The sequence below is a fragment of the Parahalioglobus pacificus genome (assembly GCF_014652275.1).
Lineage (GTDB): Bacteria > Pseudomonadota > Gammaproteobacteria > Pseudomonadales > Halieaceae > Parahalioglobus > Parahalioglobus pacificus.
Genome location: NZ_BMYM01000001.1, coordinates 172,825 through 402,532 on the forward strand (window position 1 = coordinate 172,825; position 229,708 = coordinate 402,532).

Annotated in this window: 229 protein-coding genes, 2 tRNA genes, 1 other RNA gene, 1 pseudogene and 1 riboswitch (2 of these 234 running past the window's edge); of the genes and pseudogenes, 141 read left to right on the forward strand and 92 right to left on the reverse strand. The window is 57.5% G+C overall.

Features of this window, described 5'->3' with window-relative positions:
• The 8 genes from IE089_RS00750 to IE089_RS00785 form a co-directional block, all read right to left on the reverse strand.
• A protein-coding gene (locus IE089_RS00750; protein ID WP_189474249.1) for a hypothetical protein crosses the window boundary here: on the reverse strand, positions 1-36 show its start. Its footprint begins 183 nt before the window's first position; only the first 36 of its 219 coding nucleotides appear in the window; it begins with the start codon at positions 34-36; its stop codon lies off the left edge, out of view.
• 31 nt (positions 37-67) lie between these two features.
• Positions 68-766 carry an urease accessory protein UreG gene (ureG, locus tag IE089_RS00755; RefSeq protein ID WP_189474251.1) on the reverse strand — a complete coding sequence of 233 codons (699 nt, stop codon included), beginning with the start codon at positions 764-766 and terminating at the stop codon, positions 68-70.
• A gap of 29 nt (positions 767-795) precedes the next feature.
• Positions 796-1,494 (reverse strand): urease accessory protein UreF, encoded by a 699-nt coding sequence (locus IE089_RS00760; RefSeq protein ID WP_189474253.1) that lies wholly within the window; start codon positions 1,492-1,494, stop codon positions 796-798.
• Positions 1,475-1,987, reverse strand: a complete 513-nt coding sequence (ureE, locus tag IE089_RS00765; protein WP_189474255.1) for an urease accessory protein UreE — start codon at positions 1,985-1,987, stop codon at positions 1,475-1,477. Before ureE ends, IE089_RS00760 begins: the two co-directional genes overlap by 20 nt.
• 2 nt (positions 1,988-1,989) lie before the next feature.
• A complete protein-coding gene (gene ureC, locus IE089_RS00770; RefSeq protein WP_189474257.1) occupies positions 1,990-3,693 on the reverse strand; it encodes an urease subunit alpha in 1,704 nt (567 codons plus the stop codon).
• Position 3,694: 1 nt separating this feature from the next.
• Positions 3,695-4,000 carry an urease subunit beta gene (locus IE089_RS00775; RefSeq protein ID WP_189474259.1) on the reverse strand — a complete coding sequence of 102 codons (306 nt, stop codon included), beginning with the start codon at positions 3,998-4,000 and terminating at the stop codon, positions 3,695-3,697.
• A 35-nt stretch (positions 4,001-4,035) separates the two neighbouring features.
• Positions 4,036-4,338 carry an urease subunit gamma gene (ureA, locus tag IE089_RS00780; RefSeq protein ID WP_189474261.1) on the reverse strand — a complete coding sequence of 101 codons (303 nt, stop codon included), beginning with the start codon at positions 4,336-4,338 and terminating at the stop codon, positions 4,036-4,038.
• An 82-nt stretch (positions 4,339-4,420) separates the two neighbouring features.
• Positions 4,421-5,320: an urease accessory protein UreD gene (locus IE089_RS00785; protein WP_189474263.1), complete on the reverse strand. Its 900-nt coding sequence runs from the start codon at positions 5,318-5,320 to the stop codon at positions 4,421-4,423.
• A 1,594-nt stretch (positions 5,321-6,914) separates the two neighbouring features.
• On the opposite strand from IE089_RS00785, the gene IE089_RS15615 reads away from it, so the two are divergent.
• From IE089_RS15615 to IE089_RS00805, 4 genes are all read left to right on the forward strand, one after another.
• On the forward strand, positions 6,915-7,130 hold the full coding sequence (locus IE089_RS15615; RefSeq protein ID WP_229802513.1) for a hypothetical protein: 216 nt from the start codon (positions 6,915-6,917) through the stop codon (positions 7,128-7,130).
• A gap of 9 nt (positions 7,131-7,139) precedes the next feature.
• A complete protein-coding gene (locus tag IE089_RS00795; protein ID WP_189477444.1) occupies positions 7,140-8,018 on the forward strand; it encodes a phage tail-like protein in 879 nt (292 codons plus the stop codon).
• A 437-nt stretch (positions 8,019-8,455) separates the two neighbouring features.
• Positions 8,456-9,208, forward strand: coding sequence for an SDR family oxidoreductase (locus IE089_RS00800; protein ID WP_229802514.1), 753 nt, complete (start codon positions 8,456-8,458; stop codon positions 9,206-9,208).
• 94 nt (positions 9,209-9,302) lie between these two features.
• On the forward strand, positions 9,303-10,061 hold the full coding sequence (locus tag IE089_RS00805) for a DUF1223 domain-containing protein (protein WP_189474265.1): 759 nt from the start codon (positions 9,303-9,305) through the stop codon (positions 10,059-10,061).
• Here the strand turns inward: IE089_RS00805 and ychF are convergent.
• The 8 genes from ychF to IE089_RS00845 all read right to left on the reverse strand — a co-directional run bounded on the left by ychF (position 10,058) and on the right by IE089_RS00845 (position 17,013).
• The gene (ychF, locus tag IE089_RS00810; RefSeq protein WP_189474267.1) at positions 10,058-11,152 is read right to left on the reverse strand and encodes a redox-regulated ATPase YchF; all 1,095 of its coding nucleotides are present in this window, start codon (positions 11,150-11,152) and stop codon (positions 10,058-10,060) included. The genes IE089_RS00805 and ychF overlap by 4 nt on opposite strands.
• A 15-nt stretch (positions 11,153-11,167) precedes the next feature.
• A complete protein-coding gene (gene pth / locus IE089_RS00815; protein WP_189474270.1) occupies positions 11,168-11,764 on the reverse strand; it encodes an aminoacyl-tRNA hydrolase in 597 nt (198 codons plus the stop codon).
• 26 nt (positions 11,765-11,790) lie between these two features.
• Complete coding sequence (locus IE089_RS00820; protein WP_189474271.1) at positions 11,791-12,450, reverse strand: 50S ribosomal protein L25/general stress protein Ctc; 660 nt, start codon at positions 12,448-12,450, stop codon at positions 11,791-11,793.
• 72 nt (positions 12,451-12,522) lie between these two features.
• Complete coding sequence (locus tag IE089_RS00825; protein WP_432760747.1) at positions 12,523-13,455, reverse strand: ribose-phosphate pyrophosphokinase; 933 nt, start codon at positions 13,453-13,455, stop codon at positions 12,523-12,525.
• Positions 13,456-13,731: 276 nt separating this feature from the next.
• Positions 13,732-13,806, reverse strand: a tRNA-Gln gene (locus IE089_RS00830).
• Between the two features lie 14 nt (positions 13,807-13,820).
• Complete coding sequence (ispE, locus tag IE089_RS00835) at positions 13,821-14,666, reverse strand: 4-(cytidine 5'-diphospho)-2-C-methyl-D-erythritol kinase (RefSeq protein WP_189474273.1); 846 nt, start codon at positions 14,664-14,666, stop codon at positions 13,821-13,823.
• Positions 14,663-15,232, reverse strand: a complete 570-nt coding sequence (gene lolB, locus IE089_RS00840; protein ID WP_189474275.1) for a lipoprotein insertase outer membrane protein LolB — start codon at positions 15,230-15,232, stop codon at positions 14,663-14,665. Before lolB ends, ispE begins: the two co-directional genes overlap by 4 nt.
• 38 nt (positions 15,233-15,270) lie before the next feature.
• A complete protein-coding gene (locus IE089_RS00845; protein WP_189474277.1) occupies positions 15,271-17,013 on the reverse strand; it encodes a tetratricopeptide repeat protein in 1,743 nt (580 codons plus the stop codon).
• A gap of 243 nt (positions 17,014-17,256) precedes the next feature.
• Between IE089_RS00845 and hemA the strand changes: the two genes are divergently transcribed.
• From hemA to IE089_RS00865, 4 genes are read left to right on the forward strand one after another with little or no spacing between them, the layout of a single operon-like run.
• Positions 17,257-18,669 (forward strand): glutamyl-tRNA reductase, encoded by a 1,413-nt coding sequence (hemA, locus tag IE089_RS00850; protein ID WP_189474279.1) that lies wholly within the window; start codon positions 17,257-17,259, stop codon positions 18,667-18,669.
• Positions 18,666-19,751 carry a peptide chain release factor 1 gene (prfA, locus tag IE089_RS00855; protein WP_189474280.1) on the forward strand — a complete coding sequence of 362 codons (1,086 nt, stop codon included), beginning with the start codon at positions 18,666-18,668 and terminating at the stop codon, positions 19,749-19,751. Before hemA ends, prfA begins: the two co-directional genes overlap by 4 nt.
• A complete protein-coding gene (gene prmC / locus IE089_RS00860; RefSeq protein WP_189474282.1) occupies positions 19,751-20,581 on the forward strand; it encodes a peptide chain release factor N(5)-glutamine methyltransferase in 831 nt (276 codons plus the stop codon). The genes prfA and prmC overlap by 1 nt, the downstream gene beginning before the upstream one ends.
• Positions 20,571-21,320, forward strand: a complete 750-nt coding sequence (locus tag IE089_RS00865) for a HesA/MoeB/ThiF family protein (RefSeq protein ID WP_189474284.1) — start codon at positions 20,571-20,573, stop codon at positions 21,318-21,320. Before prmC ends, IE089_RS00865 begins: the two co-directional genes overlap by 11 nt.
• Before the next feature lies 1 nt (position 21,321).
• Here IE089_RS00865 and IE089_RS00870 read toward each other — a convergent pair whose 3' ends face one another.
• Complete coding sequence (locus tag IE089_RS00870; protein WP_189474286.1) at positions 21,322-22,731, reverse strand: MATE family efflux transporter; 1,410 nt, start codon at positions 22,729-22,731, stop codon at positions 21,322-21,324.
• A gap of 80 nt (positions 22,732-22,811) precedes the next feature.
• On the opposite strand from IE089_RS00870, the gene IE089_RS00875 reads away from it, so the two are divergent.
• Complete coding sequence (locus IE089_RS00875; protein WP_189474288.1) at positions 22,812-23,402, forward strand: HvfX family Cu-binding RiPP maturation protein; 591 nt, start codon at positions 22,812-22,814, stop codon at positions 23,400-23,402.
• Between the two features lie 370 nt (positions 23,403-23,772).
• The gene (gene rhlB / locus IE089_RS00880) at positions 23,773-24,960 is read left to right on the forward strand and encodes an ATP-dependent RNA helicase RhlB (protein ID WP_268247988.1); all 1,188 of its coding nucleotides are present in this window, start codon (positions 23,773-23,775) and stop codon (positions 24,958-24,960) included.
• Here rhlB and cysZ read toward each other — a convergent pair.
• Positions 24,957-25,715, reverse strand: coding sequence for a sulfate transporter CysZ (gene cysZ, locus IE089_RS00885; RefSeq protein WP_189474291.1), 759 nt, complete (start codon positions 25,713-25,715; stop codon positions 24,957-24,959). The genes rhlB and cysZ overlap by 4 nt on opposite strands.
• Complete coding sequence (locus IE089_RS15820; RefSeq protein WP_189474293.1) at positions 25,712-25,933, reverse strand: cysteine-rich CWC family protein; 222 nt, start codon at positions 25,931-25,933, stop codon at positions 25,712-25,714. Before IE089_RS15820 ends, cysZ begins: the two co-directional genes overlap by 4 nt.
• Positions 25,934-25,976: 43 nt before the next feature.
• Here IE089_RS15820 and smrA point away from each other — a divergent pair, with 43 nt between their 5' ends.
• Complete coding sequence (gene smrA, locus IE089_RS00895; RefSeq protein WP_189474295.1) at positions 25,977-26,588, forward strand: DNA endonuclease SmrA; 612 nt, start codon at positions 25,977-25,979, stop codon at positions 26,586-26,588.
• A 9-nt stretch (positions 26,589-26,597) separates the two neighbouring features.
• Here the strand turns inward: smrA and IE089_RS00900 are convergent, their stop codons facing one another.
• From IE089_RS00900 to gatC, 4 genes are read right to left on the reverse strand one after another with little or no spacing between them, the layout of a single operon-like run.
• Positions 26,598-26,888, reverse strand: a complete 291-nt coding sequence (locus IE089_RS00900) for a PA4642 family protein (protein ID WP_189474297.1) — start codon at positions 26,886-26,888, stop codon at positions 26,598-26,600.
• A 14-nt stretch (positions 26,889-26,902) separates the two neighbouring features.
• On the reverse strand, positions 26,903-28,345 hold the full coding sequence (gene gatB / locus IE089_RS00905; RefSeq protein WP_189474299.1) for an Asp-tRNA(Asn)/Glu-tRNA(Gln) amidotransferase subunit GatB: 1,443 nt from the start codon (positions 28,343-28,345) through the stop codon (positions 26,903-26,905).
• Positions 28,342-29,808: an Asp-tRNA(Asn)/Glu-tRNA(Gln) amidotransferase subunit GatA gene (gene gatA / locus IE089_RS00910; protein WP_189474301.1), complete on the reverse strand. Its 1,467-nt coding sequence runs from the start codon at positions 29,806-29,808 to the stop codon at positions 28,342-28,344. The genes gatB and gatA overlap by 4 nt, the downstream gene beginning before the upstream one ends.
• A 15-nt stretch (positions 29,809-29,823) precedes the next feature.
• Entirely contained in the window at positions 29,824-30,111 is a 288-nt protein-coding gene (gene gatC, locus IE089_RS00915; RefSeq protein ID WP_189474302.1) for an Asp-tRNA(Asn)/Glu-tRNA(Gln) amidotransferase subunit GatC, read from the reverse strand.
• A gap of 253 nt (positions 30,112-30,364) precedes the next feature.
• Here gatC and IE089_RS00920 point away from each other — a divergent pair, with 253 nt between their 5' ends.
• The 6 genes from IE089_RS00920 to IE089_RS00945 are packed head-to-tail and all read left to right on the forward strand — an operon-like array spanning position 30,365 to position 38,898.
• On the forward strand, positions 30,365-31,402 hold the full coding sequence (locus IE089_RS00920) for a rod shape-determining protein (protein ID WP_189474303.1): 1,038 nt from the start codon (positions 30,365-30,367) through the stop codon (positions 31,400-31,402).
• Between the two features lie 50 nt (positions 31,403-31,452).
• The gene (mreC, locus tag IE089_RS00925; RefSeq protein WP_268247989.1) at positions 31,453-32,283 is read left to right on the forward strand and encodes a rod shape-determining protein MreC; all 831 of its coding nucleotides are present in this window, start codon (positions 31,453-31,455) and stop codon (positions 32,281-32,283) included.
• Complete coding sequence (gene mreD, locus IE089_RS00930) at positions 32,283-32,771, forward strand: rod shape-determining protein MreD (protein WP_189474304.1); 489 nt, start codon at positions 32,283-32,285, stop codon at positions 32,769-32,771. The genes mreC and mreD overlap by 1 nt, the downstream gene beginning before the upstream one ends.
• Before the next feature lie 7 nt (positions 32,772-32,778).
• Positions 32,779-33,375, forward strand: coding sequence for a Maf family protein (locus IE089_RS00935; RefSeq protein ID WP_189474305.1), 597 nt, complete (start codon positions 32,779-32,781; stop codon positions 33,373-33,375).
• Complete coding sequence (gene rng / locus IE089_RS00940) at positions 33,368-34,816, forward strand: ribonuclease G (protein WP_189474306.1); 1,449 nt, start codon at positions 33,368-33,370, stop codon at positions 34,814-34,816. Before IE089_RS00935 ends, rng begins: the two co-directional genes overlap by 8 nt.
• A 41-nt stretch (positions 34,817-34,857) precedes the next feature.
• Complete coding sequence (locus IE089_RS00945; RefSeq protein ID WP_189474308.1) at positions 34,858-38,898, forward strand: YhdP family protein; 4,041 nt, start codon at positions 34,858-34,860, stop codon at positions 38,896-38,898.
• 39 nt (positions 38,899-38,937) lie between these two features.
• Here IE089_RS00945 and yjgA read toward each other — a convergent pair whose 3' ends face one another.
• From yjgA to IE089_RS01010, 13 genes are all read right to left on the reverse strand, one after another.
• Positions 38,938-39,453: a ribosome biogenesis factor YjgA gene (gene yjgA, locus IE089_RS00950; protein ID WP_189474310.1), complete on the reverse strand. Its 516-nt coding sequence runs from the start codon at positions 39,451-39,453 to the stop codon at positions 38,938-38,940.
• The gene (gene mgtE, locus IE089_RS00955; RefSeq protein WP_189474312.1) at positions 39,446-40,798 is read right to left on the reverse strand and encodes a magnesium transporter; all 1,353 of its coding nucleotides are present in this window, start codon (positions 40,796-40,798) and stop codon (positions 39,446-39,448) included. The genes yjgA and mgtE overlap by 8 nt, the downstream gene beginning before the upstream one ends.
• Positions 40,799-40,900: 102 nt before the next feature.
• Complete coding sequence (locus IE089_RS00960; RefSeq protein ID WP_189474314.1) at positions 40,901-41,170, reverse strand: HPr family phosphocarrier protein; 270 nt, start codon at positions 41,168-41,170, stop codon at positions 40,901-40,903.
• A 4-nt stretch (positions 41,171-41,174) separates the two neighbouring features.
• Entirely contained in the window at positions 41,175-42,032 is an 858-nt protein-coding gene (gene rapZ / locus IE089_RS00965) for an RNase adapter RapZ (RefSeq protein WP_189474316.1), read from the reverse strand.
• Between the two features lie 3 nt (positions 42,033-42,035).
• Positions 42,036-42,494 (reverse strand): PTS IIA-like nitrogen regulatory protein PtsN, encoded by a 459-nt coding sequence (gene ptsN / locus IE089_RS00970; protein ID WP_189474318.1) that lies wholly within the window; start codon positions 42,492-42,494, stop codon positions 42,036-42,038.
• A gap of 8 nt (positions 42,495-42,502) precedes the next feature.
• The gene (hpf, locus tag IE089_RS00975) at positions 42,503-42,790 is read right to left on the reverse strand and encodes a ribosome hibernation-promoting factor, HPF/YfiA family (RefSeq protein ID WP_189474320.1); all 288 of its coding nucleotides are present in this window, start codon (positions 42,788-42,790) and stop codon (positions 42,503-42,505) included.
• A gap of 63 nt (positions 42,791-42,853) precedes the next feature.
• A complete protein-coding gene (locus tag IE089_RS00980; RefSeq protein WP_189474322.1) occupies positions 42,854-44,329 on the reverse strand; it encodes an RNA polymerase factor sigma-54 in 1,476 nt (491 codons plus the stop codon).
• 137 nt (positions 44,330-44,466) lie between these two features.
• On the reverse strand, positions 44,467-45,192 hold the full coding sequence (gene lptB, locus IE089_RS00985; RefSeq protein ID WP_189474324.1) for an LPS export ABC transporter ATP-binding protein: 726 nt from the start codon (positions 45,190-45,192) through the stop codon (positions 44,467-44,469).
• Positions 45,193-45,196: 4 nt separating this feature from the next.
• The gene (gene lptA, locus IE089_RS00990) at positions 45,197-45,736 is read right to left on the reverse strand and encodes a lipopolysaccharide transport periplasmic protein LptA (RefSeq protein WP_189474326.1); all 540 of its coding nucleotides are present in this window, start codon (positions 45,734-45,736) and stop codon (positions 45,197-45,199) included.
• Positions 45,711-46,268, reverse strand: coding sequence for an LPS export ABC transporter periplasmic protein LptC (gene lptC / locus IE089_RS00995; protein WP_189474328.1), 558 nt, complete (start codon positions 46,266-46,268; stop codon positions 45,711-45,713). The genes lptA and lptC overlap by 26 nt, the downstream gene beginning before the upstream one ends.
• A gap of 8 nt (positions 46,269-46,276) precedes the next feature.
• Entirely contained in the window at positions 46,277-46,801 is a 525-nt protein-coding gene (locus IE089_RS01000; protein WP_189474330.1) for a KdsC family phosphatase, read from the reverse strand.
• A gap of 1 nt (position 46,802) precedes the next feature.
• Complete coding sequence (locus IE089_RS01005; RefSeq protein ID WP_189474332.1) at positions 46,803-47,783, reverse strand: KpsF/GutQ family sugar-phosphate isomerase; 981 nt, start codon at positions 47,781-47,783, stop codon at positions 46,803-46,805.
• Positions 47,784-47,799: 16 nt separating this feature from the next.
• Positions 47,800-48,774: a calcium/sodium antiporter gene (locus IE089_RS01010; RefSeq protein ID WP_189474334.1), complete on the reverse strand. Its 975-nt coding sequence runs from the start codon at positions 48,772-48,774 to the stop codon at positions 47,800-47,802.
• A gap of 180 nt (positions 48,775-48,954) precedes the next feature.
• Here IE089_RS01010 and IE089_RS01015 point away from each other — a divergent pair, with 180 nt between their 5' ends.
• The 5 genes from IE089_RS01015 to hisD all read left to right on the forward strand — a co-directional run bounded on the left by IE089_RS01015 (position 48,955) and on the right by hisD (position 53,206).
• Positions 48,955-49,620, forward strand: a complete 666-nt coding sequence (locus IE089_RS01015; RefSeq protein WP_189474336.1) for an MlaC/ttg2D family ABC transporter substrate-binding protein — start codon at positions 48,955-48,957, stop codon at positions 49,618-49,620.
• Between the two features lie 121 nt (positions 49,621-49,741).
• Positions 49,742-49,987 carry a BolA family protein gene (locus IE089_RS01020; RefSeq protein ID WP_189474338.1) on the forward strand — a complete coding sequence of 82 codons (246 nt, stop codon included), beginning with the start codon at positions 49,742-49,744 and terminating at the stop codon, positions 49,985-49,987.
• 13 nt (positions 49,988-50,000) lie between these two features.
• A complete protein-coding gene (gene murA / locus IE089_RS01025) occupies positions 50,001-51,263 on the forward strand; it encodes a UDP-N-acetylglucosamine 1-carboxyvinyltransferase (protein WP_189474340.1) in 1,263 nt (420 codons plus the stop codon).
• A gap of 7 nt (positions 51,264-51,270) precedes the next feature.
• Positions 51,271-51,924, forward strand: a complete 654-nt coding sequence (gene hisG / locus IE089_RS01030) for an ATP phosphoribosyltransferase (RefSeq protein WP_189474341.1) — start codon at positions 51,271-51,273, stop codon at positions 51,922-51,924.
• Positions 51,911-53,206 carry a histidinol dehydrogenase gene (gene hisD / locus IE089_RS01035; protein WP_189474343.1) on the forward strand — a complete coding sequence of 432 codons (1,296 nt, stop codon included), beginning with the start codon at positions 51,911-51,913 and terminating at the stop codon, positions 53,204-53,206. The genes hisG and hisD overlap by 14 nt, the downstream gene beginning before the upstream one ends.
• A gap of 12 nt (positions 53,207-53,218) precedes the next feature.
• Here the strand turns inward: hisD and IE089_RS01040 are convergent, their stop codons facing one another.
• The gene (locus tag IE089_RS01040; protein WP_189474345.1) at positions 53,219-54,325 is read right to left on the reverse strand and encodes a S1C family serine protease; all 1,107 of its coding nucleotides are present in this window, start codon (positions 54,323-54,325) and stop codon (positions 53,219-53,221) included.
• A gap of 86 nt (positions 54,326-54,411) precedes the next feature.
• Here IE089_RS01040 and IE089_RS01045 point away from each other — a divergent pair, with 86 nt between their 5' ends.
• A complete protein-coding gene (locus IE089_RS01045; protein WP_229802516.1) occupies positions 54,412-55,173 on the forward strand; it encodes a Nif3-like dinuclear metal center hexameric protein in 762 nt (253 codons plus the stop codon).
• A gap of 7 nt (positions 55,174-55,180) precedes the next feature.
• Here IE089_RS01045 and IE089_RS01050 read toward each other — a convergent pair whose 3' ends face one another.
• Positions 55,181-55,672, reverse strand: a complete 492-nt coding sequence (locus tag IE089_RS01050; RefSeq protein WP_189474347.1) for a Z-ring associated ZapG family protein — start codon at positions 55,670-55,672, stop codon at positions 55,181-55,183.
• A gap of 137 nt (positions 55,673-55,809) precedes the next feature.
• Between IE089_RS01050 and zapE the strand changes: the two genes are divergently transcribed.
• The 7 genes from zapE (at position 55,810) to IE089_RS01085 (ending at position 61,905) form a co-directional block, all read left to right on the forward strand.
• The gene (gene zapE, locus IE089_RS01055; RefSeq protein WP_189474349.1) at positions 55,810-56,916 is read left to right on the forward strand and encodes a cell division protein ZapE; all 1,107 of its coding nucleotides are present in this window, start codon (positions 55,810-55,812) and stop codon (positions 56,914-56,916) included.
• A 120-nt stretch (positions 56,917-57,036) separates the two neighbouring features.
• Positions 57,037-57,465, forward strand: coding sequence for a 50S ribosomal protein L13 (gene rplM / locus IE089_RS01060; protein WP_189474351.1), 429 nt, complete (start codon positions 57,037-57,039; stop codon positions 57,463-57,465).
• Positions 57,466-57,476: 11 nt separating this feature from the next.
• Positions 57,477-57,869 carry a 30S ribosomal protein S9 gene (gene rpsI, locus IE089_RS01065; protein ID WP_189474353.1) on the forward strand — a complete coding sequence of 131 codons (393 nt, stop codon included), beginning with the start codon at positions 57,477-57,479 and terminating at the stop codon, positions 57,867-57,869.
• 241 nt (positions 57,870-58,110) lie between these two features.
• Positions 58,111-58,707 (forward strand): ubiquinol-cytochrome c reductase iron-sulfur subunit, encoded by a 597-nt coding sequence (gene petA, locus IE089_RS01070; RefSeq protein WP_189474355.1) that lies wholly within the window; start codon positions 58,111-58,113, stop codon positions 58,705-58,707.
• A complete protein-coding gene (locus IE089_RS01075) occupies positions 58,707-60,746 on the forward strand; it encodes a ubiquinol-cytochrome c reductase (RefSeq protein ID WP_189474357.1) in 2,040 nt (679 codons plus the stop codon). Before petA ends, IE089_RS01075 begins: the two co-directional genes overlap by 1 nt.
• An 84-nt stretch (positions 60,747-60,830) precedes the next feature.
• On the forward strand, positions 60,831-61,463 hold the full coding sequence (locus IE089_RS01080) for a glutathione S-transferase N-terminal domain-containing protein (protein ID WP_189474359.1): 633 nt from the start codon (positions 60,831-60,833) through the stop codon (positions 61,461-61,463).
• Positions 61,464-61,500: 37 nt separating this feature from the next.
• Positions 61,501-61,905, forward strand: a complete 405-nt coding sequence (locus tag IE089_RS01085) for a ClpXP protease specificity-enhancing factor (RefSeq protein ID WP_189474361.1) — start codon at positions 61,501-61,503, stop codon at positions 61,903-61,905.
• A gap of 61 nt (positions 61,906-61,966) precedes the next feature.
• Here IE089_RS01085 and IE089_RS01090 read toward each other — a convergent pair whose 3' ends face one another.
• The 4 genes from IE089_RS01090 to IE089_RS01105 are packed head-to-tail and all read right to left on the reverse strand — an operon-like array spanning position 61,967 to position 65,356.
• Positions 61,967-62,542 (reverse strand): BON domain-containing protein, encoded by a 576-nt coding sequence (locus tag IE089_RS01090; protein WP_229802517.1) that lies wholly within the window; start codon positions 62,540-62,542, stop codon positions 61,967-61,969.
• Positions 62,543-62,547: 5 nt separating this feature from the next.
• Positions 62,548-63,120 carry an SIS domain-containing protein gene (locus tag IE089_RS01095; RefSeq protein ID WP_189474363.1) on the reverse strand — a complete coding sequence of 191 codons (573 nt, stop codon included), beginning with the start codon at positions 63,118-63,120 and terminating at the stop codon, positions 62,548-62,550.
• A 20-nt stretch (positions 63,121-63,140) separates the two neighbouring features.
• A complete protein-coding gene (locus IE089_RS01100; protein ID WP_189474365.1) occupies positions 63,141-63,497 on the reverse strand; it encodes a YraN family protein in 357 nt (118 codons plus the stop codon).
• A gap of 29 nt (positions 63,498-63,526) precedes the next feature.
• Positions 63,527-65,356: a penicillin-binding protein activator gene (locus IE089_RS01105; RefSeq protein WP_189474367.1), complete on the reverse strand. Its 1,830-nt coding sequence runs from the start codon at positions 65,354-65,356 to the stop codon at positions 63,527-63,529.
• A gap of 59 nt (positions 65,357-65,415) precedes the next feature.
• Between IE089_RS01105 and rsmI the strand changes: the two genes are divergently transcribed.
• The 22 genes from rsmI to mutT all read left to right on the forward strand — a co-directional run bounded on the left by rsmI (position 65,416) and on the right by mutT (position 90,092).
• On the forward strand, positions 65,416-66,249 hold the full coding sequence (gene rsmI / locus IE089_RS01110; protein WP_189474370.1) for a 16S rRNA (cytidine(1402)-2'-O)-methyltransferase: 834 nt from the start codon (positions 65,416-65,418) through the stop codon (positions 66,247-66,249).
• A gap of 44 nt (positions 66,250-66,293) precedes the next feature.
• Positions 66,294-66,662, forward strand: an RNA gene (rnpB, locus tag IE089_RS01115) — RNase P RNA component class A.
• Positions 66,663-67,023: 361 nt separating this feature from the next.
• On the forward strand, positions 67,024-67,479 hold the full coding sequence (mraZ, locus tag IE089_RS01120; RefSeq protein WP_189474371.1) for a division/cell wall cluster transcriptional repressor MraZ: 456 nt from the start codon (positions 67,024-67,026) through the stop codon (positions 67,477-67,479).
• A 9-nt stretch (positions 67,480-67,488) separates the two neighbouring features.
• Complete coding sequence (gene rsmH, locus IE089_RS01125; protein WP_189474373.1) at positions 67,489-68,406, forward strand: 16S rRNA (cytosine(1402)-N(4))-methyltransferase RsmH; 918 nt, start codon at positions 67,489-67,491, stop codon at positions 68,404-68,406.
• Positions 68,403-68,723, forward strand: coding sequence for a cell division protein FtsL (gene ftsL / locus IE089_RS01130; protein WP_189474375.1), 321 nt, complete (start codon positions 68,403-68,405; stop codon positions 68,721-68,723). Before rsmH ends, ftsL begins: the two co-directional genes overlap by 4 nt.
• Complete coding sequence (locus IE089_RS01135; RefSeq protein WP_229802518.1) at positions 68,720-70,465, forward strand: peptidoglycan D,D-transpeptidase FtsI family protein; 1,746 nt, start codon at positions 68,720-68,722, stop codon at positions 70,463-70,465. The genes ftsL and IE089_RS01135 overlap by 4 nt, the downstream gene beginning before the upstream one ends.
• Positions 70,462-71,928: a UDP-N-acetylmuramoyl-L-alanyl-D-glutamate--2,6-diaminopimelate ligase gene (locus IE089_RS01140; protein ID WP_189474377.1), complete on the forward strand. Its 1,467-nt coding sequence runs from the start codon at positions 70,462-70,464 to the stop codon at positions 71,926-71,928. Before IE089_RS01135 ends, IE089_RS01140 begins: the two co-directional genes overlap by 4 nt.
• Positions 71,925-73,298, forward strand: a complete 1,374-nt coding sequence (locus tag IE089_RS01145) for a UDP-N-acetylmuramoyl-tripeptide--D-alanyl-D-alanine ligase (protein ID WP_189474379.1) — start codon at positions 71,925-71,927, stop codon at positions 73,296-73,298. Before IE089_RS01140 ends, IE089_RS01145 begins: the two co-directional genes overlap by 4 nt.
• Positions 73,292-74,374 carry a phospho-N-acetylmuramoyl-pentapeptide-transferase gene (mraY, locus tag IE089_RS01150; protein WP_189474381.1) on the forward strand — a complete coding sequence of 361 codons (1,083 nt, stop codon included), beginning with the start codon at positions 73,292-73,294 and terminating at the stop codon, positions 74,372-74,374. Before IE089_RS01145 ends, mraY begins: the two co-directional genes overlap by 7 nt.
• A 23-nt stretch (positions 74,375-74,397) precedes the next feature.
• Positions 74,398-75,756 (forward strand): UDP-N-acetylmuramoyl-L-alanine--D-glutamate ligase, encoded by a 1,359-nt coding sequence (gene murD, locus IE089_RS01155; protein WP_189477263.1) that lies wholly within the window; start codon positions 74,398-74,400, stop codon positions 75,754-75,756.
• Positions 75,749-76,897, forward strand: coding sequence for a putative lipid II flippase FtsW (gene ftsW, locus IE089_RS01160; protein WP_189474384.1), 1,149 nt, complete (start codon positions 75,749-75,751; stop codon positions 76,895-76,897). Before murD ends, ftsW begins: the two co-directional genes overlap by 8 nt.
• Positions 76,890-77,990, forward strand: a complete 1,101-nt coding sequence (murG, locus tag IE089_RS01165; RefSeq protein WP_229802519.1) for an undecaprenyldiphospho-muramoylpentapeptide beta-N-acetylglucosaminyltransferase — start codon at positions 76,890-76,892, stop codon at positions 77,988-77,990. Before ftsW ends, murG begins: the two co-directional genes overlap by 8 nt.
• Positions 77,987-79,420, forward strand: a complete 1,434-nt coding sequence (gene murC, locus IE089_RS01170) for a UDP-N-acetylmuramate--L-alanine ligase (RefSeq protein ID WP_189474386.1) — start codon at positions 77,987-77,989, stop codon at positions 79,418-79,420. The genes murG and murC overlap by 4 nt, the downstream gene beginning before the upstream one ends.
• A complete protein-coding gene (locus tag IE089_RS01175) occupies positions 79,417-80,364 on the forward strand; it encodes a D-alanine--D-alanine ligase (RefSeq protein ID WP_308428812.1) in 948 nt (315 codons plus the stop codon). The genes murC and IE089_RS01175 overlap by 4 nt, the downstream gene beginning before the upstream one ends.
• Positions 80,357-81,175 carry a cell division protein FtsQ/DivIB gene (locus tag IE089_RS01180; RefSeq protein ID WP_189474388.1) on the forward strand — a complete coding sequence of 273 codons (819 nt, stop codon included), beginning with the start codon at positions 80,357-80,359 and terminating at the stop codon, positions 81,173-81,175. The genes IE089_RS01175 and IE089_RS01180 overlap by 8 nt, the downstream gene beginning before the upstream one ends.
• Positions 81,176-81,197: 22 nt before the next feature.
• On the forward strand, positions 81,198-82,436 hold the full coding sequence (ftsA, locus tag IE089_RS01185) for a cell division protein FtsA (RefSeq protein ID WP_189474390.1): 1,239 nt from the start codon (positions 81,198-81,200) through the stop codon (positions 82,434-82,436).
• Positions 82,437-82,495: 59 nt separating this feature from the next.
• A complete protein-coding gene (gene ftsZ / locus IE089_RS01190) occupies positions 82,496-83,677 on the forward strand; it encodes a cell division protein FtsZ (protein WP_189474392.1) in 1,182 nt (393 codons plus the stop codon).
• A gap of 74 nt (positions 83,678-83,751) precedes the next feature.
• Positions 83,752-84,666 (forward strand): UDP-3-O-acyl-N-acetylglucosamine deacetylase, encoded by a 915-nt coding sequence (gene lpxC, locus IE089_RS01195; RefSeq protein ID WP_189474394.1) that lies wholly within the window; start codon positions 83,752-83,754, stop codon positions 84,664-84,666.
• Between the two features lie 86 nt (positions 84,667-84,752).
• The gene (locus IE089_RS01200; RefSeq protein WP_189474396.1) at positions 84,753-85,670 is read left to right on the forward strand and encodes a M23 family metallopeptidase; all 918 of its coding nucleotides are present in this window, start codon (positions 84,753-84,755) and stop codon (positions 85,668-85,670) included.
• Positions 85,671-85,748: 78 nt separating this feature from the next.
• On the forward strand, positions 85,749-88,454 hold the full coding sequence (secA, locus tag IE089_RS01205) for a preprotein translocase subunit SecA (RefSeq protein WP_308428813.1): 2,706 nt from the start codon (positions 85,749-85,751) through the stop codon (positions 88,452-88,454).
• Between the two features lie 15 nt (positions 88,455-88,469).
• The gene (gene argJ, locus IE089_RS01210) at positions 88,470-89,696 is read left to right on the forward strand and encodes a bifunctional glutamate N-acetyltransferase/amino-acid acetyltransferase ArgJ (protein ID WP_189474398.1); all 1,227 of its coding nucleotides are present in this window, start codon (positions 88,470-88,472) and stop codon (positions 89,694-89,696) included.
• Complete coding sequence (gene mutT / locus IE089_RS01215; RefSeq protein ID WP_189474400.1) at positions 89,697-90,092, forward strand: 8-oxo-dGTP diphosphatase MutT; 396 nt, start codon at positions 89,697-89,699, stop codon at positions 90,090-90,092.
• A 48-nt stretch (positions 90,093-90,140) separates the two neighbouring features.
• Here the strand turns inward: mutT and coaE are convergent, their stop codons facing one another.
• The 4 genes from coaE to pilB are packed head-to-tail and all read right to left on the reverse strand — an operon-like array spanning position 90,141 to position 94,624.
• On the reverse strand, positions 90,141-90,746 hold the full coding sequence (gene coaE, locus IE089_RS01220; RefSeq protein WP_189474402.1) for a dephospho-CoA kinase: 606 nt from the start codon (positions 90,744-90,746) through the stop codon (positions 90,141-90,143).
• 6 nt (positions 90,747-90,752) lie between these two features.
• Positions 90,753-91,604 (reverse strand): prepilin peptidase, encoded by an 852-nt coding sequence (locus IE089_RS01225; protein WP_189474404.1) that lies wholly within the window; start codon positions 91,602-91,604, stop codon positions 90,753-90,755.
• Positions 91,605-91,641: 37 nt separating this feature from the next.
• A complete protein-coding gene (locus IE089_RS01230) occupies positions 91,642-92,859 on the reverse strand; it encodes a type II secretion system F family protein (RefSeq protein ID WP_189474406.1) in 1,218 nt (405 codons plus the stop codon).
• A gap of 43 nt (positions 92,860-92,902) precedes the next feature.
• Entirely contained in the window at positions 92,903-94,624 is a 1,722-nt protein-coding gene (gene pilB, locus IE089_RS01235; protein ID WP_189474408.1) for a type IV-A pilus assembly ATPase PilB, read from the reverse strand.
• Between the two features lie 506 nt (positions 94,625-95,130).
• On the opposite strand from pilB, the gene IE089_RS01240 reads away from it, so the two are divergent.
• The 4 genes from IE089_RS01240 to IE089_RS01255 all read left to right on the forward strand — a co-directional run bounded on the left by IE089_RS01240 (position 95,131) and on the right by IE089_RS01255 (position 100,484).
• A complete protein-coding gene (locus tag IE089_RS01240) occupies positions 95,131-95,589 on the forward strand; it encodes a pilin (RefSeq protein ID WP_189477271.1) in 459 nt (152 codons plus the stop codon).
• Positions 95,590-95,674: 85 nt separating this feature from the next.
• The gene (locus tag IE089_RS01245) at positions 95,675-97,621 is read left to right on the forward strand and encodes a hypothetical protein (RefSeq protein ID WP_189474410.1); all 1,947 of its coding nucleotides are present in this window, start codon (positions 95,675-95,677) and stop codon (positions 97,619-97,621) included.
• Complete coding sequence (locus tag IE089_RS01250) at positions 97,618-99,534, forward strand: hypothetical protein (RefSeq protein ID WP_189474412.1); 1,917 nt, start codon at positions 97,618-97,620, stop codon at positions 99,532-99,534. Before IE089_RS01245 ends, IE089_RS01250 begins: the two co-directional genes overlap by 4 nt.
• Positions 99,535-99,620: 86 nt before the next feature.
• The gene (locus IE089_RS01255) at positions 99,621-100,484 is read left to right on the forward strand and encodes a glycosyltransferase family 2 protein (RefSeq protein WP_189474414.1); all 864 of its coding nucleotides are present in this window, start codon (positions 99,621-99,623) and stop codon (positions 100,482-100,484) included.
• 63 nt (positions 100,485-100,547) lie between these two features.
• On the opposite strand, the gene IE089_RS01260 is transcribed toward IE089_RS01255, so the two are convergent.
• Positions 100,548-101,027, reverse strand: a complete 480-nt coding sequence (locus tag IE089_RS01260; RefSeq protein ID WP_189474416.1) for an Lrp/AsnC ligand binding domain-containing protein — start codon at positions 101,025-101,027, stop codon at positions 100,548-100,550.
• A 183-nt stretch (positions 101,028-101,210) separates the two neighbouring features.
• Between IE089_RS01260 and ald the strand changes: the two genes are divergently transcribed.
• Positions 101,211-102,350: an alanine dehydrogenase gene (ald, locus tag IE089_RS01265; protein WP_189474418.1), complete on the forward strand. Its 1,140-nt coding sequence runs from the start codon at positions 101,211-101,213 to the stop codon at positions 102,348-102,350.
• Positions 102,351-102,432: 82 nt separating this feature from the next.
• Here ald and IE089_RS01270 read toward each other — a convergent pair whose 3' ends face one another.
• On the reverse strand, positions 102,433-104,610 hold the full coding sequence (locus IE089_RS01270) for a malate synthase G (protein WP_189474420.1): 2,178 nt from the start codon (positions 104,608-104,610) through the stop codon (positions 102,433-102,435).
• 128 nt (positions 104,611-104,738) lie between these two features.
• Positions 104,739-105,695 (reverse strand): LysR family transcriptional regulator, encoded by a 957-nt coding sequence (locus IE089_RS01275; protein ID WP_189474422.1) that lies wholly within the window; start codon positions 105,693-105,695, stop codon positions 104,739-104,741.
• Between the two features lie 198 nt (positions 105,696-105,893).
• Between IE089_RS01275 and IE089_RS01280 the strand changes: the two genes are divergently transcribed.
• The gene (locus IE089_RS01280) at positions 105,894-107,663 is read left to right on the forward strand and encodes an acyl-CoA dehydrogenase (protein WP_189474424.1); all 1,770 of its coding nucleotides are present in this window, start codon (positions 105,894-105,896) and stop codon (positions 107,661-107,663) included.
• Between the two features lie 2 nt (positions 107,664-107,665).
• Positions 107,666-108,154, forward strand: coding sequence for a ribonuclease E activity regulator RraA (rraA, locus tag IE089_RS01285; protein WP_189474425.1), 489 nt, complete (start codon positions 107,666-107,668; stop codon positions 108,152-108,154).
• A gap of 48 nt (positions 108,155-108,202) precedes the next feature.
• Here the strand turns inward: rraA and nadC are convergent, their stop codons facing one another.
• Positions 108,203-109,054 carry a carboxylating nicotinate-nucleotide diphosphorylase gene (gene nadC / locus IE089_RS01290; protein ID WP_189474427.1) on the reverse strand — a complete coding sequence of 284 codons (852 nt, stop codon included), beginning with the start codon at positions 109,052-109,054 and terminating at the stop codon, positions 108,203-108,205.
• Positions 109,055-109,195: 141 nt separating this feature from the next.
• Between nadC and ampD the strand changes: the two genes are divergently transcribed.
• The 4 genes from ampD (at position 109,196) to IE089_RS01310 (ending at position 113,877) form a co-directional block, all read left to right on the forward strand.
• The gene (gene ampD / locus IE089_RS01295; protein ID WP_189474429.1) at positions 109,196-109,756 is read left to right on the forward strand and encodes a 1,6-anhydro-N-acetylmuramyl-L-alanine amidase AmpD; all 561 of its coding nucleotides are present in this window, start codon (positions 109,196-109,198) and stop codon (positions 109,754-109,756) included.
• A complete protein-coding gene (gene ampE / locus IE089_RS01300) occupies positions 109,753-110,631 on the forward strand; it encodes a regulatory signaling modulator protein AmpE (protein ID WP_189474432.1) in 879 nt (292 codons plus the stop codon). The genes ampD and ampE overlap by 4 nt, the downstream gene beginning before the upstream one ends.
• Positions 110,632-110,703: 72 nt before the next feature.
• Complete coding sequence (locus IE089_RS01305) at positions 110,704-112,386, forward strand: sigma 54-interacting transcriptional regulator (protein WP_189474434.1); 1,683 nt, start codon at positions 110,704-110,706, stop codon at positions 112,384-112,386.
• Positions 112,387-112,389: 3 nt separating this feature from the next.
• On the forward strand, positions 112,390-113,877 hold the full coding sequence (locus IE089_RS01310; RefSeq protein WP_189474436.1) for a serine/threonine-protein kinase: 1,488 nt from the start codon (positions 112,390-112,392) through the stop codon (positions 113,875-113,877).
• Here the strand turns inward: IE089_RS01310 and IE089_RS01315 are convergent.
• The 5 genes from IE089_RS01315 to IE089_RS01335 form a co-directional block, all read right to left on the reverse strand.
• The gene (locus IE089_RS01315) at positions 113,874-114,800 is read right to left on the reverse strand and encodes a ketopantoate reductase family protein (protein ID WP_189474438.1); all 927 of its coding nucleotides are present in this window, start codon (positions 114,798-114,800) and stop codon (positions 113,874-113,876) included. The genes IE089_RS01310 and IE089_RS01315 overlap by 4 nt on opposite strands.
• A 113-nt stretch (positions 114,801-114,913) precedes the next feature.
• Positions 114,914-115,807 (reverse strand): phosphotransferase, encoded by an 894-nt coding sequence (locus IE089_RS01320; protein WP_189474440.1) that lies wholly within the window; start codon positions 115,805-115,807, stop codon positions 114,914-114,916.
• Complete coding sequence (gene pnuC, locus IE089_RS01325; RefSeq protein ID WP_189477273.1) at positions 115,774-116,373, reverse strand: nicotinamide riboside transporter PnuC; 600 nt, start codon at positions 116,371-116,373, stop codon at positions 115,774-115,776. Before pnuC ends, IE089_RS01320 begins: the two co-directional genes overlap by 34 nt.
• The gene (locus IE089_RS01330; protein WP_189474442.1) at positions 116,367-116,648 is read right to left on the reverse strand and encodes a YkoF family thiamine/hydroxymethylpyrimidine-binding protein; all 282 of its coding nucleotides are present in this window, start codon (positions 116,646-116,648) and stop codon (positions 116,367-116,369) included. Before IE089_RS01330 ends, pnuC begins: the two co-directional genes overlap by 7 nt.
• 12 nt (positions 116,649-116,660) lie before the next feature.
• Positions 116,661-118,790, reverse strand: a complete 2,130-nt coding sequence (locus IE089_RS01335; protein ID WP_229802521.1) for a TonB-dependent receptor — start codon at positions 118,788-118,790, stop codon at positions 116,661-116,663.
• Positions 118,791-118,845: 55 nt separating this feature from the next.
• A riboswitch (TPP riboswitch) is annotated at positions 118,846-118,947 on the reverse strand.
• Positions 118,948-119,030: 83 nt separating this feature from the next.
• Between IE089_RS01335 and IE089_RS01340 the strand changes: the two genes are divergently transcribed.
• The 28 genes and pseudogenes from IE089_RS01340 to IE089_RS01475 all read left to right on the forward strand — a co-directional run bounded on the left by IE089_RS01340 (position 119,031) and on the right by IE089_RS01475 (position 145,678).
• A complete protein-coding gene (locus tag IE089_RS01340; RefSeq protein ID WP_189474444.1) occupies positions 119,031-120,170 on the forward strand; it encodes a GGDEF domain-containing protein in 1,140 nt (379 codons plus the stop codon).
• A 15-nt stretch (positions 120,171-120,185) separates the two neighbouring features.
• A pseudogene (gene can, locus IE089_RS01345) lies at positions 120,186-120,840 on the forward strand (carbonate dehydratase).
• 42 nt (positions 120,841-120,882) lie between these two features.
• Positions 120,883-121,806 (forward strand): NAD-dependent epimerase/dehydratase family protein, encoded by a 924-nt coding sequence (locus IE089_RS01350; RefSeq protein ID WP_229802522.1) that lies wholly within the window; start codon positions 120,883-120,885, stop codon positions 121,804-121,806.
• On the forward strand, positions 121,803-122,333 hold the full coding sequence (locus tag IE089_RS01355; protein WP_189474446.1) for a nuclear transport factor 2 family protein: 531 nt from the start codon (positions 121,803-121,805) through the stop codon (positions 122,331-122,333). The genes IE089_RS01350 and IE089_RS01355 overlap by 4 nt, the downstream gene beginning before the upstream one ends.
• Positions 122,334-122,359: 26 nt before the next feature.
• Positions 122,360-123,058, forward strand: coding sequence for a tRNA (guanosine(18)-2'-O)-methyltransferase TrmH (gene trmH / locus IE089_RS01360; protein WP_189474448.1), 699 nt, complete (start codon positions 122,360-122,362; stop codon positions 123,056-123,058).
• Complete coding sequence (locus tag IE089_RS01365; RefSeq protein WP_189474450.1) at positions 123,055-123,231, forward strand: hypothetical protein; 177 nt, start codon at positions 123,055-123,057, stop codon at positions 123,229-123,231. The genes trmH and IE089_RS01365 overlap by 4 nt, the downstream gene beginning before the upstream one ends.
• A gap of 62 nt (positions 123,232-123,293) precedes the next feature.
• Entirely contained in the window at positions 123,294-124,442 is a 1,149-nt protein-coding gene (locus tag IE089_RS01370) for a DUF1214 domain-containing protein (RefSeq protein ID WP_189474452.1), read from the forward strand.
• Positions 124,435-125,619: a sulfotransferase family protein gene (locus IE089_RS01375; RefSeq protein WP_189474454.1), complete on the forward strand. Its 1,185-nt coding sequence runs from the start codon at positions 124,435-124,437 to the stop codon at positions 125,617-125,619. The genes IE089_RS01370 and IE089_RS01375 overlap by 8 nt, the downstream gene beginning before the upstream one ends.
• Before the next feature lie 48 nt (positions 125,620-125,667).
• Positions 125,668-126,291, forward strand: a complete 624-nt coding sequence (cysC, locus tag IE089_RS01380) for an adenylyl-sulfate kinase (protein WP_189474455.1) — start codon at positions 125,668-125,670, stop codon at positions 126,289-126,291.
• A gap of 24 nt (positions 126,292-126,315) precedes the next feature.
• Positions 126,316-127,503, forward strand: a complete 1,188-nt coding sequence (gene sat / locus IE089_RS01385; RefSeq protein WP_189474456.1) for a sulfate adenylyltransferase — start codon at positions 126,316-126,318, stop codon at positions 127,501-127,503.
• A gap of 67 nt (positions 127,504-127,570) precedes the next feature.
• Positions 127,571-128,329 carry an ATP-dependent zinc protease family protein gene (locus IE089_RS01390; RefSeq protein ID WP_189474457.1) on the forward strand — a complete coding sequence of 253 codons (759 nt, stop codon included), beginning with the start codon at positions 127,571-127,573 and terminating at the stop codon, positions 128,327-128,329.
• Positions 128,326-129,843 carry a UUP1 family membrane protein gene (locus tag IE089_RS01395; protein ID WP_229802523.1) on the forward strand — a complete coding sequence of 506 codons (1,518 nt, stop codon included), beginning with the start codon at positions 128,326-128,328 and terminating at the stop codon, positions 129,841-129,843. The genes IE089_RS01390 and IE089_RS01395 overlap by 4 nt, the downstream gene beginning before the upstream one ends.
• Positions 129,836-130,789, forward strand: coding sequence for an alpha-L-glutamate ligase-like protein (locus tag IE089_RS01400; RefSeq protein ID WP_189474458.1), 954 nt, complete (start codon positions 129,836-129,838; stop codon positions 130,787-130,789). The genes IE089_RS01395 and IE089_RS01400 overlap by 8 nt, the downstream gene beginning before the upstream one ends.
• A gap of 156 nt (positions 130,790-130,945) precedes the next feature.
• On the forward strand, positions 130,946-131,992 hold the full coding sequence (gene gspC, locus IE089_RS01405; RefSeq protein ID WP_229802524.1) for a type II secretion system protein GspC: 1,047 nt from the start codon (positions 130,946-130,948) through the stop codon (positions 131,990-131,992).
• Positions 131,993-131,996: 4 nt separating this feature from the next.
• Positions 131,997-134,096 carry a type II secretion system secretin GspD gene (gene gspD, locus IE089_RS01410; RefSeq protein ID WP_189474459.1) on the forward strand — a complete coding sequence of 700 codons (2,100 nt, stop codon included), beginning with the start codon at positions 131,997-131,999 and terminating at the stop codon, positions 134,094-134,096.
• Positions 134,096-135,610: a type II secretion system ATPase GspE gene (gene gspE, locus IE089_RS01415; RefSeq protein ID WP_189474461.1), complete on the forward strand. Its 1,515-nt coding sequence runs from the start codon at positions 134,096-134,098 to the stop codon at positions 135,608-135,610. Before gspD ends, gspE begins: the two co-directional genes overlap by 1 nt.
• A 13-nt stretch (positions 135,611-135,623) precedes the next feature.
• Positions 135,624-136,844, forward strand: a complete 1,221-nt coding sequence (gene gspF, locus IE089_RS01420; protein ID WP_189474463.1) for a type II secretion system inner membrane protein GspF — start codon at positions 135,624-135,626, stop codon at positions 136,842-136,844.
• 4 nt (positions 136,845-136,848) lie between these two features.
• Entirely contained in the window at positions 136,849-137,295 is a 447-nt protein-coding gene (gspG, locus tag IE089_RS01425) for a type II secretion system major pseudopilin GspG (protein ID WP_189474465.1), read from the forward strand.
• A 6-nt stretch (positions 137,296-137,301) separates the two neighbouring features.
• Entirely contained in the window at positions 137,302-137,865 is a 564-nt protein-coding gene (locus IE089_RS01430) for a GspH/FimT family pseudopilin (protein ID WP_189474467.1), read from the forward strand.
• Complete coding sequence (gene gspI / locus IE089_RS01435; protein WP_189474469.1) at positions 137,849-138,382, forward strand: type II secretion system minor pseudopilin GspI; 534 nt, start codon at positions 137,849-137,851, stop codon at positions 138,380-138,382. Before IE089_RS01430 ends, gspI begins: the two co-directional genes overlap by 17 nt.
• Entirely contained in the window at positions 138,379-139,029 is a 651-nt protein-coding gene (gene gspJ, locus IE089_RS01440; protein ID WP_189474471.1) for a type II secretion system minor pseudopilin GspJ, read from the forward strand. Before gspI ends, gspJ begins: the two co-directional genes overlap by 4 nt.
• Positions 139,010-140,062 carry a type II secretion system minor pseudopilin GspK gene (gspK, locus tag IE089_RS01445; protein WP_189474473.1) on the forward strand — a complete coding sequence of 351 codons (1,053 nt, stop codon included), beginning with the start codon at positions 139,010-139,012 and terminating at the stop codon, positions 140,060-140,062. The genes gspJ and gspK overlap by 20 nt, the downstream gene beginning before the upstream one ends.
• A gap of 30 nt (positions 140,063-140,092) precedes the next feature.
• Positions 140,093-141,298 (forward strand): type II secretion system protein GspL, encoded by a 1,206-nt coding sequence (gspL, locus tag IE089_RS01450; RefSeq protein WP_189474475.1) that lies wholly within the window; start codon positions 140,093-140,095, stop codon positions 141,296-141,298.
• A complete protein-coding gene (locus IE089_RS01455; RefSeq protein ID WP_189474477.1) occupies positions 141,295-141,768 on the forward strand; it encodes a type II secretion system protein M in 474 nt (157 codons plus the stop codon). The genes gspL and IE089_RS01455 overlap by 4 nt, the downstream gene beginning before the upstream one ends.
• A gap of 9 nt (positions 141,769-141,777) precedes the next feature.
• The gene (gspN, locus tag IE089_RS01460; protein WP_189474479.1) at positions 141,778-142,521 is read left to right on the forward strand and encodes a type II secretion system protein N; all 744 of its coding nucleotides are present in this window, start codon (positions 141,778-141,780) and stop codon (positions 142,519-142,521) included.
• A 55-nt stretch (positions 142,522-142,576) separates the two neighbouring features.
• Positions 142,577-142,756, forward strand: coding sequence for a rubredoxin (locus tag IE089_RS01465; protein WP_189474481.1), 180 nt, complete (start codon positions 142,577-142,579; stop codon positions 142,754-142,756).
• 151 nt (positions 142,757-142,907) lie between these two features.
• Positions 142,908-144,260, forward strand: coding sequence for a sodium-dependent transporter (locus IE089_RS01470; protein ID WP_189474483.1), 1,353 nt, complete (start codon positions 142,908-142,910; stop codon positions 144,258-144,260).
• Positions 144,261-144,289: 29 nt separating this feature from the next.
• Positions 144,290-145,678 carry an alanine/glycine:cation symporter family protein gene (locus IE089_RS01475; protein ID WP_189474485.1) on the forward strand — a complete coding sequence of 463 codons (1,389 nt, stop codon included), beginning with the start codon at positions 144,290-144,292 and terminating at the stop codon, positions 145,676-145,678.
• On the opposite strand, the gene cls is transcribed toward IE089_RS01475, so the two are convergent.
• Entirely contained in the window at positions 145,675-147,120 is a 1,446-nt protein-coding gene (cls, locus tag IE089_RS01480; protein ID WP_229802525.1) for a cardiolipin synthase, read from the reverse strand. The two genes, IE089_RS01475 and cls, sit on opposite strands and share 4 nt — an antisense overlap.
• A gap of 120 nt (positions 147,121-147,240) precedes the next feature.
• On the opposite strand from cls, the gene IE089_RS01485 reads away from it, so the two are divergent.
• Positions 147,241-147,669, forward strand: a complete 429-nt coding sequence (locus IE089_RS01485) for a hypothetical protein (protein ID WP_189474487.1) — start codon at positions 147,241-147,243, stop codon at positions 147,667-147,669.
• Positions 147,670-147,676: 7 nt separating this feature from the next.
• On the opposite strand, the gene IE089_RS01490 is transcribed toward IE089_RS01485, so the two are convergent.
• Genes IE089_RS01490 through IE089_RS01505 form a run of 4 tightly spaced genes read right to left on the reverse strand, consistent with a single transcriptional unit; the run spans position 147,677 to position 151,303 of the window.
• Positions 147,677-148,591 (reverse strand): tyrosine-protein phosphatase, encoded by a 915-nt coding sequence (locus IE089_RS01490; protein ID WP_189474489.1) that lies wholly within the window; start codon positions 148,589-148,591, stop codon positions 147,677-147,679.
• A gap of 2 nt (positions 148,592-148,593) precedes the next feature.
• The gene (locus tag IE089_RS01495; RefSeq protein WP_189474491.1) at positions 148,594-148,953 is read right to left on the reverse strand and encodes a nuclear transport factor 2 family protein; all 360 of its coding nucleotides are present in this window, start codon (positions 148,951-148,953) and stop codon (positions 148,594-148,596) included.
• A gap of 19 nt (positions 148,954-148,972) precedes the next feature.
• Positions 148,973-150,094, reverse strand: a complete 1,122-nt coding sequence (locus tag IE089_RS01500; protein ID WP_189474493.1) for an acyl-CoA dehydrogenase family protein — start codon at positions 150,092-150,094, stop codon at positions 148,973-148,975.
• A gap of 6 nt (positions 150,095-150,100) precedes the next feature.
• The gene (locus IE089_RS01505) at positions 150,101-151,303 is read right to left on the reverse strand and encodes an acyl-CoA dehydrogenase family protein (protein WP_189474495.1); all 1,203 of its coding nucleotides are present in this window, start codon (positions 151,301-151,303) and stop codon (positions 150,101-150,103) included.
• Positions 151,304-151,507: 204 nt separating this feature from the next.
• Between IE089_RS01505 and IE089_RS01510 the strand changes: the two genes are divergently transcribed.
• On the forward strand, positions 151,508-152,257 hold the full coding sequence (locus IE089_RS01510; protein ID WP_189474497.1) for an SDR family NAD(P)-dependent oxidoreductase: 750 nt from the start codon (positions 151,508-151,510) through the stop codon (positions 152,255-152,257).
• Between the two features lie 73 nt (positions 152,258-152,330).
• Positions 152,331-153,512, forward strand: coding sequence for a pyridoxal phosphate-dependent aminotransferase (locus IE089_RS01515; RefSeq protein WP_189474499.1), 1,182 nt, complete (start codon positions 152,331-152,333; stop codon positions 153,510-153,512).
• A gap of 8 nt (positions 153,513-153,520) precedes the next feature.
• Here IE089_RS01515 and IE089_RS01520 read toward each other — a convergent pair whose 3' ends face one another.
• Complete coding sequence (locus tag IE089_RS01520; RefSeq protein WP_189477285.1) at positions 153,521-154,573, reverse strand: S1C family serine protease; 1,053 nt, start codon at positions 154,571-154,573, stop codon at positions 153,521-153,523.
• Positions 154,574-154,584: 11 nt separating this feature from the next.
• Positions 154,585-155,301 (reverse strand): DUF1499 domain-containing protein, encoded by a 717-nt coding sequence (locus tag IE089_RS01525; RefSeq protein WP_189474501.1) that lies wholly within the window; start codon positions 155,299-155,301, stop codon positions 154,585-154,587.
• Between the two features lie 227 nt (positions 155,302-155,528).
• Here IE089_RS01525 and IE089_RS01530 point away from each other — a divergent pair, with 227 nt between their 5' ends.
• Positions 155,529-156,299: a glucose 1-dehydrogenase gene (locus IE089_RS01530; protein WP_189474503.1), complete on the forward strand. Its 771-nt coding sequence runs from the start codon at positions 155,529-155,531 to the stop codon at positions 156,297-156,299.
• 35 nt (positions 156,300-156,334) lie between these two features.
• Positions 156,335-157,036 carry an EthD domain-containing protein gene (locus IE089_RS01535; protein WP_189474505.1) on the forward strand — a complete coding sequence of 234 codons (702 nt, stop codon included), beginning with the start codon at positions 156,335-156,337 and terminating at the stop codon, positions 157,034-157,036.
• Here the strand turns inward: IE089_RS01535 and htpX are convergent.
• The 6 genes from htpX to IE089_RS01565 form a co-directional block, all read right to left on the reverse strand.
• On the reverse strand, positions 157,014-157,895 hold the full coding sequence (gene htpX / locus IE089_RS01540) for a protease HtpX (RefSeq protein ID WP_189474506.1): 882 nt from the start codon (positions 157,893-157,895) through the stop codon (positions 157,014-157,016). The two genes, IE089_RS01535 and htpX, sit on opposite strands and share 23 nt — an antisense overlap.
• An 83-nt stretch (positions 157,896-157,978) precedes the next feature.
• On the reverse strand, positions 157,979-158,401 hold the full coding sequence (locus tag IE089_RS01545) for a hypothetical protein (RefSeq protein ID WP_189474508.1): 423 nt from the start codon (positions 158,399-158,401) through the stop codon (positions 157,979-157,981).
• A gap of 80 nt (positions 158,402-158,481) precedes the next feature.
• Complete coding sequence (locus IE089_RS01550) at positions 158,482-159,198, reverse strand: J domain-containing protein (RefSeq protein ID WP_189474510.1); 717 nt, start codon at positions 159,196-159,198, stop codon at positions 158,482-158,484.
• A gap of 15 nt (positions 159,199-159,213) precedes the next feature.
• A complete protein-coding gene (locus tag IE089_RS01555) occupies positions 159,214-159,897 on the reverse strand; it encodes a VWA domain-containing protein (RefSeq protein ID WP_189474512.1) in 684 nt (227 codons plus the stop codon).
• An 18-nt stretch (positions 159,898-159,915) separates the two neighbouring features.
• Positions 159,916-160,107, reverse strand: a complete 192-nt coding sequence (locus IE089_RS01560) for a hypothetical protein (protein ID WP_189474514.1) — start codon at positions 160,105-160,107, stop codon at positions 159,916-159,918.
• 110 nt (positions 160,108-160,217) lie between these two features.
• Positions 160,218-162,209 (reverse strand): alkaline phosphatase D family protein, encoded by a 1,992-nt coding sequence (locus IE089_RS01565; RefSeq protein ID WP_189474516.1) that lies wholly within the window; start codon positions 162,207-162,209, stop codon positions 160,218-160,220.
• 127 nt (positions 162,210-162,336) lie between these two features.
• Between IE089_RS01565 and msrA the strand changes: the two genes are divergently transcribed.
• Positions 162,337-162,999 (forward strand): peptide-methionine (S)-S-oxide reductase MsrA, encoded by a 663-nt coding sequence (msrA, locus tag IE089_RS01570; protein WP_189474518.1) that lies wholly within the window; start codon positions 162,337-162,339, stop codon positions 162,997-162,999.
• Between the two features lie 21 nt (positions 163,000-163,020).
• Complete coding sequence (dinB, locus tag IE089_RS01575) at positions 163,021-164,118, forward strand: DNA polymerase IV (RefSeq protein WP_229802526.1); 1,098 nt, start codon at positions 163,021-163,023, stop codon at positions 164,116-164,118.
• Positions 164,119-164,149: 31 nt separating this feature from the next.
• On the opposite strand, the gene IE089_RS01580 is transcribed toward dinB, so the two are convergent.
• Positions 164,150-164,872 (reverse strand): 16S rRNA (uracil(1498)-N(3))-methyltransferase, encoded by a 723-nt coding sequence (locus tag IE089_RS01580; protein WP_189474522.1) that lies wholly within the window; start codon positions 164,870-164,872, stop codon positions 164,150-164,152.
• A 3-nt stretch (positions 164,873-164,875) separates the two neighbouring features.
• Positions 164,876-166,192, reverse strand: a complete 1,317-nt coding sequence (gene rimO / locus IE089_RS01585; protein WP_189474524.1) for a 30S ribosomal protein S12 methylthiotransferase RimO — start codon at positions 166,190-166,192, stop codon at positions 164,876-164,878.
• A gap of 106 nt (positions 166,193-166,298) precedes the next feature.
• Here rimO and IE089_RS01590 point away from each other — a divergent pair, with 106 nt between their 5' ends.
• A complete protein-coding gene (locus IE089_RS01590) occupies positions 166,299-167,072 on the forward strand; it encodes a crotonase/enoyl-CoA hydratase family protein (RefSeq protein WP_189474526.1) in 774 nt (257 codons plus the stop codon).
• A gap of 33 nt (positions 167,073-167,105) precedes the next feature.
• Here IE089_RS01590 and IE089_RS01595 read toward each other — a convergent pair whose 3' ends face one another.
• Positions 167,106-167,609 carry a DUF2244 domain-containing protein gene (locus IE089_RS01595; protein WP_189474528.1) on the reverse strand — a complete coding sequence of 168 codons (504 nt, stop codon included), beginning with the start codon at positions 167,607-167,609 and terminating at the stop codon, positions 167,106-167,108.
• A gap of 88 nt (positions 167,610-167,697) precedes the next feature.
• Between IE089_RS01595 and IE089_RS01600 the strand changes: the two genes are divergently transcribed.
• From IE089_RS01600 to IE089_RS01610, 3 genes are read left to right on the forward strand one after another with little or no spacing between them, the layout of a single operon-like run.
• Positions 167,698-168,495, forward strand: a complete 798-nt coding sequence (locus IE089_RS01600) for a sulfurtransferase (protein ID WP_189474530.1) — start codon at positions 167,698-167,700, stop codon at positions 168,493-168,495.
• Between the two features lie 27 nt (positions 168,496-168,522).
• Positions 168,523-169,227, forward strand: coding sequence for a class I SAM-dependent methyltransferase (locus IE089_RS01605; protein WP_229802527.1), 705 nt, complete (start codon positions 168,523-168,525; stop codon positions 169,225-169,227).
• On the forward strand, positions 169,227-169,628 hold the full coding sequence (locus IE089_RS01610) for an acyl-CoA thioesterase (protein WP_189474532.1): 402 nt from the start codon (positions 169,227-169,229) through the stop codon (positions 169,626-169,628). Before IE089_RS01605 ends, IE089_RS01610 begins: the two co-directional genes overlap by 1 nt.
• Here the strand turns inward: IE089_RS01610 and IE089_RS01615 are convergent.
• From IE089_RS01615 to IE089_RS01640, 6 genes are read right to left on the reverse strand one after another with little or no spacing between them, the layout of a single operon-like run.
• A complete protein-coding gene (locus IE089_RS01615) occupies positions 169,607-170,155 on the reverse strand; it encodes a nuclear transport factor 2 family protein (protein WP_229802528.1) in 549 nt (182 codons plus the stop codon). The two genes, IE089_RS01610 and IE089_RS01615, sit on opposite strands and share 22 nt — an antisense overlap.
• Positions 170,152-170,919: a pyridoxine 5'-phosphate synthase gene (locus IE089_RS01620; RefSeq protein WP_189474533.1), complete on the reverse strand. Its 768-nt coding sequence runs from the start codon at positions 170,917-170,919 to the stop codon at positions 170,152-170,154. Before IE089_RS01620 ends, IE089_RS01615 begins: the two co-directional genes overlap by 4 nt.
• A 56-nt stretch (positions 170,920-170,975) precedes the next feature.
• Positions 170,976-171,548, reverse strand: a complete 573-nt coding sequence (locus IE089_RS01625; protein ID WP_189474535.1) for a peptidylprolyl isomerase — start codon at positions 171,546-171,548, stop codon at positions 170,976-170,978.
• Positions 171,549-171,575: 27 nt separating this feature from the next.
• Positions 171,576-172,247 (reverse strand): TIGR04211 family SH3 domain-containing protein, encoded by a 672-nt coding sequence (locus tag IE089_RS01630; protein WP_189474537.1) that lies wholly within the window; start codon positions 172,245-172,247, stop codon positions 171,576-171,578.
• 55 nt (positions 172,248-172,302) lie between these two features.
• A complete protein-coding gene (locus IE089_RS01635; RefSeq protein WP_189474539.1) occupies positions 172,303-172,602 on the reverse strand; it encodes a YciI family protein in 300 nt (99 codons plus the stop codon).
• A 2-nt stretch (positions 172,603-172,604) separates the two neighbouring features.
• Positions 172,605-173,207 carry an inner membrane-spanning protein YciB gene (locus tag IE089_RS01640; RefSeq protein ID WP_189474541.1) on the reverse strand — a complete coding sequence of 201 codons (603 nt, stop codon included), beginning with the start codon at positions 173,205-173,207 and terminating at the stop codon, positions 172,605-172,607.
• Between the two features lie 92 nt (positions 173,208-173,299).
• On the opposite strand from IE089_RS01640, the gene IE089_RS01645 reads away from it, so the two are divergent.
• The 5 genes from IE089_RS01645 to rluB all read left to right on the forward strand — a co-directional run bounded on the left by IE089_RS01645 (position 173,300) and on the right by rluB (position 177,524).
• Positions 173,300-174,154 carry a PHP domain-containing protein gene (locus IE089_RS01645; protein WP_189474543.1) on the forward strand — a complete coding sequence of 285 codons (855 nt, stop codon included), beginning with the start codon at positions 173,300-173,302 and terminating at the stop codon, positions 174,152-174,154.
• Complete coding sequence (locus tag IE089_RS01650; RefSeq protein ID WP_189474545.1) at positions 174,151-174,774, forward strand: L-threonylcarbamoyladenylate synthase; 624 nt, start codon at positions 174,151-174,153, stop codon at positions 174,772-174,774. The genes IE089_RS01645 and IE089_RS01650 overlap by 4 nt, the downstream gene beginning before the upstream one ends.
• 116 nt (positions 174,775-174,890) lie before the next feature.
• The gene (locus IE089_RS01655) at positions 174,891-175,691 is read left to right on the forward strand and encodes a segregation and condensation protein A (RefSeq protein WP_229802669.1); all 801 of its coding nucleotides are present in this window, start codon (positions 174,891-174,893) and stop codon (positions 175,689-175,691) included.
• A 3-nt stretch (positions 175,692-175,694) separates the two neighbouring features.
• Positions 175,695-176,558, forward strand: coding sequence for an SMC-Scp complex subunit ScpB (gene scpB / locus IE089_RS01660; protein WP_189474549.1), 864 nt, complete (start codon positions 175,695-175,697; stop codon positions 176,556-176,558).
• Positions 176,559-176,714: 156 nt separating this feature from the next.
• The gene (gene rluB, locus IE089_RS01665) at positions 176,715-177,524 is read left to right on the forward strand and encodes a 23S rRNA pseudouridine(2605) synthase RluB (protein WP_373294714.1); all 810 of its coding nucleotides are present in this window, start codon (positions 176,715-176,717) and stop codon (positions 177,522-177,524) included.
• Here rluB and IE089_RS01670 read toward each other — a convergent pair whose 3' ends face one another.
• From IE089_RS01670 to IE089_RS01685, 4 genes are read right to left on the reverse strand one after another with little or no spacing between them, the layout of a single operon-like run.
• Positions 177,525-178,274: a YciK family oxidoreductase gene (locus tag IE089_RS01670; protein ID WP_189474553.1), complete on the reverse strand. Its 750-nt coding sequence runs from the start codon at positions 178,272-178,274 to the stop codon at positions 177,525-177,527.
• Positions 178,275-178,288: 14 nt separating this feature from the next.
• Positions 178,289-178,975, reverse strand: coding sequence for an HAD family hydrolase (locus IE089_RS01675; protein ID WP_189474555.1), 687 nt, complete (start codon positions 178,973-178,975; stop codon positions 178,289-178,291).
• Positions 178,972-179,682, reverse strand: coding sequence for a bifunctional 2-polyprenyl-6-hydroxyphenol methylase/3-demethylubiquinol 3-O-methyltransferase UbiG (gene ubiG / locus IE089_RS01680; protein WP_189474557.1), 711 nt, complete (start codon positions 179,680-179,682; stop codon positions 178,972-178,974). Before ubiG ends, IE089_RS01675 begins: the two co-directional genes overlap by 4 nt.
• The gene (locus IE089_RS01685) at positions 179,679-181,016 is read right to left on the reverse strand and encodes a TRZ/ATZ family hydrolase (protein WP_189474559.1); all 1,338 of its coding nucleotides are present in this window, start codon (positions 181,014-181,016) and stop codon (positions 179,679-179,681) included. The genes ubiG and IE089_RS01685 overlap by 4 nt, the downstream gene beginning before the upstream one ends.
• A 315-nt stretch (positions 181,017-181,331) precedes the next feature.
• On the opposite strand from IE089_RS01685, the gene gyrA reads away from it, so the two are divergent.
• From gyrA to IE089_RS01765, 16 genes are all read left to right on the forward strand, one after another.
• Positions 181,332-183,947 (forward strand): DNA gyrase subunit A, encoded by a 2,616-nt coding sequence (gene gyrA / locus IE089_RS01690; RefSeq protein ID WP_189474561.1) that lies wholly within the window; start codon positions 181,332-181,334, stop codon positions 183,945-183,947.
• Between the two features lie 196 nt (positions 183,948-184,143).
• Positions 184,144-185,223, forward strand: a complete 1,080-nt coding sequence (gene serC, locus IE089_RS01695) for a 3-phosphoserine/phosphohydroxythreonine transaminase (RefSeq protein ID WP_189474563.1) — start codon at positions 184,144-184,146, stop codon at positions 185,221-185,223.
• Positions 185,224-185,232: 9 nt separating this feature from the next.
• Positions 185,233-186,351 carry a prephenate dehydratase gene (pheA, locus tag IE089_RS01700; protein WP_189474565.1) on the forward strand — a complete coding sequence of 373 codons (1,119 nt, stop codon included), beginning with the start codon at positions 185,233-185,235 and terminating at the stop codon, positions 186,349-186,351.
• Positions 186,352-186,364: 13 nt separating this feature from the next.
• A complete protein-coding gene (locus IE089_RS01705) occupies positions 186,365-187,267 on the forward strand; it encodes a prephenate dehydrogenase/arogenate dehydrogenase family protein (RefSeq protein ID WP_189474567.1) in 903 nt (300 codons plus the stop codon).
• Between the two features lie 45 nt (positions 187,268-187,312).
• Positions 187,313-188,617 carry a 3-phosphoshikimate 1-carboxyvinyltransferase gene (gene aroA, locus IE089_RS01710; protein ID WP_189474569.1) on the forward strand — a complete coding sequence of 435 codons (1,305 nt, stop codon included), beginning with the start codon at positions 187,313-187,315 and terminating at the stop codon, positions 188,615-188,617.
• 4 nt (positions 188,618-188,621) lie between these two features.
• Complete coding sequence (cmk, locus tag IE089_RS01715) at positions 188,622-189,308, forward strand: (d)CMP kinase (protein WP_189474571.1); 687 nt, start codon at positions 188,622-188,624, stop codon at positions 189,306-189,308.
• A 159-nt stretch (positions 189,309-189,467) separates the two neighbouring features.
• Complete coding sequence (gene rpsA / locus IE089_RS01720) at positions 189,468-191,141, forward strand: 30S ribosomal protein S1 (RefSeq protein WP_189474573.1); 1,674 nt, start codon at positions 189,468-189,470, stop codon at positions 191,139-191,141.
• 148 nt (positions 191,142-191,289) lie between these two features.
• A complete protein-coding gene (ihfB, locus tag IE089_RS01725) occupies positions 191,290-191,586 on the forward strand; it encodes an integration host factor subunit beta (RefSeq protein ID WP_189474575.1) in 297 nt (98 codons plus the stop codon).
• Between the two features lie 93 nt (positions 191,587-191,679).
• Complete coding sequence (locus IE089_RS01730) at positions 191,680-191,985, forward strand: lipopolysaccharide assembly protein LapA domain-containing protein (RefSeq protein ID WP_189474577.1); 306 nt, start codon at positions 191,680-191,682, stop codon at positions 191,983-191,985.
• Positions 191,978-193,183 carry a lipopolysaccharide assembly protein LapB gene (lapB, locus tag IE089_RS01735; protein WP_189474579.1) on the forward strand — a complete coding sequence of 402 codons (1,206 nt, stop codon included), beginning with the start codon at positions 191,978-191,980 and terminating at the stop codon, positions 193,181-193,183. Before IE089_RS01730 ends, lapB begins: the two co-directional genes overlap by 8 nt.
• 22 nt (positions 193,184-193,205) lie before the next feature.
• Positions 193,206-193,895, forward strand: a complete 690-nt coding sequence (gene pyrF, locus IE089_RS01740) for an orotidine-5'-phosphate decarboxylase (RefSeq protein WP_189474581.1) — start codon at positions 193,206-193,208, stop codon at positions 193,893-193,895.
• 162 nt (positions 193,896-194,057) lie between these two features.
• Positions 194,058-194,432: a ComEA family DNA-binding protein gene (locus tag IE089_RS01745; protein WP_189474583.1), complete on the forward strand. Its 375-nt coding sequence runs from the start codon at positions 194,058-194,060 to the stop codon at positions 194,430-194,432.
• Between the two features lie 90 nt (positions 194,433-194,522).
• Complete coding sequence (locus tag IE089_RS01750) at positions 194,523-195,431, forward strand: NAD-dependent epimerase/dehydratase family protein (protein ID WP_189474585.1); 909 nt, start codon at positions 194,523-194,525, stop codon at positions 195,429-195,431.
• Positions 195,428-196,408, forward strand: a complete 981-nt coding sequence (locus IE089_RS01755) for an MraY family glycosyltransferase (protein WP_189474587.1) — start codon at positions 195,428-195,430, stop codon at positions 196,406-196,408. Before IE089_RS01750 ends, IE089_RS01755 begins: the two co-directional genes overlap by 4 nt.
• A gap of 73 nt (positions 196,409-196,481) precedes the next feature.
• On the forward strand, positions 196,482-198,518 hold the full coding sequence (locus tag IE089_RS01760) for a polysaccharide biosynthesis protein (protein ID WP_229802529.1): 2,037 nt from the start codon (positions 196,482-196,484) through the stop codon (positions 198,516-198,518).
• 40 nt (positions 198,519-198,558) lie between these two features.
• A complete protein-coding gene (locus IE089_RS01765) occupies positions 198,559-199,521 on the forward strand; it encodes a DHH family phosphoesterase (RefSeq protein WP_189474589.1) in 963 nt (320 codons plus the stop codon).
• A 25-nt stretch (positions 199,522-199,546) separates the two neighbouring features.
• Here the strand turns inward: IE089_RS01765 and IE089_RS01770 are convergent, their stop codons facing one another.
• Positions 199,547-202,540, reverse strand: a complete 2,994-nt coding sequence (locus tag IE089_RS01770) for an aminotransferase class III-fold pyridoxal phosphate-dependent enzyme (protein WP_189474591.1) — start codon at positions 202,538-202,540, stop codon at positions 199,547-199,549.
• A 115-nt stretch (positions 202,541-202,655) separates the two neighbouring features.
• On the opposite strand from IE089_RS01770, the gene IE089_RS01775 reads away from it, so the two are divergent.
• On the forward strand, positions 202,656-203,543 hold the full coding sequence (locus IE089_RS01775; RefSeq protein WP_189474593.1) for a LysR family transcriptional regulator: 888 nt from the start codon (positions 202,656-202,658) through the stop codon (positions 203,541-203,543).
• 114 nt (positions 203,544-203,657) lie between these two features.
• Positions 203,658-203,990 carry a hypothetical protein gene (locus IE089_RS01780; protein ID WP_189474595.1) on the forward strand — a complete coding sequence of 111 codons (333 nt, stop codon included), beginning with the start codon at positions 203,658-203,660 and terminating at the stop codon, positions 203,988-203,990.
• Between the two features lie 77 nt (positions 203,991-204,067).
• Here IE089_RS01780 and IE089_RS01785 read toward each other — a convergent pair whose 3' ends face one another.
• Positions 204,068-204,484 (reverse strand): DUF6524 family protein, encoded by a 417-nt coding sequence (locus IE089_RS01785; RefSeq protein WP_189474597.1) that lies wholly within the window; start codon positions 204,482-204,484, stop codon positions 204,068-204,070.
• Positions 204,485-204,631: 147 nt separating this feature from the next.
• Entirely contained in the window at positions 204,632-205,066 is a 435-nt protein-coding gene (locus IE089_RS01790; RefSeq protein WP_189474599.1) for a RidA family protein, read from the reverse strand.
• A gap of 247 nt (positions 205,067-205,313) precedes the next feature.
• On the opposite strand from IE089_RS01790, the gene IE089_RS01795 reads away from it, so the two are divergent.
• The gene (locus tag IE089_RS01795; protein ID WP_189474601.1) at positions 205,314-205,760 is read left to right on the forward strand and encodes a hypothetical protein; all 447 of its coding nucleotides are present in this window, start codon (positions 205,314-205,316) and stop codon (positions 205,758-205,760) included.
• A gap of 235 nt (positions 205,761-205,995) precedes the next feature.
• On the opposite strand, the gene IE089_RS01800 is transcribed toward IE089_RS01795, so the two are convergent.
• The gene (locus IE089_RS01800) at positions 205,996-206,511 is read right to left on the reverse strand and encodes a GNAT family N-acetyltransferase (protein ID WP_189474602.1); all 516 of its coding nucleotides are present in this window, start codon (positions 206,509-206,511) and stop codon (positions 205,996-205,998) included.
• 309 nt (positions 206,512-206,820) lie between these two features.
• On the opposite strand from IE089_RS01800, the gene IE089_RS01805 reads away from it, so the two are divergent.
• On the forward strand, positions 206,821-207,459 hold the full coding sequence (locus IE089_RS01805) for a DUF8453 domain-containing protein (RefSeq protein ID WP_189474604.1): 639 nt from the start codon (positions 206,821-206,823) through the stop codon (positions 207,457-207,459).
• Positions 207,460-207,560: 101 nt separating this feature from the next.
• Here IE089_RS01805 and IE089_RS01810 read toward each other — a convergent pair whose 3' ends face one another.
• Both IE089_RS01810 and IE089_RS01815 read right to left on the reverse strand, forming a co-directional pair.
• Positions 207,561-208,460, reverse strand: a complete 900-nt coding sequence (locus IE089_RS01810) for an NAD(P)-dependent oxidoreductase (RefSeq protein ID WP_229802530.1) — start codon at positions 208,458-208,460, stop codon at positions 207,561-207,563.
• 130 nt (positions 208,461-208,590) lie between these two features.
• Positions 208,591-209,766: a phytanoyl-CoA dioxygenase family protein gene (locus tag IE089_RS01815; RefSeq protein ID WP_189474606.1), complete on the reverse strand. Its 1,176-nt coding sequence runs from the start codon at positions 209,764-209,766 to the stop codon at positions 208,591-208,593.
• Positions 209,767-209,885: 119 nt separating this feature from the next.
• On the opposite strand from IE089_RS01815, the gene IE089_RS01820 reads away from it, so the two are divergent.
• Positions 209,886-210,539, forward strand: a complete 654-nt coding sequence (locus IE089_RS01820) for a TetR/AcrR family transcriptional regulator (protein WP_189474608.1) — start codon at positions 209,886-209,888, stop codon at positions 210,537-210,539.
• Between the two features lie 103 nt (positions 210,540-210,642).
• Here IE089_RS01820 and IE089_RS01825 read toward each other — a convergent pair whose 3' ends face one another.
• On the reverse strand, positions 210,643-212,562 hold the full coding sequence (locus tag IE089_RS01825; RefSeq protein ID WP_189474610.1) for a sigma-54-dependent Fis family transcriptional regulator: 1,920 nt from the start codon (positions 212,560-212,562) through the stop codon (positions 210,643-210,645).
• A 208-nt stretch (positions 212,563-212,770) separates the two neighbouring features.
• Here IE089_RS01825 and IE089_RS01830 point away from each other — a divergent pair, with 208 nt between their 5' ends.
• The 4 genes from IE089_RS01830 to IE089_RS01845 all read left to right on the forward strand — a co-directional run bounded on the left by IE089_RS01830 (position 212,771) and on the right by IE089_RS01845 (position 215,840).
• A complete protein-coding gene (locus IE089_RS01830) occupies positions 212,771-213,013 on the forward strand; it encodes a carbon storage regulator (protein ID WP_189474612.1) in 243 nt (80 codons plus the stop codon).
• 480 nt (positions 213,014-213,493) lie between these two features.
• Entirely contained in the window at positions 213,494-214,864 is a 1,371-nt protein-coding gene (locus tag IE089_RS01835) for a carotenoid oxygenase family protein (protein ID WP_268247969.1), read from the forward strand.
• 179 nt (positions 214,865-215,043) lie between these two features.
• Positions 215,044-215,298 (forward strand): type B 50S ribosomal protein L31, encoded by a 255-nt coding sequence (locus IE089_RS01840; RefSeq protein WP_189474617.1) that lies wholly within the window; start codon positions 215,044-215,046, stop codon positions 215,296-215,298.
• Positions 215,299-215,663: 365 nt separating this feature from the next.
• Positions 215,664-215,840, forward strand: coding sequence for a hypothetical protein (locus IE089_RS01845; RefSeq protein WP_189474619.1), 177 nt, complete (start codon positions 215,664-215,666; stop codon positions 215,838-215,840).
• Between the two features lie 23 nt (positions 215,841-215,863).
• Here IE089_RS01845 and IE089_RS01850 read toward each other — a convergent pair whose 3' ends face one another.
• Together IE089_RS01850 and IE089_RS01855 are read right to left on the reverse strand one after the other, a co-directional pair.
• Positions 215,864-216,700, reverse strand: a complete 837-nt coding sequence (locus IE089_RS01850; RefSeq protein WP_189474621.1) for a putative RNA methyltransferase — start codon at positions 216,698-216,700, stop codon at positions 215,864-215,866.
• 224 nt (positions 216,701-216,924) lie between these two features.
• On the reverse strand, positions 216,925-217,467 hold the full coding sequence (locus IE089_RS01855; protein ID WP_189474623.1) for a hypothetical protein: 543 nt from the start codon (positions 217,465-217,467) through the stop codon (positions 216,925-216,927).
• A 320-nt stretch (positions 217,468-217,787) separates the two neighbouring features.
• Here IE089_RS01855 and IE089_RS01860 point away from each other — a divergent pair, with 320 nt between their 5' ends.
• The 7 genes from IE089_RS01860 to IE089_RS01890 all read left to right on the forward strand — a co-directional run bounded on the left by IE089_RS01860 (position 217,788) and on the right by IE089_RS01890 (position 225,365).
• Positions 217,788-217,988 carry a diacylglycerol kinase family protein gene (locus tag IE089_RS01860; RefSeq protein WP_189474625.1) on the forward strand — a complete coding sequence of 67 codons (201 nt, stop codon included), beginning with the start codon at positions 217,788-217,790 and terminating at the stop codon, positions 217,986-217,988.
• A 94-nt stretch (positions 217,989-218,082) separates the two neighbouring features.
• On the forward strand, positions 218,083-218,586 hold the full coding sequence (locus IE089_RS01865) for a hypothetical protein (RefSeq protein WP_189474627.1): 504 nt from the start codon (positions 218,083-218,085) through the stop codon (positions 218,584-218,586).
• A gap of 80 nt (positions 218,587-218,666) precedes the next feature.
• A complete protein-coding gene (locus IE089_RS01870) occupies positions 218,667-219,230 on the forward strand; it encodes an HdeD family acid-resistance protein (RefSeq protein ID WP_189474630.1) in 564 nt (187 codons plus the stop codon).
• A 137-nt stretch (positions 219,231-219,367) separates the two neighbouring features.
• The gene (locus IE089_RS01875; RefSeq protein ID WP_189474632.1) at positions 219,368-220,294 is read left to right on the forward strand and encodes a 2OG-Fe(II) oxygenase family protein; all 927 of its coding nucleotides are present in this window, start codon (positions 219,368-219,370) and stop codon (positions 220,292-220,294) included.
• Positions 220,295-220,443: 149 nt separating this feature from the next.
• Positions 220,444-222,258: an ABCB family ABC transporter ATP-binding protein/permease gene (locus IE089_RS01880; protein WP_189474634.1), complete on the forward strand. Its 1,815-nt coding sequence runs from the start codon at positions 220,444-220,446 to the stop codon at positions 222,256-222,258.
• Between the two features lie 1,116 nt (positions 222,259-223,374).
• Positions 223,375-224,550, forward strand: coding sequence for an alpha/beta hydrolase family protein (locus IE089_RS01885; RefSeq protein WP_229802531.1), 1,176 nt, complete (start codon positions 223,375-223,377; stop codon positions 224,548-224,550).
• 602 nt (positions 224,551-225,152) lie between these two features.
• Positions 225,153-225,365, forward strand: coding sequence for a hypothetical protein (locus IE089_RS01890; RefSeq protein ID WP_189474636.1), 213 nt, complete (start codon positions 225,153-225,155; stop codon positions 225,363-225,365).
• Between the two features lie 443 nt (positions 225,366-225,808).
• On the opposite strand, the gene IE089_RS01895 is transcribed toward IE089_RS01890, so the two are convergent.
• Together IE089_RS01895 and IE089_RS01900 are read right to left on the reverse strand one after the other, a co-directional pair.
• Positions 225,809-226,342, reverse strand: coding sequence for a hypothetical protein (locus IE089_RS01895; protein WP_229802532.1), 534 nt, complete (start codon positions 226,340-226,342; stop codon positions 225,809-225,811).
• 359 nt (positions 226,343-226,701) lie between these two features.
• Positions 226,702-226,777 (reverse strand) — tRNA-Asn (locus tag IE089_RS01900).
• A 169-nt stretch (positions 226,778-226,946) separates the two neighbouring features.
• On the opposite strand from IE089_RS01900, the gene uvrB reads away from it, so the two are divergent.
• Entirely contained in the window at positions 226,947-228,965 is a 2,019-nt protein-coding gene (gene uvrB, locus IE089_RS01905) for an excinuclease ABC subunit UvrB (RefSeq protein ID WP_189474655.1), read from the forward strand.
• Between the two features lie 63 nt (positions 228,966-229,028).
• On the forward strand, positions 229,029-229,708 hold the beginning of the coding sequence (locus IE089_RS01910; protein WP_189474658.1) for an arylsulfatase. It continues 868 nt past the right edge of the window; 680 of the gene's 1,548 nt are visible here — the first part of the coding sequence; it begins with the start codon at positions 229,029-229,031; its stop codon lies beyond the right edge, outside the window.

Below are 229,708 nucleotides of genomic sequence, written 5' to 3' on the forward strand. Positions count from 1 at the left end.
GGGCAGCGCAATCGTCGCGAATATAAAATTTTTCATGGGTTTTCTCCTCTTGATTATCATAGGCTCGTCACAACGTGCGTGATGAGTAGCTCGGGTCCGACTCATCTACCAGGTGTGCCGGCGTCATTTTTTCCAAGGCCGGTTCTATACCTGCCTTCGGTTGTAACATGCCGTGCTTAACAATAAAGCGCACTATCTCCGCAATGCCCTTGCCGGTTTCTACATTGGCCAGGACGAACGGCTTGTCACCGCGCATCTTTCGGGTATCGCGATCCAGCACTGCCAGGGACGCCCCTACATGCTCGGCGATATCGACTTTGTTGATGATCAGCATGTCAGACTTGGTGATGCCGGGCCCGCCCTTGCGTGGGATCTTGTCGCCTGCGCACACATCGATCACATAAAGCGTGAGATCTGACAGTTCCGGGCTGAACGTCGCCGACAGGTTGTCGCCACCACTTTCCACCAGTACCAGCTCCAGTCCCGGGTGTCGATCCTGCAGCTGCTGCACGGCAGCAAGGTTCATCGACGCGTCTTCGCGGATAGCCGTATGCGGGCAGCCGCCGGTCTCCACACCGAGTATACGATCCTCCTCCAGCGCCTCATTGCGTAGCAGGAACTGCGCGTCTTCCTTGGTGTAGATGTCGTTGGTCACCACTGCAATATTATAGTGCTCCCGCATGGTGTGGCAGATTTGTTGCAGCAGCGCAGTTTTGCCGGAGCCTACCGGTCCACCCACGCCTACTCGTAATACCTGTTGATTCATAGCAGCATTTCTTTTCAATTGATTGGGTTTCAGGAGCGGAATAAACGCGAATACTGGCACTCATGCAGACTAGATGCTATCGCCATGCCTACCAGACCGGAGCCGATCTGGTCGTCTCTGAGCGCTGCTGATCCCTGCACTGCAGCCTCAATGACTGGCAACATCGCCTGCAGAATGCGCTGTCCGTCGGTCTGCCCCATGGGCATTGCCTTGCTCGCAGACGCCACCTGATTTTCACACCAGCTCCAGGTAAACCCGAGCAGCGCTTGCTCGATTGGGATATACCCAAGTATCGACGCCAAAGCGTGCATGCTCACGACCGTGGGTGTCGGACAGAGCGACAACTCGGCCTGACGCCCCCTGTCCTGACCCAAGTGCCATTGAGCGAATGCTGAGCCTACCTGCACATCTTCATCGTATAGCTCGCGGCTCTCGCGAAAGGCCAGCAGTGTCTGGTTCCAGTGCTGCAGCTCGCTCTCACTGCGGTTCTGCCAAGCATGGTACATGCGCCGATAGATCGGCATGTCCAGCTGCCCTAGACCCGTTTTAAGGTTGCATTCAATCCACGACTGCACCTCGGTGGCATTGCTGCACCAGCCGCAGTCGAGTGCATATTCGAGGCCCTGGGAGTAGGCGAACGCGCCTATCGGCAGTCCCGGGCTGGAAAGATGCAGCAGTGCCAGCAGGCTTTGGCGATCTCTCCTCATGTCAGTCGCCGTCGTGGCCATGATGGTGTCCCGTGCTTTGGCCGTGGCGGTGCTCGTGATCGTCTGTGTGTGAATGACTGTGGCCTTTGGCATAGGCTCCGGACTCCGGTTCAAAGACGGCCGGCGTGTGTACCACTTCAATCCCCAGGCCCCTGAGCATGTCATCCAGCACATAGTCCTTTTGGTAGCGTAAAAAACCCGTGCCGATCTGTAGCGAAACGTGCCGATTGCCCAAGTGATAGCAGGCGCGAGCAAACAGGGTAGGGTCGCTGACGTTGGCCGTAGACACGGCTTCATCGGCAGCATTAACCTGCAGCCATTCGTCGTTGTCGTTGGTCAGCCAGGTGCCGTGGCGCAACACCTGGCCGCGCGTTATCTGAATCCCAGCTGTCTTGCCGCTTCTGCAGGTCAATATCAAGCGGCCCCGCTTGCGATCGTCGTAGCTGAGATCAACGCTTTCGAACGCCGTAATTCCTGCGGCCAGCTGATTCTCAATCCGGGTGAATATTTTCATACTCAGAACAGGTAATAGCGTTGTGCCATGGGTAATTCGGTGGCAGGTTCGCAGCTGAGCTGCTGACCATCAGCTTTAACAACATAGGTCTGTGGGTCCACCTCCATTGCCGGTTGATAGTCGTTGAGCTTCATGTCTTGCTTACGAATGCCGCGGGTGTTCTTGACAGGTGCCAGGGTTTTTCGCAGTGACAAGTGTTCAAGGCTGCCGCTATCGAGTGCAGCCTGTGAGACAAAACTGATACTGGTGGCCTTCACGGCCTCACCCATGGCACCAAACATCCTTCGGTAGTGCACCGGCTGCGGTGTGGGAATAGAGGCATTTGGGTCGCCCATTGGTGCTGCTGCGATCATGCCACCTTTGATGATCATAGAGGGCTTGGTGCCGAAAAACATTGGCTTCCAAAGTACGATATCAGCAAGTTTGCCAACTTCGATAGAACCAACTTCATGGGCGATGCCCATGGTGATAGCGGGATTGATGGCGTACTTGGCAAGGTAGCGGCGCGCGCGAAAATTGTCGTGTCCCTCCTGATCTTCGGGCAGGGGGCCTCGCTGTGCTTTCATCTTATGGGCTGTCTGCCAGGTGCGGGTGACTACTTCGCCGACGCGTCCCATAGCCTGGGAGTCAGACGCGATCATGCTGAATGCTCCCAGATCATGCAGTATATCTTCGGCAGCAATGGTCTCGCGGCGAATCCGGGAATCTGCAAATGCGACGTCCTCTGGAATATTGGGGTCTAGGTGGTGGCAAACCATCAACATGTCCAAGTGTTCATCGACCGTGTTGATGGTATAGGGCCGAGTTGGATTGGTTGAAGAGGGGAGTACGTTTGCCTCGCCGCAGGCCTTGATGATATCCGGTGCGTGGCCGCCGCCAGCACCCTCGGTGTGATAAGTGTGAATCACCCGGCCTTTGAGGGCTGCGAGGGTGTCTTCGACAAAACCGGATTCATTCAGCGTATCGGTATGAATCGCAACCTGAACGTCGTACCGCTCCGCTACGGACAGGCAGTTGTCGATCGATGCCGGAGTTGTGCCCCAGTCCTCGTGCAGTTTCAGGCCAATGGCGCCCGCCTCAATCTGTTCGCTCAAGGCCTCAGGCAGGCTGGCGTTGCCCTTGCCGAGAAAGCCGATGTTCATGGGCAGACCTTCCACCGCCTGAAGCATTTTGCCGATATGCCAGGGTCCGGGGGTGCAGGTGGTGGCATTGGTGCCTGTGGCGGGGCCGGTGCCGCCGCCCAGCATGGTGGTGACGCCGCTCATCAGCGCTTCTTCCACCTGCTGCGGGCAGATAAAGTGTATATGGGCATCGACACAACCCGGCGTTACGATCTGACCCTCGCCTGCAATCACTTCCGTGCCGGGTCCTATCTGAATGGTAACGCCCTCTTGGGTGTCCGGATTGCCGGCTTTGCCGATGGCCTGGACCCGGCCGTCCTTAATGCCGATGTCTGCTTTGACCACACCCCAGTAGTCGAGGATAAGAGCGTTGGTGATTACCGTATCGGGCACTTGGTCGGCGATCGCCTGGCTTTGGCCCATGCCGTCGCGGATTACCTTGCCTCCACCAAATTTCACCTCATCGCCGTAGATGGTGTAGTCCGTCTCGGGCGAGATAAAGAGCCCACTGTCGCCCAGGCGAACCTTGTCGCCCACTGTGGGTCCGTACATGTCGGCATAGGCCTTTCTGTCTATACTGGCCATATTACAGGTCTCCCATTACGTCGCCGCGAAAGCCAAATACTCTGCGTTTACCGGCGAATTCGACCAGTTCCACTGCCCTGGTCTGTCCCGGTTCAAACCGCACTGCGGTGCCCGCAGGGATATTCAGACGAAAGCCGCGGGTTGCGGTGCGATCGAACTGCAGCGCCGGATTGGTTTCAAAAAAGTGGTAGTGGCTGCCAATCTGGATCGGGCGATCGCCAGTGTTGGCGACTTCCACCGTGATGCGATTGCGCCCTGCGTTTATTTCGATACTGCCTTCGGCACTGATTACTTCACCGGGAATCACGTGTATCTCCTATTGTCGTTATCTTGTGGCTGCATTCAGGCAATCGGGTTGTGCACGGTGACCAGTTTCGTGCCATCGGGGAATGTGGCTTCTACCTGTACCTCGTGAATCATCTCCGGGATACCCACCATCACATCATCGCGAGTTAGCACGTTTCGGCCAGAGTTCATCAGCTCGGACACCGTGCGGCCATCGCGGGCGCCCTCCAGAATGAAGGCGCTGATCATAGCAATACTCTCCGGGTAGTTAAGCTTTACCCCGCGATCTTTGCGCTTTTGCGCCAGGTCTGCCGCCACGTGCAGCAGCAGCTTGTCCTTTTCTCTAGGCGAGAGTTCCATAAGGGATTCCCATATCGGTCTGTGTTACTTGTTCTAGTCAAGCTCAGTAAGCCGCCGGACGAGATGAACGATACACCTACGTCTACGTGCGCCAAATACGTGGTACGCAGGCGGGCCGCTGGACTATCGCCGGACGCAACTGTGTCCAGAGCTCCTGAAAACGGTCCCGGGCCCACTCGGCTTTGTCGGTCAGAAGGCGGGCGACAAAGACGCCAGGTTTTTGTGTGACCGCCACCAACCCCCGCGGGTTTCCGGCGGCCTCTCCAGCATTAATCCGCTCCTGCCATGCGTGTATCTGTGCTGTTAGCTCACGGTTACCCAAAACGTCTTCGGTCACTACGAACGCACCGGTCACTCTTTGATCGGCCAACCCTGCTCGGTTCGCCAGCATTGCATCATCGGCCGAGAAATTGATCTGATCAATGAATAACGGTGAGCCGTCACGTGTGATCTCAAGGCGCTGTCTCAGGCTACCGCTGCGGAAAGGTTTCTCACCTTCTGGACGACCAAGGCATATGATTTCCCAGCCGCTGTAAATTGCGGTGCCGTAAAGGGCAATTCGACTACATAGCTCTCCCGTCGCGCCATCAAACAGGATATTTTCTTGGGGTAGCCACTCTAGTACCCCGCCATCGGCAATTGTGGCTGACACCGTTTGGCCTTGGCTCATGTCGGTTATGTTGCGATAAAGTTTTCCGGCGGATGGTGTGGTCACGAGTACTTTTGCACTCGACTGTACTTCGAGTTCTATGTTCAGATGATCGCCGCCTACTAGTCCCCCCGGCGGATGCAGCAGGTAGATGTGAGCAAGGTCGGCTCCTTCGGGAAAGAATGGGCGCTGAACGCGCAGTGGACCGAAATGTGAAGTGGCCCCCAGTCGAGTTGCCGTTGCTTGGCCCTCCAGATCATGCGCTGTAAAACAGGCGGTAAACTCTGCCAGCCAGCGGCGCTGGGACTTTTTGAGGAAAGGTATTGAAGTCATCTGACCCAACGTTGCTCACTGCGCTACGCACCACGTACGTTCAAAGCGGGCCGTGTCCGCTGTGGCGCTTAATGGGGCGCTCGACAAAAGAATAGAGCATCGATAATGCAAATATCTGTTTGTGCTGTCCAGTTAATTTGCGCATCCTTCCTGATGCTCATCTACGGTTCTGCCAGAGTGCTTTACTTGGCTATTTGCAGTCTGGCGGGCCCAATCTATATCCGGCTTGTTTATGCGCGCTGCCGAATGGTCTCCCACCACCGCAGATTGCGTTCTCGTTTCGGTCCGTCGTGATCGTAGATTGTTCAGTGGCATGCAAGGTGCGTCACTGTGGGCCTCAAGTGGATGCCAGTTTTCCTGAGATCGCTTCCCACGCCAGTAACGTGACTTCAGAATTGCCCGCGCCAGGCTAGCTACTTTAGCCAAGAGTTTCTAGCTAACAGACGCCCGGCGTTGGAGCGAGGCTAGGAAACTGAAGTATATGCTCTATCGTAATACTCGCGTTGACGAATTTGACATTAAAAGACTCGAACTCCGCGCGTGGGTGTTGAGCTATTCTGAATAGCACAATTTTCAATCTTCCATGTATAGCTGGGCAGATATTTATGCGCGGTTTTTAAAATGATGGCTCCGAGTAAGTGATACGGCTCTGGCAGCGGCAGCAATAGGCGCAAATAATATAAGAATTGCGGCCCGACCGTAGCTGAGAAAAACAAGACCTCTGAGTTGAGCTGTCAATGAGGACTTCTGTTTGGCAGGATATTCAGGTCCGCTCCCACGGCTAGCAACATTGAAAAATATAAAGAAAAGTTTCCCGCCTCGATTCCGTCGAAGGCTCCTCTACACCGCGACTGTGTCGGTGTTAATGGGCTCTGTGGCAGCCTACTCGCAAGACGTGGATATCGCTCCTGCGCCCGGTGGTGCAGTAAATGTGCGTGGGATTGTGCGCCTACCTGACGTCGTTGGCACGGCGCAAAATAACGATCCACTTTGCTACAACCCTGCAACTGGGTAAGTCACCAACTGCGCAGCCGGGTCGAATGTTGGCCCGCCTGGTCCTGCCGGTCCTGCCGGTCCTGCCGGAGCGGATGGTGCTGATGGTGCCACCGGTTCGCCGGTCCTGCCGGTCCTGCCGGAGTAGATGGGTCGGATGGTGTTGATGGTGTTGATGGTACCGCCGTATTAAATGGCGCCGGCGTGCCGGCCGATACCCTTGGCGTAGATGATGATTTCTACATCGATACCACTGACCCCAATAATTTTCAGATCTGGTGCCCCAAGGGTAGTGGCTCCTGGCTAGGCACTGGCCCCACCGATCTACGGGGTCAACAGGGTGATCCTAGTCCTGCCGGAGCGGATGGTGCTGATGGTGCTACCGGTTCTGCCGGTCCTGCCGGAGTAGATGGGTCGGATGGTGTTGATGGTGTTGATGGTACCGCCGTATTAAATGGCGCCGGCGTGCCGGCCGATACCCTTGGCGTAGATGATGATTTCTACATCGACACCACTGACCCCAATAATTTTCAGATCTGGGGCCCCAAGGGTAGTGGCTCCTGGCTAGGCACTGGCCCCACCGATCTACGTGGTCAACAGGGTGATCCTGGTCCTGCCGGAGCGGATGGTGCTGATGGTGCTACCGGTTCTGCCGGTCCTGCCGGTCCTGCCGGTCCTGCCGGTCCTGCCGGTCCTGCCGGTCCTGCCGGAGCAGATGGTCCTCAGGGTCCTCAGGGTGCTACTGGTGCCCAGGGTCCTGCCGGTCCTGATGGTCAACCGGGTCCAGCGGGTCCAGCGGGTCCAGATGGTGCTGTAGGACCCACAGGTGCTCCTGGTGCTCCTGGCCCCACAGGCCCCCCCAGGCGTGGTTCCGTTTGATGGTAATACCTGTACTCTTGATGGGGATATTTTTCGAGAGGGACGCGTAGGTATTGGTGCTACCGGTGCTCCACAGTCGGTGCTAGATGTTCAGAGCTCAGATTCAGGAGTACTGGTGCCGAGGCTGGGAGAGGGAAGTGTCATCACGCCGCTTCCAGGAATGGTCATTTTTGATACCGATGACCAAAAGCTGAAGTATTATGACGGCGCAGCTTGGGTTACTGTGGACGAGCCTGAGGTTTCAGATGCCGGGCAAATAAAGATTAACGGATTTAATACTACAGGCGTCACGCAACAGCCCGAGTTCGAAATTCCGGCGTCACCTGAAAACGCTCCGTTAACTTTTGTCCGCATCGTTTACGATGGACTGGATGTAAACGACAATCCCTCAAGTACAGTTCAGCCAGGCAATATAGTCCTAGCAGCGCCCCCAACGACGAGTTTCCCAGCGAACGGACCCACTGATTCGACTGCGATCTATGACACTGCCACGGACAGGTTCATAGAGAATTCGGTCGAAGGACAGGTGAACATTTGGCGCGTCGACTTTAATTACAGCGAAAGAGCCGGCAATGGTGGCACAACCTTCGTTGTACGGCTGGAAAACCCCAATCCACAATCGACGTTTGTGATTGAGAGCGCGCTCACAGTTACAGGAGACAATGCAAACGATCAACGGGAAATATCAATCGTACTTATAACTATCGCTGATTCGTTAAGCCTTCCCAGCCCACAATATGATGGAGGCTATGAAATCTCCATTGGCGCGGACGACGCGGCCAGAGTCACCGTGACAAGCGTCACGCGAATTTCTCTCCGTACGTAGAGCGCACTCTTTGGCGGCGACGAGAAATAGATGTCATCGGATATCCAATCCAAACAACGTGCGCAGATAATTAAAACTCCTTTATCGAGTCGATTAGCTTTTATGGAGGTGCAAAGGGCATTGATATGAGCGAGCATTTGCCAGCTTAAAGTCACGTGAGCGGCGACATCATTTTGGAATTCGATACAGCTGCAACCTTGGGTGCCGTGAACGGCTGATCTAATAGGGACAATCCTTTACCAGGGCGAGCGGATCTGCTTTCACTGGCGGCCATCTGTGAATAGATAGCCGATGTGGCATCCATTTATACATGCCGGTTAACGTAGTGCTGGTGTTGGATCTGCGATCCGGCGCAAAGCTCTGAGCTGATATGCTTGTCCTAGCGTATTATCCCAGTACGTAACAGATAGCGTTCTAAATAATGAAGGCGTTTAAACATGTTGAAGACTGTTTATTTTTCACTGTTGCTGTCCCTGACAGCAAGTCTTTGGTCTAGTGCGACGATGTCTGACACTGTAATGACTGTACTGGTGACCGGCGCTAACCGCGGCATTGGCCTTGAAATGGTTAAGCAGATGGAGGCGCGCGGCTTTGAGGTTATCGGCACTGCGCGTAACCCTGATAGGGCCACTGAACTGAAGGCCACGGGGGCCGAGGTGCTTGCGCTTGATGTCACTGACGGCGAGAGTGTTGCCGCACTTACGGCTGCGCTGGATGGACGCAAGATCGATATGTTAATCAATAACGCAGGCACAGGCGGGCAGCGGGTTGCGAACTTTCTTGACTATGACGTCGACCGCATGAGGCAAACTTTCGATGTGAATACCTTTGGACCTATGCGTGTCACACAGGCCCTGTTGCCGAACCTTGAGAAAGGAAAGGTCAAGACTGTGGTAAGTGTCAGCTCAGTGATGGCAAGCATTGAACGCAATGGGGGTGGTGCCTATGGTTACCGCGCCAGCAAGACCGCTCTCAACATGCTGAACTCTTCCCTGGCGAAAGAGTATGCCGATGCCGGCTTTACCTGCGTTGTGGTGCACCCAGGTTGGGTGCGCACACGCATGGGCGGCGAACAGGCACCGGTCAGCACCGAAGACAGCGTGAAGGGCTTGATGGATGTCTTTGCCGGTTTAAGCACGGAAGACAACGGCAAGTTTTATGACTTTCAGGGTGAAGAAATTCCCTGGTGAGTGACCCCTGGTCGGTATTGGTACCTCACTGTCACAGTGGTGCGCCGATGCTGCTCACGCGGGAACCTCTGCACTAGCCCGCTGTCGCAGAGGTATGAACGTAAAATACTTTCTCTGGTTCCTAGCGTGTCTGCCGCTGTTGTCTCAGGCACAAACTCAGTTTCTTTCTGGCGACCAACAGACGACCTTGGTTGAACTGTATACGTCCGAGGGTTGTAGTTCCTGCCCGCCCGCAGACCGTTGGTATTCGCGGCTGAGGGAACACCCTGATCTATGGCAGTCGGTGATTCCGATCGCGTTTCACGTGGACTACTGGAACTACCTGGGTTGGCCCGACAGATTCTCCGATCGCAGTTATTCCAGTCGACAGCGCAAGTACCGGTCTCAAGGCAGTGCCAGTGGTGTGTACACCCCTGGCGTGTTTGCTGCAGGGCGCGAGTGGCGTGGCTGGCGGCGGGCTGGACTCACTGTGCCCACGACAGGACAGTCGGTTGGTAGCCTGTCACTGTCCGTCGATAGCCAGGCCTTCAATGCTGAGTACACCCCGGCGGCAGCTGAACAAACCCCGCCGATGCAGCTGCATGTTGTGGTTTTGGGTTTTGGCCTTGAGACCCCAGTGAAGCGAGGAGAGAACCGCGGTGAATTTTTGCGCCACGACTTCGTCGTATTGGGCCACACTGTGTACCGCGGCGACGGCAGTCGTTGGGAGGGTGATCTACCCGATGCGGCACTGGCTCACGAAGCAGAGCAACTGGCCGTTGCGGCGTGGGTTACCACTGCGGGCAAACAGCAGCCGCTGCAGGCGGTTGGAGGCTGGCTGCCAGAGCAGCGAGCCTCAATAGAGAGGCACTAGACGTTAAAGCGGAAGTGGATGACGTCGCCATCCTGGACCACGTAGTCCTTGCCCTCCAGACGCCAGCGTCCTGCGTCCTTGGCGCCTTGTTCACCATTGTGTGAGATGAAATCGTCGTAGCCCACGATTTCCGCACGGATGAAGCCTTTTCGAAAGTCTGTGTGGATGACGCCTGCGGCCTCCGGTGCGGTAGCACCGACTTTCACCGTCCAGGCGCGCACCTCTTTGGGGCCAGCCGTAAAGTAGGTGTGAAGATTGAGCAGTTCGTAGCCGGCACGGATAACGCGGTTGAGTCCCGGCTCATCCATTCCCAGGTCCTGCAAAAACTCTGCTCGCTCATCATCGTCCAGCTCAACAATCTCCGACTCGAGTTTGTTGCAAATGGCCACAACCACCGCACCTTCCTCAGTGGCGATAGCGCGGACGGTGTCCAGGTGCGGGTTGTTCTCGAAGCCATCCTCGTCAACATTCGCAATGTACATAGTGGGCTTGGTAGTCAGCAGGTGCAGCTTGCGCACCATCTCCGCTTCGTTCTCATTCAGGCTGACCGCGCGCACCGGCTTTGCTTCGTTCAACTGGGGAAGCAGTTTGTCTTCCAAGAGGGCCTTGAGTGCAACCGCCTCCTTGTCACCGCTCTTGGCAGTGCGCACGACCTTCTGCAGCTGCTTCTCGCAGCTCTCCAGGTCCGCCAGCGCAAGTTCCGTATTGATCACCTCGATATCCGCTGCGGGGTCGATCTGGTTCGCAACGTGAATGACATTCTCGTCGTCGAAGCAGCGCACCACATGAGCAATTGCGTCAGTCTCTCGGATGTTGGCCAGAAACTGGTTGCCCAGTCCTTCGCCCTTAGAGGCGCCAGCAACCAGGCCCGCAATGTCGACGAACTCCATGGTAGTCGCGATCTGGTTCTCGGGCTTAACGATGGCAGCGATTTTGTCCTGTCGTGGGTCGGGCACAGGTACAACACCGGCATTAGGCTCAATGGTACAGAAGGGGAAGTTTTCAGCGTCAATGCCTGCCTTGGTCAGTGCATTGAATAATGTGGATTTACCGACGTTGGGTAGTCCAACAATTCCGCATTTGAAACCCATAATGGTGTCCTTTATTTAAGGCTGCTGTGCCTTGAAACTGTGTAGGCGCGTCATCGCCTTGGTGCTGTCGCCGTCGAGGTATTGGGGTAGCGCTGCCAGCGCCTCATCGATAGCGGCGTCGATTGCCGTTCTATCGGCGGGGGCAGGGCGGCCCAGCACATATCCGCTGACTTTAGAGGCGTGACCGGGGTGACCTATGCCCAGCCGTAGTCGGTGGAAATCGCTGCGATTGCCCAGAGACGGTACGATGTCCCGAAGACCATTGTGACCGCCATGGCCGCCGCTCTTTTTGAATCTCGCTTGCCCGGGCGGAATATCGAGTTCGTCGTGGGCGATGAGAATCTGTTCGGGCGACAACTTGTAAAACCCGGCCAGTGCCGCAACGGACTTACCGCTTCGGTTCATAAAGGTGGTGGGTATGAGCAGTCGGAGATCGTGTCCGGCTAAGGTTGCGCGACCAGTCAGGCCGAAAAATTTGGCGTCAGACTGCAGGGTGCTTCCTGCTTGTCGCGCCAGGGATTCAACGAACTCGGCGCCCGCGTTATGCCGGGTACCCAGGTACTCTGTACCCGGGTTGCCCAGGCCAACGATCAAGCTGATGTTGGCAGTCATAAGGGGGGCCGATGTCGTTGGGAGGATTACTCCTCGCCGGCTTCTTCTTCACCGTCAGCGTCGGCGGCAGGCGCGTCCGCTTCATCGTCCGCGTCAGAGCCACCCTTAGGCGGAATCACGGAAGCCACGGCCAGGTCGTGGTCGTCGCCCAAGGCTAGAGCCACGGAAGTCACACCTTCAGGCAGAGTAATGTCAGTCAGGTGAACGATTTCACCAGACTTAACCTCTGCCATATCCACTTCGATGTACTCGGGGATATCGGCTGGCAGACAGGAAACTTCGATGTCGGTAACCTGGTGCTGCACTATGCCGCCTTCCATCTTGACGCCGTAGCAGGTGTCTTCGTTGATGAAGTGAATGGGCACGTGCACCTTAATGGCAACTTTGTCGTCTACGCGCAGGAAATCCGCGTGCATTACAACGTCTTTGGCCGGGTGGCGCTGTAGATCCTTAAGGATCGCTTTTTCAGTGGTACCGCCCACGTTAATGCTCAGTACGTGAGAGAAGAATGCTTCGTTCTCGAGCGCTTTCTCGAAGTCCTTGCGCACCAGTGTCAGTGGCTTGGGATCTTCTTTACCGCCGTAGATGATAGCGGGTACCAGGTCCGCGAGACGACGCAGGCGGCGGCTCGCACCTTTCCCTTGGTCTTCGCGCAGTTCTGCATTCAGTTCAAATTGGTCAGACATTGTCCGAACTCCTTTGATAGCTCATCACAGCGCTTGCGACCGGCGCGGTGATGGGTTCATTGTTAGCGCCGTTTAATCGAACAGCGCGCTGATTGACTCCTCGTTAGAAACGCGACGAATCGACTCTGCCAACAGGTCAGCAATTGTCAGCTGACGAATCTTGGATATCGCCTTCGCCTCATCACTCAGAGGAATCGTATCGGTAACGACCAGCTCATCGAGCTGGGAGTTCCGAATATTTTCCAGGGCCTTACCTGACAGCACCGCATGGGTGCAGTAGGCGACAACCTTGGTTGCGCCGCGCTCTTTCAGAGCGTCGGCTGCTTTACACAGTGTGCCCGCAGTGTCGACCATGTCGTCCACCAGCAGGCAGGTTCGGCCATCAACCTCACCAATGAGGTTCATGACCTGCGATTCATTGGCCTTGGCACGACGCTTGTCGATGATGGCCAGGTCTGCGTCGTCCAACTGCTTGGCGATCGCTCGTGCGCGGACCACGCCGCCGATGTCAGGCGAAACAACCATTAGATTGTCGTAATTGCTCGCCTGAATGTCGTCATTCAGTACCGGCGAGCCGTAAACATTGTCCACGGGGCATGCAAAAAAGCCCTGGATTTGCTCAGCATGTAAATCAACCGTGAGTACGCGATCAACGCCGACAGTGACCATCATATCCGCAACCACCTTGGCGGAAATGGGCACGCGCGATGAACGCACGCGCCGATCTTGCCGTGCGTAGCCAAAGTAGGGCACCACTGCGGTGATTCGCTGCGCTGATGCCCGCCTGAGGGCATCGATCATCACGATCAATTCCATCAGGTTGTCGTTAGTTGGCGCGCAGGTGGACTGAAGGACAAATACGTCCTTGCCGCGGACATTTTCGTTCAGCTCAACAGCCACTTCGCCGTCACTGAACTGACCCACGTCAGCTTTACCCAGTGACAAGTACAGTCGGCTGGCTACTTTCTGGGCCAGCTCCGGGTTGGCATTACCCGTAAACACCATCATTTTCGAGGACACGGTAGCTTCCTTTACTGGGGCTATTGCTGAAAACCGGTATCACATATAAAAGTGCCACGCACCGCAGGCACATGGCACCGAAAAATATGGCTGGGGTGGCAGGATTGACTCGGGCTATGCCCTCGGGCTTCGCCCGTCGCCCTGTGGGCGACGCCCCAACGCGTGCGTTGGTCGAACCTGCAGCAGGGTCTCATCCTGCTATGGCCCCACTACTTACACTTTGCCAAGTTCAAACCGAGCTCAGCGAACGTGCCAATAATATGGCTGGGGTGGCAGGATTCGAACCTGCGAATGCCGGGATCAAAACCCGGTGCCTTGCCACTTGGCGACACCCCAAGTAATTGTTTGGGTCAGACGAGTTGCTGTGTAGCCGGTGAGCGGTTTATGCCGCGTGCTACATAGGCTGTCCAGCCCTCGGGTAACTGAGCCATCGCACTCTCGGCAGAGGCTTGCGATTCGAACCGTGCGAAAACACACGCTCCGGTTCCTGTCAGTTTGGCTTCTCCAAAATTTCCTAACCATTTCAGTGCTTTATCGACCTCGGGGTAGAGGTTTTGCACCACTGGTTGGCAATCGTTTCTGGAGGCCCCCGCAAAAAAGGTCGCCATTGTGATGGGAGGCGTTGTCCTTGTCAATTCTGGTCTGGAAAAAATTTCTGCCGTGCTGACGGGGCAATCTGGCGCCACAATCAGGTACCAGCTTTCCGGCAACGTCACCGGCGTTAGCGCTTCTCCAATACCCTCGGCCCAGGCACTGTTGCCGGCGACGAAAACGGGTACGTCTGCGCCCAGTTCACGGCCCAAATCCTGTAGTTCGTGGTTGTTGAGCCCGCACTGCCACAGGTGGTTCAGAGCCAGTAAGGTGGTGGCTGCATCAGAACTGCCACCGCCGAGTCCGCCTCCTGCGGGAATCCGCTTGTGAAGCGTGATGTGGGCACCCCGGGGGTCACTCGCAGTCGGGGCTGCCTCGCGTAATTTAAGCGCAGCGCGCACGACCAGGTTCTCGCTGTTGGCGATGCCCAGGTCGGGCCCTTCAAGGGTGATGCTCTCGGTCTGCGTGAGGCGAACGTCCAGGGTGTCGTGAAGGTCCAGTAATTGAAACAGCGTTTGCAAGGTGTGGTAACCGTCGTCTCGCTGGCCTGTCACGTGTAAAAACAGGTTCAATTTCGCCGGCGCGGGAAGTCTCATAGACGTCATTGGCCGCGACCTGCCTGCCAGTCGCGAATGAGGAGCCGGGCTGTGACGGTACCATTGGTGAGCGTGACACGGGTTGGCAGTTTCAGATTGGCCTGCTGCTGCCAGCCGGAATAGGACACCGTCCAGCCATCCTGCACAAAACCCGAGAGTTCGCCATTGTTCGTGTCAAGCTCCGCAGGCAAGTCGCCAGGCGCGGGAACACCGCGGACCCAAAAGGGTAAGGCTGTCACAGGAAGCGGCCAGCCCAGGCGAGCCTCTATTACGTCGGTGGCGGTGATGTCATAACGCTGCTGATCATCGCCTGCATCAATTAACAGCCAACGTTCATCAGCTGTTATTCGTGTTGCACCCGCCCCCAGCGGACCGCTGAGTTCGAGTTCAGCGAGATTTCCCTGCTGTTGCCAGGATAGATTGACCGACTCAGAGGTCGACGGTGTTCGCACTGCTAGCTTGCCGCGCATCAGCCACTCATCGAAAGCCTCGAGGCTGGCCCGTGCGTTATGCCATGAAGTCTGGTCGGGTATGTGCTGCGGTTGCGTCGCACATGCGCTGAGGATTGCCAGCAAGCACCAAAGTGCTGACCTTGCCGAGAGGTGTTTCATTATCAGGGTGAAGCGGAGGTAAGGGCCGTAATGCCCAGGCGTTCCAGCGTGGCTGTGAGCACCTTGTGCTGGGGATCTTCATCCAGGGCATCGCCCCAGATCTTAAGGGCAGCTTCGGTGTCGCCGGTCACCCACAGTACCTCACCCAGGTGTGCGGCTACCTCCGGGTCGGGGAACTCAGCGAAGGCTTGGCGCAGGTAAGTAATGGATTCGTCGTACCGGCCCTGGCGATACAGCACCCAGCCCATGCTATCGAGAATCGCGGGCTCCCCGGGTTGGAGCTCCAGCGCTCGGCTGATGAGTTCGAGGGCCTCATCATAGCGGTCAGTACGATTGGCCAGGGTATAGCCGAGCGCATTCAAGGCGGTGGCGTTGTCAGGTTCACGCGCCAGAATCTGACGAAGATCGCTTTCCATCAGTACGAGATCGTTCTGTTTTTCGCCCACCATGGAGCGGCTGTACAGCAGAGCTGTGGAGTCGGGGTATTCCTCAAGACCGAGGTTCAGTAATGCGAGGCTGCTGTCCAGTTGGTCCGCATTACTCAGCAGTTCGGCTTCAATGGCAAAGAACTGCTCGCGCTGCTCAGGGTTTGCCGCCCGCAGTGACGCAAAGTGCGCCTGGCTTTTTTCCAGTTCACCATCCTCTATCAGGATTCGACCAATGCGTTGCTTGGCACTGAGATAGTCCCGGCCCGTCATCACCTTTTGGTAATAGCTTATGGCTTGCTGCGGTTCACCCTCGTCTTCTGCGAGCCTGCCCAGGTAGTAATTCGCCTCATCGGTGCGTTCGCCCAGAGCCAGCATTTCCTTAAGGTACTGTTTAGCTGCCCCGGGGTCGTCCATCTCCCGATTGATGAGTGCCAGTGAAAACAACAGGTCCGCGTCTTGGGGGGCATTGGCGTTGAGAATCTCGAACTGCTCTTTGGCGCCATCAATGTCATCCTGGGTGAGCAGACGTGCATACTGCAGCCGCAGTCGTGTGTTTTCCGGTTGCGCTTCAAGCGCCGACTCAATTCTGCGGAAGGGGCGCCGACTTCCCGCTGCTGTCAATAAACGTGCCTCTACTAACAGAGCCTGTGCTTGGTAGGGTTCGTTGGCGAATACCTGCTGAAGCTTCTCCAGAGAGGCGTCGGGTTTGCCCAACTCCTCCAGCAGCAGTGCCTGGGTCAGCATCAGTTGCGTATTGTCCGGCATCTCGGCGGCGTAGCTATTGATCGCAGTCACCATTTGCGACTGCTGCTCGGGGGGTAGACGTCTGAAGCCGCTAAGCAGCATGGGGAAGTTAGCGTCTTCGCCCGCCCGGGCAATCGCCGCAACCAGTGGGGCCGCTTCCAGAGTACGGCCGCGCCTGACCAAAAGGTTGGCAGCAGTAGAATTCGCCTCAACGGATTCGGGCGCCAACTCGGTCCAAAGCAGTGCCGCTTCCAGCGCCTCTGGCTCACGGTTCAGGTACTGGGCTAAGCGTGTTGTGTGCGCACTGATGCCTGCGTCGCGCAACTCGGGCGCCAGTGTCATGTACTGGCCCAGTGCAGACTCATATTCCCGGCGCCTCAGTGCGAACTCTGCACTCAGTAGCGGGTATAGGCTCTCTGCCGGGAATGGTCGCTCAGAGACGGGTGGCGGGGGTGGTGGTGCTTCGGCGACTTCAACAGCTTGTGGTGCCTGATTTGCTACGTCTGCGCCCGGCGCGCTTGCGCAGGCGGCAAGGAACGCGAGGATGGGCAATACGAGTAAGCGCAGCGGCATGAGAAATACAGCACCGTTAGTGGAACACCAATAATGACACAAGCGGGTCCTTAAACCCACACAGTTAGGTCCACCACGGCGGGCCGATGTTCCCGGCTCGCCGTTCTATCTTTCATGGCCTAACTTGTTAAAATTACGAGACATTTTCGAAATGTGGTAAGGTTCGCGCCCGCTCCGCCAGGGTAATCCATGGAGCATTAGCGCAATCAGCTTTCCACAGAGTTCCGGAGTGGCAGTACAGGTATGAACCTGATAGCACTAGGCATTAACCACAACTCGGCAGCCGTAGAGGTGCGCGAGAGGGTGGCTTTTGCTCCGGACCAGGTGGCCGAGGCGCTGGAGGAATTGTGCCGGCTGCAGGATGTAGAAGAGGCGGTTGTGCTATCCACCTGCAATCGCACCGAGCTGTATGTCGCGCATGCGCCAGACCGTGAGATGGCGCCCCAGAAAGAGCAACTCCTGCGTTGGCTGGCCAGCTATCACCACCTCACTGCATCGGAACTCGAAAGCAGCGCCTACTTTCATCAGGGACAGTCTGCCCTGCAACACATGATTCAGGTGGCCGCCGGGCTGGATTCCATGGTGTTGGGTGAGCCCCAGATATTCGGTCAGTTGAAATCCGCCTACGCGGTTGCCTCAGAGGCGGGCACCGTGGGCGCTGAATTGGGTCGCGTTCTGCCCCGCGTGTTTTCGATCGCAAAAAAGGTGCGCACCGACACTGCCATCGGCGAGAACCCGGTCTCCGTGGCTTATGCGGCGGTTGACCTTGCGGGCCATATTTTTGCGGATCTGCGCAGCTGCACCGCGTTACTGGTGGGTGCCGGTGAAACTATTGAGCTGGTTGCCAAGCACCTGGTAGAGGCCGGCGTGTCTGAAATCGTGATTGCCAACCGTACCCTGGGGCGGGCTCGTGATCTTGCACAGCGGTTTGGTGCCGAAGCCGTGCTGTTATCGGAGATACCTGAGCGCTTACACAGCGCTGACATTGTTATTAGTTCCACCGCGTCGCAACTGCCGATTCTGGGCAAAGGTGCTGTAGAGGGTGCTTTACGTAGTCGTAAGCACCGGCCCATGTTAATGGTGGATATCGCTGTGCCCCGTGATATCGAGCATCAGGTGGGTGAGCTGCGCGATGTTTACCTGTATAGCGTGGATGATCTCAAAGAGATTGTGGATGAGAATCTGCGCAGCCGGCAGACGGAAGCGCGCAAAGCCGACGAAATTATTGCCGCAGGTGTCACTGAATTTTTGTCGGAAACACGGAGCCTGGCGGCTGTGGATTCAGTGCGCGAGTATCGCCGTATGGCGGAGAGCCTGCGCGAGCGCGAACTGGATAGAGCATTGCGCGCTATTGCCCGTGGTGATGATCCACAGCAGGTAGTAGCGCAACTTGCGCGCGGAATCACTAACAAGCTCATACACGCCCCAACGGCTGGCCTCAAAGCTGCGAGTGCTGCCGGAAGGCAGGATTTGCTGGCAAATGCGCGTCAGCTGCTGGGCCTCGCTTCCGATGCGGCGCATCCTGCGGCAGCCAATGTCACGGATGATGGTGGCGGCGTCAATCCTGCTGCACCTGCCGATTCAGCCTCTGAGGCATCAAACATCACTGCCGAATCAGTGGCGTCAAAAAATCCAGACGGACAGACTCTGCAATGAAAGCATCACTCCTGAGCAAATTGGAGACCTTGGCTGATCGTCATGAAGAGGTCTCCGCCCTGCTGGGTGACGCCGAGACCATTGCCGACCAGAATAAATTCCGGGACCTGTCGCGCGAGTATGCCGAGCTGGAAAACGTGGTGCGCTGCTACGGTGATTATGCGCAGGTTAAGGAAGACCTGGCAGAGGCAGAGCTGATGCTCGCCGAAGACGATGCCGAACTGCGCGACATGGCCAAGGAAGAGATCAGCAGCGGGACCCAGCGATTGGAGTCGTTGGAGCGTGAGTTGCAAACGCTGCTATTGCCGCGCGACCCGCGCGATTCTCACAATGTGTTTCTTGAAGTGAGGGCTGGCACAGGCGGTGATGAAGCTGCCATTTTTTCCGGCGATTTGTTTCGTATGTACTCCCGTTACGGCGAAACGCAGGGGTGGAAGATTGAAGTTATTTCCGAGCGCCCCGGTGAGCACGGGGGCTATAAGGAAATCATTACCCGCGTAGAGGGCCGTGACGTTTACGCCCATCTTAAGTTCGAGTCAGGCGCGCATAGGGTACAGCGCGTACCCGAAACAGAGTCTCAGGGTCGTATTCATACATCGGCCTGTACGGTAGCTGTTATGGCCGAACCCGACACCGTCGACGAGGTCGACATCAACAAAGCCGACCTGCGCGTGGACACCTTTCGTGCCTCCGGTGCGGGTGGTCAGCACGTGAATAAAACAGATTCTGCTGTTCGTATCACACACCTACCCTCGGGTATTGTTGTGGAGTGCCAGGATGAGCGCTCACAGCATAAGAACCGCGCCAGAGCCATGTCGTTGCTGCAAGCAAAACTGCTAACCAGTGCGCAGGACAAGGCCGCTGCCGAGCAGGCGGAGGAACGTCGTAACCTGGTAGGCACGGGCGACCGTTCAGACCGTATCCGCACCTACAATTATCCGCAGGGTCGTATCACTGACCATCGCATTAACCTGACCTTATATAAGCTCGAAGAGGTGATGCAGGGCGACCTCGGCGCCGTGGTGGAGCCACTTCGTCAGGAGCACCAGGCGGACCAGCTGGCGGCGCTGTCGGAGACCTAGTGGCCACGGTTAAGTCCCTGCTGGATGCTGGCAGCGATCTGCCCGGAGAGAGCGCACTGCGGGACGCCGAAATTCTGCTTTGTCACTGTATCGATAGAACGCGCACCTACCTTTACACCTGGCCCGAAGAAAGCGTCGACGCACAGGCAGCGGCGCAGTACATGGGTTTGCTGGAGCGCAGACGTGACGGCGAGCCCATCGCCTACATCACCGGTAAACGCGAGTTCTGGTCACTGGAGTTGGCCGTTAACCCCCACACGCTGATTCCGCGCCCTGAAACCGAAACCCTGGTTGAGTGGGCGCTGCAGTTGGCCCTGCCGGCGCAAGCTGAGGTACTTGATCTTGGCACGGGATCCGGAGCGATTGCGTTGGCCCTTGCCAGCGAGCGGCGCGCGTGGACTGTACACGCCGTGGATAACAGCGAGGGAGCGGTGGCGTGCGCGCTTAGTAATGCGCAGCGCTTAGCGCTTGCGAACGTATCCTGTAAACGGTCGGATTGGTTCGCAGCCTTGGGTAACCAGCGCTATCACCTGATTGTTGCAAACCCGCCCTATGTGTCGCCCGGAGATCCGCATCTGGCGCAGGGTGATTTGCGGTTTGAACCGGCGTCAGCACTAGCCGCTGACAACGCCGGCCTTGCCGACCTGGAACATATTGTTGTCAAGTCGCCAAACTATCTGCAGTCCAATGGCTGGTTGTTGCTGGAGCACGGTTACGATCAGGCCGCGGCCGTGGAGGATATGCTCAGCGCCCGCGGTTTCTGCGACGTGTCGACGCGAGCAGACCTGGCGGGCCAGGCACGCATCACGGGAGGGCGTTATGCTGGATGACGACGAACTGCTGCGATATTCGCGGCAGTTGATGCTGCCGCAATTCGATATTGCAGGGCAGGAGTCATTGAAAGCGGCAACGGTGCTGATCGTCGGCCTCGGCGGCTTGGGCAGTGCTGCCGCGATGTACCTCGCCAGTGCGGGTGTTGGCACCCTGATTCTTGCGGACGGTGACGCGGTGGAGCTGAGTAATCTACAGCGTCAACCGGTTCACAGTGAGTTGGGCCTGGGTATGAACAAGGCGCAGTCAGCGGCGAACCATTTACGGGCCATTAATAGCCGCATAAACATTCAAGTGTTACCACAGGATCTTATCGAGGCCGAGGTGCCGAATCGTGTTAGGGGCGTCGATGCGGTTGTTGATGCCAGTGATAATTACCCGATTCGTTTTGCGCTTAATCGCAGTTGTATTGCTGCAAAGGTGCCACTGATTTCTGCCGCTGCCGTGCGGAATGAAGGACAGCTCAGTGTTTTCCACCCGGCCACAGGGGGTCCCTGCTACCGCTGTCTTTACCCCGTAGAGGGGCAGGCCACGGCGCTTAACTGTAGAGACAGCGGTGTGCTCGCGCCGGTGGTGGGTGTATTGGGTAGCTTGCAGGCCATGGAAACTATCAAAGTGCTGGCCGGGCTCGGCGAACCGCTGTATCACGCGCTGTTAGTGCTGGACCTTGCGACTGCCCAGGTGCAACGGCTGGCCACAGCGCCCCGGCCCGACTGTCCCGACTGTGGCGTGACCTAGGTCAGTCCCAGCCGGGAAGATAGTCGTCGGGAGACGATACCTTGGGAAGGGGGCGCTTCAGCGTGACGACCAGACGCCAAATTACCAGCACGGCGGCGATCGTGATGCCGGCAATCATGCTTTGCCAGAAGCCTTCTGTCCCGGCGGCGGCATCCTCTGCCCGCATAATCCCCAGCCAGTATCCCAGTGGCAGTGTGAACAGCCAGTAGGCGATGCACATCGCGACAAAGGGAAAGCGAGTGTCTTTGAACGCACGTAATGAAAAGGCCGCGGCCACCTGCACAGCATCGATAAGAATGAACAGCGAAGCCAGCCGAATTAGACCCACTGCCATGGCGTAAATTTCACTGTCGCCTGTGTAAGCGCGAACTATAGTGCCGGGCATCAGCAGTAGCACCAGCATACAAAGCAGCGCAATCAGCAGGCTCATCCACATACCTGACTTCACTGAGAGCAGCACCAGCGGCTTATCCTGGGCGCCGATCGCGTGCCCGATGCGGGTGGCCATGGCCGAACCAATACTGATTAAGGGGATGTAAACAACATCCCAAACATTGAACGCAATCTGGTGTGATGCCATGGCGGTGTTGCCAAGCGTGGCAATCATCAGAGCGATGACCGAGAACACGGCGACCTCAAGGAAAAAAGCGAGGCCGATAGGCAGGCCGATGCGACTGATCTCGATGATGCGTTCCCATACCGGCCATACCCACTTCAGCGGTGGAAGATAAGGTTTCAGGCTGTCGGCTCTAGCGATATACACGCTGATCAGGATGGGGCTTAACCACATTGAGATGGCTGTGGCCCAGCCACAGCCCGCCGCGCCGAGTTCCGGTGCGCCCCAGCGGCCGTAAATAAAAGCATAGTTCAAGGGGATGTTGGCGAAGAATCCGACAACACTGGCGATGGCGAAGGGGCGCATGATGCCGATGCCCTGTGTATGGCAGCGCAGCGCATTGAAAATGGCCGCGGCCGGCATGCCAAAAGCCACTGCGCGCAGGTAGCTAAGACTCTTATCGCTGGTGGTTTGGTCGAGGCTCAGCAGATCCAGCAGGGGGCCGCTGAAGAAGCATAGCGGACCGGCGATAACGCCGAGGACAACCGCCAGCCAGAGTGATTGTGGCAATGTGTCACGAATGCGCGACAGCCTACCTGCGCCATAGTCCTGGGCAATAATGGCCGTCGCCCCGAGCATGACCCCAATAAAAAGCAGGTAAATCGGAAGCCAGATATTGTAGCCAATGGCGATGGCCGCCAGGTCCGTCGCACTGTAGCGGCCGGCCATGATGGTATCGACCACGCCAGTGCCCATCTGCGCCATTTGGGCAATGAACATGGGCCAGGCAATAGCAAGGAGTGCGCGGGTTTCCTTCAGCAGTGGACCGTGCGCCTGTTTGGCAATAATTGGCATTGGTGGTGTGTTTGTAAAACCCGTCTAAACTTTTTGCGCCGGTCGCGGTCAGACTCGCACAACAAACGCATGGACAAAAAATGAACGCTCTCGCTAACCTGTATTACACCATACACAACGCGCTTTTTCCGCGATTACAGTATCTCGATGGGCTGGCCCCGCTGGCCCTGCGCCTCTATCTGGTTCCCGTGTTTTGGATGGCAGGTACCCAGAAAATTTCTGGTATCGATAGCACTATCGAGTGGTTTGGAAACCCGGATTGGGGACTTGGCTTGCCCTTTCCCACGGTGATGGCCTATCTCGCGGCTTACACCGAAGCAATTGGCGCCCTTTTGCTGTTTATTGGATTAGCCACTCGCTGGATCTCCATTCCGCTCATGATCACTATGGTGGTTGCTGCTTTGGCCGTGCATTGGGACAACGGCTGGGCGGCTATCGCGGACTCCAGTGCGCAGGACGTGGCGGCACGCCTGGGCGCCGCCAAGGACATACTGCGTGAGCACGGCAACTACCGCTGGCTCACCGAGAAGGGCAACTTCGTTATCCTCAATAATGGCATTGAGTTCGCAGTGACTTACTTCGTAATGCTACTGAGCCTGCTGTTCACCGGGGGTGGTCGCTTCACCAGTGCCGACTACTACCTGTCCAAGCTATTCCCCAATATGGCCTGAACCATATTCACGCCGTCTGACCGTCCCGGCTGCTGCTACTGGCAGCGGTCGGAGTGGCACCGGGGTTAGGGAGGTTTCCGCACCGGGTCTGTACGAAAAGTGATACACTAGCGCGCTTTTTGAACAGCAACAGGTAAACGGTTTGATCAAGAATCTTGTGGGGCGATTGAGCGGTCAGGCGAAAAACGCCGAGTCCACTGCTCCCCTGCGCGAAACAAATGACGCGCAACAGGTCGCCCGGCAGGGCGAGGGCCGACACGACGGCACCAAGGGCGAAAACGCAAAGCGTGAGACCCAGTCTGCTCATAAGAAGAGTGGACGTAACCGTCGGCGCGGCAAAGGAAAATCGTCTGATGCAGCTCCCTGGAGTATTGAGCAATTCAAGGTCGAGCCCAAGGAGGGCGAGACCCGTTTTCATGATTTGAGCCTGCACAACGATTTGATGCATGGTATCGCGGACCTGGGCTTCCAGTATTGCTCGCCCATTCAGGGCGGTATTTTGCCGCATACTCTGCAGGGCCACGACGCCATCGGCAAGGCCCAGACTGGCACCGGTAAGACGGCTGCATTCCTTATTACGATATTCAATGACCTCTTGAATCATCCCTACGAGGGGGAACGTTTCCTGGGCGAGCCACGCGCATTGGTGATTGCACCCACGCGAGAGCTGGTGATGCAGATTGCGGCGGATGCGGCCGAGCTTGGAAAGTACACAGGTCTCAAGACTGTCACATTGATTGGTGGCATGGATTACCAGAAGCAGTTGAATCGCCTCAGCAATGATGTGGTTGATCTGGTGGTTGCCACGCCGGGGAGACTGCTGGACTTCACAGGCAGGCGCGATCTGTATCTGGACAGGGTAGAGACTTTGGTGCTGGACGAAGCGGATCGTATGCTCGATATGGGCTTCATTCCGCAGGTAAAGCGTATTGTTCGTGCGACCCCGCGCAAAGAGAACCGTCAAACGCTGTTGTTTTCCGCAACGTTCACACAGGACATTCTCAACCTCGCTCAACAGTGGACTTACGAGCCCATTACAATCGAGATTGAGCCTGAGCATGTAGCAACGGATACCGTTGACCAAAAGGTCTACCTGGTGAGCAGTGAGCAGCGCTTTAGGGTTCTGAGTAATCTGCTTCGCAGTGATGATGCCAAGAGCGTCATTGTCTTTGCGAATCGCCGTGATCAGGTGCGTCGTCTACACGAAAAGCTGCGCCGCGCAGGATTTGCCTGTGGGATTTTGTCCGGTGAAATTGCCCAAGCCAAGCGCACGCGCACACTGGAGCAGTTCAAGAGCGGCGATATCAGTGTTCTGGTGGCCACAGACGTTGCGGGCCGCGGCATTCACGTTGATGGCGTCAGCCACGTGGTGAACTACAACTTGCCTGAAGATCCCGAGGATTACGTTCACCGGATTGGTCGGACGGGCAGGGCCGGTGCATCGGGTACATCCATTAGCTTCGCCAGCGAGGACGATGCGTTCTTGCTGCCAGACCTCGAAGCTCTCCTGGGTTCACGCCTGGAATGCACTCACCCCCCGGAAGCATTGCTTCACTAAGCGCGGTGCTCGCTGAATCCGGACGCTGGCGATAGCTCGCGGCACCATAACAGTGTCGCGCCCACCACGGCCGATGGCACAACAAAGAAGTTGATGACGGGAATGCCCGTGCACAACGCGACAACGCCGCCGAAACCCATACTGCTGAGGCGCCTGGAGCGCACAGCTTCTTTAACGTCAGCGAAGCTCAGCTGGTGGTTGTCCATGGGGTAGTCAACGAACTGGATGCTCATCATCCAGGCCCCCAGCGCAAACCAGAGTAACGGCGCCACAATATTGATGCCCGGCAGGAAGCTCACAATGATGACGAACGCCGCCATGGGCAGGTAGTAGAGCAATTTGCTCAGCTCCCGCAGTATTCCCCGCGGCACGGCGAGCAGGGCGGGGCCCAGTCCCTCCAGTGAGTCTACCGGTCGCCCGGTAACTAACTCTTCGGCTTTCTCTGCCAATAACGCATTGAAGGGGGAGGCTATGATCAAGGCGACGGCGGTGAAGGTGTAACCCATGATAAGGCTCACCGCCAGCCACAGTAATGGCCACAGCACCCACTCAATAAAGCCCAGCCAGTCGGGTATCCACGAAAGCCATGTATCTATGAGGCCGCTGAGGTAGCTCAGGCCGGCGCCCACCAGGGTGCCAAAGATGACAATGTTGACCAGCAGTGGAACGATCACGAACAAACGCAGTGAGGGGTGCGTTAGCAGCTTGGCACCCTCGACCAGATAACCCACGCCTCCAACTACATTGCCTCTCACTCGCTAACTCCTATCAGAGCCTGTTGTACACAGCGTTCACAGATGCACACGCGATTCTTTGCCTCGGCGGGCACACGCTCGATTAAGGTCTGCGGGAACTCAGTCCTCATACACCAGCACTGAATTGCGTTTTTTCCTGCTGCGATGGCGCAGTGATTGTCTGCGCCGCAGAGCGGGCAGTGCTGGCCCGCATCATTTTCTGTCGGGTCTGTGCTCATGCTACATTATACTAGCGCGTGAACCTTACCCCGCACCAGCAACGTGAACGACGACGACAAACTCTTCCTTGAGGAAATGGCAGATGTGACACCGCTTAAGCGGGAGTCGCGCGCCGCGCCACGCGGTGGCGTAAAGGGCACATCAGACGATGAACAGATTGCCCGGCGCCGGCGTGCTGCTGCGCAGGCCCCGATCACCGACAGGAACATTTTGGATGAAGAGGGCATAGAGCCTCTGGATCCCTGGTTCGTGTTGGAATTTAAGCGTCCCGGTGTTCAGAACGGTGTGTTCAGGAAATTGAAACAGGGCCGCTACGAGCCAGAGGCGAGGCTGGATATGCATCGCATGACAGCGACCCGCGCCCGGCGAGAGCTGTTTGATTTTATCGAAGAATCCTATCGACTCGGTTTACGCAGTGCACTGTTGATTCATGGCAAGGGCGAAAGCAAACCCGAGCAGGAGCGCAGTTCCATTCTCAAAGGCTGCAGCAACCACTGGTTGCGTCAGTTGGAGGTTGTGCAGGCGTTTCACAGCGCCCAGCCCCGGCATGGTGGCACGGGGGCTCTGTATATCCTGTTGCGCAAGAGCGAAGAGAAGAAGCGCGAGAATCGTGAACGCTTCATGAAGGGCCGTGTACCTTACGAACCCCAGTAATAAACGCGTCTAGGCCGCACCCGCCTTGTCGAGAACATCCGCATACGCACTGCTGCGGCGGTGTTCGTTGATAATGGCCTTAACCGTGCGACCGTCGGGTCCTGTCGCATCGAGATTGCGTTGCTGATCCAGGAAAAACCCAACGAACAGTTCGAAATCTGACGCACGCATGCTCTGGTAAGCCTTCAGGAGTGCGTGGAAGTCGGGGTCGCTGCCATCGTAGGGTTTGAAGTCCAGAAAACTTCTCACGTGATCTTCGGTCCAGACGTCGTCCAGTACCTTTTCTTTGTCTTTTTTCATGTCGATAGCCCTGACTAACTCAGTTTCTTGGCCAGAAGTTGATTGACGAGCTGGGGGTTGGCCTGGCCTTTGGAACGCTTCATGACTTGGCCCACGAAGTAGCCGACGAGTTTCTTGCGCTTTCCATCATCGGCAGCCTGGTACTGGGCGAGCTGGTCCGGGCTCTCGGCAATGACCTCATCGATCATGCTTTCCAGTTCGCCGGTGTCGCTGACCTGTTTCAGGCCTTTCGCCTCAATTATGGCATCGGCGTCACCCTCACCATTCCACATAGCTTCAAACACTTGCTTGGCGATCTTTCCAGAGATGGTGCCATCGGTAATGCGCGCGATCAGGCCGCCCAGTGCCGGCGCAGGTACCGGGCATTCCGACAGGGGCAAGTCGGCCTTGTTCAGCTGCCCGAGTAACTCTACCTGAACCCAGTTAGCAGCGATCTTCGCCTCGCCGCAGTGCTTGGCCACCGTTTCAAAGTAGTCGGCCAGCTCTCGGCTGTCGGACAGTACGGCTGCGTCGTAATCGCTCAACTCGTACTCATCGGCGAAACGCTGGCGTTTGTCCCTGGGCAGCTCCGGCAGCGATTGGCGCACGGCTTCGATATACGCGTCGTCAAAGACAACCGGCAGTAAGTCGGGCTCGGGGAAGTAGCGGTAGTCATTGGCGACTTCTTTGCTACGCATGCTGCGCGTCTCATCGCGGTCGGCGTCATAGAGACGCGTTTCCTGTGTGATACTGCCGCCGTCTTCGAGGATGTCCAGTTGGCGCGCCGATTCGAAGCGAATCGCACGCTCCACAAAACGGAACGAATTGACGTTCTTGATTTCGGTGCGCGTGCCCAATTCGTCAGTCCCGCTGGGACGCAGTGAGAGGTTGATGTCGCAGCGCATCGAACCTTCGGCCATATTCCCGTCTGAAATCCCGAGATAGGTCACCAGGCTGTGCAGGGACTTAAGGTAGGCCACAGCCTGCTCGGCGCTACGAAAGTCTGGCTCTGTCACGATCTCCAGTAGCGGCGTGCCGGCGCGATTGAGATCGATACCGGTTTGACCCTGAAAGTCTTCGTGCAGGGACTTTCCCGCGTCTTCTTCGAGGTGAGCGCGTGTGATGCCTATGGTATGTGTGCTGCCATCCGCCAGCGGAATCACGAACTCTCCGCGGCCCACAATGGGCTGCTCAAACTGGCTGATTTGGTAGCCCTTGGGCAAATCCGGATAAAAGTAGTTCTTGCGATCGAACACAGAGCGCTTGCCGATCTCCGCGCCCACACCCAGCCCGAACATAACAGCAAAGCGTACAGCTTCAGCATTCAGCACGGGCAGCATACCCGGCATTGCCAGATCGACCGCGTTGGCCTGTGTATTCGGTGGCGCGCCAAAGGCTGTGGCACTACCGGAAAAAATCTTCGACTGTGTGGCCAGTTGCAGGTGGACTTCCAGCCCAATCACCATTTCCCAACTCATGCTGCAGTCTCCTGAGACAGAGATGGACGCTGCTGGTGCCAATCTGTGGCCTGTTGGAATTGGTGAGCGACATTCAGGAGTCGACTCTCATCGAAGTGACGACCAATAAGCTGCAAACCCACGGGGCAGCCATCCGCAGTACCCGCGGGGATGCTCATGCCGGGCAAACCGGCCAGGTTGACGGCGAGCGTGTAAGCGTCTTCCAGATACATGGCGACGGGGTCATTGCCTTTGCTGCCCAGCTTGAATGCGGGTCCTGGTGTGGTGGGTCCGGCGATCACGTCAACCTGCTCAAACTGAGTCATGAAGTCATCACGGATGACGCGGCGCACTTGCTGGGCCTTCTTGTAATAGGCGTCGTAGTAGCCAGCCGACAAGGCATAGGTGCCTACCAGGATGCGGCGCTTCACTTCGTCGCCAAAGCCTTCTTCGCGGGTGCGCGTGTATAAATCCAGCAGGTCTTCAGGGTCTTCACAGCGGTGCCCGTACCGCACGCCGTCAAACCGCGACAGGTTAGTTGAGGCCTCGGCGGGAGCCACAATGTAGTAGGTAGGAATCGCCAGTTCTGTGGTCTTCAGGCTGATATCCACTAGTGTGGCACCCAGCTTTTCAAGTTCTTGCAGTGCAGCGCGAATCTGCTGCTCCGTGGTGGCGTCCAGACCTTCGCCAAAGTACTCAGCGGGCAGACCGATGCGCAGGCCCGACAGCGGTGCATCGAGGTCGGTGCAATAGTCTGGCACGGGTTCTGCTGCCGATGTGGAATCCAGAGGATCCTGTCCCGCCATAACGTTGAGCAGGATGGCGCAATCCTGCGCAGAGCGCGCCATGGGGCCGGCCTGGTCAAGGCTGGAGGCAAAGGCCACCATGCCTAGGCGCGATACCCGACCATACGTGGGCTTGAGGCCGGTAATGCCGCAAAAGGCTGCGGGTTGGCGAATAGAACCGCCGGTATCGGTGCCCGTCGCCGCTGGCGCAAGGCCCGCTGCCACGGCGGCAGCTGAACCGCCGCTGGAACCTCCGGGGACCCTGTCGGTATCCCAGGGGTTGTGTACGGCCCCATAGAAACTGTTCTCATTGGATGAGCCCATCGCGAATTCATCCATGTTGGTCTTGCCCAGTGACACGGCGCCGCTGGCGTTGAAGCGTTGGATCAGGGTCGCGTCGTAGGGCGGCACGAAGTTGTCCAGCATGCGCGAACCACAGCTAGTGCGCACGCCGCGTGTGCAGAAAATGTCTTTATGGGCGATGGGCACACCCAGCAGCGCCGCCTCATTGCCGGCCGCGCGTTGCTGATCGGCTTGTTCAGCGCTGGCTAAAGCCGCCTTGTGGTCGACGGTGATAAAGCTATTGAGTTGTCGGTCCAGCTCGTCGATGCGTGCCAGATAGCCCTGGGTGAGTTCGGTGCTGGAAAACTGCCCCGCTTGCAGGCCGCTGATAATGTCGGCCAGCGATAAATCGTGCATGATCGCGCTCCGCTTCTAATCGATGACCTGGGGAACCAGATACAGACCGGATTCCACCGCGGGTGCGATTGCCTGAAACGCCTCGCGCTGATTGGTTTCTGTTACCACATCGTCGCGCAGTCGCTGTACCGCATCATGCGGATTCGCCATGGGTTCCACCCCGGTGGTATCCACCGCCTGTAACTGGTCGGCAAGGGTCAGGATTCTGCCGATGCTGTCAGTGACTTCGGCCACCTGCTCGGGGGCAATTCGAATGCGCGCCAAATCAGCGATCTGGGCGATATCGTCCTCTGCTATAGACATAGAATTCGGGCTTACTGCAAAAACGGTTTTGGGCGCGTAACGACACGCGAGAGGGCGCAAACTTATCACATTTGTGCCTTGCCCTGTATCCCCGGCATTGTTACATTAATTCGAACGTCAACAGGGTAAAACGAGAATGGTTCATCCGCCCACGCACGCGGTGAAAACAGCCCGGTTAACGACCACGAATTACACCCTTACAGCCTCGCCCCATGGCGCGAGAAGCTGACGCGTCGAAAGGTAGACAATTTCCATGTTGAAGAAACTGCGCGGTCTGTTTTCCAACGATCTCTCGATCGATCTGGGGACCGCCAACACTCTGATTTATGTGCGCGACCAGGGCATTATCCTGGACGAGCCCTCTGTAGTTGCCATCCGTGTTCACAACGGCATCAAAACCATTGAAGCCGTGGGTGCCGAGGCGAAACGCATGTTGGGCCGTACGCCCGGCAACATCACGGCCATCCGGCCCCTGAAAGACGGCGTGATCGCCGACTTCCAGGTGACCGAGAAGATGTTGCAGCACTTCATTTCCAAAGTGCATGAAAGCCGCTTCATTCGCCCCAGCCCGCGGGTGCTGGTGTGTGTGCCCTGTATGTCTACCCAGGTGGAGCGCCGCGCCATTCGCGAATCTGCCCTGAGTGCGGGTGCCCGGGAAGTGCGGCTGATCGAAGAGCCCATGGCTGCGGCGATTGGTGCCGGACTCAGTGTGGAAGAAGCCACGGGCTGCATGGTGGTTGACGTAGGCGGTGGCACTACTGAAATCGCGATTATCTCTCTCAATGGCGTTGTGTACCGTGATTCCGTCCGCATTGGCGGGGATCGCTTCGACGAGGCCATCGTCTCCCACGTTCGTCGCCGTTACGGCAGCCTGATTGGCGATGCCACGGCGGAACGTATCAAGAAAGAAGTCGGCTGTGCGTTTGCCGGCAGTGAACTGCGCGAGATCGATGTTCGCGGGCGTAACCTTGCAGAGGGTGTGCCTCGCAGCTTCACACTGAATAGCGACGAAATACTGGAAGCCCTGCAGGACCCGCTGACATCGATTGTTCAGGCGGTAAAGACAGGGTTGGAACAGTCGCCACCCGAATTGGCCGCCGACATTGCCGAGAGCGGCATTGTGCTGACCGGGGGTGGAGCCCTGTTGCGTGATCTGGACCGTCTCATCTCTGAAGAAACCGGTCTGCCCGTCATCGTTGCCGAAGATCCCTTGACCTGTGTCGCAAGGGGTGGTGGTATCGCGATGGAGCGAATGGATCGCCAGACAATAGATCTGCTGTCCACCGAGTAGCGGTGTGACGGCGGCACTGACCTGATTCGCAGGGAGCTGTCATCAAACCGCTGTTCGTCAAAGAATCGCACGTGGGTGCACGTCTCGCACTGGCCTTAGTGGTTGTCGTGGGTCTGATCCTCGCAGACCTGCGCTTCAACACCTTCAGTTATTCCCGCGCTTTCCTGGATACCTTGCTTTCGCCGGTCTACTGGTTGGCTGATGTGCCTGCGAGTATTGATGAGTGGTCTAATACACACATCACCAGCCGAACCGAACTGCAGGAAGAGAACGAGCGCCTGCGGCGGGAGAATCTGGTGATGCAGGGCCGTACCCAGCAGATGGCCTCGCTTCAGGCCGATAACGCTGCCTTCCGCTCCCTGCTCAACTCCACGGCTTTGCTACGCGATGATGTGCTGGTGGCAGAGTTGATTGGTGTGTCCCCCGATCCAGCGCGTCAGCAGTTGATCGTCAATAAAGGTGAGGACGACGGGGTGTATCTGGGGCAGCCGCTGATCGATGCCGACGGACTGATGGGGCAGGTCGTTGAGGTGGGTGCGCTGAATGCACGGGTCTTGCTCATCACTGATGCGACGCACTCCATTCCTGTTCAGGTAAATCGCAACGGTGTGCGAGCGATCGCAGAGGGTAACGGTTCGCTGACGGCGCTGGAGGTTCATCACGTATCCGCCACGACGGATATTCGCGAAGGCGATCTGCTTGTCAGTTCTGGTCTGGGTGGGCGCTTTCCCGCAGGCTACCCCGTGGCGGTTGTTGCCTCGGTGGATCGTGACCCTGGGCAGGCCTTCGCCCGCATTGTGGCCACGCCCAGCGCTGCCCTGGACCGTAGCCGACATGTGCTACTGGTGTTCAGCGACTCCCGTCCCGACGAGGAGAACTGATGGCCGTTGACGAATGGCACGGCTACTGGGTAATTCCCTCGACCTTGTTTGTCGCCATGGTGCTGGCAGTGTTGCCGCTGCCCGTTGTGCTGCAACATTGGCGGCCCGAGTGGTTGGCTCTGGTGGTTCTCTACTGGGCCATTGCCTTGCCCCACCGCGCAGGCGTGTTCACGGCCCTGATTGCAGGGCTATGTATGGATGTCCTTGAGGGCGCATTGCTGGGTCAGAATGCGCTGGCGCTGATTGTGATTACGGTGCTTGCGCTGCTCCTGTATCAACGTATTCGGCTATTCACGCCGGTTCAGCAAAGTGCCGTGGTTTTTATCTTAATCGGCATTCATCAACTGCTTTGTCAGTGGCTGCAAACCCTTGAGGGTGCAGGTGCCCGGGAATTGACTTTCCTGCTCCCAGCCCTCACCAGTGCCGCCTGCTGGTTGCTGGTTCTGCCTCTGTTGCGTGGCCTCAGGCGCACGTTTCAAGTGACTTGATCTACCTATGACGCAATTGATACTTGCCTCTGCCAGCCCGCGTCGGCATGCATTACTGACGCAATTGGGTGTGAGCTTCAGCGTGCAGTCCGCAGATATCGACGAGACACCCATGCCCGCTGAGGCCGCGCGCGAGTATGTTGAGCGTATTGCATCGGAGAAGGCCAAAACAGTTGCCGCGTTCTACCCGAACTGCGCGGTACTTGCTGCAGATACGTCGGTCGTTGTCGATGGGGATATTTTGGGTAAGCCTGCAGATGCGCGTGCTGGTCTCGCTATGCTGGCCCGTTTGAGTGGACGCACACACCAGGTGATGACGGGTATTTGCCTGATCGCGAATAGCAGTTCCATCGTCGAGTCGGTCATCACTGACGTTACCTTTGCCGGCCTTGACCGGGCAACCTGTGAAGCCTACCTGGCAACGGATGAGCCTTACGATAAGGCGGGTGGCTATGGCATTCAGGGCCTAGGTGGTGCTTTTGTCACCTCCATACAGGGCAGCTACAGTAATGTTGTGGGCTTACCCCTGCACGAGACTTGGGCCCTGCTGACGGCCCAGGGCATTCCTTCGCACCTGACCACCGGAGACCTGCGCAATGAGTGAAGAGATTCTGGTGAACGTTACACCCATGGAGACCCGCGTTGCCGTGGTTGAAAATGGTGCTACCCAGGATATCTACATCGAGCGCAGCGCCAGTCGCGGTGTCGTTGGCAATATCTACGCGGGCAAAGTCCGTCGCGTGTTGCCCGGTATGCAGGCAGCCTTTGTCGACATTGGCTTGGAGCGTAATAGCTTCATCCACGTTTCTGACATTGTGGAAAGCGACACTGCCTCTATCAGTGAGCAAGTGCACGACGGTAAAAAGATCATTGTGCAGGTCACCAAGGATCCGCTGGGTACCAAAGGCGCGCGGCTGACCATGCAGCTCTCGGTGTCGTCCCGTTATCTGGTGTATATGCCTGACGGTAATCACGTGGGCGTGTCGCAGCGGATTGACGATTCCGAGGAGCGAGAGCGTCTGCAGCAGCTCTTGGCAAGCGCCCTGGTGGAAGAAGACGCTGACATAGGCGGCGGCTACATATTGAGAACGGCCGCCGAGGGAGCAGGCGCCGATGAAATCGCGGCAGACTTGCGCTTCCTGCGCCGGCTTTGGGCAGCAGTGTCCCGCCGCGCCAAGGCAGCTACCAAGCCTGAACTTTTGTACGAAGATCTGCCGCTGCACCTGCGTACAGTGCGCGATCTGGCCCGCCCCGGCGTTGAACGGGTCCGGGTAGACAGCAAAGAGAGCTACACCGCGCTCGCCTCCTTTTGCGGCGACTACGTGCCTGAGATAAGCGAGCTACTGGAACACTACCCCGGTGAACGTCCACTGTTCGACATCCACGGCATCGAGGAAGAGCTTCAAAAGGCTTTAAGCCGCAAGGTGGAGCTGAAATCCGGTGGTTACCTGATTATCGACCAGACTGAGGCGATGACCACTATCGATGTGAACACCGGCTCGTTCGTGGGGAGAAAAAACCAGGAAGAGACCATTTTCAAAACCAATCTCGAGGCCGCAACCACGCTGGCACGACAGCTGCGGCTGCGCAATCTGGGCGGCATAATTATCGTCGACTTTATCGATATGCAGGATGCTGAACACAAGCGACAGGTGCACCGCACCCTCGAGAAGGCGATGGCCAGGGATCCCGCGCGTAACAAGATTACCGGTGTGTCCGAACTGGGGTTGGTGGAGATGACGCGTAAGCGTACGCGCGAGAGCCTGGAACATCTCCTGTGTGAAGACTGTCCCGTATGTAACGGTAGAGGTGTGCTGAAGACGGCGGAGACAGTGTGCTATGAGATTTTCCGTGAAATTATGCGCGACGCCCGCGCCTATGAGAATGACAACCTGCTGGTGCTAGCCTCCCAGGCCGTGGTTGATCGCTTGCTGGATGAGGAATCGTCCAACGTGGCCGACCTGGAGGAGTTCATCGGCAAAACCATCAGTTTCCGGGTTGAGCCCGGTTATGGGCAGGAACACTTCGACATTGTATTGCTCTAAGTAGTAAACACCTGCTGCTGAGTGGTCGAACGAGAGACGTTTTGGAGAACTCCCTTTTTCACAAGTTGAGTCGAGTGCTTTGGGGCATCGCTGTGATTGCAGTGGTGCTGGTTGCGCTTTATGTGAGTCTCGGGCGCTACCTGATGTCCAATATCGGTGGCTACCAGGATGACATACTGTCGCAGCTCAATGCGCGACTGCCCTTCACCATAGAGGCGCGTGAGGTGCGGGGTGACTGGCGCACGTTTAATCCCGAGCTGGTGTTTACGGACCTCAAGATTGTCTTCGATGATCCGGGCATCCCGCCAGTGGAGCTGGCAGAGGGTCGCTTCACTCTGGATGCATTTCATACATTGAATAATCGTCAACTAACAGGCCGTCGCGTGCAGCTACGCGGTTTGTCACTGTCGGGCGCTGTGGATGGTGACGGCCGCATCACTATAGCGGGGTTCGGTGGCGGCGGCGGTGGGCAGTTCCGCGCCTGGTTTGAGAATTTTCTGCGTAACGTAGAGCGGCTCGAACTGGTGGGCAATCGGCTTGACCTTGCGTTTGAAGACGGTGATAGCCGCTCCCTGAGTCTGGATTTGCAACTGGATCGTATGGGTAGTCAGCGCATCCTTGCCTCGACGCTAACCACGGCTGCCGGTGTGCGCATAGATGTGGCAGCACGGGGGGTTGGCAATCCCTTTAATCTGGATACTTACGACGGCGACTTACATGCGCGGCTAAGGCTCAATGATATTGATGTGCTGAGCCGCTTCCTTCCGGACAATGTGCCGGTGCGGGCCAGCGGCGAAGGCGAGCTGCAGTTGTGGGTCAGTTGGGCCTCTGGCGAGCCGGAAGTCAAGCTGGCGTTGGCGTCTGAGTCGCTTGATCTGCGCCGTGCCGGGGAGGCGGGTAGAGCACAGGTGCCGTTGGAGGCATTGCAACTAACAGCCAGCCTGCAACGCCAGCGTGATCGCTGGACCGCCTTTATGCAGGATGTCCAGATCGCCCATCAGGGAAATGCGGTTGAGTTGCCGCGCCTGCAGGCGGACTTGAGGGAAAATAGCCTCAGGCTGCGCGCCGAAGCCATCGAGTTAGCGCCTTTGAATGCGTTCCTAACCAGTCTTGAGCCGGTGCCGACCGGGCTGGCTTCTGTGTTCGACACGCTCTCGCCCAGTGGTCGCCTGGTCAGCGCCGAGTTCAATTTTGAATCGTTACAGGCCATGGCTGATAACTGGGCCCTGGAAGCCAGCTTTGAAGACGTTGCGGTAGAGAGTTGGCGAGGGGCACCGGGGGTGCGCGGTGCCCAAGGGTTTCTGGACCTTCGCCCCGGCAGCGGGTGGGTGTTGCTAGACAGCGCACCGTTTTCCATGGCATTTCCAACCGTGTATGACAGCCCCCTGGTGTTCGATGACTTTGGTGCCCGGATCAGTATCGACTGGGACAAGGAGGCCTTGCAGTTGGGCAGCTCACTGGTGCGGGCAGCCGGGGCGGAGGGGGATGTGCGCGCCCTCTTTGGTCTGACGGTACCGTTCTCGGCTCAGCCACAGGGCATAGAGATGGAGTTGTTGGTAGGCCTATCTGAGGCCGATCCCATTCATCGCAACAAGTACCTGCCGTATACCCTGAACGAAGGCCTGCTCAGTTGGCTGCGTCAAAGTATTGGTGAGGGTGATGTAAACACCGGCGCCTTCCTATGGCGTGGAAGCCTGAAAGGGAAGGGCGGCGCCCCCTACCGCACGGTGCAACTCGGCTTTGATCTGGCCAACACCGCACTGACCTACAGTCCTGATTGGCCTGCGATTTCCCGCTTCGCGGGTACCGTACTGATTGATGATGCGCGTGTCAGCGTCTGGGCGGACCAGGCGCAACTTTTGGACTCACACGTTCAGTCCCTGTCGGTGGAGACCTGGCGGGACAGCGCAAAAGAAATTCAGCTCAAAGCGCATACTGTATTGGGCGGCCCTGCGGCAGACGGCCTGACAGTGATCAATGGTTCGCCCATTGCCACGCTGACGAATAACGCCTTTGAGGCCTGGACCCTCTCCGGCGATCTTGAAACAACACTGGACCTTGCACTTAACCTGAACCGTCCCGGGGATAATCCGGGTGTGGACGTGAGGGCTATATTGGCGGACGCAGAGCTGGGCATCACGCCCATTAACCTCGATCTTTACGATGTGGCCGGCACCGTGAGCTACAGCGGAACCACCGGCCTGCGCAGCGATGATTTACGAGGCGTTCTCTGGGACCGGCCTGTGTCTGCGGCAATCGCGCCTGCGGTGTCGGGGCCTGCAACTTCTGGCGTAAACGATTCGCGGCCCACTGCCGAGGTAGACTCCGGACAGAGTACACCCCCTGGCGCACAGCCTGTGCGGGTTTCAGTGTCGGGCGATGTGCACACGCAGGCGCTTACGGATTGGTTGTCACTGCCGGCCCTAGAGCTTGCGCAGGGTGTGACCCCGGTTGATATCACCGTGGATATACCACCGGGTGAGACACCAAAGCTGACCGCAACCACCTCACTCTCGGGCGTCTCACTGGATCTACCACTCCCTTGGCGCAAGTCCGCCGAAGAACAGCGGGAGCTACAGGTGACGTTACCGCTGACAAGAGAGCGATTGCCGATTGAGCTTCGCTTTGAGGACATTCAGTTGTCTCTTGCCTTGGCAAGCGGGCAATTGGAGGGCGCATCGCTGTACTTCGGCAATGACAACACCCTGCGTGCGCAAGATCGCGCAGCGTCTTCGGGCTTGTTGATCAGCGGACGCGCGCCCTCGGTGGATGTTCAGTCATGGCTGGATTTTGCCGAGCAGTACTTCAGCCAGGGCAACACGCCTGATCCCAACGCGCCGGAAGCCTCGGTTCCCGAGTTCCCCATTACTGCAAAGCAGTTTTTTGCGGAGGATGTGTTGCTCTGGGGGCGCCGCTTTACTGACACGTCTATCGACCTGACAATAGCGGACCAGCGCTGGGACCTCGCCGTGAAAAACGCCCTGCTGGAAGGTGCGCTCGCGATGGACTACGCCGCCGAGAGTGGGGATGTGGCGCTGTCCTACCTTAACCTATCTGAACTGAGCGCCGATCAGGACCCTAACAGTCCGGAGGCAAGCCCCGCGAGTACGGTGGCGAGTGATGAGTCAGCACCGCTGCAACTGCCAGCACTGTCTGTCACTGTGGACGAGCTGCGTTACCAGGGAAATAACCTGGGTAATCTGGAACTTGCCCTTCGCTCCAGCGGCCCTGCCATTGTTGCAGAGCAGATCACGGGAGAGATTGCCGGTTTTGCACTGCAGCCACAGGCACCGGGGGAACTGGTGTGGCGCCAGGGAACGGTAGGGCAGGCTGACTCTACCCGTGTGCGCTTACCGCTCAGTTTTGGCGATATCGGCGACAGCTTTGACCAACTGGGTTATCAGCGCATTCTGGAGACTGAGAGCGGGCGGTCGGAAATGACTCTTTTGTGGCCGGGCGGTCCAGAGGCATTTGACTTCGATTCTGCAACGGGACGTATCGAGCTCGAAACCAGCGAAGGCCGCTTCCTCAGTGCGTCTTCGGGGACCAGCGGCGCCCTGCGCGTTGTCTCCATACTTAACCTGGCGGATATCGTGCGGCGCCTATCCCTCAGTCATACCTTCGAATCAGGAATTCCTTTTGAGCAGCTTACATCCCAGGTGTTTCTGAACGCGGGCAAGCTTGAGGTGCCCAGCATGCAGGTGCGCGGCGCTGGCAGTGGCTTCCAATTTAGCGGCGTTTCAGACCTGGTGGCGGGTACTATCGACGGAGAGCTGGTCGTCACCCTGCCGGTGGCGAATAACCTGCCGTGGATGGCGGCACTGGCTGCGGGCCTGCCAGTCGCTGCCGGTGTGTTTGTAGTGAGCCGGGTTTTCCAGGATCAGGTGAACCGTTTCACCAGTGGCGTCTACACCGTCGAAGGGGCATTGGATAACCCGACCGTGTCTTTTGATCGCATTTTCGACAATGCCAGTGCCGCCTCTTCGATCGTTGGCGGCAGTGCCGAAGACCCTAACAGTGTTTTGGCCAACTGGGCGCCATTGCCCGGTGATGCGATGTCTGCTGACCCCAATCGGCCCTAAGCCTTCCCTTGTCAGGCCCTAACCGTACTTAGTCCGGCGCTAGGCCTCTTCAGACAGGCTTCGCAGATACTTGAACAGCTTCCGACTGGCCGCCGGTGGCTTGCCCGCGCCGGATTCTTTCGCGTGCTGGCGCACTATCTGGCGCAGCTGTTGGCGATCGGCCTGCGGCCAGCGATCCATAACCAGTTGCACACCGGAGTCTCCCTGAGCGAGCACGGCATCGCGCAGATTCTCCAATTCGTGGAACGCTTCGGTCCGCTGTACGTGCGCGTTATGGAGCAGGTCCAGCGCGCGCTGAATGGGCTCGGGGTCGATATCGCGCATCAACTTGCCGATGAACTGAAAGTGTCTGCGGCGGGCGCTCTTGGTGGTTATGCGTTTGACCTCTTCGATCGCGAGGCGCAAGCGCTCATCGTCGATCGGGATCTGCGCCAACTCACGCTCACTCAGTTGTGTCAGTGCCACTCCTAGGTCCTGACGCGCAGTCATCTCCCGCTTCAATTCGGTTTTGCTGGGTCCGAAGTCCTCATCATCAAGGTGGGTATCGTCAGCCATAAAACACCGTTGCAAGGCCAAGGAAAGAAACAAAGCCCACAACGTCCGTGACGGTGGTTAGCACAACACCACCTGCCAGTGCGGGATCGATGTTCATACGTCGTAACAACAGTGGCAGTGCGGCGCCGGTCAGCCCTGCAGTCACCAGGTTGATAACCATAGCGCAGGCAATCACCAGGCCTAGTGTCCAGTCTTCAAACCAGACAGAGGCAGCAATGGCCACGACACCTGCCCACGTCACGCCGTTGAGCAGCCCGATGGCGAACTCCCGATTGATCAGCCAACCCTGGTTGGTAGCTGTAACCTGACCCAGGGCCATACCCCTGACCAGAACGGTGAGCGTCTGTGTGCCAGCAATGCCGCCCATCGATGCCACGATAGGCATTAACACGGCCAGAGCGACTACTTTCTCGATGGTGCCCTGGAACAGGTTGATGAAGGAGGCGGCAATAAAGGCGGTGACCAGATTGATGCCCAGCCACATGGCCCTGCGCGGCGCAGTGCGGCGGATGGGTGCGAAGGTGTCTTCATCCTCATCCAGGCCTGCCATGGACATCAGCGAGTGGTCTGCGTCTTCGCGGATAACGTCTACCACATCATCGATGGTGATTCGGCCCAGCAGTTTGCCGTTATCGTCGACCACCGGTGCAGAGACCCAGTCATTGCGCTCGAAAAGACGCGCCACGTTATCGTCCGGCAGCGTGGCCGGGATGGGTTCCTGATCGGTAATCATCATTTCGCGGACGGACACAGCCGGGTCGGCCACCAGCAGTGTTCGCAGTGGTAGCAGGCCGATATAGCGGTCGTTACGCGTCACCACGATCAGGTTGTCGGTCATCTCTGGGATTTCTTCGTGCCGCCGCAGGTAGCGCAGGACCACGTCCAGCGTGAGGTCGGCGCGAATGGTAATCGTGTCGGTATTCATCAGGCCGCCCGCGGTGTCATCCGCGTGCTGCATCACCTGTTCTAGTCGAGCACGATCCTGCTGGTTCATCGAGTCCAGCACTTCATTGGTAATACGGTCTGGCAACTGCTGAAGGATGTCAGCGACGTCGTCGTCGTCCAGGCCTTCCGTGATCTGTGCAACTTCCTCGGCATCCATGCGGCCCAGGAAATCTGCCTGTAGGTCCTCGCTGAGTTCATTGATGACCTCGCCAGCGAGCTCATCATCCAGCATCTTCCGCAGTACATGGCGATGTTTCGGAGGCGAGGACTCAAGTAGGTAGGCAACGTCGGCAGCGGGCATATCGGACAGCATGCGACGCACGTCATCCAGCGTACCGCTGCCGAGTGCCAGCGATAGCAGGTCCAACTGCGTCTGCGATTTTACGGCTGTCTGACTCATGGTTCGATCCGCATAAAAAACCCTCTCTCGAGGGTGGCCAGGCTGCAATTATCCGGGAAAAGGGCGATCAGCACCACGCGTAGGCTATGCCGGGGGGCGGTATTATTCCGCTTCGTCGAATCGGTTTGCGATCAGTGCGAGCAGCGCATCCATGGCGGCGGCCTCATCGGCGCCATCCACTTCCAGTGTTACCTCTGTACCGTTGCCTGCGGCCAGCATCATGACCGACATAATGCTTTTGCCGTCCACGGGCGCTTCACCGGCGGCGATACGCACCTTGCTGGAAAAGGCGGAGGCGCAGCCCACGAACTTGGCAGCCGCTCGTGCGTGCAAGCCAAGTTTGTTAACGATGGTGGTGGTCTGCGTCAGCATGGTATCAGGGCTGCAACTCGCGGTGCCGCACATGCAGGTGAGGGTAGTCACTCTTGAAGGCCTTGTAGAGCCGGTCGGTCATATAGACCGAGCGATGCTGGCCACCGGTGCAGCCCAGGGCAACCGTCATGTAGCTGCGATTGCTGTTGGCATACTCTGGGAGCCAGCGCTTGAGGTACGTGCTGATATCATTAAAGAGCTCGTCGGTCAGTGGTTGATTTTCCAGAAATTCGGCGACGTCCGCGTCCAGCCCGTTTTTCACGCGTAGGGATTTCACCCAGTGGGGATTTGGCAGTAAACGCAGATCGTAGATTAGGTCAGCGTCATTGGGTAAGCCCCGTTTGAAACCGAAAGACTGTATGAGGATGGACATCTCACCCTCGGCGTTCCCGACTACGCGTTGCCGTATGGCGTCTCGCAGCTCGTAGATCGTCATCTGGCTGCTATCTAGCACCAGCGAGGCGGCACTGGCCAGCGGTTCCAGTAGATCCCTTTCCCTGTCTATCGCGTCTGCAAGTGGCAGTGTTTCACTACTGAGGGGGTGTTTTCTGCGAGTTTCACTGAAGCGTTTGATTAGGGCATTGTCGTCTGCATCCAAGTACAACACTGTTGTATTGAGTGCCTCCGGCAGTTCTCCCATGATGCTGTCGAATCGCGCAAGATCCTTCCAGGCATTGCGAGCGTCAATACACACGGCCGCGCCGCGGAAGTGCTGGAAAGGATCGCGCCGAACTTCCTTGACCAGGTCAGGTAACAAGGACACGGGGAGGTTGTCGATGCAGTAGTAACCCTCGTCTTCCAGCTGATGCAGGGCTGTACTTTTACCCGATCCGGAACGCCCGCTGATAATTACCAACTCCATGGTTCACCCGGGCCAGTTGACGGCCGTTTGGTAGAGCTGGGCCGGTTCGGCTTGGCTGCGCAGTGTGTCGCAGAAGTCAGTTTGGCTGAACAGACGCGCCAGCGAGGCCAGAATATCCAAATGCTCCTGGTGAGCTTCGTCTGGCACCAGTAGTACGAACATCAGATCGACGGGCTGGCCGTCGGGGGAGTCGAAGGGCACGGGCTTGTCTAAGGTGACCAGCGTTCCCAGTGGGTGTACGCAGTTCTCGATGCGGCAATGGGGTATTGCTATGCCGTCACCCAGTCCGGTACTGCCAAGCTTCTCCCGGGCCACGAGCTGGGTAAACAGCTCGGTGGCATCCAGGGATATCTGGTCTTCGGCAATGAGTTGGGCAACAGTTTGAAGCAAGCGTTTCTTGCTAGCGCCGGGTGCCTTACACAGGGTTCTACCCGGCGTGAGCAGTTGCTTGAGAACATCCATCAGTGAGGTCAGTGGCCTCGCGCTTTTTCTTTGTGCTTGATTAACTGGCGATCGAGTTTATCGGCCAGCGCGTCGATAGCTGCGTACATGTCGTCTGATTCGGCTGCGGCAAAGATGTCGGCGCCGGAAATGTGCACGGTGGCTTCTGCCTTTTGCACGAGTTTTTCTACGATCAGGGTCACGTCTGTATTGGTTATCTGGTCAAAATGTCGTTGCAGGCGCTCGAACTTGCTCTCCACATATTCACGCAGTGGATCGGTCACTTCGACATGGTGTCCGCTAACGTTGAGTTGCATACAGTGCTCCTTCTTGCAGTGATGTCAGCCGTCTCGGATTCGCCATCGGCGGCTACTGTTATTCTAGACCAATCTCTTGCGTTCGTTGGAGGGTGGGATCAGCAATGTGTCGCGATATTTGGCGACAGTTCGCCTTGCAACCTTGATGCCCTGTTCTTCCAACAACTGGGTAATCTTGTTGTCTGACAAGGGCTTGCGTGGGTTCTCTGCGGCCACCAGTTTCTTGATCAGTGCGCGAATTGCGGTTGAAGAACACTCACCGCCGCTGGTCGTTGCGACATGGCTGGAGAAAAAGTACTTCAGTTCGAAGATGCCACGGGGGGTGTGCATGTACTTGCGCGTGGTGACCCGCGAAATGGTGGACTCGTGCATGTCTACCGCCTCTGCGATGTCGTGCAGCACCAGCGGCTTCATGGCTTCTTCGCCATATTCCAGGAAGTTTCTCTGGCGCTCAACGATGCGGCTGGCCACCTTCATCAGGGTCTCGTTGCGGCTGTGAAGGCTTTTTAGAAACCACTTTGCTTCCTGTAAGTTTTCTCTCAGAAAGTTGTTGTCATCACTGGTATCGGCGCGCTTCACCATGCTGGCGTACTGGCTATTGATGCGCAGCCGTGGCGCGATATCAGGATTCAGCTCTACTACCCAGCGACCTTCACGCTTGGTAACGAACACATCCGGCACGATGTATTCGGTAGTGTCTTCACCAATGCCGCGTCCGGGCTGTGGATCCAGTGATTGCACCACCGACAGCACGTCGCGCAGTTGGTCTTCGCTCAGGCGCATACGTCGCATAATTTGGGCAAAGTCACCCGATGCCAGCTGATTCATGTGTCGGTTAACCAGCACTTTGGCCCGTTCTAAATACGCCGTGTCTGCGGGCAATTGTTGCAGTTGTATACGCAGGCATTCCTGCAGGTCCTGTGCGCAGACGCCGGCAGGTTCGAACTGCTGCAGCATATGCAGCACGGCCATCACTTCGTCCAGCTCAATCTCTGCTTCGTCGTCCTGTAACGACTCGCAGATGGCCTCCGGGCTTTCAATGAGCCTGCCGTCGTCATCGGTGGCGTCGATGATTGCCATGGCAATGACGCGATCGGTGTCTGACATGCGGCTGAGATTCAACTGCCACAGCAGGTGGTCGCGCAGGGATTGACCGTCGGCGCGACGCGCGTCCTGGTCGTAGTCGGTAGCCTCTGGCGCCGGTGCAGGTGCGGAAGTGGGGATCAAGTCCTCCCACTGGGTGTCCACTGGCAGATCGTCACCCAGCTTGCCATCCCATTCGGCCTCGTAGTCTGGAGCGGCCGGTTCCTCAGCGCTTACCTGAGCCTCCTCGGGTGTATCCGCTTTTGGAGCCTCCTCTGCCTGTGTGTCGGAAGGGCTCTGGTCCTCTTCCATCTCCAGCATAGGGTTGCTCTCCAGCGCCTGTTGAATCTCCATCTGAAGATCCAGCGTACTCAACTGCAGCAGGCGTATGGCCTGCTGTAGCTGCGGCGTCATGGTGAGTTGTTGGCCCAGTCGAAGCTGGAGAGACTGTTTCATTGGCGTGCTGATAAGGCTCGCTACACGGTGTGTATTGTCAGTGTAGCGCTGGAATTACTGCCTGAGCAAGAAATTGGCAAGGAAATTGCGTGTTGGTTAAAGCTGCGCCCCCCTGATGCGACTGTGAGTGGCCTTTTTTACAGGTGGAACTGATCGCCTAGGTAGATCTCACGCACTTTGGCATCGGCGAGCACGGTCTCTGCGCTGCCAGAGGCAATGATGTGGCCTTCACCCACGATGAAAGCGGTCTCGCAGATATCAAGGGTATCGCGAACATTGTGGTCGGTAATCAGGACACCGATACCGCGCTGCTGCAGGTGGGTGATGATGGTTTTGATGTCATTGACCGAGATGGGGTCGACACCTGCGAAAGGCTCATCCAAGAGGATGAAATCGGGCTCAGTTGCCAACGCTCTGGCGATCTCCACTCGTCGCCTTTCGCCGCCCGACAGCGCCTGACCCAGGCTGTCGCGCAGGTGGGCGACATGGAATTCCTCCAGTAATTCGTCCCGACGCGCGAGCCGCTGCTGACGGTTGAGGTCCGGCCGGGTTTCCAGAATCGCCATCAAGTTATCGCCCACGCTTAGCTTGCGGAAGATAGAGGCTTCCTGGGGGAGGTAGCCAATCCCGCGGCGTGCCCGTTCGTGCATAGGCAGTTCGGTGATGTCCTCGCCATTGATGTGGATGGCGCCGCGGTCGGCCCTGATGATCCCGACGATCATGTAAAAGCAGGTGGTCTTGCCGGCGCCATTGGGGCCAAGCAGGCCCACGACCTGGCCGCTGTCGAGCTCTATGGAAACGTCGCTGACGACCTCACGCCCTTTATAGGCTTTGGCGAGATGCTTGGCGGAGAGGGTTGCCATGGGGCTACTGGTTCTCCTGCACGGTCTGCGCAGGTATCACAACCTCCACGCGGTTGCCCGTATCTCTGGCGCTGGAATCGGCTTTTACGAGCTGCTCGGCCATGAAGTAATCGATGGTATCGCCGGTCACGATAGAGCCGTCCTGCTCAATTCGTGCAGCCTCACGCAATTGCACACGCTCCTCATTCTTGAAGTATTCGATCGTCGCCGCCTCTGCCTTCAACAACGCCTTGTCGATTTCGGGCTGCTGCTCCAATTGTGCCGGTGTGCCCGTTGCAACAATGCGGCTGGCATCTTCGCCGGTGTGGTAGATGGTAATGGTGTCCGCATCGATATTGAGTGTTCCCTGATTCATACGGACATTGCCGCTGTATACCGTGGTTCCCTGTTTTTCATCGCGCACCGCTGTGTCTGCCGCAATTTTGATGGGCTGGTCTTTGTCCTCAGGCAGTGCACTGGCGTTCGTGCTGATCAGTAGCGTAGCCAGCATTATCACGAGGCTTAGTCGGGGCATACAGTTAGGGTTGGTTGCTGATGGGAACATAAATACTCTCCACGTTGGGCTGCAGTCGCACACGCTCGGTGATCAGGTCGGCTTCCATGCCCTGTGCGTCGATGCGGTTGGCGCCCTCGGTCATCGCTACAGGAACACGGGAAATTGCAGTTTTCGCCTTGAGATCCAGGGTCATTGATTGGGTGTCCAGCCTTGCTGTGCTCTGATCATTGATCAGTTGGACGTTTTCTGTGAGGAAGAGTTTCTGCGAACCGTGCTTCAGCTTGCCGTTGTCAGCCGACGCTGACCAAGTGCGCGCGTCGCCATCATGGGTGTAGATACGCGGCAGTGTGAATCGAGTCTCACGCTGTTCCGGAAAATCCTGCGCTTTGATGGCGCGAACAATACCTGATAACTCACCCGTTTCGTCATAGCTTGTGCGTTGTATGGCATACAGGTAGGTTTTGGGTAGATCACCGCGCCGCTCAGCGGTCGCACTGTCGGGTGTGCGAATGTCTGCGGGGCGCCAGAAATACAGTACCGCCATGACCAGGCTGAGCGCGAGCAAGACTTGTAGCGCCACCCGCAGCATTACTCGAACGCGGCCTCTGCATCGTCCAGTAGGCCTCTGGCGGCGAGAATAAACTCGCAGGCCTCGCGCACCGCGCCATTGCCGCCTTCAGCGCTGCTGCACCAGTCGGCAGCCTCTAACACACGGCGCGTACCATCACTGACCGTCATGCCAAGTCCGGCCGCACGAATGGCGCCAAGGTCGGGTAAGTCGTCACCCATATACGCGCAGTCTTGTGGGCTTAAGCCCACATCGTTGCAGAGTTCACTGAGTGCCGTACGCTTATCCTCACGCCCCTGAATGATATGCGCTATGCCTAACTCGTTGGCGCGACGTTGTACGATCTGCGAGTTGCGGCCGGTGATAATGGCCACAGGAATGTTGGCCTGCTGTAGCAATTTGATCCCTAGGCCATCCTTGATGGAAAACGCTTTCAGCTCTTCCCCGGCATTACCGTAGTACAGCCGCCCGTCAGTCAGTACACCGTCGACGTCCAGTACCAGCATGCGAATGTGTCTTGCCTTGCTCTGGGCCTGCTCGCTCATATCAGGCTATCCCGGCTCGCAGCAGGCTCATCAGGTGTACAACGCCGTCGATGCGATTGTTTGAATCTACCACCACCAGCGAGCTGATTTTGTTCTCTTCCATGATGCGTAAGGCTTCTGCTGCAAGCATGCCGGTGCTCACGGTTTTGCCGCCTTGCGACATGACCTCGGCCATGGTGGTGTTGTTGATGTCGATCTGGTTATCCAGAGCCCGGCGAAGGTCGCCATCGGTGAAAATCCCCTGCAACTGCCCGTCGCTGTCGGCCACAGTGGTCATGCCCAGGCCTTTGTTGCTGATTTCCAGTAAGGTCATTGCCAGGGTGGTATCGGCGCTGACACGCGGTGTCTGCTCGTCGCTGGTCATCACATCTTCGATTTTAAGCAGCAACTTACGGCCCAGCGCTCCACCCGGGTGAGAGAAGGCAAAGTCTTCTGCGGTGAAGCCGCGTGCTTCTAACAGGGCAATGGCCAGGGCGTCACCCAAAACCAAGGCTGCAGTGGTACTGGAGGTCGGTGCCAGATCCAGAGGGCAGGCTTCGGTAGCTACTGACGCATCCACATGGGCATCCGCTGCCTGTGCCAGGGGAGAATCAGGGTTGCCTGTCATTGCCACCAGCGTATTGCCCTGGCGTTTCAGCAGAGGCAGTAGCGTCATCAACTCCGCGGTGGAGCCACTATTGGAGAGGGCGAGCACTGAGTCGTCAGCGGTAATCATGCCCATGTCACCATGGGAAGCCTCGCCGGGATGCACGAAGAAAGCGGGCGTTCCAGTGCTGGCCAATGTTGCAGCAATCTTGCCGGCAATGTGCCCCGACTTTCCCATACCTGTCACAATCACACGTCCGGGCGTGTCCATCAGCAGTTGGCAGGCAAGCGCGAACTCGCTGTCCACACGAGCACCCAGCGCGGCAATGGCGTCGATTTCAATATCGATGGTGCGCTGCGCGGAGGCGCAGAAGTCGGCAGCTGGAGTGGGCGGCATAGCCAGAGGGGAGGCCTCAGATGGTCACATAGACCCAGTAATAATACAGGCCGTAAAAGGACACTAACAACACCCCGACGGAGCGGCCCACGTATGAGTGTCCCGCGGGTGCCGCCGCGCGCCGTCGTCCAACAAATATCGCAGCCGCCAGCATCAGTGTCGCGATGGTCATTGCCGCGTAGTCCCGCTCCAGCACATAGGGCGTCAGCACCATGGTCTTGAACAGTCCCGGAATGGCCATCACCGCCAATAGGTTAAACAGGTTCGAGCCGATAACATTGCCGACCGCGATTTCTGTGTGGCCGCGCAGTGCGCTGGCAACGGTGGCAGCCAGCTCGGGCAGGCTGGTGCCTACGGCAACAATAGTGAGTCCAATCACTAGCTGGGATACGCCCAGCTGCTGTGCGATTTCGACAGCGCCCCAGACCAGAAGGCGTGAGCTACCAATCAACAGCAACAAACCGAAGAAGAATGTCAGCCAGGCGCGTATCGGCTTCAGATGGGGGAGTGGTTCTTCGCCGGCCTCCTCAAGCAGTGCCTCATCCTGAGACTGGCTGCGAATCATCTGGAACAGGATAAAGGCCAGCGCGGCCAGCATCAGGCTGCCATCGAGTATGGATAGACGCCCATCGATTAACAGGATGCCCGTGCCCAGTGTCACGATCAGAAGCGTGGGTAACTCTACCTTGATGCAGCTGGGATGTACCAACAGCGGGGCAACCAGCACAGTGACGCCCAGCACTAAGCCGATATTGGCGATATTGGAACCTATGGCGTTGCCGACCGCTAGTTCGCCCGCACCGGACAAGGCCGCGGTAATGGAAACGAGAATTTCCGGAGCAGAAGTGCCCAGCGAAACAATCGTCAGCCCGATGATCACAGGCGACATGCCCATATTCTCAGCAATGGACGCAGCGCCTGCTACGAACAGGTCTGCACTCCAGATGAGAATGATAAAGCCGACCAGTATGGTGGCGGCGGCGATCAGCATAGAGGCTGGTTTCCTGTTAAAGTACGGGCCGCCTAATCGAAGGCCAGTGAACTGCGTCCCACTTCCCGTTGTCATAGATGGTAAGTCGGATGATTGCACACCTCGCACGCGGCGCTAGGGGCGGGATTATACAGTCACCCGTGCCGGTTAGAAGCAAAAAATGGTCAAAGAGGCTGATTCATGAAGAACCCCGTTAGAACGCTGTGGAGCACTATTGCAACACTCTTTATGTTGCTAGTTGTAGGTGCTGCTCAGGCCGATGAGGGCAGTGCGCATGCGCTGGTGAAGGCTGCGACCGATGAGGTCATGGCTGTGGTCCGTGATGCGGAGGACTATGCCGAAGAAGACCCCGAGCGCTATTACTCGGAAGTAATGGCGGTGTTAGATCCCGTGGTGGATTTCCGTGGTTTCGCCCGCGGTGTGATGGGTCCTTATGCCACACGCGATCGCTACCGCAGCCTGGACGAGGCAGGTCGGGAGAAGTTGCGCGGCCAGCTCGATAAGTTCACCGAGGTCATGCGCGATGGACTGGTGCGTACCTACAGCAAAGGCTTGCTGGCCTTCGGTGGTTCGCGGATCGAACTCACCGATGAGGGCGATGAAGCCGCTGGCGAGCGACGGGCCACAGTAAGGCAGCTGATCTACAGCGAACAGACCGAGCCGTATGTGGTGCTGTATCAGATGGGCAAGGACCGCAGTGGTGCCTGGAAGCTGAGGAACATGATCATCGAGAGTGTGAATCTCGGTGAGGTATATCGAAGCCAATTTGAAGCGTCTGCCCGCCGTCTGGAAGGTGATCTGGACGCCGTTATCGACAGTTGGACCGTCCAGGAACTGGAAACTTGAGGCGAGTCTGAGCCTCGCTAAAGCCGAGCTTTTCTCCTAAAATGCGCGGCTCTCGCCAGTGCGCATCAAGCGATGTGATATTGCGTTGCTGGCCTCCCGTCATACCCGAGGATTTTTTTTGATGGATGCTGCAACCGTAGAAGCCCTGCTGCAGGCAGACTTGGCCGACTGCGAATTTGTCGTCAATGGCGAAGGCGCCAATTACGACATCACCGTGGTTGGTGACGTGTTTGAAGGTCTGCGCCCTGTGCAGCGGCAACAGCGCGTCTATGCCGCGCTAAGTGACACCATCGCCAGTGGTGACATTCACGCGGTGAACATCCGCACCTACACCCGCGCCCAGTGGCAACAGCAGTCCCAGGGCTAAGAGGCCTCGTTACGTGGACAAGTTATTGATAAATGGGGGCGCCGCCCTGCACGGCGAACTGCGTGTATCCGGCGCCAAGAACGCGGCCCTGCCTATTCTGGCGGCCACGCTGCTGGCCGATGAGCCGATAACCGTAGGCAACCTTCCGCACCTGCACGATATCACCACTATGATAGAGCTGTTGGGCTGTATGGGTGTGGGATTGACGATTGATGAGAAGCTCAGCATTGAGGTAGATGCTTCTTCAACAAGCGAGTTTTCCGCACCTTACGAGCTGGTTAAAACCATGCGCGCTTCAATACTGGTGCTTGGCCCCATGGTGGCGCGCTTCGGCCGGGCACACGTATCCTTTCCCGGCGGCTGTGCTATCGGCAGCCGTCCGGTGGACCTGCACCTGAAGGGCTTGCAGGCAATGGGAGCCACTATTGAAGTTGAGGGCGGCTACATCAATGCCAGTGTGGAAGGCCGTCTCAAGGGCGCGCACATCATCATGGAGACCGTCACCGTAGGCGGCACCGAGAATATATTGATGGCAGCGACCCTCGCCGAGGGCACAACCATCATCGAAAACGCGGCGCGAGAGCCGGAAGTCGTGGATCTTGCAGAGTGCCTGATCGCAATGGGCGCCATCATTAGTGGTCACGGCACGGATACCATAACCGTGGAAGGGGTAGAGCGGTTACGCGGCTGCCACTACAACGTAATGCCAGACCGCATCGAAGCGGGTACTTATCTGGTAGCGGCCGCCGCCACTGGCGGCAGCCTGCGCCTGCGCGGTGCTTGTGCGGCGCACCTCGAGGCGGTACTGCACAAGCTGGAAGAGGCAGGCGCAGAGTTGGACTCGGGCGATGATTGGATATCCCTGGATATGAAGGGACGGCGGCCAAAAGCAGTGAATATCAAGACAGCGCCTTATCCCGGGTTCCCCACGGATATGCAGGCGCAGTTCACGGCCATGAATGCCATCGCAGAAGGCACCAGTGCAGTGACTGAAACGGTTTTTGAAAACCGCCTGATCCAGACTCATGAGATGAATCGTATGGGTGCAGACATTGCGATTGAGGGTAATACCGCCATCATCAACGGAAAGCAGTCACTGAAAGGTGCGCCCGTCATGGCAACCGATCTGCGCGCCTCGGCCAGCTTGGTTATCGCCGGATTGGTGGCCAACGGGGAAACACGTGTGGACCGCATTTACCATATCGATCGTGGCTACGAGTGTATCGAGGAAAAGCTGCAGCAGCTGGGCGCTAACATTCGTCGTTTACCGGACTGAGAGTGCCATGAGCCGACCACTGATACTGGCCCTGACCAAGGGGCGCATCCTTAAAGAGACCCTGCCGCTGCTTGCTGAGGCGGGTATTGAACCACTGGATGACATAAAAACCTCCCGCAAACTGGTGTTTGCAACCAGTCGCGATGATGTTCGGCTGGTCATTCTTCGCGGTACGGATGTGCCCACCTACGTGCGTCACGGAGCTGCCGATGTGGGCGTGGTAGGCAAAGATATCCTGCTGGAGCAGGGCGCTGATGGTCTCTATGAGCCGCTGGATCTGGGCATTGCCCGATGCCGGCTGATGACTGCCGCCCCTGTGGGTTGGGAGCCGGGGCAGGGCCGTATTCGCGTTGCCACTAAATTTGTGAATGTCGCACGGGCTTACTTCGCCAGCCGCGGCATGCAGGTTGAATTGATCAAGCTGTATGGCGCAATGGAACTGGCGCCGATCATGGATTTGGCCGATGTTATTGTCGATATCGTCGATACCGGAAACACACTGAAGGCCAATGGTCTGGAGCCTCTTCAGGAGATTGCGCAGGTGAGCTCCCGGCTGGTAGTGAATAAAGCGTCAATGCGGGCGCATTGCGATGCCGTCACAGACCTGACGGACGCGTTGGCCAGAGCAGTTGCAGAAGGTGCGAGCGATGCGGCAGCTTGATAGTCAGTCGGCTGACTTCGATGCGGCGCTGACGGGGTTAACCGCCTATGAGTCGGCACTTGATCCGCAGCTAACCCGCACCGTTCAAGACATTATTGCCACTGTGCGTGCCGACGGTGATGCAGCGCTGCTGGCGTTCTCCAGTGAATTTGATGGGCTTGCCGCGCAATCTGTGGCTGAACTGGAAGTGTCCACTAGCCGGTTGGAGACTGCGCTGGCATCAATCTCGCCAGAGCAGCGAGAGGCCCTGGAGGCTGCCGCCGCACGCATTACGGATTACCACCAGCATCAGTTGCAGGCTAGCTGGCAGTACACCGATGAATCTGGCAACACCTTGGGCCAACAAATCACGCCATTGGGTCGCGCGGGCATTTACGTCCCTGGTGGCAAGGCAAGTTATCCCTCTTCTGTCTTGATGAATGCGCTGCCAGCAAAAGTTGCGGGTGTTCAGGAAATCATCATGACGGTGCCTGCGCCCGGCGGTGAGATCAGCGAGATGGTGCTGGCCGCTGCGCAGTTGGCGGGCGTGGACAGGGTGTTCACCATTGGCGGTGCGCAGGCAGTCGCTGCCCTCGCTTTCGGTACCGAGACCCTACCCGCCGTTGATAAGATCGTCGGCCCCGGAAATCGCTTTGTGGCGGAGGCCAAGCGACAGGTATTCGGGCGCGTGGGCATTGATATGGTAGCCGGTCCCTCTGAGATACTGATTATCTGTGACGGTGAAACGGACCCGGACTGGGTGGCCATGGACTTGTTCTCGCAGGCGGAACACGACGAGAGTGCCCAGTCTATATTGCTCAGTCCAGATGCGGGGTTTCTGGCAGCGGTGCGGCAGAGCATTGAGCGGCTGATGCCACAAATGCCACGCGCCGACATCATTCGGGCGTCACTTGAGCGTCGCGGGGCTTTGATCCTGACTCGCGACCTACAAGACGCAGTCGCTCTGAGCAATCGTTTGGCGCCTGAACATCTGGAGTTGTCTGTCGCTGACCCGGACGCACTGTTGCCATCAATTACAGCGGCCGGCGCAATCTTTCTGGGCAGGTACACGTCCGAGAGCCTGGGCGACTACTGCGCGGGTCCGAATCACGTGTTGCCCACCAGCGGCAGCGCCAGGTTTTCATCGCCATTGGGCGTCTACGATTTCCAGAAGCGCAGCTCGGTGATCAAGTGCAGTGAGCAGGGCGTGCAAGCGCTGGGGCGGGTCGCCTCGGTGTTGGCACGCAGTGAGTCCCTGGTGGCGCATGCCCGCAGTGCCGAGATGCGGCTGAAAAGCGAGTAGCTCTTCGCGGCCTCAGTAGTCGGGCGACAGATTCAGCGCGCTGATAATGGCTTGAAGGTCCAAGCTTTGCTGACCGCGTTCGACGGTCACAGTGATGCGATCGCCGGGCTTAAGCATCGCAATTTTCATCATGGTGATTCGCCCATCTGCCACGGGCTCGTCATCGATGTGCGTGATGTAATCCCCCACAGTAATCCCCGCTTTCTCCGCCGGGCTGCCGGCTGACACACTGTCGACCCGTAAGGCAGGGCGCCTTGAATCGGGACCTTGCCCACCGGCGGGTTCGACGCTGACTCCCAGCCACCCGCGGATGACTTCGCCGTAGTTGATGAGATCATCCATGACAAAAGTGGCCAGATTAACGGGAATAGCCAGGCCAATGCCGATACTGGTGCTGGTATTGGCCTGCCCCGAATTGGAGTAGGTCACGCTGTTGATGCCAAGCAGGCTGCCACTGCTATCCACCAGTGCGCCGCCTGAGTTGCCAGGGTGAATAATGGCATCCGTTTGAATGAAATCTTCGAAGACGTTTGGCTCATAAAAGTATCGGCCAAGGGCTGAGACAATGCCCTGCGTGACCGATTGGCCGACACCCAGCGGGTTGCCGATTGCAAGTACGACATCGCCCACGCGCAGATTATTGGCATCGCCACGGACAATGGGACGCAGGTCGGATAGATCGATCTGTAGGACCGCAAGATCAGTGGCCTGGTCGTAGCCGACAAGGTTGGCAGCGGTAGTCCGGCCGTCATGCAGCAGCACCTGAATCAACTCGGCGCCTGCGATGACGTGGTTGCTGGTCAGGATATGGCCTTCTTGGGTCATGATCACGCCCGAGCCCAGTGACTGGCTCCAGCGTCTGCGGGGTTGCTGGGGTGGTACCAGACGGCGACGTTGCAGCTCCCGGAGCAGCGGGTTGGGGCGCTCGGTCACCACCTTGGCGGTGTAAATATTGACGACCGAGGGCGCAGCCATTCTCACCGCCTGATGGTAACTGGCGGCTGCCTGGCCCGGGGCATTGCCGACACCGTTGGGCAGTACCCAACGGTCGAGAATGAGTAGGGCAGCCAGTATGCCGGCTAAGGCAGGCCAGCCCAGTGTCGCAAGCAGGTTTCGCATGACATCCAATTGGCAGGGAGTCCGCGGCATTGTATATGATGCGCCGACAGCTGACATCGCCTGCGAATTTTAGGAGTTATCTCTCTGTGCCAAGCCTCAACAGTTTAGTGTCGCAACTGGATGCCCTGTTGCAACCAAGTCAATTCAAGGATTACTGCCCCAATGGATTGCAGGTGCAGGGCGCTGGCACGGTACAGCGCCTCGTATCCGGCGTAACGGCCTGCCAGGCCCTCATTGATGCGGCAGTGGATTGGGATGCCGACGCCATTCTGGTTCATCACGGTTACTTTTGGCGCGGCGAGGAGCCCTGCATTGTCGGTATGAAGCAACGGCGAATAGCTCAGTTGCTGAAAAACGACATCAGTCTCCTGGCCTACCACCTGCCGCTAGACGCCCACCCTGAGCTTGGCAATAACGCGCAGCTGGGTCGGCTGCTGGAGCTGCCAATCGGGGAAGCGCTGGATCCTGAAGACCGCGCCGGGGTCGGCAACGTGGCGCAGCTTGATCAGCCGCTGGCGATTAATGGGCTGTTGTCGCGGTTGGAGGGATTCACGGGGCAGACTCCGCTACACATCGGTGATCCTGCGGCTGAGGTGCAGCGTGTGGCGTGGTGCACTGGCGCAGCTCAGTCCTACATCGAGCAAGCCGTGGCAGCCGAAGCGGATGTGTTTATTACCGGGGAAGCCTCAGAGCAGACCGTTCATGTGGCCAGAGAATGCGGGATCCACTTTATTGCAGCCGGCCATCACGCCACGGAGCGCTACGGTGTTCAGGCGGTCGCGGAACATTTGGCGGCGCTCAACCCCGACCTCGAACACCGCTACATCGATATCGATAATCCGGTTTAGCCGTGTTCTAGCTCCGTGCCGGCGCAGCCTGTGCCGAGGCCAGGTCGTCTGGTGCTCCGTCTATACCGGGCAGTTCAGATTTATCCAGCCCGAAGTCTTCACTGAGCATGCCCTGTTCTTCTGGCGAACTCTTTGGCGCGTAGTCCAGCGGCGGTTGTGCGACGGCCAGTGTCGGCGGGATTTCGTCCGGGTCTGTTGAGTTTTGGAGGGGGAGCGGGCCTTGCCCGGGACAGAGGTTTGCTGCACCGGTGGCGAGGTGGCCGTGTACGTCGCTGTAGCTGCGTGTGAGATTGTTCAGCAAGCGTGCGGTCTCGCTGAAATGCTCGGTGACCTCGCTTTCGTAGGCCTTCTTCTCCTGCAGTACCTGGTCCAGTTTGTGCTCCAACTCACGTGAGCGGCGACTGTCAGACGAGGATCGAACCCCTATAAACCAACCGCCAGCCAGTCCCAGGGCGAGAATGGCGATTGCGGCGACTGCAAGAACAACGGGGTCGGTCACTGAGATTTCCTCATTGGGTAAGATCTAGGAAGCGATTATAGCGGCTGCGCTGGGTAACGTCAGTGTCGTTGCCAAGCTTTCGGGGCGCCGCTAAAGTGTCGCGCTCCTTAGAGACGATAGGCGGAGTAGCGCGGCTCGTGCACAGTGCTCAGACACCCTGGGAGCGGTATCAGGCGGACCTGAAAAAAGAAGGGTTCAGCCACGATCCTGCTCAGGAAGATGCCGTACGGCGTCTGCAGGACCTCTACGAGCGTCTTCGGCGCCGTCGTTCGGCCTCCAGTAGCCTACGCCAGCGCTGGCAGCGCCTGAGAGGGCGTTATGACGAGCCGGAAGTGGGTTTGTATCTCTGGGGCGGTGTCGGTCGCGGCAAAACCTATCTGGTGGATACCTTCTACGACTGCCTGCCCTTTGAGCAGAAAATGCGGGTGCACTTTCACCGCTTTATGCAGCGGGTGCACCGCGAGTTGAAGGCCCTGGATGGCGAGAAGAACCCACTGCTCATTGTGGCTGATCGCCTGGCAGAAGAGGCGCAAATTCTGTGCTTTGACGAGTTCTTCGTCACCGATATCGCCGACGCCATGATTTTAGGCGGATTGATGGAAGCACTGTTTCAGCGCGGCGTGAGCCTTGTGGCTACCTCAAACATTGTCCCAGAGAAGCTCTACGACAATGGCTTACAGCGTCAGCGTTTCCTGCCTGCCATTGCCCTGATCGAAAAATACACGCAGGTGGTCAATGTCGATGCAGGTATCGACTACCGGCTGCGCACCCTGCAACAGGCAGAGCTGTACCACACACCGCTCGATGTCGCTGCCGATGAAAGCCTCAGGCGATCCTTCGAGCAATTGGCCCCTGAGGCTGGGCGTCATTGGGAGCGCATCGAAATTAACGGACGCTACATCACTTGTCGCTGCCTTGCCGATGATGTGGCGTGGTTTGACTTCGATGAGCTCTGCGATGGGCCCCGGTCGCAAAATGACTACATCGAGCTTGCGCGCATCTTTCACGCTGTATTGATCTCAGGCGTCCCCGCGTTGGGGGTGGCCAAGGATGACCAGGCGCGCCGGTTTATCAATCTGGTGGATGAGTTTTACGACCGCAGTGTCAAACTGGTACTGGCTGCCGAGAAACCGCTTTTTTCCCTCTATAGCGGTGGCAAACTGGAGTTCGAATTCCAGCGCACCATCTCCCGCTTGCAGGAGATGCAGTCCTATGAATATTTGGCGCGTGAGCACCGGCCCTGATCGGTGCCATACCGGCGTTTTCAGGTGGCTGATTTTCTTTGGAAATCGTCTTGAAAAGGCACTGCCGTTTCAGTAGTATTCGCGCTCTCGAAATTGGAGCCCTCCACGAGGAAGGTATTGATGAAAACATTTAGCGCCAAGGCAGAAGATGTGAACCGCGATTGGTTCGTTGTCGACGCTGCCGACAAGACCCTGGGTCGTCTGGCGAGCGAGATTGCGCACCGTCTGCGCGGTAAGCACAAGGCTGAGTATACGCCTCATGTGGATACCGGCGACTACATTGTCGTGATCAACGCTGAGAAAGTCCGCGTGACTGGCAACAAGACGACTGACAAGATGTATCACCGCCACACGGGTTACCCCGGTGGTCTGAAGTCCATGTCCTTTGAGAAACTGATCGACCGTGCGCCTGAGCGTGCTATTCAGTCTGCTGTGAAAGGCATGTTGCCGCGTAACCCTCTGGGCCGCGCCATGTTCAAAAAGCTGAAGGTTTACGCCGGTGATGAGCATCCTCATACTGCGCAGCAGCCTCAAGCACTGAATATCTAACGGATTTAACTATGTCAGTTACCCAATACTATGGAACCGGCCGCCGCAAGACCTCTACCGCGCGCGTTTTCCTGCGCAATGGCGGCGGCGCCATCACCGTTAACAAGCGCCCACTGGATCAGTACTTCGGTCGTGAAGTGGCCCGTATGATCGTGCGCCAGCCGCTGGAGCTCGTTGAACTCAACGACAAGTTCGATATCAACGTGACTGTTGAAGGCGGTGGTAGCTTCGGTCAGGCCGGCGCTATCCGTCACGGCATTACGCGTGCTCTGTTGGAGTACGATGAGTCACTGCGTGGTTCCCTGCGGGCAGCAGGCTACGTGACTCGCGATGCCCGTGAGGTTGAGCGTAAGAAGGTTGGTCTGCGCAAGGCGCGTAAGCGTCCGCAGTTCTCCAAGCGCTAAAGCGATCCGGCGACGTCTGTCGCCCGTGCATATTCCCAGCGTCCGCCCCGTCAGGGTCGGGCGCTTTTTTATGCCTGCAGAGTCGGAAAGTTGGCGTCTTGATGACGGCGAAATTGCAGTGAAATCAAGCGTTTTCCTTGTATCGACTCGCCAAGGTCATTACAATTCGCACCGATTTTTAATGGCGATCCCAGTGGTCGCAAGTCGGCCATTTACAGGCCGGACATCAGGGGAGAGATTCATGAGTAGCGATGGCGTTAACTCCGGCAGGAGGAAGTTCCTGACGGCCGCCACCAGCGCGGTAGGTGCTGCTGGCGCTGTGGGTATCGCGGTGCCGTTCCTGGGTTCCTGGAGCCCATCCGAAAAGGCCAAGGCCGCGGGTGCTCCGGTTAAGGCAGATATCGGCAAATTGGAGCCGGGTCAAATGGTTGTCGTCGAATGGCGCGGCAAGCCCGTTTACGTACTGCATCGCACGCCTGAGCAACTCGAGGGCTTGCCCAGTCTCGATTCTCAGCTCAAGGACCCTGCCTCAGAGATCTCGGCGCAACCGGCATACATCACGGGCGAGCCACGTTCTTTGCGCCCCGAGATCCTGGTGATCGTAGGATTGTGTACACACCTCGGCTGCGCGCCGAAGTTTCGTCCCGAAGTGGGCGCGGCCGACTTGGGTGGCGACGAGTGGATAGGCGGTTTTTTCTGCCCCTGCCACGGCTCTAAATTCGATCTTGCCGGCCGCGTTTACTCTGGCGTGCCTGCATCGACAAACCTCGAAGTGCCCCCGTACTCCTATGAGTCGGACAATGTTCTTGTAATTGGCGTGGATGCGGAGGCAGCCTGATGATTAATTCTCTGATTGGAGTGAGAGACTGGGTCGACGAGCGCCTGCCCATCATGCGCGCCTGGAACACCCACATGGGCCAGTACTACGCGCCCAAGAACTTCAACATGTGGTACTTCTTTGGCGTGTTCTCACTGCTGGTGCTGGTTAATCAGCTACTCACCGGCATCTGGCTTACCATGAACTACACGCCCAGCGCTGAGGATGCGTTTGCCTCGGTGGAGTACATCATGCGTGATGTGGAGTACGGCTGGCTGCTGCGGTACATGCATTCTACCGGCGCGTCCGCCTTCTTCGTGGTGGTGTATCTGCACATGTTCCGCGCACTTCTCTACGGATCCTACAAAAAGCCTCGCGAACTGATCTGGATCTTCGGCATGCTGATTTTTGTTGTGCTGATGGCCGAAGCCTTCGTGGGATACGTATTGCCCTGGGGGCAGATGTCATACTGGGGAGCGCAGGTCATTATCTCGCTGTTTGGCGCGATTCCGGTGGTCGGCGAAGACATCGTGACCTGGATCCGGGGCGATTACCTGATTTCGGGCATCACGCTGAACCGATTCTTTGCGCTGCACGTGGTGGCCCTTCCCATCGTTTTGCTGGCGCTGGTTGTGTTGCACCTGCTGGCACTGCATGAAGTGGGTTCAAACAACCCTGATGGCGTCGATATCAAGAAGAACAAGGGACCCGATGGTATTCCCGTCGATGGCATTGCCTTCCACCCCTATTACTCCGTGCACGATTTGCAGGGCATTGGCGTGTTCCTGTTTATCTTCTGCGCGGTGCTGTTTTTCATGCCTGAGATGGGCGGGTTCTTCCTGGAGTATGCCAACTTCGAAGAAGCGAACGCGCTGAAGACGCCCGAGCACATTGCGCCGGTCTGGTACTTCACTCCGTTCTACTCGGTGCTGCGAGCAGTGCCTGACAAGTTCTGGGGCTTTATCGCGTTCGCAGCATCAGTGGCAATTCCCTTTGCGCTGCCTTGGCTGGACCGTAGCCCCGTGAAGTCCTGGCGTTACCGTGGACCCATCAACAAAGTGATGTTGGTGTTGTTTGTGGCCTCGTTCCTGATCCTCGGCGTGCTGGGCGTGAAGTCACCCACACCGGCCCGCACCATCCTTGCGCAGATCACCTCGGTGTTTTACTTCGCCTTCTTCCTGCTGATGCCCATCTGGTCGGTGATGGATAAGACCAAGCCCGTACCGGAGCGCGTCACTATGGACGGCGGCTTGGGCTTCTGGCGCAGCTTGGGCGTGTTCGCGCTGATCATGGGTCTGACGGTTATCCCGCTCAAAGCTGTGGGCGCAGAATCGGCCTACCAGTGTGGCTCTATGCCCTGTGACGAAATCAGCGTCAATCCGCATGACCAAGAGTCTCTCCAGAATGGCGCAAAGCTGTACATGAACTACTGCATGGGTTGTCACTCATTGCAGTACTCGCGTTACAACCGCGTCGCACGTGATCTGGGTATTCCCGAAGATCTGTTCATGGCAAACCTTGTGTTTGATCCGGAGATCAAGTTTGGGGATCTGATGCAAAATGCTATGGATGATGGAAACGCCAAGGTGTGGTTTGGTGCAACGCCGCCGGACCTCACGCTGGTGTCACGCGCCAGGCAGCCCGAGTGGTTGTACACCTACCTGCGTACCTTTTATCGCGATGACACACGTCCCTACGGTGTAAATAATAAGGTCTTCAAGGACGTGGGCATGCCCCACGTTATGATGGAACTCCAGGGTATGCCGGAGTGTGCGTTGGGCCCGGTAAAAGCCGGCAACGGCGGCGTGAAGCGCGACCCTCTCACGGGTGCCGACATCATGGAAGAGCCCTGTGGACGCCTGGTGGTGGAAGAGCAGGGTAGTATGAACGGCGAAGAATTCGATACCGCGATGTACGATCTGGTAAACTTCCTCGCTTACACGGCTGAGCCGATCGCTGCGGAACGTCAGCGTTTGGGCGTATTCGTACTGCTGTTCATTGCAGTGTTTACGCTGTTTGCATGGCTGCTGAATCGCGAATACTGGAAAGACGTACACTGATCTTTTGAACGAGATTGATCGCGGCGTACTTTCTGTGCGCCGCGTTTTGCTATTTATAGATACCGATAAGTTGAGGAATCCCCAATGGGCGTAGTGACAAAGCGGTCTTCCATGACCTTCTTCTCTGACCCCAGCAGTCATTACAGCCACAGGGTGCGCATTGTGCTTGCCGAAAAGGGCGTGACAGTGGACCTGATCGAGACGGATTCGGCGCACCCGCCGGCGGAACTGTCCGAGGTGAACCCCTACAACTCGTTGCCGACACTGGTGGACCGTGAACTCGTGTTGTACGAATCCAAGGTCATGATGGAATACCTCGACGAGCGCTTCCCCCACCCCCCGTTGTTGCCCGTGTACCCGGTAGCAAGGGCTGAGAGCCGCCTGTTTATCCATCGCATTGAGAAAGATTGGTGCACGCTGGTGGACTCCATTCAACACTCCCGCAGCGATAACGTCGTGACCAAGGCGCAGAAAGAGTTGCGGGAAGGCTTGATGGCAATCTCACCCATCTTCACCGAAAAGCCGTTCTTCATGAGCGAAGAGTTCACGCTGGTGGACTGCTGCATTGCGCCGATTCTCTGGCGCCTGCCTTCATTGGGTGTGGACATTCGCGCGAGCAAGCAGTCCAAGCCACTGCTGGCGTATATGGACTCGCTGTTCAATCGTGAGGCCTTTCAGGAGAGTCTCTCCGAGCAAGAGCGGGAAATGCGTCTGTAAGCTCGCAGTTCTTTACTGGCCATAAGACAGGTACCCGGTGACTCCCAGCCGTCCTTACATCATGCGCGCCTTGTACGAGTGGATCGTGGATAACGACTGCACTCCCTACCTGCTGGTCGATGCAGAGGTGCCAGGTGTGGATGTCCCGCGTCAGTACGTCAAGGATGGCCAGATCGTCCTCAATATCTCGCCGAGTGCCGTGATCGACCTTCAGATAGGCAATGAGGCAGTGAACTTTAATGGCCGCTTTGGTGGGGTCGCTACCGATATTTTGGTGCCGGTGATCGCTGTGGTTGGGATTTATGCCCGTGAGAACGGACAGGGAATGGTGTTTGAGCCCGAGGATGAGGACGAAGGCCCGCAACCGCCGGATGATACCCCGCCAGGCCCCGGGTCAAATCAGTCGCGCCTCGAGCGGCCGTCGCTGAAAGTCGTCAAGTAACGGCGGCAGTCGCCGCGTAGCGGACCAGGTTCAGCCCACACGGCTTGCTTGGGAACCGCCCTCAGGACTCAATCAGCTCGAACAGTCGTACCACCCGCTGCACGCCGGATGTATCCGCAGCGACTGCGGCAACACGGTCCGCTTCTTCCTCCGTCACCATGCCCATCAGGTAAACCACGCCGTTCTCCGTGGTTACATTGACTCTCAATCCCGGCGTGCTACTGCTGCCCAATAACCAGGACTTCACCTTAGTGGTGATCCAGCTGTCGCTGGTGCGAGTCATCGCCGAACTGGGTGACGCCACTTCAAGTTCATTGTAGATGCGACGGACTTCGCGAATCTTGCGCACTACATCCGTTGCTTTGGCTTTCAGGTCTTCACTCGCCACTTGGCCGGCAATCAGCACGTAGCCGTTGTGGGCAACCACTACCAGATTCGCTTGATCGAAGCGGTCGTCCGCCGCGCGAATATTCACAATCGCCTTGGTTTCTACGCTCTCGTCAGCAATCTGCTGTGACAGGTTGCGCTCTCCCGGGTCATCTTCAATGGCATTCGATTCGAAGCTGGCGAGGATGCTCCCGCAGCCGCTGAGCATCAGGGAGATCACGAGGAGAGAGACGAGGCGACTCATGAACATGGCAACTAAAACTCCGCACCAAATAGATTGTTTTCAACCAGGGTCACCAGACAGTTAACCAATCCCGTGTGTAACTCAACGAGATGTTGACGATTGGCCGCCTCAGGCTGTACCCAGGCCTCCATGGCATAGCTCGTATCTGCGAGTGCCGAGGCCAGCACATTCGACACTGCGATCACGGCCATGTTCCGTTCTCGTGCGGCCGACAGTACCGCCTGCATCGCAGTGCCCCCGTCTGAAACTACCACAATCAATGAATCCCCTTGCTGTCCTAACGCTCGTGCCTGGTTGGCAGCGCCGGTATCGCTCGCCCCGTTTCCGTGGACAGGGCTCTCTAGGCGCAGTGCCGGCAGTGCGGGGCGCTCGCGAACCAGCGGTGCCATGAGTTGATCTACGAGCAGGCCGGCAGTGCTTGCATCAGGGCCGCTGCCACAGACAAGAATTTTGCCATCGGACAGCAGCGTCGCGGTGAGCAAATCAGCCGCTTGCCCTAAATCCTCAGCCACGCCATCCACAGCCATGGCCATGCACTCCATGCTGCCCTGAAAGTGGGTCGCGATTTGCTCGTAGTGATCCATTGGTGGCCTATATCGGGCTGCTAATCAAAGGCTGCCCGAATCCAGGTGGGCGTTGCGGGCGCTCCGGATTGTGGCGGTTCGAAGGTGACGAGGTCAAATCTGCAGGGCATGTTTGTGTGTTGCACATTGCTCAGTAGAAAGTGCTGCGCGCAGCGGCGGATCTTTTGCTGTTTGCGCCAGGTAACGCTGTCAGCAGGTGAGCCATAGCGACTGTGTTTGCGCGCGCGGACTTCCACAAAGACGAGGACGCCGCGCTCCCGCACGATGATATCGATTTCACCCAGTTTGCAGCGATAGTTTCGTGCCAGGACTTCACAGCCCTGCCGCATTAGGTGCTCTGTGGCCCGTGCTTCGTAGACGTCGCCGAGCAGTTTCATGGTGGCCCCCTATCGGGTGCCACATTAACTCACTGTGCGGTGAGGCTGCCGCCCTCAAATGTGGCCAACTGTGTTTCGCGGGTGATGGCCCCCTTAGGCCCCAGGCGCAGTAAGCCAGTGTCGCCGCGCAACAGGAAATCGCTGCCTGCGTTCAATTGTGGATAGCGCTGTTGCAGTTTAAACGCGTCTGCGCCCAGAGCGTTCAATCTCGGGTAACTGTCGCTGCCTGTATCACCGGCGGCAATGGCGACGCGAGCCTCGGGATTGGCGCCAAGCAGCCACGGTGCCTCTACCATGTTAATGCCGTCCAGGTCCCTGTCCCGATTATCGGGGATGCCGCTGTACACGCTGGAGGTTGCATATACCGGCAGGTCGCCGGCGTAGTGAAAGGCAAGGAGCGGCTTGATTGACCGTGCGTCTGCGCCGGATCTGGCCAGCAGGAAAACGACGTCAATGTCGTCTCTTCGGCGGGCTGTGAACTCAACGTTGGTGGCCAGCATGTCCCGAACATCGCGCGCGCGCTGCTCGCTGTCGTCTAAACGCAATGCGGTTTTTAGCGCGCCGGAGTGGCTGGCCTGATTGGTGTAGGTGGCATTGGCAGCAACAGCGCCGCCCAGCGCTCGCCAGCGATTAGCCACAGTGCGCGCCTGATTATTCCCCCATTCGCCAGAGGGGCGCACAATCAGGGCTCTGCGCAGCCCTTGACCGTATGCCCGTTTGGCGAGGGTGTCGGCATCGTCGTCGGCGGCAAGTGCCAGTTGAATAAGGGTGCCGGGGTCGCCGGTAATCGGGGCTTCAGCACGGTTGAGCGTGAGCAGTGGTACCGGGCGCTGCGGTAGCTGGGATAACTCATCGACCGAAGCGCGGTTAAGCGGCCCAACAACAATGTCCGCGCCTCGGCTCACTGCGTCTTGATAGGCAGCGCTGGCCGTGGAATATAAGCCGGTGTCGATAATCATTACAGTCTGGGTGCTCAAGCCCTGGGCGCGTGCCTCGTAATAGTTGGCCAGAAATCCGTCCCTGACGGCTTTGGCAGCGGGAGCGAGCCGACCGCCCAGAGGCAGCATGAGTGCGATGCTTTGAGTAGGCTGCTGCTCAACTAACCATTGATCGACGCCGCCCCCTAGCGGGTCTGCAGCGGGATGACCCGGGTGGCGCATCAGCCACTGGTCATAGCCCGTGCGAACTGCATCGGAGGATAGACGGCTATCGGTAGTGACGATTGCCAGGTCTAGCCAGGCGCGCCATTCGCTATCCGGTGTCACCTCGCGTGCCCGGCGCAAGTCGTCAAGCGAGATGCTGTAGAGGTCTTGCCACAGCTGTTGCCGGATTTGCAGTTGGGACGCCTCGTCGCCGCCGAGTATTAGCCGCTCCGCACCTATCTGGGCTGCAATAAGGCTGTCGCCTGCCATCGAGTGGCGCTCATGCTGCAGGCTGAGTATCCGATCGCTGATAGCGGGCGCTGTTTCGCTGCGGGACAGGCCTAGCAGCGCGTCTTCCATGGCGCCCACATTACCGAGTTGCCAAGCAATGCGCGCGCGCAAATAGGCGAGATAGTCTTCATCGTCCGGCGTCATCGGCTGCGCTGACAGCTCGGCCAGGCTGGCTTCCGCGCCCCGCCAGTCCCTCTGGGCCAGTGCTGTTTCAGCCTCGCCAAACAGGGCGGAGTATTCCGATGGGGGCAGTTGTAGCGGTGCAGTGCTGTCGATTTCAACCACTCGAATCGGCGAGGTGATGCCGCCTCGCTGCGCGGTGGGTGTGTCAGGAGCGGTTGCGCAGGCGGTGATGAGCAATCCCGGCAGCGCGAGCACTGCGAGGCGTTTGACACAGCGTGGGAAGCTAGGCGAGCGCAATGGCATGGTATCCTTTACAGAGTCGTGCGGTGATGTCCGCACCATTATAAGGATAAGGCTGCCCGTTGGAATCAGGACTGTATATCGTAGCAACCCCGATCGGAAATCTGGGGGATATCAGCGCGCGGGCGCTGGACGTGCTTGGTGCAGCCAGTCTGGTTGCCGCCGAAGATACACGCCACAGTCAGCGACTGCTTAACCACTTTGCCATTGAGACATCCCTGATCCCCTATCACGAGCATTCGGGCGCGCAAAACGCACAGCTTATCCTCCGAGAAGTCTCGGAAGGTGGGGTCGTCGCGCTAATCTCAGATGCGGGTACTCCCCTCATTTCAGACCCCGGTTACAAGTTGGTCCGGGATGCCCAGGACCTCGGGCTCGCCGTTGTACCCGTGCCTGGCGCCTGCGCCGCAGTGGCGGCATTGAGTGTGGCTGGGCAGCCAACCGACCGCTTTCTGTTCTGTGGCTTTTTGCCGGCAAAGGAGGGCGCGCGAGCTCAGGCAATCAGTGCGCTACAGCATGAGTCGGCAACTTTGGTGTTTTATGAGGCCCCTCACAGAGTCTTGGCAACTTTAGAGTCATTGAGTGTTTGCCTAGGGGGTGAGCGTGAAGCCACCTTGGTGCGTGAGATCAGCAAGGCATTCGAAACAGTACGCAGAGCGAGCCTTGCCGAGTTAAGTGAATTTGCGCGCGCAGATGCCAACCAGCAGCGTGGAGAAATTGTCTTGGTTGTGCAGGGTTATCAGGGCGAGGAAGCTGTGTCGCCGGAGTTACTGCAATTGCTGGAATCCATGGCGGAATATATGCCGGGTAAGCGTGCGGCAGCACTCTTGGCGCAGTACAGCGGTCAACGAAAAAACCAGCTGTACCAACACCTGCTGGACCAGAAAGACGATTGAATCATCCTTGAGTGGCTCCCTCGCAACCGGTATGCTCCGCCGCCGGAGTGAGTCAGGCGATCGCTCCCGATGTATTTCGGGGGAGGAAAGTCCGGGCTCCGAAGGGCAGGGTGCCAGGTAACGCCTGGGGGGCGCGAGCCCACGGAAAGTGCAGCAGAAAGGAAACCGCCTCGATTCACTGGTTGCGGCTCGCCGCAATCAGCGGGGTAAGGGTGAAAAGGTGCGGTAAGAGCGCACCGCGTGACTGGTAACAGGCACGGCGATGGTAAACCCCACCCGGAGCAAGACCAAATAGGAACCCGTTAGCTGTGGCCCGCAGTGGGTTCGGGTAGGTCGCTTCAGGCAGACGGCGACGTCTGTCGCAGATGAATGGTCGTCCACGACAGAACCCGGCTTATCGACTCACTCCTTTATGCCCCGGTCGGCGGTTTGCCCCGTCGACCGGGCACCTTCTGCGCAAAAATGCGCCCTTTTTCTCCTTCTTAGATCGTTTTCACCTAATAACGGTGCCCTGAAATAATCATTTCAAAGCACAACTTAAAGTAAATCCTCAGGAGGTGGTGTTATCGGCCTGTTTTAATGCAGATTTTAAGCCTTGAAAACAGGATAATTCCACCCCTAAAATGCGCGTAATCTACTGAATTTACAGCACTTTTTTAGTTTTATCGCCTTGACAGTCCTTCCTGTGCAGACCTATAGTGTCGAAAAGTGGAGATAAGTGGATAAATCTGGTTTTTTGTGGGAACAAGAGCCAGATGAGTGGGGAAAGCTGGCGTGTTTCGCGGAGTGCAGCACATCAACATGGACAGCAAGGGGCGCCTGGCGATCCCCTCGCGTCAGCGTGAGCCTCTGAACGCCCTTTGTGACGGCCAGATTGTCGTGACTATCGATACCCAGACGTCCTGTCTGGTTATTTACCCGTTGCCCGAGTGGGAGCGCATTGAGCAAGACCTGCAAGCCCTGCCTGACCTAAATACTGGTGTGAAGCGGTTCAAACGGCTGTTGCTGGGCTATGCCACTGACCTCGAGTTGGACGGCAATGGCAGGTTGCTGCTGCCGCAGCCGCTGCGTGACTACGCTGCGCTGGATAAAAAACTGGTGCTGGTGGGTCAGGGCAAAAAACTGGAGCTTTGGGCAGAAAACCTCTGGATGGACGAGCGCGATAAGGCGCTTGAGGTGGCTGGCCCTGAGGCTGAACTACCCGACGAACTTCTGACGCTGACCCTGTAGGTGGGCGCGATGCATGAAACAGTGCTGTTACGAGAGGCCGTGGAGGCTCTGGTGACGACACCCGGCGGCATGTATGTCGACGGCACCTTCGGTCGCGGTGGTCACACGACTCAGGTGCTGGAGGCGCTCTCAGACAGCGGTTCTGTACTTGCGATCGATAAAGACCCTGAGGCCGCTGACGTTGCCGCGAAAATGCAGTCTACCGATCCGCGGTTAGCGTTTTTTCATGGCTCATTCGCTGACCTGCCTGCGGCATTGGCGCAACAGGGTGTGGCGCAGGTGGATGGGATTTTGCTGGATCTAGGCGTCTCCAGTCCGCAGCTGGATCAGGCGCAGCGCGGTTTCAGCTTCCAGGCCGACGGCCCGCTCGACATGCGTATGGACACAACTCGCGGCGCTACGGCAGCCCAGTGGCTTGCGAGCGCAGAGCAGGATGAGATCAGCGCAGTGCTCAAGGATTACGGCGAAGAGCGCTTTGCCAAGCGAATTGCCGCCGCCATTGTGGAGGCGCGATCCGAGCAGCCTCTGGAAACAACCGCGCAGCTCGCCAAGGTGGTTAGCGAGGCGAATCCGCGCTGGGAGAAGCACAAACACCCCGCGACTCGCGCCTTTCAGGCCATTCGCATTCGCGTGAACCGTGAGCTGGATGATCTGCAGCAACTGCTGGATGTGGCTGTGGACCTTCTGACCGTTGGTGGGAGGCTTGTAGTGATTAGCTTTCACTCGCTTGAGGATCGCATGGTGAAACGCTACATGCGTGATATGGCGCGGGGGAAGTCATTGCCGCGGGGTGTGCCTGTGACCGAAGCGGACCTCGATCGCCGCCTCAAGCTGGTGGGGAAGGCCGTGAAGGCGGGTGCAGAAGAGTTGGCTGCTAACCCTCGTTCTCGCAGTGCGGTAATGCGAGTCGCGGAGAAAATCGCATGAGTCGCCGACAGGCCACGGTAACTGCGCCTGCTATCGTCGCTGGCCCGGCGCTTCGGGACACCTTGTTACTCGCTGCCGTTCTGGCGGCCGTTCTTGTTTCCTGCCTTGCCGTCATTCGCTCCTCCCATGCCTGTCGCCAGCTGTATGCACAACTGCAGTCATTGGAGGCGACGCGTTGGCACCTGCAGGAGGACTACAGTCGCCTGTTGTTGGAGCAGAGCACCTGGGCTTCTCACCACAGGGTAGAGCAGGTGGCGGCAGATGATCTGGGAATGCGTGCCCCTTCGATGGCGTATCGCGCGGTGGTGGAGCAGTGAGTCGCCCTCGTAAAAATAAGAAGCAGGCAGAGGTGGTGCCTGTCTGGCGCTTCTACTTCATCGTGGCTGCCTTACTCACGCTGCTGGCTTTGTTGGTGGGCCGTGTTTTGCTGTTGCAGGTGCTCGATACCGATCGCGGGCATGAGTTTCTGCAGAAGCAGGGCGCCATGCGTTCGTTGCGCACCGCAGAGATTCCCGCTTACCGCGGACTGGTTTCAGATCGTCGAGGTGAGCCCCTCGCGGTCAGCACCCCCGTCATCTCGCTGTGGGCTAACCCCCGGCATCTGGACACGACTCGTCTGCCAGAGCTGGCCGGACTGCTGAATCTGCAACTGTCTGACTTGCAGGCGCGGGTTGATCGTTATGCGGGCAAGCGCTTCATGTACCTGGAACGTCATATGGTGCCTGCGCGGGCCAGGGATATTCTGGCGCGTCGCATACCAGGCGTCAGCGGTGAGCGCGAGTACCGTCGCTACTACCCATCGGGTGAGGTCGCCGCGCAAGTTGTGGGCTTCACCAACGTGGACGGTGAGGGTATCGCAGGGCTGGAGCTGGCCTATAACGATTGGTTGCGCGGTATTCCTGGCAAGAAAAAGTACATCAAGGACCTGCATGGAGATGCCGTCCGGGACATTGGTGTGCTTGAGGCCGCCCAGCCCGGTCGGGATTTAAAGCTCAGCATTGATTTGCGCTTGCAGTACTTGCAGCACCGCGAGTTACAGCGAGCGATGACCGTGACTGGCGCGAAGTCCGGCTCAATTGTGACGCTCGATGCGGCGACAGGCGAAATACTCGCCATGGTGAACCACCCGGTTTACAACCCCAATAGTCAAGATGGCTTCGAAATGGCCAATACGCGCAATCGCGCGATGACTGATGTTTATGAGCCGGGGTCCACGATGAAGCCCCTAACGCTGGTCGCGGCACTTGAGAGTGGCAAATACAGCACTGAAACCATGATTGATACAGCGCCAGGCTGGATCAATGTTGGCAGAAAGACACTGCCGGACCCGCGTAACTACGGAGAAATCAGTGTCTCTCGAGTCATCGAGAAGTCCAGTCAGGTCGGCGTTACCAAGATGGCTCAAGTGCTGGGGCACGAGCCGATCTGGGGAGTCTTTCAGCGTTTTGGTATGGGCAGCCCTGTCGGTGTTGGTTTTCCGGGCGAGAGTGCAGGTATTTTGCCCGATAGACCGCGCTGGCGCGCAATCGAAAAAGTGACCCTGGCATTTGGTTATGGGCTCACGGCCACACCGTTGCAAATCGCCCATGCCTATTCCGTGTTCGCGAATGATGGCGTGCAAATGCCGCTGACGTTGCTGGCCCGCGATGATTCAGTCGAGGCCCCCTTGGGCCAGCGGGTGATTGCTGCGGACACCGCTCGCAAAGTGGTCGATGTGCTGCACGCTGTGACCGGCGAGCACGGAACAGCGGGCAAGGCCAGGGTGGCGGGCTATGAGGTCGGTGGCAAGACGGGTACCGTGCACAAGGTTGGCCCACAGGGTTACATCGACGACAAGTACGTGGCGCTCTTTGCGGGTCTGGCGCCTGTTGAAGACCCGCGGTTTGTCATCGTGGTGGTGATTGATCAGCCACAGGGCGACGCTTATGGCGGCGGGGCTGCAGCCGCGCCTGTGTTCTCCCGCGTTGCAGAAGGCGCATTGCGCCTGTTGAACGTGCCACCCACGGTGCCGGCCGAGGGTATTGCCAAGCGCGACAAGCAGCCGGGGGGGAATGCATGAGCCATTCGATCGCGCTGCATGACCTGGTCGAGTCGAGTCAGGTCTTGAATGTTGATGTGACGGGCGTAGCCATAGACAGTCGTACTGTGCAGCCCGGTGACGTCTTTCTGGCGTTTCCCGGTGATACGCATGATGGCCGACAGTTCATTGAGCAAGCCGTCGCCAATGGCGCTTGCGCTGTGATAGCGGAGCCGCCGGTTGCCGGCTTTGTCGATGCGCTGCCAGTCCCCCTGATCGAACTTCCCGAGCTCCAGCAGGAAGCGGGTTCGATTGCTGCGCGCTTCTATAGCCACCCCAGCCATCAGATGCTGGGGGTAGGTGTGACAGGGACTAACGGTAAAACCACGATTTCCCACTTGGTGGCACAGTTGATTCGATTGGCCGGTGATGGGTGCGGAGTGATCGGCACCCTGGGCGCTTCACTGGATGGCCGTGTGAGTGGTGCGGCAAACACTACGCCAGATCCCGTATCACTGCAGCGGCAGTTGGCCCAATGGCGTGATGATGGCGTGGCCGCATTCAGCATGGAAGTGTCTTCGCATGCGCTGGTGCAGGGGCGTGTGAATGGCATGCGCTTCAATACCGTGATCTTTAGCAATCTGTCTCACGACCACCTCGACTATCACGGCACAATGGCGGCCTATGGGCGTGCCAAGCTGAGACTGTTTGAGTTGCAGTCCCTGGCGGTTGCCATTGTGAATCTCGATGATGCCTTTGCGCCGTCGGTGCTTCAGACGCTGGATAGTTCAGTCACTGCATTGACTTACAGTATCGACGGGCGCGTCGATGCAGCGGTTCGTGTTGTCGATATCAGGCACACGACCCAAGGTATGCGTGCGCGGCTCGAGACACCCTGGGGCGAGGGTGAATTTACAACCTCGCTCAGCGGACGATTTAACCTCGGAAACATTGCGGCAGCTGCCACCGCAGCACTGGCCGCCGGGCAATCATTGGTGGATGTGCTGGACCATATCGCCTTGCTAACACCGGTGCCGGGGCGAGTGGAATCTGTGCCCAATGATTTGGGTATTCAGGTCATTGTTGATTATGCGCACACGCCTGATGCCTTGACTGAAGTGCTTGCCGCTCTGCGACCCTCGGTCTCGGGTGTGCTAATCACGGTGTTTGGCTGCGGCGGCGATCGTGATGCGGCCAAGCGCCCGGTTATGGGGCGCGCTGCCAGCGAAGGCGCAGATCAACTGATCGTTACCAGCGATAACCCTCGCAGCGAAAACCCGACGGCCATTCTTCTCGATATAGAGGCCGGGCTGACCGGTGACTACCGCCTTGTGGTGGATCGCGCCCAGGCCATAGAGATGGCAATTTCTGAGGCAATGCCCGGCGATTGTGTGCTAATCGCCGGAAAAGGCCACGAGGATTATCAGGTGCTGGAAACAGGGCGCATTGATTTTTCTGACGTGGCCCACGCCCAAGCAGCGTTGGCGCGGAGGGCATCCGCATGATGTCGGCGTTCAAGCTCAGCGACGTGGCAGCGCCCTTGAGCGGTGATGTGCACGGCGCCGATGCGCGCTTTTTACGCGTAGCCACTGACAGTCGACAGGTGCGTGAGGGTGATTTGTTTGTGGCCCTTCGCGGCGAGCGCTTTGATGCCCACGACTTCCTGCCGCAGGTGTGCGAGGCAGGTGCTGCGGCAGCCATGGTGAGTCACGTTGTGGATGTGGCGCTGCCGCAGATCAAGGTCGACGATACAGAGCGCGGCCTGGGTTTGTTAGGAGCGTATAACCGCGAGCAGTATCGCGGGCCATTAGTCGCAATCACCGGCAGTAATGGCAAGACAACGGTGAAGAACCTGACGGCCGCCGTGCTGTCGCAGGGCGGCCAGACCCTGGCGACCGAAGGTAACCTGAATAACGAAATCGGCGTGCCTCTGACGCTCTTGGCAATAGAGCCCGGAACCAAGTACGCCGTGGTGGAAATGGGCGCCGGCAAACCAGGGGATATCGCCTGGTTATGCGAATTGGGCAAGCCCACGGTGTCGGTCGTTCTGAATGCAATGCCAGCTCACCTTGAGCGCATGGGTAGTGTGGAAGAAGTCGCGAACACGAAAGGGGCGATCTATGACCGCCTGGGCGCCGATGGGGTTGCCATTATCAACAACGATCAGCCCTGGGCATCGCAGTGGAAAGTTCGTGCTGGGGAAGCCCGCGTGCTTTCCTTTGGAATGCGCACACCTGCTGATGTGATGGCGCGGGATGTTCAACTGCTGGGGGTGCAGGGTTCCCGTTTCGTGGCCTCTACACCCGTCGGGGATATCAAGGTTGCTCTCACGCTGCCAGGTGAGCACAACATCATGAATGCGCTGGCGGCTATCTGCGCGGGAATTGCCTGTGGTTTGGCGCCCGCCGAGATCGAGTCTGGACTGGCGGCAGCTCAGGTAACAGGTGGTCGCCTGGCATTGGAAGAGACTCACTCGGGCGCGCAGCTCATCGATGACTGTTACAACGCTAACCCCGGTTCAGTGCGCGCAGCCATACAAGTTCTCGCGCAGTGCAAAGGTCAGCGGGTGCTCATTCTGGGTGCGATGCGCGAGCTGGGCGATGATGAGGCCGCGCTGCATCGACAGATGGGAGAGGCCGCGCGCGATGCTGGTCTGGATGGTTTCTGGGGTGTGGGTGACGCGCTCCGTGACGCGGTTGCCGCCTTTGGGAGCCAGGGGCGTTTCTTCCCCTCAATGGACGCAGCACAAGTCGCCGCCCACGGTGCATTTGCTAGTGGCACAACCGTGTTGGTGAAAGGTTCGCGCGGTGCGCAGATGGAGCGTCTGTTGCCCGTAATTCGCGGAGAGATGTCCGCAGGGAGCACCTCATGCTGATTTTTCTCGCGGAGTTTCTGCAGCAGTTTGATGCCGGCTTCCAGGTTTTTCAGTATCTCACCTTGCGCGGTATTCTCGCTGCCGGCACTGCCTTGGCAGTATCACTGCTGCTGGGTCCCCTGCTGATTCAACAGCTGACTCATCGCCAGGTAGGGCAGGCAGTGCGTACCGATGGCCCCCAGAGTCATCTGAGTAAGTCGGGCACCCCAACCATGGGCGGCTCTTTGATCCTGGTCGCCATCGTGTTCAGCACCTTGCTCTGGGGGGATTTACGCAACCCCTATCTCTGGCTAGTGCTGCTGGTGACGATTGTGTTCGGTGCAGTGGGCTGGGTTGATGACTATCGCAAGGTGGTCGAGAAAGACTCTCGAGGACTGCCGGCGCGCTGGAAGTATTTCTGGCAATCCGCTGCGGGTATTGCGGTAGCCGTTTACCTGTATACAGCCTTCGATACCCCGGTAACCACCGAGTTGTACATTCCCTTCTTCAAGGACTTCGCCTGGCAGATGGGGCCGCTGTTCCTGTTGCTGACGTATTTGGTGATTGTGGGATCCAGTAACGCGGTCAACCTGACCGACGGGCTTGACGGTCTCGCCATCCTTCCAACCGTACTGGTGGGTACTGCACTCGGCATCATTGCCTATCTGGTGGGCCACGTGGAGTTCGCCGATTACCTGCACATCCCCTACGTGGCAGGCAGTGGCGAGTTGTCCGTGTTCTGCGGCGCAATGGCCGGTGCCGGGCTGGGCTTTCTCTGGTTTAACACGTATCCCGCTCAGGTCTTCATGGGCGATGTGGGCTCACTGGCCCTCGGTGCCGCTCTGGGCGCAGTGGCGGTGATTACCCGGCACGAGATCGTGTTTTTCATCATGGGCGGAATATTCGTGCTGGAGACGGTCTCTGTGATCTTGCAAGTGGCGTCTTTCAAGCTGACAGGCAAGCGTATTTTCAGAATGGCGCCCATTCACCACCACTTTGAATTGAAGGGTTGGCCCGAGCCCCGGATCATTGTTCGCTTCTGGATTATCACCGTCATGCTGGTGTTGTTCGGACTGGCGACCTTGAAATTGCGCTAGGCGAAGGAGAGCGATAACTCGTGATGCAGAATGTAATCGCAAGCAGCAACAAGCGTGTGGTGGTAGGCCTTGGTCCCACCGGCTTGTCTGTAGCGCGTTTTCTGTATCAGCGTGGTGACGACTTTTGCGTTGTGGATTCACGACAGTCGCCCCCAGCTCTGGCGCAACTTCAGCAGGAGATGCCAGACATCACTGTGTACGCCGGTGATATGCCTGCCAATGTCATGAACGCCGCATCTGAGCTCATTGTCAGTCCCGGTGTTGCTCTGGATGAGCCTGCCGTTGCTGCCGCACATGAAGCCGGCGCAGCCATTGCGGGCGATATTGACTTGTTTGTAGCAGCCGCCAATGCACCAGTCGTCGGGATTACGGGTTCCAATGCGAAGTCGACGGTCACTGCACTGCTGGGTCAGATGGTTGCAAGAGCTGGCAAAGCGGCGGGCGTAGGTGGGAACCTGGGGACGCCGGCACTGGAGTTGCTCGATGAGAGCAATGAGCTGTACATCCTTGAGCTCAGTAGTTTTCAGCTGGAGCGGGCTGGTCGACTAGGCTTGCGTGTGGCCACGGTGCTCAATATGAGCCCCGATCACCTGGATCGTCACGGCAGCATGCCGCGCTACCACCAGGCGAAGCACCGTATCTTCCGTGGCTGCCAGGCTGCGGTCGTAAATCGCGATGACCCACTGACCACGCCGCTGCTAGAGGATGATGTGCCACTGGTGAGTTGGGGAATGCATGAGCCTGACATCGGCCAGTTCGGACTTCGGGACCATGAGGGCGAGGCTTGGCTCTGTTGCGGTTTTGAGCCGCTGATGTCGGTGTCCTCATTGCCGCTTCCCGGAAAGCACAATGTGGCCAATGCACTTGCGGCCCTGGCCATCGGCAGCGTGCTGGAGCTGCCCACGGAGGCGATAGTTGCTGCGATAAAGGCCTTTAAAGGCTTGCCGCACCGCTGTGAGTTGGTTGTTGAAGCAAACGGTGTCACTTGGGTCAATGACTCCAAAGGCACCAATGTGGGGGCCGCCATAGCAGCAGTTAACGGCTTGGGCGGTGATAACAACATTATTTTAATCGCTGGTGGTCAAGGTAAGGGCGCGGACTTTGGCCCCTTGAAGGCACCGCTCGCCAACCACGCGAAAGCACTGATTACCCTTGGCGAGGATGCGGCAAAGCTGGAGCGAATGGCGGAGGGAGTGGTCACCGTGCATCGCGCGCAGAGCATGGCGCACGCGGTTGAATTGGCTTCTAAGTTGGCCTCATGCGGCGACACAGTGCTGTTGTCACCCGCGTGCGCCAGTTTTGACATGTTTTCAGGATTCGCCGCCCGCGGCGACGCTTTCGCGGCGGCGGTGAGAACCTTGACGGGGGAAACTGATGCCTAGGTCAGTCGCCCAGCACCGTAGCCTGTTGGCGATTGATCCGCTATTGGGGTTGCTCGGACTCGCTCTGATACTTGTGGGTCTGATTGCCATAAGCTCCGCGTCCATCGAATACGGCGACTGGCATTACGGCAATCCCTGGCATCACACCCAGCGTCACCTAGTGTACATCCTGGCAGCGACCGTAGCAGGCGTGATTACCTACCGCATCCCGGTTGGATTTTGGGAGCAGACAGGCTGGGCATGGTTGTTGGTTGCGCTGGCGCTTTTGGTGCTGGTTCTTGTCCCGGGTATCGGCAAGGAGGTCAAGGGGAGTCAGCGCTGGATTCAGTTGGGGGCCTTCACCTTGCAGCCGTCTGAGCTGGCGAAAGTGGCTCTGGTCATTTACCTAGCCGGTTACATGGTTCGGCAGGAAGAGGAGGTGCGCGGCAACTGGCGCGGTTTCCTCAAGCCCATGGCAGTTGTTGGTGCCGTTGCGCTGTTGTTGATGGTAGAGCCTGATTTTGGCGCCACGGTGATTTGCGCCGGCACCGCAATGGGGATGCTTTTCCTGGGCGGCGTACGTCTGGGTCATTTCCTTCTGATGTTGCTGGTGGGCCTGCTGGGGCTGGTGGCGTTGGTGTTTAGCGCACCTTACCGGGTGGCCAGGCTCACCGCCTATACCGACCCCTGGGCCGATCCGTTTGGCGCAGGCTTTCAGCTTATTCAATCGCTGATCGCTTTCGGGCGTGGCGAATGGCTGGGCGTAGGGCTGGGTAACAGTGTGCAGAAACTGTTCTACCTGCCCGAAGCCCACAACGACTTTGTATTCTCCATCTGGGCGGAGGAGACCGGTTTCATCGGCGCCATGCTGGTGATGGGCCTGTTTGCTGCATTAATTGGTCGCATCCTCTGGGTTGCTCGACAGGCGCTGTCGCAAGGACAAAAGTTCGGTGCCTACGTTTGCTATGGCACCGCGTTGATCTTCTCGGGGCAAGCGTTTGTGAATATGGGGGTGAGCTCAGGGCTATTGCCCACCAAGGGTCTCACCCTGCCGTTTGTGAGTTATGGCGGCACCAGTCTCATCATGAGCTGTTGTCTTCTGGCGCTGGTACTGCGCGTAGAGCGGAGCCTGGACACACAGGGAGGGCGCACGCGTGGTTGATGCATCCTCACCTCTGATACTCGTTATGGCTGGCGGTACGGGTGGTCATGTGTATCCTGCGCTGGCTGTCGCTCGCGAGTTAGAGGAACGCGGTTATCGCATCGCCTGGGTTGGCACGGATCGGGGTCTCGAGGCACGCGTTGTGCCTGCCGCTGGCTTTGCGCTTCACGTCTTGCCAATGCGAGGTGTTCGCGGCAAGAGTCTATTCGGTAGGTTGCTCGGCGTGCTGATGTTGTTAGTGGCACTGTGCGAAGCGCTTGTGCTGGTGTTTAAGCTCAAGCCCGTGTGTGTGCTGGGAATGGGTGGTTACGCCTCCGGCCCTGCGGGGGCGGCGGCCTGGTTATTGCGCAAGCCACTGCTGGTGCATGAGCAGAATGCTGTCGCCGGTACCACAAACCGCCTGTTGGCGCCGCTGGCCACAGAGATCGTTGCGGGTTTTGCAGGGGCATTCAAGCCCGCTGTGGCGTACAACGTGCTGGGTAACCCTGTGCGGGCTGAATTCATAGCGCAGGCCGCAAACGCGCCCTGGCACTTTAGCGGTGACAGGCCGCTGCGCTTGTTGGTCGTAGGCGGCAGTTTGGGTGCAAAGCCCCTGAACGAGTTGGTGCCCGAAGCCGTGCGCACTGTAATTGACAGTGGAGTCGCGCCTGGGATTGAAGTCTGGCACCAGTGTGGTGCTGCCCACGGTGACGCTGTTCGCGCTGCATATACCGGCGTTTCCGAATCCCAGGTTCGCGTTAGCGAGTTCGTCGAGGATATGGCCACGGCCTATGCCTGGGCCGATGTCGTCGTGTGCCGCGCTGGCGCATTGACGGTAGCGGAGTTGGCGATCATGCGCCGGCCCGCACTGTTGGTGCCCCTTCCGCATGCCATTGACGACCATCAGACGGCCAATGCGCGCGCGCTGGCCGATGTAGGTGCGGGTGTTTTGCTGAAGCAGTCAGAGCTGAGTGCGCAAATCCTCGCCCAGCGAATAGAGCAGTACCTGCGCTCGCCCGAGCAATTGGCAAAGATGTCTGCTGCCTGTGAGTCCGTTGCCAGACCGAAGGCGACACAGCAAGTGGCCGATCGTTGTGAGGCACTGGCGGCATGAACGAGCGTAACGTGTACTCCGTTCCCGAAATGCGCCGAGTTCGCCGCATCCATATGATTGGCGTTGGCGGCAGCGGTATGAATGGCATTGCCGAAGTGCTGGTAAACCTGGGTTACGAAGTTTCCGGATCAGACCTGCAGCGCAGCGCATCCACAGAACGACTCGAAAATGCGGGAGTGACCGTATTTATTGGGCACGATGCCGCCCATGTCACTGGGGCCGATGTGATTGTGGCCTCCAGTGCTGTGGGCGATGAGAATCCTGAAGTCGTGGCTGCGCGCGAAGCCAGGGTACCGGTGGTGCCGCGGGCAGAAATGCTGGCTGAGTTAATGCGCTACCGCCATGGCATCGCCGTCGCAGGTACCCACGGAAAAACAACCACCACCAGTTTGATTGCGTCTATCTTTGGTGCGGCCAGCCTTGATCCGACATTTGTCATCGGCGGACGCCTTAATAGCGCGGGCAGCAATGCCCAGCTGGGCGCTAGCCGGTTCCTTATTGCCGAGGCGGACGAAAGCGACGCCTCCTTCCTGCATCTGCAACCGATGGTTGCGGTGGTCACTAACATTGAAGCTGACCACATGGAGACCTATGGCGGCGATTTCGCCAACCTGCGCCGCACCTTCCTCGACTTCCTGCATAACTTGCCGTTTTACGGCATGGCGGTGCTGTGCATCGATGATGATGAAGTCAGGGATCTATTGCCCGAGGTATCGCGGCAGGTATTGACCTATGGCTTTGACGAGGCTGCCGATTACCGCATCGTCGATCTGCAACGTGACGGGCTACAGACCCGTTTCCGGGTCTTGCGCCCCGAGGGGCTTAGTGAATTGGCTATTAGCCTGAATCTGCCCGGACTGCATAACGTCCTAAACGCCACGGCAGCCATTGCCGTCGCCAGCGATGAGGGCATTGCTGACGGTGCGATTCAATCCGGACTGGCGGAGTTCTCCGGTGTTAATCGCCGGTTCACCCAGCTGGGCGAGGTGGCTGTGAACGGTGGCGCAGCGCGCCTGGTTGATGACTACGGTCACCATCCCACCGAAGTGAGTGCCACACTTGATGCAGCCCGTCAGGCATTCCCTGGCCAGCGGACCGTGATGATCTACCAGCCTCACCGCTTCAGCCGCACCCGAGACCTGTATGACGATTTTGTCAAAGTTCTCTCGGGTGCGGATGTGCTGGTACTGCTGGATGTGTACCCCGCAGGTGAAGAGCCGATTCCCGGCGCGGACAGCCGTAGCCTCTCACGCAGCATCCGCCAGCGTGGACAGGTGGACCCGATTTTCGCCGCCTCAACCGACGAGGTGCCGGGCCTGTTGCGTGGTGTGCTGCGCGATGGCGATGTCGTCATCGCCCAAGGTGCCGGAAATATTGCAGCCCTGGCCCAATCGCTGGCGGCTATGAAAACGCTGGGGGAGTTGAAGTGAGTGTGAATCTGGAACCCGACCTGACGCCGCTGGCTGGTAAACCGGTGGCGGTATTGCTGGGCGGGAAGTCGGCGGAGCGCAAAGTGTCGCTCAACAGCGGTGCGACCATCGTCGAGGCGCTGCGCGCATTGAACCTGGATGTTCGCGCGGTGGACACAGCCGATGACTCCTGGATAGACCAGCTTCATGGCGTTGGCTTTGCATTTATTGCCCTTCACGGCCCGGGGGGTGAGGACGGCACGATTCAAGGTGCGCTGCAGAGCATGGGTATTCCCTACAGCGGATCCGGCGTTCTTGGTTCCTCGTTGGCTATGGACAAACTTCGCACCAAGCAGTTGTGGCAGGGCGTTGGCGTCAGCACGGGCGCGTTTGTCCCGCTGGCCGAAGACAGCGATTGGGAAGGCATCATCGAGCGCCTGGGCAAGGTGTTTGTGAAGCCCGCCTGCGAGGGCTCGAGCATCGGTATGACGCCTGCCACTAACGCGCTGACACTCAAGGCAGCTTATCGCGCTGCGGCAGAATACGGCACGGGTGTTATTGCAGAGCAGTTCATCGACGGCCCCGAATACACAGTGGCCATCCTGGGCGATCAGGCGCTGCCCTCGATTCGCATGGAGACGGATAACGAGTTCTACGACTACGAAGCCAAATACCTGTCTAACGATACGCGTTACCAATGTCCCAGTGACCTCGACGAGTACGAGGAGTCACAACTCGCCCGGCTGGCTCTGCGTGCGTTTGACACGCTGGGTTGCGAAGTCTGGGGGCGGGTGGATGTGATGCGAGGCGCCAATGGTCGGTTCTACGTACTGGAGGTGAATACCGTACCGGGCATGACCTCGCACAGCCTCGTGCCCATGGCGGCGCGAGCTGCGCACATGACCATTGAATCTCTGGTGGCACACATAATCTCCCTGAGCCTGGAGCAGAAGCGCAATGGCTAATGCGCCCAAAGCCAATGTGCGTAAGCGCAACGCCTCCCGCAAGGGCGGGGCGAGTGCTACGCGAAAAACGGCGCAGGCCCCGACCCGTCAACGCTTTGCTTTGCCCTGGCTTAACCACGTGATGATCCTTGCAGGGGTCGCATTCGTTGCGGTGGCGGCCGTACAGGCCTGGTTGACCTTAGATGCCATCCCGGTTGAACAGATCAGCGTGAAAGGTTCATTGGAGCACACACAGCGCGAAGCGGTTGAGTCGCTGGTGCAGCCTGCACTGGTTGGCGGCTTCCTTAGCGCAGACCTGGCAACTATGCAGCAGCAACTGGAATCCTTGCCCTGGATTTACTCCGCCAATGTGCGCCGGCGCTGGCCTAATGCGCTTGAGATTCACGTGGTCGAGCAATTGCCGATTGCCCACTGGGGCGAAGCGGGCTTTCTCAATCACGAGGCGCAAGTATTTCAATCGCCCGATGCGCAGCGTTGGGAGGGCCTGCCAACCTTGCGTGGCCCAGAGGGCAGTGCGCGACATTTGGTTGCCCGTTACCAGCGGCTTGAAGAGCTGCTGGCGCCCATCGGCAGGGAGGTAGTGACGCTGATTCAGGATCGACGGGGTCAACTGGATGCCGAGTTGGATAACGGTATTCATCTGTTGCTCGGCAATGACGAGTTTGTCGAGCGGGTGCAGCGCTTTGTTGCGCTGTATCAGCGGGAGCTAAGGGCGCGTGACGAGTCCGTCGCGCGAGTGGATTTACGTTACGCCAGCGGCGTGGCAGTGGCCTTTGAGTCAGCGGAACAGCTGGCGGGCCTGACGGAATAAGAAGAGCGGGAGAGACACTGCCATGGGCAGCGCACAGGACAAACGGATGATAGTTGGCCTCGATATTGGCACGTCGAAGGTGGTCGCCATTGTAGGCGAGATCACGCCGGACGGCGGTATTGAGGTTGTCGGCATTGGCTCACACCCCTCTAAGGGCATGAAAAAGGGCGTGGTGGTGAACATCGAGTCCACGGTGGCCTCGATCCAGCGAGCGGTCGAGGAAGCCGAGCTCATGGCTGGCTGCCAGATTCATTCGGTCTACGTGGGCATCGCCGGCAGTCATATTCGCAGCCTTAACTCGCACGGCATTGTGGCGATCAAGGACCGGGAGGTATTCGCCGCTGATCTGGATCGAGTCATTGATGCAGCCCAGGCTGTCGCTATTCCTGCGGACCAAAAGGTGCTTCACATCCTGCCTCAGGAATATGTGATCGATAACCAGGAGGGCATCAAGGAGCCGCTGGGTATGTCGGGCGTGCGGTTGGAGGCAAAAGTGCACCTTGTTACCTGCGCGGTAAATGCTGCCCAGAACATTGAAAAGTGCATCCGACGCTGTGGCCTGGACGTGGAAGACATCATCCTGGAGCAGCTGGCCTCCAGCTATTCGGTACTCACCGAAGACGAGCGTGAATTGGGTGTGTGCCTGGTAGATATCGGTGGGGGCACCAGCGATATCGCGATCTTTACCGAAGGCTCAATCCGCCACACCGGTGTTATTCCTATCGCCGGTGATCAGGTGACCAACGATATCGCCATGGCCCTGCGCACGCCGACGCAGCATGCCGAGGAAATAAAGATCAAGTACGCCTGCGCACTGACCCAACTGGCTGGCGCCGACGAGACCATCAAGGTACCAAGCGTGGGCGAACGTCCGCCGCGAGACTTGTCCCGCCAGGCGTTGGCTGAGGTAGTTGAGCCTCGCTACGACGAACTTTTCACGCTGGTACAGGCGGAGCTCCGCCGCAGTGGCTACGAGGACATGGTGCCGGCAGGGATCGTACTCACCGGGGGCACCGCGAAGATGGAAGGTGTGGTCGAGCTGGCCGAAGAGATATTCCATATGCCGGTTCGCGTGGGCTACCCGCAGGCTGTACAGGGCCTGAACGACATTGTGCGCAACCCCATTTATGCAACTGGCGTGGGTTTGCTGATGTACGGCTTGGAAAATCAAGACGACGGAGGCAGGCCTGCACGCAGCGGCGGGTCGGGCGAGGGCAACTGGCTCGACAGGGCCAGGGGTTGGATACAAAACAATTTTTAGGTGTAACGCAGTACGCAGTCGCGCTTGTCGCGGCACTTTATAAAAAGGGGAGATAAACCATGTTTGAACTCATTGATAACGTTCCAGAGAACGCCGTGATCAAGGTGATCGGAGTGGGCGGAGGCGGCGGCAACGCCGTGAAGCACATGATCGATAACGAGGTCGAAGGTGTGGACTTTATTTGTGCCAATACTGACGCTCAAGCACTGTCAGACGTTGAGTCGCGAACAGTGCTGCAACTCGGTGGTGATATCACCAAGGGGCTTGGAGCGGGTGCCAATCCAGAAATAGGACGTGCGGCGGCGATGGAAGATCGTGAGCGCATTGCCGATACGCTGGCTGGCGCCGATATGGTGTTCATCACCGCTGGGATGGGCGGTGGCACCGGCACCGGTGGTGCGCCAGTGGTCGCTGAAGTCGCGAGAGAAATGGGCATTCTGACGGTTGCTGTCGTCACACGCCCGTTCCCGTTTGAGGGCAAGAAACGCCTCTCAATCGCGCACGAAGGTGTGCGTGAACTGCAGCAGCATGTGGACTCGTTGATTACGATTCCCAACGAAAAACTGCTGGAGGTTTTGGGGAAAAATACCAGTCTGCTGGATGCCTTTAAAGAAGCGAATGATGTATTGTTGGGCGCGGTTCAGGGCATTGCCGACCTGATCATCCGTCCAGGCATGATCAACGTAGACTTTGCAGACGTTCGTACTGTGATGTCTGAAATGGGTATGGCAATGATGGGCACGGGCTCCGCTACTGGTGAAAACCGGGCGCGTGAGGCTGCTGAGAGAGCTATCAATAGCCCCCTCCTTGACGACATCGATTTGCAGGGCGCTCGCGGTATCCTGGTGAATATCACCGCAGGGCTCGATCTGTCACTTGGAGAGTTCTCCGACGTTGGCGACACGATCGAGGAATTTGCGTCCGAAGAAGCAACAGTAGTGGTAGGGACAGTCATCGATCCGGAGATGACGGATGAGTTGAAGGTGACCGTTGTGGCTACCGGTCTTGGGGCCGAAGCTGCGCGTACACCGCTTCAGGTGGTTGATACCCCGGTGCGAGAAACACCGGCGACCGCTGAGGAACTTTCTGAAGCTCCGAATTACAAAGACTACGACCTGCCAGCCGGTCGACGTAAACAGCGTCAGGTAGCGGCAGGTGGTCAGGCAGCAGCGGCTGTCGCAGACGCCGGTGGCGAGGAATACTTCGATATTCCTGCGTTTTTGCGCCGCCAGGCCGACTAGGAGCCACTACCGGGTAACTGTGCGGTAGCGGCGTTTACCGTCTCGCGGACGGCACAGATTACGGTTGGAAAGGTATGATTCGACAGCGTACTTTGCGAAATGCCATTAAGGCGACGGGTGTGGGTTTGCACACGGGTGAGAAGGTGTATCTGACGCTGTCTCCTGCACCGCCCAATGCCGGTATTGTGTTTCGTCGCGTCGATCTTGACCCGGTGGTCGAGATTCCCGCGCGCGCAGAGAACGTGGGAGATACCACGCTTTCCACCAGCTTGGTGACCGGTGATGAACGGGTCTCCACGGTAGAACACCTTCTCTCGGCCATGGCAGGGCTGGGTATCGATAATGCGTACGTCGATGTCAGTGCCGCCGAAGTGCCGATTATGGATGGCAGTGCGGGGCCATTTGTGTTCCTGATCCAGTCCGCTGGTATTGAGGAGCAGAACGCGCCCAAGAAGTTTATTCGCATTAAGCGCCCGATCACGGTTGAAGACGGGGACAAGGTAGCCAGCTTCCTCCCCTTTGATGGCTTCAAAGTCTCCTTCACTATCGACTTTGATCACCCGGTGTTTCGCGATCGTACTGCCCACGCCGAAGTCGACTTCTCCACCACCTCCTTCGTGAAGGAGGTGTCTCGCGCCAGAACCTTTGGCTTCATGCATGAGATCGAATACCTGCGATCCAAGGGCCTTGCTCGCGGCGGCAGCGTCGACAACGCCATTGTGGTGGATGAATACCGCATCCTGAACCAGGATGGTCTGCGCTACGACGATGAGTTTGTTAAGCACAAGGTGCTGGACGCCATCGGTGACCTCTACCTGCTGGGCCACAGTCTCATTGGCGAGTTTCGTGCCCACAAGTCAGGCCACGCACTGAACAATGCTTCTTTGCGAGCGTTGATCGCCCAGACAGATGCCTGGGAAATGGTCACCTTCGAGGACGAGGCTGAATCTCCAATTTCCTATGCCCTGAACGCCGTTCCTGCGGCCTGATTTAACCCCCCTTCTGGGGCATATGCGTGGAATTTGATAGTGCGTTGTGGCATAGTCCCGCCCTCGTTATCGCTCCCTGGCTCTGAATGAAAGTCATTCTCATTAACCGCAAACACGGCGGGTCTCGCTCTATCGAGCTGGGCCGGTGGTCCTGTGCCTTGTTGTCGCTGTGTTGCCTGGGATTTGCCGGTCTGGGCTACCTCGCCGGTATGGATGCGGAGCCTCGCTCCCTGCGCGGTGCAACCCTGGATTCACTACAGGATGAGGTTGAGTCGCAGGAAGAATCGTTAGCTGATTTGCGGGAAGACGCGCAGCGTTCGCTTCAGGCAATGACCTTGAATCTGGCCGAACTGCAAGCCCGACTGACCCGGCTTGATGCGTTGGGTGAGCACCTGACTGCTATGGCCGGATTGGAAGACGGTGAGTTCGATTTCAGCCAGCCGCCCGCTCTGGGTGGCCCGATGGCAGATGCCCTGGGTATGGAGCTGCAACGGCTGGACCTCAGCACCGGGCTCAAGTCGTTGGACGATAAAATCAGCGATCGTGAAAAGCAGCTGGGCGTGCTCGAGTCCATGCTGAGCAATCGCAATCTGGATGCCCAAGCCTGGCTTTCAGGCAGGCCGGTAGAGAAGGGTTGGATATCCTCACCCTTCGGCCAGAGAACCGATCCTTTTACTGGAAACCCGGCCATGCATTACGGCGTGGACCTGGCGGGTAAGGAAGGTTCCAATATCATTGCCGTAGCGGGTGGCATTGTTACCCAGACTGGCGAGCAGACAGGCTACGGCCAGTATGTCGAACTCGCGCACGGCGACGGGTTTGTCACGCGCTATGCCCACAACAAAACCAACCTGGTAGAGCCTGGCGACTTCGTCCGCAAGGGCGAGCCGATAGCCATTATGGGCAGTACGGGTCGCTCCACCGGACCTCACGTTCACTTTGAAGTCTACAAGCACGGCCGCGCTGTCGATCCGGCCAGTTACATGCGTCGCACCCGACGCTGATACTCCCTCTCCAGCTTTTTTCTCATCCTGTTTGGCTAGCAGCCAGACAGTGTTTTCAGTTTCAGGTAGATAGTCCGCATGATTACAAATGCATTAAAAAAGATTTTTGGAACCCGCAACGACCGCGAGCTCAAGCGTATGAGCAAGGTGGTCAAGCAAATCAATGCGCTGGAAGAGGGCTTGCAGGCCTTAAGTGATGACGAACTAAAGGCGAAAACGCAGGTGTTTCGTGATCGCGTTGCCGGGGGTGAATCTCTGGATAAACTCCTGCCCGAGGCATTCGCGGTTGTGCGCGAGGCCGGCAAGCGCACCATGGGGATGCGTCACTTTGATGTGCAGTTGATCGGCGGCATGGCGCTTCATGAGGGCAAAATTGCAGAAATGCGCACGGGAGAGGGTAAAACGCTGGTTGCGACTTTGCCGGCATACCTGAATGCACTGACTGGCAATAGTGTGCACTTGGTAACGGTCAACGATTACCTGGCAGGCCGCGATGCCAACTGGATGAGCCCGCTGTATAACTTCCTCGGTATGACAGTGGGCGTCATCACCTCTGGGCAGGCACAGCAGCAAAAGCGTGAAGCCTATAGTGCCAACATCATCTACGGTACCAATAACGAGTTTGGGTTTGACTACCTGCGTGACAATATGGCCTTCAGCCTGCAGGACAAAATGCAGGGCGATCTGGCATTCGCCATCGTGGACGAAGTGGACTCCATTCTTATCGATGAGGCCCGGACACCGCTTATTATCTCGGGTGCGTCAGAGGACAGCTCTGAACTCTATAAAGCGATCAACAAGCTCATTCCTGGCCTGCGTGTGGACAGTGAAGGTCAGGAAGGGCACTACACCGTCGACGAAAAGCAGCGTCAGATTGAACTGACAGAGCAGGGCCACGAGCACATTGAAGAGCTGCTGGTGAAAGAGAAGCTGCTGGAAGAGGGCGACAGCCTATATGCCTCAACCAACCTGAGCTTGTTGCATCACGTGTATTCGGGGTTGCGCGCCCATGTGCTATTCAACCGCGATGTTGAATACATTGTGCAGGATGGACAAGTCGTTCTCATTGACGAACACACCGGACGAACCATGCCCGGCCGCCGCCTTTCCGAGGGCTTGCACCAGGCGATCGAAGCTAAGGAGGGCGTTGCCATCCAGAGTGAGAGCCAGACGATGGCGTCCACGACCTTCCAGAACTACTTCCGTATTTACGGCAAGCTGTCGGGAATGACCGGCACTGCCGATACAGAGGCTTTCGAGTTCAGACAGATCTATGGATTGGATGTGTTGGTGATTCCCACCAATAAAGACATGTTGCGTCAGGACCTTAACGATCTGGTCTACCTGACTCGAGAGGAAAAGTTCGACGCGATCGTTGAAGATGTTCGTGAGTGCATTAAGGCTGGTGCGCCTGTGTTAGTGGGTACTGCCTCGGTAGAAACCTCTGAAGAGCTGTCCCAGCGCTTTCGCCAGTCAAAGATTGATCACAAGGTGCTCAATGCGAAGTACCACGAGCAGGAAGCAGAGATCATTGCCCAGGCAGGGCGCCCAGGGGTTGTGACTATTGCAACCAACATGGCCGGACGTGGTACCGACATTGTGTTGGGCGGCAACCTGGAGGCCGAGCTGAAAGCGATGGGCGATGTATCCCAGGAACGCAAAGAGAGTGTGCGTAAGGACTGGGAACAGCGCCAGGCCAATGTGCTGGAAGCCGGGGGTCTACATATTCTGGGCACAGAACGTCACGAGTCGCGGCGCATCGACAACCAGTTGCGTGGCCGTTCTGGGCGCCAGGGCGATCCGGGCGTCTCGCGTTTCTACCTGTCGCTGGAAGACAATCTGATGCGCATCTTTGCCTCGGACCGTGTGAAAAACTTCATGCAGGCATTGGGCATGGAGAAGGGGGAGGCGATCGAGCACCGCATGGTGACCAATGCGATCGAGAAAGCCCAGCGCAAGGTTGAGGGGCGTAACTTTGATATCCGCAAGCAACTGCTTGAGTACGATGATGTCGCCAATGACCAGCGGCAGATTATCTACCAGCAGCGCAATGACCTACTGACGGAAGCGGATATCTCGGAAACGATCAACGCGATTCGCAGCGATGTCGTTAACGAGGCCATCGACAGCCACATTCCGCCCATGAGTATCGAAGAGCAGTGGGACGTGCCTGGCCTTGAGAAGCATTTGGAGGCTGAATTTGCAGTGGCGCTACCGGTGCAAGAGTGGCTGGACAGCGACAATAGCCTGCATGAGGAGGCGCTGCGCGAGCGCATTGGCGCTGAGGTGCAGTCCGCCTACGACGCAAAAGCAGAGCTGGTCGGCCCAGAGATGCGCAGGGTCGAGAAGCAGATCATGCTGCAGGTGCTGGATACACTCTGGAAAGAGCACCTGGCGACCATGGACCATCTGCGACAGGGTATTCACCTGCGTGCCTACGCGCAGAAGAATCCAAAGCAAGAGTACAAGCGAGAGTCATTCGCCCTGTTTGAAGAGCTGCTATCCAGTTTGAAATATGAAGTCGTAAAGTTCCTGAGCCATGTTCAGGTACAGCGACCCGATGAGGCGGCTTTGATTGAGCAGCGTCGCCGCGAGGAAGCGGAGAAAGAGAAACTGGCGTTTGAGCACGCTCAGGCATCGGCGGTAGCGGAAGAGAAAGCGGAGCCAGAAACTGACGCGGCGGCGCAACCCTTCACGCGTCAGCAGCCCAAGGTGGGCCGCAACGAACCCTGCCCCTGTGGCAGCGGCAAGAAATACAAGCAATGCTGTGGCGCGTTGCAGTAAGCGGGGGGCTTAGCGATGGCCGTGGGTGAAGGGAAGTTGCCTGTTCTGCACCCCGTCGCCGGTGTGCGTGTGGGCACAACCTCGGCGGGCATAAAGACGCCTGGGCGTAAGGACCTCGTCGTGTTTGAATTGGCTCCGGGCAGCCGTTGCGCGGCGACCTTCACACAGAATGCGTTTTGTGCTGCTCCGGTGACGTTGGCTAAGCAGCATCTTCAGGCCTGCGATAACCAGCCCCGATACTGGCTGGTGAATACGGGCAATGCCAATGCGGGCACTGGCGAGCGGGGAATAGCCGATGCACGGGCATGCACGGAGGCGCTTGTGCGAACAGACTCTGCCGATGCCAGTAGCGTCCTGCCGTTTTCCACGGGCGTCATTGGCGAACACCTACCCGTGGACCGGATTACGGCAGCACTGCCGTGGGCGGTCGCGGCGCTGAGTGACTCGGGTTGGGCGGATGCCGCCGAGGGCATCCTGACAACAGATACGCGACCAAAGGGTTTCTCTCAGCAATTCACGGTAGGCGAGCATCAATACACCCTGACAGGGATCGCGAAAGGCGCCGGCATGATTCGACCGAATATGGCGACGTTGTTGGCCTACGTCGCGACCGACATGGCTGTTGAGCAATCAGTGCTGCAGACACTGCTCTCGCGAGCTGTGGAGCAATCGTTTAATCGCATTACCGTCGATAGCGATACGTCCACTAATGATGCCTGCGTGCTAGCCGCCACGGGTGCCGCTGGCAATGTTGACGTTCGTGATCTCGAGTCCCCTGAGGCCTCGGCGCTTCAAGATGCGCTGGAGGCCTGCTGCGTGTCATTGGCTCAGGACTTGGTGCGCGACGGAGAAGGTGCCAGCAAGTTTGTTGCGGTCGAGGTAGGCGGCGGGCGCAGTGAACAGGAATGCCTGGACGTAGCCTTCACGATTGCGCACTCGCCGCTGGTAAAAACTGCGCTATTCGCGAGCGATCCCAATTGGGGACGGCTGCTCGCAGCGATCGGGCGAGCAGGCCTGGATGAACTCGCGGTTGCTGACGTCAGCGTCTATCTCAACGAAATACTAATTGCAGAAAAAGGCCAGCGTGCTGCCAGCTACACTGAGTCACAGGGCGTGGAGGCTATGGCACCCGAGGAGATCACGGTGCGTATAGAGCTGGGTCGAGGCGATGCACTGGCTACCGTTTGGACCACAGATTTTTCCTATGACTACGTGCGCATCAATGCTGAGTACAGAACCTGAATGAAGCGGGTTCACGTTGCCGTTGGTGTCATTGTCAATGAGCAGGGACAAGTTTTGCTCACTCGGCGGCATAACGACGCTCATCAAGGCGGATTGTGGGAGTTCCCCGGTGGTAAGGTCGAAGCGGGTGAGTCAGTTGTAGACGCGCTAGCCCGTGAGCTGGCCGAGGAACTGGGCATTTCCGTTCTGGCTTCGCGACCGCTGATAGAGGTGTCACACGATTACGGCGATAAACACGTGCTGTTGGACGTCTATCTGATCGAAAAATTTGGTGGCAGTCCGGCCGGAATGGAAGGGCAGCCCATGGTTTGGGCGCCAGTCACCGATCTAGATGGCTATGAATTTCCGGCGGCGAATGTACCTATTGTCGATTCGGTAGTCTCTACGTTGGCTTAAGCGCGGGCTGCCGAGAGCTGCGTCACCACACACGTGTTTTGCAGGCTGTCAGTGCTCTTTGGCTTCAGCCTTACTGAGCAACGTGGCGTGAATATGATTGATGCTCTCGCCCAGTGCCGCCAGTGACTGGTTGTTATCGATAACAATATCGGCACGGGCTAGCCGATCCTTTCGTGGCATTTGCGCGTCAATGATGCGCCTTACCTGTGCCTCGTCGTTATCATCGCGCGCCATTGTGCGCTGTACCTGTACGTCCACAGGAACATCCACGACAATCACCAGGTCTGTCAGTTGTGCCTGGCTTGTTTCTAGTAGCAGCGGTGAGCTCAGCATAACGTAGGGAGATTTTGCTGCGGTTAGTTGCGTGACGATTTCCTCCCCGATCAAGGGGTGTGTTAGTTGCTCTAACCAGCTGCGCTCCTCGGGGCTATTGAACACCAACGTACGTAAACGGGCGCGATCCAAGGTGCCATCGCTCTGAAGAATATCCTCACCGAAATGGTCGGCAATCGCCGCGAGAGCGGGTCTGCCAGGCTCGACGATAATACGAGAAATCACATCAGCGTCGACAACGGTGATGCCCAGCGACTCAAATCGCTCAGTCGCGGCGGACTTTCCGCTACCGATCCCGCCGGTAATGCCTACTACATACACTCTACGCTACCCAAGATATGCGGTCATGATGGTGTCGCCCCACAGCAATGCCACCCAGCCCGCAATCGCCAGATAAGGCCCGAAGGGCATGGGAATGTCTTTGCCTCGCTTCTTTAGAAGAATTAGCCCAATACCGATAATGGCGCCGACCAGAGAAGACAGGAGAATGATGAGCGGTACTGATTGCCAGCCCAGCCATGCGCCCAGTGCAGCCAACAGTTTGAAGTCGCCGTAACCCATGCCCTCCTTACCGGTCAGAAGCTTGAACCCCCAGTAGACCGACCACAGGATTCCATAGCCCGCAATGGCCCCGATAACGGCGCTGCTCAGAGTGGTATAAGTGGCGAAGAGGTTGAATACAAGCCCCAACCAGAGCAGTGGTAGCGTGATGTCATCCGGAAGCAGCTGATGGTCAACATCGATTAGCGTCAGTGTAATCAGTGCCCAGGTTAAAAATAACGCGCCCACCATGGCGAGTGAGGCGCCCATCATGATGCCGAGTGCCAAGGTCATGAGGCCGGTTGCCAGTTCGACCAGAGGGTAGCGCAGTGCAATTTTTGCTCCGCAGTTTGCGCAGCGACCGCGCAGCGCAACATAGCTAAGCACGGGGATATTGTGCCAGGGCTTTACGGGTGCTTTGCAATGAGGACAGTGGGAATTCGGTGTCGAGAGGGTGAGTTTGATCTCATCCTCCTTTTCGTTGACTTCCAGCAGTTCGCAACAGTCCCGTCGCCATTGCGATTCCATCATCAGGGGTAGTCGATAGACCACCACGTTGAGGAAGCTGCCAACGATCAGGCCAAGGGGGAACAAGCAGGCGTAGAGGAACCAAGGCGCCTGCTGGAAAATATCCAGCACTACGTTAGATCTCTTCTCGACCGAGGATTGCTGCTGATCAGATCACAGACCCAAGCATGAAGATTGGCAGGTACATTGCGATCATAAGGCCGCCTACCAGCACGCCAAGGATAGACATGATGATTGGCTCCATTAAAGAGCTCAAGCTGTCTACGGCATTGTCGACGGCGTCCTCATAGTGGTTGGCCACCTTATCGAGCATCTCGTCCAGCGCGCCTGACTCCTCACCGATGGAGATCATCTGCAGCAGCATGTTGGGGAAGAGGCCAGTCGATTTCACCGCTTGGTACAGCGTTGTACCTGTGGTTACATCATCACGAATCTGCAGGATAGCCTTTTGATAGACCGAGTTACCGGCAGCGCCTGCAGTGGACTCCAGGGCTTCAACCAGGGGTACACCCGCCGCAAAGGTTGTTGCCAGGGTGCGGCTAAACCGCGCCACGACAGCATCGTGGACGATGGTGCCTACCACGGGCGCTTTGAGTGCTAGCTGATCCAGCCACTCAGAGAATTTGACAGAACGGTGTTTGATCTCCTTAAAGGCATAGACGGTGGCAACAATCCCTATAAGGATGATGAACCACCATTCTTGGGCAAACTCAGAAAGTCCCACAACAAATTGTGTGAATGCAGGGAGCTCTGAGCCGAAACCCTCGAAGGTCTTGGCGAATGTGGGAACCACTTTGACCAGCAGAATGCCTGTCACAACCATCGCAACAATGATGACCGCTGTGGGGTAAGTCAGCGCTTTTTTGATTTTGGCCTTTAGTGCCTCTGTTTTTTCTTTGTAGGTCGCAACCCTGTCCAGCATCACTTCCAAGGTACCGGATTGCTCTCCGGAGCCCACAAGGCTACAGAACAGATCATCGAAGTGGCGAGGGTGCTTAGCCAGCGAAGGTGCGAGCCCTGCGCCAGACGCAACGTCATTTTTGATGCCATTGACAAGATCGCGCATCTTGGGCTTCTCGAGTCCATCTGCGACGATATCAAAGCTCTGCACCAGGGGTACCCCCGCCTTCATCATTGTGGCCAGCTGACGGGTAAATATCGCTATATCCGCGGGCTTGATGGGCTTTCCGCCGCCACCGAATAGCGGCTTGGCTTTCTTTTTGACGGTGGTGGGCTTAATGCCTTGGCGGCGCAGCTGAGCCCTCGCCATAGCCGAGCTGGCGGCAGTGACTTCGCCTTTGGTTTTGCGGCCATTTTTATCAGTGCCCGCCCAGCTAAATGTGTCGCTTCTCGCTGCAGTTGCCATTGTTATCTCGCCTCGAGTTCCGTCTTCAAATTAAATTCTGTTATCAGTCCACAGTGATGCGACTGATTTCTTCCAAGCTGATCAATCCCTGAGCAGCTTTCTTAAGCGCGGATGTACGTAAGTCATCAAAGCCTTCTTCGCGTGCGGCCTTTGAAATCTCCAGCGAGTTCCCCTCTTCAAGGATCATGGCGGCAATTTCAGGCGTGATTCTTACCACTTCATACACGCCGACTCGGCCTTTGTATCCATCTTTGCAGTTGCTGCAGCCCACGGGTTTCATAATGGTGGCGCCGTCGAGAATCTCGTCGGTAAACCCGAGCTTCCTAAGAGCCTCTTCGGGAATGTCTGTGGCGGGTGTGCTGCATTCTTTACACAGCCGCCTCGCAAGACGCTGGGCAATGATCAAGTCGACCGAAGTCGCCACATTGAACGATGGCACGCCCATGTTGAGCAGGCGAGTAATTGTCTCGGCAGCGCTATTGGTGTGTAGCGTGGACAACACCAAGTGACCGGTTTGCGCTGCCTTGATGGAAATTTCTGCAGTCTCAAGGTCTCGGATCTCGCCCACCATAATGATGTCCGGATCCTGCCGAAGAAATGAACGAAGCGCTTCAGCAAAGTTCAGTCCCACCTTCGGATTGACGTGCACCTGATTGATGCCAGACATGTTGATTTCAACAGGGTCTTCTGCGGTGGAGATATTTCGCTCGGGCTGGTTGAGGATATTCAGACCCGTGTACAGCGACACGGTCTTACCTGAACCAGTAGGGCCTGTTACCAGGATCATGCCCTGCGGCTTGGAAAGAGCGTCCAGGTACATCTGTTTCTGGTCTTCCTCGTAGCCTAGCGCATCGATGCCCATCGTTGCACTGGAGGGGTCCAGAATACGCAAAACCACTTTTTCGCCGAAAAGTGTTGGTAGTGTATTTACACGAAAGTCGATGGCGCGGTTTCGCGACAGCTTCATCTGAATACGGCCGTCCTGCGGGATGCGCCGCTCTGAGATGTCCATCTGTGACATCACCTTTAGACGCGCGGCTAATCGGGGTGCCAGATTCTTGGGCGGTTTAACCACCTCGCGCAGTACGCCGTCGGTGCGAAACCGGACACGGTAGTCCTTTTCGTAAGGCTCGAAGTGGATATCAGAAGCGCCCTGTTTGATCGCATCGACAAGAACTTTGTTCACGAATCTGACGATCGGCGTTTCATCAAGGCCGTCGCCAGCATCAGCCTCCGCGTCAGTCGGTTCTCCTGACTCAATGTCTATGTCATCGAAATCACCAGAATCAAGATCGTCCAAGCCTCCGCCGATAGAATCCTGAGACTCAACCCACTTGGTAATGAAAACTGTGAGTGCCTTTTCTTCAACGAGAACGCCGTCAGTGCTTATCCCGGTGTTGAATTTGATCTCGTCAAGCGCTTCGAGGTTTGTGGGGTCTGAGACCGCCACAAATAAACGGTTACCGCGACGGTACAGCGGAATAGCATGATGCTTGGTAACAAGGCCAGGCTCTACCAGACCCTCGGGCAACAAGTCGGTGTTGAACGCCTCGATGTCAATCAGTGGCACGCCGAATTCCAGTGAGGCAAGCTCAGCGATTTTTTTGCTATCGACATTGCGCTGCTCTACCAGGTATTTAACCAAGGGTACGCTGTCAGTGCGCGCTATTTGTTGAGCCTCGCGAGCCAGTTCCGCGGCAATAAGGCCATCCGCTACCAGTCGCCCGGCCAATCCACTGATAGGGGCTGTTGCGCTATCGTTCATCGTAAGTGTCCGCGTGCGTCCTTCGCATCAACTGCTTCCTTAGCCGAGTATAACCAGCCATTAGAGGCTACAACAGCCGGCGAGCGAGTGTAAGTTGCCGAAAAGTAGAGATTTTCCCTGCTTTGTGAACTATTGCCCGTCGATGATGACGAGCGTGATAAGGCATCGCGGTATTACTGCCCCACTGCGCGTATTCCCGACAGGGCGAAGGCTTGTGATGCCCTCACCCTGCGCAACTGGATGTTTGGTGACAAGAATTGACACGCGCATCGACGATGGAGTGACAAAAAACGTCGGCGTGGCGAGGGTGGTGCGATGCGCGGCACGATTGAGCGACTGACAAAATTTTCATAAATCTTTGAAATATATGACTTTTATGAATTATCCACTAGGTTTTTCATTACTTTGGCACAGTGCCTGCAGGTAAGGGGGTGTGCGTGCCAGCCGGTCTTCCGGTCCGGCTGCTCAGATTCATTTACTCAAAGGGATAATTGACCATGAAAGCTATGACCCAAGCCCAGAAGGGTTTTACATTGATCGAACTGATGATCGTGATCGCGATCGTTGGCATTCTGGCGGCAATTGCGCTGCCTGCGTATCAAGACTACGTTGTGCGCTCAAAGATGTCTGAGCCGCTGGCGCAGCTGGCAGAAGCAAAAACTACGGTAACTGAGTATTACTCAGCAATTGGTGCGCTGCCAACGATTGCTCAGGCAGGCATCAACACTAACCCGAACAAGGATATTATTAAGTCGCTGAATTTCACGACTAATGCCAACGGCGCGATTCTCGCTGCGGTTATGCAGCCGGATGTTGTACCGGGAGACGCCGGAGGCGTCCAGAGCTTTATCCTGTCTGGTACGGTGAACGCAACCGATCGCACAATTCAGTGGAAGTGTAAGCAACCAGCATCCAATGCCATTGATATTAAGTATCTCCCTGCGAACTGCCGTAACCCTAACTAAGGGTAACCGCAAGCGAGACAAAGGAGCCCGGGCAATGCCCGGGCTTTTTCGTTATCGTTTGCGCTCCGTCAGTAAATGATTTTCCATGCATCCGACTTCCCCGTCGCCGTCATTTCTCAAAATTCGAGACCGCTATTGGTTTTGCTTGAGCATCACCGCTGTGGTTCTAGCCTACCTGCCAGGCTTTTGGGGTGGGTTTGCGTTCGATGACACCGTCGTAATACGTGACAATGAACGGCTTCAGCAAAATCTTGAAATATTCGATAACTGGCGCACTGCAGCTCAAGGGTTCAGTGGTCATCGGCCCCTTAGTATGCTCAGCTTCGCCGCCACTGGCGTCCTTTCGCCGGGCGAGGTAACCCCACTTTCGGTCAAGGTTGGTAACCTTGGGCTTCATTTAGGGCTGGCAGTTGCCATCTATTGCTGGATCTTCGTTTTGCTAAGTTACTCGCCTGTGCTGAAGTTTGCGCGGCGAGAAGCGCAATACATTGCTCTGGTATCGAGTGCTCTGTGGATGCTGCACCCACTCCACGTCTCAACGGTCCTTTATTCAGTACAGCGAATGACGCAGCTTTCTGCTTTTTTTGTTGTTCTCGGGCTCTACTTTTTCTGTAAATGTCGAGCCCGGTGGGCGTTACGAACCCCGAGAATGGTCGATCTCTCCGCGGCGAGCATATGGCTGACTTTACTTACTTGGTTCGCTTATCAAAGTAAAGAGAACGGCATACTCCTGCCATGGTTGTTAGTTGTTATAGAGCTAGCATTCTATCGTGGAACTTGGGGAGGAAAGCGTAATATCGCTCTTTATTGGACATCCTGGCTGGCTTTCGTTGCGCCATTGCTTATTGTCTTTCTTTGGGTAGTGACGTCTCCGAGTTACCTTTTGGCCGGGTATGAGTTACGCGATTTCACGCTAACAGAACGACTAATGACCCAAGGGAGAGTTCTGTGGACTTACATGAGTTGGACTCTTTTTCCAAACGTCTTCTCCATGGGGTTTCATCATGACGATATTCCTATTTCGCTATCGCTACTGCAGCCGCTCACAACAATAATTTCGCTAATTGCTTGGGGTGTTGCACTCTCTTTGGCATTTGCATTGAGAGAGCGTGCCCCGTTTTTCTTTTTTGCCGTCGTATTTTTCCTTGTTGCCCATAGCGTAGAGTCTTCTCTTATCCCTCTAGAGATCGTTTATGAGCATAGAAATTATCTACCAAGCATTGGCGTGTGCTTATTCACTGCAGTTTTGTTCTATCGCGTATCTACACGCCTCTCGTATCAACTGAAATGGGCCCCGGTTGCCTTGGTTTTTTTGATTTATTTTGTCGGTACGTCACTACGTGCATACAGTTGGGGGGACGATTTTCGGTTTGCGCGCGACAATTTGGCACGACACCCGGAGTCTGCGAGAAGTAACTATTTTTACGGGAATGCTCTTTTGCGTCAGCTTCGTCAAGAAAGTCTGAGGGGGCAGGTAAGCTCTAAGTCGATAGAGGCCGCAGCTGTTGGGCGTCACTATCTCGAGCGTATGCACCAGTTGGAGCCAAGCGATATTGGCGCGCTTACCATGCTGTACTACATCGACAGTACGCTTTATCCCACGCTGGGCACGACAGAGCGCTGGCTAGAATCAATACTTGTGACCTTAGAAGACCCTTCTACAAATCTGTCCCCGACGGAAAGAAACGCAGTCGCTCTACTATTTGAGTGTTCGGGCTCTGGCGAGTGCGCGATGTCTCAGGACAGTTTATTGAGTCTGATCAGACTTGTCGTGAGCCGTAAGGATGTAGGCGTCGATATTGCCGTCTTGCTTAAGGTTTATTCCAGTGCCGGCGGTGATCGCAATCTGATTATGAAGGCGCTGGGTGAAGCAATGCCAGTAGGAGAGGCATCCTTTGGCTCCGTGAACTCAACCGCAGAGGCGATTAGAGATCGAGACTTTGCTTTGATGTACGTGCGACTGCTCAATTGGGTTAGGGCAGATGTGGGCTCTAGAGACATTTACCTACAAAGCAAGATTTTCGAAAATTGATGGTGTCATCGAGAATCCTCAGCCGGATTGGTGCCGTACTTTCACTTCTGGGCATCTCTCTGCTTACCCTGTGGTTGTATCAGCCCGGTATCGCTGACTTTTGGACTCTTGATGATCGTGCTGCAGTAGTTGCGCTCACAGATAGGGCAGCGGAAAGCAGTGACAGTCTGAGGTCTATTTTTGGCGCTTTGGCCGGCGGTCCTTTGGGGAGGCCAGTTTCTGCACTCTCATTTGTGGCGCAGGATGCAGTGATCCCAATTTCCCCGAGCGGCGGCAAGGCAGTAAACCTCGTGTTACACCTCGTGTGTGCATTTCTTGTCACGCTCTTCGCGTACAGCCTTTTTCGAGGCGGGGCTGCGAGCTGGCACAGCATGGCATTAGCTTTGTTGGCTGGAGCTGCATGGTTGGTTGCACCGCTGCAAGTCAGCACGGTGCTATATGTGACGCAACGAATGGCCATCCTGGCGTGCTTGTTCAGTCTGGTAGCGATGTTGGCTTATCTGCGGGTGAGGTTGTATGCGCTGCAATCAAAAAGCCTGGTAGGGTGGACATTGATCGGCATCTTGGCGATGTCGCTTGCAGTGTTTTCCAAAGAAAATGCGGTGGTTGTTCTGGCAATACCGTTGGCGCTGGAGACTCTTTGGTTCAGGTCTTACGCAGGGGACGAAGAGATAGAGCAGGCCTGGTGCAAGCGCGTATTCTGGGTTACCGCCGTGTTCCTTTTGGGTGGGCTCGTTCTCTGTTCGCTCTATTGGTCGAGTCTCGTTGCTGGTTACGCTAATCGACCTTTTTCGTTTTCAGAAAGGCTGATTACTCAGTGCTACATTCTCTGGGACTACATCGCTCAGTTTTACACACCCGAGATGAAGCGTATGGGTGTATATCATGATGACGTCACCCTCGATTGGGCTAGAACGCGCAGTTGGATCGCGATTGTGGGCTGGTCTTCATTGATAGCATTGCTGGCGTTATCACCCCTTCACATTGCTATTTCTCGAGTCGCGTTCTGCTTGGTCTTTTTCTTCATTTGTCACGGTATCGAGTCCACGGTTTTGCCGCTGGAAATGTACTTCGAGCATAGGAACTATTTACCCAGTGTTGGGCTGGCGTTATTGATCCCAACCATCGTTTGGTTGTTTGGGCGTTTCGGCTCGGTACTGGTACCTCCGCTTATTGCCGTTTTTTGTGTTTACATTGTTCTCCAGGTGGCAAGTGCAGGTGCGCTTGTGCGGTATTGGTCGTCCAGTCAACTTTTCACAACCTTTCAACTCGCGGGTCATCCGACCTCGTTTAGAGCCAATACAGATTTTGCCTACTTGCTTGCTACCGTGGGCGGGGCTGAAGAGGCGCTGGAATACTCGAAAAAGGCCCACTTTTTGTCTTCGGAATCTGGGGCAGACTGGTTAGTCCGAGATGCTGCCCTGATATGTATCTCGAAGCCGTCTGAATTGCAGCCATTGGAAGCGCATTATCCAAGAACCATCACTCCCGACCAGCTGGGAGCCGCCACAGGTATTCACAGGTTAGTGCGGCTTCTGGAAGACGAGCGATGTGACGCCAGAGACTTCGCTGATTTCTTTCTGGGATTGGAAGTGGATGCAGCGCAGATTTCCGAGGTCGACCTAAGTATAGATATGAGCAATCTAATTTCACGGCTACTTTCGGTGATTGGGAAAAAGGAGGCTGCTTTGGTATACCTAGATACGGTACTCTCGCAGCACCCTGCGCACATAAGATCCCGCCTGATGCGCCTGCAATACCGCCTAGAGGTGGAGCGGTATCAGATCGCGGCTCAAGACTACAGAGAGCTGGTTCAGCTGGATGAGCAGGACAAAATGCTCGATTCAGAGCGGCAAACGCTATCGCTCTATCACGAATATTTTCGAACGCTTAATAAAGCCAGAGCGAACTGAGCTCCGTGAATGACTAGGTGCCGCCGCTCGGCGCTGATAGACTTAAGGCGATTCCGGCCAATACACATGACGACAGTTAACAGGCAATGCTCTCAATAGTTATCCCTGCTAAAAATGAAGCCGGCGGTCTGGAAAAATTCCTCCCGAGGCTTTTGGAGCTCCATCCCGACGCTGAAGTCATTGTGGTAAACGATGGCTCAACTGACGACACTGCATCTGTTGCTGAGAGCGCAGGGGCGCAGGTTGTGACGCACGCTTATTCAAAAGGCAATGGTGCGGCTATCAAAAGCGGTGCCAGAGCAGCCACCGGCGATGTCATTGTTTTTATGGATGGTGACGGTCAGCACAACCCGGAAGATATCTCACGGCTGCTGGCCGAGTGGGATAAAGGCTATGATTTGGTTGTCGGGGCGCGTAGTGGGTTATCTTCGCAAGCCAGCGTAGCTCGCTGGAGCGCCAACACGTTATACAACAAACTAGCCAGTTGGATGGTGGGCCATAAGATCGCAGATCTAACCTCAGGCTTTCGCGCTGTCCGTCGGAAAAAGTTTCTCGAGTTTCTCTACCTGCTACCGAACGGTTTCAGCTACCCAACCACCTCTACCATGGCTTTCTTCCGTGCAGGCTATTCGGTGGGATTTATCCCTATTGATGTGGCGCAGCGTATTGGGACCAGTCATATCAACATGTGGCGTGATGGTGTCCGATTCTTCTTGATCATCTTCAAGATTGGCACCCTTTATTCACCTCTAAAGGTGTACTTCCCCGTCGCGGCTCTGATGGCGGGATTGGGTGTCTTGAACTACCTGGCCACGGCATTTGCGACAGGGTCTTTTCGTTTCACCAACATGAGCACACTGCTTATTCTGGCCGGCATCCTCGTGTTTCTCATCGGCTTGCTCTCCGAGCAGTTAACGAACCTTCAATACAAAGACATCCACGACGACTAGCTGGCGTCTTTTCACTGCAGGGTGGGCAGTACCTGCCGCCGCAAACGTTCCTGTTGATACAAGTTAGTAGGGCACCGGCAACGCTAGCGTCTCTTTCACCTGCTCCATCACGACATAACTGGTGGACTCCTGAACGCCCGGAAGCGTGAGCAGTGTCTCCCCGAGAAACTCTCGATAGGCGGACATATCGGCGACGCGGGCTTTAATCAGATAATCGAAGTTGCCTGAAACCAGGTAACACTCCTGCACCTCCGGGAGGTCAAACGCGCTGCGTTTAAACTCTTCGAAGATGTCCTGGGAGGTACGGTTAAGGCGAATTTGTACGAAGACGACCAGCCCGCGGTCAAGGTATTCCGGGTTCAGCATCGCCTGGTATCCCCGAATCACGTCCTCTCGCTCCAGCCGCTTTACACGCTCTTTGCAGGGTGTAGTGCTGAGCCCAATCTCACGGGATAGCTCTGCGAAGCTGGTACGAGCATCCTTTTGCAGCACCCTGAGGATGTTGCGATCGATTTTGTTCAGTTCATGAAGTTTGCGGCGCATAGCCTGTCTCCGGGTTATATGCAGTGACGGTTTTGCTGTGTATTGGCTATGAGTCAGACGAATACACTGAATATATAAAATATACAGTCGAAGCGGCTGCTAATGCTATCCATAAATAGCGAAAAAGTCTGAAATCAATCGCTAGACTATTGACTTCGATAACGCAGTCGGAGTGCGCTTGCTATGTTGATTGGTGTCCCCAAGGAAATTAAGAACCACGAATACCGTATTGGCCTGACGCCTGCGGGTGTGAAGGAGTTGGTGAGTCACGGCCATCAAGTGATGGTGCAATCGAATGGCGGAGAAGCTATCGGCTTCGACAACAACCAGTATGTCGCTGCGGGTGCCGAGATCGTCTCTGAAGCCCCCGAAATTTTCGCGCGTGCGGACATGATTATCAAAGTGAAAGAACCCCAACCCAACGAGTGCCGGATGCTGCGCCAGAGTCAGACTGTCTTCACGTACTTGCACTTGGCGCCCGATCCCGAGCAAGCAAGACTGCTGCTGGAGTCCGGTGCAACCTGCATTGCCTATGAAACAGTGACCTCTAACGGCCGCGGCTTGCCGCTATTGGCGCCCATGAGTGAAGTTGCCGGTCGTATGTCGGTTCAGGCTGGCGCCCACAACCTTGAAAAAGCCCAGGGTGGTAATGGCATGTTGCTGGGTGGAGTGCCCGGGGTGGAGCCTGCCAAGGTACTGGTCATTGGTGGTGGTGTGGTTGGCATCAATGCCGCACGCATGGCCATGGGTCTAGGTGCAGACGTCACGCTGCTAGATCGCTCACTGGACAGGCTGAAGGAACTGGACATGATCTTCGGCGGACGTCTGAAAACGGTCTACTCCACAGAGGATGCCATTGAGCGTCATGCGTTAGAGGCCGATCTGGTAGTAGGCGCGGTATTGATCCCTGGTGCAGCTGCCCCCAAATTGATCACCCGCGAGCTAGTTTCCCGGATGAAGAAAGGTGCAGTGATGGTCGATGTGGCCATCGACCAGGGCGGGTGTTTCGAAACCTCGCGCGCCACAACGCACCAGGAACCTACCTACGTGGTGGATGGTGTGGTTCATTACTGCGTGGCGAACATGCCCGGTGGCGTAGCGCGCAGCTCAACCATGGCGCTGACCAATGCCACCTTGCCCTATGCGCTGGCGTTGGCCGATAAGGGCGTTGATGTCGCACTGGCGGATGATGAGCATTTGCGAAACGGGCTTAACGTTCACGCCGGTATGGTCACGTATGAGGCCGTTGCGGATGCGCTGGGTTACGACTATGTGTCAGCGATGGATGCGCTGGCACGCGCAGCGCTACAGCAAACGGCGTAAGTAATCCCCCTATAGGAATACCTGGTAGTGGCAGGTCCTGTTGCCCGCTAGCTGAGAAGCCAGCGGGCTTTTTTATGTCCGACTAGTGAGTCGCCTGTGCCTTATACTCCCGACGGCGCGCGTGCAGCACGGGCTCGGTGTAACCGCTGGGTTGTTCCTTACCCTTGAACACGAGATCGCAAGCGGCTTGGAATGCCACACTGCCTGCGAAGTCTGTTGCCATGGGCGTGTACGCAGGGTCGCTGGCATTCTGAGCGTCCACGACGCCCGCCATGCGCTCCATGGTTTCGCGCACCTGCGCCTCACTTACCACACCATGGTGCAGCCAATTGGCAATGTGCTGGCTTGAGATCCTGAGTGTTGCGCGATCTTCCATAAGGCCCACATCGTTGATGTCAGGCACCTTGGAACAGCCTACGCCCTGATCAATCCAGCGCACTACGTAGCCCAGAATTCCCTGAGCATTGTTGTCCAACTCACGCTGAATATCTTCAGCACTCAGTCCCTCAGCACCCTTTAACGGGATGGTGAGGATGTCATCCAGTGCAGCATGCTGCCGCTGCAGGATTTCGTCCTGCCTCGCGGACACGCTCACCGCGTGATAGTGAGTGGCATGCAGGGTAGCGGCCGTGGGGGAGGGTACCCATGCCGTGTTAGCTCCCGCGCGCGGATGACCGATTTTTGTCTCCAGCATTTCTGCCATCAGGTCGGGCATGGCCCACATGCCTTTGCCAATCTGTGCTTTGCCCTTCAAGCCGCACTCTAAGCCGGTATCCACATTCCAGTCTTCATAGGCATTGATCCAGGGCTCCTGCTTCATCGCGCCCTTCGGAGTCATTGCCCCGGCCAGCATCGAGGTGTGGATCTCATCACCGGTCCGGTCCAGGAAGCCGGTGTTGATGAACACCACCCGCTGTTTGGCGCGACGAATACACTCCTTCAGATTAACCGTCGTGCGGCGCTCTTCATCCATAATGCCCAACTTGAGGGTGTTGCGCGTAAGGCCGAGCGCATCCTCAATGCGGTCAAACAGCTCACAGGTAAAGCTGACCTCGTCCGGCCCGTGCATTTTCGGTTTTACGATGTACACGCTGCCGCAGCGGGAGTTACTGATATCGCCATCATTTTTCAGGTCATGCATGGCGATGAGCGCCGTGAACATACCGTCCATGATGCCTTCGGGAATCTCGTTACCGGCATTATCAACAATGGCTTCGTTGGTCATCAGGTGTCCCACGTTGCGCACGAACATGAGGCTGCGGCCAGGCAGCGACATCGGGCTGCCATTAGCGGCAGTGAAACGGCGATCGGGATTGAGCTTTCGAGTTTGTGTGCTGCCGCCCTTGGAGAATGATTCGCTGAGATCACCGCGCATCAGTCCCAGCCAGTTGGTGTAGACAATTGCCTTGTCCTCGGCATCAACGGCTGCCACCGAGTCCTCACAATCCTGAATCGTGGTTAGTGCGGATTCCAACACCAGGTCCTTGATCCCAGCAGCATCAGTCGCGCCGATGGGGCTGGTGGGGTCGATCTGGATTTCCACATGCAGGCCGTTGTGCTTCACAACGATGCAGGTGGGCGCATTGTTTTCGCCGCAGTACCCTATGAACTGCGAGGGGTCTTCCAACGATGTGATCTTGCCTTCGGCCAGCACCACCTGCAATTTGCCACCCACGACCGTGTAGGCGCGTGCGTCGGTGTGGTCTCCGGTCGATAAGGGGAAATAACTGTTCAGAAACTGTCTCGCCCAGGCGATGACTTTGTCGCCCCGCACCGGGTTGTAGCCACCGGCGCGCTCGGCGCCGTCGGCCTCTGAAATTACGTCGGTGCCATACAGTGCATCGTAGAGGCTGCCCCAGCGAGCGTTTGCCGCGTTCAGTGCGTAGCGCGCATTCATTACCGGTACCACCAGCTGTGGTCCGGCAATGGCAGCAACCTCCGGGTCTACGTGCTCGGTTTCCAGTTGGAAGTCATCCCCCTCGGGTAGCAGATAACCAATCTCTTGAAGAAATGCCTTGTAGGCATCGCGGTCATAGTCCGCGCCCGGGTTGGCTGTGTGCCAGGCATCGATCTTGGCCTGCATGTCATCCCGAATGGCCAGCAACTCTTTGTTCCGCGGTCCCAGGTCTCGCACGATGGATTCAAGCGCCGCCCAAAAGTCAGCGGGTGTAACACCGGTGCCTGGTGCGATGTCTTGCTCAAGCAGTGTATGAAGGGTTTTGGCCACTTGCAGGCCGCCGCACTGAACGCGCTCAGTCATTGTCTCGATCCTTACTGGCTGATGGGAGCTACGCGATCCCGTTTACTGCGCGCGAGTCTAAGAAAACTGCCGCCATTTGCCTAATTTATCGCCTATATCGCAGCCATTCTCGTCGTGAATGCTTGGCGTCAGGCGGTGGGCGGTTTGCCGTCCAGCTCGCGCGCGGTATCCACGATCAACCGCCTTAACCAGCGATTGCCGGGATTGTGTTGTAACAGCGGGCTCCAGGCCATCTTCAACTCCAGGGGTGGAATGTCCAGAGGCGGCTCGCGCAGCACTACGCGCGGGTTGTCGCGCTTGAGCTGTGCTGCGCGATTGGGGAGGGTCACAATCAGGTCGTTCTGCTCGGCGAGGGTCATTGCCGCCTGGTAGTGGCGGGTGAAGACGCGTATCTGGCGTTTCTTGCCGAGTTTGTTGAGTGCTGCATCCACCCAGCCCAGCCGCTGCACGTCGTCAGGGTCAACACCCACGCCAACGCCCATTCCGGTCTTGCTGACCCACACGTGGTTGGCCTTTAGGTAGTTCTCCAAGCTGAAGTCTTCCAGTACTGGGTTCTCAGGGCTGAGCAGACAGGCGAAGGTGTCGTCCCAGAGGTGAATCTGGTGGAACGACTGGGGCATTTGGTCAAAGCGGTTAATCACCATATCAACCTTGCCACGCTCCACATCCAGAAAACTCACGTCACTGGGGGTCATGATATCCAGTGTGATACCTGGTGCTTCGGTGCGAAGTTTGCCCAGCACTGTTGGCAATAGCGTGGATTCGGCGTAGTCGCTGGCCATAATGCGGAATACGCGTTGTGCTTCGCCTGGCTCGAAGGCTGATCGCGGTTGCACAGCCTGTTCAATGTTCATCAACACGTCGCGCACCAGGGGCTCAAGCTCCAGGGCGCGCTCTGTGGGTGTCATGCCATCCGAGGTGCGAACCAGTAGCGGGTCGTCGAACAGCTCACGCAGACGCCTGAGCCCATTACTCATCGCGGGCTGTGACAGATTCAGTTGATTGGCGGCCTGGGTGACATTGCGCTCTCGCAGCAGCGCATCCAGATAAACCAATAGATTCAGGTCGATTCGGTTCAGGTTCACGGGGCTCGTCCGCATTCATGTAGTGAATGCTTGAAATAGCATTGATAGTTTGGGGGAATTATACCCGCCTGCGTACCATTGCCAACTCGAGATAGTGACCCTGCGGCGCAGAGCTGTATTCCAATGGCCCGAATTACGCTGCACGGGGTTTCACTATAATGGCCACCCGCAAATCTATAGCTAGCAGAGAATTACCGCATGTCCGACTATCGCGCACCCATTGAAGATATGGCGTTCATCATCGATGAGGTCCTCGCCGTAGAGTCCGTTTTGGGCTCCTTGCCTCGCTTCGAGGAACTCGGCGTCGGTGTTGATCTCACCACGGCCTTGCTGGACGAGGCGGGGAAGTTGGCGGGCGATGTGTTGGCACCCCTGCGTCGAGCTGGCGACCTGCAGCCCGCTACCTGTGCCGATGGCAAAGTCACCACATCGCCTGGCTATAACGAGGCATTGCAACAGCTGGGTGCCGGTGGCTGGATTGGTATCTCTGCGGACGCGAACTATGGCGGTCAGGGCTTGCCCGAAATTTACAACACCGCTGGCACCGAAATGTGGAACACCGCCAATATGGCCCTCGGTCTTGCGCCCATGCTGTCCAGCGGCGCTGCACTGGCGATCGCCGCTCACGCTTCTGATGCGCAAAAGCAAACCTATCTAGAGAAAATGCACACGGGCGAGTGGATGGGCACTATGAACCTGACCGAATCCGGTGCCGGCTCTGACTTGGGCGTCATGAAGACCCGCGCGGTTCCTGAGGGTGATCACTACCGCATCTATGGCCAAAAAATCTATATCACCTGGGGCGATCATGACGCCACGGATAACATCATCCACCTCGTATTGGCCAAGTTGCCCGATGCGCCTGAGGGTAGTCGCGGTATCTCTCTCTTTATCGTCCCCAAGTTTTTGGTGAATGCCGATGGCAGCCCGGGTGAGCGCAATGACGTCTACCCCGTATCCACCGAACACAAACTTGGCATCCACGGTAGCCCTACCTGTGTCATGGCCTTTGGCGACACGGAGGGCGCGATAGGCTACCTGCTCGGTGAGGAGAATCAGGGACTGGCCTGCATGTTCACCATGATGAACGAAGCTCGCTTGAAAGTAGGTATTCAGGGTCTCAGCCAGTCTGAGGGAGCATTGCAGAAGGCCACCGCCTACGCCCGTGAACGTGTTCAGGGCGGCGTGCCGATCATTGAACATCCGGATGTGAAGCGCATGTTGCTGAGTATGAAAGCGCTCTGTGAAGGCATGCGAGCTTTTGCGTATAGCGAGGCAGTGACCATGGATCTCGCGCACAGCGGACCCGAGGACGAACGTCGGCTGGCGCAGTCGCGGCTCGATTTGATGATTCCTGTCATCAAGGGATGGCTTACCGAAGTCGGCATGGAAGTCACGTCCCAAGGCGTACAGGTCCATGGCGGAATGGGGTTTGTTGAAGAGACAGGTGCAGCGCAGTACCTGCGTGACGTGCGCATCGCGCCCATTTATGAGGGCACCAATGGCATTCAGGCGGCTGACCTTGTTAATCGCAAACTAGGCCGGGACGGCGGTGCGACCATGGAATCCGTGCAGTCTGCGATCTCCGAAACCGTTGCTGCCCTGAAGGCCGCCGATCACACTGAACTTGCGGTTGTCGCGCAAAATCTGGAGCAGGCATTGGCCGGGCATGTTGAGTCCACGCAGCGTATGCTTGCAGCATTGGGCGCCAACAAGGCGGCCGCCCTGGGTGGCTCTTTCGATTACATGATGCAAACAGGCTATCTCTTTGGCGGATGGCAATTGGCGCGCGGCGCACTGGTTGCTGCCCAGCGTTTGGCAGAAGGCAGTGACAACACCTTCTATCGCACCAAGATGGCGACGGCCAGGTTCTATGCCGAACAGATACTGCCGCGATGCGAGAGTCATGCCCTCGTAGCCGCGCAGTCCGAAGGTGCCCTGCTCGATTACCCCGTAGACTGGATTTGATCATGACAGAGACTACCTTCTCGACCTGTGATCTGGCGGATGATCATCCCGAGGCCCAGGCCATCGAACTGCAGTTCATTAATGCGGGCCTGCGTAAACGGTTTCATGGCCCTGCGGTTACTGTGAAGTGTCACGAAGACAATTCCCTGGTCAAGGCACTTGTGGCCCAGCCGGGAGAGGGTCGCATCATTGTGGTCGATGGTGGAGGCTCAATGCGCCGGGCGTTACTCGGGGATATGTTGGCTGAACAAGCATCGGCTAACGGCTGGTCTGGCCTGGTGATTAATGGCGTTATTCGCGATGTGGATGAAATAGCGGTCACGGATATTGGGGTGCAGGCGCTGGGCCGCTGTTCCCTCAAGACGGATAAGCGGGGAGAGGGGCAGCAGGATGTCGCTATTCACTTTGGCGGCGTCACGATCAACCCCGGCGATTATCTCTACGCTGACAATAATGGCGTGCTGGTGAGTCGCTCGCCGTTAATCAGCTGAATGGGCAGACTGGTGCAATGGCTGCACCGGTCTCGTAATAGCGTCCCACTAGTCCAGCAAACGCATCGATAAATCCAACGCCTTACAGTCCTTTGTGAGAGCGCCAATCGAGATGTAATCCACCCCGGTCTCGGCAATAGGCCTGAGAGTTGCGTCTGTCACATTGCCAGAGGCTTCCAGCTCAGCCTTGCCCCCTGTTAGTGCGACTGCGTCGCGCATGCTTTGCAGGTCAAAGTTATCCAACATAATGCGGTCGGCTCCCGCCGACAGGGCAAGCTGTAACTCGGCCAGGCTTTCTACCTCAATCTCCAGCAACACTTCGCTATTCATTGCCCGCGCCGCCGTCACTGCTTCGGTGATACCACCGCAAGCCATGATGTGGTTTTCCTTGATCAGAAACGCATCAAACAGGCCTATACGGTGGTTGTGACAGCCGCCGCAGGTCACTGCGTATTTCTGCGCCAGACGCAGGCCCGGGATGGTTTTTCGAGTATCGAGCAGCTTAACGTTTGTGCCCTCGACGAGGTTCGCGTAATGATGGCAGCGCGTTGCAGTGCCTGATAGCAACTGTAGAAAGTTCAGCGCTGTGCGCTCAGCGGTCAGTAGCGCGCGGGCAGGCCCACTCACCGTGAACAACGTGTCATTGGCCGACAGAGTGTCGCCGTCACGCGCGTGCCATTCCAACTGCACGCGAGAGTCGACCTGCATGAACGCCTGCTCCGCCCAGTCGGCTCCGCAGAGTATACCGGGCTCACGAGTAATGATGCGGGCGTTGGCCTGTGCTTCCTCGCTAATTAATTGCGCCGTGATGTCCCCGCCGCGAATATCTTCGGCAAGGGCGTTGGCGACCTGGTGACGTATACGATCCTGGCTGGGGGAAGGCGTTTGATGAGAAGTCATGGTCTGGCTTGATTACTACCGGGGTGAGAATTGTATCAGCGCCCTCACGTTGAACGAAGCGCGCTTAATGGAGTGCGCTTATCAGAGTGCAATGCGTTGAGTGTTTCTGCCCATGCTCTATGATGTGCCAAGGGGAGGATTATGGCGTTTTCAATTCAGCAGGGCTGGTGTGCTCAGGCGAGACAAGTGCCGTCGCCGAACTATGGCCCGCGTCCCGACGGCGCAGCGGTGGACCTGCTGGTTGTTCACAATATCTCTCTGCCGCCGGGTGAGTTTGGGGGTGGAGCGATAGAACAGTTCTTTTGCAATCAGTTGGACTGCAGTGCTCACCCTTTCTTCAGGGAAATTGAGGGGCTTGAAGTCTCTGCACATTTCTTGATTCAGCGCACCGGTGAGTTGGTGCAGTTTGTGAATACGCAAGAGCGTGCCTGGCATGCGGGTGTCTCTTCCTATCAGGGCCGGGAAAACTGCAATGATTTTAGTATTGGCATCGAGTTAGAGGGCAGTGACGATGTTCCCTACACTGACGCCCAGTACGAGGTTCTGCGGCAGCTCACGCATGCGCTGATCGACTTTCATAGGGACCTCACTTCAGAGCGCATTGTAGGCCACAGCGATATTGCGCCCGGGCGGAAAACCGACCCTGGCCCCGCCTTCGACTGGCGGCGTTTTCGCACAGCAATCAGTGGAGAGAGCACATGAGTTTTGGCGCATTGATGACGGCTATCGCGCTCTACTATTTCTGGGGTGCCGAGGGCCCGTTACATAATCCCCGGCCTATTGCTGCTTGGCAGGCGTGGGTTTCAGAGCGCTTTACGCAGTCTTGGCAGGTGCTTTTGGTTACGGTGTTGGCGCCTGTGCTTGTTGCCTTCTGGTTGCTCAGTGCTTTTGACGGGATTCTCTTCGGCCTGCCGCAGTTTGGAATCTCGGTTGCCCTGTTGCTTTACGCCTTTGGTTGGTGGGACTTCCATACTGCGCTGAATCGTTATGCCGCACAGTGCGAGCGGGGAGACGCGCAGGGCGCCTGGATGACGCTCAATGCTGCTCTCTCAAGCCCGCCAGTTTCAGAACCCGCTGATGCGAACGAGGCTCATAGCTTTGCGTTTCGCGCGTTATTGCTAGAGGGCTATCAGCGCTGGTTCCCCGTGGTTTTTTACGGCGTCTTACTGGGGCCGGTGGCTGCCTTTGGTTATCGACTGGTTTTGCAGTCGACTACCAGTTCGACTGCTGCGGGCGATAGCAGGGTGGTCTATATCCTCGACTTCGTCCCTGCGCGCCTGCTCGCCGCAAGCTTTGCATTGGCCGGTGATCTGATGCGTTGTCGAAGCGCGCTACAGCGCGCGATTACCGATTCCTCCCTGGCCGCGGACAAACTGCTGCAGTCGGTTGCCGAACCTGCGTTGGGCGGGCCAGTGCCAGTTGAAGAGGTGGCATTATCAGCGCCTGATCATCTCCAGAATGCGGGTGATCTAGGCGCAATTGAACTCCTGCCCAGCGTGCAGGATATGCAATCCCTGTTGCGCCGTTGCGCCGCCCTCTGGGTGGTCGTCGTTTCACTGCTCGTTATTGTCGCCTGACAAACTGGCGCCTTGCGAAAGCGCTGCTATTGTTATCAAGCATGAGGGATCAGCGCCTGAACCGAGGGGTAGATGGGCGGTGCAGCCGGTAACACAACCATAAACACTACTGCGGGCTTTGCGCCGGCCCAATCCCGTCTTTGTCTGAGCGCGACAATCCTGGCTCACCCCAATCCTGACTATGTGGGTGCAAGCACGGCGTTAGGCGATGGGCTTCGGCCCTTTACCCTTACCCTTGGTCGACACTTTCCATTGTTTGCTTTAGCAGTCTACGCGGATGGTGCTGCGCATAAGTGCCTGTCTCCCACAGGCGATGGCGCCAATGTAGATATCGGTGATGATCACATCAGCCGACAGGCCCTGGAAGTGGGGTTCTGCGATGGCCGCTTGCACCTGCACAAGCCACGCGGTGCCAGCCGGGTGTGCATATCTGGCCGTCCTTTGGTGGATGATCTCTCTTTCTCGCTGAACGCGATTGCCCGCGGGCTGGTGATTAATCTGGCTGACACTGTGCTGCTGGTGTTATCGGCCGGGCCGCCGAATACTGGCGGCGACAACTTACCAGACTTTGGTTTAATCGGTGGCTCCCGGGTTCTCAATGATCTGCGCCAACGCGTCTTGCGCTGTGCATCCACCGATGCCGATGTGCTCGTATTGGGTCCGAGTGGCAGTGGCAAGGAGCATGTCGCCAGAGCTCTGCATACGCACAGTCGGCGCCGGGACGGGCCATTTGTGGCCGTGAACATGGCGACCCTGTCTCCGGAACTTGCAGCCTCGCAGCTGTTCGGGCACAAGCGCGGTGCATTCACCGGGGCCACTACGGACCACCGGGGCTACTTTCAGCAGGCAGAGGGCGGAACCCTGTTTCTGGATGAGGTGGGAGATACGCCGTCCAGTATGCAGCCGCTATTATTGCGTGCGCTGCAACAGCGAGAAATTCAGGTGCTGGGTGGCGGCATCTCAACGGTCGATGTGCGAATAGTGGCGGCCACCGATGCGGATATTGATGCAGAGAGCGCTGGATTTCGCACAGCGCTGCGCCACCGGCTATCCGGTTTGCAGATTGATGTGCCGTCTCTTGATGCACATGCCGAAGATATTGGCCTGTTGGCACAGCAGTTTTTTACGAAGCACTGGTCCTTGTTCCATAACAAGGGTGATGCTGGACTATCGCTTGGGCCACACCGGCGAAATCGACAGTGGCGCCAGCGGTGGGTGATGCTGGTTCAGGCGCTGCTCCTGCGGCCCTGGCCTGGCAACGTGCGAGAGCTGGATAACACCTTGCGCCAAATTGCTCTGGACAGTGCCGACACGCTTCACCTCCCCGACTGGGCATGTTTGCTACGTGAGGACGGCGCCTCAACGGAGATTGGCGTTAGTTCATCACCGATGGATCAGTTGGCTGTGGCCGAACCCGATGCGCTGAGCAGCGACGTATCAGAAGTTGGGCCATCAACGGCACCAACCCCGCTTGAGTTGTCTGTTGTTTCGCAGATGTTGGAGCGCCATGACTACCATATTGCTGCTGCGGCCAGAGCGCTGGGTGTGACGCGGTCCGCCCTTTATCGCTTTATCCGCTCATCTCCGACGCTGTATCTGGCGAAGGATCTGTCCCTGGAGTTCGTTCTTGAACAGCTCAAGGAGTGTCGCGGGGATCTGTCGCAGACGGCCGCTCAGCTGCGCGTATCGGTGGAGGGCTTGAAGCAACGGCTTCAGCTGGCAGTCGACGCTGCGCCGCAGCAAAAGAGTCAATAAAAGGTGGCCGGCAGTCCGGTGGCCGGCAGTCCGGTGGCCGGCAGTCCGGTGGCAGGCAGTCCGGTGGCCGGCAGTCCGGTGGCAGGCAGTCCGGTGGCAGGCAGTCTCGGCGCCAATTACGACCTGCAGTCAATGCTGGGTAGCGGTGGCCAGGGCGAGGTCTATCTCGCCAGTGACCAGCACCAACAGCGTGCCGTCGCCATAAAGTTCAGCCTGCGAGATAAAGCGGGTAAAGGCAGCATGCGTCAGCCGACCGAGGCACAGGCGCTGGCCGCTATCGATCACCCGCGAGTGGTGCGGGTGCTTGATGTGTTGGTGGCCGACGAGCAGCTTGCTACGGTGATGGAGTATGTGCCGGGCGTGACATTGGCCACGCTTCAGACGTCCGGGTCGCTGTCCCTTGCCGCAATTTTGTATCTGGCCCTTGATGTGGCTTCTGGCCTGTCCGCCATACGCCGAGCGGGGCTGGTGCACGGCGATATCAAAGCAGAGAACATTCGCGTTACTGAAGGCGGACGCATCAAGATCCTTGATCTGGGCATTGCCAGCGAAAGCTTTGGGCATGCGCGGGGAGGATCGCGCCAGTCTATGCCACCGGAGCAAATGGCCGGTAATGCGGTGGACTCGCGCAGCGACCTCTATGCTTTTGGACTTCTGCTGCACCAACTAGTTACAGGCACTACTCATCCTGCGGCTGGGGGTGAGGCCGACGGTGACGATAACCCACCCGTTGTGCCCCGCTTACAACTGGGGGATAAGACGACCGCCGGCGAACGCATACCCGATAGCGCGGTTCAATTGGTGAACTGGTTGTTAGAGCCGCTTGCCGCTAATCGGCCGCGCAACGCATTTCGTGTGCGACAAGAGCTACGACGTATGGCGCGGGCTGCGGGCAGCCCTTGCCGCGTCAGAGGCCAACTGGGTGCAGCTGTCAGCGGTGCCATGTGGTTGGAGGAGAGCGCGCCGCGCGATGTAAGTCATTTTAGCGGTGAGGCAGAGATGCGCACTGTCTCCGGGCTGTCGTTACTGGTCGCTCGTCACGCACGACCCTTGCGTAGGTGGATTGTGGCGATGTTGACGGCCACCGTTGTCATCGGTGCAGTGCTGTCCTATCGGCATTGGGCGATGCCAACCTTGCGGGTTCAGGACTCTCATATAGATGTGCAGGCGGGTATTGGACTGCCGCCGGAGTTATCCCATCGCTGGCTCGCGCGCACGGTGACGGATCAGGCGATAGACCTTTCCAGGTTGCCCGTTAAGCCGATTACCAATCAGCCCCATTGGCAGCTATTGCTGACGAAGGGCGAGTTGCCCTCTGCCCAGGTTCACATTGTGCTGCACTGCGACCCCGGTCGCTGTTTACTGGAGATGGCGGTGGCGAAAACCGCCCAGTTGCGGCGAAGGTCGCTGGAGCTTCACCCCAGGTCAAGCTCGAGTCAATGGTACTCCTCACTGTTTGAATTGAGTAAGGAGCTGCTCGCTGATCTCTAGCCCTGGTTCGGATAGGTCTCAGAGAACTTAGCAAGCAGTGCAGAATGCGTGGGTGTGGCAACAGACAGCGCACTCGCCCGCTTAACCAGCCAGCCCGTGATGTCATTGATCTCGGTAGGGCGTCCGGCCAGTATGTCCTGCAGCATAGACGAACGGTTGTTCGCTGTTCTCTCGATGACCTCAATCACGCGGGCAGGCAAGTCCTCAGCCCACGCTGTATTGCCCGCGGCCAGCGCGACGGCCTGAATTTCATCACACAGCGACATCACCTGGGCCAGATAAGCCGGTTGGCGAACCAGCTCCCCGTTTTTGCATTGATGCAGTGCAGTGAGCGGGTTGATGGCCGCGTTAATGGCAAGCTTTAGCCACAGGCGATCATTGATATTGCTGTCCCATTCGCAGGCGCCCATGGAGCGCCAGGGGGCGAACCAGCCGGGATGGGCAGCCTGCTCATGGCTGCGGCTTACCCCAGGTGTCGTTCTGTAGTCCCCAAGGTGTGTGATGCCAGTGCCGGCATGAACGATGGTGTGTTTGCGCTCTCGAAAAGCGCCCTCGGTGGTACTCCCCAGCACGAGCGAAAACGCAGGCAACAGCGCTTTGCACTGCTCTGCGATGCCCATGCCATTGACCATCACCACCAATTGCGCGCCACTGCTTAGCCTGTGCGTCACGCTGCGCAGTGCCGGTATCACCGCGTAGCTTTTGGTGGTGACGAGTAAATGATCGATGGGCTGCGTGTCAGTCGTAAGGCTCACGGGGAACTGGAAGTTGCCGACAGGAGGCTCCCCGGTCAGACTCCTTCGCCCGGACTCCGGCGTTTGGTGGTGGTCCAGGAGAACAACCTGTTCACCGGCATTCTGCAGTTTTGCCGCAAACAAAGAGCCGATAGCGCCCGCGCCCAGAATGTGCCAACTACGGTTCAACTCAGGCCTGTCCCCGACAGTTATCGTTAATGACTAGATGCGACATATATGTCTCCCGCCTGCGCACCGATGATGCCACTGCCCGCGTTTGCGTAACAGGGTGAGTGACCCCGTCATTCGCAGTGCTCGAATGCCGCCAGTACTCGCTCAATATCCGTTGTCATGTCCGCGGCGGGATTGGTGGCGCACCATAGCCACTCCAGAAGGCCGTACAAGGCATAGCACAGCCTGAGTTGCTCAAGCTGAGCATCTGTGGGTTTGTCCTGTAAGTAGTCGCCAGCAAACTCTGGCCAATAGTCGGTCGGAGCCTGCTCACCCCACAGTACCACGGCGATATCGAACCAGCGGTTGCCCATAGTGCAGTACTCCCAATCGAGGGCATACCACTGGCCTGCAGTCAGCATTCGATTGGCCGGCAATAGGTCGTTATGGCACAGCACCGATGGCTCGTTGAATGCGTCTAATCTTCGCAGTGTTTCCGGGTAACGTTGCAGCGAGTCTCGAACAGCTAGCAGGCCATTCTCGTCAGTGCCTTGAATGCGCTGCATATACCCTCGAAAGTGATGTGCCAAATCTAGCTGGTGGTTTAGCGGCGGCAGCGCATGTATCTGACGCAGTAGCGCCGCGGTGCCTTTGACATCGAAGTCATTAACCGGTGTTGGTTCGAGGTAATCGCAAACCAGTATTTGTGAATGCACATCGACGAAGCGAGGTGTCGGGGCGATGCCCTGCTGCGCGGCGGCGAGAAGGGCTTGATGTTCTGCTCGTCGATTGATGGGCGAGGGCGTGTCCCATGCGTTTGCGTTGTCTGATGCATTACCAATCCTCACCACGTAGCGGCGTAGCTCTTTATCCTCTACCAGCACCGAGGTGTTACTCAGACCGCTTTGAAAGACGGATAGCGCTGTCGGCGCCTCCTGCAGAGGCGTTACTGTTTGCCACCGCGCGAAACGTTGCAGAGCGTTTTCAAGGCTCAAGCGTTCTGATGGCGATAGTGTTTTAGCCATTGCAGATATCCAAAAACAGCGATCACAAGGTACAGCGCAAACAGGCCGGTAGTCAGATAGAGTTCGCGGTCCAGGTACAGGTAGATAGCCGCGCTATCGATGACGAGCCAATACAGCCAATTCTCCAGTACCTTCCTCGCCACCATCCAGGTAGTCACAACACTGCCCCAGGTTGTGAACGAGTCCAAGTAGGGTAGGGCCGCGTCGGTAGTTTTCTGCAGGACGAACCCGCTGGCCAGGGCGGCAACCACGATGAGCAATATTGCAAGTGCGTGTTGGTGCCAATGCCAGCTGCGGATGGGGGCGGCGTTATCGTGCTCTTGATTATGGTTTCTGCCACTGCGCCAGTGCCACCAGCCATAAACCGCCATGATGAGGTAGTACACCTGCAGGGCGGCCTCCATCAGCAGTTGTACATCCCAAAAAATCACCAGGAACAGCGAAGTACTGATAAATGCGGCGTACCAACACCAGATGCTCTCGCGCATCGCAAGCAGCAGATACGCCACACCCAGTAGTACCGCCATTGCCTCCAGGCCGCTCATGGCACGGGCGGCGTCTAACATCGCCTGGCCAGGGCTTGCAATCTCCACGCTTCGTCAGATTCCTGGGGAATGAACTTGCACACCAGTACCTGGCGGCCGTATTCCTCGAAGCTGGCCTGCAGCGCGCCCTGCACCAGCGCAAACACTGCAGCGTAATCCCCGCTGATGCGCGTACTGGTCGCGGTAGTTTCTACCGCAAGGCTTTTGTCGGTGTTGAGCCGCTCGATAAAGGCCTTGATGATGGCGATGTAGTCGCTATCGAAGGGGTAAAGGCTAAGTTCGGCCGTGATGTTCATGGTGGCTCCTCCCTAGAAGCGGTAGCTAGCGCTCACGCCAACCTGGCGAGGGTCACCGTACTGGAAGTAGGGCTCTGTGATGTAACCCTTGCGCGGATCGTTGCCAAAGCTGCCGAAGCCGCGGGCGAAGTAATCTTCGTCAGTCAGATTACGGCCCCACAACGCCACTGACCAATGAGCGTTTTCCCACCCCAGGCGCGCGTGCACCAGGTCCTGTGACGGTGATTTGACATCGTGTCGATCCGAGAAAAAGAACTCATCTTTGCCTTCCAGGTCAACGCGTGCAAAGAACCCTCCGGCGAAGTCATAGCGGCCGCCCAGCGCGTACTGGTAACTGGGTGCATGTGCCTGGTCGCGGCCGGACAGGTCGGTCCCGTTGGCATTGATGTAATCCTCAAACTCTGTTTCCAGCAACCCCAGTGACGCGTAGACATCAAGGTTCGCGGTAGGCTGCCATGTGAGCTCCAGCTCAAGGCCGTAATTGCTGCCCTCTGCTGCATTGCTGGTGTAGTCGATGAAGTTGGTGCTGCCGTCCGGCCGCGGTAGTACCAGAGAGCTGCTCACCTGCTGGTCGCTGCGATCCATGTAGAAGAGAGCGATGCGTGTGCCCAGGTTCAAGTCGCTGAATTGTCGTTTGAAGCCGATCTCATAGTTGATCAGCGATTCGTCATCGAACTCGCGAAGGGCGCGCAGCTGCTCCTTCTGATCCGGGTCTTCAACCGCTTCCTCAGTGGCCAGTATGCCGGCATTCACGCCATTGGCGCGGTAACCGCGCGAGATCGAGCCATACCACAAGCCACCTTCATCGGTGTAATACTCCAGTGCCAGCTTGCCGCCCCACAGGGTTTTGGAGGGGTCACTGGAAACGTCATTGCTGTCGCTATAGTCGGTGTTGCGGCGTTCCACACGCAGACCACTGACCAGCACCCAGTGTTCGCTGAGCTGCGTATCCAGCTGGCCGAAGATGGCCGACGTATCGGTATCAAACTCGCTGCTGAAGGGGGCGCCCAGGAACGTATAGTTTCGAGCAAGGTCCTCTCGGTCGCCCAGGTAGTAGGCGCCAATAGCCCAATCGCTGGACAGTCCGGCCAGTTGCAGTGGCTGGCGCGACACCAGTCTGGCCTCTGCGCTGGCGCTCTCCCTGTCTCGCAGGTATTGATCAAACGACGAGTACTCCAGCTCCGGTGCGATTCCAACGAAGCTCCAGTCTTCGTCATAGCTGTACTCTGTCTCCGTGCTGGCGAAAGAGCCCTGCACATGCAGGGTCGCAGTGGTCAACTCCCGGGTCCAGTGCAGCCCAACAGCGGTTGACTCCAGAGTGTCCTTGCCCGGCTCATCAGACAGCGTTTCACGGGTGTTATCCAGGGAGAAGGCGTCATACCCGTTATCAATGTCGCTGTAACTAAGCACCATATCCACGGTATCTGAGTTGCCAGCCAGCCAGCGCAACTTGCCGCGTATCACAGTCTCGTCACGGTTGTTGGTGTCATCCCGATCGAGGAATGTGTTGTCGATAAAGCCATCGCTTTCATAGTGGTTGACGGCCAGCCGGTAGAGCAATTCATCGGCGACCAGTGGGCCGCTGCCTACCACACCCACACTGTAGGTGTCGTATTCCGCGGCACTGGCTTCAACGGCGAAGTAAGGGGTGTCGGTAGGTGCGGCAGTGGTAATGTTGATGAGGCCCGCCAGTGCATTGGCGCCATGCAGTGTGCCTTGCGGGCCGCGTAACACCTCGACCTGGCTCACATCGAAGAGAGTGCCCGCCGTGCCTAGGCCGCTAAAATCAATGCCGTCTACCAGAACGCCCACCGAGGGATTCAACGGCTCTACAAATTGACTGCGCTCACCGATGCCCCGTACCTGGTAGAACCTGGCCCGCGAGGCGCCGCTGGCATAGTTAACGTTGGGTGCCAGATTCAGTACCTCTTCCAGGTGCTGTGCCGCACGATCGTAGATGTCGTCGGAGGAGACAATGCTGGTACTGGCCGCCTGCTGCATCAGTGGCGTATCGCGAAACTCGGCGGTGACCACAATTTCTTCCAGCATGGGCGACTCAGGCTGGGCCTGTGTCAGAGCAGAAGCGGCAGTCAAGGCTGAGGCGAGTGAAACGGATTGGGCAAGAATAGAGCGACGAGTCACGGAGATCCCCTGGTCATTCAACAAAACGTTTATACAGTGAGCGCAAACGAGGGGACGCGTCCGGTTAAACCGCTTCCTACGCCAGCGTTAACTGGATCAGGTTCAAAGGGTTCATCTATTTAGATGTCTCAGGCTTGCGCCACCCCCCGGTTTGCACGCGCAGTATATGGCGCTTACACTCAAACGCCAATATAAGATGCGCCGGAGAACTCCAGGTGCACGACTGAACAGGTTGAGCGTATGCCGCAGGACTTTGATGCCAACGGCCGAATCGAGGAAATAGAAGCGGCTCCGCCCTTGGAGACTGCGGCGGAATTGCGTGAACGCCGACTCGCCGAAACCATCACGCTCAATCGGTATCTGAGTCATCAGATAAGGCAGCTGGTACACATGCTGCTCGAGGCCAATGATCTGCCTCGCTTCCTGGAAATCATACTTGCAACCATGCCCCAGCACTTCCGTTTTCCCTTGGCGGAGCTGTGGCTGTACGATCCTGAAGGGGTGCTGGGTGGGCTGATCGTGGACGCCGAGCGATACGGTGGTCATCTCAAACTGACGCGTGACGCCTTTGATATGCAGGAGCTCTACGACCTCGAGCCTGATATTACGCTGCTGGATGCGACCGACCCACGAATGTTCGAAGTGCTCAAGTCCGAGCATGGTATTGAATACGCGCTACTCTTGCCTTTGACTGACGGTGGACGTCTGATGGGCAGCCTCCATTGCGGCCTGCAGCACGCCGAGCTGCTGGCCAACGAACCGGAAGAAGACCTGGTGGCCCACCTGGCGCACGTCATAGCACTGACCTTCAAGAATGTGGTTGCTCGCCAGCAGGTTTCGCAACTAACCCTGCTCGATCCCCTGACTCACATCAGCAATCTTCGTGGCTTTGAAAAGGACATCGCAAGAGAGATATCACGCGCGCGTCGAGCCCATGAGCCTCTCTCTATCCTCGTCATGGACATCGATGAGTATCAAGAACTGTTTACGCACTACGATCAGTCCACTTCACATCACGTGATCCGTAAGGCGGCGGCGCGGATCAGCTCAGACTTGCGCGAAACCGATTACCTGGCTCGCTTGTCGGAATCCAGTCTCGCCATTGTGCTGCCAGGCTGCACGGAGTCGCTGGCGCAGGACATCGGTGAGCGTATGCGAGCCGACATAGACCAGTTTGCGATCGATGATGGTCGCGGAGCTGTGCTGCATATCACTCTCAGTATTGGCATGGTTACCTGGGACCCGGAGCAATACCCGGCGATCGACATGTCGCAATTGGCCAGGCAGATGCAGTCCGAGGCTGCCAAAGCGCTTGCAACATCACGCCAGAATGGCGGCAATCGGGTCTCCGTTGCGCGTCTTTCCATGTTAGCCACCTGATAAACACAACGCATCATGACAGACAAAGCACTCGAAAAACTCTTCACCCGTAATCGCCAGTGGTCGGATGAGATCAAGTCATCCGACCCGGACTTTTTCCCGTCACTGGCTGCCCAACAAAACCCCGAATATTTATGGATCGGCTGCGCGGATAGTCGAGTGCCGGCTAACCAAATTGTGGGCCTCGCACCCGGCGAGGTGTTTGTGCATCGCAATGTTGCCAACATGGTGGTGCACACGGACTTTAATTGCCTGACGGTGCTGCAATACGCGGTTGATGTGTTGAAAGTGAAGCATGTGATGGTGGTTGGTCACTATGGCTGTGGCGGTGTTAAGGCGGCCTATGAAAATGCCGACAATGGCATGATCGATAACTGGCTGCGCAACATCAAAGATGTCTATGAGCGGCATCATGCGGAGATAGACGCCGCGGATGCAGATGATCGCGTGGATTTACTCTGCGAGCTGAATGTCATCGGCCAGGTCAGGAATGTTTGCCACACTACCATCGCCCAAGGCGCCTGGGCGCGCGGACAGGCGCTTTCCGTGCACGGGCTGATCTATAGCCATGCATGATGGCCTGTTGAAAGACCTGGACTGTACGGTTGATAGCGCCAGCAATATATCTGAAGTGTACCGGGTGGCCTGTGCGGGGCGCCTTGGGCGTTAGCAATGATAGAACCGGTCGAACCGGGCTCAGGAGGAAAACAGGGTGCTGGAACCGGTAGCGATAGACGGTAAGAAGATTCTGATAACGGGGCCAACCGGCCAGGTAGCGGAGCCAGTGATTGCTGCCTGGGCACAGCGCTGCGACCTTACGGCGCTGGCGCGGTTCAGCAACCCCGATGACCGCGCCCGAATCGAAGCCTTGGGTGCAACTTGTGTCGCCGCCGATCTGGCGCAGCCGGGCAGTTTAGCTGCCTTGCCAGACGACTTTGATTACGTGCTGAACTTTGCCGTGGTTAAGAGTGGTGATTTTGACTACGACCTTGCCGCCAACGCGGAAGGGCTTGGACGATTGATGCTGCACTGTCGAGGTGTCAAAGCCTTTTTGCACCTGTCTTCCACAGCTGTCTACGAATACTGCGGCCATGAACCACGCACCGAGGATGCGCCCCTGGGTGACAACCACCGGGTCATGTTTCCCACCTACAGCATCAGTAAGATCGCCGCGGAAACCGTGTGCCGATTCACTGCCCGGCAGTTCAACATTCCAACAACGATTGCGCGCCTCAGTGTTCCCTATGGCGACAACGGGGGATGGCCCTATTTTCACCTGCTGATGATGGAGCAGGGCATCCCCATTGAGATACATCCGGAGCGGCCCAACTGCTACAACTTGCTGCACGCCGACGATTATCTGGAGAAGCTGCCTAGGCTGCTGGCCGCCGCTAGCGAGGACGTCACTACCGTGAACTTTGGCGGATCGCAGCGAACCAGTATTGAAGAGTGGTGCGCCTACCTCAGCGAGCTCACCGGCTTTGAGCCGATCTTCCAGGACAATCCCAAGGCCTTCGGGTCCCTGTGTATCGATACTGAACGCATGCATTCGCTGATCGGGCCCACTCAGGTGGATTGGCGCGACGGTATCAGTCGTCAGGTGCAGGCCCTGGCACCACAGTGGCTGAAGGCATGACGGCGCAGGCGTCGTTGGAGCAGCGACTGGCGCGACTGGAAGCCATCGAGGCGATCAAGCAGCTCAAGTCGCGTTATTTTCAGGCCTGTGATCTAAAGCAGCCCGATGCCATTCGAGCCTGCTTTGCCTCGGGCCCCGTGCGCCTCAGCTACGGCCGTATTGGCGAGTTCGATAGTCGCGATGCCATGCTTGCTGTGTACACGCAGCTGGCGTGCAGCGAGCACATTATCGAGATGCACCATGGCCAAAACCCGCAAATCGAAGTGACCTCGCCCCAGTCAGCACATGCTACCTGGGGACTCTATTATTACCTGATCGATACGCGTCAGCAGGTCACCACCCAATTGGGTGGCTACTATGAGGACGACTACGCGATGGAGGATGGTCAGTGGGTCATCGCCGCCTCATCCTACACAGTCACCTCTACCCAGATCATGAACCTCGGACAGGGCGCTGGGCAGGCCATCTTCGCCGGTGGTCAGGCGCCCGAGGCCTTGGACGACCCGTCTCGTCAGGCAGCTGAGTAATACGCCGTCACTGTGACGCAAGCCCCATGACACCCGAACGACAGGCGAGGCTGAAAGCCGTGCTGGCAAAGCGTCAGCCCGATCTTACGGTTGTGACAGACTTTGTGCACAAAAGCCGTAACCTGGCAGCAATAGTACGCAGCTGTGACTCTGTTGGGATAATGCAGGTACATGCGGTGGTGGACGAGGAGAATTACCGCACCTACCGCGGAACGGCTGCCAGCGCGCAGCGCTGGGTTGAGGTTGTGCGGCACGCGTCGCTGGTACCGGCGCTTGCCGGTTTGAAATCCCAGGGCTATCAGCTAATCGCTGCGCACCTCACAGACAAAGCCCGAGACTATCGCGAGGTTGATTACACCAAACCCACAGCGATTGTGATGGGTGCTGAGATCGCCGGCGTGTCCGAGGAGGCGGTTGCACTGATGGATAGCTGTGTCACTGTGCCCATGTTGGGGATGGTGGAGTCCTTGAATGTGTCCGTCGCGGCAGCGACTTTGCTGGCGGAAGCCAGACAGCAGCGAGAACGCGCAGGGCTTTACGACACCTGTCGGCTAGATGGGACGACCTACAAGCACTGGTTGTTCGCTTGGTCACAGCCGCGGTTAAAGCAGTTCTGTGACCAGCGTGGACTGAGCTATCCGCCGATTGACGATGACGGTGAACTGGTTAACCCTTCGCAATGGTACGCCGATGTGCGCGCGTTAACGGGAGAAGATCCGCAATGACTAACCTGTTTGTTCTCTTGCTGATGATATTCGGCGGTGTGGCATTGATGGTGTTTTTTGGTGAGCGCTTCGCCAAACCTGCCAACCCCGAAAAGCTCGCCCGTCTGCAACGCTGGTTGCTGCCACTAGTGGGTCTAATGCTTGTACTGTCGACACTAAATTATTACCTCTGACTCCTCACCGCGTGAGGCAATTCTTCGGTCGTGGCAGACTCTGCTGTCCGTAGGGAGGCCGCATGAATCAAGATAATAAACAGGCCCTGTTGCAGGGGCAGCTCTGGCATGAGTTCTGTGATCAGTTGAAGGCGGCAGGTGATCTTGTGCTTGCCGATACAGCACCCGATGACGACCTGACGCGCGCAGAGGGCTATCGCTACCTGACGCGCCTTTTGCGCTTGAGCCTCGAGAAGAATATCGAGTTCAGCGACCCACATTGTCCGCAGTTTTATTCGCTGTCGCACGAAACCGCCAAGATTGGTAATGACAACCCCGACAACTTCTACATGAATTGCGCTGTAGACGGTGCTCTCACCTACAGAATACGCGGTCATAGAGGCACCGTGGATTACCTCAGCATTGAATCCAAAGCAGGGTCCTTTGCCGGTCAGGGTGACATGGCACCTACCGGGCATCTAACGCTGGACGATTTACACCTTGAGGATGATGGCTACTTTGAGCTGATCGTGAGCGCGAAGCCTCACTCGGGCAACTGGCTGCCAATGACTCCTGGCAGCGATAATTTACTGGTGCGCCAGACTTTCCGCGACCGGCGCCTGGAGCGAAAGGCAGAGATGCAGATCGAGTGTTTGGATGCCGCTGATGCACCGCTGCTCTCGCCCGCGGGCTTCGCCGACGCGCTGGGTCGGGTTGTTCCGTTTGTTGCAGGTACCGCTGGGCTATTCAGTGACTGGATGCAGGGGTTTTCGCAGCACGTCAATAAACTCCCCGCCAATGATCAGCAGCAGTGCTTGCGCGCTGGCGGCGATCCCGCCATTCATTACCACAACAGTTACTGGCGCCTCAGTGAGGACGAGGCGCTGGTGATTCGCTTCATGCCGCCTACGGTGTGCCGCACCTGGAATTTCCAGCTGTCGAACTATTGGATGGAGTCACTGGATTATCGCTATCAGCGGATCAGCGTTAACCGGCATACGGCTCACTACGAGCCCGATGGCAGTGTTGTTATCGTCGTAGCAGCGAGTGCACCGGGCGAGCAATACCCCAACTGGTTGACCACCGCGGGACATGCCTGCGGCGCGATGCTGTTGCGCTACGTTGAAGCGGAGATCTTCCCGCCGGTGCACACCGAAGTTGTGCCGGTGAAGATGCTAAGACAGGGCAGTCATGCAGGCTCATCCAGCAGACAGGAGCATTCCCATGACTGACACACTGCTGGATAGCGGCACGGTGATTGAACAGGCGCGTGCCGTCGATAAGCTGGTTGACTTTGGCAGTGACGACTGGCGAGAACCACTGGAAATACTGTGTCGTTCGCTGCGGGAAGAAGCGCAGCTGAACGCCATGGGCATAGCCATCATGCACCAAAGGCTGGTGGACATATTGTCCACACGGTTGCGAGTGCAGTGGTGGCTCACCCAGTACCCGGAAATTCTCGATGAGGAGATTGTTGAGCCTCTGGTTATCGCGGGATTGCCGCGCACAGGCACGACCATGCTGCATCGCACCATCGCTGCGGACCCGCGTATGTCCGCACCGCTGTGGTACGAAGTGCGCTTCCCCAGCCCTGCGCTGGACTGGGACTTCAGCGCTGCCGGCGACAGGCGCATCACGGATGCCAAGGCCGAAGTGAAGGCGATGGTAGACGCTAACCCTGATCTCATGTCTATTCACCCGATGGACGCTATGGGACCGGATGAGGACATCATGCTCCTTGAGCAGTCCTTTTTGAGCTACAACATCCAGGCATTCGCGAACGTCCCCAGCTTCGACGCCTGGGTGGAGTCTCAGGATCATACGCCCGGCTACGCCTATTTTCGGACCCTGTTGCAGTTTTTGCAGTGGCAGAAGCGCAAGGCGGGTCAAGAGGGGCAGCGGTGGGCGCTGAAGGCGCCGCACCACCTGCACTTTATGGATCTGGTCTTCAAAACCTTCCCGGATGCCAAGGTGGTGCAATCGCACCGTGATCCCATTGAAACAATTCCCTCACTGGCCAGTCTCATTGCCGGCGTGTGGGTGATATACTCCGACGCCGCCGATCCGGTAGAGGTGGGTAGGCAGTGGGCCCAGAAGTTCGCTCGCGGTATGCAGCGCACTATGGAGGTTCGATCCGAATTGCCACCAGACCGATTCCTGGATCTGTGGTTCAAGGACACGGTGACACAGCCGCTGGAAGAGATAGAGAAGGTGTACGCCTTCCTCGGCATGGATCTCACCTACGCTGCCAGGGAAGAAATGCAGCGGTGGCAGACGTTCAATCGGCGCGAACTCAGACCGCCCCACGAGTATACGCTGGATCAGTTCGGCTTCTCAGAGCAGGGGTTAGCGGAACAATTTGCCGGGTATCGGCAAGCATTTATTCTCAGTCGCTCTGACGGCGGCTGAGCAGGATGGCAAAGTGCCATCGACACGTTGAAAGAGGCAGCAATCGTCATGGCAGAGCAAAAGGCAACGAACGTTCACTGGCACGAAGGGGATATCACCCGGGAGCACCGGCAGAAACTGTTGGGTCACAAAGGCGCGACCCTGTGGTTTACCGGACTTTCAGGCAGTGGCAAGTCGACGGTTGCTGTGGCCTTGGAAGGTGTGTTGAACGAGATGGGTGTATTGGCCTACCGCCTCGACGGTGACAACGTGCGCCTGGGTATCAACAAAAATCTGGGCTTCTCAGCCGAGGATCGTACCGAAAATATTCGTCGCATTGGCGAGGTGGCCAAGCTGTTTGTTGACAGTGGTGTTATCGCGCTCTCCAGTTTTATCAGTCCCTATGCGGCCGATCGAGATCAGGTACGTGCCCTGCACGAAGAGGCGGGCATGGACTTCATCGAAGTGTTTGTTGACTGTTCTCTTGAGGCCGCAGAGTCCCGCGACCCCAAAGGCCTGTACAAAAAGGCCCGCGCCGGCGAGATCAAGAACTTCACCGGTATTGATGATCCCTACGAAGCGCCGGGTAAGCCCGAAGTGCACCTTCGCTCTGACCAGCAATCGCTGGAAGAGGAAGTGGACGAAATCCTTGCCCTGCTGAAGGCGCGCGGCATTGTTAGCGCCGGCCTGTAACAAAGAGAATTTGGAGTTGAACTCATGATTAAGCCCCACGGTTCCAGCGAACTGAACCCTTTGTACGTGGCTGATGACGCAGAGCGTGCGGCACTGCTGACGGAAGCAGAAGGCCTGCCATCGCTGCTGATGAACTCCGCAGCTGCGGCCAATGCCGTCATGCTTGGCGCCGGCTACTTCAACCCGCTGACAGGCTATATGAATCTGGCTGATGCCGTTAGCGTCGCCGAGACCATGCACACCACCGACGACCTTTTCTGGCCCGTGCCCATTGTTAATCTCACGGACAGCACAGATGTGCAGGCGGGGACCCGTATCGCACTGCGCGACCCCAACGTTGAGGGCAATCCCGTACTGGCAGTGATGGATGTCGCTGCGGTGGAGTCTGTTAGCGATGAACAGATTACGGCCATGGCAGAGAAGATCTTCCGCACGCTGGACCCGGACCACCCGGGTGTCGCGACCTTCACTGGTCTGGGTCGCACCTTGCTCTCGGGTGATATTCAGGTGCTGAACTTCTCCTACTTCCAGGCGGACTTCCCCGACACCTTCCGCACCGCTTATGAGATTCGTGACGAGATCGCACAGCGTGGCTGGAATAAGGTTGTCGCCTTCCAGACCCGCAATCCCATGCACCGCGCGCATGAGGAACTGTGCCGTATGGCGATGGAAGATCTGGACGCTGACGGTATTCTGATCCACATGCTGCTGGGCAAGCTCAAGCCGGGTGATATCCCTGCAGACGTGCGCGATGCCTCTATTCGCAAGATGGTGGATGTTTACTTCCCTGAAAATACGGTCATGATCACCGGGTACGGCTTTGACATGCTGTATGCAGGGCCGCGCGAGGCCGTGCTGCACGCCGTGTTCCGTCAGAATTGTGGTTGTACCCACCTGATCGTCGGTCGGGATCACGCTGGGGTCGGCGACTACTACGGTGGCTTCGATGCCCAGACTATCTTCGATGAAGAGGTGCCAACGGATGCGTTGGAGCTGGATATATACCGCGCTGACCACACTGCCTACAGTAAGAAGCTCGACCGTGTTGTCATGATGCGTGATGCGCCGGACCACGCGAAGGAAGATTTTGTACTGCTGTCTGGTACTGCCGTGCGTGAGATGCTGGGACAGGGCATCGCGCCCCCGCCGGAATTTTCCCGGCCGGAAGTGGCCCAGATTCTCATGGACTACTACCAATCCACACAGGCCTGATGTATCAGGGGCTGCATGGCAGTCCCTGATACCTGACCTTGCCGCCGCAATAGCCACTGATACCGTCATGACTGGTCGCCTGCTTCCGCTTCGCTGTGCCTGGGCTGGTATCTTCTTGCTGATCGCTGGCTGCGGAACAACCCTGATTGAGCAGCGTCAGCACGACATTGTTGATAACAGTCAGGCGACTCGTGCGTCCTGTGATGCAGCACTGGCGGTTCAGCAAGACGCAATTGCCGCCCAGCAGCAGGCGCTCGAAGCGCAGACGCAGCAACTGCAGGCCCTGCAGCAGGCCATTGAAGATATTCCGCAGCCCCAACCGGTCCCGCCGGCCCCTGCAGTCAGTTGTCCTGCCCCACCGGAGGCCGTTCAGGAACCCGAACCCGGCAAGCTCATGGTTGGGCGCCGGGAGACTGTCTGGTTGGAGGAGTTCGGCCTGGCCCTGCCGGCGCGCATCGATACCGGGGCTGAAACCGCGTCGCTGGATGCCCGCGATATAGAAATGTTCGAACGAGATGGGCGCAACTGGGTGCGCTTTAGCATCGTGCATCCCGACAGCGGTGAGTCCGTTGAGATGGAGCGCCGCCTCGTTAGGCGGGCGAGAATCATTCAGGCCAATACCGATCAGGCAGAACGCCGTGCAGTGATTCGTCTGGGCATCGTCGTAGGCGATGTACGGCAAACGGCGGAGTTCACCTTGTCCAATCGCAGTCACCTGGACTATCAGGTCCTGGTGGGCCGCAATGTGCTCAGCGACATGATGATTGTGGATGTCAGCCAGGTAAACCTCGCGCCTCTGTCCCGGCCTGACGACAGTAGCCCGTGAACTCCCGGACCAGCTTTTTTACCGTTGTTGGCGCACTTGCCCTCGCCGGGGTGCTGATAGCAGCCCTGCGCCATATGGAGACCGGTGCACCCTTGTTGCCCGGTGCCGAAACCGAAGTCTGGTTGGTCGAAGCTCGCGTGGATTTTCGCGCCCAGGGCGGCCCGGTGAACGTCAGCCTTAGCCTTCCCGAGGCCGACGCCGGCTATTCAGCCTTTAATGAGCAGTCCGCGAGTGCAGGTTACGGCTATGCGGTGGTGGAGCAGGGCGATGATCGACGCGCGGAATGGACCCGCCGGCAAGCCAGCGGCGCCCAGACACTGTATTTCTCGGCACAGTTTGTTGCCCAGCCGCCAGAGGCTGTGACTCCAGGGCAGCCTTCTGCGCCACCCCGCGCAGTCTCTGTGTTCTGGAATGATGCGCAATCAACCGCAGCCCAGAATTTGCTGGACAGAGCACGACAGACCTCTGCGGGGCCGCGTAGCTTGGTGCGCGAACTGGTGAAGTCGCTGAATGTACAGCCGCTGGATCAGAACGCGGCGTTGCTGCTGGGTCAGGCCGAAGACAGGGCTGGGCTACTGGTTCGATTGCTGAATGAGGAAGGTATCCCTGCCAGAGAGGTGATGGGCCTCTACCTGCGTGATGCTCGCCGCCGGCAACCGCTCGCGTCGCTGGTGGACGTGTATCTGGACGACCGCTGGGTACTTCACAACCCCGTGACAGGCGTACCCGGCATGCCGGCGGATTTCCTGTTGTGGCATCGCGCTGGCGCTTCCTTGTTGGATGTAGCCGGAGGCAGGAACTCTCGGGTGAGCTTCTCCATGTTGCGTCAGAGTGTGCCTGTGCAGCAGTTGGCTTACACAACCAACAGTGACAGCGCCTTTGCGCGGATTGGCTTGCACAGTCTGCCCATCGAAGAACAAAGCATGTTCCGCATGTTGCTCTTGCTGCCACTGGGCGCAGCGGTAGTGGTGTTTATGCGTGTGCTTGTGGGGGTGCGAACGGCGGGCACCTTCATGCCTATCCTGATTTCATTGGCGTTTTTGCAGACGTCACTGTTGCCGGGGTTAGTGAGTTTTGTCTCCGTGGTGGCCATCGGCCTGATGATGCGTGCCTATCTGTCGCGACTGAACCTATTGCTGGTGGCGCGCATCGCCACATTGATCGTGCTGGTCATTTTTGTGATCACTGCACTCAGTGTTATTGGCTATCAGCTCGGCTACAGCACGGGCATGGTGATTACCTTCTTCCCAATGATCATTATCGCCTGGACCATCGAGCGTATGTCGATCCTGTGGGAAGAAGAGGGTGCGCGGGAGGTGCTGATACAGGGCAGCGGTAGCCTGTTCGTGGCCATCGTGGCCTACCTGCTGATGCATCACCCCTTGCTCGAGCACCTGAGTTTTAACTTCCCTGAGCTCAACCTCATCCTGCTGGCGGCGATTCTCGCCATGGGACAGTACACGGGTTACAAACTGACAGAGCTGTACCGCTTCCGGGCGTTGCTGGATGACTAGCCCGGCGTTCATTCGGCCCTCGCAGCTGCGCCAGCGCGGCATGCTGGGGATGAACCGTCGAAATATCGACTACATTGGGCGCTATAACCAGCGTCGCCTCTATCCCCTGGTCGACGACAAACTGAAAACCAAGCTGTTGGCGCAGGAGTACGGCGTCCCCACGCCCCAGCTGCGCTTTGTGGTGCGCGAGCAGCATGAGATTCACGAGTACCGTGCGCGCATCCAGGAGATGGAGCAGTTTGTGCTCAAGCCTGCCAAGGGTTCGGGCGGCAAGGGGATACTTGTCGTGAATGGTCGCGATGGCGAAAACTTCGTCAAGAGCTCGGGCGCGGTATTGACCATGGCTGATCTTGAGCGCCACATGAGCAATACACTGGCCGGGCTTTACTCACTGTCGGGGGTGCCTGATGTGGTGATCGCCGAAGACCTTATCGCCTTTGATGACGGCTTCGCAGGTTATTCCTATGAGGGGGTGCCCGATATCCGCATTATTGTCTTTCGCGGCTATCCGGTGATGGCGATGTTGCGTCTGGCGACTCATGCCTCGGATGGAAAAGCGAATCTGCACCAGGGGGCTGTAGGTGTAGGTCTTGGGATGGATACGGGACGTTGCCTGTTTGCCGTGCAAGACGGCCAGCGTTGTGACAGCCATCCGGATACGGGTAAGCCACTCAATACCCTGCAGATCGATAACTGGCAAGAACTGCTGGTGCTGGCATCGCGGTGTTATGAGATGACGGGGCTGGGCTACATGGGCACCGACCTGGTGCTGGATGCCCGTCAGGGTCCCCAATTGTTAGAGCTCAACGCCAGGCCTGGATTGGCGATTCAGGTGGCCAATGATCGCGGCCTTCTGCCGCGACTGAGAAAAATAGAAGCCATGCGTGAGCGGCGTCAGGTCTCCGCTCAGGACAGGGTTGCCTTTGCGATGGAGGCTTTCGCCTAACCCCTGATCACTGCGTAGTCCTAAGTCTGCCCAGCTGAATCTTGCACGGCCTGATTCATGAAACTGTCATAGTTTTCACATTCAATGCTGGCCCCTATAATCGGGTCATCATAAGCTGGACGGCAATGACCGTGCAGGGAAATCGAGGGGTACGTTTTGCCAGCCCAATGGCTCACTCACCGCAGCGGACTGTCGGGCAGCGCCCTGTCGAACAGCGCGTTGCTGCAGCGGTTCGCTGCAGCTCTGAGAAGCTCCTCCCGTGTGCTTTCCCAGCCCCTTTGGCAGCGCCGACTGAAGTGGGGCATCTGTGCCTTGCTGGTACTCTGGATGGTCCTGGCGGTCGCGCAATTGCTCTGGTCATTGCTGCCGCAGCCCACTACGGCTGAAGTCCCCGCCAATCGCGTGGTTAACCCCCTGACCCAGCGCAATTCCAGCGCTGCGGCCGCCGCTGTAGACACCTCCCGCTTTGCGCAGTGGCAGCTGTTTGGTGCAGCAGCCAGCGAGCCCGAAACGCCGGTCATCAGCCAGCCCAGCTCATCTGGGCGCGACGGTATTGAGCGTGGCGCCCGGGAGACCCGATTGAACTTACAGCTGCGAGGTATCCTGGCTTCCACAGAAGACGGCTTGGGTCATGCGATCATTGAACACCGCTCCCAGCAGCAGGTCTACGCGGTTGACGACGAACTGCCCGTGGCAGGCAAGGTTGTGCTGGCGAAGGTGATGCCCAAGCAGGTGGTGCTGGACAATGCAGGTACTTACGAACTACTGACACTCTTTGATGACAGCGCCTTGGATGCGGCTCAGCGTTCTTCCTCACCCAGCGAGGGTGGCGCTGTGCGCCAGCGACCTGCACAGCCGGCAAATGCAACAGATGCGGCTGTTGCCAGTAGCCTCGCCAGTAGCTACCGGCAACAACTGTATGAAGACCCTGGCTCCCTGGCCGACGTGGTGCGTGTGAGCGCGGTGCGCGAAGGTGGGCAGTTACTGGGTTATCGGGTCGCCCCGGGAAAGCACCATGAGCAGTTCCAACTGCTGGGTTTTATGCCCGGTGATCTGGTCACTGCCGTTAACGGGATGCCCTTGAGCGACCCTTCCAATACTATGCGTCTATACCAAACCATGCGCTCCGCTGAGGAGGCAGTGTTTGATCTGCAACGTGATGGCCAGACCCTGTCCCTGGCCGTCAGTTTGCAGGGGAACTAGACCAATGACTGCGTTCAGGAGAATTTGTTTGTCCATTGTTACTGTCGTCGCTCGCCTGACGCACCCTGTTACCACCTCGCTGCGACGCGGTCTATTCGCGCTGTGTCTGGTAGCCACGGGTTTATCGCAACCGCTGCAGGCTCAGGATTTTACGGTCAATCTCAAAGAGACTGACATTCAGGAGTTGATCAAGTTTGTGGCGGACGCCACGGGCACCACCATCGTGGTAGACCCTTCCGTAAAGGGCAAGGTGAAGGTGGTGTCCTCCAAGCCTGTATCCAGTGATGAGCTATACGACCTGTTTTTAAGCATACTGGATGTGCACGGCTATACCGCGGTTCGCTCTGGCGGGGTTGTGCGGGTTATCCAGAGTAAGGATGCGCGCTCGGCACCGGTTGCTGTGGGTGACGAGACCAGCATCAACAGCAGCGACGAGTACGTCACCCAGGTGATTCGCCTGGAGAACATTTCGGCCGCGAAACTGATCCCGGTGTTGCGCCCTCTGGTGCCACAGCAGGCGCACATGGCGGCCTACGCGCCCAGTAACGCCATTATCATCTCCGACGTCGCCGCCAATATCTCACGTATTCAGGACATCATTCGTCGTATGGACCAGTCTGCGGTCCAGCAAACTACCATCGTCAACTTGAAGTATGCGGTGGCAGATGATGTTGTTCGCATGATCACCGAGCTGAACAAGTCTGAGACTCAACAAAGTGGAGGTGCAGACCCTGAAATGCTGCTGGTAGCCGACTCTCGCACCAATAGCGTTCTGGTCAGTGCAGACGAGCTGGAAAGTGCCCGTATTCGCCGCCTGATCGAACACCTTGATACACCGCTGGAGCAGAGCGGTAACGTCAAGGTGGTGTATCTGGAGTATGCGCAGGCTACAGAGATTGCGGAGGTGCTCACGCGCGTCATGCAAAACATCAGTGCACTGGATGAGGAGGGTACCCCGCAGCAACGACGTGCCGCAGGTGGATCGACCATTGAAGCCGATGAAGGCACCAATTCGCTGATTATTACTGCCGACGCCGATGAAATGGCGGCGCTGGAGGCGGTGATTCACCGACTGGATATCCGTCGTGCCCAAGTGCTGGTAGAGGCCATCATCGTTGAGATGGAGATGGTCGACGGCCAGGACCTGGGGCTGCAGTGGTTGTTTGCCAATGACTCCGGCTTCTATGGCAGCAATATCAGCCAGGATACGTCGGCTGCACGGCGCATCGCCGATGCCGTACTGCCGGGTGATGGGGACGGAGACGGCGACGCCGGGGGACTGAGCGATGAGTTCGATATCGGTGCCCTGGCGGGTGCATTGGCACAAACTCCGGGCCTGTCACTGGGGTGGGGCACAGTGGATGACGACCTGACCATGACGGTGATTCTGAATGCGCTTGAGCAGACCAGTAATGCCAATATTCTGTCGACACCCAGTCTGCTGACACTGGATAACCAGGAAGCCCTCATCGCTGTCGGACAAAACGTGCCCTTCGTCACCGGATCGTTTACCAACACCGGCGCCGGCGGCGACGGCGCGCAGAATCCCTTTCAGACCATTGAGCGGGAAACCGTGGGCATCACTTTGAAGGTGACACCCCAGGTTAACGAGGGTGACTCGGTGGTGTTGGATATCGAGCAGGAGGTCTCCAGCCTGACCGTCAATCCCATTGCCTCAGACATTATTACCAACGAGCGCACAATTCAGACCAAGGTACTGGCCTCTGATAACCGCATTGTGGTTCTGGGAGGCCTGATCCAGGACGACATTCAGGATGCGCAGGAGAAAGTGCCCTTCCTTGGCGATATTCCTTTCTTGGGGAGGCTGTTCCGCAATGACGGCGTGTCCGTCACCAAACGCAATCTGCTGATCTTTATTCGGCCGACCATTATTCGTGACGACACGACCTTGGCCGGTGCGACTGCAGAGAAGTATCGCTATATCCGTGAACAACAGGCTAATCGACGCGAGCAGGGGCTGGAGTTCTTTGAGGATGACAGGCTACCGGTACTGCCGGAGTGGGAGTCGCAGATTCAGCAATTGGAAGCTATGGAAGAACCAGCGCCGGCGGATAATCCCAGCGAGGAGCAGGGGTCTCCCTGATGGACTCTTCTGAAGCGGCCCCCGATCTGATCGAACCGCCGGTAGAGGGTGGAGCTCAGCTGCCTTTTGGCTTCGCCAAGGAGCACAGTGTGTTACTGGGCGCCGAGGCGGGTGCAGTGACTGTGTATCACACGGGGCAACTCACATTGCCGGTCATCGCGGAACTGCGTCGAGTGGTCGGTGGCCCCTTCACGCTGGCAACCGTATCTGCAGAGGAGTTCCAGCGTCGACTCACCCAGTCTTACCAGCGCGGTAACAACGAAGCCATGCAGATGGCAGAGGACCTAAGCGCGGACGTGGACCTGAGCCGTTTGGCGGATGAGATTCCCGATGCGGGCGATTTGATGGATGCTGAGGATGACGCGCCCATCATTCGTCTGATTAACGCCATCCTTTCGCAAGCCGTGAGGGAGAAGGCCTCAGATATTCACATAGAGACCTTTGAAGACCGCCTGAGTATCCGCTACCGGGTAGATGGTGTCCTCAGCGAGGTGCTGTCGCCCAAGCGCATGCTGGCGCCACTGTTGGTGTCACGACTGAAGGTGATGGCCAAACTGGACATCGCTGAAAAACGTGTCCCACAGGACGGTCGCATCTCGGTGCGTATAGCCGGGCATGCCGTGGATATTCGTATGTCCACAATCCCCTCTGCACATGGGGAGCGCGTGGTATTGCGTCTGCTCGATAAGCAGGCCGGTCAGCTCCAACTCGCCCAGTTGGCAATGAACGAACAGGTTTTGCTGGGCTACCAGCAGGCCCTGAGCAGCCCCCATGGCATTATTCTGGTCACCGGCCCCACCGGCTCAGGTAAAACTACTACCCTCTATGCCGGCTTGTCCCACATTAACCAGAGTTCACGCAATATCCTCACGATTGAGGATCCGGTGGAGTACATGCTGCCGGGGATCGGTCAGACACAGGTGAACACCAAGGTCGATATGACGTTTGCCCGAGGCCTGCGCGCCATTCTGCGCCAGGACCCGGATATCGTCATGGTGGGCGAGATTCGCGATCTGGAGACTGCGGAAATCGCTGTCCAGGCGTCCCTCACCGGACACCTGGTGCTCTCTACGCTGCACACCAACACGGCTATTGGCGCTGTAACGCGCTTACAGGATATGGGCATAGAGCCCTTCCTGCTGTCATCAAGCCTGCTGGCAGTCATGGCGCAGCGTTTGGTCAGGCTCTTGTGCGATGACTGCAAAGAAGCGGCGCATCCCACGGACTCGGAGTGGCAAGTGCTTGGCCAGTCGCCGGATCCCGCGCAGGTGATCTACCATGCCAAGGGTTGCAGTGCCTGCAACTTTAGCGGCTACCGCGGTCGTACCGGCATCTATGAACTGATAGAGATCGACGATGCCATGCGTCTGTTGATCCATGAGTCTGCCAGTGAGCAACAGATGCTTGAACTGGCCAGGCAGCGGTATCCCGGCATCCAGGAAGATGGGCGTCGGCGCATTCTTGCGGGCGAAACCAGCCTCGAGGAAGTGCTGCGCGTCACCTCCGTAAGCTGAGCGCTGCCACCCCATGACAGCCTACCGTTACCGTGCATTGAACAACGAAGGCAAGCTTGTTAAAGGCGTGCTGGAGGGCGACTCCGAGCGTCAAGTGCGCACCCAGTTGCGCGGGCGCAGCCTGCGTCCCGTTGAAGTGTCTCAGGCGACAGGCGCGACAGGCAAAACCGAGGGTTTGCGCCTGCCACTTATCACACCACGCGTGGGCGTTGCGGAATTGGCCTTAGTCACGCGACAACTGGCTACGCTGGTGCAATCAAACCTGCCATTGGACGAATGCCTGCAGGCGGCGGCTGAACAAAGCAGAAAGCCTCGCACCAAGGGTCTACTTTTGCAGGTGCGCTCGCGCGTTGCCGAGGGACACACGCTGGCCTATGCCATGGGTGAGTTTCCACTGGTGTTTAGCGAGATGTACCGGGCCATGGTGAATGCAGGCGAGCATGCGGGTTATCTTGGCCCGGTGCTTGAGCAACTGGCGGATTACACGGAACAGCGCCAATACACCGGCCAGAAATTAAAGATGGCAATGATTTATCCGTTCATCCTGATGGGTGTGGCTGTTGCTGTTGTTGTTGCGCTTATGGTGTTTGTGGTGCCGGAGCTGGTGGGCATCTTCGCCCACACCAGCCGCGAACTGCCGACGCTGACCGTGATGCTGATCGCAGCCAGTGACTTCTTCCGGGATTACGGTCTTTGGGTGTTCGCCGGGCTGGTGGTTGCGGCGATAGTGTTCAAACGGCTGCTACGTAATCCGGTGCGGCGCAAACGCTGGCATCAGCTTTTACTGCGCATCCCGGGAATTTCCCGTGTGGTTATTGCGGTGGATACGGCCCGTTTCGCCTCTACGCTGAGTATTCTTATGGCCAGTGGTGTACCGCTGCTGGAGTCACTGCGCATTGCCGGTCAGGTGTTGACCAATCTCGTGCTCCGAGATGAAAGCGCCGAGGTGGCCGAGCGGGTACAGGAGGGCAGCAGCCTGCACCGTGCACTGGGTCAAAGCGGGCACTTTCCGCCCATGATGATCCACATGGTCGCCAGTGGAGAAACCAGTGGCGAACTGGAAACGATGCTTGAACGCTCCGCGACCAATCAGGAACGCGAGCTGGAAATGACTTTGGGTACGGTAATGAGTTTGTTCGAGCCGCTCATGGTCGTTGTGATGGGAGTGATGGTCCTTACCATCGTGCTGGCCATCCTGCTGCCGATTTTCGACTTAAACACGATGGTAAGATAACGCTATGAATACGCGCGCAATACGTCACCGTCAGGGTGGCTTCTCCCTGGTGGAGATTCTCGTAGTACTGGTCATTATGGGTTTGTTGATCAGTGTGGTGGCGCCCACTGTGCTCAATCGCGCGGATGAGGCGCGCATTCAGAAAGTGCAGGCCGACTTCAAGGCGATTGAAACTGCACTGAAAATCTACCGGCTGGATAACTTCAGTTACCCCACCAGCGAGCAGGGTCTGATCGCCTTGGTGGAGCCAAGCTCTTTGGACCCGGCGCCCCGTAATTTCAAGGACGGGGGCTATTTGGCGGAAGTGCCGGTTGACCCCTGGGGACGACCCTACCTTTACCTCAGCCCCGGTGAGAACGGTGAATTCGATCTGTATTCTCTGGGCGCGGATGGTTTGTCAGGCGGTGACGGCCAGAATCAGGATTTGGGTAACTGGAAACCCCAGGAGTGATCTGAAGTGACCGCACGCCAGAGCGGCTTCAGCCTACTGGAGTTGTTGGTTGTGCTCTTCGTTGTTGTCGTGATCACTTCGATGGTGACTCTGGCGGTGAACACGGGCAACGAAGACCGCAAGCTGTCTGCTGAGGTGGCCAATCTTGCAGATGTCGCCAACTTTGCCCTGGATGAAGCACAGCTCAGCGGCAGGGATTACGGGTTGCTACTGCGTCGGGATTTTCAAGATGGCCAAACTGCGGTCAGTTACAGCTGGCGCGAGCGCAGGCCCGAGGGTTGGCTCAGCCCGGATATCGCCGCCGACGTGTTTGAGGCGCGCCAGTTCGACGCTGGCATCGACGTGATTCTGGAACTTGAAGACTTGTCGGCACCGCCTCTGGCGGGCGACGACGAACAGCGAGATGAGACGCCACAGGTGATCTTCTACAGCAGCGGTGAGACGACACCCGGCAGCTTAGTCTGGACCGATGCCCGCAGCGGTCGCGTGCTGTGGCGAGCGGACTGGGATCTGTTGGGCCGCTTTGACCTGTTGCCCGGCGGAGTACCACTGGATGAAGACGGTGATTAACGCCAGGCAGACAGGTTTCACGCTAGTGGAAGTCATGGTGGCGCTGACGGTTGTCGCCATTGCGCTGCCAGCCCTGTTATTCACCCTGTATCAGCAAATAGACGGTATCGAATACCTGCGCGAGCGCTCGGAAGCGCAGCGTGTTGCGAGTAATAAGATGACCGAACTGCGCCTGGTCAGTCGAGCCAGACAGAGCCTGCTAGCAGGCAGCGAGTCGGGGATGAGCACCCAGGGCGGACGAGACTGGTACTGGCGCGTGGCGACAGAGGCTACAGAAGTACCGGAGTTTTTCCGCGTTGTAGTCACCGTCGCCGCCGAGGAAGAGGCATTGCCCGATGCGCCTCTGCATACGCTGATCGGCTTTATGTCGGCGGCGCTGGCGATTGACCCTAATCCGCCCGGAGAGCAGCCCCAGGACGGCGAGGGCGACACTGAATCGACCCAGCCGCAACCGCCGCTGGATTCTGAAGATTTCTCGCTACCGGGTCAGGGTACGCAGCAGGGTGGGTCGCAATGAGGCTAGGCAGGCAGGCCGGATTCACCCTGGTGGAAGTACTTATCGCACTTGCTATCACAGCGTTCGTTGCCGCTGTGGCTTACACCAGCCTCTCTACCGTGATCACGGGCGTAGAGTCAGCTCAGGCAACGGCCGCGCGCGTCACGGAAGTCAATCGCGCCTTCGCGATGCTCTCCAGGGATTTGGGACAGTTTGTTGACCGGCCTGTCAGGGATGAGTTTGGCGATGTTGAACCTGCGCTGATTGGCGGACAGGCGGCGCGCTTTTTGTTGAGTTTCACCCGCGCTGGCTGGCACAACCCGACCGGGTTTACGCGCAGTAATTTGCAGCGGGTGAACTACCGGCTGGAGGATAACGGCCTGTGGCGCGACAGTTATCCCGTGCTGGATAGGGCAGGGGATACGCAACCTCGTCCGGTCGAGTTGCTCACCGGCGTTGACTACGTGGAGCTCGCCTTCCTGGGCACGGTGGAAGAGTTGCGCCTCGGTCGCGGCAGCAATGTGGATACCCGACAGTGGCCCTCATCCTGGGTGCAGGTCGCGCAGGGTGCCGACAGTCGATTGGCACCGCCGGTGGCGCTGGAGGTAACGGTGGGTTTTCCCAATGGCGATGAGATGAGCCAGCTTTATGTCTTACCGCCACTCTAATCGCCCCTCGCCCAGTCGCAGCCTTACTGGCCGCTTGCGTCAGCAAGGCGCCGCTTTGGTTATTGCCCTGTTGATCTTTGCCGTGTGCGCCGGACTGATGGTGGCCATGCAGCGACAGTTCACGATTTTTTATCAGCGTGGCAGCAACCTGTTCCTCGGAGAGCAGTCTCAATCCTACCTGCGCGGCGCAGAGGACTTAGCCTCGCTCGCACTGGTGCTGGACTATGATCAGGACAAACAGCGCGAGCAGCCGCGGGATGATCTCACCGAAATCTGGGCGCAGGAGGCGACGCCGTACCCACTGGAGGAGGGCGGTTGGTTGATGGGCTCTCTGGAGGATTTACAGGGGCGCTTTAATCTCAACAGCCTGAGCGCACCGGCGCGCGACAATGCATCAACAAACCGGCCCCGTTTTACGCCGTCACAGATGCAGTTCGTTCGCCTGCTTCAGGCGCTGGAAGAAAATGCCCTGGGTGAACAGGAAGCCATTGCGCTCACCGAAGCCATCGCTGACTGGCTGGATGTGGATACGCAGGCGCGCTTTAACGGTGCCGAGGATGACTTCTATTTTGGTAGAACCCCGGCCTACCGCAGCGCAAACCGGCCTTTCGCCAGTGTGAGTGAATTGCGTGCTCTGGCGACCATGACAGAGCCGCTTTATCAAGCGCTGGCACCTTTGGTAACGGTGTGGCCGCAGCAACCGCGAACGCTCAATATACACACGGCGCCCCCGACACTGCTGCGTACCATCAATGCCAACGATGACCTTACTCCCCTTACCGTGACAGAAGGGCAAGCCCTGGTGTTAAAACGGCAGGAGCAGGGGTTTGTCGATGTTGAGGATCTACTCAGCGATCCTGTGTTTGCCGACAGGGCGCTGGATGATGTGGGTAACCTCCTCGGTACCAGCTCCGGTTACTTTCTGCTCAGTGCGCAGGTGGAGATTGCTGGCCGGCAAGCGCGCTTGTACAGTGTGCTGCAGCGTCGCAGTCGCCAGGTCACCAGTCTTGTCAGGGCCAGTGGCAGTTTATAGGATCGATGACGTTCATGAGTGAAATACAGCGTGGGTGACAGTAATTGGAACGTGGTTCGGGAACTGAACGGGCGTCTGGCCTGGTTTCGGCCGGACAGTGATGCCCAACCACAGTGGCTGGATGAGCCAGAACCCCGAGAACGGCTGCAGGGGCTGATCGGCGAAGACAGGATACAGCTTTGCTTCGCCGCGCCCGCGGAGCGTCTGCGTTTGCAGGTGCTTGAGATAGCCGCCGAGGAGAAAAAGCATTTAGAGCAGTCATTGCCCTTCATGCTGGAAGAACAGCTGGCGCAGGATATCGAGGGCCTGCACTTTGCCCTGCAGGATCTGGGCGAACTGCGTTATGGCGTTGCGATCTGCGACCGAGATGACATGGCCGCATGGGCTAGCCTACTCGAAGACTACCCCGTGAATACCTGGTTACCCGAACCGCTGACGCTGCCCTGGGAGGAAGGGCAGTGGACGCTGGTACTGGAAGGCGACCGCGCGCTATTGCGCACAGGCGCCTGTGAGGGCGCGGGAATGGAGCGGGAATTGGCCCCGGCTATGTTGCAAGCCGCCATTGCCGATAACGAGCTGCCAACATCACTGGTGGTCTACAGCGAACACCCCGATGCTGATGCCGCCGTCATTCCCGAGGCGCTAGTTGATCGTGCGCAGTGGCGCAAAGGTAACTACAGCGCGGCCCTGATGCTGAGCAATCTCAACGCCCCGGTTTTGAATTTACGCCAGGGAGACTTTGCGCCCAGACTACCTCTAGCCCGCTGGTGGCGTGATTGGCGGCTGGTGGCGGGCGTATTCGCGGCTGCCATCGCAGTGCAGCTATTGGCGACCTGGGCAGAATATGCGCAGTTGGGTCGGGAGAATCTGGCCCTGCGCGGGGCCATTGAGGCAAGCTACCGGCAAGCCAACCCTCGCGGCGCGATCGTCGACCCGGAGCGGCAGTTACGTACCCAGCTCGGTGGGCTGAAGGGCGGCGGCGAAGCGAGTCACTTTGTGGCCTTGGCGTCACGCGTTGGCGCAGTCATTTCCAAGCATCCGGGTACCACGCTGGCAAGTATTAATTACAGCCAACGCAACAGCGAGATGCGCTTGAGCATTGTGGCGGTCGATTACGGCATGGTGGAAAAAATACGCGGCGCGATTGCCGCGGACGGGCTAGAGGCGGTCTTGGAAAACTCCAATGCCCAGGGCAATGAAGTCAGAGCGCGGCTGCGCATTACGGAGCGCACATGAAGCAGTGGTTTTATCGACTAAACCCGCGTGAGCAGCTCAGTGTGTTGGTAATGCTGGTGGCGGTTTTGCTGTATCTGGTCTACATCGCCCTATGGTCACCCTTGGCAGAACGCCGCGATACGATGGCCTCGAGAAATACGGCCACCCAGGAGTCGCTGCAGCGCGTCGACGCGATGGTCTCAGAAATTCTGCGACTGCGCGACAGTGACAATCGCAGCAGCAACAGCGGGAACCTCACCGGCCTTATCAACCAAACAACAGCAAGCAACCAGCTCTCTGTCAGGCGTCTTCAGCCCAACAGCCGCGGTGAGGTTCAAGTCCGATTGGAAGCGGTTTCTTTTGTATCGCTGATGACATGGCTGGATCAACTGGAGTCGGGTGAGGGGTTGTCGGTGCTTGAGATCGCGATCACACAGGCCGGTGCCAGTGGTCAAGTGAATGCGACTGTCCGCCTTGCGTCCCCGGGCTAGTTTCGAGCCATGAATAGAACGGTTCTGGTAGCCGCAGTTGCCGCATTGTTGCTGGCGGTCATGCTGGTCAATGCACCAGCAAGGCTGGTGGGTTTTCTGTTGCCGGAGAACCAGGTTAGAGCGGCCGGGTTCGAAGGCTCCTTATGGCGCGGCAGTGCCGCCCGCGTCGCAGTGGCCGTGCCCGGGGGTTGGCTCAACCTAGGGCGCGTCCGCTGGGAAGTGAGCCGTCGCGCGCTGTTGCTATTGCGTTTGCGCCTGGCGATCGACGCCGAATGGGGTGCACAGCGGGCCACCGGGTTCGTGATTCTGGCAAGCGGTAATCGTCTGGGCTTGCGCGACTTTTCACTGCGCGCCGATGCCGCCCTGGCACGGCAGTTTGTACCGATAGCACTAGACGGAGTGTTACAGGGTACGTTTGCGCATGTCGATATCGAGGACGCAATGCCGCAGGAAGTGCAGGGTAGTCTGTACTGGCGCCGAGCCGCCTGGTTGGCACCCCGTGGACGAAAGCCATTGGGTGACTATGCACTTGCACTGCAGCAGGGGCGCGGAGATCCCCTGCAAGGCAGTGTCAGCACCCGGTCTGGCCCGGTGCTTGCTGATGGTGAGCTGTCATTGACCGGCCGCAGCTATGCCATAGATCTTGCCATCGGCAGTCAAGGCGCCATGGACCCCGGATTACAGCAGGCGCTGTCACTGATGGCAGAGCCAGTAAGCACTGGATACCGTTTACGCCTATCCGGTGATCTCTAGATTTTGTGGGGTATACTGCCCGCCTACCCAGCCTTACCAGGAGATGAATGTCGTTATGTCTGATGCACCCTTCCGCCGTTACGAATGCGTGATCTGCGGTTTTATCTATGACGAGGCAGAGGGTCTGCCCGAAGACGACATCGCACCTGGAACACGCTGGGAAGACATTCCCGAGACCTGGGAGTGCCCAGACTGCGGTATCTCAAAATCTGACTTCGATCTGATCGAAGAGTAAATCTCCTTTCGGCAGCGACTTCACTCTGTCGGCAGCCACTGCTGGCATTGGAAATGCTGCCAGATACCCCCACCTTCCCCGCTGCTTGTACTGAAGCTACCCCCGCTTTTGTGTAGACTGCGCGCATAATCAAAATATTTGGAGACGTAACATGGCAGCTGGCGGAGCACACGCCCACTGGTCATCCCGTTTTGCTTTCTTGATGGCCTCAGTCGGCTTTGCCGTAGGCCTTGGCAACATTTGGCGCTTTCCCTATGTGGCCGGGGAAAACGGCGGCGCCGCCTTTGTCATTGTGTATCTGGCCTGTGCCTTTTTTATCGGTGTTCCCATCCTGATGGCAGAGCTTATGATTGGCCGCCGGGGCCAAGCGAGCCCACCTATCGCCATGGCCGATGTGGCGACCGAGAGCGGGAAATCCCGTCAGTGGCAATGGATCGGGGGCATGGGGCTGCTGGCAGCCTACACCATAGAGATCGTATACGCTGTGGTCGTCGGTTGGGTGCTCTGGTATCTCTACAAGGCCATCACTACGGGTTTTGTGGGTGTGGATGCGGAGATGGCCGGCCTGGAGTTTTCTGCCGTGCTGTCAGACAACTGGGGCATGTTGTTCTGGACGATCACGGGGCTGGCGCTCACAGGATTGATCATTTACTCCGGCGTCAAAGACGGCATCGAGCGGGCGGTGAGCTTTATGATGCCGCTGATGTTTTTGCTGCTGCTGGGGCTGGCCGCCTATAACTATTTTGCTGGCGGCTTCGCCGAGGCGGTGGAGTGGCTGTTTACACCGGACTTCAGCAAAATCGGGCCAACGACTGTCCTCGCCGCGATTGGTCAGGCGTTCTTCTCTATTGGCGTCGCAATGGGAGGGATGATGACCTACGGTTCCTACCTGCCCAAGGACATCAAGCTCACCCAGTCGGTGTTGATCATCGTGGTCGCCGATACCGCTGTGGCCATTCTGGCTGGGTTGGTTATCTTCCCCGCCGTGTTCAATAACGGACTGGACCCTGCTGCCGGTGCTGGCCTGATTTTCCAGACGCTGCCGGTCGCATTCGCACAGATGCCGGGCGGCTATGTCTTCGGTGTCTTGTTCTTCATCATGCTGTCCGTGGCTGGCATTACCTCCATGGTGGGGCTTATCGAGTGCGTTAATGCCTGGATAGAAGAGCGCTATGGGATTCTGCGTCACAAGAGTGCCGTGTTGGTGGTGTCTTCCATCGCTGTATTCAGTGTGCTCAGTATTCTGTCCTATAACGTGATCGCCGATTACACCGTTGCCGGTCGCAACCTCAACGATACGCTGGACTACTTCTCTAACCAGATTCTGTTGCCCGTGGGCGGACTGCTCATTGCGGTGTTTGCTGGCTGGGTGATGACACGCAAAAACAGTCGCGATGAATTCAATGCCCTGGGAGACCGTGCCTATAGCATTTGGTATTTCCTGATCCGCTTTGTCGTTCCGCCGGCGCTGCTGGTAATTTTCGTGATGGGTGTGAGTGAATAACTGACAGCGCGCTGCGCACTGGGGGATTTATGCTGGGCACCATTAACGATTTCTTGTGGGGACAGGTGCTGGTGATTGTACTGGTGGCCGTCGGTGTCTTGTTCACGGTGGCGTCCCGCTTTGTGCAATTCCGCTACTTTGGGCGCATGTTCAAGGTCCTGGGTGGTGCAATGCACCACGAGAAGGGGCATGTCAGCTCCTTCCAGGCGCTGGTGGTGAGTGTTGCCGGCCGCGTGGGCAGTGGCAATATTGCCGGTGTGGCGGTAGCGATTACCCTTGGTGGGCCTGGCGCCGTGTTCTGGATGTGGTTAATTGGCCTGATGGGTATGGCCACGAGCTTCTTCGAGTGCTCACTGGCGCAACTCTATAAGCGCTACGAGCCTGATGGCACCTACCGCGGTGGCCCCGCTTATTACCTGACGCACGGTATTAACCAGCGCTGGCTGGCGATTATCTTCTCCGTGCTCCTGTTGATTACTTTTGGCTTTGGTTTCAACGCGGTGCAGTCCTATGTGGTGGCGACATCACTGAATGCCTCCTTTGGTGTTCCGGCATGGATCACCGGTTCGTTGATGGCTGTGCTTCTCGGTGCGACTATCTTTGGTGGCATCAAGCGGATCGCGGTGGTGGCTGAGGTCATTGTGCCGGTTATGGCTATTGGGTATTTCCTCGCGGCCATACTGGTGATTGGTCTGAACCTGTCCGAGGTGCCAGCAACGCTGGCCTATATTGTTCGAAGTGCGTTCGGTCTGGAGTCCGCCGTCGGTGGCGGTATCGGTGTTGCCATCATGCAAGGGGTGAAGCGCGGGCTGTTCAGCAACGAGGCGGGCTTGGGCAGTGCGCCCAACGTGGCTGCAGTGGCACAGGTCCCGCATCCAGCCAATCAGGGTATTGTTCAGGCATTCAGTGTGTTTATCGATACATTGGTGATGTGCACCTGCACTGCGCTGATCATCCTGCTGTCAGATGTGTACGAGCCCGGCGCAGCGGGCGTCTCCGGCGTGGCCCTGACGCAAGGCGCACTGGCCAGTCACGTGGGTGACTGGGGAGGAAGTTTTGTGAGCGTGGCGCTGGTGCTGTTTGCCTTCTCCTCCATCATGTACAACTACTATCTGGGCGAGAATGCCCTGAACTACTTCAGCGAAGACAATCGCAGCCTGTTCAATGCCTTCCGTGTTGCAGTGCTCGGGCTCGTTGTGTGGGGGTCTATGCAGGACCTTGGCACCGTGTTCGGTTTTGCCGATCTGACCATGGGGCTGCTGGGCCTGGTTAACCTGATTGGTCTGGTCTGGATGTTCAAAATTGGAATGCGGCTTCTGCGAGACTACGAGGCAAAGAGTGCGGATGGTCAGCAGCCTCGACTGAACCCGGAAGACTGGTCAGATCTGGATATTGATCCCCGCGCCTGGCGCGATTAGAGCAGGGGCGATACCAGGCGAGCTGCTGCCATAGCAAAGACAAACCAGAACGGTTTGTTGGCAACGTCTTCGCGTGTCACTTCAAAGGCCTGGGCCATGTCCCGTTCCAGCATATCGCCAACTTGTGCGGCAAACGCCTGATCGTGTATAAGCGCAGTGATCTCGAAATTCAGCCGGAAGGAACGGTTGTCGAAGTTAGCTGTACCCACACCTGCCAAATCATCATCCATCAGGAAGACTTTCTGATGCATGAACCCGCCCTGGTAGCGATAGACCTTCACCCCGGCGGGTAGCAGTTCACTGGTGAACGACCAGTTCGCTGTACCCACTACCGGGCCGTCTGGCTCGTCGGGGATGATCAGACGCACATCGACACCTCGCAGTGCCGCTAATTGTAAGGCGGAGATAATGGCGCGGTCGGGTACAAAGTAGGGACTGGCTATCCATATCCTGCGTTTCGCATAAACAATGACCTCGTGATACATCAGCCCCGCTTCTTCGAACTCGCTGGCGGGATCCGACGGGAACACCAGCACCTTGCTATCGCCCTGGGCTGTGCTGTCAAAGTTCCAGTCGATGGGCAGGTGCTCCTTGGTGGCCCAGCGCCAATCGGTCGCGAAGGCCAGCTCAGCGCCCAGGACAGCGGGGCCTTCTAGGCGCAGATGGGTATCGCGCCAGTGCCCAAATCGTTTGCTCTTGCCCAGGTATTCCACGCCAATGTTGTGGCCGCCAATCCAGGCCATGCGGTTGTCGACCACGACAACCTTGCGGTGGTTGCGGAAATTAAGCTGGAAGCGATTACGCCGGCCCTGTGTGGTATTAAAAGCCGCCACGTTGACGCCAGTCATTCGCAACTGGCGATAGAGCCTGGACCGTGGAAACTGCCGGCTCCCGATTTCGTCATAGAGAAGGAATACATCGACCCCGGCCTTCGCCTTATCGATAAGCACGCGGCCAAGCTCTCTGCCCAGCGCGTCGTCGCGGATAATGTAAAACTGGAACAGGATATAGCTCTCAGCGGATGCCAGCCCGGTAAGGATGTCATCGAACGTGGCCTGACCATTGATCAGTAGCGTGACACGGTTGCCCGTAGTCGAGGGTAGGTGAGCGAGGTTGTAGAGGCTGTTGTACAGCGGGAAGTCGGTGGAGGGCGCAATGATGTGTTCTTCGATGTTTCCGCGCGTCTCACGCAGAAGTTTGAGGGTCTGGTCCTCAATTTCTACACGCTCTTCGAGGTAACCGTCGAAACGGTTACGACCAAAGACAAGGTAAAGGGGCAGGGCGACAATGGGAAAGGTTAACAGGGAAATAGCCCAGGCTATGGCTCCCTGAGCCGTCCGCGCCTCGAGAATGGCTTCAATCGCGGAGATCAGCGAAACCAGCAGCAATACAACGGCCAGCGCAGCGGTGGTCTGGCTGAATAATTCGTATTCTGTATTCACCGCTCTAGTGTAGCAGTGCTGGGAGACAGCCGCCGGTACGCAAGCGCGATAGCCTGGGGTATAGTGCTTTCGCAGTACGGCGCAGCCGCCGAATGACGCCAGAGAAAGGGAGCGACCACCATGCGCAAAATAATACTCACGGTAGCTGCGTTACTGATGTCCAGAGCCATCTGTGCTCAGGACGATTACGTTGACGGTAGTTACTGGACGGTAACGGGCGTGGATACTTTTCCCGGTCAGTTTAATGCTTATTTGACCGACCTCAACGGAGCCTGGCGTAAAAGCATGGAAATGCTGATTGCCGATGAGAAGGTGCTCAGCTACAAGCTGCTCAACAATGTGAATCCGCGCGAGGGTGAACCCGATCTTTGGTTGATGGTGGAGTGGTCCTCGGGCGCCGCTTACATGGATACGCCCAGGGACTACTGGGACGCCAATGCGCGCAAGTTGTTTGGGTCCATGGACAATGGCGCGCAGGCCAACAAAGCCCGCGGCGAAATGCGGGAAATCAAGAGCAACATCCTGCTGCGGGAACTGCGCTTTAACTAATCAAAACTCATGCCGGCACGGGCTCCAGTAAGGCAGCACGTAGTCGGCTGATATCATCTTCAGTCAGGCCCAGCCCTTCACGAACATAGGTGTCGAAGTCACCGTAATCCGCATCGATCTGGCGGAAGGCGGCTTCCAACCACTCCGGTTCGACGCCCATGATGCGCGTCAGCTTGTCCGCCACCATATCGCCCTTAAACAGGCGCAACAGGAAAATATCGCGTTTGCGTGCCTCCAACGCATAGGCCTTGCTCTTGAGGTAGTCCTGCATGACTACCGACTCGGGTACACCGACAATGCGCAATATCAGTGCAGAAGCAAAGCCTGCGCGATCCTTACCGGCGCTGCAGTGCCACAGCACGGGCTGGCCGTTGGCATCGAGTAACTCACCAATGAACTGCCGGTACTGGGGCGTAAACCGCGATGCAAACTGTCGATTGGCTTCCAGCATGAACCCGTCGGGATCAAAGTCGTCGAAGTTGCCGTTTTCAATACGGGCGATAATTTCGTCAGCGACTGAATGATCACCGCCATCCATTGTAGGGATTGCTACGGTGGCAAAACCTGAGGACTCCGGCAGTTTGTCTGGCTCCTCGGTCTTCTCTGCCTCTGAGCGAAAATCGATTAGACGGTTCAGGCCCAACTGCGACAGTGCCTGCCTGTCGGCGGCCGTGGTCTCATGCAGTGCGCCAGAGCGGTACAACACACCCCAGCGAGTGCGTAGTCCGTCTTCAGTAGGGTAACCGCCCAGGTCTCTGAAGTTGGCCACGCCGCCAAAGTTCAGTACCCGGTGCGCCTCGCGCTGTGTCTCGGGCAGGGCCGCGGGTACGACGACCGGCGCCGAGGGAATAAACTGAATAACCGCAATGACCAGTAGGAATAGGCCAAGCAGTACATACTTCAGAGAAGCACGCGAAGCCATGATTAACCCTGCGTCATGTTGTCGGGGCCCCAATAAGCTCGCATGTGGCTGACCTTGCCTTCGTCATTGAACTCGAACACGTCGATAATGTTGATGGTGAGGTCGCCAACCTTCGCCTGAAAGGGGAATGCAGCGCTGTTACCCGCGCAGCGAACCTGGCCATTCAATGACAGGCTTGGACCATTGGCGATGGCGCCCTCATAAAAAGCCATGATGGCGTCATAGCCCACGTAGGGATCACTGCCAACGGGGTCTTCTACAATAGCGTCAGAGGCGTACATCGCCTGAATGATGGACATGTCTTGCTCATTGAAGGCCCGCATATACGACTCGACCACGCCGATCATGTGCGCATTATCCATAGTCTTACTCCTTAATTGATCAATAGCCGCTGAGTGTGGCGTAGCGGTCACGGTGAAACGCGGTGTCGCCCAGCATCTGCATGCTAACGCGGGCGCGCTTGAGGAAGAACCCAATCTCCAGCTCATCGGTCACCCCAATGCCACCGTGCATCTGTACGGCCTCATTGGTGGCCCATTCAGCCAGGTCATTAAGCCGTGCTTTTGCGAGGCTAGCGGTCAGGGGCACCTGCTCGGGGGCGTCGTCGATGGCGGACAGGCCCTGCATAACGACGGAGCGGCAGAGCTCGATCTCCGCCTGCAGTTGTGCGGCGCGGTGTTGCAATGCCTGAAAGCTGCCGATCAATGCGCCGAATTGCTCACGCTCTTTAAGATAGGCCACGGTTCGTTCAAACACTTCCTCAACCAGCCCCAACATTTCTGCACTTAAAGCCAGCCTGCCCCGGTCCAGCGCTTGCTCAAGAGCAGCGGCGCAGTCTTCAGTGCCACCGAGGCGCTGCGACAGCGGTACGGTTACTGCGTTCAGTGTGAGGTTCGCCGCATTGCGGCTATCCACCATCACAGTGCGCTCCCTCAGCAGCCCCGGCGTGTTCTCGGGTATGGCGTAGATGCCCAGACCGTACTGGTCTTCTGCAACAACCAGCAACAGCTCCGCGCTGTGCCCGTCGGCGACGAATACTTTCCGGCCACTGATAACGGCGTGTTCATCGTTGCACTGCGCGGTGCAGCCAGTGTCGGCAGGTGCGTGGTGATGCGATTCGTCTAAAGCCAGCGCCACCGTCAGCTCACCTGTGGCAATGCGCGGAAGGTAATGTTCTTTCTGCGACTCGGTGCCGGCAAACAGGATGGTATTGCTTCCAAGCACCGCGCTGGCGAACAGCGGCGATGCGGTGAGTGTGCGACCGGTTTCTTCCAGTACGCAGCCCAGTCCCAAAAAACCAAAATCCAGCCCGCCATAAGCTTCGGGCAGAGTGACGCAGGCCCAGCCCATCTCGGCCATCTCTGCCCAGAGATCGGCTTGATAGCCCAGGCTATTTCGCTCATCGCGCAGTGCGCGCAGAGCAGCCACCGGGGCGCTGCGCTGCAGGAACTCCCGGCTGGTGTCGCGCAGCAGGCGTTGCTCTTCATTCAATACCAATGGCACAGCGGTTTACTCCTGCGGCAGTTCTAGGACAGATTTGGCGATCACGTTTAGCTGGATTTCCGAACTGCCACCGGCGATGGTCATGGCCTTGGACATGGCCCACAGACGCAAAGTGTCGAGTTCCTCGTCGGTAAAGCTGTCACCTTCCCAGCCCAGTCCACGGCTGCCCATGATTTTAAGCAGCAGTTCGCTTTTGGTTTTCTCGGCTTCAGTGCCCAGGTATTTCATCACCAGCGGAGCAGGGCTACGAACACCGGCTTGCCGTTCTTCGAAACAGCGCATATGCGTGAGGCCAATGGCGTGCATCTGCATATCGTAGTCCGCCAGTTGGCTGCGCAGCTCGGTGTTGGTCAATTTGCCAGTGTCGTCTTTTTGCAGGTATTGCTCGGCCGCCTCACGCGGGCTGACGACTTTGCGGGGTGAGTCTGAGCCAATCTCCGCCATCAGCTTGCGCTCGTGCACCAGTAGCGCCTTGGCCACGGACCAGCCCTTGTTCAGCTCTCCCACCAGGTTCTCGCGGGGCACTTTCACGTTGTCAAAAAAGGTCTGGCAGAACTCAGACTCGCCACTGATCAGCTCAATAGGGGTGGTGCTGACACCCGGCGAGTGCATATCGATAAGGAGAAAGCTGATGCCCTCCTGCTTTTTGCCCTCGGTGGAGGTGCGAACGAGGCAGAAAATCCAGTCACAGCGATCGGCCGCGGTTGTCCAGATTTTGCTGCCGTTTACCAGGAAGTGATCGTCATGTTCCTCGGCACGGCATTGAAGGCTGGCAAGATCTGAGCCGGCTCCAGGTTCTGAGTAGCCCTGAGCCCATCGCGTTTCAGCTTTTACAATGGCGGGAAGGTGCTGTTCTTTTTGCGAGGTGTTGCCGTACTCGAGCAGGGCGGGGCCTAGCATCCATAGCCCCAGGCCATACAGAGGCGTGCGTGCGTTGATGCGCTTCATTTCCTGCTTAATGATGCGTGCCTGCTGGGCGTCCAGCGCAGCGCCGCCGTACTCTCGGGGCCACTCAGGCGCCACCCAGCCTTTATCACGCATCCGTTCGTACCAGAGGCGGGCATCCTCTGACGGGAAGCTACCGCTACGCCCGCCCCAGAACTGATCGGCCGCCACCGCAGGTTGGCGCTGTGACTGTGGACAATTCTCCTCAAGCCAGTCTCTCACTTCCTGCCTGAAAGCGTCCGCAGTTGCACTACTGTGTGTCACGTGGCAATTGTCCTTTACTCCATAGCGAGTAGGGCAGGTTAGCGTTAGGCGCAGGCATGGCAATGGCCTTTCGAGTCAGGCCCGGTGACATTTGTGGACAGCGCGGAAGGTGCAGCGTGGGTTGGTTTATTGCGGCGAACTGGGCGCCTTGACCGTTTCGGGGGGGCTGGGCATTCTCGCTAGTCATAACGATAAGGAGTGGTGATGAAACGATTTCAGGATAAGTCAGTGATGGTGACGGGCGCGGGCAGTGGTATCGGTAAGGCCGCCGCGCTTCGCATAGCGTCTGAGGGAGGACGAGTCTTCTGCGTAGACCTGAATCAGGAGGCGCTGGAGGCGACAGTAGCCGAGATAACCGCGTCGGGTGGCGATGCCCAATGGCATTTGTGCAACGTCGCCGATGTTCAACAGGTGGAAGATACCGTTGCCGCCTGTGTGAAGGCCTATGACGGCCTTTACGCGTTGGTCAATATGGCCGGCATTCTGCGTTTTGACGATACCGAGCGCCTGAAGCTGGAAGACTGGGATAAGATCATCGCAGTGAACCTCACGGGCACAATGCTGTTGTGCAGGGCGGTCCTGCCACACCTGGTGGAGTCCAGCGGCAGTATCGTTAATGCGGCATCGACGGCGGCCTTGTCTGGTCTGCCGTCGGGTGCAGCCTACTCAGCCAGCAAGGGCGGTGTGCTAGCGATGACACGCAGCATTGCCATTGAGTATGGCAAGCGTGGCGTGCGCGCTAACTGTGTTTGCCCTGGCGACATTAATACAGGTATGACAACGGGTATTGATTACCCTGACAACATGGACTTCGATCTGATTCCTCGCATTATGTCGCTGACCGGTGTGAAAGGCCCTGAAACCGTGGCAGGTGTAATTGCCATGCTGGCTTGTGAAGACGGCATCCACATTACCGGCGAGGATATTCGCGTCGACGGGGGCACATTATCCTGATGCTGTAAATAGCGGCATAGTGCGTGGGGCGCGGCTATAATCCCCGCCTGCCCCAGTTCTGCCGGAGTCCGCTATGACCTTTGATGCTTCCTACAGCGCCCTGTCTCACCGTTTACTCGATGAGGATGCCGGCGGCTGGGAGATTCATGATCGGGCAGTAGAACTTCAACGTGATGGCGAGGATGTCATCATGTTGGACGTGGGTGATCCTGATTTCCGCACACCTGAGCCCATCATCGACAATGCGGTGAGCCACCTGCGCGTCGGTCGTACTCACTACTCCCCCGCGTTGGGTGAGTTGAAATTTCGCCGAGCGGTAGCCGACCTCGAAACCCAGACCTCGCCCCACCCCTGCACCGTGGATGAAGTGGCTATTTTCCCCGGCGCCACCAATGCAATTCATGCGGTGATGTCATGCCTGCTAAATGCCGGTGATGAGGTCATTATTCCAGAGCCCATGTATGTGGGTTACATGCCAGTTATGCGAGCGATAGATGCCACGGTGGTCAACGTGCCGCTGGATGTGAACGCGCAGTTCGCGTTGGATGTTGATGCGATTAAGGCGGCTTTCAGCGAGAAAACGCGAGTGCTGTTTATCAACACGCCGGGCAATCCCACTGGGTGCATTGTCAGTGCTGAGGTTCTGCGAGAGCTGGCTGCGTTTTGCCGGGAGCGCGGAGTGTGGCTGGTCTGTGACGAGGTGTACTCCATGTTCACCTACGACGGGCTGCATCGTTCAGCCCGCTCTTCTGTGGCTCATCTGGACAACATTGTCATGATCGACGGCCTGTCCAAGTCCCATGCCATGAGCGGATGGCGTATGGGATGGGCGGTGGCACCACCGTCGTTGGTCGAACGGTTGGGTGCCTATGCCACTGCCACACTGTTTGGCTGCCCGCAGTTCATACAGGACGCGAGCGCATTTGCCTTGGAAAACGATCAGGCTTATGTCATCAGTATGCGCGAAACATACCGCGAGCGGCGTGACTTTGTGTTGGAGTCATTGGCGGGGATTCCTCAGCTGCGCTGTGTGCGCCCCGACGCCGGGATGTTCGTCATGTGTGACGTCTCGGGCACCGGTATGGATGGCCGGGCATTCGGGCATGCACTGCTAGAGGCACAACGTGTATCCGTGGTACCCGGTGATGCCTTCGGAGAGACAACGCGTAACTTCGTGCGGATCGGCCTGGCGCAGAACTATCCGGTATTAAAGAAAGCTTGCCAGCGACTCACCGCATTCTGTGAATCGCTGTAGGTCAATGCCTATTGCGATTCGGTGAGTGTTACCTCGAATCGCATTTCCTCATCGCCGCGTCGTGTGGTGACAGTGACCACCTCTCCGACGTCGCTGGCCTCGAGAACACTCAGGTAATCATCGTGACGCCGAATGAGCGTATCGTTAATCTGCGTAATGATATCGCCCAGGGTTATGTCGCCGCGACTATTGCGATAGGCGCCGCGCAGCCCAGCTTCGTCTGCGGGTAAGCCGGGGAATACGCGCACTACGGGCAGTCCTTCGATGCGATAGCGGCGTATCCAACGATCGCTGGCCAGCTCAAGGCCCATGATGGGGCGTTGGATGCGGCCGAAGCTGATGAGCTGCGGCACGACATCTTTGACCGTGTTTACAGGTATGGCAAAACCGATGCCGGCGCTGCCGCCGCTGGGGCTGAAAATTGCGGTGTTCACGCCCACCAGTTGTCCCAGAGAGTTCAACAGCGGCCCGCCGGAATTGCCGGGATTGATAGCGGCATCGGTTTGTATCACGCCGCGTATTTTTCGGTTACTAGGAGATTTGATCTCGCGCCCCAGTGCGCTCACTACGCCCGTGGTTAGCGTGGTATCCAGTCCGAAGGGGTTGCCAATGGCGAGTACCTTGCGACCCACCGTCAACTCTGAGGAATCACCGAGTGGCAGGGTGACAAGATCATCGGGTGGCTCGATCATGCGCAGCACGGCCAAATCTTTTTCAGGTGCGATACCGATCACTTGCGCGTCATACTCCTCACGGTCCTGCAGGGTCACCGTGAGCCGTTGCGCACCGGCAATCACGTGGAAGTTGGTGACGACCAAGCCGCTGGCATCCCAGATAAAGCCCGTACCCGACCCCCGGGGTATCTCCTGCACGTTAAGGGAGAACAGATTCCGCCGCAGGGCCTTGTTGGTGACATAGGCGACGGCCGGGCTGGCCTTGCTGAAAATCTCGGTGCTGTTGGCTTCGTCTTCTGTGGCAAAGCTGAGGTAGTCGACCTCGTCTTGCGCGAGTGCACCTGTGGCAAGTGCACTGAAGAGCAGTACTGTGAAGAGATTGCGCAGCACGTTTCAGCCTAGCGTGACTGGAAGCGAGTCAGAAAGTCACCGATGCGCGCGGCGTTGGCGCCCAGATCACTCTGGCCCACGCGGGAGACTGACCGCAGATCAACCAGGGTGCCTTGCTCATCAGTGGTTACCCTGATTGCAACATCATCTTTAAAGTTCATGATGCGAGTGGTATCCACCGCTTCTATAACGCCCGCATTAAGGTCTTCACGAATGATCTCCCAGCGCATGTCTTTAGCCACGGCAACCGCGTTGGCAAAGGCTTCCTCCAATGGAAGATCCGATCGTAGTGTTTTCACCTCCGGATAAGCCGCCAGCTGTGCATTGATGACATCCGCATCGACCTTGACGGGGTTGGCATCGGGGCCGCGTTGCTCAAGCGCCGCGACAAACTCCGGTGGATTGACGACATCGGTAGAGATGTCATGAATAGGCGGTATCTCACCCTGATTGCCCAGCAGTGAAAGTAACAGCAGGGCACCGGGCAGTGCGAACAGCGTGCGCTTGAAGATGTCGGGACGGAATTGGGCGTAGCGCGGCAGCAGCAACAGCACCAGGGCAACAACCACTAACAACGCGGAACCGGCGCAGGCCAGCGCGTAGAGTGATAGTCCCTGCTGCCATGCCCCCGAGCGTACAGTCAGAACCGCAATAGGTAACAGCAGCAGCAGTGCGATTCCCAGGTAACCCTGTGTGTTAACAATTCTTGACTGGCTTCGGTGCATGACCATAACGGCTCCCGGTTTGGCTGTGTTTGCAGGTGGGGCACAAGAATACACCCACACCCCACTCTCTGCGAGGGTCCGCAGGCGGTTTAACTGGGCGGTACTGTCGCTCGCTTTTGCCGGCAATGAACGACACTGGCTGTACCGGTGCAGGGTGCTTAGTTACTCTGCTGACCTTTTGGTGGGCGTAGAGGCTCATCGTTTTATCGAGGTAATGGAGAAACATCATGGGGCGCGTAGCGGGCAAGATTGCCATCATCAGTGGGGCAGCCAGCGGTATGGGCAAGGCAGATGCAAAGCTGCTTGCCAGTGAGGGAGCGAAAGTTGTGGTCGCAGACCTCAATGAGGCAGATGGGCAGGCTGTGGCCGATGACATTGGCGAGAACGCTGTCTTTATGCGTCTCGACGTCACCGACGAGGCCAACTGGGAGCAGGTTGTTGCAGATACCGTCGAGAGGTTTAGCGGTTTGGATATTCTGGTCAACAACGCCGGCCTGATGCAGCTGGGCAGTGTGGTCGACACCGAGCTTGCTGATTTCAAAACCACCCATGCCGTGAATAATGAGGGCGTGTTCCTGGGCTGCAAGCACGCTATTCCCGCCATGGCCGACAGCGGCGGTGGCTCTATCGTGAATATGTCGTCGGTGGCTGCGCTGCACGGGATGTCCTTTGTATTGGCTTACAGTGCCAGCAAGGGTGCGGTGCGGGCGATGACCAAGAGTGTGGCGATGTACTGTAAGGAACAGAAGAACGGCGTGCGTTGTAACTCAATCCACCCCGACGGTGTTAAGACGCCAATGGTCGTCAAGGTAGCCTTGGGTAAGGACACAGCTACCCAGGAAGACATCGATATGGTCGCCAGTGGTGCCAATATGTGCGAGCCGGAGGATATTGCCAATCTGGTCCTGTACCTGGCCTCGGATGAATCTCGCTTCATCAACGGGGCTGAAATGGTGATCGACGATGCCGCAACGATCACCCCACCCGTAGGCGTCTAAAGCGCCTGGTCACAGCCGCAGTCTGAGGAAGCCTCATGGAAAAAGTCGTTAGTCTGCTGTTTAGCGACCTGCCCGGTGACGCACTGCGCGATGAGTTGCTCACGCGTGTGCTGCCTGCGCTTCGGGCCCACAACTGGGTGCACACGGTGCGGCTCACTGTCGCCGACAGTGACGTTGAACCGGCGGACGCCAAGCGCATGGGGGCAGCGGCGTTGCCCTGCGCTGTACTGTCCCTGTGGTTGGATGAGGCCAGGCGGCTGTCCGAGGTGCAACCTCTTTGGGACGACCTGTGCAGTGCGATTCACAGCTATCAGGTGGTGGAGGCGGAGCCACTGGTTAATGCGCGTACGCCCGCTGACGGTGTCACCCGCGGCGAGGGCTTTTGCCAGTTGGCGCTGATCAAGCGCCCTCAAACCATGGACCTCCCCGGGTTCATCGCGGTGTGGCAAGGCAGTCACACCCGCATTGCTATCGACACACAGTCCACCTTTGGCTATCGGCAGAATCGCGTTGTGAATGTGCTCTCCGATGGAGCGCCTGATTGGGACGCGATCGTAGAAGAAGACTTTCCCGAGGCCGCAATGACCTCGGATCACGCCTTTTACGCGGCCTCAGACGATGCGCAGTTGCAGCAGCGCCAGGAAGCCATGATGAGCAGTTGTGCGCGGTTCATCGACTTTGAGCACATCTGCGTGGTGCCGATGAGCGAATATCTCAGCCGGCCTGCAAGGCCCTGATACGATCTTCCAGAGGAGGGTGCGACCGGAACAGGCCGCCCACTCCCTGCTTTAGCTGCTCGCTGATACCAAATGCGGTCATCTCACCTGGCAAGTCCTGGGGCTGGCCCTGCTCAAGCTGAAGACGCTGCAGCGCTGCGATCATGTCGGCATTGCTGGTGAGCGCTCCGCCCGCAGCATCCGCCCGGTATTCCCGCCAGCGGGAGAACCAGAACACGATCATGCTGGCCAGCGCGCCCAGCACCAGTTCCGCAACGATAGTCACCACGTAGTAGCCCAGGCCGTAGCCGCGTTCTGTTTTAAACACGACGCGATCCACCGTGTGGCCGATAATCCGCGCCATAAACATCACGAAAGTGTTTACCACACCCTGAATCAGGCTCAAGGTAATCATGTCACCATTGGCAACGTGCCCGATCTCATGGGCAAGAACCGCTTTCACCTCGTTGGGGCGAAATCGCTGTAGCAGCCCCGCAGAGACGGCCACCAGCGCGTCATTGCGGTTCCAGCCGGTTGCAAAGGCATTGGCGGCCTGGCTGGGGAAAACCCCGACTTCCGGCATGCCAATACCGGCTTCCTGTGCCAGCTCAGCCACGGTATCCACCAGCCACTGTTCGTCGCGGTTTCTGGGGGTCTCGATGATCTGTGTACCGGTGCCGCGTTTCGCCATCCACTTGGATATCAGCAGTGATATCAGAGAGCCACCAAACCCGAACAGCGCACAAAACACCAGCAGGGCTTGAAGGTTTAGGTCTACACCGTTGGCGGCGAGGATGCCCTGAAAGCCCAGCAGGTTGAAAACCAGACTGACCAGTACTAGGACTGCCATGTTAGTGGCCAGGAACAACAGGATACGCATCGGGTATGCCTCCGGGTCGGTGTGACAAAGCCGGCGTCAGCGCCGGCGTATATGGCTTGATATGGGGTCGAGGCGTGTGAAAATCAAGCCAGCGATTCTGCGTTGGCCGGCGATTCTGCCTCTTCCTCGACTGCCGCTTGTGCAGCCGCCTGCCCTTCAGTGGGGGCAGCGGTATCATTGTCATTGGGCTGCGCGGTGCTTTCTTCGCCGGGCTCAGCCGCTAATTGCAACTGGGCTTCTGCGGCTTGCGCGGCAATTTGCTCAGGCGTCAGGGGCACCGGGATATCACTCACTTCCAATACGGGCTCACCGCGCTGTGTCAGTTCGGCGGCGAGGACTTCGCCGCGCAGCTCCACGTCTTTGGCACTCAATTCGAACAAGGTGTTGATAGCTTCATCCTGGTGCTTGGCGCGCATCACGGTCCGCGGTTCCGAGCCGTTGACCCAGTGCTTACTCTTACCCCAATAGTGCCCAAGTTGATTGCGTACGACGTACACCTCGGTCATAGCTCAGCCTTTATCTGTGTTGAAAGTGGCGCGCAGTTTACGGATTGCCACTGCGACAAGCCAGACTCATTCTGACGGGATCAGCCCAGCAGTACATCCTTGGCGCGATTGATTTTGGCAGCCAGGTAGTCATTGCCGCCGCGGTCGGGGTGCAGCTTCTGCATCAATGTCCGGTGTGCTGCAACTACCGCGTCTTTGTCAGCGCCTTCCTCCAGGCCCAGCACTTCCAGTGCCTCGCTGCGGCTCATATCACCGGATTGACCGGCGGGCGGCGGGTCAGTTTCGAACGGCCCGTCAGCACCGAAGCGTTGCTCGAGGTAGCTATCCAGCAGTTGCAGGGCGTCAGCATCCTGCGCCTCGCAGTGCTGATAAAGCTGCTTCAGCTGATCGGTATCCAATTCATCCAATTGCCAGTCTTTGAAGGGGCCCAGTAGCACTTCGCCCGACAGAGCGCCACTGTCATGGTCAAGGTGCATACGGAGTGTGTCGGTATTTACGGTGGATTGCTGGCCCTGTGAGGGCCCCTGCGACGATTGGCCGCGCAGGCTGGCCAACATGGGGAAAAATCGAATCAGTGTTGGGAGTAACTGGCGGACCATGACCAGCAGGCCCGTGAGTGCAGCGCCCACCCAGTGCATCTTGCCTGCGAGCGTCAGCCCGACCACGGCCACTACGGCAATCCCGAGTCCCAGCTTGATGAATTCAGCCCGTCGCTTGTGGGGCGGCATTGCCTGCGCTCGGCGAAACAGGATGTAGATAACAGCCGCAACGGCCAGCAGTAAGATCAGGCGGGGCACAGTATCCTCTCGGTGCTACTTTAATTGCTGCAACAGCAGTTTATCACCGGAATCGCTGCTGTTTTCCAGTGCTTTTCTGCCGCCGGCTGCATAGCGTCCCACGGCGCCAAGCAGTTTCGACAGGGCATCGGCACTGCTCTGGTCAAAGCGTGCCCAGGCGCCTTTGCTGAGTCGGGCCATGGTCTTCAGGGTTTGCTCAACGTCTACAGAGCTGCCTTCCTGAAACAAAAACAACGGCATTCCCACCATGCCGCACTGCCCGGCAAGGTTACACAGGGTGTCGGGATTCTCTTCGATGGCATCGCCGATAAACACCAGCGCGCGCACCGTACCGGACTTGTTCTCCGCAAGGGCATGACGCAACAGGCGCGCAATTTGAGTGTGGCCGCCCTCGCAATAAACACGACCCATGGCGCTACCCAGTGAGCCGGGATCGCTAAGCCACTGACCGGCATGAAACTCGTTGAACCCGCGGTAATAGCAGAGTTGAACGCTGAGTTGGGCAATCGCCGCGCTGGCGTCAAACATGCTGCGCTGCAATTGACAGGCCGTATCCCAGGTCGGTTGGCGACTGGCGGTGGCATCGATAGCAAAGATCAGTCGCGGCTGTTGCCCCACGAATCGGGTGATGTCGCGGCTCTTCTTTAGAAACTGCTGCACTTCGCTGCTGCTGGAGCGAGGCACCGGTGTTTTGGGCATGCTAGCCCCGTGGTGTGATTACTCTGTGTGTATTCTAACGGGCTGTCGCAGCTTGGCCAGTTCGGTCAGAAAATGTCGGCGCTGCTGCAGTTCTGAAACGGCCAACAGAATTTGCTCACGATTGAGGCTATCTGCGGTGGGCGTCTCACTTACCAGTTCCCAAAGTTTGCGGCTGCATAGGGCGCTGGCATCAAAAACCTGATCATTCATCGGCGGTTATTTTCCATTCACTCTCCGTATCTTCTGCTGAGGCTAACGCGGCGGTGTGACAGTACTGTGACTAGCGCCAGGCCGTATTATCGCTTCGGATCGTAGCGCGGTTACAGCACAGAGAAAGGGAAGGGCTTTTCACCGCTAAACTCGGGGCCATCGACAACAGGTGGTGCATCGCCTTCCCAGGCCGCAACGCTAAAACGCGCAATGCTGGCCGGCAGCGGTGCATCGTCGAACGCCTGCGTGAGATCGGGCATGGTCACCAGAGAGACATCCAGGCTGTCGGGCCCGAAGCGGGCGAGACCGTAGCCCTTGGCGGTGGTGTCGACAAACGACAGCCCCGGGTTGGCCTCGTTGGGGCCCAGCCAGTCTGACACTGCGCCGATGCCCACCTTGTCGTAGGCCATGGATGCCAGCACTCCCTGCATCAATGTCATATTCCAGGTGGGCAGCTCGCCGCTGTCACCCTCTGTGTACACCAGGGGTTGGAACCCGGGATTGCCGCGGCGCGCGACGTCAGCCACGTTGTCATACAGTGAGGTAGAGCTGATCCCGGCAACCGAGAAGTCAACACATACCGGTGGTTGTTCTGGTTCGCTAGCGGATGCGTGAATAGCGCCTGCTGCGTGCATGTGGTGATCGCCCGATAGCGAAACAAGGCCAGTGACGCCGTCTTCACGTAACTGCTCAAGAAGCAGGGTCATCTCATACGGGTAGCCCGCCCAGGGGTCGATGCTGAATACGCTGTCCTCAAAACCCGCCATGGGTACGGTCGACATGTCGATGCGCAGGGGCAGTAGGGGAAGAGCGTTTCCCCATAGCTTCCAGCGCGCGGTGGACTGCGAGAGGCTTTCCAAGAACCACTCTCGTTGCTCCAGTCCCAGGCAGGTGCCTGGTTCGCGATCGACGGCGGGGTTTTCGGCTTCAGCGTAAGGCAAGACAGCCGGGGGAGAGCCATTATTGTAGGCCTTGCCCCCATCGGCGATCTCTACCAGGCGCACTGTGTTCATGGGTAAGCCCAACTTCTCGGCGAGGTGCTCTGGCAGTGAGGCTTCGGATCGATAACTGCGTGTATCAGTGAGAAAAATGTCTATGTGGGCGCCCCAGCGTAATCGGCGGTAAATGCTAATGCTGCCTACGGCCGCCGCATTGGCGTCGCTTTCATTGGGTGGTAAGTCGACACTGGCGAAGTCATGTGCCTGACTGCCGGTAGCCTCCGATAGCACTGCAGGTATGAATTCAAACCAGGCCTGGTTCGCATCCAGTTTCCGCTGTGGCTCGAACAGCGGCTGCTCTCCATAGGTGCTGTAAGCCTGGAAACAGTTATTGCTAAACTCGTGGTCATCCCAAATACACAGGAACGGCCAGCGCGCCCGAGCCTCTTGCAAATGCGGATCGCGTAGATAGGTTTTGTAAAGATGGCGATAGTCCGCAAGGCTAACCGCATGCCGGTTGTCCTCCGTTTCCTGGCCGTCGGGGAAGGGCGGTACGTAGCGTGATTGGGGGCCGCCATCCAGACGTTTATGCCAGCTTCGCTCGTAGATGAAGTCTCCGAGGTGCAGAACAAACTCGATTTGTTCTTCCGCGGGCTTGTTTTTGTCGTCTTCCAACATGCGCGCCCATGAGCCGTAGTAGGCTTGCTCATAGCTCTGGCAGCTGGCGAAACCCAGATTCACGGGGCTATCGTCCGTATGGGCGCGGGCGGTCATCGTGCGCCCCAGGCGTGATGTTGTTCCCTGTCCACCGACAAACCGGAAGAAATAGTGGCGGCCGGGTTCCAGTCCATCGATGCAAGCGCGTACGGTGTAGTCAGCCTCCGCTGAAGCCTCCAGCAGGGTCTCAAGGATCGGCGCGTCGAAGGTGTCGTCGTCGCTCACCTGCAATAACACGGGCGCGGTCGGGCTCGCGTCGACTGGCACAGCGCGGGTCCACAACATCACGCTGTCACTGCGAGGATCTCCTGAAGCAACGCCCTCGTCGAATTTGAGCGCGGATGAGATCTCGGGCAGTGCACTGGCGCGAAGCGCAGGGGCGCCCAGCGTTGCCAGGAAGGTACTCCCGGAGATGACGCCCATGAAGGCCCGCCGTGAAATCGCCATGCGTGAATATCCCTGTTGTTCGATCGATAGCAGCAGCGGCCCATGCTAGCCCAGTGCACGTTAGTGGGAAACCACTGGCTTCGATTCAGGTGTGGGCGGAGATGATGAGCAGAGCTATAATTCAGGTATGAGCTTATTTGATATCCGCAAAAAACACATGATGCCCACCGCTGAGACCGCGCTACCCGGACGCGACGAGTTGATGCCTGTTCCAGAGACTCACTTTGTGAATGGCCAGCCACTGAAGGGCCCCTTCCCTGATCATCTTGAGCAGGCCATGTTTGGCATGGGGTGCTTTTGGGGAGTGGAGCGTTTGTTCTGGCAGCTACCCGGCGTGTATACAACCGCAGTGGGATATGCAGCCGGGTTTACGCCCAACCCTACCTATCAGGAGGTTTGCACGGGAAAAACCGGACACAACGAGGTGGTGCTCGTCGTATTCGACCCTGACCAAATAAGTTATCAGGAACTTCTCAATACTTTCTGGGAAGGTCACAACCCGACCCAGGGAATGCGTCAGGGTAACGATATGGGTACCCAGTACCGATCCGGCATCTATACCTACGGCGATGAGCAGTCGGAGTTGGCACGGACATCGATGGCGCCTTACCAAAGTGCACTGGCCGCAGCCGGTTACGGAGAGATCACCACTGAAATTCTCCCGGCCCCCACGTTTTACTATGCCGAGGAGTACCACCAGCAATACCTGGAAAAAAACCCCGGCGGCTACTGCGGTTTGGGTGGCACCGGTGTGACCTGCCCTGTGGGCGTAGGTGTCGCCGCCAACTAGCGTGTCACCTTGGCGGCGACAGTGACGCGCCAGCGCAAAATCATTCACGTGGATGCTGACTGCTTTTATGCAGCGGTGGAGGTACGTGAGCAGCCAGAACTCGCCGGTCAACCCCTCGCTGTAGGAGGGCGGGCGAGTCGTCGCGGCGTCATCGCTACCGCCAGTTACGAAGCCCGGGAGTATGGCGTACGCTCGGCCATGGCTTCTTCTCGCGCGCTGAGCCTTTGCCCGCAGCTCGTTATCTTGCCCCCGCGATTCGATCTGTATCGCAGCGTGTCACAGCAGTTCCATGCGATCTTTCGCCAGTTCACTGACTGCATCGAGCCACTGTCGCTGGATGAGGCCTACCTCGACGTCAGTGATTGTCAGGCATTTGAAGGCAGCGCCACCCTGATCGCAGAAGAGATACGTCGTCGTGTCCGCGACGAGCTGGGCCTAACGGTTTCAGCGGGAATTGCCCCTAACAAGTTTCTGGCCAAGGTCGCCAGTGATTGGCGTAAACCTGACGGCCAGTTCACGGTGGCGCCCGCCGCAATTGCAGAATTCGTTGAGTCATTGCCGGTCAAGCGCATCAATGGTGTCGGTAAAGTCATGACCGCAAAGCTTGCGGATATGGGAGTGACTACCTGCGGCGATCTGCAGCAGGTGCCCCTGGCAACACTGGTAAAGCGCTTTGGAAAGTACGGTCAGCGCCTATCCGAGCTAGCGCGCGGCGAGGATGAACGCCCCGTGCAACCGGCGCGGGTGCGCAAGTCAATCAGTGTTGAACGCACGTTTTCGGATGACATTACTGCCCCGGAAGATATGCAGCTGGCCGTTGCCGATATTGTGCGCGAACTGCAGCAACGCTTTGGCAAAATCGCTGATCGCTACATGCCGGTCAAGCGCGTTGTGAAGGTGAAATTTCGGGACTTCAAGCAAACCACGCTCGAAGAGATATTGCCGGACGATGGCAGCCATTGGGATGACATTAGCGCCTATCAGCGGCTATTGCAGGGCGCTTGGGCCAGGGGTGGTAGGCCGGTGCGTTTGCTGGGCGCAGGTCTAAGACTAAAGCCATTGGGCGATGAGAACGACGAACAGTTGACGCTGTTCGGTGAAGCCCAGATGGCAGAGTGATGCCACAGGCATGTGCGGTAATGCGCTGGGACTATCGTTTGAGAAGTATCGCCTGCGCGCCGATTGCCGCTGCCACCGCTGATTCCACCCTCAGCACGCGTGGGCCGAGTGATACCGCTTCGCAGCCCGCTGCCTGGCACAGCTCAACCTCATAAGGAATGAATCCGCCCTCGGGGCCAATCACCAGGACGCTGGGATTCTCGCTGGTGGGTGCATACACCGGGTAATCGCCCGGGTGTGCGACCACCGCCGATTTGCCCTCGCAAAGTGTTGGCAGCAAGTCCTCCGCAAACGGCTTGAAACGTTGGTGCAGGCTGACGCTGGGCAGCAAGGTATCGCTGGCTTGTTCCAGTCCTTGCAGCAAGTAGGTCTCCAACGAAGGTTGATTCAGCAGCGGCGTTTGCCAAAAGCTCTTTTCGACTTTGTAGCTGTTAATCAGGTGAATGTCGCTGACCCCATACTCGGCGCAGGCGCGCAGTATGCGGCGCAGCATTTTTGGTCGCGGCAGTGCCAGCACCAGTGTTGTCGGCAGTTTCGGCGGTGGCGGCTGTTGTACTGACACCGCCAGCTCGGCATAGTCCTGCGTGATGTGTTCAATGGTGCCGCTGCCGCATAGGCCACCGAGTTCGCCCACGCGAATCTGGTCACCTACCTTCACTCTGAGCGTCTTCATAAGATGGTCAAAACGACGGCCAGAGATTCGGATGCGATGTTCGCCGCAAACATCCTGCTCCGTGAAAATCAGAAGATTCACGCCTTACTCAACCCAGAGGTCATACTCATCGGCGGCGGTGACGACGCCCTCAACGAAGTCGCCCGCCTGCAGCCCGCTGGCGCCTGGCATGTGTACCAGGCCATCAATCTCGGGTGCATCTGCCATGGAGCGACCGATGGCGCCGTCTTCGCCGCAATCATCAACCAGTATTTCGATGGTCTTACCGACCTTGGCCTGCAGCTTGTGCGCACTGATGCGTTGCTGCACCGCCATAAACTGCTCCCAGCGTGCCTGCTTAACGTCCTCTGGGACGTGGTCCGGCAGTTCGTTCGCGGCCGCGCCTTTGACCGGTGAATACTGGAAGCATCCGACCCGGTCGAGTTGTGCCTCTTCGAGGAAGTCCAACAGCGTTTGGAACTCTGCCTCAGTCTCGCCGGGATAGCCCACGATGAAGGTGCTGCGCAAATTGATCTCCGGGCAGACATTGCGCCAGTGTGCAATGCGGTCCAGTGTCTTCTCTGCGGCAGCCGGACGTTTCATGCGCTTAAGCACGGAGGGACTGCCGTGCTGCAGGGGGATATCCAGGTAGGGCAAGATCTTGCCGTCGGCCATCAAAGGAATGACATCGTCTACATGGGGGTAGGGGTACACATAGTGTAGGCGAACCCACACGCCAAACTCTCCCAAAGCCTCGCACAGATCCAGCATACGTGTTTTTAATGGCCGGCCGTTCCAAAAGCCGGTGCGATAGCGGGTGTCCACGCCGTAGGCACTGGTATCCTGGGAAATCACCAATAACTCGCGAACGCCCGCGCGTACCAGGCCCTCAGCTTCCTGCATGACATCACCGATAGGGCGACTGACGAGATCGCCGCGCATCTGCGGAATGATGCAGAACTTGCATCGGTGATTGCAGCCCTCGGAGATCTTCAGGTAAGCATAGTGCCTGGGTGTTAATTTGATGCCTTGGGGTGGCACCAGGTCGGTAAAGGGGTCGTGGTTCTGGGCCGGAGGCACGTACTCGTGCACCGCACCCACAACTTCCTCATAGGCCGCAGGGCCCGTGACGCTCAACACTTTGGGATGCAGGGCTTTGATGTTCTCAGCATCATCGCCCTTGCCCATACAGCCAGTGACGATGACTTTGCCATTTTCTTTCAGGGCTTCGCCAATGGTATCCAGCGACTCCTGCTTGGCGCTGTCGATGAAGCCACAGGTGTTAACGACCACGATCTCGGCGTCTTCATAGCTGGGCACAATGTCGTACCCGTCCATCTTGAGCTGGGTAAGGATGCGCTCAGAATCTACCAGCGCTTTGGGGCAGCCCAGTGAAACGAAGCCGACTTTGTTTGAGGCCATGGCAGGACTCCGGGAGGCTTAGCGGCGCATTATAGCGCCGCTACGCGTTTTCGGCGCTACCGCGCGGTGCTAGGCTCTGTTTTCCGAAAAGGTGTTTGAGGCGCGTATGAGCATAGTTGTGAGTCACCAGGACCGTGTCACCATCGTGACCATTACTCGAGCGCAGGCGCGCAATGCCGTTGATGGTCCGACTGCGCAAGCCCTTGCCGACGCGTTCGAAGCCTTTGATCGTGACGAAAACTCCGCCGTCGCCATCCTGACGGGCGAACAGGGTCACTTCTGCGCCGGCGCTGATCTAAAGGCGGTCGCCGCGGGCGAGGGTGCCAATCCCATGGAGCGTGAGGGTATCGCACCCATGGGGCCCTCTCGCATGGTGCTTTCCAAGCCGGTGATAGCGGCTATCAGAGGGCACGCGGTGGCGGGTGGTCTGGAACTGGCATTGTGGTGTGACCTGCGTGTTGCCGAGGTCGATGCTGTGCTGGGCGTGTACTGCCGTCGTTGGGGGGTGCCACTGATTGATGGCGGCACGGTGCGACTGCCCCGCTTGATAGGCCACAGCCGCGCCATGGACCTTATTTTGACCGGGCGCCCCGTAGCCGCTGACGAGGCTCTGGCCATGGGGCTGGTGAATCGTGTTGTGGAAAAGGGCGAGGCCCTGGATGCGGCCCTGGCATTGGCGCAGCAGCTCTGTGAGTTTCCCCAGCGGTGTCTGCGCTCTGATCGCCTGTCTGCAATGGAGCAGTGGGGTGTGTCAGCAGATGCCGCGCTTCAGAACGAGTTTGAGCGTGGACTTTCAGTGGTGGCGTCTCGCGAGACGCAAACCGGAGCCGCGCGCTTTGCCGGCGGGTTGGGTCGCCACGGTGACTTTAGCGAGATCTAATTCGTTCGCCCTTAGTCCGCCGCAACTGCGGGACTAAATATGTGTTTGGCTGGGTGTGCTGTAGGTGCCCACGCGCAGCTCAGGTCTCAAGAGCGCTAGCAGCTCCAGGCAATCGTCTCGGTTAAGAAATTCCCCGACACGCACTTGCTCGCGATTGTCATGCAGGGCAATTGATGGGCCTTCCCAAGGATGGTTTTCCGGCGTGATGGCCAAGCTGGATTCGGCGCGGTCGAACTGCCACGTTTTTCGGGGTGCATAGAACCCTTTGTCGATACGCAGTGCTTTGTCACTGAGCGTAATCACGTGACGGTATTCCAGCTTCCAGTTCACGTAGTACAGCGACACGCCCAGCGCCGTAATCTCCAAGCCCGCGAATGGCAGAATGGGCCAGGCGCCGAAAAAAGCGAACACCGCTGCGATTCCCAGTGAGGGCACCGCCAGCGCCAACAGCACCAGCTGATTGTTACGCCAGGTGGAGGAGTGATTGGGTTTGAGCACAATCATCAACTTGCTGGACGAACGGCTTGTCGTAACCACGGTGACGGTCCTTTTCAATTGGGCTGATTCTAGCCAAACTGTGCGCCCTCGCACACATGCCAATCCATGACGCAGCAGAGAGCGCACTATGTATACGGATAACCTGGTTGCAGCGGATGCCATCCCTGCTGACGCGATCATCGTCGATTGTCGCTTTGCGCTGGGCGATAGCGCGGCTGGTCGAGAAGCTTATGAACTCGGGCACATTCCCGGCGCCTACTATCTGGACTTGAATAGCGATCTCTCGGGTCCCGTCCTGAAAGAGGGCGGGCGTCATCCCTTACCCGCTGCCACCGATTTCGCGCAGACGCTGTCGCGATGTGGGATCACGCCTGACAGTGTCGTAGTGGCCTACGACGACTCGCGTTTTGCGTACGCAGGCAGGCTGTGGTGGATGATGCGTGCTGCCGGATTTCGTCCACCGGCGCTGATCAACGGCGGCTACACAGCGTGGCTGGCAGCCGGAGGGCAACCCTCAACGGCGAGCCCGGTTGCAGTTGAGCCCTTGGAAACCAGTGTCCAAGGCTTCGCCGGCAACCTGAATCGGGCCGAGGTCATTACCGCGCAGTCGGAGGGCGCGGTCCTTGTCGATGCCCGTGAACCGCGAAGGTATGCCGGGCTGGAAGAGCCTATCGACCCGGTGGCCGGCCATATTCCCGGCGCGATGAATCAACCCTGGCTGGAAATAACAGATGAGGCCGGTTTTGTGCTTCAGCGCGAAGCACTGTCTCAGCGCCTGGCTCCCTTGCTTGAGCAGGAGAGGCTGATCGCCTACTGCGGGTCCGGTGTTACTGCCTGCGTCATTCTGTTCGCGTTGGCCCTTTTGGGGCGCGATGATGCTGGCCTCTACAGCGGAAGCTGGAGTGATTGGTGCAGTGCTCTTTGAGTAGAGAAGCACCGAGCAGGCACACCAATGAGTGATGAAAAAACCATGAACTCACAGCTCCCAGCTGTGCATGAACCCCTGAGTGACGCCGTAGCGGCTCTGTTGCCTGGCGCACAAGTGATACCGCAAGCGCTGCCGGGTATCGACGATCTACAGCTACTGCTGTTAAACCCGGATTATCCCCAGCACGAGTTGCCACCGGAGCAGGCTGCTCGGCTGATGGACGAGCCCTTGTACTGGACGTTCTGCTGGGCCTCCGGCTTGGTGCTGGCGCGATGGCTAATGGACAACCCGGATGCGGTAGCGGGAAAACGAGTGCTCGATTTTGGTGCCGGATCGGGCGTTGTGGCGATCGCAGCTGCGCGCTGTGGCGCCACCGAAGTGATTGCCTGCGATCTCGACCCGCTGGCGCTGAGGGCTTGCGCTGCAAACGCTGCACTGAACGATGTCGACCTGACGCTGGCCAGTGACTACGCAGCTGTTGAAGGCGATATCGATGTGATACTCGTCGCGGACGTGCTGTACGACCGCAGCAACCTGCCCTGGCTATCCCGTTTTGTAGGGCGAGCGAAAGACGTGGTGATGGCCGATTCCCGTCTGCCCGACTTCAAGCACCCCAACTACCGATTTATTTCCCAGCATGAGGCCAGTACCTGGCCCGATCTGGATGAGTCACAGGAGTTTCGTAAAGTGCGTTTGTACTGCTCCACCGCCACAAAGGAATCCAACTGATGTCGCAGCTATTTACCCTCACGATTACCCCGCGTTTCTATGAGACAGATGGCGTGGGGCATATCAACAACGTCTCCATCGCGGGCTGGTTCGAGACGGCGCGGATTCGCGCCATGGAATCGCTGGGTGCAGAAGGAGAATTGATGCATTGGGTGTTGGCGTCCATCAAGATCGATTTCCAGGGCGAGACATTTTACGGCGAGGAAGTGACTGCGACGGTGACCGCGATTACCCCGGGCAACAGTTCACTCACCGTGGACTGCCAGATGACTCAGCAAGGGCGTAATACGGCGTTCGGTCGGGCGGTGATGGTGCACTTGGATCGTGACGGCGGGGGCACTGCGCCCATGCCACAAGAAATGCGCGAGCGCTTATCGGGTTACGGCAAGGGCGCCGGCTGACCCGGTTGTAGCAAGCGGAAAAGCTGGTAGGAGGGGTCTTGCGTATCGGCCCTGCCGATGTGCGAGCCGGCAATCATGGGGTGCGTTAGATCAACGGTGGAGGGTTGATTGATCGTTGCCCAGTCGGCCAGTACAGCGCGGTAAGTAAACTTCCAATCGCCGTCGCGCTTCTCATACTTGTCGAGATAGCGACCACCGATGAGCAGATCCAGCGGGGCGGTATTGTCTTCTACCTGATGATAGGCCAGAACGTAGTGCTCGCCTTCGGCGTAGTCGCCATCCTGCACCACCGTAGACGTGGTGATGTTGTGGTGCAGTATGCGCATGGGCGCCTGAATGTCGGGCAGTTTGTCGATGAACGCCATTGCCGGGCCCGAGAAGAACCCGCCGTGGTCGTCGATGGCGTCTTCATGATAGAGCGAGCGCATTAGGGTTTGGTCGCGTCGATCTGCGGCCCGGCAGTACACATGCACCAGGTCCATGATGGCCTGACGATCCTGCAGGGCTTCCAGCGAGGGTGGCTTCACTGCCCCTTCCCGAGCGCGAGCTGATAGGCGCGAACGGCTTCGATAAGGCCCATCTGCAGTGCATCCACCGTGAGCGCATGCCCGATAGAAACTTCCAATAAGCCCGGTAGCGTCGCAAACAGCGGCAGGTTGTGCAGATTCAGGTCATGTCCCGCATTGATGCCCAGACCGCATTCGGTTGCTGCCTCAGCGGCGGCAACAAATTCGGCAAATACTGCCTCGTGGTTTTCCTGCGCCTCAAAAGCGCGGGCGTAGGACTCCGTATACAGCTCGATCCTGTCAGCACCCACCTGGGCGGCCAGACGTATTTGCTCGGGTACCGGGTCCATAAACAAGCTGGTGCGTATGCCCAGTGATTTGAGCTCTTCGAGCAGCGGAGCGACGCGATCGCCGTCGCGAGTCAGGTCAAAGCCGTGGTCCGAAGTCAGTTGGTCGTCGCCGTCAGGCACCAGCGTGCATTGCGCAGGGCGGATCTCGCGCACCAGATCCATGAATCCGGGGTAGTCGGACACGCCGGCTCTGTCACTGGCTCGGGGCCCGGTGAACGGATTGCCTTCAATGTTGAATTCAACCTTCAGCATATCGGCCAGGTCAAAGCAGTCCTGGGCGCGAATGTGACGCTGGTCCGGGCGGGGGTGAACGGTGATGCCATTTGCGCCGGCATCAATGCATTGCTGTGCATGCGCCGGCACATCGGGGTTGCGTGTGTCGCGGCTGTTCCGAATCAACGCGATCTTGTTCAGATTGACGCTCAGGGCAGTCATGGGTATCTCGGCGCTGTTATCTGTGGGTCAGGGCTGTCATTCGTGGCTCAGGGCTGTTAAAGCAGGCTCTTTCGCTCGATTGCCTGAATGATAATGGGATCAACGGGTACGTCGTTGTGCGAGCCTACGCGTGTCACCGGCGACGTGGCGATGAAATCCACAACATCCATGCCGGAGGTCACCTCACCAAACACGGTGTAGCCCTCTTGGCCGGGTGCCCAGTCCAGCTGGAGATTCGTGCGTTGGTTGATAAAAAACTGGCTGGTCGCAGAGTCTGGGTCTGCTGTGCGAGCCATTGCCAGGGTACCGCGCACATTGTGTACACGATTGCGAGACTCATTCTTAATGGGCTCGCCGGTAGGTTTCTGCGCCATCTCAGGCGTGAAGCCGCCGCCCTGAATCATAAAGTTTGGAATGACTCGGTGAAAAATAGTCCCGGCGTAATGCCCCTCGTCCACATACTTGAGAAAGTTCTCAACGGTAATGGGTGCCTTGTCCCGGTAGAGACGAACTGAGATATCACCCTGTGTGGTCTTGATGACCACTTGCGGGTTGGGCAGGGGTGTCTCCTCGGCCAGGCTAAAGGGGGCGAGCAGTAAGCCCAGACTCATTACGAAGGCGCGTAGCATAGTGTTCTCTCCGGTGAAGTGATGGGATCAGGCCCAGCCGTCATTGCGTTTGCGCTTGGGCCAAAGCCGGGGCACGACCAACGCGATAATGACGCCAAGCAGCACAGCCAGCGCACCGTCCATAAAGGCGTTGTTACGCAGTTTATCTTCAAGGCGCTGATTCTCGGATTCCAGCATGTCCACTGAGGCGCGAAGTGTTTCGCTGGTTTCCACCAGTCGACGGTTATCCGCGTCCAGCTGTACCGCTTTGCCCGAAATCTGTTTCAGCTGTGTCAGTTCCTCCGACACACTGCGCAGATCACTCTCAGTGCTGGTGGATTGATTCAACAGGTCGACCTTTTCAGAGTTCAGCGCATCCAACTGCGACTGTAGCGTCGCGTTCTCGTCAGCCAGCGTTTGCACGCGTTGTTGGGCGGAGTCCAGTGCAACCTGCGCAGGTGTATCTGTCATTAAGTACTGTGAACGTATCCAGCCAGAGGTGCCACGGTCGGTGGTTATTTCTGCCCAGTCACCGTCTTCGGATTGTTGGGTGACGGTTAAACGCGTGCCTGAGGGGATGCCGCGGTGCACGATGCGGTACTGGCTACCGGCGCCGCTGCGCAGTGGCACAAACTGTTGGTCAGAGACATAGCGAACATCCTGCGCCAGGGTGCTAGTCGCGGCAATCATCAGGGCGGTCAGGGTAGCGAAACGCAACAAAACTTTTTCCTCAAATAGTATCGATGGGCGCGTGGCCTAGAGTAGCACTGGCCAATCAGGGCAGCACCCGCTTGTAGGGCTTGACGCTCACGCGCTGAAATACGCCTGCGGCGACATAGGGGTCGCCATCGGCCCAGGCCTGTGCCTCCTCCTGGCTGTCGAACTCGGCGATGATCAGGCTACCGGTGAACCCCGCCTCGCCCGGGTCAGGTGTATCCAATGCAGGGTGTGGGCCCGCCACCAGCAGACGGCCTTGGTCTACCAGTGTCTGAATCCGTTCCAGGTGTGCGGGTCTGGCCGCTTGACGTAGCGGCAAGCTGTTGGGGACATCTTCGCAGATGATGGCATAGAGCATAGTTAGCTATCGCTTGGTTCAGGTTGATCCGGGCCGTCTTCGGTGAGATGGGGGCTCACAATAACAGCAGTGAGTATGGTCAACAGCAGGGTAAATCCGATGGCTGAATACAGCTTGTAGCTCACCCAGGTGGCCTCGCTGAAGCCGTAGGCAACAACCAGGTTCAGTGCGCCCACAATGGTGAAGTTGCTGACCCATAAGAGATTCAGCCGCGTCCATATTGCTTTGGGCAGCACGATCTGACTTCCGAGGGTGCGCTCCATCAAATTGCGGTCGCCGATAAACTGCGATGCACCGAACACCAGTGCGAGTACCCAGTTGAAAATGGTGGGCTTCCATTGAATGAACAGTTCGTTGCGAAACGCGAGGGTCAGGCCGCCAAAGCCGATCACCGCCATCGCCATCCAGAGACCGCGCTTCTCGATTTCCCGGGTCATTGCATAGTTGATGGCTAACTGTACCAGCGTTGCAGCCATTAGCACGGCCGTAGCGGTGAAGATCCCATCGATGGTGTGGCTCCACTGGCCCAGCGTCACGGTATCACCGTCCATCTGATAGACGATGAAGAACAGGGCAATGGGGACGAATTCCAGAAGTTGTCGCATGCTTAAAAGTGTCTACTCGCGCCGTGATACCCTAGCGCCTTAGGGTGGACCGCGGTGGTCTCACCCGATCAGAGGTGGCAATTCTAAAGACTGTGTTGATTGACTTCCACACTCATAGTACGGCGTCAGACGGGGCGCTGGATCCGCTGGTACTCCTGGAGCGGGCACAGGCGGCCGGTGTAACGGCGTTTGCCATCACGGATCACGACACCATTGCAGGGTATGAAAAGGCCATCAAGGCGTTTAGCGGGCCCATGCAGCTGCTGCCCGGTGTGGAGTTATCCTGCCAGTGGGCTTCTACAACCATTCATGTCGTGGGGCTGAATTTCGACCCTGAGCACCCGACCATCACCGCCGGATTGGCCCAGCTCGACAAGGCGCGTGCCGATCGCGGGCAAAAAATCGATGAGCGACTGGCCAAGCGAGGCATGCCCGGGGCGCTTGCGGGCGCTCTGGAGAAGGCCGGAACCAGCCAACTTGGCCGACCCCATTTCGCCGCGTGGATGGTGGAGCAGGGGCACGTAGCCGATATCAATGAGGCCTTCGACAAGTTTCTTGGGCAGGGCAAACCCGGCGATGTCAAAGCCTACTGGCCCGAACTGGCCACGGTCACCGGGTGGATTGTCGACAGCGGTGGTATCCCTGTGATGGCCCACCCCCTGAAGTATCGCTTCACTCGCATGAAGCTCAAACGCTTGCTGGAAGATTTTCAGCAAGCCGGCGGCAGAGCGCTGGAATTGCTCAGCGGTCGGGGAAGTCTCCCCGAGCAGCGAGCGCAGTTGGAGCGCCTGGCACGGGAGCTGGGTCTGGCTGTGTCAGGCGGCAGCGATTTCCATCGCGATGGCCCCTACGCGCCAAAACTGGGTGTAGAATTGCGCCACTTTGCGGATCTCACCCCAATTTGGGAGCTGCTGACACCGCCGCCGACCACCCGGAGCCCCGATTGAGCCAGTTCTTCCAAATCCACCCCGATAACCCCCAGGCGAGGTTGGTTCGACAGGCCGTGGATATCGTGCGTGGCGGCGGGATCATTGCCTATCCAACGGATTCTGCCTATGCGCTGGGGTGTCATATTGGCGACAAGAACGCACTGGACCGGATTCGACGGATTCGCAAACTTGACGACCGGCATAACTTCACCCTGGTGTGCCGCGATCTGTCGGAGATTGCCACTTACGCCAGGGTTGATAATCAGGTTTATCGATTGCTGAAGAGCTGTACGCCTGGCCCGTATACCTTCATTCTGCGCGCAACGTCCGAGGTACCCAGGCGCCTGATGCATGCCAAGCGCAAGACGGTGGGGCTGCGGGTCCCTGATAACGAAATTGCGCTGTCGCTGTTGCGTGATCTGGATGAGCCTCTGATGAGTGTCACCCTTGTCATGCCCGGTGATGACTACCCGCTGATCGACCCCTATGAGATACGCGAGGTGCTGGAGCATCATGTGGATCTCGTTATCGACGGCGGCTATTGCGGCATGGAGGCCACTACCGTGGTGGATTTGGCCGATGAGGTTCCGTTGATTCTGCGCGCGGGCAAAGGCGATTTGGCGCCCTTTGAAGCCTGAGGCTAGCCTTACACGGGCCGAACAAAGCACGGTATACTGCCGCGAAGACAGAGACGATGAAGCCCCCAGTGAGCGACCCCAGTACCCAAACCAACCCTGACGCTGCCCCCGCCCTGATGGGCCCTGTGCAGCCACAGCAGGGTGAGATGCCCTTTGCAGTCGTGATGGGGCAGGCAGTGACCGAACTGCCGAAGGATCTGTACATTCCGCCACAGGCGCTGGAGGTGTTCCTAGAGGCCTTCGAGGGCCCGTTGGACCTGCTGTTGTACCTGATTAGGCGGCAGAACCTCGATATCCTCGAGATCGATGTATCCGGCATCACCGAGCAATACATGCAGTACGTGGAACTCATGGACGCCATGCGCTTTGAGCTGGCGGCGGAGTACTTGCTGATGGCTGCCATGCTGGCCGAGATCAAGTCGCGCATGTTGCTGCCGCGCTCCACTGACATTGAGGAAGACGAGGAAGACCCGCGTGCGCAATTGATTCGTCGTCTCCAGGAATACGAGCGCTTTAAGAAGGCGGCGGAGGACATCGAAGAGATGCCGCGCATGGAGCGCGATACCTGGGTGGCCAGCGCCAACCCTCCCGAGCTGAATCGAGAGCGCGCGGAGCCTGATGTTGATATGCGCGAACTGCTGCTGGCGCTGGGAGAGGTGCTGCGGCGAGCGGATATGTACGAGAGTCACCATGTGCAGCGTGAGGCGCTGTCTACTCGCGAGCGTATGTCGCAGGTGTTGGAAACACTCTCGGGACAGCAGTTTGTGCCTTTCGTGTCGCTGTTCACCGCCAGCGAGGGCCGTCTTGGTGTGGTCGTCACCTTCCTCGCCGTTATGGAACTGATCAAGGAATCACTGGTGGAAATTGTTCAAACCGATTCATTTGGCCCCATTCATGTGAAGGCGAGGTCTGAATAGGGCATGGCTGAAACTGGACTGGTACAGATTCTCGAAGGCGCATTGCTGGCGGCGGGTAAGCCCATGTCGGTGGCACAGATGGCCGACCTTTTCGAAGAGCATGAGCGCCCTGAGAACGCACAGATTCGTGAAGCTCTGGGCGAAGTCTCCCAACGCTGCGATGATCGTGGTTTCGAGCTGCAGGAAGTGGCCAGCGGTTTTCGCTTCCAGGTGAGACAGAACCTCAGCCCTTGGGTGGGTCGCTTGTGGCAGGAACGGCCCCAGAAATACTCCCGCGCCTTGTTAGAGACGCTGTCCCTGATTGCGTACCGGCAACCCATCACCCGCGGCGAGATTGAAGAAATTCGCGGTGTGGCTGTGAGCTCAAACATTATCAAAACCCTGCATGAGCGGGAGTGGATTCGTGTGGTGGGCCATCGCGATGTACCGGGAAGACCTGCGATGTACGCCACTACTCGCCAGTTTCTGGACTACTTCAACCTGAAAAGCCTTGATCAGTTGCCCGCCCTGGCCGACATCCGAGACCTTGAGACGCTGAACGCTGAGCTTGGGTTCAGCGAGCCGTTGCCGGAAGAACTGCGAGAGCAGGCAGCAGCAGAGCAAGGCGAGGGCGCAGCGGCTGGCCCTGCTGCTGAAGATAGCGCAGCAGCAGAAGCGGTCAGCGACCACGATGCTGAGGAGCCAGAGTTTGCCGCGCCTGGTGACAATGAGTCGGCAGAGACTGATCAGGAAACACAGACTCCGGATTTGGCCGTTGTGGGTGGTACCGAGCATGTGCCGGTCAATGAGGATGGCGATGCCGAACCGTCGGAAGCGGACCCCGCTGCTACCCCTCTATCGGACGCTGAGTCCGAGCCGCGTCACTGAGCCGAACGACTCATGTCTAATGAACGTCCCTGGGCGAAGTCGCCCGACGCTGACACCCCTGACGCTGCTTCAGATAATCGAAAGTCGGATAAAAACGGCGATAACGAGAAACTGCAAAAGGTACTGGCTCGCACCGGAATAGGCTCGCGTCGTGAGATGGAGCGCTGGATCGAAAGCGGCCGCGTTGCAGTCGATGGCAAAGTCGCCAAGCTGGGTGACAGGGTCGATAAGAAAGCGCGCATCAGCATCGATGGCAGACCCCTTAACGCGGCGCCCGCCGGTGAAACGCGCTGCATCCTTTATCACAAGCCCACCGGCGAAGTATGTTCTCGTAAAGATCCCCAGGGCCGTCGCACGGTATTCGAGCGACTGCCAAAATTGAAATCCGGCCGCTGGATCTCGATCGGTCGCCTTGACTTCAATACGTCTGGCCTGCTGCTGTTCACCACGGATGGCGAGCTCGCCAATGCCTTGATGCACCCTTCATCCAACATCGAGCGCGAGTACATGGTGCGGGTGATGGGCGATGTGGATGAAGATAGCTTGCAGCGCATGATAGATGGCGTGATGCTCGACGATGGCATGGCGCGGTTCACCGATATTGTGACGGGCGAGGGTGACGGCATTAACCGGTGGTACTACGTGGTGATCATGGAGGGGCGCAACCGCGAAGTGCGCCGCTTGTGGGAGTCACAGGGGTTCACCGTGTCGCGACTGAAACGTGTTCGCTACGGTGAGGTTTTCATTCCGTCCAAGGTCAAGCAAGGCCAATGGATTGAGCTGGAGCCCAAGGAAGTCAAAAGCCTGTATCGCATGGCCGAGCTGCCGATTAAGACCGTCAAACGTAACACCGCCAAGGAGCGGGAAGTGATGGAGCGACAATTGGCAAAGCGCGGTAAAAAAGAACGTCGCTCACCTGCCAGCGGCGGTCGCGGTAAGAGCAGCGGTCGTAAAAGCGGCCGCTAACTACTGGGCGTTAATGGCCTGCCCGGTAACACCCACACTCGCATCACTCATCAAATAGACATAGGCCGGCATAATCTGGGCCGGTGACGGGTTATCCGTCGGCGTTTCACCGGGATAGGCCGAGCGGCGCATTGCCGTATTGGTGGCGCCGGGATTCAGGCTGTTGACGCGAATCTGGCTCGTATTCTCCAGCTCATCGGCCAGCACCTGCATCATTCCCTCGGTGGCAAACTTTGAGGCCGCGTAAGCGCCCCAGTATGCGCGGCCATTGCGTCCTACGCCGGAACTCGTAAACACCACTGAGGCAGCCGGAGCCGCAGACAGCAATGGCAGCAGGCAGCGGGTCAGCAGGAACTGTGCGTTGACATTGACCTGCATGACATCGCACCAGGGCTGGTAACCCGCAGAGGCGAAGGGGCGGCGCTCGCCGAGGATGCTGGCGTTGTGCAGCAAACCGTCCAAGCGCCCAAAATTGTCGACCAACGTTGCCGCCAGTGTTTGCGCCTGGGGCTCGTCAAAGGTGGCGAGATCCACCGGCAGGATCGCAGGCTGGGCGCCGCCAGCGGCTTCGATTTCGTCGTAAACCTTGTCCAGTTTGCTCTCAGTACGTCCCAGCAACAATACAGTCGCTCCGCACGCCGCATAGGTGAGCGCTGCGCTGCGCCCGATGCCGTCGCCGGCCCCTGTAACCAGGATGGTTTTACCAGCGAGTGAGTCTGGCGCAATCTGAAAGTCTTTTGCGGTTGTCATGATCGAGGGCCCTTTCAGGCGGGAAAAATTGTGGTTATGAGGTCTCGGCTATCCGTGACGATGGCATCGGCGCCCCATCGCGCTGCGTCGTCGTCGGGCTCAATGTAGCCATAGGCGGCGGCGATGGTGGCCATGCCTGCGCCGCGCCCGGCCTCGATGTCGCGCAGATGGTCACCTACATAGATCGCCTCGCTGGGCGCACAGCCAAGATGGCGACAGTTGAGGTACAGTGACTCCGGGTGGGGCTTGCGGTCGACCACGTCATCCGGGCAAACCAGACTGCCCGCTGGCGGTTGAAAGTCGAGTGCCTCAATTAGCGGTGCTGCGTATGCACGTGGTTTGTTGGTGGCAATACCCCAGCTGATGTTTTTCTCGGCCAGCGCCTGTAAAAGCTCTGGTATACCGGGGTAAGGCGTAGCGGCGGTGCCCAGCACCTCGCCGTACAACGCCAGCAGGCGCAACCGCTTTTCCTCGAAGCCGGCGTCGTATTCAGTGAGCCCAAGCGCCAGCGAAACAAGTGCTCGGGCGCCATTGGATACCGACTGGCGTATTCTCGCTGCCGGCATGGGCGCCAGCCCTTCCTCGGCGCGCAGTGCCTGAACGACAACGACAAATTCTTCCGCCGTGTCCACCAGTGTGCCGTCGAGGTCGAACAGGACGGCGCTTATCGGCAAGGTGCGAGCATGCAGCGCTGTGCTCATGCGGGCTTGCTCGCTCGAACCATGTAGTTGACGGATACATCCCGCTCATCCAGTCGATAATTGCGTGTGATCGGGTTGTAAAGCAGCCCCGTCATGCCCTCCAATACCAGGCCTGCCTCACGCAACCAAAGCGCCATTTCTGAGGGGCGTATGAACTTGGTGTACTCGTGCGTGCCCGCCGGCAAAAGTTTGAGTATGTGTTCCGCGCCTACGATGGCAAATACAAAGGCCTTGGGGTTGCGATTGATGGTCGAAAAGTACAGCGTAGCGCCTGACTTAGCCATGTCTGCGCAGGCTTGTATCACCGCTGCGGGGTCGGGCACGTGCTCCAGCATTTCGAGGCAGCAGACGATGTCGAAGTGATCCGGGTGTTGGGCCGCCATGTCTTCGGCTGTGCTTTGGTGGTAGTCCACATCGACACCCGATTCCAGCTGGTGCAGGCGCGCAACCGACAGTGGCGCTTCCCCCATGTCGATACCGGTCACTGACGCCCCGCGATGGGCCATGGACTCCGCGAGGATGCCCCCACCACAGCCGACGTCGATGAGTGTCTTGCCGGACACAGGCGAGTGCTGGTCTATCCAGTTTGCGCGCAGCGGATTGATCGCATGCAGGGGTTTGAACTCGCCGTGTTTGTCCCACCAGCGCGAAGCCAGTGCCTCAAACTTCGCGATTTCCGCGGGGTCTACGTTTTGGGTGGCCGTCACGGCGTATCTCCTTGGCTCTGAATGCGTTGCTGCCAAGTGGCAACACGAGATTGCACGGAATCCCAGGGAATGGTTTGCAGCTGACGTGACAGCATCAGCGGCTTACCGCTCACCCAGCTATGGGTGACCTGGCTGCCGTTACAGCTGTAAACCAGCTGCGATGCGAGATGATAGAGCGGTTGGGTTTCCGGCCCGCTCATGTCCACTGCGATCATGTCGGCCTGTTTGCCGAGCTCTAAGCTGCCAGTGACGGACTCCATTCCCAGTGCGGTGGCACCGCCCAGCGTTGCCATGTGTAGTACGTCATCCGCAGACAGCGCAGTGGCGTCTCCGGTGCTGACTTTGGCCAGCAGCGCGGCGGCTTGCATCTCGCCGAAAAGGTTAAGGTCGTTGTTGCTGGCTGCGCCATCAGTCCCCAATGCGACATTCACGCCGGCGGATGCGAGCGCAGTGATTGGCGCAATGCCCGAGGCCAGTTTCATGTTCGACTGGGGGCAGTGGATGACCTGAGCGCCGCTCAGCGCCAGGAGCTTGATGTCGTCATCCGTGAGGTCAGTCATATGCACACACTGGGTCCGGGGGCCCAACAAGCCCAACCGGTTCAGGGTGACCAGAGGTCGCTCGCCAGTCTGCTCAATCGCTTGCAACACCTCGCCCCGGGTTTCGTGCAGGTGGATATGAACGGGCACATCCAGCTCTGCAGCCAAGGTAGACACTTTGGCCAGATTCGCTTCGGAGAGCGTATAGGGCGAGTGCGGCCCAAACACCAGATGTACCCGGTCGTTGTGCTTGTAGTCGTCCCGCAGTGCAAGGCCTTTGCTGATGTATTCGTCGGCGTCGCGGCCCCAGGCGGATGGGAAGTCCAGAATAGGAAAGCTCAGTTGGCAGCGCATTCCTGCGCGATTGGCAGCGGCAGCTACCGCATCCGGGAAGAAATACATGTCACCGAAGGTGGTCGTGCCGCTGCGTACCATCTCTGCCATGGCAAGCGTTGCGCCATCGCTGACAAACTGTTCACTGACATGGGCCGCCTCTGCTGGCCAGATGTGGTCGTGCAGCCAGGGCATCAGTGGTAGGTCGTCCGCGAAGCCGCGCAGCAGGCTCATGGCAGCGTGCCCGTGGCAGTTCACCAGCCCTGGCATCAGGGCGTGGTGGGGAAGATCCAGGGTCTCGCCGGCGGCAATGTCCTGCGCCTGCTCTCTCGGGAGAATGGCGCTGATAGCACCACCCGTTACCGCCACGCTGTGCCCCACCAGTGCCTGGCGTGATGGCGCGATCGGCAGGACCCAGCCCGCATGGATCAACAGGTCAGCGTGCATCGGGTTGTTGCTCATGGCAGGCGGCAGTCTCGTTAGTCTGTGATCGGTCAAAAAATGGCCAGTTCGGCACCCCGTTTCCCGCTTTTGGCAGTGTCGGAGGGGCAGCGGTCGGGAGTATAACCGCAATCGCGCGCCAACCGCCCGTCGCTGCCTTTTCAAGCGGGTTCAAAGGGTCAAAAACATAGCCGAACAGGGCTGTCTCCCGTATAATTTACGGTTTGGGTTTGGTGCCAAAAAAAGCTGTCTCAGCAGCTGCGCCGGACCAGTCAGTACAGGGGCTTAGAGACTGTCGATCGCGGCCCCGATCGGGAGCAAAGGACGTCATTCCTAATGGGTGAAATCGCCAAAGAAATCCTGCCCGTCAATATCGAAGACGAGCTGAAACAGTCATATCTTGACTACGCCATGAGCGTGATTGTTGGGCGCGCCTTGCCCGATGTGCGTGACGGACTCAAGCCGGTGCACCGGCGCGTACTGTTCGCAATGAATGAGCTCAATAACGATTGGAACAAGGCCTATAAAAAATCGGCACGCGTTGTGGGTGACGTCATTGGTAAGTATCACCCACACGGTGACTCTGCGGTGTACGACACCATCGTCCGGATGGCGCAGCCCTTCTCGATGCGCTACATGCTGGTGGATGGCCAGGGTAACTTTGGCTCTATCGATGGCGATTCCGCTGCTGCCATGCGTTACACCGAAATTCGCATGCAGAAAATCTCGCATGCCATGCTGGCGGATCTCGACAAGGAAACTGTGGACTTCGTCGACAACTACGACGGCACCGAACAAATTCCTGCAGTACTGCCCACTCGAGTGCCCAATCTACTGGTGAATGGTTCCTCGGGTATTGCAGTGGGCATGGCCACCAACATTCCGCCGCACAACCTCACCGAAGTGGTCAGCGGCTGCCTGGCGTTGATGGATAATCCCGAGATTACTGTCGATGAGCTGATGGAGCACATTCCGGGCCCCGACTTCCCCACGGGCGCGATCATCAACGGCCGCGCGGGCATTATCCAGGCCTATCGCACGGGTAAGGGCCGGATCTATGTGCGCGCTCGCGCCGAGGTGATTAAGGATGAGCAGAAGGGTAAAGAAACCATCATCATCCATGAAATCCCCTACCAGCTAAACAAGGCGCGCCTGATTGAGAAGATCGCCGAGCTGGTGAAAGACAAAAAGATCGAAGGTATTACTGAACTGCGGGACGAGTCCGATAAGGACGGTCTGCGCATTGTGATTGAATTGCGCCGCGGTGAGATCGGCGATGTAGTGCTGAACAACCTCTACGCCCAAACCCAGTTGCAGTCGGTGTTTGGTATCAACATGGTGGCGCTGGTTGACGGTCAGCCCAAGATCCTCAATCTGCGCGAGATTATCGAGGCCTTTATCCGGCACCGCCGGGAGGTGGTCACCCGCCGCACGGTCTATCTGCTGCGCAAGGCGCGCGAGCGCGGTCACATTCTCGAAGGACTGGCTGTTGCGCTGGCGAATATTGACCCGGTTATTGAGTTGATCAAGGCCTCCCCGTCGTCGGCTGAGGCGCGGGAAAGGCTGATTGCCAAACCCTGGGAGCCCGGGGAGGTCATTTCGATGTTGGAGCGTGCCGGCGAAGACGCCTGCAGGCCCGAAGACCTGGACGCGGCATTTGGCTTACGCGACGGGTTCTATCACCTGTCCCCGGCGCAGGCGCAGGCAATTCTGGACCTAAGGCTGCATCGCCTCACCGGACTTGAGCACGAGAAGCTGTTGAACGAGTACCAGGAGAAGCTGAGAGAGATCGCCGACTATCTGGAAATTCTCAGCGATCCCGACCGCCTGAAGATGGTTATTCGTGAAGAGCTGGAAGAAATCGTCACCGAGTATGGCGATGAGCGGATCACCGAGATCACTTCTTCGCAGCACGATCTCACGGTAGAAGACCTGATCACTGAAGAAGACCGCGTGGTCACCATTTCCCACGGTGGGTACGCCAAGACCCAGCCACTGTCGGATTATCAGGCCCAGAAGCGCGGAGGGATGGGTAAGTCCGCGACGGCAGTGAAGGACGAAGACTTTGTCGAACACCTGCTGATTGCCAGCACCCACGCCACGATCTTGTGCTTCTCTAACTTTGGTAAAGTGTACTGGCTGAAGGTTTACCAGATACCGCTGGCGGGGCGTAACTCACGCGGCCGCCCCATGGTTAACTTGCTCCCACTGGAAGACGATGAACGCGTGACCTCGATTCTGCCCGTGGAAAACTACGAGGAAGGCCACTACATCTTTATGGCAACCGCCAACGGCACGGTGAAGAAAACAGAGCTGACCGCCTTCGCACGGCAGCGCAGCGTCGGCTTGCGTGCCCTTGAGCTTGAGCCGGAGGATGTGTTGCTGGGTACTGCCATTACCACGGGAGACTGCGACGTCATGTTGTTCTCCAGCGAAGGCAAGGCGGTTCGATTCAATGAATCGGCAGTGCGCGCCATGGGCAGAACCGCCCGTGGTGTGCGTGGTATCAACCTGGGCGATGGGCATTCGTTGATCTCGCTGATCATCCCGGAAGAGGGCGGACGAGTGCTCACCGTGAGTGAAAATGGCTACGGTAAGCGGACGGAAGTCTCCGAGTTCCCGACCAAGGGGCGCGGCGGCAAGGGTGTCATTGCCATGCAGGCGAGTGAGCGCAACGGTCGACTCGTGGGCGCCACGCAGGTATTCACAGGCGATCAACTCATGTTGATCTCTAATCAGGGAACCCTGGTACGCACCCGGGCCGACGAAGTATCGGTACTCGGCAGGAACACGCAGGGTGTGCGTGTGATCCGTACCAAGGATGGTGAGTCCCTGGTAAGCCTTGAGCGGATCGAGGAGCCGGATGACGATGATCTGGCGACTGATACGGTGGAGCATGGCGATGCGAGCGATGCCACGGAGCAAGGCGATACCGACACCGCCGAGGAATAAGCCGGTGGTGGGAATGCGCGAGGGCGACCACCGTCGGTAGCCCTTTATGGGGACGTCTAGACTAAGACCCCTCGCGCGTGTCCGAGATGATTCAGTCTAAACAGATTTCTCACCCCTGACTGCCTGTAAGGCTGCTGCGCACCGGATGCGCATGCATCGTAAAAGATTCACAGTTTTGTTAATGGGAATAGCGGTTATGACCCGAAAGTACAATTTTTGCGCCGGCCCTGCGGCCTTGCCTGAACCTGTGCTTGCACAGGCACGCGATGAGATGCTCGACTGGCATGCAAGTGGCCTTTCCATCATGGAAATGAGTCACCGCAGTGCCGAGATTGTGGCTATAGCCGAAGGTGCTGAAGCCTCTCTCCGTCGTTTGCTCTCAATCTCAGATGACTACGCCGTATTGTTTGTGCAAGGGGGTGCCAGTTCCCAATTCGCCGCTGCGCCACTGAATCTTGCGGCAGGTAATGCACGCGTCGATTACGTAAACACAGGGCAGTGGTCGAAGAAGGCGATAGCCGAGGCTAAACGGTTCGCCGATGTAAACGTGGTTGCCACTGCTGGAGACACTAACTTTTCGACGATTCCTGCCTTCGACAGCTGGCAATTGAGTGATAGCCCGGCTTATCTGCATTACACGCCGAACGAGACCATTGGCGGTGTGGAGTTTTTCTGGACGCCCGAGGTGAACGCACCGCTGGTGGCCGATATGTCTTCCACGATTCTCTCGCGCCCCGTCGATGTCGACCGTTTCGGTGTGATCTATGCCGGTGCGCAAAAGAATATTGGCCCTGCGGGTCTCACGCTTGTGATTGTGCGCCGCGATCTGCTGGGCAAGGCGTCTGATGGCTGCCCGGCGATGATGGACTGGAAAGTCGCCGCTGATAATGACTCCATGTACAACACACCGCCGACTTACGGCATCTACCTGGCTGGCTTGGTGTTTGCCTGGCTGGAAGAGCAGGGCGGCCTCGCGGCAATGGAGTCCTTCAACCGTGCCAAGGCAGAAAAGCTGTACGGCGCTATTGATGGCAGTGATTTTTACGCAAACCCGGTAGAGGTTCAGAGCCGTTCCCTGATGAACGTACCTTTCACGCTGGCTGACAGTGCCTTGGACAAAACATTCCTGGCTGAGTCTGAAGAGGCGGGTCTGTTGAACCTAAAGGGGCACCGCTCCGTCGGTGGAATGCGCGCCAGCATCTACAACGCAGTGGGTGAAGAGGCGGTGGACGCATTGCTCGCGTTCATGCAGGATTTCGAGCAACGTCACGGATAGAGACACCGCATGGCTGATGATCGCGACCTGGACCAGGTCAGGGCAGACATCGACGCAATTGACCGCGAAATACAATCGCTGCTGAACCGCCGCGCGGGCTGCGCCCAGCGTGTGGCGGATATCAAGCTGGCCGAGGTACAGGCCGCCAGAGAGCAGGGTGATGGCGATGCGGAGGTGGTGTATTACCGCCCCGAACGCGAGGCGCAGGTGCTGCGCGGCATAATGAATCGCAATGAGGGTCCTCTGGCAGATGGCACCGTGGCTCACATTTTCCGTGAGGTCATGTCTGCCTGCCTGGCGCTGGAGCGCCCGTTGCAAGTCGCTTATCTGGGCCCTGAGGGTACGTTTACGCAAGCGGCAGCCATCAAACATTTCGGCCATGCGGCTGTCTGCGTCCCGCACAACACGATCGATACTGTGTTTGCCCAGGTGGAATCCGGCGAATGTAATTACGGTGTGGTACCCGTTGAAAACTCCACTGAAGGGATGGTCAGCCACACGCTGGACAACTTCATGGACTCGCCGCTGAAGATTTCTGGCGAAGTGGAGATGCGTATTTCCCACCACCTGCTGGTGGCCCCCGGCACTGACGAGGCACAGGTCACCCGTATTTGTGCGCACCAGCAAGCGCTGGCCCAGTGTCGCAATTGGCTTGATCGCCATTGGCCGAATGTTGAGCGCGATGCTGTGTCTTCCAATGGCGAAGCCGCGAGAATAGCCGCAGCTGAACCCGGAGTGGCCGCTGTTGCGGGCGATATGGCGGCCGAGCAGTACCAACTGGAGAAGCTGGCAGAGCATATTGAAGACTACGCGGATAACACCACGCGCTTCCTGATCGTGGGCCGTGAAGAAGTGCCGCCCAGTGGCAACGACAAGACATCAATCATCGTATCCAGTAGAAACAAGCCGGGTGCCTTGTTTGCCTTGCTGGATCCCTTCCGCCGCTCAGGGGTGAGTCTGACGCGTATTGATACGCGCCCATCTCGCACCGAGAAATGGGCCTATGTGTTCTTTATTGAATTTGAGGGCCACATGGGTGACGACCGGGTGTCTACCATCCTGAACGAGCTCGAGGAGCAGTCCATTCTGCTCAAGCCCCTTGGGTCGTATCCCCAGGCCGTCATGTAGTTGAGGTTGAACGGTGGCATACAAGACAGAAACGGTGGCAATACTCGGCTTAGGGCTCATTGGAGGGTCCCTGGCCCGCGCCCTGCGAGAGAACCGCTTTAGCCAACGGTTTATTGGCTATGGTCGACGCTTGCCTTCCCTGGAGCAGGGCGTTGCTCTGGGGGTGATTGACGAATACACCCAGGACCTTGGCGAGGCAGTATCGGCGGCGGATATTATCGTGATCGCTGCGCCGACACTGGTCGCCGCAGACCTGCTTGATGAAATACTGGCGCTGACCGATGGTCATGCGCATGCCCCGCTTGTTACAGACGTTGCCAGTGTGAAGGGTAACCTACATGCACGAGCCCAGCGCGACGATGGCACACTGCCCCCCAATGTGGTGTTGGGCCATCCTATTGCGGGGTCTGAGCGCTCCGGCGTTGCGGCCTCCGATGCCCGCTTGTTCGTGAATCACCGGGTGATATTAACGCCGGATGTGGGCAATGACCCCGCGGCGGTGGATACGATAGCCGCCATGTGGACAGCCACCGGCGCTGATGTGGTGCAGATGTCAGTGAAAGATCACGACACAGTATTGGCGGCGACCAGCCATTTGCCCCATGCCTTGGCTTATGCATTGGTTGATGCGCTGGCCCAATCAGATGCGAGCGATGACATCTTTCGATTTGCGGCAGGCGGCTTTCGCGATTTCACCCGCATTGCATCCAGCGACCCCGTTATGTGGCGCGATATCGCCATTGCCAACCGCGATGCGCTGTTATCGGCCATCGACACGTTCGGTGAGCATCTGGCCATCTTGAGAGAGCAGGTGGCTGCCAGCGACGCCGATGGTATGGAAGCAACTTTCACCCGCGCGAAAACCGCGCGGGATGAGTTTGCTGCTATTTTGGCGCAGCGCCAGCGCGGTCACTAGCGCCGTCCAATAGCCGGCACAATCCTTTATAGGTAAGAACAGACTATGGAATTCAATCTTCTGCCGGGCGGCACACTCACCGGCGAAGCCCGTGTCCCCGGAGACAAGTCCATCTCTCACCGCTCCATCATGCTGGGAGCGCTGGCTGACGGCACCACCAACATCAGTGGCTTCCTCGAAGGGGAGGATGCCCTTGCCACGGTTGCTGCCTTCAGGGCCATGGGCGTGTCCATTGAGGGGCCCGATGACGGTCGAGTCATTGTTCATGGTGTGGGCGTGGATGGGCTTAAAGCCCCACAACAGCCAATGGACATGGGCAATTCCGGTACCAGCATTCGGCTGCTCAGTGGGCTACTGGCGGGTCAAGCATTCTCAACGTCGCTGACGGGCGATGCCTCCTTGCAGGGCCGGCCTATGGGGCGTGTGATTGATCCACTCAAACTGATGGGTGCTGCCATAGAAGGCACCAATGACGGTAAACCGCCGCTCCACATTACTGGCGCGCAGGCGCTTCGCGGTATTCACTACGATCTGCCCATGGCCAGTGCTCAGGTCAAATCCTGCGTACTGTTGGCGGGGCTGTATGCCCAAGGCAGGACCTCCGTTACTGAGCCAGCACCCACCCGAGATCACACGGAACGTATGCTGCGAGGCTTCGGTTACAAAGTGGATAGGGACAACGGTGTTATCGGACTGCGAGGCGGCGACAGGCTAACGGCCTGTGACATCGAGGTGCCCGCGGACATCTCGTCAGCTGCGTTTTTCCTAGTGGCTGCCAGCATCGCGCCGGGCTCCGACGTATTGCTCACTCACGTGGGTATCAACCCTACCCGCATTGGAGTGTTGAACATTCTCAGCCTGATGGGCGCAGACATCACATTGCGCAATGAGCGCGAGGTGGGCGGCGAGCCCGTCGCTGACATTCGGGTGAAGTATGCGCCGCTGCGTGGCATTGAGATTCCTGAAGACCAGGTGCCCCTGGCGATCGACGAGTTTCCGGCGCTGTTTATTGCCGCGGCCTGCGCCGAGGGCACAACCGTCCTGCGCGGTGCTGAAGAGTTGCGCGTCAAAGAAAGCGACCGCATTGCCAGTATGGCCGAAGGATTGACGACACTCGGTGTACGCAATGAAGTGTTGGACGATGGCATCGTCATTCAAGGGGGAACCATGGGCGGCGGCGTGATTCGCACTTTCCACGACCACCGGATCGCCATGGCCTTCAGTATCGCCGCGCTGCGTGCAGAGCAGGAAATCCGCGTGTTGGATTGCGATCACGTGGCCACCTCATTCCCTGGCTTCGACGCGCTGGCGCGCGGTCTGGGTTTGCAGATTTCCGCTCTGGCGGACTGAGGCGGTGACAGAGATTCCCGTCATCACGGTCGACGGCCCCAGCGGCGCGGGCAAAGGCACGATTAGCCATATGTTGGCCGATAACTTGGGCTGGCATTTCCTCGACAGTGGCGCCCTGTATCGCGTCACGGGTCAAGCCTGCCTGATTGAGGGTGTGTCCTGGGACGATGCGCCGGCGGTCGCCGAGATTGCTCGCCACCTTGCGGTGAGTTTTACCCGCGCCGACAGCGGCGAGGTGTTGGTTGCCTATAAAGGGCAGGATGTCAGCCGCGCGATTCGCACAGAAGAGGGGGGCAGGGGCGCTTCAACAGTCGCCGCTATACCCGCAGTTCGCGACGCTTTGTTAGCCCGCCAGCAGGACTTTCGCCAGGCACCCGGTCTGGTGGCCGATGGCCGCGATATGGGCACGGTGGTTTTCCCCGATGCGCCGCTCAAGTTCTACCTCACAGCCAGTGCTGAGGAGCGAGCCCAAAGGCGCTATAAGCAGTTGATTGCAAAGGGGGAAGGTGTTAGTCTCGCGCGCCTTCTCGAGGACATCGAGGAACGCGATGCGCGTGATTCACAGCGCAGCGTGTCTCCGCTGCTCCCCGCAGAGGATGCCATTATCGTCGACAGCACCGCCACCCCTATTGGGGATGTGTTCGCACAGGTGATGCTGAAGGTAAGTGAAAAGGGTCTTCAACAGGCCTGATCTTCCCGCAAATTCGTCGAAATGGCCACTAACAGGTCGGTTTCGTCGTGTCTTATCCAGCATCAGCGACGCCACTGGCCAGGATTAACTGACCCGGCCGTGCTGGACGCCCCGGTGATGTAGGCAATGTTTGCCGCAGTTACTGACAGGTAATGTGTAATGAGCGAATCTTTCGCTGAACTTTTTGAAGAAAGTCTGAAAACCGTCGATATGGAGCCCGGTGCAATCGTCACTGGTGTGGTTATCGACATCGATAACGAGTGGGTGACCGTCCACGCAGGCCTCAAGTCTGAAGGCGTCATTCCTCGTGCCCAGTTCAACGATGCAGCGGGTGAATGCACCCTCAACATCGGTGACGAAGTACAGGTCGCCCTGGAAACCGTGGAAGACGGTTTCGGCGAGACCAAGCTGTCCCGTGAAAAAGCCAAGCGCGCTGAGGCGTGGAAAGAGCTGGAAGCTGCCCACGCAGCCGACGAAGTGGTTCACGGCATCATCAATGGCAAGGTCAAAGGTGGTTTCACAGTCGACATTCAGGGCATCCGCGCGTTCCTGCCGGGTTCACTGGTCGATGTTCGCCCTGTGCGCGAGACCACTCACCTGGAAGGCAAGGATCTAGAATTCAAGGTCATCAAGCTGGACCAGAAGCGCAACAACGTGGTGGTTTCCCGCCGCGCGGTTATGGAAGAGGCCAACAGCGTAGAGCGCGAAGCGCTGCTGGAGTCTCTGCAGGAAGGCATGTCCGTGAAGGGCATCGTCAAGAACCTGACCGATTACGGTGCGTTTGTTGATCTGGGCGGCGTAGACGGTCTGCTGCACATTACCGACATGGCGTGGAAGCGCATCAAGCACCCCTCCGAGATTGTGGAAGTGGGTCAGGAAATCGACGTCAAGATCCTCAAGTTCGACCGCGAGCGTAACCGCGTGTCTCTGGGTCTGAAGCAGCTGGGTGATGATCCCTGGGTGGAAATCACTGGCCGTTACCCCGAAGGCAGCCGCGTCAAGGCGCGTATCACCAACCTCACCGACTACGGCTGCTTCGCCGAACTGGAGGAAGGTGTCGAAGGTCTGGTTCACGTCTCCGAAATGGACTGGACTAACAAGAACGTACACCCCTCCAAGGTTGTCCAACTGGGCGATGAGGTAGAGGTGATGGTTCTGGACATCGACGAAGAGCGTCGCCGTATCTCTCTGGGTATCAAGCAGTGCCAGCAGAACCCCTGGGATGCGTTCGGTGCGCAGTACAGCAAGGGCGACAAGATCGCCGGCGCTATCAAGTCGATCACCGACTTTGGCATCTTCATCGGTCTGGAAGGCAACATCGATGGTCTGGTACACCTGTCAGACATCAGCTGGAACGAGACTGGCGAAGAAGCGGTACGCAACTACAAGAAGGGCGATGAAATTGAGACAGTTATCCTGTCTATCGACCCCGAGCGTGAGCGTATCTCCCTGGGCATCAAGCAGCTGGAAGACGACCCCTTCTCCAACTACGTGGCCGAGAACGATCGCGGTTCAGTAGTCACCGGTGAAGTGATCGAAGTTGATGCCAAGGCTGTCACCATCAAGCTGGCGGAAGAAGTCGAGGGTATCCTCAAGGCATCCGACATCAGCCGTGATCGCGTTGAAGACGCACGCAACTCGTTCAAGGTTGGCGATTCTGTAGAAGCGAAAATCGTTTCTGTGGATCGCAAGAACCGTGCCCTGGCCCTGTCTATCAAGGCCAAGGATTATGACGACGAGCAGGAAGCGGTGAAGTCGCTGAAGGACCAGGAGGAGTCAACATCTCCAGGTACTATTGGCGACCTGATCAAGGCGCAAATGGGCGACCAGTAAGCGCTTTTCGGACACAGTCCGAACTCCTGAAGGGCTCGCTTAGGCGGGCCCTTTTTCGTTAAAAAATAACAACTTGCGTAATTTTAAGGTGGGGTCCACAATATGTGAACACGCGGGTTCGAGCCTCCGTGCCGAATAAGGATCGACAATGACCAAAAGCGAACTCATAGAGACAATTGCCGCGCATCAGTCGCAGCTGTCGTCCAAAGATGTCGAATTGGCGATAAAAACCATTCTTGAGCATATGTCGCAGGCCCTTGCGACGGGTGACCGTATTGAGATTCGCGGCTTTGGCAGCTTCTCACTGCACTACCGCGAGCCGCGACGTGGTCGTAACCCAAAAACGGGTGATGCAGTCGAGCTTACGGGCAAATATGTGCCGCATTTCAAACCGGGCAAGGAACTGCGTGAGCGCGTTAACCTTGGACTGCAGGCAGGCTTGTAGCGGCATCGTAAATCCCGGCGAACGGCGTGATTTAGCGGTCATGCCGTTTTTTTTCGCCCATCTATCTACCCCTCTTTTGCGGAGAGCGACGCTATGAAGGCAGTGCGCACCCTAATCACCACCGCCATCGTCGTGGCGATGCTGGCACTGGGCGTATTGTTTGCCCTGGCCAACGACGGGATAGTCGCTCTGGATGTGCTGATCTACCGATTCGAGTCGGGCAGTTTGGCGTTGTGGGTGCTTTTGGCGCTGGCGCTGGGCGGTGTGCTGGGCCTGCTGGCCTCCAGCGTCATGATGCTGCGTTTGAGAGCGCGCAATGCCAGCCTTACCCGCAAGCTTACCCGCGTCAAAACAGAACTCGAAAAATTGCGCACGGCAGGGCTGACCGACGGTGAATGACGTTCTGGTGTTTGGCCTGCTTTTTGCGGCCATCGCCATCGGCTGGTTCCTGGGGCGAAGGCAGGGTGCGCCCAAGGCAGTAGCCCCCGACCTGCCCAGCCAGTACTACAAGGGCCTCAACTACTTGCTCGATGGGCGTCAGGACGGCGCCGTGGATGCCTTCATTAACGCATTGGAGGTCAATAGCGAGACCCTAGAGACCCATATTGCCTTGGGTAATCTCTTGCGCAAAAAAGGCGAAGTTGCCCGCGCCATCCGTATTCATCAAAACCTGTTGGCACGACCCAGTCTGCCGCGCTCCCAGGTACATCAGGCGCACCTGGAATTGGCGCGGGATTACATCAGCGCCGGACTACTGGACCGGGCAGAGCGGTTGCTGTTAGATCTGGTGCAGGAATCCACAGAGCAGCGTCGCGCCAGTCACCGACATTTGCTGGATATTTATCAGAGTGAGCGAGACTGGCCCAGCGCCATAGCCCAGGCTGAAGCGCTGCTACCCCGTAAATCGCTGTTGAAAGGCTCTGCTCCCGCGGAAAATGACGGAGCCCAGCCGGTACCTGTTGTCCTGGCGCACCTGCACTGTGAGCTGGCGCAGGAGGCGTTGGAGCGCAGTGATTTACACTCGGCACGAGAAGAACTGGTGCGCGCCCTGGCCAGGGATAAGGACTGTGTTCGCGCCTCATTGTTGTTGGGTGATGTTGAGCGACGCGCCGGAAATACGAAGCTCGCCGTCAAGACACTGCGCAAGGTCCGGCACCAGGATGCCGACTTCGTCCCGGAAACGATCGAACCGCTGCGGCAGTGCTATGCGGAGCTGGGAGATCGGCAATCGCTGCGCCAATACCTGCGCGAATGTCTGGAACAGAATCCGGTGGCACCTGTGGTATTGGCACTGGCAGAGGACTTGCTGGCAAATGACGGCGAGGCAGTGGCACGCGAGTTTTTGACGCAGCAGCTTTCGCAACAGCCATCGTTGCGAGGCTTGGGTCGGCTGATCTCGTTGCAGCAGGCGGTTGCCTCTGACCCTGCGAGGGAGAATCTGGAAGCACTGTATCGCCTCGTGGAGCAGTTGGTTGCCGAACGGCCATTGTATCGCTGCAGTCACTGCGGCTTCACCGGCCAGCAACTGCATTGGTTCTGCCCCGGCTGCAAATACTGGGGTACAGTCCGAACACTGCACAGTCACAACAACGAGTAATTGGCATCAAACAGGAGTAAGAATGAGTGATCCGGTAATTGTGGCGCTGGACTATCCGGACGCGTCCCAGGCTTTGGCGCTGGCAGATCGAGTGACCCCGGAACTGTGCCGCATGAAGGTCGGCAAAGAGTTGTTTACCCGCGCGGGCCCTGGGCTGGTCGAGGCGCTGCAGGAACGAGGATTTGATGTTTTTCTGGACTTGAAATATCACGATATTCCCAACACGGTCGCCGGCGCTGTGCGCGCTGCAGCCGACCTGGGCGTGTGGATGGTTAACGTGCATGCGGGTGGTGGCCAGCGCATGATGGAGGCGGCACGGAATGCCGTTGAGGCCAGCGCAAATCGTCCTTTGTTGATCGCGGTGACCGTGCTGACCAGTATGTCTGATGAAGACCTGGCGGGGATGGGCTATCGCGAAACCGCGCATCAACGCGTCATGCGCCTTGCCTCATTAACCCAGGATTGTGGTTTGGATGGCGTGGTCAGTTCCGCGCAGGAAGCGGCTGAACTGCGCGCGGCCCACGGTGAGGACTTTTGCTTGGTCACGCCCGGTATTCGGTTTGCCGGCGATGCCGCAGGCGATCAGCGACGCGTGGTGACGCCGCGTAATGCAATGGATGCGGGCTCGACGTACCTCGTGATGGGTCGATCAATTACCGGTGCAGAGGATCCATTGGCAGCCCTCAAGCGCGTGCATGCGGAGCTAGCCTAGCGTCTTCACGTTTCGCCCGGCACTGCAGTGGGCGGCAAAACTGATCAAAGTCGGCGCTTATAGGTGTTAAGCAACCAACCCGGCCATGCTTTGGCGCTACCTTGATAGACTGTTCCTGGCGATACCAGCAAGGATGCTGGCTTACATCAAGGAGACGATGCCATGACACTTTTCAGTACACACACTTCACGCCTTTCTAGCGCTCTGCAACGTGGCTCCCTGGCCGCACACGTTCGCAAGGCTGCAATGCTGACCGCTTTACTCGCAGGTTATGGCGCGGGCTTCAGTCCTGCGCTGCAGGCACAATCCGCTGTTGCCCAAACAGCCATCGCCGTGCAGGCGTCGGTAAACATCAATACGGCGGATGCGGCGAGCATGGCCAGCGCATTAAGCGGTATAGGCCTGTCACGGGCCGAGGCCATCGTTCGTTACCGTGAGAGCTTTGGCGCATTCACATCGGTCGACGAGCTCGCTGAAGTAAAAGGAATTGGGCAGTCCACGGTGGATAAGAACCGCGCACTGATTGTATTGGAATAGCGCCGGTCTGATCCGTATCATCGGGGCCCACGGTCCCGATGCTTAAGCGTTGCGGGGCGCAGTTTATTCCAGGCAACGGTGACACATCGGGTGACAGCCTTACTCACAGGCGCTACAGGGTTTATCGGCACAGAACTCGCTGAGCACATAGTTGCAGCGGGCATACCTTTGCGTGCAACCAGCGCCACCGGTGGCTCGGTGGCGTCAACAGTAGCCGTCAAGCCAATTGCCATGTCGGACAGCGACGCATTTGCGGCGCTTTGCGAGGGCGTTGATACGGTATTCCACTTAGCTGGCATTGCTCACCAGCGAGCGGCCGAACAGGATTATCGCCTGATTAACACCGACGCAGCTGTAGCCTTGATGAAAGCGGCTATCGATGCGGGCGTTAGCACGTTCGTGTTTCTCAGCAGTTCACGGGCGGATCAACCGCTGCCCGGCGTTGACCCTTATGCGCTGTCCAAGCGTGAGGCCGAGCAGCGCCTGACCGCACTGGCCGAAGCTTCCTCCATTCGACTGATTATTTTGCGTCCCGCTCTGGTTTACGGCCCGGGCGTGAAAGGCAATCTGGCGCTGTTGGCCCGCGCCATTCAGCGCGGCTGTCCCCTGCCGCCGGAGCAGGGCGCACGCTCGATGATCGATCGTTCGGAGCTGTGCCGCTGCCTTCTGGCACTGGCGATGAGCGAGGCCGGTGGTAAAGTTCAGGTGCTTACCCTCGCAGATAGCCAGACCTACAGCACTCGCCGAATTATGCAGGCGCTGCGTAAAGCGGCTGGCAAGGGATCGGGAGTCACCCTGCCGCTGTGGTGCTGGCGATTGGGAGCGAGGGCGCTGGATCTGCTGACCGGCGCATCATCTGGAAGCTCCGAATTTCGCTTGTTTGGAAATGACACCGTGACATGCTCGTCGCTGGCATTTGCCAACATACCCATGCCTTCTACTCAGTTTGAAGACGCTGCCGGGGACATTCTCACCGCCAGCGGTCCGAGCTCTGCATGATTTCTCTCATCGTAACGCCGCTGATCTCCGTGCTGGCCTGCCTTGTGTACCGGTGGGCTGCGCGGCAGATGCAGATACTGGACCATCCCAACCAACGCAGTGCCCACCAGTGCCCAACACCTCACGGGGGCGGTGTACCTCTGATTTTGGCTTTCGCCACCGGTATGGCCGTGGCTGCGCTGGAATTTGGACTCTGGCCGTGGCCCTACCTGTTTCTACTGGGTGTCGCCCTGTTGCTGATGCTGGCAGGTGTGCTGGATGATGTGATCAATCTATCGGTGAATGTTCGCATGGCGCTGTATGTCTTGGCTGCGTTTGGTGCCGTCGTGGTACTGGGTACAAGGGATATCGAGTTCAGCCTTGGTTTTCTTGTACTACCTGTTTCGATGGTCGCGACCGTCTGGTTCATCAACCTGTACAACTTCATGGACGGCATAGACGGTATTGCCGCGGTTCAGTGCATCCTGATGGCGGGTTCTGTGGCCCTGTTGGTGCTGGTGGGCGGGGGCGATCAACGCTATGTGCTGGTCTGCCTGTTGCTGGCACTGGCGCACTTGGGCTTCCTAGTACTGAACTGGCCGCCAGCTTCACTGTTTATGGGTGATGCAGGCAGCATCCCCACTGGGTTTCTGCTGGCAGGGCTGGCCCTGTTTGGCTGGCAGCAGGGCATTGTTTCGCCGGCAATCTGGCTGATTCTGGCCTCACCTTTCATCGTCGACACCACGTGGACCCTGGCGATGCGTGTTCTGCGCGGGGAACGCGTCACCGAGGCACACGCCAAACACGCGTATCAGCGCCTGGCGCGCCGCTGGAACTCGCATTTACTGGTGGATGTGGCGCTGATAGCCCTGAACGCTGTGTGGTTATTTCCACTGGCCTGGGCGGTCACACTTTGGCCCGAGCAACAGTGGAAACTGGTAATTTTAGCCATCATCCCACTGCTGCTAATCATGGCGAGAATGCGGCATATAACGTAGTATTTCGGGTTCCACGCGCCATTAAAAAACACAACTATTGTGCGCGGTCGGCCATCAGGGATAGGGAGCAGACTTGCTTAAAGGGGTATTGCAGTACGTATTGCTATCGGTCGTAGAGGCCGCTGGAGGAATCCGCTTGGCCCTGGAAAAATTGGTCGAGTTGCCACGGAATATCAAGCAAACCATGTTGTTGGTGCTGGACATGGTGTTTGTGATTGCGTCGATGTGGCTTGCAGTTGCGTTTCGCTTCGGCCACACCGATTTCGTGCTGGGTCCCGTCGAGTACGCCTGTGGCGCTGTCACCCTGGCGGCCACCAGTATCATCTTCTTGCGCCTGGGTCTTTACCGCGCAGTTATTCGTTACATGGGCCAGCAGGCCATTTGGGCAATTCTGACGGCCGTTAGTTACTCCACCTTGGTGCTCGGCGCCGCTGTCTTCTTTACTCAGGCTGAAGTCCCCCGTTCTACCCCGTTTATTTACTGGGCATTGGCAATGCTCGGTGTCGGCGGCACGCGTTTGGTTGTGCGCGCCTATTACCAGACCAAACTGCGGTCACTGACCAAAAACGTGATTATCTATGGTGCCGGCGAGTCCGGGCGCCAGCTACTCACAGCGCTGCACCATGGCGACCAGTACCGTGCGGTGGCCTTTGTCGATGACGATATTCGCCTGCATCGCTCGGTGATCAATGGCCTGCGCGTATCCTCACCGCGCGAACTGGGTGAATTGATTCAAGAGCACAATATTACCCAGGTGTTGCTCGCCATCCCCTCGGCAACTGCAGAGCGGCGTCGTGAGATCATTAACTCCCTGGTTGGACTGCCGGTGCATGTGCGCACCGTGCCCAAGATTCACGAGCTTGTTGCCGGCCGTGCCGCCGTTACCCAGATTCAGGACATCGATCTGGACGATCTGTTGGGCAGACAGCCTGTGCCCCCTCATCCCGAGCTGATTGACCGCTGCATCACCGATAAGGTGGTGATGGTGACAGGCGCCGGGGGCAGCATTGGTGCGGAGCTGTGTAAACAGATCCTGACCGCGAAACCGAAAGAGCTCATTCTGCTGGATAACTCCGAGTATGCGCTGTACCAAGCCGAGCGCGAGTTGCGGGAGATCCAGACGGCTAACAACACCCACATCGACCTGGTGGTGTTATTGGGCTCAGTGCAGGATCAGCGTCGTCTGGAGACGCTGTACACCACTTTTGGTGTGAACACGGTTTACCACGCCGCAGCTTACAAGCATGTGCCCATGGTGGAGTACAACGTCGCCGAGGGCGTCGCCAACAACGTGTTTGGTACCTGGTATGCCGCAGAAGCAGCTCGGCGCGCCAAGGTCGAAACCTTTGTGCTTGTCTCCACCGACAAGGCCGTGCGCCCCACTAACATGATGGGTGCCTCCAAGCGTTTTGCCGAACTGATTCTCCAAGGGCTGGCACAAAACGATTCTGACACCCGTTTCTGTATGGTGCGCTTTGGTAATGTGCTGGGCTCATCAGGCTCCGTAGTGCCACTCTTCCGCGATCAGATTGAGAAAGGTGGCCCCGTCACGGTGACCCACCCGGAAGTGTCCCGTTACTTCATGAGTATTCAGGAAGCTGCGCAGCTGGTCTTGCAAGCAGGCGCGATGGGCACTGGCGGAGATGTGTTTGTGCTGGATATGGGTGAGCCCGTGCGCATTGTGGATCTGGCCAAGCGCATGATCCGCCTCAGCGGTTATGAAATGGACCACGACACCCCGGTGGGTGAGCATATCGATATCGAATTTATCGGCTTGCGCCCCGGCGAGAAGTTGCACGAAGAGCTGCTGCTAGGAACCGCTGTAACTGGCACGGGGCACCCCATGATCATGCGCGCTGAAGAAGAGTGCCTCTCTTACAGCCAGATGCATCAGGCGCTTAGCGAACTGATGCACTGCTGTGACACCATGGATTGTGCAGGTATTACGGCGGTGCTGAGTGAGGCTGTTGACGGCTTTGGCACTCATGAGGTTCGCCACGACCACGTGTGGGTGAAGCAGGGCCTTGCGGGTAAGCGCGGCGTGAGCAAACCTGCTGCTGCAGAAGCCAAAGTGCAAAGCCTGTTCCCGGAGCGCAGCCTGCGCGACTAGGATTCCCAACGACCGCTTGTAGCAGAACGACGTTCCCACCATGTCTGACTTTGACGTTTTCAACGGCGATGCCGATGGCATTTGTGCATTAACCCAGTTGCGCAACGCGCAGCCTCGCGATGCCGAGTTGGTGACGGGCGTGAAGCGCGATATTGCTCTGTTGAAGCGTGTGCATCCGGATAGCGGGTCACGGGTGACCGTGCTGGACGTTTCGCTGGACAAGAACCGCGATGAGCTGCAACGTGTTCTGATCGCTGGCGCTCGGGTGTTCTATTGCGATCACCATTTCGCCGGCGACGTTCCCGCCGATGATAAGCTTCAGACCCTGATCAATACCGCGCCGGATGTGTGCACCAGCCTGCTGATTAACAAGCATCTGGATGGCGCCTTTCTCGGTTGGGCTGTGGTGGGAACCTTCGGCGATAACCTGCGCCGAAGTGCCCAAGTATTAGCCAAGCCGTTGGGCCTTGATGAAGCGAAGCTCTCACAGCTCGAGAATCTGGGCATCTACATCAATTACAACGGCTACGGTGCGCGTCTTGATGAACTGCACTTTGAGCCGCAGGATCTCTACCGGCGTGTCGTGCAGTACGCCGACCCTTTCGACTTCATTGTGGATGGGGTCGAGGATTTCCAAAAACTGGAAGCGGGCTATAGAGATGATATGGCGGCAGCCGCTGCCCTGGCACCTGCACACAGTAATGCTTCAGTAGCCGCTTACTTACTGCCCGATGCGCCTTGGGCGCGCCGCGTCAGTGGGGTATTTAGCAACGACCTCGCCAACGCACATCCCGCTAGGGCACACGCTGTGATCACCGCTAAGTCTGACGGCACCTATCTGGTGAGCGTGCGCGCGCCGTTGGAAAATAAGACCGGCGCTGATGAGTTGTGCATGGAGTTCCCGACAGGCGGTGGTCGTAAGGCGGCTGCCGGAATTAACGCCTTACCGGGGGATAGTCTGGAGCGTTTTATTCAGCGGTTTAGCGAGTTTTACGGCAGTTAAACAAGACCTCGGTTCGTTTAGAGTCTTACCCTAGCTTCGATAGCACGGCATCGAATTGTGCCAACAGATAGCTCACGTCATCTCGATTGATAATCATCGAAGGCCGCAGTTTGATGACGTTATGCAGTGGGCCATCCGTTCCCGCCAGCACATGCTTGTCGCGCAACGCATTCACGATGCGACTGGCAGCGCCCGCCGCTGGTGCCAGGCTCTCATGATCCTTGACCAACTCTACGCCGAGAAAGAGCCCGCGCCCACGCACATCGCCGATGATGGGGTAGCGCGACTGCAGTTGACGTAAGCCTTCAAGCAGCTCTTCGCCGCGCGCCTTGGCATTGGCCTGCAAGCCATCCGCTTCGATGGTATCGATGACCGCCAGGCCAGCGGCACAGGCCACGGGATTGCCGCCGTAGGTGCTGAAGTACTCCATGCCGTTATCGAAAGCATTGGCAATGGCGCGCGTTGTGATCACGGCGCCCAAGGGGAAGCCATTGGCCATGGGCTTACCCAATACGACGATGTCCGGTGTTGCCCCCTGACTCTCAAAGCCCCAGAAGCTGTCTCCAAGACGGCCAAACCCCACCTGCACCTCGTCGGCGATGCACAAAGCGCCTGCCGCGTGCACAGCATCGAATGCGCGGCGAAGGTAGCCCTCGGGGAACTCGATCTGACCACCGACGCTGGGCAGTGTTTCCACCAGGAAGGCAGCAGGTGGCGTGTCGGCCTCAAGGAGCGCGTTGAGCGCCGTTGATACGGTATTGGCGTAACGTTCGCCAGCCTTGCCATCATCGCGCCTGTGGAGACCGCGGTAATCGTCTGCCAATGGCACCTCGTGAACCCAGGGCTTGCGACCACTACCACCGGGTCCCGCATATTTGTAGGGACTGAGATCAACAAGGCTGCTGGTATGCCCGTGGTAAGCACTCTCCATCACCAGTATGTCCTCGCGCTGCGTGAAAGTGCGCGCAAGACGCAGTGCCAGCTCATTGGCCTCGCTGGCGGAGTTCACGAAGTAACAGACAGACAGCGGTGCCGGCAGTGTTGCGGTCAGCCGCTTTGCGTACTCAAGAATTGTCGGGTGCAGGTAACGGGTGTTGGTATTCAGTAGTGCCACTTGCTGTTGCACGGCATCGACGACCCGGGGGTGCGAATGCCCCAGGTGCGCCACGTTGTTGTAAGCATCCAGGTAGGCGCAAGCGTGTGAGTCGTAGAGAAACTGGCCCTGGCCGCGCACGATGGTTAGCGGTTTCCGGTAAGACAGCTTCAGGCTAGGCCCCAGCAGGTTTGCACGCTGCTCAGCGAGGGCCTGCGTGTCTGGTGATGCGTCCATCAGTTCCGGACTCACCGGCAGCAAGTAGGCCGGATTGGGGCAGAGGCCGTGCCAGACTTCGCGCTGTGATGGTGCAATAACACCGGGGAAGTCAGCATCCATTCCCAGCAGATCCAGAATGATTTGCAGGTGCAGGTGCGGTGTCCAGCCGCCGTTCTCGTGGTTGTCACCGACCGCAGCGAAGGCCTGGCCCTTGCGAAGTTCATCGCCCTCTGACAAACCGGCGACGCTATCGCCACTCAGGTGCCCGTATAACGTATAGAAAGTATCGTTGTCGCTGGTGACGTGTTCCAGAATCACAAGGTGGCCGTAATCCAGCGGGGCGTCGTTATTGGCAATGCGGTGCACTCTGGCGGGAAGCGGCGCAAATACCGCTGAACCCGGCGCACAGAAAATATCGATCCCCAGATGCTCTGTGCGTGACTCGGTGGTGGGGTAAGCATGGCCTGTGAACTGGGGCGCGTTGTAGATCCCTCGTGCCTCGGCGTAGCGGCCAAAACTGTGGGTAACGCCCGCGGCTGCCATCTCTTTGTCGATGAGAGTGGTAAGCCCCTCCAGTGTTGCGTTGTCGGGTTTGGTACCCAGCATGAGGCTGCCAATACTGAGGTCTAGGCAATGACGATACTGGTCGACGGCGATGACCTCGGCAGCGTCACTGCCGTTGTTTTGTAGCCAGTGGAGAATGCGCGTGGACGCGTCCGTGATGCCCAGCCCGCAGGCGTGGCGAAACGCGGCCAGCGCAAAGGCATCAGAAACGGATTGTAAGTCTTTGAGGGCGCGCTTTACCGGTGCCTGGCTGATGGTGATGTAAGCATCGTCTGCGTTGTCCTTCTGCCTGTTACTCGAGATGGTCAGGCTCACTGCCAGTCGTGCTTTCACCAGTGGGAAGAGTACATCAAGCTCCGTGCCGGACAGCGGCAGTACCGAGTTGTATCCGCGCAGCACATCCGAGCAGGCGTTGATGGGGGCGGGCTTGTCCAACAAGTAATAGGCCAGCGCAATTGCCAAATCGCAAATGCGCGGCTGCCACGACAGATCACCAAAATCGATGATGCCACTGATGCGGTCTTCAGAAACTAAGACGTTGTAGTCGTTCGCATCGTTGTGCACCATGCCCCAGGGCAGTGCTCTCAGCTGTGGCTTGATGGTGTCCTTGAAGGCTGTGAGTGCCGACAGGGTTAGAGCGCGGCGCTCTGGATCAACAGCCTCAACCTGGTCAATCAACGCGTCGGCGTTGGATAAATCCCAAAGCCCCTCTGATGCGAACGGCGGCTGCGGCAGCGACGATAAGGCTTGCGTCAGTTTGGCCAACGCCCTGCCGAAGTCCTCTCCCAAGGCCTTCGTGTGCGGGTAGTGATGAGCCAGCAAGCGGCCCTCGCGCCAGCTCATCAGCCAAGCCAGGCGCACGCCTTCCGGAGTGTTCACCGTTGCTATTAATTCGCCCTGCCGGGTGGGAATGGGTGCCGGTGTTAATCCCAGTGGCGCTGCTTGCTCCAGTGCCCGCAGTTGTAATGCGAGTGAGTCCAGGTCGCAGCCGCTGTGCATAATTTTCAGAACGTGGCGTTTCTCTCCGGCTACAGACACGGCAAAGTTATCGTCCTGCTCGCCGTCCAGTCGCAATAGGGCGGTATCGTTGGCATCGATTGCCCAGTGCTCTTTGAGTAGCGCGAGGGCATATTCAGGGGTCATCGTTGTCTGTATCCGCGCGGAAAACTGAAGCGCGCCATCATAGCAGCAGTAAGAGGCGAGGCGGGGCTTGCCTGCATCGGAACCATGAAACAGACTGTGCCAGCGAGGAGGGCACATGAACTGGGACGACATCAAAGTGTTTTTGGCGCTTAGCCGCAAGGGCTCTGCCCGGGGTGCTGCTACCGTGCTGCGAGTCAGCAATTCCACCATCACCCGCCGTTTGGATGATATGGAGCATAAGCTGAGTACGCGCTTGTTTGATCGTACGCCCGACGGCTATCGCATGACGGCCGCGGCGGAACAGCTGCTATCCACTGCTGAGCATGTGGAAGAGCTGATCATGGGGGCCGAGCGCAAGATCACCGGCGGCGACCAGGAGCTCGAGGGGGCGATTCGTCTGACCATGCCACCGGTGGGCTTGGCGTTTTTGATGGACCGCCTGGCTGACTTCGCTCACCAGTACCCCGGGATCGAATTGGAGCTGCTGCCGAGCATTGAGGCGCTGGATCTCAGTCGGCGTGAGGCAGACATTGCCATCCGGGTGTTGGGCGCTGGCGAAAAGCCCCCCGAGTACCTGATAGGCCGGCTGCTATCGCCGTTGACGGCCTCCGCTTATGTGCACAAAGATCTTCTGAACAAAGACAACCCGGAGGACGTGTCACACATGAGCTGGATCGGTAAGTTTTCGGGCAATCAACGTGAGGAGTGGCTAGACCAGACCGACTTCCCCGACCAGCCCGTTCGCCATGCCATAGAGGACATTGCCCTGGTGGCACAGGCCGTGGAATTTAAAATGGGCATGGCGTTCATGCCCTGCTTCTCGGCCTCATTTAACGACGACATTGTACGCGTGCCCGGCGCGACTGTGGTGCACCATTCAGACCTGTGGGTGGTTACGCACAAAGACCTGCGCTTGAGCGCGAGGCTGCGGGTTCTCCGCGAAGTAATTGCGGATGAATTTGCCCGGGAGCGGTATCGAATCGATACGCGCAGTGCTTCTTGATCGGATCAGGTCTACCCCTGTCCAATTTTGCAACGCTCTAGTTCATATACGGCCATTTTCACCAAAAATGGAGCGGGCTAGTATATGAATGCAACCTTCAAAGGAGGTAGAGCGATGAAGAAAATTGCAATCACACTGGTAGGTGTCTTGGCAGCTGGCGCAGCGGTAACCGCGATGGCTGGTAAGACGGATTCAGAGCAACTGACCGCATGTGTTGCTGGCATCGAAGCTATTTACGGCGACGACGCACGCACCAAGCTTCGCGGTGTTAAGAACGTACGTTCCGGCACCAAGATGCGCATCAAGACCATGCCCGCCGACGGCGACAGCCTGATGGTGACATGTGTTGCGGCCAAAGACGGGACTGTCGTACTGACAGATTCCGACGGCGTTGCACTGACAGCACCTGCTTACAACACCGCAGACAAGGTATCGCTCAACGATTGACCTCCGTCAGGAGAACACTCGTCCATAGTGATACTTTTCTTGCACAGCCGCCTTCGGGCGGCTGTTTTTTTGGGGTTCTAATCCTCTACGTCGTCCACATCCAATTGTCCGGTCAGGCGCCTGCGAATATGTGACCAGGACATTCCCGCTGCCAGAATCAGCGACAGAATCAGTAGTACCACCCACTCAATCGCACTGGTGGATTCCAGGCTCAGCCAACCCCAGTCAACAAACAGCCAGACCAGGCATCCGAACAGCGCCGCGCCCAGAACGATACCCAGCCAGCCCATGGACAGGAACGTGGCGCGCAAAAAGATGATCCAGCCGATCACGAGAATCACGCCCAGCAGCGCCAGAACAGGGCCAAACTCAGTGCCCTCTGTGAGTGCCCATCCTATGTAGGAGTAATCCGACGGGTTATAAGTGCCAAACACCAACAGCATGGCAAACACCCAGCGCCCGATAAAACTTCCGACTGTGAATTGAGAAGCCATAGAGTTTATTCCTTGGATCAATGGGCACCAAGCTAGAGTAATGCCGGCAGTGAGGCAAGCGTTCTACGTAAACGTTAGTACTCTGCACAAGAGGGCGTGTCTACTTGGCCCAACTCTAAGCCCGGTGAGTGAGTAGGTATCAACCCATTAGTTTGGTAGTGCGGCAATGCACTCAATCTCAACGCGGGCATCCCGGCCCAGGCCGCTATTTCCCACCGCACTGCGGGCGGGCTTATTGGTAGGAAAATACGTGACATAGACCTCGTTCATGGAGGCCCATTCAGCAATGTCCGCAAGAAACACAGTGCACTTGGGTACCTGATCCATAGAGCCGCCGTTCTTCTCTACGATGGCTTTGATGTTCTCTAACGCCTGGCGTGTTTCGCCCTGTATGCCCCCAGGTGCCAACTCGCCATTGTCACGATTAATGCCCAACTGACCCGCAAGGAACAGGAGGTTGCCGACCTTAACGGCTTTCGAGTATGGGCTATCTGGGTTAGACGTGAAGAACTCGGCCTCGGCTTGAAGTGCTGAAGCGGTGAGTAGGGCGAAGGCCCCAAATAGTATTTTGACGGCGTGCATAGTGATCGATGACCTTGACGGTGAAGAACCGATGATTATCCCCCAAGTTTTGTGGTGCCGGGAAGCTCGCGAAGGCATCCGGCTTGGGCCCGGTCCCAAAGGGATTCAAGGTTAAAAGCACGAGTGTAGCTGGCACCACGTGCTGGCACTTGTACTAAGCTGATGTGCACAGGAATGAGTTGCGCTCGCGCAGTTGGGTAGCGACCAGACTCTATAGCCGAAACTCATGAACGGGGGAGTAATCAATATGTATAGAGCGATTTTCGGAGCAGCTGGCGTCGCAGCGATGGTCCTTGTGAGCCCAGAAGCGGCAGTCGCACATGGGCATCACGATAAATGGCAAACCTGTAAGCGGGCGGTTATGACCGAGACCCGTGAGTTTGAGTCCGTCCCCATGGCTGCGTTCTCCCAGAATGGCCACCACCATTCGAATTTACTGTGGACCATCCACTGGGATGGGCAGACAGCAACCGGGTCGTGCAAGTTTGATGATCACCGGTTTGAAGGTGTTGAGGTACAGCATCACCTCAAATACAGCAGTCACCACCATAAGCACCATAAGGACAGTGAAAATTATCGAGGGCGTTATGGCGGTTTCTACCACGACCGCCACATAGGGATATGGCGTGATCCCGATGGAGAGGCCTGCCACACCTGCACGCCGGAGAATGGCTTTCCTCGTCACGGAGGGTAATCGCCACGACGAGTATCCTCGAACGGGCGGGTGATGAAACCATCGTTCGCTGCGGCGTCGCTCTCTACCTTGTCGATTTCAATCTGATGAAGCCGTAACGTACAGAGCGACTGGCGTTACGTTTTTTCCATAGTCTAGAAAAGCATAATCAGAGGAACTAAAGCTTGCAGAGTTTTCGCAACTGGAGTGGCACACATCGCCAGCCAGAGCATTTTGCAATCGGCGAATTATGGCCTTATGGCACTTCGCGAAACATGACGATGTCGCGCTGTTGATCGTTTCCGAGTAAGAAAGACTGTTCGCCCACCGCTGCAAACCCGTACTTTTCGTAAAACGCGATGGCCCTGGGGTTATGCTCCCACACCGCAAGCCATAGGCCGTTTGCGGACTCACCTACGGCACTCGCTATTGTGGCATCCATCAGCTGCTTAGCCACTCCTTTGCCGTGCCACTGAGCATCCACATACAGCCGCTTTAGCTCGGTGGAATTGGCGGATGGCAGAAAGCTGGGTGCATTCCCTCGACGCAGTTGGGCAAAGCCCAATAAATCGCAGTCGTTCATACACAGCAGCGTTGTGAGTGCGGTGTTGGCAATCTCCGCCGTCTGCAAGTCCGGCCCAAAACTAGACTCGCAATACAGGTTCATATCTTCCGGAATATTGGATTTTTCAAACGCGTCTCGAAACGATTGTTCTGCAAAACTGGCAAGTGCAGCGGCATCTTTAATGAGGGCAGGTCGAATGATCGGCATTGAATACCCAAACTAGTCAGTTGGCGGGCTGCCCATACATAACCCTAGAGGGTTTGACGGTAAGCGTGAAATCTTGCTTGCCAGCATAACACTGGTGACGAGAGTGGCGCGTTTCAATCAGCTTGCAATGGCTTACAAGCGCATCGTTTTTCCTCGACAAGGGGTTTTACATAGCTAGACTGTGAGGCAGGGGCGCCCGGCGGCCAAGTTAGTAGTGGTTGTAAGACCGGCTCGTCGGCTCTACGACTTCGATGCTGGGCTTTCCAGGGAGCCGTTAGGCGGCTGTACCCATTGTGGGGGAGATAAGCGGTGTCAGATGCGGATAAGACTGATTCAGAGGCTAGACCCGGGGTTGCAATCGCTGGTCTCGAAAACACCCTTCTCCGCCTGACCTTCTGGCAAACGATACTTTCAATCGCCGGGGTTTTTACCGGTGTGGTTGCCCTGTATGCGGCGCTCAATGAATCTGAGGCGGTGCGGCAACAGACGGCAGCGTCGGTATGGCCTTATGTCCAGCTCACCATCAACGATACGAGTAATGGTGAGTCTGCCTCCTTCGAGCTATCGGTGGATAACGTGGGTGTAGGGCCTGCACTTATGAGGGACGCGCAGGTGACCTATCGAGGTGCCCCCCAAAGTAACTGGCAATCGGTTGTTGATGCCATAGGACCCAATGGGGGTGTTTTGGGAATCGATTACGGCAAGAGCAGTTTACGCCAGCGTGTGTTAGCGCCGGGTGAATCCCTGGTGGCGTTCCAAACTGGCGATAAAGATCTTGCGTTGAGTGTGCAAGCAGCCACGTTTTCTGGGGAGCTCAGCGTCACCTATTGCTACTGCTCTATTTTCGACGAGTGCTGGGTTAAGCGTAGTGGGCCACCCGGTGCGGATAAGCCGAGCAAAGTGGCAGGGCAGTGTCCTGATTTCGGCGATAGTGCGTTTGCCGACTAGTGCCGTTGGCTGGGCCAATCATAAGCGCAGCTGAACGCACCGATTAAGCGTCTGTCACGTGCGTGGCGCAAGACAAGCCGATGCCTGCCTGTCGTTGATCGTTAAAGAACGCTCGTTTGCAGTGGCCCGCCCGCTAGAAAACTCTCGACATTTCTCTGGGCTATTTGGGCCTGCGCAAACAGTGTTTCGTAAGTCGAACCACCTCTGTGAGGCGTCAACATTACATTGGGAACGTTGGCCCAGCGATCGCCGCTCGTTGGCTCGGGATCGAAGACATCAAGGCCCGCGCCAGCGATTCGATGAGAACAGAGCGCGTCTATTAAGGCTTCTTCGTCCACCACGCTCCCGCGCGCCACGTTGACCAGCACACCGTCGGACCCCAGCCGATTGAGAATGTCCTCATTAATCAAGTGTCGATTGGATGCATCGGGGCGGCAACAGACGACGAGGCCCTGGCACTGATCAGCGAGTGCTTCGATGCTATTCACATAGGGGATATCCACCTCCGGCTTTGCACGAGGACCCCACCACTTTAGGTCAAGGCCAAAGGGGGTGAGTCGCGTTGCGACCTCTTTGCCGATCGAACCGAACCCCACAATGCCTACGGGGGTATTCCTGAGTGAATGGCGCAGTGGTCCTGCGGGCGTGACCCACTGGTTGTCCAAAATGTACGTCTGCATCTGGGGCAGGCGCAAAAGCAGGCTGGTGAGGAAAGTGGCTGCGAGATCAGCGACATCCGCGGAGTTGAGCCCCGGCGCATTTGTCACCGCGATGTTCCGAGCGCGACACTCGTCGAGATCAATGTTGCTGAATCCAGCTGATATAGAAGCAATCATTTTCAGTTTCGGAAAGTGCGACAACATGACCTTGTCCAGTTTCTCGATGCTGGCCGAGAGGAGCACGTCGACCTCGCTGCCATGCTTTTCAATGATCGCCCGTGTATCCCCCTCGCCGGTGATCCATCGCCAGTGCGCAGGTGCATCTGGAAAGAGGGTGGACATTTCTGGATGCATAGCAAGGACATTGACGGCGTTTGGCATGATGAGCTCGACGATTGTTGGAATAGGGCTTAAGCGGCTTGAGGGCATGGCGCCCTCTGGTTTTCGTACCTGAGAGCGCCTTTTTGCGATGCTAGATGCTGAGATCGAGCGCGTTGTAATCATGGAGGGAGCTCTTAGCCGCCTCGTTCCATGTGTAATCCAGCCCACGCTCCAAAAAGGGTTGATACACGTAGGGTGTCTCCTCTGGAAAGCGCTGTCGGCGCGCATCTATTCCATAGCCGATCACCTCGGAGCGCTTGGCGATGAGAGCATCATCGAAGACCTGCGCATCGTTGTGGGTGCCTGCCCCCATCACGTCAAGAACAGAGCTTCGGCGATGAAAGCCCATGTTGACGGTAATGCGCGGTTCGAAACCGGTGTTAGCAAAGGAACCGTGAACCAGTTGACGATTACACATGATGACATCGCCGGCGTCACACACCAGTGGCACTGTTCCCTGAATGCGCTCACTGCCTGAAGCCGTCACCAGTTCTGTGATATCTACCTTGCCTAGCTTATGGCTCCCCGGAAGCACCCAGACGCCATTCACGGCAGTGCTGCCGTAAACTTGAGCCATAAAGTTAAAGCCATGGATGTCCTCGTCGAAGCGGTCGCTGTTCCAGTGTGTTGTTCCGTCCTGATGCCATGACACGGCAGCGCCAATACCGGGTTCCTTAATGAACAAGGTCTCGTTAAACGGCGCGAAGTCTTTGCCGTTCACCTCTTCAGCGATCTTCAGCAGTTGAGGGTGCCCATACACTCGTAGGCAGGCTTCGGAAAACTGCAGTGAACCCAGCAGGATGAAGGGTGCCATCTCAGGCGCGTCGTCCGCCGCTTTCGGCTCATGCAGTTTCACCTGGTGTCGGCCATTGGCCAGTGAAGACCCTCCCAGCGGGTCGCCTAGGGGTTTCGACCAAACCAATGTCGGTGCGGTGCAGTCTGCTCCGAGTGCGGGGGTGCCATCTGCAGCAACCTTATCACCGGGATTCACCGGGAAGCGTTTCTTCAGCGCCGCCAAATCGGCTTCTATATCCTGCAGCTCATCAGAGTTCAATACGCCGGTGAATACGTAGAAGCCATACTTCCTGTAGGCCTCCAGGATCGAGGGTTCCAGATTCCCATTGCTGTCAAAGACAATTGGCCCTCGATTGTCTAACTGCATGGCGCGATCGTGTCCTTCAAGCAGATACGCCCGCATGGCGGCGGCGTCATCGCCATAGTGGGCGGCACACGCTTCAATGCAATCCCTATAGTGAGGCTGTGGCATGCTGGTATCTCTCTCTTTGTACTTGTCTGGATTTTTACATATTTCACTAACAGTAAAATTTTAGTATTAGTTAAAATTGGTGTCAAGACGATCAATTCGCGGGTTGCGGGAGACAAACGTTGGCGGCAAAAGGGCAGGTCACACGTCAAGCAAACAAAGAGAAGCGCAAAGAAAAGATTCTTACAGTGGCCAGGAACTTGATCGCGCAAGAAGGGTTTGACGCACTCACCGTCAATAAACTGGCGCAGGGCGCCGGGGTTACGATCCCTACGGTGCATAACCTGTTCGGCAAAAAGAATGATGTTGTGCTCGCGTTGTTCCAACGGCTAGTCGACAAGGTTGATGATGTACTCGCGGAGCCCGAACTTGTGGACCCTATTCAGGCCTCAGAGGCGTTCCTGGACAACCTCCTCGCGCTGTATAGCTCTGACGAAGCGTTCTATCGTGCTGCGTTCCTGGGTGGCGAGCGGCTCGGTCTCTTTGAGCACGAACTCAACGAGGGAGTCTTCAAGAAATCCATCAGAGTCGCTGAGCGGCTCTGTGAGCGCGCTCTTGAGCACGGCTACCTGCAAGGCAGACTCGATAGTCGATGGCTGGCTCAGCAGTTGTTTGGCTCCCAGCGGTTGGCGAGGCAGGACTGGGTCAGCGGCTACATTGACCTTGCGCATTATCGTCAGCAGGCGTTAATCGGCATGTTGATCACCTTTGCCGCTGATGCGACCCCGGCATTGCACGAACGTATCTGCGACCGAGTCAGCCAGTTGGCGCGCTAGTTCAGATTTTGCTCACCAGCCACCGACCGGTTCGAACGTCACGCCGTTGTCGGTCGGAGGTTTGGTGCTTTGTCCCGGCATCTTGCGGAACCACTTACCGAGCCTATTCCTTGAGTAAGTCGTGCTCTTTGAGCTTTCGATACAGCGTCGCACGGCTGATTCCCAGGAAACGGGCTGCCTCGGTTTTGTTACCGCCCGTATGCTCTAGTGCGAGGCGAAGGTTGTTGCCATACTGTGTGGTATCGTCCTCTTGTGCCTCGCTATGCCGGCGGTCCGATAGAATCTCTGGCGGAAGGTCGCGAAGCGAAATCGACGCTGTTCTGCAGTGAATGGTCGCGTACTGGATAGCGCTCCTGAGCTCACGGACATTACCCGGCCAGTGGTATTGAGTGAGTTGGCTGGTTACTTGTGAGGCGATGGATGCGATACCTTTGCCGGTTTCCACTCTCATTTCGGCAAGGAATGCTTCGGCAAGCAGTGCGATGTCCTCACGACGCTCGCGCAAAGGCGGAACCGAAATTCGGCCCACTCGTAGTCTGTACAGCAAATCCTCTCTAAACCTGCCAGTGGCTACTGCATCGCCAAGGTTTCTGTTTGTTGCAGCGATGATGCGCACGTCTAGCGGTTCCGCTTTGGCCTGGCCGAGAGGAGACACTTCAGAATTCTCAATGACTCTTAGTAGGCTTACCTGTACGTCCTCCGAGATATCGCCTATTTCATCGAGGAAAAGAGTGCCCCCGTTCGCCGCCTGGAAAAATCCCGTTTGATCCTTAACTGCGCCTGAAAAAGCGCCTCGCCGATGCCCAAACAACTGGCTGCCCAACAACGAACTGCTCAATGCAGCACTGTTAACCGCTATGAATGGTCCGTTTCTCCGTGGGCTGGCTGCATGAATGGCTCGAGCAACCAGTTCCTTCCCGGTGCCGGTCTCTCCCTCGATCAGAACTGTCCAGTCACCATCCGCAACGTCGCTGATAGCCCGGTACAGATCTCGCATGACAGCGCTTTTGCCGATCAGTTGCCCGAAGCGGCTCCTGTCCAGTTGCTTTTGGAGCTGCCTGAGCTGCTTGTCGGCTTCGTCTCGCTCAGATAGGTCGCGGATCATGCCAATGAACAGGCGATCGCCCTTTACGCGGGTCTCGCTGACAGTCAGTTCAATCGGAAACTCCTCTCCGTTGCGGTGCCGGCCCATCACTTCACGACCCTGGCCAATCACTTTGCGATCGCCGGTGTTGAGGTAATTCTGAATGTGGTCATCATGCTCGAAGCGATAGGGTGCGGGCATTAAGCCACTGATGTTTTGCCCGCGTAGATCGGACTGGGCGTAACCGAACATTTGTTCGGCGCGCTGATTGGCGGATTCGATGGTGCCGGTTTCGTCGATCGTTATGATTGCTTCGAATGCGCCGTCGAGGATGGCGCTAAGACGTTGCTGCTCGTCGGAGAGGTCAGCAATGGCTTGTTCCCGTTCGGAGTCTGCCCTGAGTGCAAAAATTGCGTTTGCGCACGTTTGCAAAAAGGGCGCTAAATCTCCAATGAGTTGTTCGTCATATCCTGTAGGGCGATTCGCTATGCCGACCATGCCGATCATCCGACCTGCACTGTGAAGCGGAAGCCCGAGGAAGGATTTCAGGTCCGGGTGTCCTAAGGGGAGTCCGCCGCGTCGGGGGTCAGTCTTCGGCGAATTGGCCACCACCGGCTTTTCCTCGGTCATTACATGCCCGAACAGGGTCTTCAGGTTGTGGAATTCCAGGCCGTTCGGTGCGTTCTCTTCGAAATGCCGTCGGGTGTATTCATTCCAAGCGATGTTGGTGATCGCATGGGTCCTTAGATACACCTCGCCATGTTCATCCAGATGTGTTTCGCCAATGAACCCGTACTCGCTGTCGCTAAGGTCGAGAAGTGCATCCAGCAAGCCGTCAAATAAGGTGGTGCGGTCTACCGATCCGATTAGCTGAGACTGGGCGCTGGTGATGGCTTTGAGCAGGCGCATGTACCAGTCGCTTGTTTCGAGTCGCTCCACTGTTCACTCCTCTGTCTCATGAGACAGTGAAAGTGTCTCAGAATGTGTGTCAAGTGGCTAGTGCCTGTGCGGAAGAAATGCTAAATGTCTGATTTTATGAGGAAATAGTTCTGATCGATATTGGTACGCCCTTTGCTATGTTTTTCCGTGAGGCATTACAGCATGGAAGCAGCAGTGAAACGCATTCGAACAGTTGAGGGAGACATCCATGCTTATTCTTACACGGCGCATTGGGGAGAGTTTGAAAATAGGGAAACTCGAGGATCTGCTGGAGGGCCCGGTAACGGTAACGGTCCTGGGCGTAAAAGGTAACCAGGTTCGCCTCGGCGTTGAGGCGCAAAAGAACATTCGTGTAGATCGGGAGGAGATACGCAACAGAATTGACTCAGAAGCACCGCAAGGGACGCCGGTGACTGCCAGAGCCAGGTTCGCAATGGCGAGCGACCTTTGAGCTAAACCGGGCCTCAAAGCAACCGCGGAAGGTTGGAGTCCCCCCTTTGAATCAGCGGAGAAAATGTATGAGTGCTTTCGAGTATGGTGGCGTTGATCGTACCCCGGTGGATTGGGTTAAGAAGAGGCAAGTATCGCCATCGGCAAACGCCCGGGACGCGTCGGCGTCGAAAACAACCCCGGATGACAAAGTGACGAGAGCTAAACCCAAGGCACATCGGAGTTAGAGAATGGGTTGCTCAGTGAAGCGGGTGAAAAATAGCGGCGAGAATCTAGCGTTCGACTGAGTGGTGCGGCCAGGTCAGTGCGGGGCCGCCATGGTCGTCCGTCGCGGCGCAGCGCTATAGCCAGGTAGGAGCGGTTGCCGGATCGCAGCTTCTGTGATGAAGTCGAGACTCGCCCGCCGGAGGCTAGCTCGTAATGAAACGACGCACTTTGATTCAAGCTGGCATCGCACTTCTTTTTGCATCTACTTTGATCAGTGGGCTGTAGCCGCTCCAACGGTCCTGCTCCTGATACCAGTTTAGGCGGCGGTCCGAGTGTTTATCTCTCTGATAACTTTGCGCCGGTAACCGAAGAGGTGACGCTCACCGAGCTGGAAGTGATCGGCAGTATCCCCCGTGAACTGAACGGGCGTTTTCTGCGCAATGGTCCCAACCCCCTGGGCGACACCGACGCTGAGTCCTACCACTGGTTTATCGGCGATGGCATGGTCCACGGATTGCGGTTTGAGGATGGCCGTGCGGACTGGTATCGCAATCGCTGGGTACGCAGTGAGGGCTTGGTGGATGCACTGGGTGAGAGTATCGACGGTCGCAGCCTCATGGGTAGCCCCAATACCAATATCATCGCCCATGGCGGACGAACCTGGGCCATCGTAGAGTCAGGCGCGCCTCCGGCAGAAATGACTTATGAACTCGATACGCTTGGCACGACGCCCGGGTGGGGCCGTTACACGGCTCACCCGAAGTTTGACCCGGATACGGGGGAACTTCATACGCTCGCCTATGATTGGGCTAGCTTAAGAGATCACATCCAGTACGTGGTGATGGATGCGAATGCACAGGAGATCAAGCGCGTGAACATTCCCATGCAGGGCATGACAATGATTCACGACATGAGCCTGACCAAGAATTACGTGGTCATCTTCGATCTTCCCGTCACTGTGAGTTTTGCGGCATTAGGTTTGGGGGCTGATTTCCCCTTCCGCTGGGACAACGATCACGAACCGCGGGTGGGCTTGCTGCTGCGTAATGGAAGCCCCGCTGATATCGTCTGGAGCAGCATTTCCCCCAACTACGCCTATCACCCGATGAATGCCTATGAAGATGAGTCGGGCAACGTCGTTATTGATATTTGTCGCTACGATAAAATGTTTGAGCAAGACACCAACGGGCCCTTTGGCGACAGTGATCCCCGGCTGGACCGCTGGACCATTAACCCACGTGAACGGCGTGTGACCGAGGAGATTGTGGATGAGAGACCACAGGAGTTTCCTCGCATTCATCCCGACCTGAACAGCAAACCCTATCGCTACGGCTACACCGTAGGTCTTGGCGAGAAGTCGTTCCCGGCGATTTACAAGCAGGACATGCACACCGGCGTAGCGACCAGCTTCGAAGTGGGTCCGGCCCGCCATTCCGCAGAGCCGGTATTCGTTCCGCGTGAAGGCGCGGAAGCAGAAGACGATGGGTACCTGATGACCTGTGTCTTCGACGAGCAAAGGCAGGCGAGTGAATTCATCATCCTTGATGCTCAGGATCTTGCTCGTGGTCCGCTGGCGCAGGCGATGCTACCGGTTCGTGTGCCCTTCGGCTTTCACGGGAACTGGGTTCCCGATAGTACGGCATAGTGAAGCGCCCATAGTGACGTTGGGTTTTACGGCGCCTGGCACGGGCGGGTGAGCTTGCCGTAAGTCCTGGGCGCTCTTCGAACACAAGCGTTGCTGTGGGCACCTTTTTAATGAGAATCATTGTTATTTAGGTGTTGCTGAGTTATCCTGCGGCGCCACCTAACCTCGAGGCAAGTCCAATGAAACCAGACATTCATCCAGAGTATCGCGACGTACTGTTTCACGACACTTCGGCCGACGCGTATTTTCTTATTGGGTCAACAGTGAAAACTGCTGAAACCCGCGAGCATGAAGGGAAAACCTATCCTTACGTTTCCTTGGACGTATCGAGTGAGTCGCACCCGTTTTACACCGGCAAGCAGCAAACGACGAAGAGCGACGGCCGCGTGGCAAAATTCAACAAGCGCTTTGGGCGCAAAGGCACGAAAGAGTAGCCCTGGGTCGATAATTTCACCCTTTGACCACCGCGGGATCAGAGCCGCATCGGGGCATTGCGCTGCAATGCCGCCCATCATTATTGTGCTTTGATCCCTGCGTTGCTCCAGCCGTTACAGCGAACACCTGAAAGCCCGATTTACAGCCCGAGTTTTCCTACCCGCCGATTTAACACGATTTAGCAAGGACACGAATAACGCTGTCCGCGCTGACTGCTCCTTTCCCTAACGTCGATGCCGATGAGAGGCCGGATTGCCGATTTTTATTGTCGCTCAGAGCCATGTGTGTGGCGCTGCTGGCAATGTTTTATAACACAATCACCAACGAAGCTATCACTCGTGAAACTGCAGGAGTGGTGGTGACTATGAAGCTTTACCCGAACACCCGAGGTACCTACTCAGCACAGGGCGCTGGACCTGATAGCGTGCGCCTTTACGCAGAGGGGCTTAGTCGTGGCGATGCGAGAGAAAAATGGCTGGCAAAGTACTCGGAGCGCAGGGCGTTTTCCGGCAAGCGGGATAAATGGCGCGGGGCGGCTTAAGGCCTGACACAGGCCGCTGAGTATCACTCCCTCTGAAAAACATCAATCACGGCGTGCACAGTTGTCGTCAGGGATGACAGTTCTTCTACGCGTTTCTTTCCCTCCGATTGGGCCCTGAAAAGGTGCGGCGTCATGAGCAAAAGATCAGCGATCTGTTGATGCGCTGACAGCTCGATCGTGTAAGTGATTTCGTCACGGGTCAGCCGATGGAAGCCCGAGGGTAACGTGTGTGGACTGTTATTCGTCTCAACGGTGGGGTAAATCAGCTCTCGGAGCTCCAGCAAGTGCTTCTGCCCAGCCTCTACGCGTATCAGCATTCCGTCCGGCTTGAGCACGCGTGAAAACTCCACGAAATTTGGGAAGCCGAAGGCGTCCAGGATGACGTTCGCCGAGCGATCGGCCAGGGGAATTTGACGATTGCTGGCCACTAGCCACGTAGCGGAGAAACGTTTTGCGGCGCTCTGCACGGCCCACTTGGAGATATCAAATCCAACAATGCGCGGTTCTGGCTTGTCGTCGTTCCGAAGCCGCTGCTGGATTTGATCGAGGTAATAGCCCTCACCACAGCCGGCGTCGACGATGAGGGAATCATGGCCCAGCCGGGAGAGGTGGCAATCGACAAGGCGTGCTGGCAACGCCTTGTAAAAGCCCGCATCCAGAAAACCACGCCGGGCGGCAATCATTGCTTTGCTATCCCCGGGGTCGCGGGAGCGTTTGTTATGGGCTGGCAGTAAATTCACATAGCCCTGCCGGGCGATGTCGAAGGTATGGCCATCTTCGCAGCGCAAACAACCATCAGCCATGATCAGGGGCAGAGCATCCAGTGGGCAACGTAGAGTTGGATCAGAGCGAAACGTCATAGGGTCCCATAAACGTTGAGTGCGTGATGAACTGGTGTGAGAATCGGCGCTCCATTTAGTCTACCGAGCTTCCATTGTTCGTGGGACCCCAACTTCGGCTTGCCTTCTCGCTCGGGTCACTGCGCCAATATGTGGGCCAGACGCTCAACAATGTCCAGTATGCAACGACAATAATTAGCGTCGCGTGTGAACGCGGTGCAGCCATGCCTCCTCACAAGGCTCAACTACCCCTCTCCAAGCACGCTGCCATACCAGGTGTCTGCCTGATCCTTTACGCTGTCCCACACTGACGATGCGCTAGGTAGAACGGGATCACAGGCAGCGGAGACAGCACCCTCTGGTGGGGATTCATTCAAGCTCAACGCGTCGTAGAGGATCTCGAGGTCCTGCACGCTCTGACAGGCCTCATACAGCTCGTAGGCGGTGCCAGTGATAAGAACAGCAATGCCAAGATAAGGAATGGCCTCGGCAGGGATGGCAGCGACGCTGCGCGTTGCCACGCGCTTTGTGCGAGCGCTCAGGCGGTTGCCGAATTTCCTCACTGCCGCCCTACGTTTGGCGGTATCGGCCGTCTGTTGCCTAATAATCCTGTCCTTCCCCGCCAAGCGCTGAGCGGCGATATCTGCCACGGTTTGAATGCCGAAAGCGGTGCTAAACGCGCCCGATAACGCGGCATTGAATGCCACGCTGGTGAGTGTCAAAACGTTGGTAGCAATAAGTGATGCAAATGCGCCTATCAGGATTAGGCGGCGAGCCCATCTCAGCATGGCCAGATCTCCCTTGAGTCAACACCAAGGTTATCAGGCGGACGTGTAATCACGCTCGACTGTTGCCCAGCCGCCATCGCAATTTTTGAGATGATGCCGCTATGCCGTCGAATAACCTTGACCAGTATCGATTTTCCCCAATATCTACAGCCTCTGCGAACGCTCGGTTCGCCTAGCGCAGTGAGGTAAGGTGATTCACTTCCTGAGTCGGCATAGGTATGTTGTGGCTATGGCTATAATTGTTCACCACGATGCAGATACTCTGCGAGAGGCAGATAGCCGCATGACCTGCATTGAGGGTACGCATCTAGTGAGAACCTATGTCTTCGCGCCCCACTAGTTCCGACGAGCCCGAAAGGGCCAGTGTCCGCGACGGCTTCCTGGTTGTGGCCTCTGTTGTGGTGTTGCTTGCCGGCGGTGGCGATGGCACGCTCAATGCACTTGCCGATGTGCTGGTACGGCAGCAGGATGCGAAAACTCCGCCAGAGATGGGCATTATGCCTCTCGGCACAGCCCAATGACCTTGCCCATGGGCTGGGAATACCCTGTGACGACCTGGAGGCCTGTCTGTATAAAGCGGCTATAGGCGACGCGTGATCTGTGGATATTGGCGTGATGAACGGCCGTCACTTCATCAACGTGGCAAGCGGGGGATTCGGCGCCGAAGTTACAGCCACCACGCCGCAGGATATCAAGCGTCGTCTGGGTGGGGCCGCCTATACACTCAACGGCCTGATCAAGGTCTGGGAGGTGCAGCCTTACAAGTGCACCCTTTTCCTGCCGGACGAAGCACCTCTAGAGGTTTCAATGGTACTGATAGCCGTTGGGAACAGCCGGTTGGCTGGCGGCGGTTTTGAGGTTGCGCCTGCGGCAGATCCCCGCGATGAGAGGCTCGATGTCATGGTACTGACTGATGCTGTGCTCTCTGAACCGGGGCCCACTTTGGCCGAGCTGCGAGATCCGATGAAGCCAGATAACCGGCGAGTGTTCTACCGCCAGGCAGCGTCTTTCCGGATAGGGTCAGATGCCCACTTGCACATCAGCCTCGACGGCGAACCTGTGCTGGCAGATTCACTGGAGTTTTCTGTGCGGCCTGCGGCGCTAAAATCGGTGTACTGAAATGTCGCCAAGCTAACAGGCGCCAATCAGACTATCGCAAACTTAAGTATCGCTGAGTGAACGGACAAGAGGACGACGTAATGACGGAATTTGCAGACAGCGCCAAAGCGGGCGCAAAGGCAGCAACCTGGGTAGGTATAGCAGTACTGCTTTTGGGGATGCTTGCCATCGGCATGCCGTTCCTGACAGGGGTGGCCATCACGATCAGTATCGGGGTGATTTTGCTTATCACCGGTATCGCCCAATTGTTTTTCGCTTTCAATTCTCACTCGTTCGGTAGTGGGGCACTGCGTTTTGGCTTTGGAATCCTCTCTGGCCTTTGTGGCTTATCGCTGGTGACTCAGCCCGGCGCTGGGCTTGCCACCATCACCTTATTCCTGGCCGTCTGGTTTGTCGTTGATGGTGTGTTTACCGTCGTTAACGGGATCAGCTGGCGTCCGCAGTCAGGGTGGGGCTTGATGGTTGGCTCCGGGGTTATTGGCGTTCTCCTGGGCGTTATGATCTACAGCCAGTTCCCCACATCGTCGGTGTGGCTGGTAGGGCTGCTGGTAGGCATTCGTCTGCTGCTGGTGGGCTGGACGATGATTGCGCTGGGAGCCGTTGGCCGGCAGGTTGCCAAAGAGATCGATACGGCAAACGTCTGATCGATACGAGTTGCCGCTGCCTCTTTACGGGCTCGTGTCTATGTATGTTCGCACGGGCTCTTTCGCGCAGTCTGTATCGGAGTTAAGTCGACCCTTATACTGTCAGCACCGTTTGTATATCCGTTTGGAGGTAAGCAGTGCAGGCACAGGCGGCTCCTATACTCGACTACTCGAAACGGGGACAATCAGAATGGGTTGATTCACTAGACCGTGCCTGTGCGGAATGGGGTTGTTTTCAGCTTATCAACCACAACCTGGACAGTGACTTGTGCGCCAGCGTGCTATCCGCAATGCAGAGCTTTTTTGCATTGCCGCTTGAGGCAAAGCTGGATATCGAACGTACCGCGGACAATCCCTGGGGATTCTACGATCGAGAACTCACCAAGAATGTGCGCGACTGGAAGCAGATTTTCGACATCGGGCCCGGTTCTGCCGAGGGCCCCTTCGCCGAGACCAGCACTCCCTGGCCGATGCAACTGGGCAAGTTCCAAGCCACTATGGAAGCGTACTATGAGGTAGCCGAGGTGCTGGCGCTGCAGCTCTTAACTGACATTGGAAGTCGTCTCAGTTTGCCGGCCAGTGCGCTGAAACGAGATTTCGGGGTAGGGCATTCCAGTTTTCTTCGTCTGAACTATTACCCACAGTGCGAAGCTCCGGAAGAGCACCTTGGTATCAGCCACCACACGGATGCGGGCGCTCTCACAGTGTTACTGCAGGACGCACAACCTGGCCTGCAATTTTGGCATGGTGGCGACTGGCATACTGTTAAGGCCGAACCCGATGCACTGACGATTAACATTGGAGACATCGTGCAGGTCTGGTCCAACGATCGCTACCGGGCGCCGCTGCACCGTGTGCTGACCAACAAGTTTCAGTCGCGCTACAGCGCACCGTTCTTCCTGAATCCGACCTACGATACCGTGTATGCGCCGCTTCTTAGTGCGTTGAACGGCGAGCCGCCACGATATCGATCAATTAACTGGAGAGAGTTCAGGGCGGGCCGCGCTGCCGGTGACTATGCCGACCTGGGCGACGAGGTTCAGATCAGCGACTTCAGGTACTGATCATGACATTGGTGCAGCAACTGCGATCAATCGAAATTGAGCGTTAGATACGTTAAGGCCCGCTAGACGTAAACGAGATCATGGAGTGTCAACTGCTAAAAATTTCTGACATTACGATTGGGCAATAGGCCATTTTGCTTAAGCAGATAATGAGACACGCCCGCTACAAAGATGTAGAGAACAGTCGCCTGAACTGGCGCCTGGTGAGCCGCATATGGCCGCTACTGGCTGAGAACAGGTTGCGGATCTTTCTGGCAATGGTCTGCCTGCTGCTGGCAAAAAGCGCTGTTATTGCAATACCGTTTGTTCTTAAAAATCTGGTCGATACGCTCGAGGCCGCAGAGTCGTTGCCCAGAGAACCGGCGCTGCTGCTCGGGCTGGTGATTGCCTACGGGGCTGCTCGCTTCTCCAATGTCTTTTTTGGCGAGCTGCGCGATACCATTTTCGGGCGCGTGACCGAGCGCGCAATGCGCCGCATTGGGCTGCAGGTGTTCCGGCATGTTCACAACCTCGACCTTGACTATCACCTCAATCGGCGCACAGGTGGTCTCGCGCGGGATATCGAGCGCGGCACTACCGGCATCAGCTTTCTGATGCGGTTCTTCGTCTTCAATATCGCCCCGACACTCTTTGAGATTGCCATGGTCGCTGGCATCTTGCTGTTTAGCTACGGTCCGAGTTTTGCATCAGTAGTCATCGCCGCAGTGCTTCTCTACGGCGCTTTTTCCTTTCGCGCCACAGAGTGGCGAACGCGCTTTGTACGCGAGGTAAACGAAGCAGATTCAACCAGTAACACTCGTGCAGTGGATTCGCTGCTGAACTTCGAGACCGTCAAATACTTCACTAATGAGGAGTTCGAGGCGAGTCGCTACGATGAGTCCCTGGCCGATTGGGAGCAGGCGCGCCGCAATAACCGCTTGTCGCTGTTCACCTTGAACGGTGGCCAGGCGTTGATCATTGCTGTTTCTCAAACGCTCATGATTGGGTTGGCCGCCTGTCAAACGCAGGCCGGCGTGCTTACGCTGGGCGACTTTGTTCTGATCAATCAGTTCATGATCCAGCTGTTTATGCCGCTGGGTTTCTTGGGGTTTGTGTACCGTGAGATCAAGGGCTCGATGGCCAACATCGAGAACATGTTCGAGTTGCTGGCGCTCAAGCCAGCTATTGTTGACGCACCTGGCGCTCAGCCTCTGAATTGTGGTCCGGCCACGGTGGAATTCAGGTCGGTCTCGTTTGCCTATAACAACAACCGCCCGATTCTCGATGAGGTTTCGTTCACGATAGACCTGGGGCAGAAGCTGGCGATCGTGGGTGCCAGCGGGGCAGGGAAGTCGACTCTCGTTAAGCTGCTGTTTAGGTTCTATGACGCTACCGCGGGCAGCATCCTGATCGACAATCAGGACATAGCTACCGTGACGCAACATTCACTGCGTTCGGTGATCGGCATCGTTCCGCAAGATACTGTGCTGTTCAATGACAGCCTGTTTGAAAACGTGCGGTATGGCCGGCCCTCTGCCACAGACGACGAGGTGGAAGAGGCGATTCGCCTGGCGCACCTCGAAGGGCTTGTTAGCCAACTTCCGGAAGGCTCTGCCACGTTAGTAGGTGAACGCGGGTTGAAGCTGTCTGGCGGTGAAAAGCAGCGGGTGTCGATCGCACGCACCATTCTGAAAGGCGCCCCGATTCTGGTATTCGACGAGGCGACTTCATCGCTTGATAGCAAAACCGAGCAGGCGATTTTGCGATCTTTGAGTGACATCGCTAAAGAGCACACAAGCATGGTGATTGCTCACCGCCTCTCCACAGTGGTGGATGCGGACCAGATACTGGTACTGCAGGGTGGACGTGTGGTTGAAGCAGGTACGCACCTCAGCCTGCTGGACAGAGGCCAGGCGTACGCCAGTTTGTGGCACGCGCAGCAGAATCAGCCGTTAAGTGCTGTTGATGATTCAGCTTCGCCTTGATTGGGCATAGTCGATATCTTGGCCGACCAGCACAGCTTTAGACCGAGGCCGTTAAGCGTGTCATTTACAACGTGCCAGGCTGAGGCTCAAGCGGTGATTAGCTCGGTCTAGCCAGTAGCGCGCCTGCCTCGTAGCAAAAACTCCGCGCCCATCGAATAGAATTCATGCAGATGTCTACAGGTAAGGTGTGTCCAGCGTCCTCGCGAGTATTCGTGTGGCAACCCTACTGGCAGTCATGAACGTTTTGCCTCCTTCAAGCCAAGCGGCTTAAGACAGGGCAGAAACGTGACTTTCCCCGCTATCGCTCTTCCCTCGGCGTTAGCTTTCCGTTAAGTCACCTGCTAAAACCGCACAGAAGGGTAATGTCTATGCTTCCAGTGAACGTACAAATGTGGATTGACACAACGGGCGAATATGAGAACTTTGCTAATGCTGGTTCTGATCACAGGGCCGGTTTATGCCGATTGCATGAGGGACCCTTTGGGGCGGACTGTCTGTGGTCCGGGCCAATGTGCTACACACTATCGTGGCGAGATTTACTGTGCTCGCAATAAATTTGGTACAGCGACTTTGGACCGTAATGGCAGCGTGGTGTAGGGAATTGGTTAATGCGAGAAAGATTTTTGCGGCGATCTCCACTGCTCAAAAGAATCAGGCGGTGGTGTAGTTAGAAATGATCAAGGTGAAGTAGATTGCTTTGGCGCGTGTGAGCCAGCCAGTGTGCAATTTTGTGAACAGAGCATTGTGGGGCAATAAAACCTTGGCATGAATTCAATCCTGCTAATTTCCTACCGACTTGTCTTTGGCCCTGAAGCTCCCATTATCAGTGAATTACTCATACGCACGATGGGGCTTACGATAGCGACGGATTTGCCAGTTCGTTTGCCGAAGCGGCCCGGCAACACACTCTTTATGAATCCACGATCAGCGCATTGACCCCCGCCGTCGTGCGCCTGACGTTCACAATTCAGAGCTGTTCTTTTATTTTTTCGCTACCCGTAACTTCTTTTTTACAATTCTTAACAGTTACAGGCATTGAGCACCTCTGTGGCTCAACCTAGTATTCGCTCTAGGGAAATCAGCCCAACGAAAATGCCCAGCTTCGGGCTAAGGTCTATGATGAATAAAGTCTCGCTTATCACCTCGATACTGTTATTTGCTTTCATTAGCCAGGGGTGTTCGTCGGCGAGCGATGGAGGCGACAGCCCTAGCCCAGAGTTTTCCGTCTCAGATGCTCAAGTAGACACGAGCGGTGCTTTGTCCTCAGGCGATAGCGATGAGGAACAACACGATGACGAATCTGAGAGTGGGAATGATACAAACTCAGACGACCAGGTTCCTACGGTCAAGATGGAACCCTTTTACCGAGTATTGCTAGACGAGAATAGGACATACGCGGACGGACTTGCTCATAACGCAACGAGTACGGTTCCTTTTCCCAAACCTCTCTTGCTAGATATCTACTATCCAGATAATCAGTCCCCGAGCAGGCCTGTCTTTATGTTCATTCACGGTGGCGGTTTCACAGGTGGCACCAAGACGAAGCCAGAAATTGTAGCGATGGCAGATTTCTTTGCTTCACGGGGCTGGGTTTTTGCTTCCGTGGATTACAGAACCACAGAAGAACTTGGCTCCATACAGGGTTTGTCCCGCGAGGATGTCTTAACGTTTTACCATGGAATCGCGCCGCGGGAGTGGATTGAGTTTGCCCTGCAAGGAGCAGAAACCCCAAAGCAGTTCCAACAAGCCATTGCCCTGTATGCCGCACAAAGGGATGTAAAGGCAGCGCTCCGCTGGATGATGGCAAACGCAGATGGCTACAGATTTAACTCGGAATTCATTACCGTTGGCGGTGCCTCAGCGGGCGCAGTTGCTGCCATTACATTGGGAATCTCAAATCTGGAAGACTTTAGAGACGAGATCCTAATCAACGACGACCCTACATTGTCAACAACTAATTTGATTGAGGCTTACGTCGTTAAAAGTTTGGTGTACTTTTGGGGATCTAATACCAAGCTGGAAGCGTTCGAGTCAGTATATGGATTGAATCGTTACGATGGCAGTGACCCTGAGTTATTCATGGCGCACGGTACCGAAGACATGAACCCTGGCACGCCTTTTTCTGAGGCCATTGAGCTGCAGGAGATATATGATCCCCTGGGCGTTGATACCCAGCTGGTGCCTCTGGAAGGAGCTGGCCATGGCGCATGGGATGCCGAAGTGGGGGGTAAAGGCTTGTTTGAACTTACTTTTGACTTTCTCGTCGAACGGCAGAACCTGGCGATAGAGTGAGGCCAAAACTGGTTTCCTGAGGCAGCTAACGACGCTCGTTTGAGTCAAACACAGGTGGCGACACATCAGACTTTCGATCACTTGAGCGTTCATGGTTTCAATCCTGCTGACCATCAGCGTCATAACTTTCTGTAAGTGTAAGGCAGAAAGGAAGGTCCCGGCTGGAGCAGTCAACCCGCATATTGACGTGCGACTTACGGCGTGTGGTAGGTCAAGGCACGGCTCCGTACTCTAGCCGCGTGGGCGGTGAGCTGCGCGCATTGAACTTAGAAGTAAACTATCTCCGTGACTTTGGGCGATATTGCTAACGCGCCGATTAAGCCGCCTTCACTGGTGTATGCGTAGGTGTTCTATCTCTATGCCTCAACCACGATATACACCATCTTTGGGTGCGAGATATCAATATTCCTTTGCCTCTCTAAGAAATGAAAGCAATTCATCGTGACTTGGTGAACTCCCTTATGTTGCTGTGCGAGCTAAAGTGATAGCAGAGTAGTGGAGCGCTTACCGCTTTAAAAATCGCTTCGATTGGCTTAGTGTCGCAGCTATAGACAGGCTGAACGGACGGATCCTGCCTGCACGAACGTCGATGGAGCGTGATCGTGATATGGGAACAAATTATTGATTTCCTGAAAGATATTTCAGAAATATTCTTCACTACATTCGTTCAAATGCTATCCGTGTTTTCGCTTGGCACGGGTGCCGCAGCTATTGCTTGCTGGGTGTATGATGCGCCGATGAGTCTCTCTCTGGTCGGCGGCATATTGGCATTAGGGGTTTTTTTGGGAGTTTACTGGTTCTTGGGGGAATGGTAATGAAACACCAGAGAAGCTCACTTTCTGCTGTGCGCATCAGGTGACGCTTACCAGCGTGAAGTTTCATTAACAGCGTGCAGAATATATCCAAGAAGGGTGTCTGGGGCTTTAGTTAGCATCCGGCAACCTCCAGGTGTAAGTCGCTCAATGGGATGCCTAGAGTTTCAGAAAGAAACGCTTGCAGTTTTACACACCTCACAATCAAAACGGGGCTTAACCTGCAGTCAACCACGTGATGTTCGGCCGCACCCAAAGGGCTGTTATCGCCAGTGAGTACAAAAGTTGTTTGCGTAACTTATGGCTCCGCCTGCTGGGCTCGAACCAGCGAGCCAATGATTGACAACCGTTTCCAACCTTTGCGCTTATGCACTCTCGCCTGGCAGAGACGCGGTCCGGTCAAACTCTGCAATCTTTGAAGCGTACTCGCGTTCTAGAACGCGTAATCAGGCTGCCGCTTCTTCTTGCTTCGAATCGGAGGCCGATTCCTCACCATCCTTCGATTGCTGAGCCTCAAGCTCTTTGATCCTCTGCTCAAGGCGGGCGTTGTCTGCTTTGGCTTGCTTGAAGGATTTCTGTAGCAGATCTGCTGCCTTGGTCTTCTCAGCCAGCTTTTTCTTGTTAGCGTCGAGGTTTTTCTTCATGCGCTCTGGATCGTATTTCTTCAGCGCCGCGTGCTGCTCGCGCTCGGCAGCCAGCTCTTTCTGAAGCGTCTTTACCCGGCTCTTGGCCGTAGTGACTTCTTCCTTCAAATTCTCGGAGCGGTTGTGTAGCTCGCGGTTGCGCTGTTCAACCGCCTGAATGTCGCTAGCTTTGCCTGACAGGTCCGTGATGGTCGCGAGCTGGCTGGCGATGGTGCCTTTGAGCTCATCAACCTGCTTCTCAAGCGCTTCCTTTTCTTCCGTCAGCGTAGTGATTGCGCTATCTTTCGATTCCAATTGATCCTGGTACTGCTCGCGGAGCTGTGCTTCAAGCTCCATGACTTTCTCAAGTTTGCTTACTGTTAGCATGTAACGACTTTTCCCTGTTTACTGGCGCTTGGTTACGGCGGCAAGCGCGGTTGAAAAATAGGGGGTTCGCCAAGACTCGAACCCGGGACCACTCGATCAGTCGTCGGATGGTTTAACGTTCAGTACGTGAAGAGGAGAGGCAAGGCGCTGCCAGCTTCGAGATACTCGCTGGCCGATCTTGGCTCCCTGGACTACAAGCACAGCTTGTGGCCGCTCCCTGGCTCGCAGCGGTGCTTGCCGAAAGCCCCTCTATCATCCAACTGGGCTCTTCTCGCCCAAGAAGGGCGGATACAAAAAAGCCCGGTCGATTGACTGGGCTTTCTTTTGTATGGCTCCGCCTGCTGGGCTCGAACCAGCGACCCAATGATTAACAGTCATTTGCTCTACCAACTGAGCTAAGGCGGAATAGGTGTTAACCAGAGGGCGCGTATATTAATGGGCACTTATGTCGCGGTCAACTGTCTAGCGGCCATATTTCGGCGCTGCGGCGCAAAAACTGGCCATTGCTGCATTTGCCGTCTAAAACCCTGATAATAAACGGCTATTTTTCGTTCATTATCCCTAGGTTTGTTCTGTGACGCGTCCTTTTGAAGTGAAATCGGCCTTTGAGCCCGCTGGTGATCAGCCGGAGGCGATTCGTCAGCTCGTGGAGGGCGTGCAGGCGGGCCTTTCGTCCCAGATTTTGTTGGGTGTAACTGGCTCAGGCAAGACGTTCACTATGGCCCATGTGGTGGAAAAGCTGCAAAGGCCCACCATCGTCATGGCGCACAACAAAACGCTGGCCGCCCAGCTGTACGGGGAGTTTAAGGAGTTCTTCCCAAACAATGCGGTGGAGTATTTCGTTTCTTACTACGACTACTACCAGCCCGAGGCATATGTGCCATCTTCGGACACCTTCATTGAGAAGGATGCTTCGATCAATGACCACATTGAGCAGATGCGCCTGTCGGCCACCAAGGCCCTGCTGGAACGGGAGGACGTCCTCGTAGTCGCCACGGTCTCGGCTATCTATGGCTTGGGTGACCCGAAATCCTACTTCAAAATGGTGATGCACCTCTCCCGGGGGGAGATCATCGATCAGCGCCAGGTGCTGCGTCAGCTGGCGGAGTTGCAGTACACCCGCAATGATGTGGACTTCAGTCGGGGTACTTACCGTGTACGTGGCGACGTCATTGATATTTTCCCGGCGGACTCTGAGAACGATGCCGTACGTGTAGAGCTGTTCGACGAGGAGGTGGAAAGCCTTTCGCTGTTCGATCCCCTCACGGGTGCCATTGAAGCTAAGGTCCCTCGAGTGACCATCTTCCCAAAAAGTCACTACGTTACCTCTCGCGATGTGATGCTGGGTGCCATTGATGAGATTGAGGCGGAGTTAGAGGTTCGCCTTAAGCAGCTCAAGGACAACGACAAATTGGTGGAGGCACAACGCCTGCAGCAGCGCACGAAATACGATGTGGAGATGATCCGGGAGTTGGGCTATTGCCAGGGCATTGAAAACTACTCGCGCTACCTCTCCGGTCGTGCGCCGGGCGAGCCGCCGCCAACCTTGTTTGAATACCTGCCTGACAATGCATTGGTAATCGTGGACGAATCTCACGCCAGTATTCCGCAAATTGGCGCGATGTACCGTGGCGACCGTTCGCGAAAAGAAACGTTAGTGGAGTACGGCTTCCGTTTGCCTTCCGCCCTGGACAACCGCCCGATGCGGTTTGCAGAGTGGGAGCAACTGGTGCCCCAGGCGGTCTTTGTGTCTGCAACGCCCGGTCCGTATGAACTGGAGCATGCGGGGCGCACCGTCGAGCAGGTTGTGCGGCCCACTGGGCTTATCGATCCGGAGCTTGAGGTACGGCCTGCCACCACCCAGGTGGACGACCTACTCGCGGAGATCCATACAGTCGTTGCCAAAGGTCAGCGTGTACTCGTGACCACACTGACCAAGCGGATGGCGGAAGACCTTACTGAGTACCTGGCTGAGCATGACGTTAAGGTGCGCTATCTGCATTCGGACATCGATACGGTTGAGCGTGTTGAGATTATTCGGGATCTACGACTGGGTGAGTTTGATGTGCTCGTGGGCATCAACCTGCTACGTGAGGGCCTAGACATGCCCGAGGTGTCGCTTGTGGCCATTCTGGATGCGGATAAGGAAGGGTTCCTGCGCTCGGACCGCTCCCTGATTCAGACCATTGGCCGCGCAGCCCGCAACCTTCACGGTCGCGCCATTCTGTATGCAGATAACGTGACCGGATCTATGGAACGTGCCATGGCCGAAACCGAGCGGCGGCGCGAAAAGCAGCTGGCACATAATGCTGAGTACAACATTGTGCCGAAAGGCGTTGAGAAGTCGGTTCAAGACATCATGGAAGGAGCGCGGCGAATGCCGACACGCGGCAAAGCCAAAGGCCGCAAAGTGGCCGATACCCGCGCGACCTACGCCGAGGATCTGGCAAAACTTACGCCCGCAGCTTTGTCACGTAAGCTCAAGCAAATGGAAGGGCAGATGCAGGAACACGCTAAGAACCTGGAGTTTGAGGAGGCAGCAGCATTGCGGGACCAGCTAACCGAGATTAAGCAACAAGCCTTCATCAGTTAGCGCTGAAAATGGCGAGGCGGTCTATAATAGGAAAAGTGTAAAAACCATAAGGAGGTCCACTGCATGCGTCCACAACGATGGTATTTAGGGTTGGCGCTGGTGTTAACAGCGTCCCTCGCTCAGGCCGCCGACAAACCCAATATTCTTGTCATCTGGGGAGATGACGTCGGTCAGTCCAACATCAGTGCCTATTCTCGCGGCATGATGGGCTACCACACTCCGAATATTGATCGCATCGCCGACGAGGGCATGATGTTCACCGACTACTACGGTGAGCAAAGCTGTACCGCAGGTCGCTCTTCTTTCATCATGGGCCAATCGGTATTTCGCACGGGCCTAAGTAAAGTCGGGCTCCCCGGCGCAGAGCTGGGTATGCGTGAGGAAGATCCCACCATCGCGGGCTTGCTGAAGAATCACGGCTATGTCACCGGGCAGTTCGGCAAGAACCACCTGGGTGATCGCGATGAGCACTTGCCCACGAATCACGGCTTCGATGAGTTCTACGGCAACCTGTATCACCTGAATGCAGAGGAAGAGCCCGAGAACGCAGACTACCCCACTGATCCTGCGTTCCGTGAACGCTACGGGCCCCGCGGTGTCATCAAGTCAAGCGCAGATGGCGAGATCGAAGACACGGGTCCCTTAACCAAGAAGCGCATGGAAGTTGTCGATGACGACACTTCTGCAGAGGCTATCAAGTTCTTGGAGCAGGCGGTGGCCGACGACAAGCCATTCTTTATTTG

Coding starts and splice junctions, on each gene's coding strand:
- IE089_RS01605 (WP_229802527.1), top strand. CDS start 168,523: ATGAGTGATGAAAAAACCATGAACTCACAGCTCCCAGCTGTGCATGAA.
- IE089_RS01370 (WP_189474452.1), top strand. CDS start 123,294: ATGAATCAAGATAATAAACAGGCCCTGTTGCAGGGGCAGCTCTGGCAT.
- petA (WP_189474355.1), top strand. CDS start 58,111: ATGAGTAGCGATGGCGTTAACTCCGGCAGGAGGAAGTTCCTGACGGCC.
- IE089_RS00865 (WP_189474284.1), top strand. CDS start 20,571: ATGCTGGATGACGACGAACTGCTGCGATATTCGCGGCAGTTGATGCTG.
- IE089_RS01590 (WP_189474526.1), top strand. CDS start 166,299: ATGAGCATAGTTGTGAGTCACCAGGACCGTGTCACCATCGTGACCATT.
- IE089_RS01755 (WP_189474587.1), top strand. CDS start 195,428: ATGATTTCTCTCATCGTAACGCCGCTGATCTCCGTGCTGGCCTGCCTT.
- IE089_RS01850 (WP_189474621.1), bottom strand. CDS start 216,700: ATGACGTTTCGCTCTGATCCAACTCTACGTTGCCCACTGGATGCTCTG.
- IE089_RS01600 (WP_189474530.1), top strand. CDS start 167,698: ATGTATACGGATAACCTGGTTGCAGCGGATGCCATCCCTGCTGACGCG.
- ampD (WP_189474429.1), top strand. CDS start 109,196: ATGGCGTTTTCAATTCAGCAGGGCTGGTGTGCTCAGGCGAGACAAGTG.
- rplM (WP_189474351.1), top strand. CDS start 57,037: ATGAAAACATTTAGCGCCAAGGCAGAAGATGTGAACCGCGATTGGTTC.
- gspF (WP_189474463.1), top strand. CDS start 135,624: ATGACAGCCTACCGTTACCGTGCATTGAACAACGAAGGCAAGCTTGTT.
- nadC (WP_189474427.1), bottom strand. CDS start 109,054: ATGACTTCTCATCAAACGCCTTCCCCCAGCCAGGATCGTATACGTCAC.
- IE089_RS00870 (WP_189474286.1), bottom strand. CDS start 22,731: ATGCCAATTATTGCCAAACAGGCGCACGGTCCACTGCTGAAGGAAACC.
- IE089_RS01330 (WP_189474442.1), bottom strand. CDS start 116,648: ATGAACATCACGGCCGAACTTAGCCTTTACCCCTTCGATAGCGACTAC.
- gspE (WP_189474461.1), top strand. CDS start 134,096: ATGGACTCTTCTGAAGCGGCCCCCGATCTGATCGAACCGCCGGTAGAG.
- IE089_RS00820 (WP_189474271.1), bottom strand. CDS start 12,450: ATGTCTGACCAATTTGAACTGAATGCAGAACTGCGCGAAGACCAAGGG.
- ftsA (WP_189474390.1), top strand. CDS start 81,198: ATGGGCAGCGCACAGGACAAACGGATGATAGTTGGCCTCGATATTGGC.
- IE089_RS01260 (WP_189474416.1), bottom strand. CDS start 101,027: ATGCGCCGCAAACTTCATGAACTGAACAAAATCGATCGCAACATCCTC.
- ftsZ (WP_189474392.1), top strand. CDS start 82,496: ATGTTTGAACTCATTGATAACGTTCCAGAGAACGCCGTGATCAAGGTG.
- rng (WP_189474306.1), top strand. CDS start 33,368: ATGAGTGAAGAGATTCTGGTGAACGTTACACCCATGGAGACCCGCGTT.
- pyrF (WP_189474581.1), top strand. CDS start 193,206: ATGAGTGATCCGGTAATTGTGGCGCTGGACTATCCGGACGCGTCCCAG.
- rimO (WP_189474524.1), bottom strand. CDS start 166,192: ATGGCCTCAAACAAAGTCGGCTTCGTTTCACTGGGCTGCCCCAAAGCG.
- IE089_RS01815 (WP_189474606.1), bottom strand. CDS start 209,766: ATGCCACAGCCTCACTATAGGGATTGCATTGAAGCGTGTGCCGCCCAC.
- IE089_RS01040 (WP_189474345.1), bottom strand. CDS start 54,325: ATGCGAAACCTGCTTGCGACACTGGGCTGGCCTGCCTTAGCCGGCATA.
- IE089_RS00980 (WP_189474322.1), bottom strand. CDS start 44,329: ATGAAACAGTCTCTCCAGCTTCGACTGGGCCAACAACTCACCATGACG.
- IE089_RS01785 (WP_189474597.1), bottom strand. CDS start 204,484: ATGGCTTCTCAATTCACAGTCGGAAGTTTTATCGGGCGCTGGGTGTTT.
- IE089_RS01555 (WP_189474512.1), bottom strand. CDS start 159,897: ATGCCCAAAACACCGGTGCCTCGCTCCAGCAGCAGCGAAGTGCAGCAG.
- yjgA (WP_189474310.1), bottom strand. CDS start 39,453: ATGGCTGACGATACCCACCTTGATGATGAGGACTTCGGACCCAGCAAA.
- IE089_RS01490 (WP_189474489.1), bottom strand. CDS start 148,591: ATGGCTTCGCGTGCTTCTCTGAAGTATGTACTGCTTGGCCTATTCCTA.
- rapZ (WP_189474316.1), bottom strand. CDS start 42,032: ATGGAGTTGGTAATTATCAGCGGGCGTTCCGGATCGGGTAAAAGTACA.
- IE089_RS00875 (WP_189474288.1), top strand. CDS start 22,812: ATGAACGCTCTCGCTAACCTGTATTACACCATACACAACGCGCTTTTT.
- IE089_RS01475 (WP_189474485.1), top strand. CDS start 144,290: ATGCTGGGCACCATTAACGATTTCTTGTGGGGACAGGTGCTGGTGATT.
- IE089_RS01625 (WP_189474535.1), bottom strand. CDS start 171,548: ATGCTACGCGCCTTCGTAATGAGTCTGGGCTTACTGCTCGCCCCCTTT.
- IE089_RS01730 (WP_189474577.1), top strand. CDS start 191,680: ATGAAGGCAGTGCGCACCCTAATCACCACCGCCATCGTCGTGGCGATG.
- argJ (WP_189474398.1), top strand. CDS start 88,470: ATGGCCGTGGGTGAAGGGAAGTTGCCTGTTCTGCACCCCGTCGCCGGT.
- IE089_RS01670 (WP_189474553.1), bottom strand. CDS start 178,274: ATGACAACCGCAAAAGACTTTCAGATTGCGCCAGACTCACTCGCTGGT.
- gatC (WP_189474302.1), bottom strand. CDS start 30,111: ATGTCTATAGCAGAGGACGATATCGCCCAGATCGCTGATTTGGCGCGC.
- IE089_RS00825 (WP_432760747.1), bottom strand. CDS start 13,455: ATGGTGTTTACGGGTAATGCCAACCCGGAGCTGGCCCAGAAAGTAGCC.
- IE089_RS01305 (WP_189474434.1), top strand. CDS start 110,704: ATGGGCGGTGCAGCCGGTAACACAACCATAAACACTACTGCGGGCTTT.
- IE089_RS00845 (WP_189474277.1), bottom strand. CDS start 17,013: ATGCCGCTGCGCTTACTCGTATTGCCCATCCTCGCGTTCCTTGCCGCC.
- ureC (WP_189474257.1), bottom strand. CDS start 3,693: ATGGCCAGTATAGACAGAAAGGCCTATGCCGACATGTACGGACCCACA.
- hisG (WP_189474341.1), top strand. CDS start 51,271: ATGAGCCGACCACTGATACTGGCCCTGACCAAGGGGCGCATCCTTAAA.
- IE089_RS01830 (WP_189474612.1), top strand. CDS start 212,771: ATGCTTATTCTTACACGGCGCATTGGGGAGAGTTTGAAAATAGGGAAA.
- gspI (WP_189474469.1), top strand. CDS start 137,849: ATGAAGACGGTGATTAACGCCAGGCAGACAGGTTTCACGCTAGTGGAA.
- gatA (WP_189474301.1), bottom strand. CDS start 29,808: ATGCACGATTTATCGCTGGCCGACATTATCAGCGGCCTGCAAGCGGGG.
- IE089_RS00900 (WP_189474297.1), bottom strand. CDS start 26,888: ATGAAAAAAGACAAAGAAAAGGTACTGGACGACGTCTGGACCGAAGAT.
- IE089_RS01390 (WP_189474457.1), top strand. CDS start 127,571: ATGACTGGTCGCCTGCTTCCGCTTCGCTGTGCCTGGGCTGGTATCTTC.
- IE089_RS01365 (WP_189474450.1), top strand. CDS start 123,055: ATGACTAACCTGTTTGTTCTCTTGCTGATGATATTCGGCGGTGTGGCA.
- IE089_RS01145 (WP_189474379.1), top strand. CDS start 71,925: ATGATGTCGGCGTTCAAGCTCAGCGACGTGGCAGCGCCCTTGAGCGGT.
- IE089_RS01545 (WP_189474508.1), bottom strand. CDS start 158,401: ATGACCGAGGTGTACGTCGTACGCAATCAACTTGGGCACTATTGGGGT.
- hpf (WP_189474320.1), bottom strand. CDS start 42,790: ATGCAACTCAACGTTAGCGGACACCATGTCGAAGTGACCGATCCACTG.
- ampE (WP_189474432.1), top strand. CDS start 109,753: ATGAGTTTTGGCGCATTGATGACGGCTATCGCGCTCTACTATTTCTGG.
- IE089_RS01795 (WP_189474601.1), top strand. CDS start 205,314: ATGTATAGAGCGATTTTCGGAGCAGCTGGCGTCGCAGCGATGGTCCTT.
- IE089_RS01320 (WP_189474440.1), bottom strand. CDS start 115,807: ATGGCTAAAACACTATCGCCATCAGAACGCTTGAGCCTTGAAAACGCT.
- IE089_RS01015 (WP_189474336.1), top strand. CDS start 48,955: ATGAAGAACCCCGTTAGAACGCTGTGGAGCACTATTGCAACACTCTTT.
- IE089_RS01100 (WP_189474365.1), bottom strand. CDS start 63,497: ATGAAACTGCTCGGCGACGTCTACGAAGCACGGGCCACAGAGCACCTA.
- IE089_RS01470 (WP_189474483.1), top strand. CDS start 142,908: ATGGCAGCTGGCGGAGCACACGCCCACTGGTCATCCCGTTTTGCTTTC.
- lptB (WP_189474324.1), bottom strand. CDS start 45,192: ATGGCAACCCTCTCCGCCAAGCATCTCGCCAAAGCCTATAAAGGGCGT.
- IE089_RS01560 (WP_189474514.1), bottom strand. CDS start 160,107: ATGAATGATCAGGTTTTTGATGCCAGCGCCCTATGCAGCCGCAAACTT.
- sat (WP_189474456.1), top strand. CDS start 126,316: ATGATTAAGCCCCACGGTTCCAGCGAACTGAACCCTTTGTACGTGGCT.
- IE089_RS01640 (WP_189474541.1), bottom strand. CDS start 173,207: ATGCGACAACTTCTGGAATTCGTCCCCATTGCCCTGTTCTTCATCGTC.
- IE089_RS01230 (WP_189474406.1), bottom strand. CDS start 92,859: ATGGCAACTGCAGCGAGAAGCGACACATTTAGCTGGGCGGGCACTGAT.
- IE089_RS01095 (WP_189474363.1), bottom strand. CDS start 63,120: ATGGATCACTACGAGCAAATCGCGACCCACTTTCAGGGCAGCATGGAG.
- IE089_RS01765 (WP_189474589.1), top strand. CDS start 198,559: ATGTCTGACTTTGACGTTTTCAACGGCGATGCCGATGGCATTTGTGCA.
- IE089_RS01075 (WP_189474357.1), top strand. CDS start 58,707: ATGATTAATTCTCTGATTGGAGTGAGAGACTGGGTCGACGAGCGCCTG.
- msrA (WP_189474518.1), top strand. CDS start 162,337: ATGAGCTTATTTGATATCCGCAAAAAACACATGATGCCCACCGCTGAG.
- IE089_RS15820 (WP_189474293.1), bottom strand. CDS start 25,933: ATGAGCACAGACCCGACAGAAAATGATGCGGGCCAGCACTGCCCGCTC.
- ptsN (WP_189474318.1), bottom strand. CDS start 42,494: ATGGATGTTCTCAAGCAACTGCTCACGCCGGGTAGAACCCTGTGTAAG.
- rraA (WP_189474425.1), top strand. CDS start 107,666: ATGACAGAGACTACCTTCTCGACCTGTGATCTGGCGGATGATCATCCC.
- IE089_RS01455 (WP_189474477.1), top strand. CDS start 141,295: ATGAAGCAGTGGTTTTATCGACTAAACCCGCGTGAGCAGCTCAGTGTG.
- gspK (WP_189474473.1), top strand. CDS start 139,010: ATGTCTTACCGCCACTCTAATCGCCCCTCGCCCAGTCGCAGCCTTACT.
- IE089_RS01865 (WP_189474627.1), top strand. CDS start 218,083: ATGAACGGCCGTCACTTCATCAACGTGGCAAGCGGGGGATTCGGCGCC.
- trmH (WP_189474448.1), top strand. CDS start 122,360: ATGACACCCGAACGACAGGCGAGGCTGAAAGCCGTGCTGGCAAAGCGT.
- IE089_RS01400 (WP_189474458.1), top strand. CDS start 129,836: ATGACTAGCCCGGCGTTCATTCGGCCCTCGCAGCTGCGCCAGCGCGGC.
- pilB (WP_189474408.1), bottom strand. CDS start 94,624: ATGAACGATAGCGCAACAGCCCCTATCAGTGGATTGGCCGGGCGACTG.
- aroA (WP_189474569.1), top strand. CDS start 187,313: ATGGAATTCAATCTTCTGCCGGGCGGCACACTCACCGGCGAAGCCCGT.
- IE089_RS01270 (WP_189474420.1), bottom strand. CDS start 104,610: ATGACTGAGCGCGTTCAGTGCGGCGGCCTGCAAGTGGCCAAAACCCTT.
- IE089_RS01005 (WP_189474332.1), bottom strand. CDS start 47,783: ATGCCGCCCACTCCAGCTGCCGACTTCTGCGCCTCCGCGCAGCGCACC.
- gspD (WP_189474459.1), top strand. CDS start 131,997: ATGACTGCGTTCAGGAGAATTTGTTTGTCCATTGTTACTGTCGTCGCT.
- ald (WP_189474418.1), top strand. CDS start 101,211: ATGTTGATTGGTGTCCCCAAGGAAATTAAGAACCACGAATACCGTATT.
- IE089_RS01255 (WP_189474414.1), top strand. CDS start 99,621: ATGCTCTCAATAGTTATCCCTGCTAAAAATGAAGCCGGCGGTCTGGAA.
- mutT (WP_189474400.1), top strand. CDS start 89,697: ATGAAGCGGGTTCACGTTGCCGTTGGTGTCATTGTCAATGAGCAGGGA.
- pth (WP_189474270.1), bottom strand. CDS start 11,764: ATGACTGCCAACATCAGCTTGATCGTTGGCCTGGGCAACCCGGGTACA.
- IE089_RS00960 (WP_189474314.1), bottom strand. CDS start 41,170: ATGCTGACGCAGACCACCACCATCGTTAACAAACTTGGCTTGCACGCA.
- IE089_RS01485 (WP_189474487.1), top strand. CDS start 147,241: ATGCGCAAAATAATACTCACGGTAGCTGCGTTACTGATGTCCAGAGCC.
- rluB (WP_373294714.1), top strand. CDS start 176,715: ATGGAGCGCTGGATCGAAAGCGGCCGCGTTGCAGTCGATGGCAAAGTC.
- IE089_RS01010 (WP_189474334.1), bottom strand. CDS start 48,774: ATGCTGATCGCCGCCGCCACCATACTGGTCGGCTTTATCATTCTCATC.
- IE089_RS01790 (WP_189474599.1), bottom strand. CDS start 205,066: ATGCACGCCGTCAAAATACTATTTGGGGCCTTCGCCCTACTCACCGCT.
- ftsL (WP_189474375.1), top strand. CDS start 68,403: ATGAGTCGCCGACAGGCCACGGTAACTGCGCCTGCTATCGTCGCTGGC.
- IE089_RS00805 (WP_189474265.1), top strand. CDS start 9,303: ATGAACGTAAAATACTTTCTCTGGTTCCTAGCGTGTCTGCCGCTGTTG.
- IE089_RS01340 (WP_189474444.1), top strand. CDS start 119,031: ATGCCGCAGGACTTTGATGCCAACGGCCGAATCGAGGAAATAGAAGCG.
- IE089_RS01280 (WP_189474424.1), top strand. CDS start 105,894: ATGTCCGACTATCGCGCACCCATTGAAGATATGGCGTTCATCATCGAT.
- IE089_RS00760 (WP_189474253.1), bottom strand. CDS start 1,494: ATGGCCACGACGGCGACTGACATGAGGAGAGATCGCCAAAGCCTGCTG.
- ispE (WP_189474273.1), bottom strand. CDS start 14,666: ATGACGTCTATGAGACTTCCCGCGCCGGCGAAATTGAACCTGTTTTTA.
- gspJ (WP_189474471.1), top strand. CDS start 138,379: ATGAGGCTAGGCAGGCAGGCCGGATTCACCCTGGTGGAAGTACTTATC.
- IE089_RS01510 (WP_189474497.1), top strand. CDS start 151,508: ATGAAACGATTTCAGGATAAGTCAGTGATGGTGACGGGCGCGGGCAGT.
- IE089_RS01525 (WP_189474501.1), bottom strand. CDS start 155,301: ATGCACCGAAGCCAGTCAAGAATTGTTAACACACAGGGTTACCTGGGA.
- IE089_RS01495 (WP_189474491.1), bottom strand. CDS start 148,953: ATGGATAATGCGCACATGATCGGCGTGGTCGAGTCGTATATGCGGGCC.
- IE089_RS01565 (WP_189474516.1), bottom strand. CDS start 162,209: ATGGCGATTTCACGGCGGGCCTTCATGGGCGTCATCTCCGGGAGTACC.
- IE089_RS01515 (WP_189474499.1), top strand. CDS start 152,331: ATGACCTTTGATGCTTCCTACAGCGCCCTGTCTCACCGTTTACTCGAT.
- IE089_RS00935 (WP_189474305.1), top strand. CDS start 32,779: ATGACGCAATTGATACTTGCCTCTGCCAGCCCGCGTCGGCATGCATTA.
- IE089_RS01105 (WP_189474367.1), bottom strand. CDS start 65,356: ATGCCATTGCGCTCGCCTAGCTTCCCACGCTGTGTCAAACGCCTCGCA.
- IE089_RS01895 (WP_229802532.1), bottom strand. CDS start 226,342: ATGGAGCTTGAAGCACAGCTCCGCGAGCAGTACCAGGATCAATTGGAA.
- IE089_RS01530 (WP_189474503.1), top strand. CDS start 155,529: ATGGGGCGCGTAGCGGGCAAGATTGCCATCATCAGTGGGGCAGCCAGC.
- IE089_RS01870 (WP_189474630.1), top strand. CDS start 218,667: ATGACGGAATTTGCAGACAGCGCCAAAGCGGGCGCAAAGGCAGCAACC.
- IE089_RS01655 (WP_229802669.1), top strand. CDS start 174,891: ATGGGCCCTGTGCAGCCACAGCAGGGTGAGATGCCCTTTGCAGTCGTG.
- mreD (WP_189474304.1), top strand. CDS start 32,283: ATGGCCGTTGACGAATGGCACGGCTACTGGGTAATTCCCTCGACCTTG.
- IE089_RS01885 (WP_229802531.1), top strand. CDS start 223,375: ATGATGAATAAAGTCTCGCTTATCACCTCGATACTGTTATTTGCTTTC.
- rpsA (WP_189474573.1), top strand. CDS start 189,468: ATGAGCGAATCTTTCGCTGAACTTTTTGAAGAAAGTCTGAAAACCGTC.
- IE089_RS00920 (WP_189474303.1), top strand. CDS start 30,365: ATGTTGAAGAAACTGCGCGGTCTGTTTTCCAACGATCTCTCGATCGAT.
- IE089_RS01675 (WP_189474555.1), bottom strand. CDS start 178,975: ATGAGCACAGCGCTGCATGCTCGCACCTTGCCGATAAGCGCCGTCCTG.
- IE089_RS01855 (WP_189474623.1), bottom strand. CDS start 217,467: ATGCTGAGATGGGCTCGCCGCCTAATCCTGATAGGCGCATTTGCATCA.
- IE089_RS01140 (WP_189474377.1), top strand. CDS start 70,462: ATGAGCCATTCGATCGCGCTGCATGACCTGGTCGAGTCGAGTCAGGTC.
- murD (WP_189477263.1), top strand. CDS start 74,398: ATGCAGAATGTAATCGCAAGCAGCAACAAGCGTGTGGTGGTAGGCCTT.
- gatB (WP_189474299.1), bottom strand. CDS start 28,345: ATGAGTTGGGAAATGGTGATTGGGCTGGAAGTCCACCTGCAACTGGCC.
- IE089_RS01880 (WP_189474634.1), top strand. CDS start 220,444: ATGAGACACGCCCGCTACAAAGATGTAGAGAACAGTCGCCTGAACTGG.
- IE089_RS01780 (WP_189474595.1), top strand. CDS start 203,658: ATGAAGAAAATTGCAATCACACTGGTAGGTGTCTTGGCAGCTGGCGCA.
- murC (WP_189474386.1), top strand. CDS start 77,987: ATGAACGAGCGTAACGTGTACTCCGTTCCCGAAATGCGCCGAGTTCGC.
- IE089_RS01635 (WP_189474539.1), bottom strand. CDS start 172,602: ATGCTCTATGCCATCATCTGCGAAGATGTCCCCAACAGCTTGCCGCTA.
- IE089_RS01245 (WP_189474410.1), top strand. CDS start 95,675: ATGCATCCGACTTCCCCGTCGCCGTCATTTCTCAAAATTCGAGACCGC.
- IE089_RS01810 (WP_229802530.1), bottom strand. CDS start 208,460: ATGTCCACCCTCTTTCCAGATGCACCTGCGCACTGGCGATGGATCACC.
- gyrA (WP_189474561.1), top strand. CDS start 181,332: ATGGGTGAAATCGCCAAAGAAATCCTGCCCGTCAATATCGAAGACGAG.
- lptA (WP_189474326.1), bottom strand. CDS start 45,736: ATGTTCCCATCAGCAACCAACCCTAACTGTATGCCCCGACTAAGCCTC.
- IE089_RS01610 (WP_189474532.1), top strand. CDS start 169,227: ATGTCGCAGCTATTTACCCTCACGATTACCCCGCGTTTCTATGAGACA.
- IE089_RS01000 (WP_189474330.1), bottom strand. CDS start 46,801: ATGAGCGAGCAGGCCCAGAGCAAGGCAAGACACATTCGCATGCTGGTA.
- hisD (WP_189474343.1), top strand. CDS start 51,911: ATGCGGCAGCTTGATAGTCAGTCGGCTGACTTCGATGCGGCGCTGACG.
- IE089_RS01090 (WP_229802517.1), bottom strand. CDS start 62,542: ATGTTCATGAGTCGCCTCGTCTCTCTCCTCGTGATCTCCCTGATGCTC.
- serC (WP_189474563.1), top strand. CDS start 184,144: ATGACCCGAAAGTACAATTTTTGCGCCGGCCCTGCGGCCTTGCCTGAA.
- IE089_RS01845 (WP_189474619.1), top strand. CDS start 215,664: ATGAAGCTTTACCCGAACACCCGAGGTACCTACTCAGCACAGGGCGCT.
- IE089_RS01745 (WP_189474583.1), top strand. CDS start 194,058: ATGACACTTTTCAGTACACACACTTCACGCCTTTCTAGCGCTCTGCAA.
- IE089_RS01840 (WP_189474617.1), top strand. CDS start 215,044: ATGAAACCAGACATTCATCCAGAGTATCGCGACGTACTGTTTCACGAC.
- IE089_RS01535 (WP_189474505.1), top strand. CDS start 156,335: ATGGAAAAAGTCGTTAGTCTGCTGTTTAGCGACCTGCCCGGTGACGCA.
- gspG (WP_189474465.1), top strand. CDS start 136,849: ATGAATACGCGCGCAATACGTCACCGTCAGGGTGGCTTCTCCCTGGTG.
- cysC (WP_189474455.1), top strand. CDS start 125,668: ATGGCAGAGCAAAAGGCAACGAACGTTCACTGGCACGAAGGGGATATC.
- mraY (WP_189474381.1), top strand. CDS start 73,292: ATGCTGATTTTTCTCGCGGAGTTTCTGCAGCAGTTTGATGCCGGCTTC.
- ychF (WP_189474267.1), bottom strand. CDS start 11,152: ATGGGTTTCAAATGCGGAATTGTTGGACTACCCAACGTCGGTAAATCC.
- IE089_RS01375 (WP_189474454.1), top strand. CDS start 124,435: ATGACTGACACACTGCTGGATAGCGGCACGGTGATTGAACAGGCGCGT.
- IE089_RS01465 (WP_189474481.1), top strand. CDS start 142,577: ATGTCTGATGCACCCTTCCGCCGTTACGAATGCGTGATCTGCGGTTTT.
- IE089_RS01020 (WP_189474338.1), top strand. CDS start 49,742: ATGGATGCTGCAACCGTAGAAGCCCTGCTGCAGGCAGACTTGGCCGAC.
- secA (WP_308428813.1), top strand. CDS start 85,749: ATGATTACAAATGCATTAAAAAAGATTTTTGGAACCCGCAACGACCGC.
- hemA (WP_189474279.1), top strand. CDS start 17,257: ATGAACCTGATAGCACTAGGCATTAACCACAACTCGGCAGCCGTAGAG.
- pheA (WP_189474565.1), top strand. CDS start 185,233: ATGGCTGATGATCGCGACCTGGACCAGGTCAGGGCAGACATCGACGCA.
- rpsI (WP_189474353.1), top strand. CDS start 57,477: ATGTCAGTTACCCAATACTATGGAACCGGCCGCCGCAAGACCTCTACC.
- IE089_RS01200 (WP_189474396.1), top strand. CDS start 84,753: ATGAAAGTCATTCTCATTAACCGCAAACACGGCGGGTCTCGCTCTATC.
- IE089_RS00785 (WP_189474263.1), bottom strand. CDS start 5,320: ATGACTTCAATACCTTTCCTCAAAAAGTCCCAGCGCCGCTGGCTGGCA.
- lpxC (WP_189474394.1), top strand. CDS start 83,752: ATGATTCGACAGCGTACTTTGCGAAATGCCATTAAGGCGACGGGTGTG.
- htpX (WP_189474506.1), bottom strand. CDS start 157,895: ATGCGTATCCTGTTGTTCCTGGCCACTAACATGGCAGTCCTAGTACTG.
- rsmH (WP_189474373.1), top strand. CDS start 67,489: ATGCATGAAACAGTGCTGTTACGAGAGGCCGTGGAGGCTCTGGTGACG.
- IE089_RS01800 (WP_189474602.1), bottom strand. CDS start 206,511: ATGCCGATCATTCGACCTGCCCTCATTAAAGATGCCGCTGCACTTGCC.
- IE089_RS01240 (WP_189477271.1), top strand. CDS start 95,131: ATGACCCAAGCCCAGAAGGGTTTTACATTGATCGAACTGATGATCGTG.
- IE089_RS01355 (WP_189474446.1), top strand. CDS start 121,803: ATGACGGCGCAGGCGTCGTTGGAGCAGCGACTGGCGCGACTGGAAGCC.
- ihfB (WP_189474575.1), top strand. CDS start 191,290: ATGACCAAAAGCGAACTCATAGAGACAATTGCCGCGCATCAGTCGCAG.
- IE089_RS01770 (WP_189474591.1), bottom strand. CDS start 202,540: ATGACCCCTGAATATGCCCTCGCGCTACTCAAAGAGCACTGGGCAATC.
- IE089_RS01685 (WP_189474559.1), bottom strand. CDS start 181,016: ATGAGCAACAACCCGATGCACGCTGACCTGTTGATCCATGCGGGCTGG.
- mgtE (WP_189474312.1), bottom strand. CDS start 40,798: ATGAGTCAGACAGCCGTAAAATCGCAGACGCAGTTGGACCTGCTATCG.
- IE089_RS01620 (WP_189474533.1), bottom strand. CDS start 170,919: ATGACTGCCCTGAGCGTCAATCTGAACAAGATCGCGTTGATTCGGAAC.
- ureA (WP_189474261.1), bottom strand. CDS start 4,338: ATGGAACTCTCGCCTAGAGAAAAGGACAAGCTGCTGCTGCACGTGGCG.
- gspN (WP_189474479.1), top strand. CDS start 141,778: ATGAATAGAACGGTTCTGGTAGCCGCAGTTGCCGCATTGTTGCTGGCG.
- IE089_RS00800 (WP_229802514.1), top strand. CDS start 8,456: ATGTTGAAGACTGTTTATTTTTCACTGTTGCTGTCCCTGACAGCAAGT.
- pnuC (WP_189477273.1), bottom strand. CDS start 116,373: ATGTTAGACGCCGCCCGTGCCATGAGCGGCCTGGAGGCAATGGCGGTA.
- ureG (WP_189474251.1), bottom strand. CDS start 766: ATGAATCAACAGGTATTACGAGTAGGCGTGGGTGGACCGGTAGGCTCC.
- IE089_RS01775 (WP_189474593.1), top strand. CDS start 202,656: ATGAACTGGGACGACATCAAAGTGTTTTTGGCGCTTAGCCGCAAGGGC.
- ureE (WP_189474255.1), bottom strand. CDS start 1,987: ATGAAAATATTCACCCGGATTGAGAATCAGCTGGCCGCAGGAATTACG.
- prfA (WP_189474280.1), top strand. CDS start 18,666: ATGAAAGCATCACTCCTGAGCAAATTGGAGACCTTGGCTGATCGTCAT.
- IE089_RS01080 (WP_189474359.1), top strand. CDS start 60,831: ATGGGCGTAGTGACAAAGCGGTCTTCCATGACCTTCTTCTCTGACCCC.
- ftsW (WP_189474384.1), top strand. CDS start 75,749: ATGCCTAGGTCAGTCGCCCAGCACCGTAGCCTGTTGGCGATTGATCCG.
- IE089_RS01180 (WP_189474388.1), top strand. CDS start 80,357: ATGGCTAATGCGCCCAAAGCCAATGTGCGTAAGCGCAACGCCTCCCGC.
- scpB (WP_189474549.1), top strand. CDS start 175,695: ATGGCTGAAACTGGACTGGTACAGATTCTCGAAGGCGCATTGCTGGCG.
- IE089_RS01860 (WP_189474625.1), top strand. CDS start 217,788: ATGTCTTCGCGCCCCACTAGTTCCGACGAGCCCGAAAGGGCCAGTGTC.